This is a genomic window from Pantoea sp. Z09, assembly GCF_022394795.1.
Lineage (GTDB): Bacteria > Pseudomonadota > Gammaproteobacteria > Enterobacterales > Enterobacteriaceae > Pantoea > Pantoea latae.
This window is the reverse complement of sequence record NZ_CP092373.1, coordinates 1,184,983-1,415,668: the sequence shown is the minus strand read 5'-3', so window position 1 is coordinate 1,415,668 and position 230,686 is coordinate 1,184,983. Positions and strand designations below refer to the sequence as shown.

Genomic DNA, 230,686 nt, shown 5'->3' with positions numbered 1-230,686 from the left:
CACACCCAAACGAAAAAATGACCCTGAAGGGCTGAAAAAACGTATTCTCGCCGGCGCGCTGACCACCTTCGCCGAGTACGGCATGCAGGGCGCACGGCTGGAGCAGATCGCCGAAAACGCGCAGACCACCAAACGCATGGTGATCTACCATTTCGGCAGCAAAGAGAAGCTCTATATCGAGGTGCTGGAGCAGGTCTATCAGGCGATCCGTCAGCATGAGACTGGCCTGAACCTGGCGGCGATGGAGCCGGAGCTGGCGATGAGCAAGCTGGTAGAGGCGAGCTTCGACTATCACGTCTCCCATCCCGATTTTATGCGGCTGGTCTGCACCGAAAACCTGCTGCGCGGCCGCTATATCAGCCAGTCGCCGCGTATCAAAGCGCTGAACCGCAGCGCACTCGACGTGCTGGAGGATATTCTGACGCGCGGCCAGCGCCTGGGGATCTTTATCCGCGAGGTGGAAACCATCGACGTGCACCGCCTGATCAGCAGCATCTGCGTGCATCACGTCTCCAACCGCTACACCTTCAACGCGCTTTTTAGTCCGGACAACAGCGAAGAGGAGAGTATCCGCCGCAATCGCCAGCTGGCGGTGACGGCAACGCTGCGCTACATCCGTAAATCGGTTTAAGGGAAGCGACAACGCTGTGATGGGCTACGCTTAACTGACGTAAATTTTCCGACCTCAACACAGGAACGCAGTCGTGAGCAGAGACGTCGAACGTTATCCCCTTCGCAACACTACCCTCAGCGCCGAGGACGCGTCGCTGTGGAACTGGGCGCAAAACGCCCGCGTTGGCAGCCGCCAGCAGCTCCATCAACCGCGCAGCGAAGCGGAGCTGCAGCAGCTGCTGCGCAGCACCCAGGGCCGCGTGCGCGTGATGGGCAGCCGTTTGTCGCCGGGCCGCATGCTGGCGGTCGAAGAGGATGAGGTGCTGGTGGATATCAGCGCCCTGACGGGCCTGCTGGCGCAGGACGCAGAGAGCGTCACCGTGGCGGCGGGCACCTCCCTTAACGACCTCTATATTCAGCTTACCGCGATGGATCGCATGCTGGCCGCGTCGCCAGGCGTGATTGCGGTGCAAAAGCTGGCGGGCGCGATGGCGACCGGCACCCACGGCCAGGGGCTGCATCAAAGCTCGCTGGCGGACGAGGCGCTGCGCATTCGCATGGTGCTGGCCGACGGTTCCGTGCGCGAATTCACCCGCGGCGAGCCGGACTTTCCCGCCGCGCAGGTGACGCTCGGCGCGCTCGGCATCGTCACCGCCGTCACGCTGCGCACCCAGCCCTTCCGCATCTATACCTGCCATAAAAACGCCGTGACGGCGGACACCCTTGAGCAGGATCTGCTGCGCTGGAATCAGGAATATGCGCTGAGCAAGGCCTGGTGGTTTGTCGACGACAACCTGATGCACGTCTGGAATGCCCGTGAAGCCAGCGCGCAGGAAAGCGCCGAGTGGCAGGCGAACGGCCGTGAGGTGGTGAAGCATGACGATCGGGGCGACGACAGCCTGAACAGCACCATTGACCAGACGCTGGAGCAGATGCACCGCGACACCCAGATCCACGGCAAAGGCGGCAAGCAGTTCCGCACCGTGACCCGCTTTCGCGACTTTACCGACATCACCGGCGATATCTATCAGCTGTTCTGTCGCGGCATCGCCGTGCCGCAGATCAACGTCGAGATCGGCGTGCCGCTTTCGCGCACCCCAGCCGTTATCAGCAAAATCAAACGCTGGTACGCCGCTAACCGGCCCCATATGCACTATCCGATTATTCTGCGCTGCACCGGCGCCTCTGAGGCCTGGCTCAGCCCGGCCTACGGCGAGCCGACCTGCTTTTTTGGCTTTGTGGTCTACTACGCCGACGACGGTTCGCTGTCGCAGGATGGCCTGCACTTTCTTACTGAAGTGGAGAAGCTGCTGGCGGAAGAAGGCGGCCGGCCGCACTGGGGCAAATATTACGACGCCAGCCGCTATAGCTGGCGCGACGTCTATCCGCACTGGGACAGTTTCCGCGCGCTAAGCCGCGAGCTGGATCCGCAGCGCCGCTTCAGCAACGATTATCTGACCGCGCTTTTTGACTGACTTTCACAGGGAGAGAACCATGTTTGCATGGGTTACGCTGCTGACGCAGCCCGATTATCTGGTGGGCGTGAAGGCGCTGCACCGTTCACTGAAGCAGAGCGGCACGCGCTGGCCGCTGATCGTGATGACCACTGAGGCGATCCCACTGGCGGATCGCGAAGCGCTGCAGGCGGAAGGCTGCGTGGTGCATCCGGTCGATCCAATCTATCCCAATAGCGCGCTGGAGCAGCACTACGCCTCGGCGCAGTTTGGCGAAGTCTGGACCAAGCTGCGCGCCTGGCAGCTCACCGACTGCGAGCGCGTGGTGTTTCTTGACGCCGATATGCTGGTGCTGCAGAACATGGATGAGCTGTTTACCCTCGATCTGGGCGACAACCTGCTGGCGGCCTGTCACGCCTGCCGCTGCAACCCGAATCAGATCGCCTCCTATCCCGCCAGCTGGCAGCCGGAAAACTGCCACTACACCTGGCAGGATCGCGGCGAGCCGGCGCCTGTTCTGCTGGATAACTACCTGAACGGCGGGTTTCTGGTGCTGACGCCGGACAATAAGGTCTTTGAGCAGCTGGCGGACCGCGTAGCCGCGATTGTGGATCTCAAGGCGTATCCCTTCTCGGAACAGGATCTGCTGAACGAGGCGTTTCACGGACGCTGGCTGCCGCTCTCCTATATCTACAACGCACTGAAAACCCTGCCGTTCCAGCACAGCCGCATGTGGAAAGAGAGTGAGGTGAAGAACCTGCACTTTATTCTGGCGAAGCCCTGGAAGCGCGATTTGCAGCAGCCGGAAGGCGAACGCGACCGCTACTATGCGCTGGATAAGCTCTGGTGGGAGAAAGCCGCAGGATAATTACCAGGGCGCGCGGCGTCGCGCGCCCTTTCCAGCTATACCGCCTGCCAGCGCCGCTCAGCGGCCGACAGCGCAATCGCTTCCAGCACCTTCTGCACCTGCAGCCCTTCGGCAAAATCGGGCCACAGGCGATCGCCCGCCGCGATGCCGTTAATCAGGTCGCGAATTTCTACCGTTTTCTGGTCATTAAAACCGATGCCGTGCCCGGCCGAGACGCAAAAGTTCGCGTAGTCAGGATGCGCCGGCCCGGTGAGGATCGTTTTAAAACCCTGGCGCCCCGCCGGGTCGTCGTGCAGATAGAGTTCCAGCTCCGCCATGCGCTCCTGAGTGTAGCGCAGCGTGCCTTTGGTGCCGGTGACCACATAGGTCAGCCCCATTTTGCTGCCGCAGGCGATGCGCGAGGTCTCAATCACGCCGTGCGCGCCGTTGCGAAAGCGCAGCAGCGCGCTGGCCTGGTCTTCGTTCTCCACCGGCAGCTGACGGCTTGCATCTTTTGCGTCGGGACGGGTTTTAATCACCGTCATCATGTCGCCGCTCACCTCTTCGATGTCGCCCACCAGATAGTGCGCCATATTGACGATATGCGCCGCCAGATCCCCCAGCGCGCCGAGGCCCGCCAGCGCCTTCTGACAGTGCCAGTCAAGCGGCGTCTCCGGCTTCGCCAGATAATCTTCGTTGTGGGTGCCGTAGAAGTGCACCACCTCGCCGATTTCGCCGCGCGCGATGATCTCTTTCGCCAGCTGGCTGGTGGGGTTCTTCATGTAGTTAAAGCCCACCAGGGTTTTGACGCCAGCGGCCTGCGCCGCCTGCACCATCTCTTCCGCGTCGGCCACCGACAGCGACAGCGGCTTTTCCGAATAGACATGTTTGCCGTGGCGAATCGCCTCCAGCGCCATCTCTTTATGCAAGAAGTTGGGTGCGCAGATATCCACCACGTCGATGGCGGGATCGCGCACCAGCTCGCGCCAGTCGCCGGTCGAACGCGCAAAGCCAAAGGCCGCGGCCTGTTTTTCCGCCAACGCAGGATTGACCTCCGCCAGCATCTCGCGCACGATTTCGCCCTTAAGGGCAAAGACCGTCGGCGCCTGCGCGTAGGCGATAGCGTGACAGCGTCCGATATAGCCGCTGCCGATCATGCCGATCCTGACTCTGTTCATCTACCGCCCTCTTATTTCATAATGAGATTTTTACGGAATATACATTTCAAAAAATCCACAAACAAACGGCAGAGATAAGAAGTGTGAGCGGCTTTGAAATCTTTATCTTGGGGCACAAAGCGCGCGCTTTAGCGGCCTGAAGCGGCGCGTGACGCCAGCTAAATTTTTTCATTACGCTGACCAGAGAAAAAAAAGGTTCATTATACGCCGGGCGCCTGCTCCGCCTGACGCGTCGCCTGTGGCGTTTATTTCAGCAGTTGGACAATTTTGTGAAAAAGGGCTTTGACATGGCCGATGCAGGTCGATAATATGCGCCCCGTTCAAGCGATTCCTCTGTAGTTCAGTCGGTAGAACGGCGGACTGTTAATCCGTATGTCACTGGTTCGAGTCCAGTCAGAGGAGCCATATTTAGAGAAGCCCGCTCAGGGAAACCTGAGCGGGCTTTTTGTTTACGTTTTGCCTGACTTATGAGCCATTTGTAACAGAGTGCTGTTGAGTCTGCTTTGTTTTGAATTTTGAACCTGCCAGGTGAAGACGTAAGATTTCTCGCACTTATAGCTTGATTGTAATGGTAGGTGGCTTAAAACCAGGATCTGGCATCACCTTTTTCCAGTGTGACGTAACTTTCTGCAAGGTGAGCGCAAACCTGCTCTTAACCGTTACTGCCACTCGCTACAGCAATTATATTCACTTAAAAAATGCTGCTGGCTTGAAATGGCGAAATGAGAAAGGCTTATTTGCCTTATATAGTTAGAAACCATAAGCAAATTTTTTTAGCGTGTCATTTTACAGATATCACCTGAAAAAAATGTAATAAAGCGCTTTCGGCCCTCTACGTCCTGCTTTTAATGATTCAGAAATATTGACTCTAGAAATGTATACAAAATTAAAAATTTATATTTCAATTTCTCCGAAAAATGTATGGCTCCAGGTTCCAGTCATTTATTATTCCGATATCATCAGGAAGTAAAAATGCTATATCTCTAATCAAATCAAAGCCATAATTCTCACCAAACCAGATTGAAAGAAAAAAACGAGCCATGATTTTTTCATTCTCAGCAAAAGTATTAATGCTTGCTATTAACGAATCAACTTCGCATGTCCCTTTCTTAAAATCCCAAAAAGAGCTAATTCTTTTGTACCCCGAAACAGAAAACAAGAAAAAAAGATATCTTTCACTTGCTAAATAATTGGAAATAATCATCTGCACCCCGCACCTTCACTATAACTATCAATAGCTAATTAATTATTTTACATCTATTTTAAATTAAATAGTACCGAATAGAAATCAAATATCCTCTTGACTTGAAAACACCTGAAGAGTAATTAACAAAGCATTGCCTGTAAAGTTTCTTGATATATCCATGCCAAACAGGTTAATCAAGGAGGGAACAATGAAACTCAGTCATATTGGGAACACAGATTTATTACAAATACACAACCTAAAAATCAACAACAATATAATTTTTGCTAAATGTGAGTTTCAAAATCCGTCTGGAAGTCACAAAGATAGAACATTCTTACACATCATTAACTCACTCGAAAAAAAAAGCGTGATACAGCCAGGAATGACACTGGTTGATTGTTCTACCGGAAACGGCGGTGCTGCACTTGCCTGGATAGGAAGAGAAAAAGGTTACAAAGTTAAGATCTTTATGCCTGAAGGTATGACGAAGGAAAGAATTGACCAAATCAAAAAATACGGAGCCGAATTGATTGAAACGCCTAAAGAGCAATTTTTAAATGGTTGTGTTGAAGCAGCCAGTAAATTTTGCATCAATAATATAAGCACCTATTACCTTGATCAGGCGGGATCTGAGCTTAACATGGAGGCATGGTACCAATGCGGAAATGAAATAGTTGATCAACTAAAAGAAAAAGGTGTCTCTCCAGATTACTTCGTTTGTTCAATTGGAACAGGCGGCACTTTTTCCGGGATAACAAAAGTTATGAAAAAAGCTTTTCCATCCCTCAAGGCAATTGGTATTGAAGTTGATAAATCAGCACCGGTGTATTCAAAAGTTAACGGTTTGTATTTTGAACACAAACCCCATAACTTAATGGGCCTGGGAGCCGGATTGCTCTCAAAAAATACAGATTTAAGTTTGATTGATGAAATAAAAGTCATTAAAGGTGATGCTGCATGGGAAAGAATGAGATCATTCATTGAAGAGGAAGGGATAGGCATAGGTCCAACTTGTGGTTCAAATCTTCTTATAACAGAAAGATTAATGGAGAAAGTAAATAATAAGGTCATAGTGACTCTATTTTTCGATAGTGCCTGGAAGTATCAAAGTCGCTGGAATGGCATTTACCCTGAATATTTATAATAAGGAATCGATTATGCTTTTAAAGGAAATTTACAGGAATGCAAAGGTGGTTAACTCTGGAAAAAGTTTAACAACTGTAAATGAATTTACAGATCAGCTACCGGCCTTGCGGCCCGAAGTACTCATTGAAGTTGCTTACCAGATGCTCAAAAAATTAGATGGTGATTTTGATAAAATAATTACCGAGGAAGATAAAGGCGCGCCTCTGGCAACTACTCTATCACTTCTGACGGTCAAGCCTCTGGCTATGGCAAGGTGGTACCCCTATAGCTTAGAAGAATATAACAGTAATGTTGTTCATATCAAGTCAGAGTATTTTGAAGGAAAAATGTATTTAAACGGAATTGAGCAAGGGGATAAAATAGTTATCATTGACGACACATTAAGTACAGGTGGTGCTATTACTTCATTAATAGAAGCAGTAGAAAAGGCAGGAGGAACTATAAATAAAATTATTTGTGCAGTTGAAAAAATACAGAACAGAGGTCGGGAAAGGGTTAAATTTTCAACAGGGCATGATGTAACTAGCTTAATCAAAATCGAAGTTTATGAAAATAAAGTCAAGGTGGTGGATTAATGAATCATAGCGCAGATGAAATTCTTAACAATTACCTTCAAGTAAAGAAGAGCATTTCAAGCATTTCGAATAAAGCAGAACTTTTAGCTGTAACAAAATTTCAAGATAAGGAAAAAATAAAACCGCTTCTTGATGCAGGCCACCGTATTTATGGTGAAAGCAGGATTGAAGAGGCAATTGAAAAATGGATAAATTTGAAAGAAGTATATAAAGACATTGAATTACATTTTATTGGAAGAATACAATCAAGGAAAATTTCTAAAGTCGTCGAATTTTTTGATGTCATTCATTCATTAGATAGCTTATCGGCAGCTGAAAAAATATCAAAATCCGCATGTGCAATCGGTAAAAAACAAAGAGTTTTTATACAAATAAATATAGGGAACGAACCCCAAAAAAGTGGCGTGCTGTTACAAGATGTTGATGGATTATATAAAGCAATAAAAGATTTGAGTCATCTGCAAATCGAAGGGTTTATGTGCATCCCCCCTAATGAGAAAGATGTTAGCCATTATTTTAAAAAAATGCGCGATGTTACTTATGGCTATGGCTTAGTTCAGCTTAGCATGGGAATGAGCAATGATTATAAACTGGCCTTAAAATATGACGCCACAATCGTCAGGGTGGGAAGCATTATATTTGGAGAAAGGGTTATTCAATGAAAGTGAATCATGTAACGATAGCTGTTCTCTCGGGCGTTATCTTTTGTGTTATTAGTGCGGCTTTTGATGTATTTGTTGCAAATTTAACACAAAAAATAAACCCTGTAATCTTCATAATTTACTGTTTTTTTACTTCGACAATAATATTTTCTTTGACAGGATGTATCAAGCAGAGATCCGCATACTTTACTAAAGCAAAAAAAAATTTTTCATTATTATCTTTCATCAATGCTGCGGTTTTACTTAACTGGGGAGGCCTAATAATTTCGCTAAAATATTTAGAGCCAGCTATAGTAGGTATCGCATCCGTAGCATGCGGCCCTGCTTTAACGATTGTAATATCCAGGAACTTTATGAAGAATACCTCTGCTTCCAGCAAGACAGAATCGGTTATCGCCTGGACGATCCTAACAGGCGTAATCGTTATGCTGATAAATTCATACATAGGCAGAAGTGGTTTTACTACTACATCTTTTACTGAAAGAGCAGTAGGCATCTTGTGTGTGATTTGTAGTGCAACAGGAACTGTTCTTTATACTTTCTTTTCAAAAAACTTAAATAATAAAGGCTGGAGCTCTTCTGAAATATTAGGCTTCAGGAACATTCTGATGTTAGCTTTAGCCCTGGCATACAGCGTTCATAATCATATACCGCTTATCCCAGGCAAAGAACTGTTACTTACTCTTTTTCTCGTTTCAATAATTGGGCATGTTATACCTATCTTTCTCGTTCAAAAAACAATAAGCGCCCTTGATCCTATACATGTTTCATTACTTCTGCTGTTGCTCCCTGTTTTTACGCTCGCCTTTCAACTCTTTGATGAAAGAATAATTATTTCTATAGAAAGTATATATGCGGTATTCGGTATAACTTTATTATTAACTTTTCTTTGCTTTACAAAACTCACTACCAGGCAGGGAGAGAATTAAATGAAAAGAGTGGCCATTATTGACGGATTTTCCTCAGGAAAATTTGTTGCTAAAAGTTTGTACAACAGGAATTGTGAACTTATTCATATTTCTTCTAGCGCGCAGCTCGATAGCTACTATTATAAAGGGTTTGAGGAAGGAATTTATAGACTGTCCATTATTCACGACTGTCTGGAAAAATCTTTGGAAATCCTAAAGAAATTCAATGCAGAATTTATTATAGCAGGATCAGAAAGTGGAGTAGCCTTAGCAGACCTGCTCAACAAAGAACTATTGCTTTCCTATAGAAACGATTTTGAAAGCGCATCCTGCCGTCGCAATAAATTTGATATGATTGAAGCTATTCGTGCCGCTGGCCTGAATGCGGTAGCGCAAGTTTGTATTTCTGAATGGCGCGAAGCCTCAAACTGGTTACATAATAGAAACTATCCAGTTGTCTTAAAACCCCTTACAAGCGCCGGCTCAGATAACGTTTTTATATGCCAGAACGAAGATGAAGTGCATCTGGCTTTTAATAAAACTAAAAATCAAATAAATAAATTAAATTTAATTAATGAGTATGTTTTAATTCAGGATTTCATGCAAGGAGTCGAGTATGTTGTCAATTTCGTCTCACTTGATGGGAACTTTTTAGTCACGGAAGTTGTGCGATATTATAAAAGGAAACTCAAATCTGGCAATGTAATTTATGATATTGATGAGCTTATTGACTCTTCGGCTGAGGAATTTGAGACTTTGGTCGATTATACAAAAAGAGTATGTATTGCCTTGGGTATTAAAAATGGCCCTAGTCATGCAGAAGTCATGCTTACCAAAGATGGGCCATGTCTGGTAGAAATAGCGGCACGTAGCGATGGAATATTACGCCCTGATATTTGCTTTTCAACTACTGGGTTGGGACAGTTAGAAGCGACTGTGTTATCTGTTGTTGATCCGCAAAAATTCTTATCACTCACCAGAGAGCCATTCTACAGATTAAAAAACTTTTCCTTTAATGTTGGCCTTATTAGTCCAGGGCAAGGTATTTTTAGTGATGTGGCATTAATAGAACATTCTAAGAAACTGCCCTCTTATAAAAGCATCGAACTTTATCTCTCTTCGGGTGAGCACGTCACTAAAACTAAAGATGTTTTTAGCCAACCAGGGACCATTTATTTGGTTAGTCCTGATAAAGCTCAATTGTGGGAGGATTACAAAAAAATTCGTGATTTTGAAAAATCAGGAATTTATTTTATTTAATTTTAATAAGTTAGAAATATACCTTATGTCGAAGGTCAATACCGCAATATCTCAATAAAGCCTCATAAAATTGTCATCTTATAAGCCAGTGCGTGCTCATCCGCTCAGGGAAACCTGAGCGATATTTTACATTAATCGTTTTGGTAACCGGCATCGTTACTCAGTCTGCCGCAGCTTTCTGATCCCCGGCACCAGACAGGCCGCCAGCGTTGCCGCCAGCACCGCCGCCGCGCAGCTCAGCAGCACCGTCTGGTTGCCGAAGCGCATCGCCAGCGGCCCCGCCGCCAGCTCGCCCAGCGGGATCGTGATAAAGGATCCCATCGCGTCGTAAGCGTAAACCCGCGCCAGCCGGTCGCGCGGAATATGGGTTTGCAGCGCCTGCGCCCAGATCACGCCGAACTGGCCGAACCCCATGCCGGCGATGCAGAACGCCCCCATCAGCCAGGCCGCCGATGCGCCGCCCGCCAGCAGCAGCATGGGAAAGGCGCAGAGCGCCACCAGCATCACGCCGGTGAACATCGCGCGGCGCGGCCGCCAGCGCAGCGCAATGCCGGAGCCGATAATCAGCCCGACGCTTTGCGCCGCGATCATCATGCCCCAGCGGGCACGACCAAAGGCGCTGTCGGCAATTACCGGACCCAGCACCAGCACCATGCCGGTAAAGGCGGCGTTGACCACCGCGAACTGCGCCACCACCGCCCAGACCCAGCTGCGCGAGGTAAACTCTCTCCAGCCGTCGCGCAGATCCTGCCACAGCGTAGTGTGTGAATCCGCAGGCTGCGCGCCGGTGCGCACCGCGTAGTAGAGCGGCGCCGCCAGCGCAAAGCCGAGCGCGTCCACCGCCAGCCCCCAGCCCGCGCCGATCGTACTGGTGAGAATGCCGCCCAGCGACGCGCCGATAATCGTCCCGGCGTAAACGCCCGACTGAATAAAGGCGTTGGCCTGACGCAGCTTTTGCAACGGCACGGTTTGCGGCACCAGCGCCGACGAGGCGGGCAGCGCGATGCCCGCCGCCGCGCCGTTAACCGCGCTCAGCATCGCCAGGCCAGCCAGCGTCGCGGCACCCTCTAGCACCAGCCAGGCGACGCAGCCCTGCGAAAGCGCGGCAACCACAGAAGAGAGCAGCAGCACCCGATTGCGCGAGTAGCGATCCGCCAGCACGCCGCCGAACAGCAAAAACAGCACGTTGAACAGCGAGCGCGCCGCCACCACCATGCCGAGATCGGCGGCGGAACCGCCCATATCCAGCACCGCGAAGGCGAGCGCCACCGGCGCAACGCTGTTGCCCAGCACCGTCAGCGTGCGGGCAAAAAAGAGATGGCGGAACGGCGCGGCGTGAAAGGCGTGACGCGGGGCGTTAAGCTTCATGGCCGCGCCCCCGGCTCTCTGTTGTCATCCTGATGCTGCTGATAGTGCCTCCCTGCCGCTGGCTGATAACTGTTTCCCAGGATCATAACCGGAGTCAGTCGCGCTGCCCAGACAGAACCCGCCTGTTCGGCGGACTTTGTGGCCGCCGACACCGATCGTCAACCAGGCCGTATGCGCCGCCGCCTGTCGCCCGGTGACCGAATAAAGGCGGTGCTGCCCCTCGCGTCGCGCCATTTTTCGATTATTCTCCTGTACATCCGTACCACAAACAGGAGTCGTGATGACGCCTCAACAGCAATCCCGTGGCAAGTGGGCCATCTTCGGCCTGATGTTTATTCCCGGCTTTACCTGGGCCTCCTGGGTCAGCCGCACGCCGTTTATGCGCGACACCCTGCACGCCTCCACCGAGCTGATGGGCATGATCCTGTTCGGCTTCTCCTGCGGGTCGATGCTCGGCGTGCTGCTGGCTGGCAAGCTCATTGCCCAGCTCGGCACGCGGCGCGTAATGCGCTACGGCATCGCGCTGCTGCTGAGCGGGCTGGTGCTGATGGCGCTCGGACTGGCGTTCGCCACCGCGTGGGGCGTTTTTGCCAGCCTGCTGCTGCTTGGCTGCGGCACGGCGCTGATCGACGTAGTGATCAACGTCGAGGGCGCCGCGTTCGAACGGGCGCTGGGCCGCTCCATCATGACCACCATTCACGGCTTTTTCAGCCTCGGGACGCTGGCGGGCGCGCTGGCCGGCCTGTTGATGACCGCGACGATGATAAGCACCAGCGTCCATTTTGCCGCGGTGCTGCTGGCCAACCTGCTGATTGTCGCCGTGGCGCTGCGCCATCTGCCTGCGACCAGCGACGGCGAGCGCAGCGAACAGGCGCACGGCGGCGGCTTTCTGTCGCAGGTGCGCCATGAGCTGCGCGATCGCCAGCTGCTGATCCTCGGCGTGGTGATTTTAGCGATGGCGCTGGCGGAAGGCTCCGCCAACGACTGGCTGCCGCTGCTGATGATCGACGGACATAACCTGAATCACACCCAGGGCACGCTGGTTTATGCCGGGTTCACCGCCGGCATGACGCTGGGCCGCTTTTTGGGCGGCTATGTGGTGGACCGCATCGGCCGCGTCTGGATGCTGCGCGTCAGCGCCTTCTCCGCCGCGTTCGGCCTGCTGCTGGTTATCTTCTCCGATAATCCGTGGCTGGCGGCGGCCGCCGTGCTGTTCTGGGGCGTCGGCGCGGCGCTCGGCTTTCCGCTCACGGTGTCGGCGGCGGGCGACGGCCACAACAGCGCGATCCGCGTCACCATCGCGGCAACGCTGGGCTATCTGGCGTTTCTGGTGGGGCCGCCGGGACTCGGCTTTATCGGCGAACACGCCGGGCTGCGCATGGCGATGCTGCCGGTGCTGGCGCTGGTGGTGGCGGCGCTGTTCTGCGCCGGCGCGGCAGAGGGTCGAAAAGCGCTGGCGCAGCAGACAGGCTAAAAAAAACGGCGGCCTAGGCCGCCGTTTTCACGCTTAGCGCCAGCCTAATTCCGGCGCGACATATTTCAGAATCGCTTCGATCACGTGCACGTTATAGGCGACGCCGAGCTGGTTCGGCACCGTCAGCAGCAGCGTGTCCGCCTCAGCGATTGCCTCATCCTGCGCCAGCTGCTTGATCAACGCCTCCGGCTCTGCCGCATAGCTGCGGCCGAAAATGGCGCGCGTTTTCTCGTCGAGGAAGCCAACGGAATCCTGCTCCTGGCCGCTGCGGCCGAAGTAGGCGCGGTCCATATCGTTCACCAGTGCAAAGATGCTGCGGCTCACCGAGACGCGCGGCTCGCGCTTGTGCCCCGCCGCTTTCCAGGCTTCGCGGTAGGCGCGGATCTGCTTCGCCTGCTGCACGTGGAACGGCTCGCCGGTTTCGTCATCTTTCAGCGTTGAGCTTTGCAGGTTCATGCCCATTTTTGCCGCCCACTCCGCCGTGGCGTTGGAGCCGGATCCCCACCAGATGCGCTCGCGCAGCCCCTCTGAGAACGGCTCAAGGCGCAGCAGGCCCGGCGGGTTCGGGAACATCGGCTGTGGATTCGGCTTAGCGAAGCCTTCGCCGCGCAGCACCTCTAAAAACGCTTCCGTGTGGCGACGGCCCATATCGGCGTCGGTTTCGCCCTCCTGCGGCGCATAGCCGAAGTAGCGATAGCCTTCCACCACCTGCTCCGGCGAGCCGCGGCTGATGCCGAGCTGCAGGCGGCCGTTGCTGATCAGGTCCGCCGCGCCGGCGTCTTCCGCCATGTAGAGCGGATTCTCATAGCGCATATCGATTACGCCGGTGCCGATCTCAATTTTGCTGGTGCGCGCGCCGACCGCCGCCAGCAGCGGGAACGGCGAGCTGAGCTGACGCGCAAAGTGGTGCACGCGGAAGTAGGCGCCGTCCGCGCCCAGCTCTTCAGCCGCGACCGCCAGGTCGATAGACTGCAGCAGCACATCCTGCGCAGAGCGGGTGGCGGACTGTGAAGAAGGGGTCCAGTGACCGAAAGATAAGAAGCCAATATTTTTCATGATTCAGTTCCTTGCGCGGGCAGCCTGTGCCCCGGCGTGAGAGAGAAGAGTCGATAGGCAAAGGTTACGTCAGCCGTCGCTCGACTGATAGCCAATAGTTTTCAACCGTATCATCAAGATTTTCGACATAAGTAAGAGAGAGAAGATCTTTCTCTTTTTCATCGCCTTCACGCATGTTGTGCTGAATTTCATCACACTCGGCAGGTTGCCATGACAAGAGGATCGTCTGCGTATCTCGACGCGCAGCAGCGCGCGCACATTCATCGCTGGCGTAAGAGCTGGCTGTGGCGCAGCGAGCTGCCCACCTGGCTGCTGATGGCCACCATCTACGGCGGCTGGTTCGCCACGCTGGCGCACTGGCGAACGCTGGGGCTGTGGCCCGCTACCCTGCTGCTGATCCTTTTTACCTGCTGGTATCTGTCGCTGCAGCATGAGCTGATCCACGGCCATCCGACGCGCTTCCCGCGGCTCAACCAGCTGTTCGGCACGCTGCCGCTGGCGGTGTGGTATCCCTACGGGCTTTACCGCGATTCACATCTGGCGCACCACCGCAACCACAGCCTGACCGATCCCGACGAGGATCCAGAAACCTACTACCTGTCGCCGGCGCGCTGGGCGCGGCTGCGTCCGTGGCAGCGCCGGGCGATCCACCTGCGCAACACCTTTCCCGGTCGGCTGCTGCTGGGGCCGCTGCTGGATATCGCCGCCACGCTGCGGTCGCTGCTGCTGGCGTTCTGTCGGGGCGAAGGGCGCGCTATCGCCATGTGGGTGATCCATCTGCTGCTGCTGGCGGGGCTGTTTTTCCTGATGGCGCGCCAGGGCTTTTCGCCGCTGTGGTTTGTGCTGGCGGTGAGCTATCCCGCGCTGATGCTGACCAAGGTGCGCTCTTTTTACGAACACCGCGCCGCTGCCGATCCGCTGGCGCGCTCGGTGAATAACGAGGCGGGCTGGGCGTGGCGCCTGCTGTTTCTTAATCTTAACTATCACGCGGTGCATCACGACCTACCCGGCCTGCCGTGGTATGGTCTGCGCAGGGTCTATCTGCTGTGGCGCGACGACTATCACCAGCGCAACCGCGGCTTTCGCGCGGCGGGCTACGGCGAATGGTGGCGGCGCTTCTCGACCCGCCCCGTGAACGTTAACGCCCATCCGGGCTGGCAACAGGATGCAGAGCATGAAGCGCCTTGCGTTACCGATGTACGACATTCACCACCCCAACACCCAGGCGCTGAGCGCAAAGCTGGCGCAGCGATTACAGGCGGATGTTGAGTGGCCAGAGGATCTGCTTAAACACTGGCACGCCAGCGATCTGCTGCTGAGCCAGACCTGCGGCTACCCGCTGATGACGCAGCTGCCAGAGGTGCAGCTGGTCGGCGCCTTTACCCTTAGCGCGCCGGGCTGTGACGGTGCACGCTACCGCAGCTGGCTGGTGGCGCGGGCGGAGGATGAGGATCGCGCGCTGGCGGATTTTCGCGGCCGCCGCGCGGTGGCCAACAGCCTCGATTCCCACTCTGGCTACAACGCGCTGCGCTACCTGATCGCGCCGCTGGCGCAGGATGGCCGCTTTTTTAGCGCCACGACGCTGAGCGGCAGCCATCGCCAGTCGCTGGCGGATCTGCGCGCCGGGAAGGCCGATATTGCGGCGATTGACTGTGTGACCTGGGCGCTGCTGCGGCGTCACGCCGCGCAGGAGCTGGCGGGCCTGGCGATTATCGGCGAAACCCCGCTCTGCCCCGCGCCGCCGCTGATTACCGCGGCGCAGACGGACGCGCAGACGCTGGCGACGCTGCGTGATGAATTAGCCCGGCTGGCAAAAGAGAAAGCGGCGCGCGCCAGTTTTATTACCGGCTTTACCGTGCCGACGCGCGAGGCGTATCAGGAGATTGTTCGCTGGGAGCAGCAGGCCGCCGCGCTCGGCGTGACGGCCCTGTAGCTCAGGCCACCTGCTGGCGACGCCTGGCGAACTGGTTCTCCGGCTCGACGAGGCCAAGATTTTCACGCAGCGTCTCGCCTTCATACGCCTGACGATAGATGCCGCGCGCCTGCAGCAGCGGGATCACCTGATCGACAAAGTCGTCGAAGGCGGTCGGCGTGCCGCCGCGCACCACGAAACCGTCCGCCGCGCCGCTGAGAAACCACTCCGCTAAGCCGTCCGCCACCTGCTGCGCCGTGCCGAGGAAGGTCGGACGCGGCGTCGCCTCTTCCAGCGCCGCCTGGCGCAGCGTCAGGCCGCGCTCGCGCGCGTTGCGCTTGATGGCGTCGGTGGTGCTGCGGAAGCTGTTTTCGCCGAGGTCGCCGATCGCCGGGAACGGCGCGTCGGCATCGTACTGGCTGAAGTCGTGATGCTCAAAGTAGCGGCCCAGATACTCCAGCGCCTTGTCGAGCGTCACCAGCTCGGCGGTCTGCTGATAGCGGCGCTCGGCGTCAGCCTCGCTGCTGCCGATAATCACGCTGATGCCCTGAAAGACGCGAATATCATCGGCGTGGCGGCCGCGCGCCACCAGCCGACGGCGCACATCCTCGCGGAATTCGCGCGCCAGCGCTGGCGTCTCCTGCCGGGTATATATCGCGTCGGCGGCTTCGGCGGCGAAGGCTTTGCCCGCCTCCGACGCGCCCGCCTGAAACACCACCGGACGGCCCTGCGGCGAACGGCCAACGTTAAGCGGCCCCTGCACCGAGAAGTATTTGCCTTTATGGTTGAGCGTGTGCAGCTTGTCGGCGTCGAAGAACTGGCCGCTCGCCTTGTCGCGCACAAAGGCGTCCGCCTCCCACGAGTCCCACAGCCCTTTCACCACCTCAAGATATTCACTGGCGACGCGATAGCGCTCGTCATGCTCCGGATGGCTGGCGCGGGAAAAGTTTTTCGCCGATCCCTCCAGCGGCGAGGTCACCACGTTCCAGCCAACGCGACCGCCGCTCAGGTGATCGAGGCTGGCGAACTGGCGCGCCACGGTAAAAGGCTCGCTGTAGGAGGTGGAAAGCGTCGCCACCAGCCCGATGTTTTTCGTCACCAGCGACAGCGCCGAGAGCAGCGTCACCGGCTCAAAGCGATTGAGAAAATGGGGGATCGACTGCGGCGTAATATAGAGGCCGTCGGCGACAAACAGAAAGTCGATCTTCGCCTGCTCCGCCTTGCGCGCCAGATCCAGCACGTAATCGACGTTGATGCTGGCGTCGGCCACCGCATCGGGATGACGCCAGGCGGACATATTGCCGGAGGCGCCCTGAATTATGGCTCCCAGCCGCAGCTGGCGTTGTGTCTGACTCATGCTGTTCTCCTTTATGCGACGGCAGGCCGCCAGGCGGGAAGCGCCGGCAGGGCCTGTAACAGTTTTTGCGTCCAGGGATGCTGCGGCGCGTCGAACACCTGACGCAGATCGCCGCTCTCCACCACCTGGCCGTTTTGCATCACCAGCACGCGGTCGGCGAGGTGCTGGATGACGCCGAGATCGTGGGAAATAAACAGCAGCGCGGTGCCGTGCTCTGCCTGCATGTCGGCCAGCAGATCCAGCACCTGCGCCTGCACTGAGACGTCGAGCGCGCTCACCGGTTCGTCCGCTACCAGCAGCGCCGGATTGGGCGCAAAGGCGCGCGCGATGGCGACGCGCTGGCGCTGGCCGCCGGAAAGCTGCTGCGGATAGCGATGGAGAAAGCGATCGCCGAGCTGCACTTCGTCCAGCAGCTGGCGCACGCGCTGGCGGCGCGCATCGCCAAAAATGCCCGCGCTGTCGAGGCTCTCGCCAATAATCTTTTCCACCGTGTAGCGCGGATCGAAAGAGCTAAAGGGATCCTGGGCGATCAGCTGCAGGAGCGCTCGACGCGCGCGGCGCGCCTTCTCGTGAAGGCGATCCCAGCGGCTGCCCTCCAGCAGCAGCGTGCCGCTGTCCGGCTCGGTCAGCCCCATCACCACTTTCACCAGCGAGGTTTTGCCGGAGCCGGATTCGCCCACCACGCCGAGGGTTTCGCCCGGATGCAGGCGGAAATGAATATTGTTCAGCACCTGGCGATCGCCGTAGGCCTTATTCAGCCCGATCGCCTCCAGCAGCGGCGCGTTGCCGGGCTGCGGGCGCGGCGGCAGCGGCGTCGGCTCGGCGGCGCTCAGGCGCAGGCCGCGCGTGGCGGGGGTCGGCACCGCGCGCAGCAGGCGCTGCGTCCAGGGATGCTGCGGCCGCGCCAGCAGCGGAGCGCTATTACCCTGCTCCACCACCTCGCCGTCGCGCATCACCAGCACGCGATCCGCCAGTTCCGAAACCACCGCCAGGTCGTGGCTGATCAGCAGCAGCGCGTGGCCGTCGCGGCGGCGCTGCGCCAGCAGCTGTAAAATTTGCTGCTGCACCGTCATATCGAGCGCCGTGGTCGGCTCATCGGCGATCAGCAGCGCCGGGCTGGCCGCCAGCGCGGCGGCGATCAGGGCGCGCTGGCGCTGGCCGCCGGAAAGCTGATGCGGATAGCGCGCCAGGCGGTTTTCCGCGTCGGGGATCCCCGCCGCCTGCAGCAGCGCAATGCTTTTCGCCTGCAGACTGCCGCGCGCGCCAGCGGCGCTCAGCGCGTCCGCCAGCTGCTGACCGATGCGCCGCAGCGGATCGAGCGACACCAGCGCGTCCTGCAACACATAGCCGATGCGCCGGCCGCGCAGTGCGCGCCACGCTTCGCGCCCGGCGTGGCGCATATCGTGGCCGTCAATGACGAAGCGATCGGCGCTCAGGGTGGCGCCGTCGGGCAGCAGCCCGAGCAGGCTGCGCGCCGTCAGGGTTTTGCCGGAGCCGGACTCGCCCACCAGCGCCACCGACTCGCCCGGCTGCACCTGCAAATCGAGATTTTTCACCACATAGTGCGGCCCAAAGCGGATAGAGAGATTGAGAATATCGATCACCGGCTTCATGCTTCGCCTCCTTCAAAACGCGCCTGCCAGTAGCGGCCCAGCGTGTTGACCGCAATCACCGTCAGGGTGATAAACACCCCAGGCCAGACCGCGATCCACCAGGCGTTGCGCAGATAGTTGCGCCCTTCCGCCAGCATCAGCCCCCACTCTGCGGTTGGCGGCTGTGGCCCCATGCCGAGAAAGCTCAGCCCGGCGGTGCCGATAATGGCGGTGCCCAGCCCGAGCGTCGCCAGCGCCGGCACCTGCGCAAGGGCGTGCGGCAGAATATGACGCAGGATCAGCGTGGCGCGCGACAGGCCAAAGGTGCGCGCCTGCTCGACATAGCCAGAGGTCATGACGCGGTAAGTCTGCGCACGCACTACGCGGGCGAAGCGCGGCACCGACGCCACGCCCAGCGCGATAATCAGATTCGTGGTGCCGGGCCCGGTAAAGGCGATCAGCATCAGCGCCAGCAGCAGGTCGGGAAAGGCGGAGATGACGTCGACCGCGCGGCTCAGCAGCTCGTCAATCATGCCGCGCGCCAGCGCCGCGACCAGCCCGAGCAGCGTGCCGAACAGCACCGCCAGCGTCATGGCCGCCACGCTGATTAGCAGCGAGTAGCGGCTGCCGTAAATCACGCGGGTCAGCAGATCGCGTCCCAGCTGATCGGTGCCGAGCCAGTGCTGCGCCGAGGGCGCCAGCTGGGCGTTGAGCGGATCGGCCAGCAGCGGATCGCCGGGCGCCAGCCACTGCGGCGCAACCACCGCCAGCAGCACCAGAAACAGAAAGAGGATCGCGGCCCACACCGCGGCAGGCAGCGAGAAGGAAACGCGTTGCAGAATCGCTTGCATTATTGCGGCTCCCCACGCAGGCGCGGATCGATCCACAGCGCCAGAATATCCACCAGCGTGCTCATCACCACGTAGATCAGCGCCGATAAGATCGCCACCGCCAGCACCACCGGCAGATCCTTCGCCAGCACCGCGTCCACCGTCAGCTTGCCGAGGCCGGGACGGCCAAAGACCTGCTCGGTGATCACCGCGCCGCTCAGCAGACCGCCCACCAGCCAGCCGGTGAGCGTTACCGCAGGCAACGCGGCATGGCGCAGCGCGTGGCGCAGGCGGATGGTGGTTTCACCGACGCCCCAGGCGCGCAGCGTCAGGGTAAAGGGCGCCTCCAGCGCGCGCTCCAGCTCGCGCCGCAGCAGCTGCGCAATCACCGCGCCCTGCGCCAGACCCAGCGCCAGCGCGGGCAGCACCAGCGCGGAGAGCGTGCGGTCGCCCGCCACCGGGAACCAGCGCAGCGTGAAGCTAAAGAGAAACAGCAGCACGATGCCCATCCAGAACGACGGCGTCGAGGCGAGCAGCAGCTCCAGCGCGTTGGCCACGCGTCGGCCCCAGCGGCGATGCGCGGTGGCAACGGCCACCGCGACGGCGAACAGCACGCTCACCAGCAGCGCCGCCAGCGTCAGCTTGATGGTGGGCCACAGCTGCCTCGCCAGCAGATGGCTCACCTCGGTATTCAGGATGTAGGAGCGGCCGAAATCGCCGTGCAGCACGCGCCAGAGATAGTGCAGATACTGCAGCCACAGCGGCTCGTTCAGCCCCCATTCGGCGCGGATCGCTGCCTCGATGGCGGGCGTGCGCACCTGTTCGCCGATCAGCAGGCTGACGATATCCCCCGGCGCCAGATGCACGCCGAGAAACGCCAGCGTCACGGCGGCCCACAGCACCAGCACGCCGCCGCCCAGCCGGCCGGCAATACGCCGCGCCAGCGCGTGGCGCCACAGCGATGGCGCGGGCTTACGCGGCGCGCGGGTTGCGATGCTCTCCAGACTCATCCTCGCCTCCTGTTAATGTTCATCGAGCCAGACGTCGTAAGCGCTCTCCGGCATCTGTTTGTAGCTGCGGAAGCCGTAGCCGTGCACATAGCGCGCAGTGGCGAGCTGGTCTTCCGGCTCGTAGAGCGGCAGCGCCAGCGCCAGGTCGGTCAGCGCGCGCTTTTGCAGATCGCTGTAGGCCTGGCGACGCTGGGCGATATCCAGCGTGCCGGCGGCCTTGTCCAGCAGCGCATTGATCTGGTCGTCATTGACGCGGCTGTAGTTGATGGCGCCGCCCTGCTTAATGGGTCGGTAGTGGTTTTCGATATCCACGCCGTCGGTGGGCGTGTTGGAGTTGGCGATGGTGCCGAACTTGCCGCTGGCACGCACCTCGGTGTAGGTGCCAGAGTCGACGTAGTTCAGCTTAAGATCGACGCCGAGCCGCTGGCGCGCCTGCGCCTGAATCGCCTGCAGCAGCACGTCACGCTGGTCGCGCACCGTGGCCTGCGCCTGGATCAGCTCAATGCGCAGCCGCTGGCCATTTTTGGTGCGGAAGCCGTCGCCGTCGCGCGCGCTCCAGCCCGCCTCGTCCAGCAGTTTGTTGGCGGCCTCTGGCTGGTTGCCATACTCGCCTTCCAGCGCCTTGTTATAGAGCGGATCGACCGGCGAGGTAATGCCCCACGCGCGGGTGCGCTCGCCGCGATAGACCGATTTCAGCAGCGGATCGATCGCCAGACCCTGCAGCAGCGCCTGGCGCACGCGCACATCCTGGGTCGGGCCATAGTCGACGTTGAGGAACAGCGAGTAGGGCGTGCCGGTGTTCAGCGCGTGCTGGTAGGTGAAGTCGTCGTTGTCTTTAAACTCGCCTGCGTCGTTACCGGAGATGCCCTCAATGGCGTCCACCTGGCCGGAGAGCAGCGCGCCGGTGCGCACCGAGGACTCCGGCAAAAAACGGTAGGTGACGCGATCGAGATACGCCGGGCCCTGATGTTTCGCCGTGGCGGGCGCCCAGCGGTAGTTCGGGTTGCGGACAAAGGTCACCTGCTGCCCTTTCTCATAGCTGTCGAGAATAAAGGGCCCGGTGCCGGCAATCTCCTTGCCGCCCGACTTGAGCTGCGCCGACTGCCAGCTGGCGGGCGCGAGAATTTGCAAACCGGCGGCGAACGACAGGAACGGCGCATAGGTGGCGTTAAGGTTGATCACCACCGTGGCGTCGTCTGGCGTCTCGATGCTGGCGATATGGGTGCCCATCAGGCAGAGGCTGGTGCCCGCACAATACTTCGCGTCCTGGGTATGGCGAAAGTTTTCCGCCACCGCGTTGGCGTTTAGCTTTTCGCCGTTGGAGAAGGTGACGTCGCGGCGCAGGGAGAAGCGCAGGGTTTTGCCGTCCGGGCTGATGTGATAGCTTTCCGCCAGCCAGGGAACAAAGCTGCCGTCGGGACGGCGCGCCAGCAGCGACTCCCAGAAATTGCGCAGGGTGATTTCCGCTTTATCCTGACCATTCAGCTGCGGGTTAAAGGTGGTGGGTTCGGTCTCGACGCCGACCGTCAGCGTGCCGCCGCTGCGCGGTGCGTCAGCGGCCAGCAAAGGTGATGCGCTTGCCAACAGAGAGGTGAAACCCAGCGCAAGGGTAAACGACTTTTTCATATTATCCTTATAAGAAGCAGGTGTGTTTTATTTTGTGAATCAGGCCGAGCGTGCTAATGGCGAGGCGGCAGCAGGGGTAAATTCCTTTTTCATAAAAACCAGCGCTTCGCCTAATGGGTTGGTGCGATGATAAAAAGGCTGATAGCCGCGGCGCTGATATAATTCGCTGAGCCACGGATGTTTTATCGCCGTCGCCAGATACACGCCCGGCGCTTTTAGCGTCTCCTTTAATAAATGATCTTCCGCCCAGCTGATAATTTCACGGCCATACCCCTGGCCTTTAAAATCGGGATCGACGGCGAACCAGTGAATAAAGGGCAGCTGCGACGGCGCGTTCGGCTCCGGCGTCCAGCTGAAGCGCACCGTGACCGTCGCCACCGCCCGCTTCCATTTACGCAGCACCAGCACCGTTTCTCGCTCTATGGTCTGACGCACCTGCGCTATATTGCCCTGCGTAATGGTGAAATGGATATCCTGCGCCAGCAGCGAGGCGTAGGCGCGCTGCAGCAGGGCGAAAATCTCTTCCGCATCTTCGGGTTTTGCCACCTCAACAGACTGACTCATATTTTTATTCCTGGGTTAATCACCGGGAAATTATTAAAATTCGGCGTGCTAAATGTAAAACAACAATAATGACAATCGTTTTTTCGAATACGGGAATCCATAACAGCCTGACGCAGCAATAACCGCGTCAGGCGCATATCGACAGAACAAATAGTGAAATTAACGATCGCTCAGCCAGACGTCGTAGGCATTTTCCGGCATCTGCTTAAAGCTGCGAAAACCGTAGCCGTGTACGTAGCGCGCGGCGGCGATTTGATCCTCCGGCTGATAGAGCGGCACCGCCAGCGCCAGCTGGATCAGGGCGCGGTTTTGCAGTTCGCTGTAGTCCTGACGCCGCTGCGCGACATCCAGCGTGCTGGCGGCTTTATCCAGCAGCGCGTTAATCTGCTCATCGTTGACGCGGCTGTAGTTAATCGCCCCGCCCTGGCTGATGGGCCGATAGTGATTTTCAATATCGATGCCGTCGGTTTCGGTGTTGGAGTTGGCGATGGCGCCAAACTGGCCGCTGTTGCGCACCGCGCTGTAGGTGCCCGAATCGACGTAGCGCAGCCTGAAATCGATGCCGAGCCGCTGGCGCGCCTGCGCCTGAATCGCCTGCAGCAGCACGTCGCGCTGGTCGCGCACCGTCGCCTGCGCCTGGATCACCTCAATGGTTAGCCGCTGGCCGTTTTTGCTGCGGAAGCCGTCAGCGTCGCGCGCGGTCCAGCCCGCCTCATCCAGCAGCCGGTTGGCCGCCTCCGGCTGGTTGCCATATTTGCCCTCCAGCGCCTTGTCATACAGCGGTTCCACCGGCGAGGTGATACCCCAGCCGCGGGTGCGTTCGCCGCGATAGACCGACTGCAGGATCGGGTCGATGTGCAGCCCCTGCACGATCGCCTGGCGCACGCGCCGATCCTGGGTCGGGCCGTAGTCGACGTTGAGATAGAGCGAGTACGGCGTGCCGGTGTTCAGCGCGTGCTGGTAGGTGAAGTCGCCGTTCTCTTTAAACTCGCCCGCATCGTTGCCGGAGATGCCTTCAATGGCGTCCAGCTGGCCGGAGAGCAGCGCGCCGGTGCGCACCGAGGATTCCGGCAGAAAGCGGTAGGTAACGCGCTCAAGATACGCCGGTCCCTGATGTTTCGCCGTGGCGGGCGCCCAGCGGTAGTTCGGGTTCCTGATAAAAGTGACCTGCTGCCCTTTTTCATAGCTGTCGAGAATAAAGGGGCCGGTGCCGGCGATCTCTTTGCCGCCCGACTTGAGCTGCGCCGAGTGCCAGCTGGCGGGCGCGAGGATCTCCAGCGCGGCGGCAAACGACAGAAACGGCGTATAGCCCTGTTTCAGGGTAATGATGACGGTGGCGTCATCGGGCGTTTCGATGCGGCTGATGCGCGCGCCCATCATGCACAGGCTGGATCCGGCGCAGTATCCGGCATCCTGGGTATGGCGAAAGTTTTCCGCAACGGCGTTCGCGTCCAGCTTCTCGCCGTTGGAGAAGAAAACGTCGCGGCGCAGCGTAAAACGGTAGCGGGAGCCGTCCGGGCTCGCCTCGTAGCGCTCCGCCAGCCAGGGAACAAAGCTGCCGTCGGGCTGACGCGCCAGCAGCGACTCCCAGACGTTGCGCAGCGTCACGTCAGCTTTTGCCTGCCCGTTAAGCTGGGGATTGAAGGTGTTGGGTTCGGTTTCGACGCCGACGGTGAAGCTGCCGCCCGATCGCGGCGTTTCGGCGGCGGAGACGGCGGCGACGTGGCCCAGCAGGCAGATCGCGCCCAGCGCGCGGTGCAGAGAATGTGCGTTCATAGTGTCCTTGTCCGCAGAGAGGAAAGGCGCGCGCCCACGGCGCGCGCAAAAGAGTCGAGCCGCGAAATGATTAAACGGGGGAAAAGAGGAAGTAAAACGAGAATAGTGACAATGGTTTGACGTCAGGCGGGAATAGAGAAGGATGGCGTCCCTGCCATCCGCGGCGGAAAACTCAGTGACGCGCCGCCACCACCGCGTCGGCCACCTGACGCGGCGCCTGCGCGTAGTGGGCGAACTCCATGCTGTAGGTGGCGCGCCCCTGCGTCAGGGAGCGCAGCGCGGTGGAGTAGCCGAACATCTCCGCCAGCGGCACTTCGGCGCGGATGATGCGGCCGCCGAAGTGCTCATCCATGCCCTGCACCTGTCCGCGACGCGACGAGAGATCGCCCATAATGCCGCCCGCGTACTCTTCCGGCGACTCCACTTCCACCTTCATCACCGGCTCCAGCAGCACCGGCTCGGCCAGCTTCGCCGCCGCGCGGAAGCCGAGAATGGCCGCCATGCGGAACGCCATCTCCGAGGAGTCGACGTCGTGATAGGAGCCGAAGGTCAGCGTCGCCTTCACATCGACAATGGGATAGCCGGCAATGACGCCGGTATTGAGCGCCTCGCGGATGCCCTTCTCCACCGACGGAATATATTCGCGCGGCACCACGCCGCCTTTGGTGGCGTCTTCGAACACAAAGCCGCCGCCCGGCGCCAGCGGCTCCAGCGTCAGCACCACGTGGCCATACTGTCCTTTGCCGCCGGACTGGCGCACAAATTTGCCTTCGACGTCGCGCGCCGCTTTGCGCAGCGTCTCGCGGTAGGTCACCTGCGGTCGACCGATATTTGCCTCGACGCCGAATTCGCGCTTCAGGCGGTCAACGATGATCTCCAGATGCAGCTCGCCCATGCCGGAGATAATCGCCTGGCCCGACTCCTCGTCGGTGTGCAGCCGGAACGAGGGATCTTCTGCCGCCAGCCGCTGCAGCGCGAGGCTCATCTTCTCCTGATCGCCTTTGGTTTTCGGCTCGATAGAGAGCGAGATCACCGGCTCCGGGAACTCCATGCGCTCCAGGGTGATAATGGCGCTGGGATCGCACAGGGTTTCCCCGGTCGTCACCTCTTTCAGCCCGACGCAGGCGGCGATATCTCCGGCGCGGATCTCTTCGATCTCATGGCGCGCGTTGGCGTGCATCTGCACGATGCGGCCAATGCGCTCTTTCTTGCCCTTCACCGCGTTCCAGACGCTGTCGCCTTTGCGCAGCACGCCGGAATAGACGCGCACAAAGGTGAGCTGGCCGACAAAGGGATCGCTCATTAGCTTGAACGCCAGCGCCGAGAAAGGCTCGTCATCGCCCGGATGCCGCTCCGCCTCGTTGCCGTTTTCATCCACGCCTTTGATGGCGGGAATATCCGCCGGTGACGGCATCAGCTCCACCACCGCGTCAAGCATGCGCTGCACGCCCTTGTTCTTAAAGGCGCTGCCGCACAGCATCGGCTGGATCTCGTTGCGCAGCGTGCGCTGGCGCAGGCCGGCGATAATCTGGTCGTGCGCCAGATCGCCGCTCTCCAGCCAGGCTTCCATCAGTTCATCACTCGCTTCCGCCGCCGCCGCGACCATTTTTTCCCGCCAGGCGTTCGCCTCGTCCAGCAGCGCGTCGGGGATCGGCGCGTAGCTGAAGGTCATGCCCTGCGACGCCTCGTCCCAGTAAATCGCCTGCATCTTCAGCAGATCGACCACGCCGCTGAAGTGCTCTTCCGCGCCGATGGGCAGGACGATCGGCACCGGGTTGGCGCCTAGACGATCTTTCATCATCTGCACCACGCGAAAGAAGTCCGCGCCCTGCCGGTCCATTTTGTTGACGAAGGCCAGGCGCGGCACATGGTATTTATTGGCCTGACGCCACACCGTCTCCGACTGCGGCTGAACGCCGCCGACGGCGTCATAGACCATCACCGCGCCGTCCAGCACGCGCATTGAGCGCTCGACCTCAATGGTGAAGTCAACGTGGCCGGGCGTGTCGATAATATTGATGCGGTGCGGCGCGAAGCTGCCGTCCATGCCGGGCCAGAAGCAGCTGACCGCCGCCGAGGTAATGGTGATGCCGCGCTCCTGCTCCTGCGCCATCCAGTCGGTCGTTGCGGCGCCATCGTGCACTTCACCCAGCTTATGGCTCATCCCGGTGTAAAACAGGATGCGCTCAGTGGTGGTGGTTTTACCGGCATCGATATGCGCGGAGATGCCGATATTGCGGTAACGCTCAACGGGAAGGGTTCGGGGCATGATGCGTCCTTAGTCGGTTGACTTGTGGCGCGGCGCACAGGATTGCGCGCCGTCGGTGAGCAGCTTACGCCCACTGTACGATTAAATACGAACAGATTGAGCTATAATTGCGCAATGCATAGATCGTAGAGCAGGAAAACCATGCTGGAAAATCATCCGCAGCCGCACGAAATCAAACTGGAAAACGTGCTGTTCGCGCTGGGCAATCCGCTTCGCCTCGCCATTCTCCAGTCGCTGGCAGAGCGCGGCGAGCAGAGCTGCAACGCGCTGCGCGGCGAGATCGCCAAATCGACCATGACGCATCACTGGCGCGTGCTGCGCGACAGCGGCGTGATCTGGCAGCGGCCCGTGGGGCGGGAGAATCTGATTTCGCTGCGGCGCGACTGCCTGGATCAGCGCTTTCCCGGCCTGCTGGACGCGCTGCTGACGGCGGCGACGCAGCGCTGAGCGACGCGACGCTGGCAACCGCCGCCGCCAGGTTTTAAGGTATCAGCCTCAACTGTTAAGGGAAAAATCGATCATGCGCATTCTTATCGCAGGCGCCGGGGCCACCGGCGGATATTTTGGCGCGCGTCTGGCGCAGGCGGGACGCGACGTTACCTTTCTGGTGCGCGAGCGTCGTTTTCAGCAGTTACAGCAGCACGGGCTGGTGCTGCGCACGCCGCAGGGAGTGGAGAAGCTGCAGCCGCAGCTGGCGCAGGCGGGATCGCTGCGCGGCGCGTACGACCTGATCATTCTGACGGTGAAAAGCTTTGGTCTGGCGCAGGCGATAGAGGACATTGCGCCCGCCGTCGGCGAGCAGACGCTGATCCTGCCGATCCTCAACGGCATGCGCCATATCGATACGCTGCGCGAGCGCTTCGGCGATAAGGTGATCGGCGGGCTGGTGAAGATCAACGCCACGCTGGGCGAACAGGGCGAGGTGGTGCAGATGACGCCGCTGCACCAGATCTACTACGGCGCGCTGGATGGCCGCAACGACGCGCGGCTGCAGCGTGTCGATGAAGCGCTGCGCGCCGCCCGCGTCGAGACCTTTTTTAGCGACAATATCATCAGCGAACTCTGGGAGAAGTGGCTGCTGCTGAGCACGCTCGGCGCCTTCTGCTGCCTGACGCGCGGCGATACGCAGCAGGCGCTGACCGCCGAGGGCGGCGAGGCGCTGCTGCACGCCCTCTTCAGCGAGGTGCTGGCGACGATTACTGCCGACGGCTACCAGCCGCGCCCGGCGGTGACGGCGAAAATTTTCGCGCTGCTGAGCAACCCCGCCACGCCGATGACCTCGTCGATGTACCGCGATTTAACCCAGGGCTTTGATATCGAAGCGGAACAGGTGATCGGCGATCTGGTGCAGCGCGCGCGGCGCAACGGCGTCAGCGTGCCGCTGCTTAACGCGGTGAATGTCAATCTGCAGGTCTATCTCAAGGGACGTTAACGCCGCGCCGCCAGCCGCGCCTGCACGGCGGGCAGCTGCATCAGACGATGCCAGGCGGCGTCTACCGCGTCGGGCATCTCTACCTCGCCGAAAAATCCGGCGCCGCGCGGCCCGTAGCCTTTTTCATCGTTGCGCAGGCGCTCAACTTCGCCCATCAACAGCTGCACGAAGCGCTCCAGCGACCAGAGCCCCTGCGGCGGCGCGCCGGTCACGCGCGCCATGCCGCCGTCAAGTATCACCACCGGCGTAAACACCGGCCAGTTGATAAACAGCGGCGCGTCGTCGCGGTGGCGCCACTGCCAGCGAAAGGTGGCGTCGGCGCGGCGCTGCAGCAGCGGGTCCTGGATCAGCACCACGCGCTGCGGCCGCAGGTGCTGCGCATCGAGCAGGCGCTGGCTAAAGGCGGCATTCTCGCCAGAGTGGCGCGACTCCCCTTCCAGCAGCAGCTGATCCTCGTCGATGCCGCCGAAAACCCTGGCGATAGCCGCCAGCATCTGCGCCTCGCTGTTGCCGCGCGTGTCGATATCGCGATAGAGCGGATGCAGCGCCATCGCCTGCGCCAGCGCGCCGGTGGCGTGGCCGATGCCGCCGCTGAGCAGCAAGGGCAGCCCGAAGCGTTTTGCCAGCGCCACCGCACCCTCGATGTTCGGCAGCACCGCATGGCCGGCGAGGATCGCCATATCCGCATCAATGTCGCCCTCAACGGGCATCTCGTCCAGCGCCAGCCAGGCGGCGATAAGATTAAGATCCTGAATAGCCTGCGGGGTAAGCTGCATGTTTCCTCCGTGTCGGATGACGCGCGGGCGCGACGGAACGCCCTGCGACGATGAAATTTTGCTACACTGCCCGCCTCTGTTCTGTGGAGAATTCCATGACTTCCCGCGCTATTACCCTCGACGACGTCGCCCGCCTGGCGGGCGTCTCCTATCAGACCGTTTCTCGCGTGCTTAACCACTCGCCGCAGGTGTCGCCGCGCACGCGCGCGAAGGTGGAAGCGGCGATGCAGCAGCTCAACTATGTGCCAAACCGCGTGGCGCAGCAACTGGCGGGCAAAGCGACGCGCACCCTCGGCCTCGCCACCAGCGATCTGGCGCTGATGGCGCCGGCGCAGATTGCCTCGGCGATCCAGCAGCGCGCCAGCCGTGCCGGCTACCATCTGGTGATCGCCATGCGCGGCCAGCACAGCGCCGCCGACACCGTCAACGAACTGCTGGCGCAGCGCGTGGATGCGCTGATGATCAACCTGCCGCTGGCCGTCGAAGAGGCGGAGCAGATCCAGACGCTGTGCGGCGACAAGCCGGTGATTTTTATGGATGTCGACCCTGAGGCAAAGGTGGCGCAGTGTCAGTACTCCAACGCGCGCGGCGCGCGGGCGGCGGTTGAGCACCTCGTGGCGCTGGGACATCGCCAGATCGGCCTGCTGAACGGCCCGGCGCAGGCGATCTCAGCACGGCTGCGGGAAGCGGCCTGGCGCGCGGCGCTGGCGGCGCATCAGCTGACGCCCTGCTGCGTGCTGCAGGGCGACTGGAGCGCACAGTCCGGCTATCAGGCGATGCTGCAGCAGCTGCCGGATCGCCTGCCGCAGGCGCTGCTGGTGGCGAACGATCAGATGGCGCTGGGCGCGATGCGCGCGCTGCACCAGCACGGCGTGGCGATCCCGGCGCAGATATCGATCGTCGGCTATGACGATACCGCTGAAAGCGCCTGGTATCAGCCGCCGCTCACCACGGTGCGTCAGGATCTGCAGGCGCTGGGCGAGACGTGCGTCGAGACGCTGCTGGCGCGGCTGCAGGATGAGGCACCGCCGCAGCGGGCGCTGGAGCCGGCGCTGGTGCAGCGCGCAACCACCGCCGCGCCGGGCGGCGAAGCGCCCGACCTGGCGGCGCTGGCGCAGCAGCTACAGCAGATTGCGCGTCAGTTGCAGCATCGCTGAGGGTGGAGTAAAAGCGTATATTCTGTTCACACTGTTTGTCAGGGAGATAAACATGCCGACCGTTCTCAGAATTGGTGCGTACCGCTTCTATTTCTACAGTCATGAACCTAACGAACCCGCGCACATCCACGTTGATAAGGAGAATGCAACGGCTAAAATATGGTTGCATGACTTGAGCGTGGCGCGCAGTGTGGGTTTTGCTTCGCATGAGCTGCGTGAACTTCAGCGCCTGGTGAAAGAGAACCAGAATCATCTTCAGGAGGCCTGGAATGCTTATTTTACAAAGTGAAAACGATATCCGCGTCATGGAAGTTCATATAGATGATGACCGTCTGACTGTCGATCTGATGGATGGGCGCACTATCTCCGTGCCGGTTGCATGGTACCCGCGTCTGGCTGCCGGCACGCCTGAACAGCGTCAGAAATGGGAACTGTGTGGCGCAGGCTACGGCATTCACTGGCCCGATCTTGATGAAGACCTGAGTACAGAGGGCCTACTGCGTGGCGCAAAGGGAATATTAACAGGACAATGACGCTGATTTTCTCCGTAGTCGTACCCTTCCTCGGGACGAAGTGCAGATAAAAAAACCGCAGACTTAAAAAGCTGCGGTTTTTTACGCTATGAAAATGAATTTGTCTTCTGTACGGCCAGTTACTGCGCTTTCGGCTCGCCCATTGATTTCAGTTTTTTCGACAGGTCGCGACGCTCTTTCGACAGATCGGCGTTTTTAATGATGTATTCATCCACACGATCTTCGTAGTCGGAACGCATTGAGGCGATGATTTCCTGAATCGCTTCGATGCTCATGCCGGGTTTGATGTACTCGCTCAGGTTGTCCAGCAGCAGAACACGCTTCTGGTTATCACGAATTTTCTTTTCGTTATCCGTGATTTCACGCTGCAGTTTGTTTTTGCGACGGAACATACGCACAAACTCCAGTACGTCCTGAAATGATTGCTTGGCATTTTCCATGGTGGCACCTTTTTTTGGGCCTGCTTGCGCAGGGAGTAGAGTCATAACCTTCAGCTTAGCGGTTCGCCAGCCGTGGCGACAATTGTCGCCGCTAAAATCGGACTGGCGCTTATCTTAGCGCAAAGAATGCGCCTTTCGCATTAAGTCATTGTCCCTGGTGATTATTTGCGCAGCGCCAGGCGGATGAGATCGGTCATACGCTCCAGCTGCTTCGCCAGCTCGAGGCTCAGCCAGACATAGCCATAGATCGGCGCCTCCTCCAGCCGCTCGCTGCCCGCATCGGCGATCAGCTGCTTTAGCTCGCGGGTAATCTCCGTCAGCTCATGGCTGTTGGCCACCACCTCGTCGGTTTCGCCGCGCAGCGCCAGCACCGAGAGCGCCCGCAGCGTCTTTTCGGTCATCTGCTGGGTGCGGCGCAGCGTCGGCGCGTTCAGCAGGATCAAATGGGTTTCGCGCGAGGCCCACCAGGCTTCGATCTGCATCTCCACCGTGTTCACCATATTGCGGTTGATGGTCTGAATCGCTTCAAACACCGATTTCGGGATGCGCGTCTCTTTACTGGCCGGCACCAGCAGCGCGCGCATTTTCACCACGCTGGTGAGCAGCTTGCCAATCGGCTTCTTCAGGCGCGGCTTCTCAATCAGGTTAGGCGAGAAGCCGGCGTGATAAATCTTGGCGATTTCCGCCAGCGAATCCGACAGCTGGATGCGCCAGTGGGTGTAGGCGCGCTGCGCCCAGATTGCGCTGAACAGCAGCGCCAGCAGCGAGCCGAGAATAACGTCGCCGCCGCGCCACAGCGCCACGGTGAAGTCACCCGCCGGCGCGCCCACCACCACGCTGAGCGTAATGCCGATCAGCAGCGCCATATAGGGATGTTTCCCCAGCGTCAGGTAGCCGCACACCATCATCACCACGCCGCACCACGCCAGCATCACCGGCAGCGACATCAGCTCCAGCTTGAGGGCGATCAGCCCGGAGATGGAGCCGGCAAAGGTGCCGCAAATGCGCTGGATGGCGCGCGGAAACACGTTGCCCCAGGTGGAGATCGGCCCCATCACCACCACCAGCGTAATCAGCGGCCAGGTGCCCTCTGGAATGCCGGTCAGCCGTACCAGCAGAAAGGTGAGTAAAAAGGCGATGGCGATGCGCACGCCATGCACGCTGCGGTAGTGGCGATAGAACCAAAACTCAATATTCGATATGGGCTTATCAGGACGCAAGGTGGCTTTCCGGCTGAGGATCATAAAGTGCGTTATTTTATCCCATGACGTTGCTAAGGCTTACTGCCGCTTCTACATTTCAATACAGTTTTGACACCTTCTTACAATTATCAACACTCGCTTTACAAGCAATCAAAATAACCAAAACAACAAACTAACCACATCTTCTCTTTTCGTTTATTTGATAACACGATCAAAGGAAGCAACATGAAAAAAAGAGCCAAAACCCTGCCGGGCGTGACGCGACGGCAGGTGCTGACCTGGTCTACGTTAGGCGTAGCCGCCACGGTTACTCGCGCGGCCGACGCCGTCTCTCTGCAAGGTTCGCCCGGCTGGACGCCCTTCTCCGATAACCCCCCTGAAACCTTTGGTCAGCCCGGCTGGCTCTTTTTCACGCCGCAGGAAGCGGAAACCATGGAAGCGATTGTCGATCGCCTGATCCCCGCCGACGAGCTGAGTGTGGGCGGCAAAGAGGCGGGCTGCGCGCAGTTTATCGATCGCCAGCTGCACGGCTTTTACGGCACCTTCGAGCGCATTTATATGGAAGGCCCGTTCCAGAAAGGCACCGTCGAACAGGGCGATCAGTCTCCGCTGGTGCCGCAGCAGCGCTACCGTCAGGGCCTGGCCGCGCTCGACCGCTACGTCCAGCAGACCTCGCAAAAACGCTTCAAAGAGCTGACCCCACAGCAGCAGGACGCGCTGCTGGCCGCGATGGAAGCGGGCAAGGTGCATTTCGAGGGCTTTGACGCCCAGTCGCTGTTTATCGAGGTGCTCAACAACACCATGGAGGGCTTTTTTGCCGATCCCATTTACGGCGGCAATCGCGAGATGGCGTCGTGGAAGATGCTGGGCTTCCCCGGCGCACGCTACGACTATCGCCCCTACATCGAGCGCCATAACGAAGATCTGCATCTCGAACCCATCAGCATCGCCCAGTGGAAAGCCAAGGATAAGCCATGAAAAAGTTACCCAAAACGGATGTCGTGGTGATCGGCCTCGGCTGGGCGGGATCGATTATCGCCAATGAGCTGGCCGACGAGGGGCTGGAGGTGATCGGCATCGAGCGCGGCCCGTGGCGCGACACCGCGCGCGATTTCAATATCGGCACCGTCACCGACGAGCTGCGCTATGTGATGCGCGAAGAGCTGATGCTGCGCACGCGCCAGAACACCTGCACCATGCGCAATAACCCATCGCAGACCGCGCTGCCAATGCGCACCTGGGGATCCTTTCACCCCGGCAACGGCACCGGTGGCGCGGGCAACCACTGGGCGGGCATTACCTTCCGCTTTCAGCCGCACGAGTTCCAGCTGAAGAGCTATCTCACCGAGCGCTACGGCGCCGACGCGATGCCCGGCGAGCTGACGTTGCAGGACTGGGGCACCACGTGGGAAGAGATGGAGCCGCACTATATGCAGTTCGAGCGCGTGGCGGGCACTTCCGGCTACGCGGGCAATCTTAACGGCGAAAAGCGCGCCGGCGGCAACCCGTTCGAAGGGCCGCGCAGCGGCGACTATCCGACGCCACCGCTGCGTCAGCCCTACGGCCCGACGCTGTTTGCCCAGGCGGCGAAAGAGATGGGCTATCAGCCCTTCCCGGTGCCCTCTTCGCTGGTCTCTGAGGCCTACACCAACCCCTACGGCGTCACCATGGGGCCCTGCACTTTTTGCGGCTTCTGCACCAACTACGGCTGCGCCAACTACTCCAAAGCGAGCGCCATTACCACCGTGCTGCCCGCGCTGATGCGCAAAGAGAACTTTACCGCCTACACCAACTGCGAAGTGCTGGAGGTGCTCACCGACGCTAGCGGTAAAAAAGCGACCGGCGTCACCTATGTGGATTCGTCGGGCGATAGCTGGGAACAGCCGGCCGATCTGGTGATCGTCGCCGCTTTTACCTTTGAGAACGTGCGGCTGATGCTGCTGTCGCAAATCGGCGAGGCCTACGATCCGGTGACTAACAAGGGCACCACCGGCCGCAACTACGCCTACCAGACCGCCAACAACGTGACGCTGTTTTTCGACGACAAGAACTTTAATCCCTTTATCGGCGCCGGCGCGGTTGGCATGGGCATTGATGAGTTCAACAACGATAACTTCGACCACAGCGGCCTCGGCTTTTTCGGCGGCGGCAGTATTCGCGTCACGCCGATCGGTTCCGCCCCTATCGGCTATCGCCCGCTGCCGCCCGGCACGCCGAAGTGGGGATCGAAATGGAAGCGCGCGCTGAAGGATAACTATCTCAGCACCATGTCAATCGGCTGCGAGGCGAGCAGCTACACCACGCGCACCAACTACCTGTCGCTCGATCCCAACTACAAGGATCCGCACGGCCGCCCGCTGCTGCGCATTACCTTCGACTTCTCGCAGAATGACCTGAAGATGGCGCAGTACTGCACCGGCAAGGTGGCGGAGATCGCCAAATCGATGAACCCGCGCGAGATGATCGTCAAACCGATGACTGGCCACTGGAGCAGCGTGCCCTATCAGTCCTCGCACGTTGTCGGCGGCTTTGTGATGGGCGCCGATCCCAGCACCAGCTCGGTGAATAAACATTTGCAGGTGTGGGACGTGCCGAACCTGTTTGTGGTGGGCGCCTCCGCCTTTCCGCAGAACCCCGGCTATAACCCGACCGGCACCGTGGGCGCGCTGGCGTTCAAGGCGGCGCACGCGATCCGCACATGGTATCTGAAACGTCCAGGGGAGATGATCACCGCATGAAAACGCTGAATCTCCTCTCCGCCGCGCTGCTGCTTGCCGCGAGCGCGGCTGCCCAGGCGCAGCCGGAATATGACCAGTACGCGCGCGGCAGCTATCTCGCCACGCTCGGCGACTGCACCGCCTGCCACACCACCGATGCGAAGCAGCCCTACGCGGGCGGCGTGAAAATTAATACGCCGTTCGGCGTGCTGGCCGGCGCCAATATTACGCCGGATCGCGAAACCGGCATCGGCGACTGGAGCTATGACGACTTCCGCCGCGCCATGACCGAAGGCATCGGTCACAACGGCAAACGGCTCTATGGCGCGATGCCCTTCACCGCCTATACCAAAATGTCGGAGCGGGACCTGCAGGATCTCTGGGCGTGGATACAGACGCTGCAGCCGATCCACCATGAAGTGGAGACCAACCAGCTGCCCTTTCCGTTTAATATCCGCACCAGCCTGATCGCCTGGAACTGGCTTAACTTCGACAAGGGCACCTTTACGCCCGACCCGAAAAAGTCAGCGGAGTGGAACCGCGGCGCTTACCTGGTGCAGGGTCTTGGCCACTGCGGCACCTGTCACACCTCGAAAAACTTTCTCGGCGGCGATAAAGGCGATCGCTTCCTCAGCGGTAGCGAAGTCGAGGGCTGGTATGCGCCCAATCTCGGCGCGGACAACCACACCGGACTGGGCAAATGGACGCAAGAGGATATCGTTAGCTATCTGCGCACCGGCGTGAACCGCTACGCTATCGCCTCCGGACCGATGGCCGACGCGGTGCGCCATTCCACGCAGCACTGGCGCGACGAGGATCTGCGCGCGGTGGCGACCTTCCTGAAAGAGGGGAAAACCCACGACGAGAGCGTGCCGCAGCCGCTGGCGGCCAGCGACGATCGCATGAAGCTCGGCGCGCAGATTTACGAAGCGAAGTGTTCCGCCTGCCACAGCCCTGGCGGACGCGGCGAGAAGAATATCTTCCCGCAGCTGGCGTCCAACCCGCTGATCAATCAGCCAAACGCCACCTCGCTGATCCGCGTGGTCAGCGCCGGCAGCCGCGGCGTCGATACTGACGCGCGACCGACCGCGCCCGCCATGCCCGCCTTTGCCGGCGTGCTGGATGACGAGCAGATTGCCGCCGTGCTGACCTACGTGCGCAACAGCTGGGGCAACGCCGCCGCGCCGGTCTCGGCCAGCGACGTTAAGGATGTGAAGGAGGAGCTGAAGTAAGGCGAACGGCGGCACGGAGGCCGCCTGCCTGCTGCTAGAATTTTTGCTTCAGGTAGTCCTGGATCCGCGTCAGGACGCCCGCTTTCTCCACCGCTGAGAGGGTCACTAGCGGGTAGCTCGCCAGCTGCTTCTCTTTGTCGATCACCTGAATCTCGCCGATGGTTTCGCCCGCTTTCAGCGGCGCTTCCAGCTCTTTGCGGTCAATCACATATTTCGCCTGCACGTTCTGGATCTCGCTGCGCGGCAGCGACAGGTAGACGTCGTTCGCGGTGCCGACGGCAACGCTGTGCGGATTGCCGTACCAGACGTTTTCCGTGCCGATTTTCTTGCCCGCGTGGAACAGCTGCACGGTGTCGAAGGTGTTCTGGCCCCAGACCAGCAGCTTGCGCGCCTGCTCTTCACGCCCTTTCGGGCTTTTGCCACCCATCACTACCGCGATCAAACGATGCTGGCCGACCACGTTCGAGGCGATGATATTAAAGCCCGCGGTTTCGGTATGGCCGGTTTTCAGGCCGTCAACGTGCAGGCTGTTGTCCCACAGCAGCCCGTTGCGGTTGTTCTGCGTGATGCCGTTCCAGCTAAGGGTTTTTTCGCTGTACATGGCGTAGAAATCGGGCTCGCCGCTGATAATCGCGCGCGACAGCTTCGCCATATCGAGCGCCGAGGAGAACTGACCCGGCGCGTCGAGGCCGTGCACGGTTTCAAAGTGAGTATTGGTCAGGCCCAGCTTCTGCACGTACTGGTTCATCATATTGACGAAATTCTGCTGGCTGCCCGCCACATAGTCAGCCAGCGCCACGCAGGCGTCGTTGCCGGAGTCGATGATGACGCCACGGCTGAGGTCGCGCACCGTGATCTTGTCGCCTGGCTTGATGAACATCAGCGACGAGCCTTTGAACACCGGGTTGCCGGCTGCCCAAGCGTCTTTGCCCACGGTCACGACGTCGTCGCGGGTGATTTTTTTCGCGTCGATGGCGCGGTCGACCACATAGCCGGTCATCAGTTTGGTCAGGCTGGCGGGGTTGCGGCGCTCGTCAGGATTGCCCGCGGTCAGCACCTGTCCGGTGGTGGCGTCCATCAGCACCCAGGAGGCGGCGTCAATCGACGGTGGCGTCAGGGGAAACGGCATATCGTCGGCGTGCGCCAGCGAAGCCAACAAGAGAGATCCAGATACAGTAATCAACAGACGCCTTTTCAACACTTCATCCTCAGGGTTACAGGGAAAACAGCGGCTCGTTTTACGGCAAAAGGCATAAACAGGTTTGATTAAATTGAAAAAAAGTGTGATCGGCTGCGGGCGTGCTCCGCAAAACCGCCAGCCTGTGCTTCTCCTGACAGCGCGCTGTACCCATGCTTAATGATGATGTGCATGGGTTTACTCACTGCGTGACACCGCGCGCGCTTCTGCTCTTTGGCAGCAGGTTGCGCAGATGCACGCAACCTTCGCGGGCGTGGTTGTGACAGGCGACGCAAGCGACTATGCTGTGCGTTGTTTTCTCAGTACAGGATATGCTCGTGCCCGCCTCTGAACGCACTTTTCTGTTTCACGACTACGAAACCTTCGGTAAAAGCCCGTCGCTGGACCGTCCGGCGCAGTTTGCCGCGCTGCGCACCGACAGCGATTTTAACCCGGTCGGCGAGCCGCAGATCGTCTACTGCCGCCCAGCGGATGACTATTTGCCGCAGCCGGAAGCGGTGATGATTACCGGCATTACGCCGCAGGTGGCGCGTGCGCGCGGCGTATCGGAGGCGGAGTTCGCCGCCCGCATCTATGCGCTGTTTACCGAAGAGCAGACCTGCGTGGTGGGCTACAACAATGTGCGCTTCGACGACGAAGTGACACGCAACATCTTCTACCGCAACTTTTACGATCCCTACGGCTGGAGCTGGCAGAACGGCAATTCGCGCTGGGATCTGCTGGATGTGATGCGCGCCTGCTATGCGCTGCGTCCCGACGGCATTGTCTGGCCGGAAAATGAGGATGGCTTTCCCAGCTTTAAGCTCGAACACCTGACCAAAGCCAACGGCGTGGCGCATGAGAACGCCCATGACGCCATGTCCGACGTGCACGCCACGCTGGCTATGGCGAAGCTGGTGAAAGAGAAGCAGCCGAAGCTGTTTGAGTTTCTGTTTACCCATCGCAACAAAAACAAGCTGATGACGCTGATCGACATTCCGCAGATGAAGCCGCTGGTGCACGTCTCCGGCATGTTCGGCGCGGCGCGCGGCAACACCAGTTGGGTCGTGCCGCTGGCGTGGCATCCCGATAACCGCAACGCGCTGATCGTCGCCGACCTGGCGGGCGATATGACGCCGCTGCTGGAGATGGATGCGGATGCGCTGCGCGAGCGTCTCTATACGCGCAAAAGCGATCTGGGCGACGACGAAGCGTCGGTGCCGATCAAGCTGGTGCATATCAACAAGTGCCCGGTGCTGGCGCCCGCCAACACGCTGCGCCCCGAAGACGCGGCACGCCTGGGCATCGATCGAGAAGCCTGCCTGGCGAATCTGGCGCTGCTGCGTCAGCACGCCGAGGTGCGCGAAAAAGTGGTGGCGCTGTTTGCCGACGCGGAGCCTTTCACCGCGTCGGACGATGTCGACGCGCAGCTCTATGACGGTTTCTTCAGCGACGCCGACCGCGCGGGCATGAACATCCTGCGTCAGACCGCGCCCGCGAACCTGCCGGCGATGGATCTCTCTTTCCAGGACGCGCGCGTGGCGAAGCTGCTGTTCCGCTACCGCGCGCGCAACTTCCCCGGCACGCTGGATGACGCCGAGCAGCAGCGCTGGCTGCAGCACCGCCGCGAAGCCCTGAACGCCGAGCGCGTGCAGGCCTTTTTGCTGGAGCTGGAGTCGCTGGCGAGCCTGCATGAAGAGGATGCGGAGAAGATGGCGCAGCTGAAAGCGCTCTATCTCTACGCGCAGGAACTGGTCTCATAATGGAATAACGGCGCCTAAGCGCTTTCCTCGTGGAATGGGAAGGCGCTAACATCCAGACGGGATGTCTGGAAAAGGCCGAAATAAGGAGGTTGCCATGCTGTCAGTTAATATTGAAAAACATATCAAATCGATTTTCGTTATTATTGGGTTTCAGGTCTCCTTATTTTTACTGAAACACTCATCGCTTAAAATCTGCGATGGCGAATCCTCATTGGTTAATAACACTATCTGGTTGCTGACCATTATTGGAGGTTGTTCCGTTTTCTCCGGTATTTATAAGCTGTTGCGCTGGTATTTTGGTGACAACCTCAACGGCACAAAGCCACACAGCGATTAACCACTTTGAATATTTACTCCCCCGACAGGCAGGGGAGTAAAATCATCCGGTTATACCAGCGCCCACACCAGCCAGGTGAGCGCAAAGCCGCTCAGCCCCATAATGGTTGTCAGCACCGTCCAGGTTTTTAGCCCGTCGCCCACCGACAGCCCCAGATAGCGCGTCACCACCCAGAAGCCCGCATCGTTGACGTGCGACAGGCCCAGACCGCCGAAGCAGGCCGCCAGCGTTACCAGCACGCGCTCCATATCGCTGGCACCGCTCACCGCGGAGGTGAGCAGCCCGCTGGTGGTGAGGATCGCCACCGTCGCGGATCCCTGCGAGGCGCGCAGCGCCAGCGACAGAATAAAGGCGGCAGGCACCAGCGGCAGATGCAGCGTCTCCAGGGTGGTCGCCAGCGCTTTGCCGACGCCCGACTCCACCAGCACTTTGCCGAAGGCGCCGCCTGCGCCCGCCACCAGGATCACGCTTGCCGATCCTGGAATGGCGCGGCCGGTCAAATCTTCCAGCTTGTCCTTGCTCCAGCCGCGACGCACGCCCAGTAGCCAGGCGGCCAGCGCCAGCGCAATCAGCAGCGCAATGGGCGGCGTGCCGATTACCGTCATCACTTTACCCGGCAGGCTGTCGGCCGCCAGCAGCGAGTGGGAAATCGTGCCAAGCACAATCAGCAGGATCGGCACCACAATCAGCCCGGCGATAGTCAGCGCCCCCGGCGGCGCCGGCTCATTCTTCTTCTCTACGCCTTCCGGCTTCGCCATCTGCAGCTGTTCCAGCACCTCGACCGACAGATGGTAGTGACGGCGATTCATCGCCTTCGCCATGTAGTAGCCAATAATGCCGACCGGCACCGACACCGCCAGACCGATCATCATCAGCCAGCCCATATCGGTGTGCAGAATGCCCGCCGCCGCTGCCGGACCAGGATGGGTCGGCAGCGCCACGTGCACGGTCAGCATCACGCCCGCCATCGGCAGGCCGAACTTCAGCGGCGAAACGCGCGCCACCTTGGTAAAGCCGTAGATCAGCGGAATAACGATAATAAAACCGACCTCGAAAAACACCGGAATGCCGAGGATAAAGGCGGCCATGGTCAGCGCCGCCACGGTGCGCTTAATGCCGAGGCTCTTGCTGAAGCGCTGCGCCAGCGACTCAGCGCCGCCCGACGCTTCGATAACCGCGCCGAGCATCGCCCCCAGCACGATGATAATGGCGATATGGCCGAGCAGGCTGCCCATCCCGCTCATAATGGTTTCCATGATTTTTTCAGCCGGAATGCCCGTCGCGATAGCGACCAGCAGGCTGACAATCAGCAGTGCGACAAAGGGATGAACTTTGGCTTTGATGACCAGCAGCAGCAGTATGACGATGCTGGCGGTCGCAATGGCTAACAGCAGTGCGGTGGACATGTTTACCTCAGGTATCGTTATCTTTTTAGTCGTAAGGGGTACAGCGCTGCCTGGTGCAGGCTCATCAAGCAAAATGCCGGCGCCCTTGCGCCGGGGTGAGCAAGGTTATGTCACGCTTTTTTCGCCCAGGGCGCGAACCAGCCGAGGCCGTCCAGCGTGTTGCCGCGCGGCATATATTCGCAGCCGATCCAGCCGTCGTAGCCCACCTCGTCCAGCAGGTTAAACAGCCACGGATAGTTGATTTCCCCCTCGTCAGGCTCATGGCGATCCGGCGCGGAGGCGATCTGGATATGACGATAGCGGCCGAGGTTCTCGCGGATCAAAGCGCTGAGATTGCCGTCCACCAGCTGGGCGTGGAACAGATCGAGCTGGGTAAAGACGTTGGGGCGATCGATACGCGCTGCCATCTCCAGCGTCTGATACTGGCTGGCATAGAGATAGCGCGGTTTAGTCACCGGATTGAGCGCCTCCAGCAGCAGGTTGATGCCGTGCGGCGCAAAGCGCTCCGCGGCGTAGTGCATGTTGCGCACAAAGGTCTCGGCGTAGGCTTCGCGGTCTGCGCCGGCGGGCACCGTGGCGGCCATGATATGCACCTGCGGCACCTCAAGCGCCAGCGCATATTCCAGCGCGCGGTCGATGTCGGCGCGCGCCTCTGCTTCGCGTCCGGGGATCGCCGAGACGCCCCACTCGCCCGCCGCCACGTTGCCCGGCGCGGTGTTGAACAGCACCAGCTTCAGGTTGTTCTCATCCAGCAGCTGCTTCAGCTGCGCCGCCGGATAGTCATAGGGAAAAAGAAACTCCACCGCCTCGAAACCGGCCTGCGCCGCCGCCGCGAAGCGCTCGGTAAAAGGCACTTCGTTGAACTGGGTCGAGAGATTTGCAGCAAACTTCGGCATTATCGGCTCCTTAATTCTGCAACTTCGCCTGCGCTGAGATAGCGAATGGCGCGATCGCCCAGGGTAAACATCAGGCGCGCGGTCTCTTCCAGCTCTTCGGTGTTGTCGGCGGCTTCGCGCAGGGATTTGCCGATCACCACCGGACCGTGGTTCGCCAGCAGAAACGCGCGATACTGGCCCGCCAGCTGCGACAGATCGTCCGCCAGCCGCGTGTCGCCGGGCTTGTAGTAGGGCACCACCGGCACGTCGCCGACGCGCATGACCACGTAGGGGGTAAACGGGCGAATACAGTTTTGCGTGTCCAGCCCCTCCAGGCAGGAGAGCGCGGTCAGGTAGTGGCTGTGCAGGTGCACCACCGCTTTGCACTCGCTGTCGCCCACATAGAGCGCGCGATGGAAGGCGATCTCTTTTGAGGGCTTATCGCCAGAGAGCCACTCCCCTTCCAGCGTCACTTTCGACAGGCGATCGGCCTGCAGCTCGCCGAGGCAGGAGCCGGTCGGCGTCGCCAGCAGCGTGCCGTCTTCCAGCAGCAGAGAGAGATTGCCGGCGGAGCCGGTGGCGTAGCCGCGGGCGAAAAAAGAGGCGCCCAGTTTAACCATCTCTTCGCGGGCCTGTTGTTCAGTCATAAGCAAACTCCGTTTGTGCGCGGCGGAAAAAGTGTTCATCGCCGAAATTGCCGGACTTCAGCGCCAGCGACAGCGGCTGATGGATATCGCGTACCCAGGGCACGCCTGGCGAAATGGTCGGCCCAATGTGAAACGCCGTTACGCCGAGGCTCTGCGCCACCACGCCGGAGGTTTCGCCGCCCGCCACGATAAAGCGCTGCCAGCCGCGCGCCTTGAGTTCGCGCGTGACGGCGGCAAACAGCTGCTCTACCGCCTCGCTGCTGCGCTGCGCGCCATAGTCGCGCTGAATCGCCTGCAGCTGCTGCGCGTCGGCAGTGGCGTAGAGCAGCGGCGCCAGCGGCTGGTCGCTGTGGTCGGCCACCCAGTCGCAGAGTTCGCGGGCGTAGGCGTCAGGATTGTCCAGGCAGCGCGTCACCTCGACCTCATGCGACGGCGCCTGCTGGCGATAGGTGCTGACCTGAAGGTTGGTCATCTGCGAGCAGGAGCCGGAGATCACCACGGCGCGCGCCCCCTGCGGACGGCCTGCATTTTCCGCGTCGGCGCGGTCGCTGCCGGCGGCGGCCCACTGGCGCGCCAGTCCGATAGCCAGGCCCGAGCCGCCGGTCACCAGGCGCATCTCGCGCAGCGCTTCCCCCTGCGTCAGCAGGTGCTGCTCATGCAGCGTATCCAGCACCACGTAGTTGACGCCCTGCTCTTTAAGCTGGCTCAGCCTGTCGCGCACCGCCTGCGCGCCCTGGTCGAGCAGCGGCGCGGCGATCAGCCCCGCTTTGCCGCCTGCCTGACGTTCCATCAGGCGCAGCAGGTTGCTGTCGGTCATCGGCGTCACCGGATGGTGGCGCATGCCGGAATCGCTCAGCAGCTGCTCGCCGACAAACAGATGGCCCAGATAGACGGTGCGGCCGTTCACCGGCAGCGCCGGCGAGATCACCGTCTGGGTTTCTCCCAGCGCCGCCAGCAGCGCGTCGGTCACCGGGCCAATATTGCCCTGTTCGGTGCTGTCGAAGGTCGAGCAGTATTTAAAGTAGAAGCGATCGCAGCCCTGTTCCTGCAGCCAGCGCAGCGCGTCCAGCGACTGGGCGACCGCCTGTTGCGCCGGGCAGGAGCGCGACTTCAGGCTGATGACGATCGCCTGGGCGGTCAGCGCGTCATGCTGCGACGGCACGCCGTTGAACTGAATGGTGGAGAGGCCGTTTTGCACCAGAAAGCTGGCGATATCGGTGGCGCCGGTAAAGTCGTCGGCGATGATGCCTAAGCGCGTCATGCTCACTCCTTTGCCTGCGGCAGCTGGATGCCGCTGAAAATTTTGATCACCGCGCTGTCATCTTCGCGGCCGTAACCGGCGTTGCTCGCTTCGGTAAACATATTGAGTGCGGTAGAGGCGAGCGGCAGCGGGAAGTGCAGCGATTTCGCGGTGTCCGCCACCAGGTTGAGGTCTTTAACGAAGATATCCACCGCGGATTTCGGGCTGTAGTCGCCGTCTACCACGTGACGCATGCGGTTCTCGAACATCCAGGAGTTGCCCGCCGCGTTGGTCACCACGTCATACATGGTTTCCAGCGGAATGCCGGCGCGCGCCGCCAGCGCCATCGCTTCCGCGCCGACGGCAATATGCACGCCCGCCAGCAGCTGGTGAACGATTTTTACCGTGGAGCCGAGGCCGATCTCGCTGCCGACGCGGTAGACTTTCGCCGCTACCGCATCCAGCACCGGCTGCAGGCGGTCGAACACCGCGTCGCTGCCGGAGGCCATCACCGTCATCTCGCCGGTGGCCGCCTTCGCCGCACCGCCGGAGACCGGGGCGTCGAGCATCAGCAGCTGATGCTGCGCCAGCTGCTGTTCAATCTGCTGCGCGTCCTGCGCGGAGATAGTCGACGACACCATCACGATGGTGCCGGGCTTCAGCTTCGCCGCCAGCCCCTTGTCGCCAAACAGAATGGCGTTGACCTGCGCGGCGTTCACCACCAGCAGCAGCACGGCGTCCAGCTCGGCGGCAAAGCTGTCGGCCGACGTTTGCGCGTCACGCGCGCCGGCCTGACGCAGCGTCTCCAGCGCGGCAGGATTAAGATCCACGCCCCAGGTGTTCAGCCCGGCGCGAATACAGGAGGTCGCCGCGCCCATCCCCATTGACCCTAACCCGATAACACAGACATTTGAGAGTGGCACTGTGAGCCTCCGCTGTTAATTTAAGTGATTATTTGTTGGATGTTGTTAATTCTGGCAGGAACGCTGGCGGATAAATGTGCTGCTCATCACACATTTTCACTAAGCAGACTAATATGGAACATTTCTTCACAATCAGTCTATCTGCATGATATTGTGCAACTTTAGACGATAACCTCGCGATTATTCCGGCAAAATTATTCATTCGCCTGCACAGGTAAATGCTTTACACTGTGAAAAATTGATAAGCATGGAGAGCAAAGATGATCCCTGTTGAACGCCACCAGCAGATCCTGGCGCTGGTCGCCGAACGCGGCGTGGTCAGCATTGCCGAACTGACCGAGCGGCTTGACGTGTCGCATATGACTATTCGCCGCGACGTGCAGAAGCTGGAAGAGCAAGGCGCGGTGCTGTCGGTTTCCGGCGGCGTGCGCTCGGCCGATCGCCTGGCGGCGGAGCCTTCCCATCAGACCAAGACCACGCTCTATAACGCCGAGAAGAACGCCATCGGCCGCTGTGCCGCCCAGCATATTCCGCGTAACAGCTGCATCTATCTGGATGCGGGCACCACCACGCTGGCGCTGGCGCGCGAGCTGCTGGATCGCGACGACCTGCTGGTGGTGACCAACGACTTTATGGTCACCAATCTGCTGATGGAGGCGAGCAACTGCCGGGTGATCCATACCGGCGGCACGGTGTGCCGCGACAACCGCTCCTGCGTGGGGGAGAGCGCGGCGCGCAGCCTGCGCCAGCTGGCAATCGACATCGCCTTTATTTCTGCCTCCTGCTGGGGGCCGCGCGGGCTCTATACGCCCGACGAAGATAAGGTAACGGTGAAGCAGACGGTGCGCGACGTCAGCAGCAAGCGCGTGCTGCTGAGCGACAGCTCAAAGTACAACAAAATCGCCACCTTTCTGGCGCTGCCGCTCAGCGACTTTGACACCCTTATCACCGACAGCCAGCTCAGCGCGGCGGCGCGCAGCGTGCTGCGCGAGGGCAGCTGGGAGCTGCTGCTGGCGGAGTAGCGGCGCGTGAAAGACTTCGCGCCGTAATAAAACTGTCATCCTGCGGAGTTACCGTCAAAGCCGGCAAGGTAATTCTCTGAATAACAGGATAAAAACATGACATTACGTTTTACGCTTATTGCCGCCTCGCTGCTGCTGGCGCAGCAGGCGCAGGCAACCACGCTGCCAGAGGCGGCGGCGCTGGCGCGCATGACCACGCCGGAATCAGGCGGCCAGACTTTCGATGCGCTGGAGCAGCAGATCCTGCAGGCGGAACGTCAGGCGCTGCAGAACGGCGCGCCGACGCTGACGCGCAGCGCGCTGGAAAAGGCCAAGCAGTCGCCGCTGCAGGCGGACAGCGCCTGGCTCAGGGCGAGCGGCTATGACTTTCAGGTGAAAGCCAACCAGCAGGCGGGCATTGGCCTGCTCTCCAGCTTTAGCGCGCTGCCGGAGGCGACGCTGAACGCCAACCGCGCCACCGTGGCGCAGATTAACCTCAACGCCTCTCAGGGCGCGCGCCAGCAGGCGCTGGCCGACGCGGAGGGCATCAGCTATCTCTACTTCACCGCCGACGCGCTCGGCCCGCGTCTCGGCAAGGCGTTTCTGGCCGCCTACGATAAAGGCGAGCTAAGTAAGGCGGCCGCGCTGATCAAAGCGACGGAAATCAGCACCAGCGCGGCGAAAAAAGCGTTTAACTATCCGCGTCCCTTCCTGGCGACGGGCAACAGCATTCATCTGGTGCCGGACAACGTGGTGATCAACGATGGCAAGCCCTACACCGCCGACGGCGGCTCCTTCCCCAGCGGCCATACCAATACCGGCGTCACTGATTCGCTGCTGCTGGCGGAGATGATCCCGGAACGGTTTCAGGCGCTGGTGGCGCGCGGCGCGCGCTATGGCTACTCGCGCATCGTGCTCGGCGTGCACTATCCGCTCGACGTGATGGGGTCGCGTATGGTGGCCGAGCGCAACGTGGCGCACTACCTTAACGATCCCGCTTACCGCAGGCTGTTCAGCGAGGCGCGCGACCAGCTGCGCAGCGCGCTGGAGAAAGAGTGCGGCGTCGCGCTGGCGACCTGTGCGCAGACGGTTAAGGGCGAGGATAATTATCAGGATGCGGCGATGCAGCGCTTCTATCGCTTCACCATGACCTACAACCTGCCGCGGCTGAGCACGCAGCCGCGCGCTGTCAGCGTGCCGCCGGGCGCGGAGGTGCTGCTGGAAACGGCGCTGCCGCAGCTCTCCTCAGCGCAGCGTCGCGCGCTGATGGCGAAAACCGCGCTGCCGGCGGGCTATCCGCTGTCGGGCACCACGCCGGAGCAGCAGTTCTGGCAGCGTCTCGATCTCAGCGCCGCCTTTGCGCAGGCGAAGCATCAGGGATAAAAAAAGGGTGAGGCTTGCGCCTCACCCTTTTTGCTTTGTCAGCAAATTACACTTCTTCGCTGTACTGCGGCACCGGATTACGGAAGCTGCGGGTGACAAACGCGAGGTAAACAATCCCCACGGCGGCCCAAATCAGGCCCAGCACCATCGAACTCTCTTCCAGGTTAATCCACAGCGCGCCCACCGTCAGGGCGCCGAGCACCGGCAGCACCAGATAGTTGATATGGTCACGCAGCGTGCGGTTACGCTTCTCGCGGATCCAGAACTGCGCGATCACCGACAGGTTAACGAAGGTAAACGCCACCAGCGCGCCAAAGTTAACCAGCGCCGTCGCGGTCACCAGGTCGAAGCGGATCGCCATCAGCGCCACGGCGCCAACCAGCAGCACGTTCAGCGACGGGGTGCGCCACTTCGGATGGATATAGCCGAAGAAACGCTCCGGGAAGACGCCGTCGCGGCCCATCACGTACATCAGACGCGACACGCCCGCGTGCGCCGCCATACCTGACGCCAGCACGGTCACCACCGAGAAGATCAGGATGCCGAACTGCAGCACATGGCCCGCCACGTACAGCATAATCTCCGGCTGCGACGAATCCGGATCCTTAAAGCGCGAGATATCCGGGAAGTAGAGCTGCAGGAAGTAAGAGGCGACGATAAAGATCAGACCGCCGATCAGCGCGGTAAGGAAAATCGCGCGCGGAATGGTGCGTTCTGCGTCTTTAGTCTCTTCCGACAGCGAACTAATGCCGTCAAAGCCGAGGAACGAGAAACAGAGGATCGTCGCGCCGGTGATCATCGGCACCACATGGGCGTCAGCGGACCAGAACGGCTGCGAGCTGGTGAGCGTGCCCGCGCCTTCGCCGTGCGCCACGCCGTAAATCACCATGCCGGTGATACCGATCATCACCACAACCTGCAGCACCACGATAACGCTGTTGAAGTTCGCCACGGTTTTAATGCCGCGCAGGTTGGACATCGTCATAAACGCCACCAGCAGCACCACGAAAATCCACGACGGAATACCAGGCACCAGCGCTTCAAAATAGTTTTTCGCCAGCAGAATGTTGATCATCGGCATGAACAGGTAGTCCAGCAGTGATGACCAGCCGACCATAAAGCCGACGTGCGGACTGATCGCCTTTTGCGCGTAGGTATAAGCGGAGCCCGCAGATGGGAAGCGGCGTACCAGCTTACCGTAGCTTATGGCGGTAAACAGAATCGCAATCAGCGCGAAGGCGTAGGCGGTGGCGACGTGACCGCTGGTCAGGCCCGACACGATACCAAAGGTATCAAACAGGGTCATCGGCTGCATGTAGGCGAGGCCAATCATGACGACCGGAAGCAGGGTCAGAGATTTTTTCAGGTGCGCACGCTGCGGTGCTGAGGTATCAAGCGACATGGTTCAGACCTCCCTGCGCTGCAACCTGACTGAATTGCATCACGGGAGTGAGAGAGGTGGCGTTAAACGCAAGCGCGGCGCCGTAGTCGTCACGGAAACGAGAGCCAGCGCGGGCCGGCTGAATGAATAACATCCCCATCTTTGTATCCTCAGTTCTTACGCTTACGCGTTTTTTAACGTGTATCTATCCGGGCGCGCCCGGCCTCATGCGAATCGGTTAAGTACATGCAAAAAAAATAACCGAGGCTCTGATAAGCATCGGTTATATTCATATTTTTGCAGGCCGCGTATTCTGCCCCAAAATGCGGCAAAAATACAAGACCCGCTGCTCAGTATAGCGACTTTTTTCTCAGGCGTTTTTCAGCATCCAGTCGATCTCCGTGGCGGTGACCAGCCGTTCAAACTGCATCATCTCGTGGCGCTTACAGCTGTGCCACACCGCGCCGAAACGCTCGCCCAGCAGTTTTTGCAGCGGGTAGCTGCTTTCGAACTCCAGCAGCGCCTCGCTCTGACGCACCGGCAGCGGAATGCCCTCCGCCTCGTGGCCGTTGCCCTGCACCGGCTGCGGCAGCGGCAGCGCGTTATCCAGCCCGTGCAGAATGCCCGCCAGAATCGCCGACATCACCAGATAGGGGTTGGCGTCCGCGCCCGCGACGCGATACTCGACGCGGTGGTTATCGCTGTCGCCGCAGGGAATGCGCAGCGCCACGGTGCGGTTGTTGTGCCCCCAGGAGGCCTGCAGCGGCACATAGGCCTCCGGCACAAAACGGCGATAGGCGTTGACGTTGGGCGCCAGCAGCGCCATCGACGCCGGCATCAGGTCGAGCATGCCCGCCAGCGCGCGCTTCAGCAGCGGCGAGTCGCTGCCGTCGTCTGCGGCGAAGGCGTTATGATCGGCGGCATCCAGCATGCTGATATGCACGTGCATGCCGCTGCCCGCGTACTCCTCATAGGGTTTAGCCATAAAGGTGGCGGTCATGCCGTGATTCTCCGCCACCTGACGGATCAGCCTTTTCAGCTGCACGGCGTGGTCGCAGGCGCTCAGCACGTCGCGGGTGTGGTGCAGGTTAATCTCGAACTGGCCGGGCGAGGCTTCCGCCAGCGCGCCGTCGGCGGGAATATTCTGCTGACGCGCCAGCGCGTCGATATCGCGCAGCACCGCGCCGAAATGATCGAGGTTGTCCACCGAGTAGACCTGACTCTGCATATTGCGCTCGCTGCTGCCCGGCGCGCACGGCGGCTGAATAAAGCCTTCGGCGTCGCGGGCCTTGTCCACCAGATAGAACTCCAGCTCTACCGCTACCACCGGAAACAGCCCTCGATTACGCAGCTGCTGCCACAGCCGGTTCAGGACATTTCGGGGTTCAACGTCAAAGGGAGTGCCATCTTGGTTGCACATGGTCAGCAGCAGTTGCGCGATGCGCGCGGGATCGGAAGCAGAGGGAACTAAGGAGCCGGGAACGGGCATACAGAGGTTGTCAGGTTCGCCGAGAGATTGTCCGAGTCCGGCCTCTTCGACGGTGTTGCCGAGAATATCCATAGCGAAAACCGAGGCGGGGAAATAACACCCTTTTTCCAGCTTCGCCAGCGCGGCGACCGGGATACGCTTACCGCGAAAAACACCATTTAAATCATTAAGTAAAATATCGACATACTGCGTTTCAGGATGGCGTTCCAGCCAGTTTTTCACTTCAAGCTGGAACGCGCTGGTTCGTCTCTCTTCACTGTGACGCGTGAAGTCTTCTACTTCCACGAGGTTCGTCATATCCCACCCGCCTTCTACCGTTAGTTGGTTTGCGCAATGCTCAAAATAACAGCCACTCCTCTAACATAGCGCCAACAGAAAAAGTGTGCAAATGTAACAAATCTGTTTGAGAAACAAACAGCGCATTGCTAGATTGAAAAAATATTGCACAGTTTTCCCCGTTACGGGCCCGATCGGTGAATTTTTTGAACAGCGAGTCGAGGAGTGAGATGGGCATTATTTTTAACAAGCCGTTGATCGGCGTCACGATGTGCCAGATCGACCATCATGGCCATCTCACCCAGTCGGTGCATAACAAATATCTGACGGCCATCGCCCAGGCGGGCGGCGTGCCTCTTGCCCTGCCGCAGCAGCTCTGCGCCGCGCCGCAGCTGCTGGAGCAGGCGCTGGCGGCGCTCGACGGCGTATTGCTGACCGGCAGCCCGAGCAATATCGAACCCTGGCATTACGGCGAAGCGGGCAGCGAGGCGCACGCCGATCCCGGTCGCGACCGGCTCGCCTTCGCCATCATTACCTGGGCCACCAGCCGCAACATGCCGCTGTTTGGCATCTGTCGCGGCATGCAGGAGCTGGTGGTGGCGAACGGCGGCGCGCTGTGGCGCGATCTTGACCAGCTTAAGCGCGGCCTGCCGCATCATCCAGAGGCGACGCAGCCGTTGAACCAGCAGTACGCGCCGGCGCATGACGTCTTTCCTGAGGCGGACGGCCTGCTGGCCTCGCTGCTGGGCGGCGACGCTACCCTGGCAGTTAATTCGCTGCACCATCAGGGCATCCGCGAGCCGGGGCCACAGCTGCGCATCGAGGCGCGCGCGCCGGACGGCCTGATCGAAGCGGTCAGCCTGCGCCACCATCCGTTCGCCCTCGCGGTGCAGTGGCACCCTGAATGGCAGACTGAACATAACGACGCCTCGCGCGCGCTTTTCGCGGGGTTTATCCACGCCGCCCAGCACTATCACAAGGAAAAAACACCATGAACGATGCCGCTCTGGCGCCCGGACGACGCTTATCGCAGATCCGGCAAGAGTTGGGATTGTCTCAGCGCCGCGCCGCTGAACTGTCAGGTTTGACCCACAGCGCCATCAGCACTATCGAACAGGACAAGGTGAGTCCGGCGGTGAGCACGCTGCAGAAGCTGTTAAAGGTGTACGGGCTGTCGCTGTCGGAGTTTTTCTCCGAGCCGAAACACCACGACGCGCCGAAGGTGATCGTCAAACAGCAGGATCTGGTGGAGATCGGCAGCCAGGGCGTGTCGCTGAAGCTGGTGGACAACGGGCAGGCGCAGCGCTCGCTCGGCATGCTGCTGGAGACCTATCAGCCCGGCGCCAGCACCGGCGAAAAGCTGCGTCATCCGGGCGAAGAGACCGGCACGCTGCTGGAAGGCGAGATCACCCTGGTGGTCAACGGCCAGAGCTATCACCTTTACGCGGGCGAAAGTTATGTGATCGATACCGGGCTGCCGCACAGCTTTAGCAATCTTTCCGCGCAGCCGTGCCGCATCGTCAGCGCCCATACGCCCGCCAATTTCTGACGCATCTGTATGCAGGAGGTTGTGATGAAACACGTTGAAAGCTACTACGCGGCGACCGCCAACGACCATGCGCCCTGGCCGACGCTGCAGGAGAGCATCCAGTGCGACGTCTGCATTATCGGCGCCGGTTTTACCGGCCTCTCCGCCGCGCTCTACCTCACCGAAGCGGGCTATGACGTGGTGGTGCTGGAGGCGGCGCGCGTCGGCTTCGGCGCCAGCGGCCGCAACGGCGGTCAGGTGGTCAACTCCTACAGCCGCGACGTGGACGTGATTGAACAGCGCTACGGCAAAGAGAGCGCGCGCATGCTCGGCAGCATGATGTTCGAGGGCGCCGATATTATTCGCGACCGCATCGACCGCTACGCCATCGCCTGCGACTATCGGCCCGGCAATATTTTCGCCGCGCTCAACCCGCGCCAGATGAATCACCTGCGCCGCCAGCAGCGGCTGTGGGAAAAGTATGGTAATCAGGAACTGGAGCTGCTGGACGAGCGCGGCATCCGGCGCGAGATCGCCACGGATCGCTACGTCGGCGGCCTGCTGGACCGGCGCGGCGGCCATCTGCATCCGCTTAATCTGGCGCTGGGAGAAGCCGAGGCGATTCGCCGCCACGGCGGGCGCATCTATGAACGCTCCGCCGCGACGGCGCTGACCTACGGCGCGCCGAATCGGGTGAAAACCGCCCACGGCGAGGTGAGCGCCACCTTTGTGATTTTCGCCGGCAACGCCTACCTGCCCTCGCAGCTGGAGCCGCGCCTGGCGCGCAACAGCATGGCGTGCGGGTCGCAGATCCTCACCAGCGAGCCGCTGAGTTGCGATCAGGCGCTGGCGCTGCTGCCGAACAATCACGCCGTCGAGGACTGCAACTATCTGCTGGACTACTTCCGGCTCACGGCGGACAACCGGCTGCTCTACGGCGGCGGCGTGGTCTACGGCGCGCGCGATCCCGGCGACATCGAGGCATTGATCCGCCCTAAACTGCTGCGCACCTTCCCGCAGCTGCGCGATCTCGCCTTTAGCTACCGCTGGAGCGGCAACTTCCTGCTGACGCTGTCACGGCTGCCGCAGTTCGGCCGGCTGGAGCATAACGTCTACTTTATGCAGGGCGACAGCGGCCACGGCGTCACCTGCACCCATCTGGCCGGCAAGCTGATCTGCGAAGCGCTGCGCGGCGATGCAGAACGCTTCGATGCCTTTGCGAAGCTGCCGCATCTGCCCTTCCCCGGCGGACGGCGCTTCAAGGTGCCGCTCACCGCGATGGGTGCCGCCTGGTATGCGCTGCGCGACCGGCTCGGCGTGTAGCCCTTACTCCAGCGGCATCTTCGCCGGATCGTCGTAGCGGTATTCGAATCCCAGCTCGCTGCAGATGCGCGAGCCGTCTATCAGCTTGCCGCGCTTGCCCGCTTCATCGGGTAGAAACGTCGGCGGCGTCAGGCCGAGCTGGCGCGAAACGGCGGGATAGAAGGCGTCACGCGACGGATGCTGCTGCGCGCACAGGTTGTAGATGCGGCCGCCTTTTGGCGTTTGCAGCAGCAGCGTGATGGCGCTGACCACATCATCCAGATGCACCAGATTGACGCCGTGCGCGCCGTGACTCAGGCCGGTTTTTCCCGCCAGGAAGCGGCCGGGATGACGGCTCGGCCCCACCAGCCCCGCCAGGCGCAAAATATCCACCTGGGTGCCCGGCAGATCGTGCAGCCAGCTCTCAAGTTCCGCCAGCGTCTTGCCCGCCACGGTTTCCGGCTGCAGCGCGCTGTTCTCTTTCATCACGCCGTTGCCGCTGCCGTAGACCGAGGTGGAGCTGGTGAAAATAATGCGCGGCACCTGCTGCGCCAGCGCGCTGTCCACCACGTTCTGCACCGCCTGCATATAGCTTGCGCCGCCCTCCGCCGTGCGGCTGGCGGGCAGAGTCACCACCAGCGCGTCGACATTCAGCAGCAGCTCGAGATCCCCGGCGTCGCACTCAATTTCCGGCGTCAGCCGCAGCTGGACGGCGTCGATGCCGCAGCGGCGCGCCGCCTCGACGCCGTCCAGCGTGGTTTTGCTGCCGGTGACCTGCCAGCCGCGCGCGGTTAACGCCAGCGCCAGCGGCATGCCGAGCCATCCCAGACCGATAATGGCAACCTTTTTCATCTTCTCTCCTGCGCTTGCTTCACTGCCGTTCATCTTAGTGCGCCGCGCGGCCGAACCGCAAAGGTTAAAAAAGGGTTGCGCATCGGCGTTATCTTCGCTAGGTTAATCAGCACGCAAATGAATACCCATTCAGCAACGGAATTTACTATGACACGCGTTCAGTTCAACCATCATCATCACCATCACCCTGACTAGTCTTTCAGGCGATGTGTGCTGGGAGACATTCAGATCTTCCAGTGGTGCGAACGCAAAGAGAACCCCCGGAAGATCGTCTTCCGGGGGTTTTTTTATGGGCTGGCGCACCACTTTTTTTCAGACAGGAATGAAAACAGAGGACGGGAATGATGTTAGATAACAAACGAATTCGCATAGCTATGCAGAAATCTGGCCGTTTAAGCGATGACTCACGCGAGCTGCTGGCGCGCTGCGGCATTAAAATCAACCTGCAGCAGCAGCGCCTGATCGCCTTCGCAGAAAACATGCCGATCGATATTCTGCGCGTGCGCGATGACGATATTCCCGGCCTGGTGATGGATGGCGTGGTCGATCTCGGCATTATTGGCGAGAACGTGCTGGAAGAGGAGCTGCTGACGCGTCGCGCCCAGGGCGAAGATCCGCGCTACTTCACCCTGCGTCGCCTGGACTTCGGCGGCTGCCGCCTGTCACTGGCGATGCCGGTGGATGAAGCGTACAGCGGCCCGCAGTGCCTGAATAACGCCCGCATCGCCACCTCCTATCCTCACCTGCTGAAACAGTACCTCGACAAAAAAGGCCTTAACTTCAAACCCTGCATGCTGAACGGCTCGGTGGAAGTGGCGCCGCGCGCCGGCCTGGCGGACGCGATTTGCGACCTGGTCTCCACCGGCGCCACGCTGGAAGCCAATGGCCTGCGCGAAGTGGAAGTGATCTACCGTTCTAAAGCGGTGCTGATCCAGCGCGATGGCGAGATGGCAGCGGAGAAGCAGGAGCTGATCGACAAGCTGATGACCCGCATTCAGGGCGTTATCAAAGCGCGCGAATCGAAATACATCATGATGCACGCGCCGAGCGAGCGTCTGGAAGAGGTGATCCAGCTGCTGCCGGGCGCCGAGCGTCCGACCGTGCTACCGCTGGCGGGCGATCAGAGCCGCGTGGCGATGCACATGGTGAGCAGCGAAACCCTGTTCTGGGAAACCATGGAAAAACTGAAAGCGCTGGGCGCCAGCTCGATTCTGGTGCTGCCGATTGAAAAGATGATGGAGTAAATCATGGCCTTTATGACCCCCGTCGAGTGGCAGCAGTGCAGCGAGGAGCAGCAGCAGGCGCTGCTGCAGCGTCCGGCTATCGCCGCCTCCGAGGCGATTAGCGCCACGGTGCGCGAGGTGCTGGATCAGGTGAAAAGTAACGGCGACGCGGCGCTGCGTGCGTTCAGCGCGCGCTTCGACAAGGCGCAGGTAGAGGCGCTGCGCGTGACGCCCGAGCAGATCGCCGCCGCCGGCGCGCGGCTGAGCGACGAGCTGAAACAGGCGATGGCCGTCGCCGTCGCCAATATCGAAACCTTCCACAACGCGCAGCAGCTGGCGACCGTGGACGTTGAAACCCAGCCTGGCGTGCGCTGCCAGCAGATCACCCGGCCGGTGCGGTCGGTCGGCCTCTATATTCCTGGCGGCTCCGCCCCGCTCTTCTCCACCGTGCTGATGCTGGCCACCCCGGCGCGCATCGCCGGCTGCGGCCGCGTGGCGCTCTGCTCGCCGCCGCCCATCGCCGACGAGATACTCTATGCGGCGCAGCTGTGCGGCGTCGAAGAGGTGTTTCAGGTCGGCGGCGCGCAGGCGATCGCCGCCCTCGCCTTCGGCACAGAGAGCGTGCCGAAGGTCGACAAGATCTTTGGACCAGGCAACGCGTATGTCACCGAGGCGAAGCGCCAGGTGAGCCAGCGCCTCGACGGCGCGGCGATCGATATGCCCGCCGGTCCGTCGGAAGTGCTGGTGATCGCCGACGAGGGCGCGACGCCCGCTTTTGTCGCCTCCGATCTGCTGTCGCAGGCGGAGCACGGCCCCGACTCCCAGGTGATCCTGCTGACGCCGTCGCTGACGCTGGCGCAGCAGGTCGCGGAGGCGGTAGAGACGCAGCTGCAGGCGCTGCCGCGCGCCGCCACCGCCCGTCAGGCGCTGGCGAGCAGCCGCCTGATTGTGGCGCGCGACCTGGAGGCGTGCGTGGCGATCTCCAACCAGTATGGCCCGGAGCACCTGATTATTCAGACGCGCCAGCCGCGCGATCTGGTCGAGGCGATCACCAGCGCCGGTTCGGTGTTCCTTGGCGACTGGTCGCCGGAGTCGGCGGGCGATTACGCCTCCGGCACCAACCATGTGCTGCCGACCTACGGCTACACCGCCACCAGCTCCAGCCTCGGCCTCGCCGATTTTCAGAAGCGCATGACGGTGCAGGAGCTGACGCCGCAGGGCTTCCTCAACCTCGCCGCCACCATTGAGACGCTGGCCGCCGCCGAGCAGCTGGAGGCCCACAAAAACGCCGTTACCCTGCGCGTCGCCGCGCTGAAAGAGGAGCAGGCATGAGCCGGAATATTGAAGAGCTGGCGCGCGACAACGTGCGCGCCCTGACGCCCTACCTGTCTGCGCGCCGCCTCGGCGGCAACGGCGACGTCTGGCTTAACGCCAACGAATTTCCGCTGCCGGTGCCTTTCGAGCTGTCGCAGCAGACGCTGAACCGCTACCCGGAGTGCCAGCCGAAGATCGTGATTGAGCGCTACGCCGCTTACGCCGGGCTGCAGCCGGAGCAGGTGCTGGTGAGCCGCGGCGCCGACGAGGGCATTGAGCTGGTGATGCGCGCCTTCTGCGAGCCGGGCAAAGACGCCATTCTGTTCTGCCCGCCAACCTACGGCATGTACAGCGTCAGCGCCGAAACCATCGGCATTGAATACCGCACCGTGCCCGCGCTGGAGAACTGGCAGCTGAATCTGCCGGCTATCGCCGAACAGCTCGACGGCGTGAAAGTGGTCTATATGTGCAGCCCCAACAACCCGACCGGCAACCTGATCGACCCGGACGATATCCGCGCGCTGCTTGAAATGACTGCCGGAAAAGCGCTGGTGGTGGCGGATGAGGCCTATATTGAATTCTGTCCGCAGGCGACGTTGAGCGGCTGGCTAAAAGATTATCCGCATCTGGTGATCCTGCGCACGCTGTCAAAGGCGTTTGCGCTGGCCGGCCTGCGCTGCGGCTTTACGCTGGCGAATAAGCCAGTCATCGATCTGCTGATGAAGGTGATCGCGCCCTATCCGCTGGCGACGCCGGTCGCCGACGTTGCCGGTCAGGCGCTGAGCGATCAGGGCATCGCGCTGATGCAGCAGCACGTCGCCGAGCTGAACGCCAGCCGCGCCTGGCTGCTGGAGCAGCTGCCCCAGCTCAGCCTGGTGCAGCAGGTCTTCCCAAGTGAAACCAACTATATTCTGGCGCGCTTTACTGATTCGCCTGCGGTGTTTAAATCCCTGTGGGAACAGGGCATTATTCTGCGCGACCAGAACAAAAATCCGGGCCTTGCGGGATGCCTGCGCATCTCAATCGGCACGCGTGAAGAGTGCGAGCGCCTGATCGCCGCGTTACAGGCTTTATCTGTGGAGAGAGCATGAGTCAGAAGACCCTTTTTATCGATCGCGACGGCACCCTTATCGCCGAGCCGCCTGAAGATTTTCAGGTGGATCGCCTGGAGAAGCTGGCGTTTGAAGCCAACGTTATTCCGGCGCTGCTGGCGCTGCAAAACGCCGGCTACCGGCTGGTGATGATCACCAACCAGGATGGGCTGGGCACCAGCAGCTTCCCGCAGGCGGATTTCGACGGCCCGCAAAACCTGATGATGCAGGTGTTCACCTCGCAGGGGATCCATTTTGACGACGTGCTGATCTGCCCGCACAAGCCGGAAGATAACTGCGACTGCCGCAAGCCGAAGACCAAAATGGTCGAGGCGTGGCTGGCGCAGGGCGCCATCGACGTGGCGAACAGCTATGTGATCGGCGACCGGCTGACCGATATCCAGCTGGCGCAGAATATGGGGATCCAGGGCATCCGCTTCGGCCGCGAAGGCGAGGACTGGAACGCGATTCAGGCGCGCCTGACCAAACGCGATCGCCATGCGCTGGTCAACCGCAACACCAAAGAGACGCAGATTCAGGTCGAGGTGTGGCTGGACCGCGAAGGCAACAGCAAAATCAACACCGGCGTCGGCTTCTTTGACCATATGCTGGACCAGATCGCGGTGCACGGCGGCTTCCGCATGAACATCGAGGTGAAAGGCGATCTCTATATCGACGATCACCACACCATCGAAGACACCGGGCTGGCGCTCGGCGAGGCGCTGCTGAAGGCGCTGGGCGACAAGCGCGGCATCGGCCGCTTCGGCTTCGTGCTGCCGATGGATGAGTGCCTGGCGCGCTGCGCGCTCGATATCTCCGGCCGTCCGCACCTCGAGTTCAAGGCGGAGTTCAACTATCAGCGCGTCGGCGACATGAGCACCGAGATGGTAGAGCACTTCTTCAGCTCGCTCTCCTACGCCATGATGAGCACCCTGCACCTGAAAACCAAAGGTAAAAACGATCATCACCGCGTGGAGAGCCTGTTTAAGGCCTTTGGCCGCACGCTGCGCCAGGCGATCCGCGTTGAGGGCAACACCCTGCCCAGCTCGAAAGGAGTGCTGTAAATGAACGTGGTGATCCTCGATACCGGCTGCGCCAACCTCTCGTCGGTGAAATGGGCGGTTGAGCGCCTCGGCTACACGCCCGACGTCAGCCGCGATCCTGACGTGGTGCTGCGCGCCGACAAGCTGTTCTTGCCAGGCGTCGGCACCGCGCGCGCGGCGATGAACCAGCTGGAAGAGCGCGATCTGGTCGACCTGATCAAAGCCTGCACCCAGCCGGTGCTCGGCATCTGCCTCGGCATGCAGCTGCTCGGCAGCAGCAGTGAAGAGAACGGCGGTATCCCCACCCTCGGCATCATCGACGCCGAATGCGGGCTAATGGACACGCGCGGCCTGCCGCTGCCGCATATGGGCTGGAACCAGATTACCGCCCAGGCGGGCAACCATCTGTTTCGCGGCATCGACGAAGAGAGCTACTTCTACTTCGTGCACAGCTACGCCATGCCGGTCAACGCCAGCACCATCGCCCAGTGCGATTACGGCCAGCCCTTCACCGCGGCGGTGCAGAAAGATAACTTCTTCGGCGTGCAGTTCCACCCTGAGCGCTCCGGCAAAGCGGGCGCGCAGCTGCTGAAAAACTTCCTGGAGATGTGATGATTATCCCCGCGTTAGATTTGATTGACGGCAAAGTGGTGCGCCTGCATCAGGGCGACTACGGCCAGCAGCGCGACTACGGCAGCGATCCGCTGCCGCGCCTGCAGGATTACGCCAGCCAGGGCGCGACGGTGCTGCACCTGGTGGACCTGACCGGCGCGAAGGATCCGGCAAAGCGCCAGATCCCGCTGCTGAAAACGCTGCTTAACGGCGTTGAAGCGATCGTGCAGGTCGGCGGTGGCATCCGCACGCGCGACGACGTAAAAGCGCTGCTCGACGCCGGCGCCAGCCGCGTGGTGGTCGGCTCGACGGCGGTAAAAGCGCCGGAAGAAGTGAAAAAATGGTTCAGCGAGTTCGGCGCCGAGGCGATCGTGCTGGCGCTGGATGTGCGCATCGATGCGGCGAACCGCAAAGAGATTGCCATCAGCGGCTGGCAGGAAGCGGCCGGCGTCACGCTGGAAGAGGTGATCGCGCAGTTTGCGCCGGTGGGCCTGAAGCATGTGCTCTGCACCGACATTTCGCGCGACGGCACCCTGAGCGGCTCCAACGTCGCGCTCTATAAGGAAGTGACCGCGCGCTATCCCGAGATTGCGTTTCAGTCCTCCGGCGGCATTGGCAACATTGAGGATATCGCGGCGCTGCGCGACAGCGGCGTACAAGGCGTGATCGTCGGACGCGCGCTGCTCGAAGGTAAATTCACGGTTTCGGAGGCTATCGCATGCTGGCAAAACGCATAATCCCCTGTCTTGACGTGCGCGACGGACAGGTCGTCAAGGGCGTGCAGTTCCGCAATCACGAGATCATCGGCGACATCGTGCCGCTGGCGCAGCGCTATGCGCAGGAAGGCGCGGACGAGCTGGTGTTCTACGATATCACCGCCTCCAGCGACGGCCGCGTGGTCGACAAAAGCTGGGTGTCGCGCGTGGCGGAGGTGATCGACATTCCCTTCTGCGTGGCGGGCGGCATTAAAAGCGAAGAGGACGCGGCGCGCATTCTGGAGTTCGGCGCCGATAAAATCTCCGTCAACTCGCCAGCGCTGGCCGATCCCGAGCTGATCACTCGCCTGGCGGATCGCTTTGGCGTGCAGTGCATCGTGGTGGGCATCGACACCTGGTTTGACGAGGCGAGCGGCAAATATCACGTTAACCAGTACACCGGCGACGAAGCGCGCACCCGCGTCACCCAGTGGGAAACCCTGGAGTGGGTGCAGGAGGTGCAGAAGCGCGGCGCAGGAGAGATCGTGCTGAACATGATGAACCAGGACGGCGTGCGCAACGGCTACGACCTGGTGCAGCTGCAAAAAGTGCGCGAGGTGTGCAAGGTGCCGCTGATCGCCTCCGGCGGCGCGGGCACGATGCAGCACTTCCTCGACGCCTTTGAGCAGGCGAACGTCGACGGCGCGCTGGCCGCCTCGGTGTTCCACAAGCAAATTATCAATATCGGCGAGCTGAAAAGCTTTCTGAAAGAGAACGGAGTGGAGATTCGCGCGTGTTAACTGAAGAGCAACTGGCCCAGCTTGACTGGGTCAAAACCGAGGGCATGATGCCCGCTATCGTGCAGCACAGCGTCTCCGGCGAAGTGCTGATGCACGGCTATATGGATCAGGCGGCGCTGGCGAAAACCTGCAGCGAAGGCAACGTCACCTTTTTCTCGCGCACCAAGCAGCGTCTCTGGACCAAAGGCGAGACCTCCGGCCACTTTCTGCGCGTCGTCAGCATTACGCCGGACTGCGACAACGACACGCTGCTGGTGCTGGCCGATCCCATCGGACCGACCTGCCATCGCGGCACCTCAAGCTGCTTTTCGCCCGCCGCGCCCGACTGGGTGTTTCTGCATCAGCTAGAGCAGCTGCTGGCGTCGCGCAAAAGCGCCGATCCCGCCAGCTCCTACACCGCGCAGCTCTATGCCAGCGGCACCAAGCGCATCGCGCAGAAGGTGGGCGAAGAAGGCGTTGAGACCGCGCTGGCGGCAACGGTCAACGATCGTCATGAGTTGACCAACGAGGCCTCTGATTTGCTCTATCACCTGCTGGTGCTACTGCAGGATCAGGATCTCGACCTCAGCGCCATTATCAATAACCTGCGCGCGCGCCATAAGTAGCGGTGCAATATGTTGCTCAATATCGGCTGGTAACGCGAATATTGAGCAACATACTTCTCATTTTCAGGACCCGGCGATGACCACCCATGACAAACTGATCGCCCTGCTGGAGCAGCATCAGGCGCGCTATCGGCTGATGGCGCATGAAGCGACCGGCAAATGCGAAGCGGTAGCGGCGATCCGCGGCACTGAACTCGGCCAGGGCGCGAAGGCGCTGGTGTGTCACGTTAAAGGCAACGGCGTGAAACAGCATGTGCTGGCGGTGCTGCCCGCTGACCAACAGGCGGATCTAGCGCGCGTGGCGCAAGCGGTCGGCGGTCGCCGCGCCTCGCTCGCCAGCCCGGCGGAAGTAGATATGCTGACCGGCTGCGTGTTTGGCGCCATACCGCCCTTCTCGTTTCATCCCGATCTCCAGCTGGTGGTCGATCCGCTGCTGTTTGCGCGCTTTGATGAAATCGCCTTCAACGCCGGACGGCTGGATTTGTCGATGGTTTTGCACACGGAAGATTATCGCCGCCTCTGCAATGCTAACGTAGTGAAAATAATCCAGTAATTGTCATCGTGGTGGCAGGCAGGTACTCTGCTTGATTCAACATCACGATAAAAGAAGAGATTATGGCTACTCCTGGTTTCTCCCGTCTGCGCGCGGCGCTGATGACCGCCGTGCTGGCAGGCTGCGCCTTTGGCGCGCAGGCAAAAATTGAACAAGTCCGCTTCGCGGTCGATCCTACCTATCCGCCGTTTGAGTCCAAAACCCCGCAGGGCAAGCTGGTCGGTTTCGATATCGATCTGGGCAACGCGCTCTGCCAGCAGATGCAGGCGAAGTGCGTCTGGGTGGAAAGCCAGTTCGACGGCATGATCCCGGCGCTGAAGGCGCGCAAGTTCGACGCGATCCTGTCAGATATGGGCATCACCGAAGAGCGCCTGAAGCAGATCGACTTCACCGTGCCGCTCTATGACACCCATACCCAGCTGATTGCGCGTAAAGGCTCTGGCCTGCTGCCGACCGCCGAGTCGCTGAAAGGCAAAACTGTCGGCGTGGAGCAAGGCACGGTGCAGGAGCGCTACGCGCGCGCCAAATGGCAGCCGTTCGGCGTGAACGTGGTGCCCTATGGCGATCAGGCGCAGGTAGAGAGCGACCTGGTGTCCGGCCGTCTCGATGCGGTGTTCACCGATGCGGCGCAGGCGGCAATCGGCTTCCTGAAGCATCCGCAGGGCAAAGATTTTGAGCTGGCTGGCCCAATTGTGCAGGATCCGATTATTGGCCCCGGCACCGCCATCGGCCTGCGTAAAGGCGACGCCGAGCTGAAGACCGCGCTGGATAACGCCTTCGCCGAAATCAAAAAGAACGGCACCTTCGACAAGATCCAGAAGCAGTATTTCGCGACTGACATCTCCATCAAGCAGTAACCCCGAGGCGGCCCGAGTGGTCGCCCGCTTTGATTCGGCACTATACTTTTCTTCATTTCCGGGGTGCGACCCGCGCCCCCTCTTAAATGACAGGACAATCAGCGCCCCATGCATCAACAACATCATCCTCTTATCAGCGCCTCGCTGGGCACTCAGCGCGAAATCGTCAGCTTCCACTTCGGCGAAGAGAAATATAAACAGGTTTATATTCAGGCCTCTCTGCACGGCGACGAGATCCCCGGCATGGCGGTTGCCTGGTTTCTGAAGCAGAAACTGATGGCGCTGGAGTCCGCTGGCAGGCTGCGCGCCGGCTTTACCCTGGTGCCGGTGGCCAACCCGCTGGCGCTGAGCCAGCACTGGCACGGCACGCATCTCGGACGCTTCCACAGCGAGTCGGGCCAGGACTTTAACCGTCGCTTTCCTGCGCTGGGCGAGAAGCTGGCGGCGGAGCTGGCCAGTTCGCTGACGCCGAACGAAGGCGACAACAAGCGGCTGATCCGCGACGCTATCGATCGTCACTATCGCGATGTGATCGCCAAAACCGAGCTGGAGGCGCAGCGCTTTACCCTGATGCGCATGGCGAGTCAGGCGGATCTGATGATTGATTTGCACTGCGACTGGGAAGCATTGCCTCATCTCTACACCACGCCGCACGCCTGGCCCGATATCGAGCCGCTGGCGCGCTGGCTGGGTAGCGAAGTGCAGCTGCTGGCGCAGATTTCCGGCGGCGAGCCGTTCGACGAAGCATGCTGCGAACCCTGGCTGACGCTGGCTGAGCGCTTTGGCGACAAATACCCGATGCCACGCGGCCTGCTGCCGGTGACGCTGGAGCTGCGCGGACTGCGCGACGTCGATCCCGATCAGGCGGAACAGGATGCGGATGCGATTATCAGCGCACTGCGCGAAAGCGGCTATATCGCCGCGGAGAATCCGTCGGTGTCGGTGGAAGTGGCCGCGCCGGTGATTGGCGGCGACGAGCTGGCGCTGGTCACGGCTAACGCCGAGGATATCGCAGGCATGGCGGAGAGCAGCGCCGCGGCGAGCGCGCTGGAGGCGGTGGATATGCCGGAAGAGATGAGCGTGATTAAGCAGCGTCATACCGAAGGCGCTGGCGCGGTCTCCCCTGCCCTTAAGCATCCTGCGACGCCGCTGGCGGGCTGTGAGTATATTCACTCGCCGGTTTCCGGGCTGATTTTGCATCGCAAGAAGCTGGGTGCGCATATCCGTCCGGGCGAAGTAGTGGCTGAGGTGGTGGATCCGGTGACGGACTTTGTAACGCCGCTGGTGGCGGAGTATGGCGGCGTGCTCTATGCGCGACACTGGGCGAAGTTTGCCACGGCGGGCATGCTGGTGATCAGGCTGGCGGGAGAAGATGAGGTCAGGAGCGGGGATTTGCTGGTGGGGTGAAGCTTACCCCACTCAACAACAAAGCATTAAGGCAATTGTTTCTTTTTAAATACAAACAAACTTGAAGTGGTAAAATTAACGGCCAAGCCGCATATACTTCCTATAGCAACTGCAAAAACAGGATAAGTAGCCATCAGCGAAGAGTAAAAAACTGAGATACTATAGCTTGAATAGTTGACCACACCACCAATTAGCATAAAGGCAAGATAATTCAAAAATTCCTTGCCTTTATTATTGGCTGCAGCTTCTTCTTTAAATGTAAGACGTCTATTCAAAAACCATGTAGCAAAGACGGCAACTGAAAAGGAAATAGCTCTCGCTAAATACAATCCTAACAATTCTTTAAATAAATATAAAAACAAAGTATCAATTAAAAAACCAGCTGTGCCTACCAAAGCAAAATAAAAGAACTTTAACATTTTAAGACCTTATCTTAAAAAAAAGCTGGCCCGTTAAATCAGGCCAGCAATAGCCTACTTAAAATTCACGAACAGGGGGTGCATACCAACCTGATCGAACCAATTTATACCTTCTTCTACCGGAAGAATTGCTATAGAGCTATTTTTATCAAAGTCTTCTGGAAGAGTAAACTTAACTTGGTTCTCGCCGCCATTCGCGTGGAGATAAGGCATATCAACTCTTAAATAATCAACATTTTTAAGGTGATTTTCACTATCATAAAGCCTAATCCCAATATTTATAACATTAAAGGTTCCATAACCAATATTTAAATCAGATTCATTTTTAAGTGAAACAGTGACAGACCACTTTTTTGTATTTTCATCGAAAGATGGTGAAGATACCAAACTTAATTTTATACGGTCCTTTATCTTTTGTGAAATACCAACTTCTGAAACATTTCCAATGGTCGCCCACAGTTTAGTTTGTAGATTAAGCTCGCACATACCCGACTCAATCTCATGCTTTGTTAAATAATGAGCTATCCTTGCTCTATAACTTTGCAAGGGATCTCTTGCAAAGTCCCAGTCTTTTGGGTTAAAAGTAGAAAAACCATTTATAGTGCGCAGCGCAAAAATCTCTGAAATAAGCATTGCATCTACATTATGAGGATACAAACTGAGATCTATATTTTTATTATTTATATCGAATTCGTTTTCTCTTTGCCCGATAACATAAAAAGCCTTACAATTTTTAGGTGGCGCTGGGATAGATTTGAAAAAACTCAACTGACTGTTTCTATCCAAGTTAGCACTTGATGCCAAATTCACTTGCTCCAGTAATAAGATCCCCCCTATTAGGAACATTAAGAATTTTGGCAAGCGCACTATATACCCAGAAAGAAAAGATGCAGCTAAAATACTTAAAGGGAAGATAAGAAAAAGTGCATATCTTGAAGTAACCCTCATACCTTTGGCGCCCGGAATATACCGCCAAATATACTCCCATAAGAAAAAATCATTATATTTTATCATCACTATTAATGATAAAAAAAGAGAAGAAACAAGACATTTTAAAAGAGAAAATTTTAAATCTTTATTTTTATTAAAAATTAAGGCAAAAAAGGAAATGATGAGAAGTAAAGCAATAAGCCATGGAAAACCAATATTCAGTTCACCAACCCTTTGAACATCAGGAAAATAACTGGAAAAAATATAATCTGATAAATCCCCATACAGCAGATTATGTTTTCCTGGGTCAAGCAAGTTGCCGATTTGTGGTGCATAATATGTAACTGAAAAAAGATCCTGGCCTCCAGTTTCTTTAGCCTTAGGTAAATAAACTTTTAAAAAAGGAATAATACTTACGCACAGAACTACCAATGGTACTAAAATAGCAAGTACGCTTGGCTTTTTAACCCTCTCTTTTAAAACTCTAAAATTTATAAAAACTAGAGGTAGAGAACAGAAAACAAACATAATAAAAAAAAGTATATAGAACCATGCCATATAATAAGTCGTTATTAACCAGGCAGAAAGCAATACTGCTGCCAAAGATCCTTTTAATATTGATTTTTTTAGGCTACTTTCACAAAGTGCATCTACATAATCATAAATTAAAATTGTCATTAGTGGTGCGAAAGCAATGCTTAGCAATTGGGCATGATGCATTTGCATTGTAAGTGCATTACTTAAAGTAAAAATAGCTGCACCACAAACTGATGCTTTAAATCCAAGCTTTAACTTATTATGACTTAGATAATAAAATGATATAAAACCTATAATTTTTAAAGTTAGGTTTACAAATTCTGAGGAAAGAAAAACATCAGCACCCAGGAGTCTATAGATACTGAATATAACTCCATAAATAAAATAGCCATCATTATAACCCAATGTATCACTATAGGGATAGAAATAGCCCACTTGATCCCATTTTGAATGCCCAGCAAAAACATTATACCAATGCTGCAAAATGCTAGTTTCAATTAACCCATCAAAGCGACTTCCTATTAAAAACCCGAAGGCTGTATGAAGCTGCTTATCAAATATAACGCATAAGGAAATAAATAATGCTGTAAGCAAAACAACAGCTCGGATATCTTTTTTTTGCATAACACTCATTTTAAATCCATTAAAAATGTTTTACTGGAATAGATAAATAGGCAAGCCGCTTCATTTCACGGCGTCCTATCGTAACACTCTCAAGAATCAAGCCTGTTACGAAAGAAATTGCTGATAAGATTATTAAACCTGTAGATAAAATAGCTGTAGGTAAGCGCGGAACTAGACCCGTCTCAAAATAGTAACTAGCCAAGGGGATTGCTATTAATATACCTGAAATGCTGAATAGAATAGCAAGCAGTCCATAAAATATTAAAGGTCTTTCGCTTGAATAGAGCTTGATAATCATTTTTGCAATGCGAATACCGTCTCTGTAAGTATTTAGCTTGCTAGCCGATCCTTCCATCCTTGCACCGTAGGGCGTATCGAATTCATCATAGGGCATGCGTAGTTCAAGAGCATGAACAGTCAGCTCGGTTTCTGTCTCAAATCCTTTGGCCATTGCAGGAAAAGATTTAACATACCTTTTGGAAAAAACACGATATCCAGAAAGCATATCAGTAAATTTTCCGCCAAATATACTTTTCACGCAACCCGTAAGCATTTTATTACCCAATGTATGGCCGGGACGATATGCTTCTTTATCTTCATGTTTTCTGACTCCAACAACCATATCGAGTTGTTCAGAAATCAATTTTTCTATCATTCGGGGAGCACAGGAAGCATCATATGTAGCGTCGCCATCGACCATAACATATATGTCTGCGGTAATATCAGCGAACATGCGCCTTACAACATTGCCCTTACCCTGATTTTTTACGGAATAAACTACTGCTCCCGCATCAGAAGCATTTTTAACAGTATCATCAGAGGAATTATTGTCGAAAACATAAATATTTGCAGAAGGTAAATGAAAAGTGAAATCCTATACAACCTTGCTAATTGACACGCCTTCGTTATAACAAGGAATTACTACAGCGATATTACAATCATCGAATTGCATCTTGTTTCCCTACTTAAACTAGTATTTAATCAATAACATTGACATTAATATTTACAATACCAATACCTAATAGCCTCAAATCTTGTCCCATGCCTAAGCTTTTGGGGCTTGTTGGGTTAGGCAAAAATATATCAATTTGTTGTCCTTTTTGCTCAGTATAAAATTCTAGAGACTGGACTGTATCATCTTGCTTTAAAATTAAAACTTTAGCGACACCACCATATTCAACCTTTATATCTTTATCAATATTAGGGCCAAATGCATGCGCCTGGAGTGTCAATATAAAATGACGCGGCAATTCAGACAAAAATTTTATAGAAACATGATCTGATTGTTGAGCGTCCGACCATCTCCCCCAAGCTTCATAATGCGACATTCCTGAAATTTCATCGACAAAGTCAGGCAAAGCTTCTTTTCGGAAATCAATAGTAAAACTTTTGCTTGTTAAATTGAGATCATTCAACTGACCGTTTTCAACCTTGCCAATAAAACGAGAAAAGGATGGAAAAAGGATTTTATTACCATACCCGCTTAAATGATCTCCATCAAAGAAAAGCGGCTTACCATTTTTGTATGCATTACATTCTTTATCATTACATAATAAAGGTAAAGGATCCCAAACTGATACAGGCATTACCTTACCTAATTCTGCATAACTTTCTAACACAGGGGCTCGATATCTTTCAATCAAGTCTCTTGATATAGTATCTCCACCTTTACAGATTGGATTATCCTTATCATACCAGTCCGCACAGCGGTAAACAGGTATCTTGTACAAAGGCTTTGGAGCCTCGAAAACAATATGAACACCTTTATCAGCTAAAGGTTTCAACACTTTTTCTGCATACTGGATAGTGCGTTTACGACCTTCATCTGCCTGGCTGCTAAAAAGTATCTCATTATGTCCCTCATCTCCAAAATAAGCCCACTGGTCAACGAATCTTGGCAGCCTCAACGAGGCTAAAAAAAGCACATCACCAGGACGAATTTTGTTATTGATATCCGATAAAGACGCATCAGTATATTGGCGGCAAGCAGGAACATCTAAATCTCTGTTTGGAGTAAAGCTTAAGAAAGGACAACCACCATTATTGTATGCATACACTTCACTGCCTGTTTTTATTGCATAATTTTTGAAAACAGATGAGTAAGCAAGCGCGTGTGAATCGCCAATAACGAAAATACGGTGAGAACTAGTTTTTGCTGGGTTTACGCAACCTTTAACTTTATAAACTAGTAAAAGACCACCTTCTACATCATTGTGTTCAGGTTCTGCATTGCAGCCAGGGTAACCCTCGACTACCCCGCTCCCTTCTGGATACCAATCTTGAGGATTTTTTAAAAGGACACTTTGCGAGATGTTAACAGCGTTAGCATTGATATTGTCAGTAGCGTAATATGCGACCCCGATAAATAATAGCCCAGAAAATAATACACTCCAGTTATTTTGCCTTGCTATAAAACGTGAAGCACGAATCGGCCTTTCAACTAAATAAAAAGAAACCAATGAAAAGATAAGTGTTGCACCAAGTGCAGCTAGCTGATGATTAATGGCTTCGAGACCACAAGTCCACCTAAAAATCACAAAGACTGGCCAATGCCAAAGATATAGTGAAAATGATAACTTACCAATATAACATAACATCGAGTTGCCCCAAATTTTGCTGGCAACTGCTGATTCTGCTCTATTATAAAATCCAAATAAAACCCCCAGCGTACTTAGTGTCGCCAGCAATGCTCCTGGCATGGGGAAATTATTTGTTTTAGTTAGATAGAATGACGATAAAAGTAATAATGTAGAGCAAATTCCTATGCACTCGCGGAAATTTGCTATCCACTTTTTCTTTTCCAGTTTTTTTTGATAAATTGAAATAAGTTGAAAAAGAAGCACGCCTGCCGACAATTCCCAAAACCTACTCAACGTCGAATAGTATGCCTGGGTAGGAGAGCTCTGGGATAAATTAAAAGAATAAATTACAGATGCCACCCCTAGAATTAAATAAATAGCTGCTGAAGCAAATTTATTTTTATTTGAGAGCCAGAATATATAAAGGAAAGGGAAGATTAAATAAAACTGCTCTTCAACCCCCAAAGGGCTTTGTTGAATAAATCAGATTTCGGGTAAGTCTCCCCCGTAGCGGGTTGTGTTTTCAGGCAATACGCACGCTTTCAGGCATACCTGCTTTCGTCATTTTGTTCAGCGCTCGTACCAGGGCCATAGCCTCTGCAACCTGACCATCGTAGTCACGCAGTGTCAGTGAACCCCCGAACAGCTGTTTTACCCGGTACATCGCCGTTTCCGCTATCGAGCGACGGTTGTAATCTGTTGTCCATTTCCACCGCGCATTACTCCCGGTCATTCGCTGATTAGCCACTGCACGGTTACGGTCTGCATATTCACCGGGCCAGTAACCCGCACCTTTTCGGGGAGGGATAAGCGCGCTGATTTTCTTACGCCGCAGTTCATCGTGACATAGCCGGGTATCGTAAGCGCCATCGGCGGCGGCTGACCTGATTTTCCGGTGGGTTTGCCGGATTAACCCGGGGAAGGCCTCTGAGTCCGTAACGTTGTTCAGCGACAGGTCAGCGCAGATGATTTCATGTGTTTTACTGTCAACGGCGAGATGCAGCTTACGCCAGATACGGCGGCGTTCCTGGCCATGCTTTTTGACTTTCCACTCGCCTTCACCGAAGACCTTCAGCCCGGTGGAATCAATTACCAGGTGTGCGATTTCACCCCGGGTGGGCGTTTTGAAACTGACATTAACCGACTTTGCCCGCCTGCTGACACAGCTGTAATCCGGGCAGCGTAGCGGAACGTTCATCAGAGAAAAAATGGAATCAATAAAGCCCTGCGCAGCGCGCAGGGTCAGCCTGAATACGCGTTTAATGACCAGCACAGTCGTGATGGCAAGGTCAGAATAGCGCTGAGGTCTGCCTCGTGAAGAAGGTGTTGCTGACTCATACCAGGCCTGAATAGCTTCATCATCCAGCCAGAAAGTTATGGAGCCACGGTTGATGAGGGCTTTATTGTAGGTGGGCCAGTTGGTGATTTTGAACTTTTGCTTTGCCACGGAACGGTCTGCGTTGTCGGGAAGATACGTGATCTGATCCTTCAACTCAGCAAAAGTTCGATTTATTCAACAAAGCCCCCCCAAAGACCAAGTATGGGTAAATGGATTGAAGTCAGTTGTTGGAGCAAAGTAGTCTCTTCCAGACGATGCTAATATTATATTGCTAAAACCGAAGTAAGCATATAAACCAGTTGTTTGATTTACATAACTTAGCCATGAGCCTGGTATGAAGATTGTGGAAAAAAAAGAAACCACTACAAGCATAAACACTAATGCTGGAAATATTCTTTTTATGCGGCGGCTATAAAAAGCGCTAAAGAATTGAAGAATCGAAACTCCTTTTAAAGCCGATACTGATGCGCTAACTATAAAACCAGAAATAATAAAAAACACATCAACACCTACAAAACCACCAGGCATTAATGCTGAGTCAAGATGAAAGAATATAACAGAAAGTACCGCCAGGGCTCTAATCCCATCGATAAAGGGGTAGTATGGTATATGTTTATTTAATTTTTCATTTATCATTTTTAGCCACCAAAAAAATCCTTTTTGAAAAAATAACACAAACAAAACCCGGCGTATGCCGGGCTGTATTTTTTAAATTAATACAAATTTATTCAAGCCACTCTGTGTGGAACACACCGTCTTTATCGATGCGCTTGTAAGTATGCGCGCCGAAGTAGTCGCGCTGTGCCTGAATCAGGTTGGCAGGCAGCACTTCTGAACGGTAGCTGTCGTAGTAAGCGATAGCGGCAGAGAAGGTCGGCGTCGGGATACCGTTCTGCACAGCGTAGGCAACCACATCGCGCAGCGCCTGCTGATATTCGTCAGCGATATTCTTGAAGTACGGTGCCAGCAGCAGGTTCGCGATGTTAGCGTTTTCGGCGTAGGCATCGGTAATTTTCTGCAGGAACTGGGCGCGGATGATGCAGCCAGCACGGAAAATTTTAGCGATTTCACCGTAGTGCAGATCCCAGTTGTATTGCTCGGAAGCCGCACGCAGCTGTGAGAAGCCCTGCGCGTAGGAAACGATTTTTCCCAGGTAGAGCGCACGACGCACTTTCTCTACGAATTCTGCTTTGTCGCCGGTGAACGCCTGCGCCTGTGGTCCGCTCAGCACTTTAGAGGCTGCAACGCGCTGCGTCTTCAGAGAAGAGAGGTAACGAGCGAATACGGATTCAGTGATCAGTGACAGCGGCTCGCCGAGATCCAGTGAACTCTGGCTGGTCCATTTACCAGTGCCTTTGTTAGCCGCTTCATCCAGAATGACGTCAACCAGGTAGTTACCCTCTTCATCTTTCTTGGTGAAGATATCCTTGGTGATGTCGATCAGGTAGCTGCTCAGCTCGCCGTTATTCCACTCGGTGAAGGTTTTGGCCAGCTCTTCATTGCTTAGACCCAGCGCGCCTTTAAGCAGTGCATATGCTTCGGCAATTAGCTGCATATCGCCATATTCGATGCCGTTGTGCACCATTTTCACATAGTGACCTGCGCCGTCCGGACCAATGTAAGTCACGCAGGCTTCGCCGTCTTCCGCGCGCGCAGCGATTTTGTCCAGAATCGGGGCAACCAGCTCATAGGCTTCTTTCTGACCGCCAGGCATAATAGACGGGCCTTTCAGCGCACCCTCTTCACCGCCGGAAACGCCGGTACCGATGAAATTGAAGCCCTGCTCAGACAGCTCTTTGTTACGACGGATGGTGTCTTTATAGAAGGTGTTGCCGCCGTCGATCAGGATGTCGCCTTTGTCGAGATGCGGAGTCAGGGAAGCGATAGTTTTATCAGTCGCTTCGCCCGCCTGTACCATCAGAAGGATACGGCGCGGCTTTTCCAGCGAGTCGACAAACTCTTCGATGGTGTAGTAAGGCGCGAGTTTCTTGCCCTGATTTTCAGCGATGACTTCATCAGTCTTTTCGCGTGAACGGTTAAAGATAGAGACGGTATAACCACGGCTTTCAATGTTGAGAGCCAGGTTACGGCCCATAACGGCCATACCTACAACGCCGATCTGTTGCTTGGACATTACATACTCCTGTCTATGGTCTCGCAGAATGTTACCAGTAACACTCTTCACTAAGTGATCGATATGTTAACTCAGGATTGCCGATAAGAGGTAATGATTGGTGCGATAGCTGACTGAAAAAATATGAAAAAAAATCACAAACTTAACAGGGATTTATAGATATTATTATAACTAGTGACCATCTTTTGGGCAGTAAAAAGCGACTCAAATCGATCATGAGCCGCTTCGCCATAGCGTTTAGCCTGCTCGGGATTGAACCAGATTTCATCCATTGCCCTACGTAAGGCAACGGGATCCGAAGGCGGCACGACAAGCCCTGTTTGTTGATGAATATTGATATAGGTTGTTCCGGTGCCTATCTCGCTTGAGATGAGCGGCTTAGAATAAAGCGCGCCTTCCAGCAGCGAAATGCCAAATGCTTCTGAGCGCAAGTGCGAAGGAAAAACCAGACAGGTGCTTAGCTGTAGCAAGGCTGCTTTATCGCTGTCTCCAAGTGCGCCAAGGAAATGAATATTATCTACTGAAAGCTTTTGAGCCTGTGCTTTCAGTTCCGCTTCAATGGGGCCTGCACCTACTACAACAATGGGGTAGCGACTGTTTTGAGCCGCTTCGATTAAAATATGTAATCCTTTGTAATAGCGGAAGGTGCCAATAAAAAGGAAAAATCCCTGAGGGAATCGTGATTTCCATCTTTCAAGCACCGCTACGTCATTATTTTGATAAAAGTTCTTATCCAGCCCGTAAGGAATGACATCCACTTTGTCTTTAAATTGTTGTAACGTGGGGCTGCTTTCAACGTAATTTGGCGAAGCCGCAACAATTCGGTCCACTGATTTAAGGAAACGATTCATCAATGGCGAGTAGAGTTTAAGCAACAGTTTTTGCTTCACAATATCAGAATGATAACTCACCACTGAAGGTTTTTTAATACCGGCTGCAAAATGCATAAAATCCATAAAAGGATAGGGAAAGTGATAATGGATAATATCTGCCGACTTTGCCAGTTCTTTGAATGTTTTTACTGCATTGAAAGAAAAGGGGGTCGATGCAAACTCGCAAATTGTTTTTACCCGATGGATAGTATGATGATCAAGTATTGAAACTTCTTCGTCATAAGCCGGGCTGTGGGTCAAAACAGTAGAGCGTATATTTTCTCTGATTCCACCCTCGGCAAGCTGATAGATGACCTGCTCTATGCCGCCAAAGGTGTCAGGATAATAGGTTTTATAACAATGTAGGACATTGATCATATAAATTTAGCAACCTGTTCATAGGCTTCTATTGTTTTATCTGCACAGAGTGACCATGAGAACTGCTGAGCCTGAGCAAGCCCTGATGATATCATTGCCTGCTTTCTTACAGCATCGTCTGTCATACTCTGAAGATAAGCTGTCAACGTTTCAACATCCTGGGGCGCATGCATTAATGCCGCATCGCCGACTACTTCAGGAAGAGAAGTAGCGTTGGAACAAATAACTGGCGTACCTGACGCCATAGCTTCCAGCACGGGCAACCCAAAACCTTCATAGATTGAAGGGAAGACAAAGCTGGTCGCCGCGCTGTAGAGAATGGGGAGGTCCTTACCGGCGACAAATCCCAGATATTTCAACCACCCCTCTCTTTCGCCTTTATCAAAAAGCCGAAAAAGCTCTGTGTTATCCCATCCTTTATAGCCGCTTATTACCAGAGGGTAATTTTTCTTTATGGCGGCGGGTAGACGATCATATGCTTGCAATAAGGTAAGAATATTTTTTCTTGGCTCGATGGTGCCAGTATAGAGGAAAAAATGGCGCCATTTGAGTTGATAAACATCTAATACAGCTTGTGCTTCAGCTTCGATACGAGGATGAAATAATGCATTGCATGCTAAAGGAGCAACGGCAATTCTTTCTTCAGGCAAATCGAAAAACTCGATTAACTCACGCTTAGTATAGTGTGAATCTGTAATTAGCATGGCGGCGCGAGAAACTGTCTTGCGCAACTCTTTTTGCATTAAATGCACACGACCTGCTGGGTGAAATTGAGGCCAGTGAAAAACCGACAAATCATGAAACGTCGCCACGCAGTGTTTGACGCCTGGCGGCAAATAGTAGTTAGGGCTGTGGAAAATATGATCGCTATAAGCACGAAGCGACCATGTTTTCAGTAGTGGAAAGGTAAGCCGATAAATCTCACTAACTGTTCTACTATTTTGCAGCTTTCTTTTCAAAGACTGGACCGACTGGGCAGATTCACTGGCTACCGCCAGTGAATCACGCACTTTAGTCCCATGTAGCCAGGTCAGCGCTATCTTATCTTCACGCTGCTGCAATTCGCGTGCAAGTTCAAACGCATAACGGCCAATGCCCGTTAAAGGGTATTTAATACAGTCCGTGGAAAATACGACGTTCAGCTTTACGCTTCTAGCATCCATTTCAGAGTTTCCCTCAGCGGAATGGGATGAAGCTGGTGTTGCGTCAACTGATTAAGCAGACTGATATCACCGCAAAGCTCTTTAATTTCATTTGCTCTGACAAATTGCGGATTGACTTCGATTCGAATCGAGTGGCCGGTAAGCTCTTCACACAGAGAAATGACTTCACGAAGAGAATGCATTTCACCCGAAGCAACATTAACGGTCATACCGAATGCCGTAGAGCTGAGTAAGGCTGCATAGCTTTTGACAAGATAGCGTACATCTGAGAAGTCGCGCCACACATCAATATTGCCTAACTCAATCACTTCTTTTCGTGCTCTGAAGTGGCTAACGATTTTCGGGATCAAAAAGTTTTCCGCTTGTCCAACACCGGTGTAATTGAAGGGCCGAGCAAGGATCAAAGGCAACTTGTCCTGAAACAGTCGGGACACATACTCCATTGCTAGTTTGCTGACCGCGTAGTCGTTGGCGGGGTTAGCAGGCGTCTCTTCGCCAAGTTTACCTGGCGTATTGTTGCCATAAACATTTGCACTACTTGCAACCAATACGGCTTCTGGCTTTCTATCGCCATCCGCTAGCGCTTGTAGCAGGTTACGCGTACCCGACAGATTAACGTCATAAAAGGCATTGGGGTTCGCATGACCGACAAAGGCTATCGCCGCAAGATGGACAACAACATCCGGCGCTATACAGTCTACAGCATGTTTGACTTGTGCAGCATCAGTCAGGTCGACCTGAAAATAGTGACCATCTTGTTGAGAGGACGAAGAGCCAAGGCCAAATATTTCATATCCGGCAGCGGATAATTCCGCTGCCATATAATGGCCAGTAAAGCCCTTGATACCAGTGATCAATGCTTTTTTGCCATTAGTCATATTAGAAAGAGAACCCTTGTTTGTTACGACGCAGATCCTCTTCAACCATCATGGCGCACAGCTCTTCAAGCGTAGTTTTAGGTTCCCAGCCGAGGATATCTTTCGCGCGCTGTGGGTTGCCGATTAACAGTTCAACTTCCGCTGGGCGATAGAATTTTGGATTAACTTTTACCACCACTTTACCAGTTGCAACGTCAATCGCGACCTCTTGCTCTTCTTTACCTTCAAAGCGCAGCTCGATACCCGCTGCTTTGAACGCAATTGAGACGAAATCACGCACTGTTTCGGTACGATTGGTTGCCAGCACAAAGGTATCAGGCTCATCAGCCTGCAGCATCAGCCACATACCTTCTACATACTCTTTAGCAAAGCCCCAGTCACGCTTCGCATCCATATTGCCTAATTCAAGCACATCAAGTTTACCCAGCTTAATTTTGGCAACAGAGTCGGTAATTTTACGCGTGACGAACTCCTGACCGCGCAGAGGAGACTCATGGTTAAACAGGATACCGCTTGATGCAAAGATATCGTAACTTTCGCGGTAATTGATTGTCATCCAGTGAGCGTAAAGCTTGGCAACGCCATACGGGCTACGCGGATAGAACGGGGTATCTTCTTTCTGCGGAATTGCCTGCACCTTACCAAACATCTCAGAAGTCGATGCCTGGTAGAAACGAATCTTAGGATTAACGATACGAATCGCTTCCAGCAGGTTTACAGGGCCAATACCTGTGATTTCCGCGGTGGTCAGCGGCTGATCAAATGAAACGCCAACAAAGCTTTGGGCAGCCAGGTTATAAACTTCTGTGGCGCCGCTTTGCTGAAGCAGACGAATGCTGGAAGAAAGATCGGTCAGATCGTACTCAACTAAATGCAGATTAGGATTATTTTTAATACCTAACTCTTCAATACGCCAAAAATTGACGGAACTGGTGCGACGATAGGTACCATAGACTTCATAACCTTTATTTAGTAACAACTCAGCTAAATATGCGCCGTCCTGTCCAGTGATACCCGTAATTACAGCTGATTTCATGATATGTATAACCTTTATGAAAGAAGTTTGGAAACTAAATTTTTTGCACTTTCTGCCCACGTGATCCATGGAATACATGTGGAATCAGGGTGTGCATTTTTTTCAAATAACTCTCGCCATTTTAATATTTCTTCAGCAAGAACATTCGCATCTGTAGTACTAAAATAATAAGCTCCTTCTTGCGCTACCTCTCTTAAAACTGGTACATCCCTGGAAATCAGAGGTTTTTTATGCTGAGATGCCTCGATAAGCGGGAGTCCAAAACCTTCATCTTCAGAAGGATAGAGTAAACAATCTGACATTTCATAAAGTTTTGTAAGCAGCTCATCGCTGGCGTTATTCAGCCAGAAAAGATGGCGATCTTTATATTCATTTTTTTCTAGTTTCTGAATAATAGTCGGGATAGTTCGTCTAAGGTCATCAGGTAAACCCTTCCAGCCCTCTTTACCAACAATAACCAAATTCATATCTATGCCATCTTGCCAAAGCTTTTCAAAAGCAGAAATCGCTAATAGATGGCCTTTACGTGGTTCGATAGTTCCCACCATCAAAAAGGTCATTTTTTTATTGATTAGCTCCAGCATTTTCTCTTCTTCAGCGCTTATGCCACCATTTGGTTTAGAAGCTGTTATATCAGCCCCGTGGTGGGAGAAATCCATTACCAACTTATTGTTAACAATATTCCTCGTGCTCATCCATTTTGAAACTTCCTGAGCTACTGCGTCAGTCACACAAATGATTTTATCAGATTGAGATGTGATAATTTCTAACCATTTTCCAAAACTTTCATTGCTACCAGGGGGGAAAAACTCTGGTTTAGTCAATGGCAAAATATCATGTATCATAAATGCTATATGAACATTGGAACGCAACAGGTTATCGAAAAAATTGCAATTATAAGCATCGATGATTAAATCACATGCTAATTCTGAAGAAAAATACACATCACCTGCATAAAAATCAACCTGGCGATCGTCAACCATATAAGGAGAAATTTGAGGATAAAGCTTTTTCATAAACTGATTAGCCTCCCTCATAATATAACTATTATCTTTCTTTTCAAGATAAACAGGTACTAAATCCATATTCCCATCGCTGATTTTCATCAGTTCAACCAGCAAAGCACGAGTAACACGTTCAATACCTGTCCAAAGATCGGTCTTTCTTAGCAGGCTTACGTCAAAAAATATTTTTTTCCCCGACTTGATTTTAGGAAAATTTAAAGACAAGAGTTGCGCATATGAGCCAAACTGTTCGTCTTTTATATCAAGATTACTAATAACGTCATTTACTAACACTTTATTTTTACGATAAGTATTTTCAATGAAATCATAGTAGGATTGTGCGCATTTTTCAGGACTATGATATTGCTCAATATACGTCGCAGCGGAATTTCCCAGTGATAAACGATAGGATTCATCTGTACAGAGTTTATTGATGGCGTCTATTAATTCTGATATTACAAAGTCTTCGTCTAACTTTATAACTCTGTCTTCAGGCAACTCAGCCATGGAGCCATTTGCATTTATAATTGTAGGTAAGCCATAATTCATACAGTCGAGTACCGCTGCGGATGTTTCTCCTCGAGAGAGTGAACGTAACTGTACTGCTACGTCTGCAGCAATTAAGTATTGTCGATATAATTCATCAGAAGCCCAGCCTGTAATAGAAATATTATCTCCAAGACGGTAACGTTCAATCAAGTCTTCTATTTCGTCTTTATAAGAACCACCAAGTTCTCCTACGAATACGAGCTTGATATTTTTAGTTCTTTGTGCAGATGACATCCCTAATGCTTCAATGACTTTATGGTTAAGTTTTGTAAAATCCATAATACCAAAAGAGCATATAAGAATAGTCTGATCATCAATACCTAGCTGCTCACGGATATAACTGCGATCGATTTTGATGGGCGCAGCTCTTAGCAAATTAACTTTTTCCCAATCTAAAGAAACTGTACTGTGATACCATTTTCGCGCAAGTTTCCGCGCATGATCGGAATGTACAATGACCGCTAAGGCATTGCTCAATACATTAAAATTAGATGGGTAACGATACATTATATCTAAATCATTATTAATATCGCCGCGTTCTATCAATGCCTTATAGCCATGTGATGTCAGTAGTTGTTCACTCCACAGCTGTTGTGCCCCCGTCAACGACTCTTTATAACGATAATAGTTGCTTAAATAAAAATCATGTAAGCAAACGACGCCTGGGTAAACTTCCAGAACTTCATGCATGTATTCATGGAAAACTGAATTTCCTATTTGATAAATAATTCTGTCGTAACGCTTAGCATTTATTAAAAAATTTGGAACATCGATAATTTCATATTCAGGTTGATGATTAACTTCTGATTGGGAAGTATCAATCACTACATCAATATCATAATGATGGGCAAGAGCTGGCAACAACTCTTCGCTATATAATGATATTCCAGATTTTGCAGGAGACAATGGCGTAAAATAGGCGAGTTTCTTTTTTGTTGTCGTGTTAGTAGGTTTATTATTTTCTTGCTCAACAGAAAAAATATCTTCTATCGCTTTTAATGCAATTGAAGCAGTACGCTGCCAGGAAAATGCACTAGCACGGCTTGCGCCCTTTAACTTTATTTCTTCATAAAGTTCTTTATTTTCCAAGACATCCTCTATTTTTTTACGCATATCATCAATGCTCAGAGGATCAAATAGTGCTTCAGGAAAACCGATAACTTCTGGCAAACTGGTGTTACCTGCACCAACTACAACTGCTCCGCATGCCATTGCTTCAAGCGCAGGTAGCCCAAAACCTTCATGCCAGCTTGGAAAGACAAACAGGTGACATAAATTATATAAATCTACTAATTCACTGTCTGTCACATAGCCAGTAAATCTAACAGGCATAACATTCAAATGTGCTTTTTTGATTGCAGTTTTGAGATTGTTAATATCCCATTCAGACAGTTTTCCAGCTATAACAAACTCAAATTTCTCCTGAATAGTTTCTGATAATTCCCCAAGAGCCATAATAAGCGCTGGTAAATTTTTCCGCTCGTCTGCACCTCCTGAATAAAGCAGGAATGGCTTATTTATCGAATATTTTTCGAATAGCGCTTGCTTATCCTTTTGTGAAATATCTCGAATTTGAAAAATATCATCACAAGCAGTAGACACATTAACTATATCATTCGTTTTTTCAGAGAAATATTCCCAGCCTTCATTTTTTGAAAACTCTGAAATCGCTAATAATTTTCTGCATTTTTTTAGATATTCTATCTTTTCAAGATAAAACTTTTTATAGTTTTGGTTACCATCTAAATATTGTGCAGGGTTATGAAGGGGGATCAAATCATAAAGGGTGGCTACGACAGGTGTTTCTTTATCAAATTCTCCAACGCTCAGAACGCTATTGTCCTGATAACCTTCAAACATAGCCGGTACATAAATAACATCAGCATTTAAGCTCTTAAAAAAAGCTTCTCTAATAATTCGTGCATTATAGTTATTGTTATGATTAGCAACATTTTCATAAATGCACTCTCCCACTGGAGTCCAAAAACGGATATTGTCTCTTCCAACCAACGGAGCAAATTCGTTAATCAACTCATTAACAGGAAATATACCATTCCCACAAAGTATTATTTTGTGTTTTTTTTCTTTAGCCAGTTCAATCAGAGCTTTAGTGATCGCTCTAACATAGCGCCCAATTCCTCTGTAACGACTTTCTGACTGTAATCCCTGTAAATCTATAGCAATAAGCATTAAGAATTCCCTCTTTTAGCTTTGAGCATTTTTATTTTTTTTAGATTGGTAAGCGTATCTCTTGAGATAGTATCAGGCTCGGACACTTGTACAATTGGCTGCACTGCTGAAGGCTGTGTCTTGAGATAAAGAGATCTCATTTTTTCATAGTAGCCTGTTTTATGTGCAGCTTTAACCGCCAATTTTCTTATTGCTGGAACTGCAATAGCTTTTCTAGCTATCTTTATCAGAAAAATTTTGCCTCTGCCCTTTACATTCTCATTATTATAAATTTTGTTAAAAGCTAAATTAAGCTTACGTAATGGCGAAGTAATTTTCCATGACTTACTGTTGAATGTTTCTGCTAACAGATGTTGATGACGCCATAACTCGTGATGATAAGCTTCATTCTGACTTATACTAGCAGACAGCTCATTTTTTATTTTTGCGTTCTCAGTACTAAGCTTTTTGATTCGCGTACCAGTTGATGCTTTAAGCTGTTCAATTTCAAACTCAAGCTGCTTATTTTTTTCCAGCCAATAGTTTTCACTCTCAACAAACTGCAAATTGAGATTGCGTTGATATATATTTTCCAGCTCAATATTAAGTTGTGTAAAATCGAAATTTTCTTTAGTCCAATTATGCTTTTGTTTTACATAGTATTTAAGATGCATTTCTGCAATTTCTTTTTCGCTGGGTTTTGTTAAGCGCCAGAGGTAATAGTCTTTATTAAACATCCATTCAAACGGAACAAGATAATTCAATAAACAAAATCTAAGTTGCTTAACAAAGTCTGGACTGTGAATATCAATAAACTTGAAAGGTGAGTCACCTAAAACTTGAGAGGGTTTTCCCATTAATAGGGCTTCAAACCCCATGCTGGAGTTTATGGTAACGATTTTTCTGCAAAGTGCTATAAATTCTTGGGGTGTCAGTGAGTTTGTTTCTTTAAGAGCATCTTTATAATCGAGATGTCCATAAGGATGTTTTCTTAACAACCAGTTCTCATAATTACTTTTGACAAATGCTATTAATTCATGATTATTAAAACCATTGCTGAAGGCGATAATGTTTGAATCATCTTCTACCTGTAATGGGACTCCAGCGTCATATTCATCATGTCTACGTAAAGGCCTGACTACCTTTGTGAATAAGCTTTGTAATGCAGACCTACCCAGTAAAGGGTAGGCATCTTGTTCGTCCGAAAGACTTCTGTATCTATTCTCTGATTCCGTATTGCCATTAACACCACTAAAATCAAAATAGCATGTCGGTAAGTATACCGGATCGCGTAAGGGGCCCATCTCATTATGAATGACGGGTATATTAAACTTTTCTGCAGCCTTAACAATAGAGGGACAGTTAGACCATAGGATAATTGATTCTACATGATATTTAGTGAGTTGCTCTTCAAGACAGAGTTCAAATTTTTCCTGAAGTGGCGTAAATACTTTTGTGAGTAATTCACGCCAGACCAGATTTTTCGAACTTAACGAGTCTTCCAGCGGCTGAAAGATATTCTCTTCCCATATAATTTTTTCGAGAGCATCTAATTCTTGTTTCTTAGGCAAACTAACTTGATAAGCACTTAGCCAGTTTTCGGGAAGATGCTGTGGTACATCAGCAAAAATAGTTTTATGACCTATATGAATACTATCTTCAACCGGAAATTTTTTTATAGCTAGATAAAAGGCAGTCAAAAAAGTTTCATATGTATATTTAACATCATAAGGAAGCCAAAAAAAGATAAATTTAGATTTTTTCTTCATAAAATTATAATGCCTTTTTGATTTTGGTTATCCTAGCCAATTACTTTTTAGTGATGGTAATTTCAGCTGGCACATGCAACATACCACCAAAATTCTCTTTTAATAACTCTACTGGTGTGTTAACAGTAAAAACCTTCACACAAAAAACGCGATCATAAAATTCTTGCGCATATGGTTCCGGTTTTATTCCAATATCAATACGAAACTCGCCCATATAGAATGGGATAATGAAATCCCAGCTTAATATAATATGCTCTCCCGCTTTTAATTCGGGTAAACGTGCATCATAGTAGTTTGCATTCATGCTTAAAATCGGGAACCCATTTTTGTCCCCAATCAGCATGCCAACACATGCTCCAGCGACTACATCACGATTACATCTTATTACAGCATCAATTTTTATTCGATCTTTAGCATATGCGGTAGAGATAGTATCGCCTTGCTCATTTTTGAATTTAAAATCGAGGAACTCAAGATCAAGGCTACCCGTATTTTCCTGGAGCGAGTTTGCACGAAGGTCGGGATTAACTGTTATTTCAGGATCGTTTATTGCATTAACAATCAGGCCCGTTCTCTTCTGTTCAGAGAGGGATATTTTATTTTCTACAAGGGAATTTTGATATAAATCGCATACGTCTGCTGCTGGACCAAAAGCCTTTACTTCTCCATCAGCTATATAAACAGCTCGATTACAGAATTGTCGGACTTGAAAAAGCGCATGGCTAACAAACAGTATTGTTACATTATCTTGCAACATGCGATTCATACGCTGCATACATTTTGCCTGAAACGCTAAATCACCCACGCTTAGCGCTTCGTCGACAATCAGAATATCCGCTTTAACTGCTGTCGCAACTGAGAAGGCTACCCTTGCCTGCATTCCGCTTGAATATGTTCTGACTGGTGCATCGAAATATTCACCCACTCCCGCAAAATTTTCAACATCCTCAATAACGCTTTCCATTTCATCTTCGCCAATGCCTAATAATTGGCCAGCAATGATAGCATTTTGTCTGCCGGTGAAGTCTGGGTGAAATCCCATTCCCAACTCTAATAATGCAGCAATGCGTCCATTGGTTTTTATTTGTCCAGAAGAGGCTGCTGTTGTACCAGTAATTATTTTTAAAAGTGTACTTTTGCCTGCACCATTAATACCAATAATACCAACCGCCTCACCCTGTTTTATTTCGAACGAGATATTATTTAATACTTTTTTCTCGCGATGCCTTTTTATCTTTCCTGGGAAAAGCCATTCCAGCAGACGATCTGTCTTTTTGGGGTATTGCTTGTAAACTTTAGATATATTTTCTACTTTGATACTGTACATTATAATTCATCCACCATATCTGCCGCGTGCTTTCTAAATAGATAAAGACCTAAAGCGCAAAAAACTAATGCTATCAGTAGGGTCCAGCGCATTGCGAAGAAATCAGGCATCGTATTATGTACAAATATATTATGATATCCATTAACTAGCGATGTCATTGGATTATATTCTATATACCCTTGAGCCCACTTAGGTAATGTAGTGAGTACATAAACCACCGGTGTAAACCAAAACCAAAATTGTAAAAGAATAGAGACAAATTGACCAACATCTCTAAAAAAAACGTTTAATACGCCTAAAGTAATACCCAACCCAGTAGCAAACAAAATTTGTATAACCAGAACGGGGATAACATAAACTATATCTACCCCGGGAAAATTACCGGTTACTGCGAGGAAAACAAGAAACAAACAGAATATTATCAAGAAATTCAATATACATGATAATACGATAATAACTGGCAGACATATCCGTGGGAATGTCACTTTCTTTAACAGGTTTGCATTCTCGATAAACACTACCTGCATACGAGATAGTATTTCAGCAAACAGTCCCCAGGTAAGAATACCTGAACAAAGATAGATGCTGTAAGCGAAAGCCCCTGTATCTTGAGGTAACCTCGCCTGCATTATCTGCGAAAAAATGACGGTATAGACCACTATCATCGCTAATGGCTGTAATACCAGCCACGTTGCGCCTAGCATACTCGTTTGATAGCGAGATTGAAAATCTCGCTTAACACTACTCCACACGAAACCTCGATAACGTAATACAGCATTAAACAGTGAAATCACTGATCCTCTCCTTTTATCATTGTCAGTATTTCAGTTGTTTTTTCTGCCATTAATGTAGTGTTATTTTTTGATTCAACGTTAAGTCGGATAAGTGGTTCAGTATTTGAACAGCGAAGGTTAAATCGCCAGTTATCAAATTCAATACTAATGCCATCGGTAATATTTTTGTTACCCGCTAGCTTGTCAAAATGATGTTCAATTACAGCGATTTTACCTTTGGGATTATTGATTTTAGCATTGATTTCCCCGCTACAAGGAAACGCCTTCATTCTCTCTTCTACTTGCTGAGACAGCGTCTGCCCTTTCACCGCCAGCAACTCCGCCACCAGCAGCCAGGGGATCATACCGCTGTCGCAATAGGCGAAATCGCGGAAATAGTGATGCGCGCTCATCTCGCCGCCGTAAACGGCATCCTCTTCACGCATACGCTCTTTGATAAACGCATGACCGGTCTTTGACATAACCGGGATCCCGCCTGCTTTAGTCACGACATCAATCGTGTTCCAGGTTAACCGCGGGTCATGAATAATTTTGGCGCCAGGCTCTTTTTTCAGGAACGCTTCAGCCAGTAGGCCGACAATATAGTAGCCTTCAATAAACTCAGCGTTTTCATCAAACAGGAAGCAGCGGTCGAAATCGCCATCAAAGGCGATACCCATATCAGCGCTATGTTCGCGCACCGCGTCAGAGGTATCTTTGCGACACTCCGGCAGCAGTGGATTGGGGATGCCGTTCGGGAAGTTGCCATCCGCCTGATGGTGTACCTTGATAAAGCTGACCGGCGCATTGACCTGCTTAAAGCGTTTTTCAATCTCGTCGATTACGTGGCCTGCCGCGCCGTTACCCGAGTTGATCACCAGTTTCATCGGCTGAGTGAAATTCGCTAAATCGATATAGCCCATCAGATGATCTACGTAGGCGTCCAGTACGGAGATCTGCTTATAACTGCCGCGTTTGTCCGCCTCGACCTTAGCAAATTCATTCGCTTCCGCCAGACGTTGCACGTCGCGCAGACCGGTATCGCCACTGATAGGACGTGCGCCTTCACGTACCAGTTTCATGCCGTTATAATTCATAGGGTTATGGCTGGCAGTTACTTCAATGCCGCCATCAATGCCCAAATGGAAAGTCGCGAAATAGATCTCTTCCGTGCCGCTCAGACCAATATCCAGCACGTCGGTGCCGGCATCCATGAGGCCTTGCGCCAGCGCCATCTTTAGCGCCTCGCTGGTCAAACGGACATCGCCGCCCACCACAATGCTTTTTGGCTTAAGGAATTCACCATAGGCGCGACCAATACGGTATGCGATATCTTCGTTCAGCTCTTTGCCCAGCTCGCCGCGGATGTCATAGGCTTTAAAACAGGTCAGTGCTTCCATTATGTTCTGTATCCTTATTTACGGGCAAATTGCTCTTTAATCAAAATCAGGTCGTCGTCACCCAGGTAAGAACCTGACTGGATTTCCAGCAGCTCAAGCGGGATCTTGCCCGGGTTTTCCAGCGTATGCTGATGACCAATCGGAATAAACGTCGACTGGTTCTCAGTTAACAGCAGCGTCTTATCCTGGATAGTAACTTTGGCAGTGCCAGAAAGGATGACCCAGTGCTCGGTGCGGTGGTAGTGCATCTGCAGCTCAAAGGCTTCACCAGGCTTAACCGTAATACGGTTGACGTTAAAACGCCCTGTGTTCACGACTAAATCACAGCGGCCCCACGGCCAGTAGGTTTCACGATGGCGGCGATACTCGCTGCGACACTCGCTTTTCAGAAACTCGACCACGCGCTTAACGTCCTGCACCTGATCTTTGCGCGCGACCAGCACGGCGTCTTTGGTGTTAACGATAACCAGGTTTTCTACGCCTATCGCCGCGACCAGCTGGTCTTCGCTGTTGATATAGCAGTTTTTGGTGTTATGCAGAAAGGTATCGCCTTTCAGCGAGTTGCCTGCGTCATCTTTTTCATTCACTTCCCACAGCGCTGACCATGAGCCTACGTCGCTCCAGCCGGCATCCAGCGGCACCACTACGGCGGCATCGGTCTGCTCCATTACTGCGTAATCCACAGACTCATCCGGACAGGCGATAAAGTCGTCTTTATCAATGCTGATAAAGTCATTGCCTTCCTTCACGTTCGCCATCGCGCGACGACAGGCGTCGAGAATGTCAGGACGGAATTTTTCCAGCTCCTGCAGGTAGCGCTTGGCGCGGAACATAAACATGCCGCTGTTCCAGTAGTATTCGCCAGAGGCCAGATAGTCCTGCGCGGTGCTGAGGTTCGGCTTCTCAACGAAGCGCTGCACGCCGAACGGCGCGTCTTCTGCGCCCGGTAGCTGCTCGCCGCGGTGAATATAGCCGTAGCCGGTTTCCGGGCCGGTTGGCACGATGCCGAAGGTGACCAGATGTCCTTGCTTGGCATATTTGGTTGCGGTCTTGATTGCATCATGAAAAGCGGCACGATTATCAATAACGTGATCGGCCGCCAGCACCAGCAGAACCGGATCGTCGCCCTGCTCTACGGCGCTGATCGCCGCCAGCGCAATAGCGGGCGCGGTGTTGCGGCCCACTGGCTCCAGGATAATATTGTGCGACAGCTTGTTGATTTGACGTAGCTGTTCAGCGACAAGAAAACGGTGCTCTTCATTACAGATGACCAGCGGTGCGCGGGCTTCAACGCCAGAAAGGCGGTTGACGGTTTCCTGCAGCATGGAGTGTTCTCCATGCAGGCTAATGAACTGCTTGGGATAGAGTTCACGAGAGAGAGGCCATAAACGACTGCCGGTTCCTCCGGCCATGATTACTGGAAGTAACATTCCACATCCTCTAACAATTTCTGTTCGTGTTAATGCATTTCTGAGCGGGTTATTTTTTATTCAAAATTGAAAATAGCCACGCTACCGCCCTTGGCTTGCAGCAACCAATCTGCTGTGTGATGAAATAGTCATCGCTTAAGCTGTTTTTTGTACTGCCGTAATTAACGCAACTGCAACAGTTAAAGACCAACGCAAATACTACAATTTGTGCGGCCGAATTAACATGCTTATTGCTTTATTGTTTACGCCCTAAGCTTTATGGTTGCTTAACTGAGCTTCACAGCTACGGAAGCCAGGTTAACCCGGCAAAACAGCATAGTAGCGCATTCACTCTTCTGCTTTGATGTGGCACACAAAGGTTTGCAACGGCGGGTTAGTAAACAACCGTGGAGAGTATAGACGCCAGGAAAATTCTGTAAGTGACAGCGGCTTTACAATGGGTTTAATTGAACAGCCAGTAACCAAAAGCCTCCTGTTCAATAAGCTGAGCGAAATTAAGACAATAAAAAACCCGGCCTGGGCCGGGTTAGCGATTTGCTGCAAACTTAGCGAAACCCGTTCGGGTTCTTGCTCTGCCAGTTCCAGGTATCGCGCATCATCTCTTCGATCCCGCGCGACACGCGCCAGTCCAGCTCTTTGTCCGCCAGGCTGGCGTCAGCCCAGAAGGCCGCCAGGTCGCCGTCACGGCGCGGTTTGATCTCGTAAGGGATTTCTTTGCCGGAGGCGGCTTCAAATGCCTTAATCATCTCCAGCACCGAATAACCCTTGCCCGCGCCGAGGTTGTAGGCCTTATAACCTTCAACCTTCGATAAATGATCGAGCGCCTTCAAATGCCCTTCCGCCAAATCGACGACGTGGATGTAGTCGCGCTGACAGGTGCCGTCTGGCGTCGGATAGTCGCCGCCGAACACGCCGAGCTGCGGCAGACGACCAATCGCTACCTGCGCGATATAGGGCAGCAGGTTGTTGGGAATGCCGCTCGGGTCTTCGCCGATTTCGCCTGACTCGTGCGCGCCCACCGGGTTGAAGTAGCGCAGCGCGATAGCTTTGAATTTCGGTTCGGCGAAAGCGAAGTCGCGCATCACCAGCTCGATCATCAGTTTGGAGGTGCCGTAAGGACTGGTGGTACCGCCGATCGGCGTGGTTTCCACATAGGGAACCGGAGCGTCGGCGCCGTAAACGGTGGCGGAGGAGCTGAAGATAAAATCGAACACGCCCGCGGCGCGCATCTCTTCCAGCAGCACCACGGTGCCGGCGACGTTGTTCTCGTAATACTCCAGCGGCATGCGGGTCGATTCCCCCACCGCCTTCAGCGCAGCGAAGTGGATCACCGCGGAGATAGCGTGGCTGGCGAACAGATCGCGCAGGCAGGCGCGGTCGCGGATATCGCCTTCAACGAAGGTCGCTTTTTTACCGGCCAGCTTCTCGACGCGGTTAATCGCCTCGCGCGAGGCGTTGCACAGGTTATCCAGTACTACAACGTCGTCGCCGCGCTGCAATAACGCCAGCACCGTATGCGAGCCGATGTATCCCGCCCCGCCCGTTACCAAAATAGCCATGTGTGCTCCTGTCTAAGCTGCCGCGTCGGTGCGCGGCAAAACGTGAGAAAAGGTTATTTTGCCAGAATTTTCTCAATGGCGGCGCGGAATTCCTGCCCCATGGCGTTGCTACGCAGGCCGTAAGAGACGAATGCCTGCATGTAGCCGAGCTTGCGACCACAGTCAAAGCTGCGACCGGTCAGCAGCGCGGCGTCTACCGGCTTCTTCTGGCTCAGGCTGGCGATAGCATCAGTCAGCTGAATACGGCCCCACGCGCCTGGCTCGGTGCGCTCCAGCTCGCCCCAGATGTCGGCGGAAAGCACATAGCGGCCCACGGCAGCCAGATCGGAGTTCAGCGGCGCTGGCTCTTCCGGTTTCTCGACGAAGTCGGTGATCGTGCTGACGTCGCCTGGGTTGTCCAGCGGCTGCTCGGTGGTGATCACAGAGTATTCAGAGAGATCGGCGGTCGGCATATGCTGCGCCAGCACCTGGCTGTGGCCGGTCTCTTCAAAACGCGCCACCATAGCGGCAAGGTTGTAGCGCAGGTGGTCGGCGGTGGAATCATCCAGCAGAACGTCCGGCAGCACCACCACAAACGGGTTGTCGCCAATCATCGGGCGCGCGCAGAGAATAGAGTGGCCGAGGCCCAGCGGCTGCGCCTGGCGCACGTTCATGATGGTCACGCCCGGCGGGCAAATTGACTGCACTTCGCTCAGCAGCTGACGCTTGACGCGCGCTTCCAGCAGTGCTTCCAGCTCGTAGGTGGTGTCGAAGTGGTTTTCCACCGCATTTTTGGAAGCATGGGTGACCAGCACGATCTCTTTGATGCCCGCTGCAACGCACTCATCAATGATGTATTGAATCATCGGCTTATCAACGACAGGCAGCATCTCTTTTGGAATTGCTTTCGTCGCCGGGAGCATATGCATACCGAGACCCGCAACCGGGATTACTGCTTTAAGCTTGGTCATATTTTTTCCATTTCATGAAGTGAATACGTGCGGTCGATTATGCAGGATCGGCCAGAACTGCAAGTATAATCTTTATCCGAAAATCCGACACTAAATGCCTGTCATCCCTTAGAAATTCATCTTTTTCCCACTGTTCAGCCGCGCCATAAAGCGAGTAAAGACAAGCGCTAACCCGCCCGGAAAAACCGCCTGCCACAGCCGTTGCCGACAGGGGTTAATGCCAGGCTAAAAAAGACTCGGGCGGCACAGTGGCCGCCCGAGAAGAGGTGTGGATCAGAGCCAGCCGGCAAACCACTCCGGCATCACAAACAGGTTGAAATGGTTCACCAGCGCAATCACCACGATGAACAGCGCCGAGACCGAGACCCACTGCCGCGCATAGGGCATAAAGCGGATGCCGATAACCGGTTTGATAAAGAACGGATGGGCGAAGGCGGAGATCAGCACCTGCGAGATAGAGAGCGTCAGCGCCACGTAGAGCACGTTGGGCCAGATAAAGGTGGTTGCCAGCACCGCCAGCACCACCAGGCTCGCCACGATATTCCAGTAAAACTCGACGTTGGTACGTCCGTTCGCCTGGGAAATGGCGCCGGTCAGCCCGCCCATCGGACGCAGCATGCCGAACAGCAGCATCAGCGGGATCAGATGGTAAACCTGCTCATGGGAGGCGCCGTAAAGCACGCGTACGATCACCGGCGACAGAATGCCGATGGCGAGGTACATTGCGCTGCTGAACAGCATAATGACGAAGGTGCCCTTGAGGAACAGCCGTTTCAGCTGCTCGGGATCCTGCTGCTTCTCGGCGAAGCGCGGCAGCGCCAGGCGGTTAATCACCGGCGACACCAGCTTGAGCGGCTGAAGGATCAGCTCTTTCGCCAGCGAGTAGATGCCGAGCATCTCCGCGCCCATCACCTTGCCGACAATCAGTGCATCCGCCTGGGTGCGCAGCTGATTGATGGTCTGCGAGCCAAGCTGATAGGCGCCGTAGCGCACCGCGCCGACAAAGGTGGCTTTATCAAACGCCCAGGTGGGCCGCCATGCCTTCTCGCCGAAGGCGATCATGCAGAGAATGCGGGTAAAGGCGTTGATAAACAGGCCGAGGATCGCCGCCGCCACGGTCAGCGAGGTGAAGTAGAGCATCAGTAGCGTGCAGGCAAACGCAAACAGCTTGGTCGCCATCTCGATCTTTGCGAGCAGCACCATGCGTTTGGTTTTGATAAAGTGCGCCTGATACTGCGACAGATGGCCCAGCACAAGGAAATTGAGGCTGGTGAGCATAATCAGCCCCACCAGCTCCGGCAGATGGTAGAACCAGGCGATCGGATAAGCGACGCCCAGCAGGATCAGGCCGGTCATCAGGCTGAGCGACACGTTAACCCAGTAGATGGTGCTCTGCTCGCGCCGGGTGATCTGCTGGCGATGCACGATATAGCTGCTCATCCCCATATCCTGCAGCACGGTGGCGACCGCCAGAATGGCGTTGATGATCGCCAGCAGCCCCAGCTCGTGCGCTTCCAGCCTGCGCGCCAGCACGCTGAGCTGCAATACCTGCAGCAGCGCGGCAAAACAGGTGCTGCCGAACAGCCAGACCGCCTGTTTTTTCAAACCACTCACGCCAGCCGCTCCAGTAACTGCGCCAGCTCCCCGTAGGCGATATGCTGGTTAAACTCCGTTTCCACCTTATGGCGCGCCGCCGCCACCACCGGCGCGACGTCGACATCGCCCTGCGACAGCTTCAGCAACGTGTCGGCCAGCGCCTCGGCGTCATCCTCCGGCACCAGCCAGCCTGAGACGTTGTTCTCAATCAGCTCGGGAATGCCGCTGTGGAAGGTAGAGACCACCGGCAGGCCCACCGCCATCGCCTCCATCAGCGCCACCGGGATCCCTTCCATATCGCCGTCGGCGGCGGTTTTGGAGGGCAGCAGGAAGATATCCGCCTCGCTGAGCGCCGCGCGGATCTCCTCCTGTGGCTTAAAGCCCGGCATGCTGACGCACTCTTCCAGCCCGGCGTTGGCGATATGCTGACGCATCATCTCATCCTGATCGCCGTTGCCGATAATGGTGAACTCAAACTGGCCGCCGCGCTGCTTGAGGATCTCGCTGGCCTTCACCGCCACGTCGAGTCCCTTCTTCTCGGTGAGGCGCGCCACGGAGACGATGCGCAGCGGCGAATGAAACGCCTGACGCGGCTGGAAGTTAAACTTCTCCGGCTCGATGCCCATGCGCGTCACGTGGATCTTCTCCGGCGGACAGCCCATCTCGATTAGCTTGCGCTCCCAGAGATGGCTGATCGGCAGCAGCAGCTCGCTCTGCTCGAACAGATTGACGTAGTCCTGCTTGTGCTCTTCCAGAATATGACGGCGCGAAATATCGGCGCCGTGAAACACCGTCGCCTGTTTGCCCACCAGCACGCCCAGTTCGCGCAGCTTGTTGGCCAGCGCGCCCGCATAGCCGAAGTGCACAAGGAACACGTCGGCGGTATAGGGCTGGCTGGTGTTCGCCACGATCGAGGGCAGCAGCAGTTTGCTGGACTGCGCGCCGTAGCGGCGCACGTTCAGCGAGCGGATCAGCGCCGGTTTCGCCACCTTCGGCAGCACCAGCTTCAGCCGCTGGTTGAGCTTGTCGATATTCGACACCTTCTCTTCCGGCAGCAGATAGTGGGTGCGCGCCGCCAGATGATACTCGTCGAACGCCGCGTGGCGGTTCACCAGATCACCGGGAAAAACAGAGATGATTTCAACGTCGTAGCCGGCGTCGATAAAATGGGTCACCTGGTTCAGCACGAAGGTCTCAGAGGCGACCGGGAAACGCATGGTGAAAAAAGTCAGTTTCATAGCATTACCCCAATACGTTGAGGATCTCTTCAGTGATCCGGTTTCCGACTTCACGCTCATGCGCAACCGCCGTGTCGACCTGCTGTTTGATGGCGTCATAGTCCGCCAGCACCTTTTTTACTTTGCCGATCAGCGAGCCGTCCATCAGGCTCTTCACATCGGTCGCCATCTGCGGCAGCCCGAGCTGATTCATCACGCCCAGCGATTTATGTTCGTAGTTAATCGCCACGGCCGGCGTGCCGAAGTTCATGGAGATAATGGCGGAGTGCAGTCGCGTGCCGATGGTGAGATGGCAGTGGCTCAGCAAAATACCCAGTTCCAGATCGTTAAACTCATCCATGATGACCTGATAATGCTCAGGGTGATCGACGCTGTCGCGCAGCGTCAGCGCCACCATGCGGTCATCTTTGGCGTAGCTGTCGATGCCGGTGCAGGTTGAAAACGCCACCACCTGATAGCCTTCGGCAATCATCGCGTTGATCACGCGGCCAAAGGCGGCTTCATACTCTTTCTGCGTGACGCCGAGCCGTTTGTCGAACGGCGCCAGCTCGCGCACGGTAATGGCGATGGTTTTGCGGCGGCTGATGATCGCCTGCCAGTGCAGCAGATTGTGGCTCGGCTGCTCGACGCTGCGCGCGCGCACCAGAAAGGCGGTGTCCACCCCTGGCGCCACCTTGCGCGTCGTTACGCCATCTTTTTTCATTAACTCCAGGCTGACCGACTCGCGCAGCACCAGGCGGTCGACGCGGTCAAAGACGAAATTCGCCAGCGCGTTGACGCGCGGGTTCTGAAACGGACCCACCGAGTGGCCAATCAGCCAGATGGGCTTCTTCGCCATCAGGGCGCACAGCGCATGGTCGAACTGCGTGACGCCGTAGAGATCGACAAAGAACGAGCCGCCAACCTGAATAATGGCGTCGTACTGTTTCAGGCTGTCGGCGAAAGCGGCAAGATGCGCCGGCACGGCAAACGATTTAAACGGGCCGCCTTTGCCGAGATGCGCCATCATAATGTTCGGCATCAGGCGGTTGGCCACCTTGCGCTTGATGGTGCCGGCCAGGCCCTTTGCCGATTTGCTGTTATGCAGAAACAGCGAATCCTGTTTGATCTCCTGCTGGAGCAGATACCCAGAGCTTGTGGGATAACGGCTGATCACCTCAATCTCTACATCATCGCGGGCAGCGTGGATTGAGTCGATCAACCCACGGAGAATCGCGCCATCCCCGCGATTCCCACACGTATGGTTACCCACCAGTAAAATTTTCATCAAAAAAACTCCGAAAAATTTCTTCTAATTTTCTACCCGACCGGGTGCAGATGCGATGCGCCGGGTAAACAAGCCGCCATATCCTGAACGGGCAAAGTGAACTCTGTCGTTAAAAAATGCCAAAAAAGACCATCAAAAAAGTGCTCCCGAGGATACTGCTCGCGCCCTTCCCTGGGCGCGATAACTAAAACTACCCTTTAAGGGCGAAATAGGGCACGGCGCACTGCTCGCCGTTGATCACCATTGAGATAAAGCCTTTCGGTTTGCTGGTGTCCACCTGTTCGGCGCTGAGTGCGCGCGATGCCAGCAGCAGATCGCCCTGCTCGTTGCCGCCGATGCCCGCTTTGCCGTTGTGCAGGCTAAAGCGCTGCGGCGCGGCCACGTTGCCGGACGGCGGCGCGCTTTTCTCCATGCGCGCGTCGACGCGCGCGCAGCGGCCGGTGGCGAAGCGATCTTTGCTGGTGGTTTTCATCAGCACCACCGCCGACGGTGTCCAGCCCGCCAGCTTGACGAAGATGCGCACTTCGCTGTCGTTAGCGGCGACGTAGCGCACCTCGACCACCGGGCTGCTGCCTTCTGCCGACCAGCTCGCTTCTGCTTTGCTCTTCTTGCGCTGCAGCTGGATCACCGCGCGGCCGCCGGTGGCGCGATTGGCGATCGGGTTCATCAGCGGCTGGCTGGTGCTGCCGTTGCTAAACTCCGACTGACCGAAGATTTCAATCTCCCAGGCGTCGCCGACGGTTGGGGAATAGAGGGTACCCAGCTCGAACCACGTCTGCTGGTCGCTGTTATTCTCCAGCCGCCAGCGCGAGGTGATGTAGTTATATTTCAGGCTGCCGTCGATGGCGACACCGTACGACTCTACGCGCGTCGATCCCATCTCCCAGACGTTGAGCCAGCGCTCGCCCTGTTCAGAGTTATCGATCCAGCTGCCGGACTGCAGGTTGGTCTGGCGCATATTGAGGCGCGAGTTGTGGGCAATCAGCGGGTTTTTGCAATCTTCCAGGCTCAGCGCGTCGACGATCCACTGGCCGTTGGAGATATCGCCAGGATGGTCGCAGTGCTCGATCCAGCCGTTGTGGATCAGCGACTGGCTGCAGCGCGGCAGGTTCAGCACCATGCCGCCGCGACAGTTCTGGGCGTTGAAGTTAGAGAGTTCAATCGCGGTGCTGTGATCCCAGGCGCCCGCTTTACGGCCCGACCAGCCCGCTTTGATCACGTCGCCAGTACAGCGTGAGGCGTACCACTGGTCGATTTTGCAATCCAGGGTATCGAGCAGGCTGAGCGCGGTGCCGCCAACAGCGTTAAAACGCAGGCAGGCGCCGCGGAAGAACTGGCCGCCCTGGCAGGTGTTGCGGAACAGGCCCTGCTGGTTGGGGTGTTTGTCGCTGTTGCCGTTGAAGATCAGGTTGGAGATCTCCACCCAGCGCGCGTTGACGTCGAAAATAAAGTCCGACTGACCGTCAGAGACCAGCGTGGTGGCCGGGAAGTAACCAAAGTTGACCATGGCGCCGGAGATGCGGAAAAAGCGCCGCCCTTTATCGCCGAAGTCGCAGGCGGAGACAAAAAAAGTGCCGGCGGGAAACTGCACGCAGATGGGCTGCTCCGCCTGTTCCGACCACTGATACATCGCCTTGATAGCGGGCGCGGCGTCGGTTTTACCGTCGGCGATGGCGCCGAAGTCAAACAGCGACAGGCGGTTGAAATCGTCCACCACGCGACGCCAGTGGAAACCTTCGCCGGCGAAGTTAACGCCGCCGTCATCGGCTGCCTGCTGGAAGCTGCCGATAAACTCGCCGCCGCCCACTTCCAGCCCTTCATGCCAGCTTTTCAGCTTGATCTTCGCCCCTTCAAACAACGGGCGGGTTTTACGCAGCTCTTCTACCGAGGCGATTTCGCCAATCAGCTGATAGCCGCCCGGCTGCGCCAGACGCTGGCTGAACGCCGCCTGGCCCGGTCGGCTGACGTCGGGAATAGAGAACAGCGTGGTGCCGTCACGCTCTTTCACCGTCATGGAGTGCGCCGGATCGGCGATCAGCGCCGCGTTGTCATGCATAAAGCGCGCGAAACTGCCTTTATTGAGCGCAACAGGCTGGGTGATCTGCGACAGTTTGCCGCCTGCGTCGCGCAGAAACAGCGGGATCTGATTTCCCGGCTGGCTGGCGTCGCTGCCCGCTTTACCGATCCACAGCTCCCCTTCAAAGTTCTGCCAGAACTGCGGCGGCATGGCGTAGAGGTTTTCCGGCGTCAGAATCGGCACGTCGCCTTTCGGCAGCGCCGATGGCTCGATGGCTTTCAGGGCAACGCCGCTGCTTTTGGCGGCGTGGCTGGAGAACGCACTGACGGAGAGTGCGGCAACAATGGAGGAGGCTGCGGTCTGCAAGACTTCTCTTCTTTTCATGCATCTAATCCCGTAGTCGATGGGGCCGCGCAATGGGCCATAACGTGTTCCCTGAGGCTCGTTGCAATGTGGCCCTTCCCTGCCGCCGTTAAACCAGCGCCAGCCAGCTCTGCTTAATCTGCTTGCCGTCGAATTTCAGCGCGGTGGTTTTGGTGTTTTGACTCATGGCGTAGAACAGCGCGTCGTCGCTGGCGAGCTGATCCATGCGCGCCAGGAAGGTCGTCTTGTCGTTCATCGGCACCAGGAAGCCATCTTCGCCCTGGTTGATAATCTCCTGCGGACCAGTCGGGCAGTCATAGGCTACTACCGGCAGCGACCAGGATTTGGCCTCCAGCAGCACCAGCGGCAGTCCTTCATAGCGCGAGGTCATCAGCGCCATATCGCTGTCGCGATAGTAGTCGTTGATATTGCTGACGCGGCCGACAAAGTTGACGCTGCCGGTAATGCCGAGCGCCGCCGCCTGATCCTCCAGCTGCTGGCGCAGCTCGCCGTCGCCGGCGATCGCCAGCGTCCACTCAGGATGGGTCTGCACGAAGTCGCGCCAGATATCCAGCAGCAGATCGAACCCTTTCTGGTGATCAAGACGGCCGACCGCCAGCGCCTGACGGCTGCGCGTCTTACGCTCGAAGGCTTTGTAGACCACCGGGTTGGGGATTTGCTTACTGGGGATGCGCCAGCGGGAGAAGACCTGATGGTCTTTGTCGGTCAGGACGATGACCTGATCGTAGTAGCGCAGCAGCAGGTACTTGAGGAGTTTGATCGGCTTGCTGAAGGAGTTGATGGCGATATGTTCGCAGGCGTAGGCCTTGAAGCGTTTCTTCTTGCCGGAGAGCAGGCTCCAGAAGGCGAACATCACGCTCAGGCGCCCCATGCTGATCAGGAACACGCTGTCGAAGGCTTCATCGTGAATGCGCTTCACGATGCTTTTAATCGGGTTGCTGTGTCCCTCGAAGCTGACGATCTCTTTCACCTGCTCAAAGGGGTAGAAGGTTTTACCGCTGCCTTCCAGCGAATAGATGGTGACGTCGTGCGTTTCGCCCAGACACTCGGACATAAAGTTGCAGATGTTCTCAGTGCCGGCGTACGAATAGGCATCTTTGATCACCAGGACGATTTTTTTCATTTAACGCTACCCACCTCAAAAGAGTAAAAAGACAATCCGGTTATCGATGCTTAAGGGTAAACAGCACGCCGTTCACCATATACCAGCCGTAATAGTAATAGATTTTTAAAGGATTGTTTTTATAGATAATTCTTAATAATTCCAGGTGCCACTTCGCCGCTTTGTTCTTGTTGCGCGAAAGGGAATCGCCTAATTCGTAATAGTTGACGAGAATGCTCTGAATCACGCGCGCCTGTTTGTAGCGGGTGAAGAGTTCATAGAGGAACAGGAAGTCTTCGTGCCCTTTACGCTGGAAGAAAATGCCCTGCGGCGGACGACGGAAGCAGACTGAGGAGAAGCAGACGCGATACTGCTTCTTCACGAAGTTTTCCTGCTGAAGGTAAGGCTTGCTGTAGGTGATATCGTGATCGGCGTTTTTGGTTTTGTAGTGATATTCGGTGATCACAAAGTCATCGCCCGCGGCGATAGCGGCGGCCTGCTGCGCCAGTTTGTCGACGTGCCATTCGTCATCGCTGTCGAGAAAGGCGATGATCTCCTCTTTCGCCGCGCGCAGCCCGACGTTACGGGTTTCTGCCGCGCCGAGGTTCACTTCGTTGTCGAGGATGGTGATGCGCGGATCCTGGCAGTGCTCGCGCACCAGGGCCAGCGAATCGTCGGTGGATTTGTCGTTGATCAGGTAAAGGTGCCAGTCCGGCCAGGTCTGATTCATCACCGATTGCACGGCGCGCAAAACCGTCTGACGTGCGTTATACATCGGCATCACAATGCCAACGGTGCCAACTTGGTTCGTCATATTCATACCTGAATAAAAGAGTTATTCCGGGAAAGCGCTCCCCGCGCCGGGGAGCAGAGAAGAAGATCAGGAAACCGCTTTTTCACCGCCCAGCCGCGCCCGAAGCTTGTCTTTGACGCGGTTGAGAAAGTAGGACTGATTGTCTTTATTGGTGAGAAAGAAGTAGCGGGCGAAGCTCAGGCTCGCCATCAGCGACTTGCCGTCCATTTTGTAACGCAGCGGCAGTTTAAAAGCCTTGTAGGTGTGGACGTCGCGCGCGGTCAGATGCGGCTTCATGGCATCCAGCCAGAAAAGCGAATATTTCACCGATTCGCCTTTATGCTTGGATCCAAATTTCGTCACCAGATGGTAGGTCGCCAGCGGACGCGGGATCATCACGAATTCATAGCCGAGACGATCGGCACGAATGCAGAAGTCGTAATCCTGGTGGCGGATATAGCGCGTGTCGAACTGGATGCGCGCGGCATCTTCGCGCTTCAGCACCAGCGTGCTGGTCTGCATAAAGCCGTAACAGCCGAACAGGTACTCCGCCACGGTCTCGTTTTTGCCTGGCGTCTGCATCGGCATCACCTTCAGAAAGCTGCCGTCCTGATAGATGTTGACCTGGCTGTAGATAATGAATTTGCTTTTGCCCTGCGCTTCCAGCTCCTGAATTTTGCGGCTGGTCTCCAGCAGCTTGTCAGCGTGCCACTCGTCGTCAGCGTCGAGAAAGCTGATATAGTCGCCGGTCGCCAGCTCAATCCCCTTGTTGCGCGCGCCTGCGCCGTTCAGTTTCACCTCGGAGAGCACCAGGTTAATGCCCAGATCCTGATAGCGTTCGCCGTTAACCACCTCCGCCAGCGCCGCCGCATCGGCGGATTTGTCGTCAACGATAATCACTTCGAAATTGCGATAGCTCTGCGCCTTCACGCAATCCAGCGTTGCCACGATCGACTGCGAGGCGTTGTACGCGGGTATTACAATGGAGAAACGAATGTCCTTCATGCCAGTACCTCTTAAAAACAGGGCTGAAATCGAGAAAAAAGGGGTGCGCCCCGCGCGGCGGCGTCGGGCGCACTCCCGTCAATCAGTAAGGGTTACCTGAGCGGTCCTGACTGGCTGGCGACACCTCTGCCGCCACCTTTTTCTTGTTGCTGCTGCCGATAAAAGGCTTTTCAACATAGAGATAGGTCATCTTCGCCACATAGAACGAAAGAATAAAAAACAGCGTGGAGATCAGGGTGTAGACCACCATATTGTGCGGCACCGCGCTCAGTGGGATCTGCTTGATAAAGTAGAGCACCACGCCGTGGATCAGATAGAGGCTGTAGCTCACCTCGCCGATCGACATCAGGGTTTTGTTCTCCAGCATGCCCAGCAGGTTGTTGCCGCTGCTCACCACGAAGAAGATCGCCGTCAGGCAGCAGAGGAACACCAGGTACCAGAAGGCGTTGCTGGTAAAGCCAAGCGCGAAAATCGCCAGCAGGATGCAGAGCACGCCCGCCATACGCGACTGTTTGAAGCAGGCCAGCCGATCGCGCCAGGTATAGGCAAAGTAGCCCATCGCGAAGCCGAGCACCGGACGCGGGTCGGTATAGGTTTTGCCCCACAGGCGCAGCGCGACGGCGACGCAGAAGATGGCGCCGATTGAGCCGAGGATCAGCAGGGTTTTGTATTTGCCCTGGGTCGCGCGGTTCACCACGAAAATCAACGGGATCGAGAGATAGAGCAGCCATTCCAGACGCAGCGTCCACTCCACGCCGGCGTTGACGTCGGCGGTGAGAAAGTCGCCTATATGGTAGCTGCCGACGAACAGCAGCCAGAGCGCCGCATCAGTCAGGCTGTGGGCGTTGATATGCAGGCCGCCCTGCACCAGGCCGACCAGAATGATCACCAGCCCGGAGAACCAGAACATTGGCACGATGCGGCGCACGCGCGATTTCAGCAGCTTCCAGGTGAGCTGGCTCGCCGGCATGCCGTCGTTGTCCAGCCAGCGATAGAACAGGAACGCCGAGATCATAAAGAACAGCAGCACGCCGAACTTGCCGGCGTTGACGAAAAAGTTGCCTTCGGAGAACCAGACGAAATAGTCCTTATCGAAGATCCAGTTGCCGTCGAGCGAATAGAGATAGTGCACCAGATGGGAAAACGCGACGATGCTTGCCAGCAGCGCGCGCAGCCCCGAGATGCTTTTAATACCGCTGCCGTTATAAATACCTTTATGGAACGACGTGGCGCGCAGAAAGAGCAGCGCCAGACAGAACGACACCACCATGATTAATACGTACATGACAACTCCTGAAGCCACAGAGACGGATAAGATTTAGCTGCCGGCGTGCGACAGCTCTTTACCGAAGTTGGCACTGATGACATCAAAGGTCTGCTGCGCTTTCTGCTGATAAAGCGATTCGGACGGGTGAATACAGTCCGCCGACATGGCGCTCTGCCAGTCGCGCTTCGCCTTAATCGCCGTCCACTGCTTCACCACCGGCACGTTCTGCGCCTTCGCCACCTCATTCAGCTGGTAGACGTAGGGCCAGACGTTCCAGCGCTCGACCTTGCCGCAGATGGGATTCGGCTCCTGCAGCACCACCAGCTTGTGGTGCGCCTTCGCCTCTTTCACCAGCGCGGTGATAATGCGGCCATACTCTTCCGGGCTCTCCAGATGGGTGTTTTTGTCCTTGAAATAGAAGTGACGCGCGTCGTTGATGGCGTAGTTCAGCAGGATCATCTGCGCACTGGAGTTCGCCATGCGCTCGCTCCAGCCGCTGGCATCCTCTGTTCCCTTCTTATAAAGCAGCTCCGCCGCCTGCGCGCCCGGCACGCCATGATTTTTCACCTCGATGGCGTTGCCATATTTGCTCTGCAGCATTTTCTGCAGGTAAGCCATCTCGTTGCCTGGCGTAATGATATTTTTCCCGCCTGACGACATCACGCCAGCGGTGGTGGAGTCGCCATAGGCGTCGATAATAAATGCGCCTCGACCGTCGGCCGCCTGCGCGAAGCAGGAGGCTGACAGGATCACGGCGGCGATAAGCGATTTAGTCATGTTACCTCTCCGTTTAATGGAATAACCTGAATTGCTGAGCCACTTCATAGCCGACAACGGCCTGCTTCAGGGAAATCGTGTTGTAATAGAGGTAATAGACAAGAAAGAAAGCGAACATCGCGAACATGGCCGGCTTGAGTATCGGTTTCACCTGATAGACCAGCGAGGCCAGAATAATCGGCTCGACCTGCAACAAATAGTTGGAGAGGCGCGCGCCTGACGAATAGTTATAGAAGAAGATACGGATGCCGCCGCCGATGGCGAAGGTCAGCACCAGCAGATAGTTCAGGCGATACTGCTGATAATTATACTTTTTAATCGAGTCGCTCAGCAGGAAGTAGACGAAGATACACACCAGCATGATGTTCTTCAGGTTCGACACTGAGAAGATGCTGCCCTCGCCGGTGTTGGAGGTTTCGTTGCTGTAGCCTTCAGCCCTCTCCCCTAGCGATCCCAGATGCGCCGAGATCAGCGAGATAAAGCTGGTACCGCCGACTTTCGAGGCGGGAATGCTCAGCAGGATAATCGCCACCGGCCACCAGCGTGAGTCGCGGATAAACAGGAACGGCACGATAGTGACCACCATCACCGCGGTGTTGTGGCTGAAAAAGGAGAGCAGCGTAAAGGCCAGCGCCATCCAGTAGCGCTTCAGGTAGATATACCAGATGACGCCGAGAAACAGTGCCGAGCTGAGGCCGAAGCGGATCTGGTTCATATCTTTGTTGATAAAGATATGTGCCGAGTAGAGCGCCAGCGCGAGGATCGGATAGGGCGACATCTTTTTAAAGAAGACCGCGTTCACCGAGACCGCCAGCAGGCAGAAGATAAACAGGAAGATATCGGCGTTGTGCGAAAACAGGCTGGTCAGATAGGCCAGGCCGAAAATCAGCGGTTCATAGCGGAAAAAGGCCACCGTTTCGGCGAAGCCGTTCACCTGAATACGGTTAATAAAGTCGGCGAAGAAGCTGCGGTACTGATAGTCATCCATGCCGGTGCCGAGACCGCGGATACCGCCGAACACCACCAGCGTTGCGGCGGCGATGCAGAGCAAATAGGTCAGGATATGGGTGGTGCGTTCGTCTTTTTTCAGCAAGATTTCCACGATCGAAATCAGCAGCAGAAACCCTGATATATACCAATATGGAGCCATGGTGTGATCCCTTAATTCCACACGTTGTCAGCTCAAGAGCCCGTGCGCCTGATGCCGGCGCAACGCTGCGCAGAGGCGCGTGCCTTGTCGCTGAACCATTCTGTTATGGGCGCCCGCCCGATTATGCGTGTTATGCGTGGCGTCTGGCGCGAAACACAGAATCACCTGTGTACATCGTTGCGTGTCGTCTTTAAGCGGCGATAAAAAGGGGCGGTTTCACCGCCCCGTTAATCGTCAAAGGTTAGCTTTTGGTCGGCTTACCATATTCGTAGTCGTAATAGTCGTAGCCATATCCGTAGGCGTTAGCGGCCTTACGCACCACGGCGTTGAGGATCACGCCTTTGATCTCGATGCCGTTCTGCGCGAAGCGCTTGAAGCTGACGTCGATCTCTTTCGCGGTGTTGGTTTCGAAACGCGCCACCATCAGCGAGGTGCCGGCCAGCTTGCCGATAATCGAGGCGTCGGTGACGGCCAGAATCGGCGGCGTATCGATCAGCACCAGGTCGTAGTTCTTGCTCGCCCACTCCAGCAGCTCGCCCATGCGGCGGTGCATCAGCAGCTCAGACGGGTTCGGCGGCACCTGGCCACGCGGCAGGAAGTCGAAGCCGTACGGACCGTGCTGGATAAGTGCCGGGCTGAACTCGGTTTTGCCTGACAGCACGTTAGAGAGGCCTGACTTGTTCTCGGCGCCGATCAGGTCGTGGGTATAGCCACGACGCATATCGCCGTCGATGAACAGCACGCGCTGACCCGCTTTCGCCACCAGCGTCGCCAGGTTGGCGCAGATAAAGGTTTTACCAATGCCTGGGCTGGCGCCGGTGATCATCAGGATATTGTTTTTCGCTTCCATCATCGCGAAGTGCAGGCTGGTGCGCAGGCTACGGATCGCCTCGATAGAGAGGTCGGTCGGGTTGCCCAGCGCCAGCAGCGTTTCGTGCGGATCGGTCTTCACTTTATGACCGCGACGCGCCAGCGCTTCGGTGTCTTTCTTACGCTGCCATTCAGAGAGCGGCACGCTGGCATAGACGTTCATGCCCAGCTCTTCCAGCTGTTCCGGGTTCTCGATGCCGTGATGCAGCAGCGCTTTCAGCAGCACCAGACCGACCGAGACCACCAGGCCCAGCAGCAGGCTGGCGGCGATGATCAGCGTTTTCTTCGGCGCGACCGGCGCGTTGGCCGTTTCCGCGTTGTCGATAATGCGCACGTCGCCTACGGTGCTGGCTTTGCTGATGCCCAGCTCCTGCTGACGGTTCAGCAGCTGCATGTAGATCTCCTGACCCGCCTGCACGTCACGCGTCAGGCGCAGGATCTCTTGCTGCGTCTGCGGCATCTGGGAGATTTTCTTGTTCAGCTGCGCCTGCTCGCCTTCCAGCGTTTTGCGTTTTTCCAGCAGCGCGCGGTAGGTCGGGTGATCTTTGGTGAACAGCTGCGACACTTCGGCTTCGCGGAAGGTCAGCTCGTTCAGCTGGCTCTGCACGCTGACAGAAGAGTCGAGGGCCGACTTCGCTTCCAGCGACATATCCACCGATTCGTTCTGACGGCGGAAGGTGTTCAGCTTGTTCTCAGCGTCATCCAGCTTGGCGCGCACCTGCGGCAGCTGATTGCGCAGAAACTCCAGGCTCTTCTCCGCCTGCTCTGATTTGCGCTCGACGTTCTGCAGCAGATAGTTGTTGACGATCTGGTTCAGCACCTTGCTGATGTGCTCCGGATCTTCGCCCACATACTGCAGGCCCAGCACGCCGGTGTCTTTGCCTTTGTCGGCAACGGTCAGGTTCGCCAGCACCGAGTTGATCGCCTGCAGCTCGTTCAGCTTGGTGACGGTGAAGCTGGTGCCCTCTTCCGCCTGAATGTCGCTCACCAGCATGGTGATCTCGCCGTGCTGCTCCAGACGGCCGACCTGGCCCTTAAACAGTTCATCGCCATCTTTGCTGACGGTGTAGGTGGTCGGGCTGTTGACTTCCAGCTCGACGTTACGCTTGTCGATGGTGCGCGGGATTTCCAGACGCGAAATAGCGATCTGCGCCGGTTTGTTGCCCATCAGGCGCGACAGACCTTTGCCGATGATCGGGAAGTATTTCTGCTCGATAACGGTGTCGAGACCGAGATCGCTCACGGTCTTGCCGATCACCATGCGCGATTCAAGGATCTGAATCTCGGTATCGGACTCCGGCGTGGCCGGAATGATGCTTTGCAGATCGGAGAGCACGGTGCTGCTGTTTTTCTGCTCCACCTGCACCATGGCGTCGGCGCTGTAAATCGGCGTAGCAAACAGTGTGTAGAGCGTTCCCACCAGCATAAAGAAGGCGGTAACGGCGACAATGATCCAGCGGTGATCGATCAGCTGTCCCAAAAGGTGGCCGAGATCGAATCCGGTGGACTCCTCTCGCGGCGCGGTCATGACCTTATTTTTAATATTCATGGATAATCCCAACTATCGGCTTAATACGTTGACCCATTTCTGGGTAGCGCTTTCCAGTAACCCGTAAACCTCTTCAAAGGCCTCACGACTCTTTCGATACGGATCCGCGATTTCGTGTTGGTTGAGCCAGTGCCCAAGCAGCATGGTTTTTCCGCGTGCGGCTGGATCGATGCGATTGACCTGTTCGATGTGGCGCTTCTCCATCACCAGAATCAGGTCGAAATCGCGGCACATGCTGGCGGTTAACTGCTGCGCCTGATGCCCCTCCAGCGAGAGGCCATGTTGCGCGGCCACCTCGCTGGCGGTGCGATCCGCCGGATAGCCCTTCAGGGCGCTGAGCCCCGCCGAGGCGATGCGTTTTTCCGGCAGCGCGCGCTTCAGTAAGCGCTCTCCGGTAGGAGAGCGGCAGATGTTGCCGACGCAAACCACTAACACGGACGTAATCATGGCTAAACCTAGTTCGACCAGTTGCGGAAACGCAGCGCCGCCTCGCTTGCATCGTTGATGCCGGCAATGGTCGGCAGCAGCTGCGAAATCACGCGGTTCCAGCGCGTGAGCGGCGTAGAGGTGACATAGACGATGTCGTATGGCTCAAGTTGGAATTCGGTGCCCATCACCATCGCCGCCGCATCTTTGGTGTTCAGCTGATAGATGTTGGCGATCTTGGTGCGGTTGGTGCCGCGAATCGGACGAATAACGAAGACGCCGGTGGCGTCCGCCGCCGTCTGATCCATGCCCTGCGCGTTGCCCAGCGCTTCAGCCAGCGTCATGCCGCTGCGGTCCATTTTCAGCGTTGACTGCTGACGCACTTCGCCCATCACGAAGACCTTCAGATCGTCGTTGCGCGGCACGTAAAGGATATCGCCCGGATAGAGCAGATGGTTCTGGCTCAGGTCGCCGTTCTGCATCAGCGCCTGCAGCGAGACGCGCTGCTCGGTGCCGTTGTGGGTCAGCACCACGTTGCGCCAGTCGGCGTCCGCCGCCAGGCCGCCCGCGGCGTTGATGGCGTCCAGCACCGTCAGCGGCACGTTGGTGATCGCCTGCTGGCCAGAGGTGGTCACGGCGCCGGTCACGTAGGTTTTCTGCGACTTAAAGGAGGCGATGCTGACGTCAACCTGTGGGCTCTCGATATACTGCGCGAGGCGACGCGCAATTTCGGTGCGCACTTCGGTGACCGTACGGCCGACGACGCGCACTTTGCCGATATAGGGGTAGAAGATGGTGCCGTCGGAGTGCACCCAGTTGCCGGTGTCGCTGGCGCTGCGGTACTGGCCGGCTGGCGTGGTCAGCTCCGGGTGATCCCAGACGGTAACGTTAATGACGTCGCCGATGCCGATGCGGTATTCATAGTTTTGAATTTCGTTCTGCAGCCCTGGGTTAGCTTGCGCCACCAGCGGCTTGGGACGCATCTGCTCGACCAGGCGCGGCGTTAACGGGAAGACATTGACATATTTGTCGATGTCATAGTTGCTGTCCTGCTGCTCGACGACATCTTTTCCGCTAGTGGAAAGGTGCTGGCCAGGAACAACCGTACACCCTGAGAGAAATGTGGCGGATACCAGCATGGGTATCAATTTCGTTTTGATTGTAATCATTTAGATCTTCGCTATCAGTTATTGATTGATAGAGGCGAAAACGCCGCTGTGTAAGCGCTGAAAAAAAATAAACTCGCCAGCCTAAGCACTGAAAATGTCTGTCATTATCCTTTACTCCCTTACTCTCTTTGTTGCTGCCGTTTAGCAGGACGAAATAAGCAAACGCGCTCTTTTGCCCCTTTTATCCCTTAACGGCTTCCTTCAGCCACGATAATGGCAGCTATCGCCAATGACGTTGCCAGCGGCGGCGCGCACATCCGGGAGCCTGTGCATCAGGCTCCCTGCACTCGCCTGCTATCAATACGCCCCATCGCGCTTCAGTACGACACCGACCGTTTTGAACAGAATGGCGATATCGTTCCACAGCGACCAGTTTTTTACGTACCACGAGTCGAAATAGACGCGCGTTTCGTAATCAACGTCGTTACGACCGCTGACCTGCCACAATCCCGTCATGCCTGGCTTCGCCATCAGGTAGTAGTCGACATCCCCGGCATAACGACAAAGTTCATCTTCAATCACCGGGCGCGGACCGACGAGGCTCATGTCGCCGCGCACCACGTTCCACAGCTGCGGCAGCTCATCCAGACTGGTTTTACGGATAAAGTGGCCGACTTTGGTGATGCGTGGATCGTTTTTCAGTTTGAAATCTTTGTCCCACTCGGCGCGCGCCACCGGATCGGTGCGCAGCACCTCTTCCAGCACCTCTTTCGAGTTGATCACCATCGAGCGGAACTTCAAACATTTGAACTTGCGGCCGTTCAGGCCGACGCGTTCGTGTCCGTAAATCGGCGGGCCGCCGTCGCGTCCCACCATAAAGCCGAGCACCAGCAGCGCAGGCAGCAGCATCAGGATAATCGACAGCGCGCCGACGATGTCGAATGCGCGTTTCAGGAAGCGCGAGGTGCGCTTCGCCAGGTTATTGTTGACGCGCAGGATCATCACTTCATGGCTAAAGATGTAGGCCATGTCGGTGCCGTAGAGCGGCACGCCGCGCAGCGTCGGGATCACGGAGACGGAGCGGCAGTTGTGCATCGCCAGATTCTTCAACCACATATCGCGATACTGACTCTGCTCGAACTCAACCGCAACGATAAATTGTGTTTCGCTGTGGGTCAGGTTCCAGAGTTCCGCCTCTTCGCGCAGCACCGGCACGCCGGAGATGCTCGCCTGCGGGCAGCTGCCGTCGACGTCGTAGAAGGCGATAACGTCGAAACCCATCACCTCTTCGCTCTGCAGCGCCTGCCAGGCTTCCTGGGCATTTTTGCTGCTGCCGATAATAATGGTCTGTTTTTTCCACAGGCCGTAATGATTAAGCAGATGCTTCACCACGGCGCGCGACAGCGGAATCAACACCAGCGCCAGCAGCCAGGTCAGTACCCAGACAAAACGCGACATTTGCCACTGCGACAGCGCGGTAATCGACAGGTCGATAATGGAAAAAATAAGAATGGTACGAAAAACTTCTTTCAGCTCGAACCAGAAAGGTTTGCGGTAAGTAAAGTGACGCAGCCTTACCCAGAACCAGCCGACGCAAATTACTGACAGGAAAATGTGCGTAGCAATTTTCAAATGCAGATCTTTTTCGGAAATATCTGCCAGCGGTGAATCCGTCATCATATTAATTAACGCCAGAGCGATGAATAACGCGGCGTTAAAACAAATTAAATCTGACCCGGCCAACAACAATTTAGTAAAAAGACTTTTAAAGGTAATTTCAGTATCGCGCATATTTAACTCTTTATTTTATTTCCTTAAACCCGTGACGCCCTAAGCTGTGTAATAATTGAGCGAATCAGTTTCTCGTCGACATAGGCGTAACTGAGGGGAGTTCCTGGGTGCGTTCACGCCATTTACCCGATCAAGAGAACAGGAAAATTGTGAAGAATACCAACAGATTACTCTGACTTAACCTGCGGCGACGCACTGATTGTTTTCTCAACGTAAAAGGCGTTTCAGGCACGCTACCGCCCTTGGCTGTCGCTGCCAATACCGCTTTTGATATCCTGTTTTCCGGTCTGCTATTCCCAAACCGGCTGCCTGATGCAGTCCAACGGGATCAGATCACAATTCACAACATTGGGTGCCAAATCTGTGGGCGAATATCAACATAAGCGCAGACTTTTACCAGCACGTTGCTATACTAGTTATTACTGGCTTCTTTACAAGTAGGCCCCGCCCTCCCCTGACTATTTTAGGAAAAAGACTACCAGTAATTAGTATTGAGGCCCGCCAGGCGGTAAAATTGAAAGTGCAATACCCTGAGTGAAAATCAGAATAATTCCATACTCGCTGCGCAAATAAAGTACGCCGTGGTGACGCTATTTCCTCTCTCGATTCATCAGTTATTCAGCCCGCTCTCGTCCCCGCTTTACATAAATCAGACAGAATGCGGAAACAAACAGCACACAATCTACTCTTTATTGACCTTAATCGGGCTGCATCGCAGGCGCGGCGGCGAGTTGTGCCCTGCCCTGCACTCCACTATCCTCAGATTTTACTGACTTCGATATATTCAGGCGGCTAAGGCATGTTGGAGGTATTTGCGGATCCCTCGCTCTGGGCAGGGTTAGTGACGCTAATCGTTCTGGAGCTGGTGTTGGGGATCGATAATCTGGTGTTTATCGCTATTCTGGTAGAGAAACTGCCCGGCAAGGATCGCGATCGGGCGCGCGTCATCGGTTTACTGCTGGCGTTGCTGTGCCGTTTACTGCTGCTGGCGTCCCTTTCCTGGCTGGTCACCCTGACGCAGCCGCTCTTCACGCTGCGCGGTCACCCCTTCAGCGCGCGCGATCTGCTGCTGCTGCTGGGCGGTCTGTTTCTGCTGTTCAAGGCCACCACCGAGCTAAACAGCCGGCTCGAAGGTCAGGATCACGGCCAGAATCAACAAAATCGCGGCGCTAAATTCTGGCCGGTGGTGGCGCAAATCGTGGTGCTGGATGCGATATTTTCGCTGGACGCGGTGATCACCGCCGTCGGCATGGTCAATCAGCTGCCGGTAATGATGACGGCGGTCACCATTGCCATCCTGCTGATGCTGCTGGCCAGCAAGCCGCTGACGCGCTTTGTTAACCGCCATCCCACTATTGTTATTCTCTGCCTGAGCTTTCTGCTGATGATCGGCTTTAGCCTGGTGGCGGAAGGGCTCGGTTTCGTTATCCCCAAAGGCTATCTCTATGCGGCGATCGGCTTCTCGATAGTGATTGAAGCGTTTAACCAGCTGGCGCAGCGCAACCGCCGCCGTGCGCTGTCGGCCGGCCGTCCGCTGCGCCAGCGCACGGCGGAAACGGTGTTGCGGCTGCTGCGCGGCGAGGCGGACCATGCCGAACTCGATCCGCAGAGTGCCTCGCTGATTGCCGACAGCGATCGCCACGCGCTGTTTAACCGTCAGGAGCGGGTGATGATCGCCCGCGTGCTTGGCTTTGCCCAGCGCCACGTCAACAGCATCATGACCTCGCGTCACGACATCGAGCACATTAATCTCGACGACGATCCGACAGAAATCATGGCGCGTCTTGACCGCAATCAGCATACGCGCCTGCTGATCACCGATCAGAGCAACGAGCTGCTCGGCGTGGTGCACGCTATCGATCTGCTGCATCAGGCGCTGCACCAGCAGTCGCTGGATTTACGCGCGCTGATCCGACAGCCGCTGGTGTTTCACGAGCGCCTGACGCTGCTGCAGGCGCTGGAGCAGTTTCGCCAGGCGCGCACCCATTTCGCCTTTGTGGTGGATGAGTTCGGCTCGGTGGAGGGCGTGGTGACGCTCAGCGATCTGATGGAAACCATCGCCGGCAACCTGCCGCTGGAGAACGAAGAGATTGACGCGCGCTACGACGTGCAGGCGCAGGGCGAAAATCGCTGGATCGTCAACGGCAATATTCCGCTGGAGGATTTAGCGCTCTACGTCAGGCTGCCGCTGGATGAACGCCGCAGCTACCATACGCTGGCGGGTCTGCTGATGGACAGCCTGCAGCATATTCCCGCCGAGGGCGAAACGCTGCAGGTCGGCAGCTATCTGCTGCGCACCCTGCAGGTTGAAAATCATCGGGTTCAGAAGGTGGAGATCCTGCAACAGCCGCAGGATCCCGATTACGAGGTGTAGCTACGGACGCAGCAGCTTGCGCAGGTTCTCTTTATCACTGTTTTTCGGCTGGCGATCGAGCCACTCGTTGAGGCGCGACTTCGCCTCGCTCTGCAGCTGCTGACGCAGCACCTGATCGACCGGCAGCGAGTACTGCACATTGTTCCAGCTGCCGTACATGCGCAGCGGAATTGGCTGCTGCGACAGCAGCGCCGTCAGCCGCTCGTCGCCTTTCCAGCCGCTGAGCGTCAGGCCGAAGGTGACATCCAGCTGCTGCTGCGCCATATTCACTGCGCCTGCGGCCTGCAGGCGCAGGCGATCGCCCTCGCCCTGTAACCTGTCGAAGCGCAGCACGCCGTTGTCCAGCGTGACGTCGCCCTCAAGCTGGCGAATGCCCTGATCGGCGCCTTCGTCGCTGCTGACCTTGTCGCTGGCGCGCTCGACCGCGCGGCGCACCATCTGCTGCAGATTGATCTGCGCCAGCTTCACGTCGCTGGCGCGCAGCTGCGCCTCGCCGCGCCACTGCTGTTTCGCCGCCTCCAGCGTCAGCCCCTCGCCGCCGAGATCGCCATTAAGCGAGACGTTGCCCTGCAGCGTTTGCGGCAGCGCAAAGGCGGCGAGCAGCGGCTGTATGGCGACGTTGTGCAGCACCGGCTGCAGCGCCACGCGCGTTTCCGGCTGGCGGATATCTACCGTGCCCGGCACGGAGAAATCGCCGTCGCCCAGCTTGCCGCTCAGCACGCGCAGCGTCATCAGCCCCTGCTGGTTGGTGGCGTCGAGCGCGAAGGATTGCAGCGTCAGACCGCGCCACACCGCGCTGTCCGCCTTGAGATCCAGCGCCAGGTTCACGTCGTTAAGCGGCGAGTCGCTGTTGTTCTGCACGCGCGGCGCGGCAATCACCGGCGCGCGCGCTACCGTGGCGTGCTGCGCGCCGCGTTCGCTGCTCTGCGGCGCGCCGGACATCAGGTTGTCGAGATTAAGCTGGGTGGCGTGCAGCTGCAGCGCAAGCTGCTGCGGCGCCGTCAGGGTGCCGCTTGCCGAACCGGACAGCGCGCTGTCGTTGGCGCTGAGCTGCATCTGCGTCAGCGCAAACTGCTGCGTCTCGGCGCGCCAGCTGCCCTGCGCGCTCAGCGTGCCCTTCACGCCCTGCGGCGGGATATTGGCGCCGCTCAGCGCGTAGTTAAGTTCGTCGATTTTGCCGCTCAGGCGGTGCGGGTACTGCGCGGCGTCAAGCTGCCCCTTGAGCGACAGCGTAGCGTTGCGCTGGTTGCGCGTCAGGCTGGTGCTAAGGGCAATCGTCGCCTGATGGCGGGCGTCCTGATTCAGATTGAGGTTAAAATCGCGGAAGTTGTATTCGTCGCCGCCGGGCTGGCGCCAGATCAGCAAACTGTCGGCGACGCGCAGCTGGCTGATGTCGAACGACCAGCCGCCGGCCGGCGCGCTCGCCTCGCTGCGACCGGGCGCGACCGGCGCATTGTGCGGCTGCTGCGCCGCGCTTTCCGGCGTGGCGCGCACCACGGCGTTGCTGAGCATCACCTGGCTGACACTGAGCTGATGCGACAGCAGCGGCCAGAGATTGACGTCGAGACGCATGTTTTCCGCCGTCACCAGCGGCTGCGACGCGCCGGGCGCGGTGAGGCTCATGCGCCCGGCAAGGATGCTGAGCTTAGGCCAGACGTGCCAGCGCAGATCGCCGCCCACCTCCAGCCGATAACCACTGCGCTGTTCGACCTGTTTCACCATATAGGATCGAAAATCGTTTGGATTGACCAGCAGCACCAGCGCGGTCATGCCGGCAACGATGACCACCAGTAAAATGGCCAGCGTGGTTATCACTCTCTTCATTACATCCCCATGTTCGCGGTTTAATCTTTGTCGATACGACTGGCGACAGCGCCCTGCTGTCCGCGATATTTGGCGTCTTCGCGACGGTTATAGGGCCGCGCCGCCGGACCGGAGAGCGGCTCAAAGCTCAGCGCGCCGATCAGCATGCCGGGACGCAGCGCCAGCGGCAGCTTGCCGGAATTATAGAACTCCAGCACGATGCGCCCCTGCCAGCCGGGATCGATGCGGTGCGCGGTAACGTGCACCATCAGGCCGAGACGCGCCAGCGAAGAGCGGCCGTCGAGCCAGCCCACCAGATCGTCCGGTATGGTGACCGATTCAAAAGTGACCGCCAGCGCCAGTTCGCCGGGATGGAGGAAAAAGGCCTCACCTTCCGGCAGCACGATTTCATCGCTCATCACGCGATCCAGCGCGGCGCTCACCTCATCTTTCGGACCGCTTAAATCGATAAACGCCGCGGTGTGGCCGCGGAAAGTACGAAACTGGTTGCCCAGACGCACATCCACAGTGGCGCCGTTAATGCGCTCCACCGGCGGGCGCGGATCGATGGCTAACCGGCCGTCGTCCAGCCAGGCTTCAATGTCGCGGTCACATAATCTCATTCGGCTGTCTCCATGATATAAGTGTAGCGAACCGCCTGAAACGCGCGTAACAGGCGGTTCGCCGCGCGTCTGACCCGACGCGCCTATTCGAAAAACTGATTGATTTTGGCCTTAAGGATATCAATGGCGATGCGGTTTTTCCCGCCGCGCGGCACGATAATATCGGCGTACTGCTTCGACGGCTCGATAAACTGCAGGAACATCGGGCGCACGGTTTTCTGATACTGGCTCATCACCGAGTCCATAGAGCGGCCGCGCTCGTTGACGTCGCGCTTCATGCGGCGCATCAGGCAGATATCCAGCGGGGTATCGACGAAAATCGAGAAATTCAGCTCCTGACGCAGCCGCGCGTCGGTGAGCAGCAGGATCCCTTCGAGGATGATCACCTTTTTCGGCTTCAGATGGATGCTGTCGCGCGTACGGGTGTGCTCGACGTAGCTGTAAACCGGCAGATCGATATCCTGGCCCGCCTTTAGCGCCTGCAAATGCTGCAGCAGCAGGTCGTGATCCATCGCGCTCGGATGGTCGTAGTTGGTTTTCACCCTCTCATCCATGGTGAGGTGACTCTGGTCCTTATAATAGGCATCTTCCGGGATGACCCCGATATGCTCGTCACCGACCTGGTCACGGATTTCGCGGTAGAGCGTGCTGGCGATTAAACTTTTTCCGGATGCGGAGGCACCGGCAATGCCCACAATCACGCACTGATGAGACTTGTCAGTCATACTTTTTAAAGACCTGATACTGGAGCCTGCGCTGTACGCGGATTAGGCGTTTTGACGCAGGACGGAATGGAGAGGGTTTAGTAGGCGCTAAGTATAGGGATTTCATTCTTTTGACGCCAGAGAAAAGCCGCTGACGCCATTTCAGAATTTCCCCTTTTCAAACCGCAGCCGTTACCCGATAAACTGGGTCCAGACTGATAACAACCGATGCGGCTGGCACATCAGGCAGCGGAAGCCTGCGTTATTCCCCGCAACCGTGCGGGCGCGCGATGCCAGCCCACCATAAAGGAAGCTTATGCACTGGAGAACTCTGACCTACTTTGGCGACAGCATGCTGCTGATCCCGACCGCGGTCATTATCGCGTTGATCCTGCCGTGGAAGAGCGATAACCGCCGCACGGTCTGGTACTGGCTGCTCGCCTTTGGTCTGGCGGGCCTGCTGGTGAGCCTGTCAAAAATTCTGTTTCTCGGCTTCGGCATCGGCAGCGCCCGGTTCAATTTTACCGGCTTCAGCGGCCACAGCGCGATGTCAGCGACCCTGTGGCCGGTGATGCTGTGGCTGGTCTCCGGCCGCTGGCCGCCGCTGCTGCGCCTGAGCGCTATCGCCGTCGGCTACCTGATCCCGCTGATGGTCGGCTTCTCGCGTCTGGTGATCCACGCACACTCCGCCAGCGAAGTCGCCACCGGGCTGCTGCTCGGCTTTACCCTCAGCTCCGCCTTTCTGCTTAGCCAGCGTCGCACCGCGTTAAAGGGCTTTAGCTGGCCGCAGATCGGCGTTGCCTTTTTAGTGCCGCTGCTGCTGCTGGGCCACGGGCGCAAAGCCACAACGCAACAGTTTCTTGAACGTTTCTCTGCCGATATCGCCGGGCTGGAAAAACCGTTCACCCGCGCCGATCTGTTCCGCCCCTGAGCGTGCTGCGCCCTTTTTTTGCGAAAAAGGGCCAGTCAATTCGTTGAATATCGCACAAATTTGATTTAACGGCCGCATCCCTGCAGCGATGTGCTAGCATGCCCAAAAGAGAATGACTGGCGCATTTTTCGTCATATTGACGCTGTGCGCGATGCCGGGTTAGTGAATGAGTGTTGAACTGTTGTCCTCGCCGGACAGACCGCAAAACCACCTGCTGAGCGCCCTGATCCTCGGGGCGATCGCCTTTGCGCTGACGCTATTTTGTCTGGAGCTGATCGTCTTCAGCGGCCGCATTTCGCCGCTCTGGTTCGCGACGTCGCTGATGACCATCGTGGTGTTTCGCACGCCTTCCCGTCACGTGCCGCTGCTGCTGCTGGCCTGCGCCGCAGGCACCGCGCTGGCCAATGGTCTGATACTCGGCCCCAATCCGGCCAATCTGCTGTTTACGCTGATCAACCTGCTGCAGGGGATCGTCGGCGGCGTGATGCTGCGCGCGCTGCTAAAGCGTCACGCGCCGCTCAACTCGCTGCTCGACTGGCTGCGCTTTATGCTGTCGGTCGGCCTGCTGACGCCGCTGCTGGGCGGCCTGCTGGCGCTGTGGGTGCTGAATATCAGCGGCAGCGGGCGCTTTTCCTTTCTCTCTACCTGGGTGATTTCTGAAGTGATCGGCATGCTGGCGCTGGGCCCGGTGCTGCTGCTGATGCCCTGGCCGCTGCGCACCGGCGCGCTCAGCCTGCGTCGGCTGGCGGAGTTTCTCTTTACCCTGCTGCTGACCCTCGGCGCCACCTGGCTGGCGCTGCGCTTTATGCCCTGGCCTTTTACCTGCATCGTGGTGATCCTGTTCTGGTGCGCGGTGCGCCTGCCGAAGCGGGATGCGTTTCTGCTGTTTCTGCTTAACGCCTGCGCGGTGTCGCTGATGCTGGCGCTGGGGCTGGTGACGGTGGAAACGCGCAGCAACGCGCCTGGGCAGATCGCCAACTGGGTGCCCTTCCTGCTGGGGCTGATCCCCAGCCACGTGATGGCGCTGGTGATGGATGCGTTTCGGCGCGAGAAGCACCACATCAGCGAAAGCGAAACCCGTTTTCGCCACGCGATGGAGTATTCCGCCATCGGCATGGCGCTGGTCTCGCCGGAGGGCGTCTGGCTGCAGGTCAATAATTCTCTCTGCCAGACGCTGGGCTTTCCCGCCGCCGAGCTGAGAAAGCTGACCTTTCAGCAGATCACCCATCCTGACGATCTGGAGAACGATCTGCAGCATGCAGACCAGCTGCTGCGCGGCGACGTTGACGCCTACACCATCGAGAAGCGCTACTTTCGCAAAAGCGGCGACATCGTCTGGGCGCGCCTGACGGTGTCGCTGGTGCGCGACGCCGCGCGCCATCCGCTCTACTTTATCGCGCAGATTATCGATATCTCTGCGCTAAAACAGAGCGAGCAGACTAACCGACGCCTGATGGAGCGCATTACGCTGGCGAACGACGCGCTGTTTCAGGAAAAAGAGCGTATGGCGATCACGCTCGACTCTATCGGCGAGGCGGTGATCAGCACCGACAGTGAGATGCGCGTCACCTTTATGAATCCGGTAGCGGAGAAGATGAGCGGGCGCCGCGAGCAGGAGGCGGCGGGCCAGCCGCTGAGCGCGCTGCTGCAGATCAGCCACGGCCGCCACGGGACGCCGGTGGAAAATCTGCTGCTGCGCCGTCTGCCAGTGGAGAAGACCACGCCGGATCTCGATGACGAGCTGGTGCTGCACGCCGCCGACGGCACCATGGTGGAGATCCACTACAGCATTACGCCGCTGCGCACGCTGGAAGGCGAGGAGATCGGCGCGGTGATGGTAATTCAGGACGTCAGCGAGTCGCGCAAGATGATGAAGCGCCTCAGCTACAGCGCGCTGCACGACACCCTGACCCGGCTGCCCAACCGCGCCAGCTTTGAACGCCAGCTGCAGCGGCTGCTGAGCGACGCCGTCGAGCGCCAGCATCAGCATGTGCTGGCTTTTATCGACCTCGATAAATTCAAAGCGGTTAACGACACCGCCGGACACGCGGCGGGCGACGCGCTGCTGCGTGAACTCGCCGAGCTGATGCAGCACGCGCTGCGCGGCAGCGATTTTCTGGCGCGCCTCGGCGGTGACGAGTTCGCCCTGCTGATGCCGGAGTGCCCGCTGGCGCAGGGGCGCGAGGTGGTGCAGCGCATCGTTGCGGCGGTCAACGGCTACGCCTTCAGCTGGCAGGGCGCCGTTTTTCAGGTCGGCGCCAGCGCCGGGCTGACGCAGATCTCCGCCGACAACAATATCGGCGCGGAGGTGCTGTCGCAGGCGGATATCGCCTGTTACAACGCCAAAAAAGCGGGACGCGGCCGGCTGGCGGTCTACGCTCCACCGGCGCGCTGAGCCTCTTGCCAGCCCTTGTAAGCTGCGCTAAAGTCGCCCCCTTTTTTCCGGGAGGGGCATCAGATGTTCATTGGTTTCGATTACGGTACGGCGAACTGTTCCATTGCGGTGTGCGAAAACGGCACGCCGCGCCTGCTGACGCTGGAGAATGGCCAGCGCCTGCTGCCGTCGATGATAGCCGCACCCACGCGCGAAGCGGTAAGCGAATGGCTCTACCGTCACCATCAGGTGGCGACGCCGGACGAAGAAACCACGGCGCTGCTGCAGCGCGCGCTGCGCTATAACCGCGAAGAGGACATCGAGGTCACGGCCAACAGCGTGCAGTTCGGCCTCACCGCGCTGCAGCACTATATGGTCGACCCGGAAGAGACCTGGTTCGTTAAATCCCCGAAATCCTTTCTGGGCGCCAGCGGGCTGAAGCCGCAGCAGATCGCGCTGTTTGAAGATCTGGTGTGCGCCATGATGCGCCATATTCGCGCGCAGGGCGAAGCGCAGCTCGACGGCGCCATCGATCAGGCGGTTATCGGCCGTCCTATTAACTTTCAGGGACTCGGCGGCGATGAGGCCAACGCGCAGGCGCAGAACATTCTGCTGCGCGCGGCGAAGCGCGCCGGTTTCCGCGACGTAGAATTTCAGTTCGAGCCGGTGGCAGCCGGTCTCGATTTCGAGGCGACGCTGACGCGCGAGACGCGGGTGCTGGTGGTGGATATCGGCGGCGGTACCACCGACTGCTCGATGCTGCTGATGGGGCCAGAGTGGCGCACGCTGTCGGATCGTCGCGCCAGCCTGCTCGGCCATAGCGGCTGCCGCGTCGGCGGCAACGATCTCGACATTATGCTGGCGTTCAAAACTCTGATGCCGCTGCTCGGACTGGGCGGCAAGACGCAGAAAGGCACCGCCCTGCCCGCGCTGCCGTGGTGGAATGCGGTGGCGATCAACGACGTGCCGGCGCAGAGCGAGTTTTACTCCGCCGCCTGCGGCAAGCTGCTGCGCGATCTGGTGCGCGACGCCGAGCAGGGCGAACAGGTGGCGCGTCTGCTGAAGGTGTGGCAGCAGAAGCTCGGCTATCGTCTGGTGCGCGCGGCGGAGGAGAGCAAAATCGCCCTGTCCGACCGCGCCGCCTTCGACGCCAGCCTGGAGTTTATCGCGCCACAGCTGCACGCCGCCATCAGCGACACCCTGCTGCAGGAGGCGATCAACCAGCCGCTGGAGCGTATTCTGGAGCAGGTGCATCTGGCGCTCGCCAGCTGCGATGCCAAACCTGAAGTGATCTATCTGACGGGCGGCAGCGCGCGTTCGCCGGTGCTGCGCGCCGCGCTGCAGCAGGCGCTGCCGGAGACGCCGATCGCCAGCGGCGATGATTTCGGCTCGGTCACGGCCGGCCTGGCGCGCTGGGCAGAGGTGATGTTTCGCTAAGAGAAAGGGAAGCAGGCAGGGAGAGTATTGCGCTAACGCGGATGGCATGGCCCGAAGAGCCATGCCATCCGCTCAGATACGTGTGTGCGGCCTGAGAGTGCAAACTTCAGGCCGCTGCGCTATCAGAAGTTGATATTGGCGCTGATGCCGCCGACAAAGGCATCTTTCACTTCACTCACCGCGCCCGGTGCGACGATATATTGCAGGTTCGGACGCACCTGCAGCCATTTCGCCAGCTTCACGTTGTAGTAAACCTCGTAGTTATATTCCGAACCATCCTGAATCGGCAGATAGGTCGGGCTGTCGAAATCCGTTTCGCCGTTGGCGGCGTTCTGCTGACGCTGCGCGCGCGTGTAGTCGCTGTTAACGTGAATACGCGCCGCCGCTACGCCGATCTCATCCTCAGGACGCGCGTCGAACGGACCCGCCCAGGTAAAGGCGATCGACTGATAGTTATCGGTTTTCGAGGTTTTGTGATCGTTCATCACCGCCTGAACCGACACGCCGAGGCCGCGGCTGGCGTCGCCGCCCTGCGCGGTCAGCTGCTGCTGCAGCAGCACGTAGCCGCCGTAGGCGTGCGCCTTGTCCTGATAGCCGCCGTCGCGCCAGCTACCGTAGACGTCGCCGTTGACCGAAGAGTAGTAGTAGCCGATGCGGTAGTTACCCGGCAGCTTGTCCGGCCCCAGCGTCGGTTTCCAGCCCAGCTCTACCGGCACCATATTGCCCTCGGAGTTGCTGGTGTCGAGGCGGAAGCCGTCGCCGCGATCGTAGTTGGCGCTGTTCTGGTTATAGAAGCCGACCTGGAAGAACACCTCTGGCGTGATGTTGAGCTTCACGCGGCCGCCCCACTGCGACACCGGCCAGTTAAACCAGCGGTCGCCGCGCCAGTTGCCCGCCTGGCCGCTACCGAACGCCAGGTTCTGGAACTTGCTGTCGAAGTTGTCGAAATCTTCGCCGACGGTGACGCGGCCCGCTTTCAGGTTGACCACGTCGTCAAACAGCCCTTTACTCAGCCAGAACTGCGTCAGACGCCAGGTCTGTCCGCGTCCATAGACTTCCTGCACCGAGGAGAGCATGCCGGTGCGGCGATCCGCGACCTGATCGGAAATATTCTGTCCGTCACGGTTGGTGATGGTGGCCTGGAACTGCGCATCCTGCCAGCCGAGCAGCTTCTCGAGATCGAGATTAGCGCCGAACGCCCACTGATCGCTGTAGCGCATTGAGGTGTTGGTGTCGGCGCCGCCGCCGAGGTTCGATGCGCTTTCCATGGTGTAATTGACGTCAAATTTAACGCCGTCATTTTCCAGCTGCGTTCGCGAGCCGTTCCAGTCGCCGAACATATAGGGCGAGTCGGCGCTAAAGGCATCTGCGGCCACAGCAGAGGCGCTCAGCATGGCAAACATCAGGGAGCCAGCCGCCAGGCGGCGCAGCGGGAAGTGTTGCACTGCTTTTTTTCTGTTCATGATCGTTCTTCTTATCTGAATGAAGGTTGTTTCCACGCAGAGGATAGTGCTGCAAAAAGTTCAACTTTTGTAAAAATGTGCGCACGAATAAACAAAGAGACAGTTTCTTCAAGCAATTGTGAAGGGGATCGCTGAACGGAAACGCGGCTGCGCTAAACGCACAGAATGGCACGCAAATTACAGACGAGGCGTCAGAGCGCCTCGTCGGCGGGAATTAGCTGCTGGCCTGCGCCAGTTTCTCTCTCTCATCCGCCGTCAGCCGCAGCTGCGTGGCGCCGATCAGATCCTCCAGCTGCGCCAGCGAGGTGGCGCTGACGATGGGCGCGGTAATGCTCGGCCGGGCGATCTGCCACGCCAGCGCCACCTGGGTTGGCGTCACGCCGTGGGCGTTGGCGATCTCGTCGAGCGCGGCGAGAATCGCCAGCCCGCGCGGATTAAGGTATTTCTCCACCACCCCCTGCCCGCGCGCGCTTTTGCTCGCGTCCTCCGCGCGGCGGTATTTGCCGCTGAGAAAGCCGCTCGCCAGCGAATAGTAGTTAATCACCCCCAGCCCGTGCTGCGTCGCCACCGCCTCCAGCGCCGACTCATAGCCTGCGCGATCGTAGAGATTGTACTCTGGCTGCAGGGTGGCGTAATGGGCCAGCCCGTGCTCTTCGCTCACCTTCAGCGCCTCCTGCAGACGCGGCGCGCTGTAGTTCGAGGCGCCGATGGCGCGCACCTTGCCCTCTTTGATCAGCGAATCAAACGCGGCCAGCGTCTCCGCCAGCGGCGTGTCGCTGTCGTCGCGGTGCGCCTGATAGAGATCGATATAGTCGGTTTGCAGACGGCGCAGCGAATCCTCTACCGCCTGACGAATATACTGCGGCTTCAGGCCGGTTTTCTCCGGCGAGAGTTCCATGCCTACCTTGGTCGCCAGCACGATGCGATCGCGCTTGCCACTTTTTTTCAGCCAGTTGCCGATAATGGTTTCCGATTCGCCGCCCTGGTTGCCCGGCGCCCAGCGCGAATAGACATCGGCGGTATCGATAAACCACAGCCCTTTCTCCACCAGCGCATCCAGCAGGGAAAAAGAGTGCGCCTGATCCAGCGTCCAGCCGAACACGTTGCCGCCAAAGGTCAGCCGCGGCACCTGGATGCCGGTATCGCCGAGCTGACGGGTTTCAACCTGACTCATTATTTCCTCCTTAAACCTCTCATGGCCTGTTAGTGAGCATAGCAAAAGCCAAATCGCCGCTTTATGCGTAATTCCTCGATAAGTTTGTTCGGAGAGGGATACTTACGCCGGCCTGACAGATATCCTTAATTCCTTCAACTTCTGCCCGCTTTACGGGTCTACACTCCTCTATTTGCAGGTTGCCGTCTTTTAGCCTGCGTTTTGGGAATTTCGACACAGCTGGAGAGCAAACGATAAGATGAACCGACCTTCCTTGTTGAAAAAGAGCCTGATTGCGCTGGCGGTGATTGCCGTCGCCGCAGGCGGATATTTCTGGTGGCACCATCCCGCGCAGCCCGACACTGACACCCAAACCGACGCCCGCCCGCACCGTGGCAAAGGCGGCGGCGCGGCGCGACCGCTGGCGCCGGTTCAGGCCGCCACCGCCGAGAGCCAGAGCGTGCCGCACTTTCTTAGCGGGTTGGGGACCGTTACCGCCGCCAGTACCGTAACGGTGCGCAGCCGCGTCGACGGCGAACTGATGGCGCTGCACTTTCAGGAAGGGCAGCAGGTGCAGGCGGGTCAGCTGCTGGCGGAGATCGATCCGCGTCCCTATCAGGTGGCGCTGACCCAGGCGCAGGGCCAGCTGGCGAAGGATCAGGCGACGCTGGCGAACGCGCGGCGCGATCTGGCGCGCTTTGAGAAGCTGGCGAAAACCTCGCTGGTATCGCAGCAGGAGCTGGATACGCAGCGCTCGCTGGTGAGCGAAACCCAGGGCACAATTAAGGCGGACGAAGGCAGCGTCGCCAGCGCCCAGCTTAACCTGACCTATAGCCGCATTACCGCGCCCATCGCCGGCCGCGTCGGCCTGAAACAGGTCGACGTGGGCAACTACATTACCAGCGGCGACACCAGTGGCCTGGTGGTGATCACCCAGACCCATCCCATCGACGTGGTGTTCAGCCTGGCGGAAAACGCGCTGCCCGACATCATGCAGGCGCAAAAAAGCGGCCAGCCGCTGCTGGTCGAGGCCTGGGATCGCAGCAACCAGACGCTGCTGACCCAGGGCGCGCTGCTCAGCATCGACAACCAGATCGACGTCACCACCGGCACCATCAAAATGAAGGCGCGCTTCGACAATCAGGATGACAAACTTTTCCCCAACCAGTTCGTCAACGCGCGACTGAAGGTCAACACCCTGCAGGATGCGATCGTCATCCCCACCGCCGCGCTGCAGATGGGCAACGAGGGCCATTTCGTCTGGGTGGTGAACAGCGACAATAAAGTGAGCAAGAAGAGCGTCACCGCCGGGCTGCAGAATAGCCAGCAGGTGGTGATCAGCGCCGGGCTGAGCGCGGGCGAACGCGTGGTGACCGACGGGCTGGATCGCCTGACAGAAGGCGCCCAGGTCGAGGTGGTTGCGCCGCAGAGCACCGCGCTGAAAAGCAGCCGCGCGGCGCAGCCGGCGAAAGGAGCGCGCGAGTAATGCAGGTGATGCCTCCTGACGCCAGCGGCGGGCCGTCGCGTCAGTTTATTTTACGTCCGGTCGCCACCACGCTGTTAATGATCGCCATTCTGCTGGCGGGCATTCTCGGCTACCGTTTTCTGCCGGTGTCGGCGCTGCCGGAAGTGGACTATCCCACCATTCAGGTGGTGACGCTCTATCCCGGCGCCAGCCCGGACGTCACCACCTCCGCTATTACCGCGCCGCTTGAGCGCCAGTTCGGCCAGATGTCGGGGCTGAAGCAGATGGCGTCGCAAAGCTCCGGCGGCGCCTCGGTGATCACCCTGCAGTTCCAGCTCTCGCTGCCGCTCGACGTCGCCGAGCAGGAAGTGCAGGCCGCCATCAACGCCGCCACCAGCCTGCTGCCCAACGATCTGCCTAACCCGCCGGTCTCCAGCAAGGTGAATCCCGCCGATCCGCCGATCATGACGCTGGCGGTCACCACCAGCAGCATGCCGCTGACCCAGGTGCAGGATATGGTAGAGACGCGCGTGGCGCAGAAAATCTCCCAGGTTTCCGGCGTCGGGCTGGTGACGCTCTCCGGCGGCCAGCGTCCGGCGGTACGGGTAAAAATGAACGCGCAGGCGCTGGCGGCGCTCGGCCTGACCAGCGAGCAGGTGCGCACCGCCATCAGCAGCGCCAACGTCAACTCGGCGAAAGGCAGCCTCGACGGCCCGGAGCGCTCGATTACCCTCTCCGCCAACGATCAGATGAAGTCGGCAGAAGATTACCGCCAGCTGATTGTCAGCTATAACAACGGCGCGCCGGTGCGACTTGGCGACGTGGCTACCATTGAACAGGGCGCGGAAAATAGCTGGCTCGGCGCCTGGGCCAACCGCGAGGCCGCCATCGTGCTTAACGTGCAGCGTCAGCCGGGTGCCAATATTATCGCCACCGCCGACAATATCCGCACGCTGCTGCCCTCGCTCACCGCCTCGCTGCCGAAGTCGGTCAAGGTTCAGCTGCTGACCGACCGCACCACCAATATTCGCGCCTCGGTCACCGATACCCAGCACGAGCTGATGCTGGCCATCGGCCTGGTGGTGATGATTATTTACCTGTTTCTGCGCAACGTGCCGGCGACGATTATTCCCGCCGTCGCCGTGCCGCTGTCGCTGGTCGGCACCTTTGCCGCAATGTACTTCCTCGGCTTCTCCATCAATAACCTGACGCTGATGGCGCTGACCATCGCCACCGGCTTCGTGGTAGACGACGCCATCGTGGTGATCGAGAACATCACGCGCTATCTGGAGAAAGGCGAAAAACCGCTGGACGCGGCGCTTAAAGGCGCGGGCGAAATCGGCTTTACCATTATCTCCCTCACCTTTTCGCTGATCGCGGTGCTGATCCCGCTGCTGTTTATGGGCGATGTCATCGGCCGCCTGTTCCGCGAGTTCGCCGTCACGCTGGCGGTGGCGATCCTCATCTCCGCCGTGGTGTCGCTGACGCTGACGCCGATGATGTGCGCGCGCATGCTGAGCGCCGAGTCGCTGCGCAAGCAGAATCGCTTTTCACGTGCCAGTGAAGCCTTTTTCGAGCGGGTGATCGCCGGTTACGGCGGCTGGCTGCGCAAGGTGCTGGCGCATCCCTGGCTGACGCTGTCGGTGGCGCTCGGCACGCTGCTGCTGACGGTGCTGCTGTGGGTGCTGATCCCGAAGGGCTTTTTCCCGCAGCAGGATAACTCCATTATTCAGGGCACGCTGCAGGCGCCGCAAAGCGCCTCCTACGCCAGCATGGCGGCGCGCACGCGCGACGTCGCCTCGCTGATCATGAAAGATCCGGCGGTGCAGAGCATGACCTCTTTTGTCGGCGTCGACGGCACCAACGCCGCGCTCAACAGCGCGCGCCTGCAGATCAACCTCAAGCCGCTGAGCGAGCGCGACGACCGCATCCCACAGGTGCAGCAGCGACTACAGCAGCAGGTCAGCCAGCTTCCCGGCGTCACGCTCTGGCTGCAGCCGGTACAGGATCTCACCATCGAAACTCAGGCGAGCCGCACGCCCTATCAATTCACGCTGCAGTCCGGCTCGCTGGCGTCGCTCAGCAGCTGGGTGCCGCAGCTGCTGGATGCGCTGCGTCAGTCGCCCGCGCTGCGCGATATCAGCAGCGACTGGCAGGATCAGGGGCTGGAAGCCTACGTCAACGTCGATCGCGACAGCGCCAGCCGCCTCGGTATCAGCATGGCGGACGTCGACAACGCGCTCTATAACGCCTTCGGCCAGCGCCTGATCTCCACTATCTACACCCAGGCGAACCAGTACCGCGTGGTGCTGGAGCAGGATAACCGCGCCACGCCGGGGCTGGCGGGGCTGGAGGGCATTCGCCTCACCAGCAGCGACGGCGGCAGCGTGCCGCTGAGCGCCATCGCCAGCGTTGAGCAGCGTCACACCGCGCTGAGCGTCAACCACCTCGACCAGTTCCCGTCGGCGACCTTCTCTTTCAACGTCGCCGACGGCTATTCGCTGGGCGACGCGGTAAAGGCGGTCAGCGCGGCAGAAGCGCAGCTCGGCATGCCCGCGGAGCTGATGACCCAGTTCCAGGGCAGCACGCTGGCGTTTGAGGCAGCGCTCACCAGCACCGTCTGGCTGATCGTCGCGGCCATCGTCGCCATGTATATCGTGCTCGGCGTGCTCTATGAGAGCTTTATTCACCCCATCACCATTCTCTCGACGCTGCCCACCGCCGGCGTCGGCGCGCTGCTGGCGCTGATGCTGAGCGGCGGCGAGCTGGATATCGTTGCCATCATCGGCATTATTTTGCTGATCGGCATCGTGAAGAAGAATGCCATCATGATGATCGACTTCGCGCTGGCCGCCGAACGCGAACAGGGCATGGCGCCCTACGACGCCATCTATCAGGCGTGCCTGCTGCGCTTTCGTCCGATCCTGATGACTACGCTGGCGGCGCTGCTGGGCGCGCTGCCGCTGATGCTCAGCAGCGGCGTCGGCGCGGAGCTGCGCCATCCGCTCGGCATCGCAATGGTGGGCGGGCTGATCCTCAGCCAGGTGCTGACGCTGTTCACCACGCCGGTGATCTATCTGCTGTTCGACCGCCTGGGACGCGCCGCGCGGCGCCGCTTTAGCGGCCGGGAGGCGGAGCAGTGAGATTTTTTGCGCTGTTTATTCACCGCCCGGTGGCCACCACCCTGCTCACCCTCGCCATCGCGCTGGCGGGCGTGCTCGGCTTTCGCCTGCTGCCGGTGGCGCCGCTGCCGCAGGTGGACTTTCCGGTGATTGTAATTTCCGCCTCACTGCCGGGCGCATCGCCGGAGATTATGGCGTCGTCGGTGGCGACGCCGCTGGAGCGTTCGCTGGGGCGCATCGCCGGCGTCAGCGAGATGACCTCCACCAGCTCGCTCGGCAGCACGCGCATTATCCTGGTGCTCGACTTCGACCGCGACATCAACGGCGCGGCGCGCGACGTGCAGGCGGCGATCAACGCGGCGCAGAGCCTGCTGCCGACCGGGATGCCGAGCCGCCCGACATACCGCAAGGTCAACCCGTCGGACGCGCCGATTATGATCATGACGCTGACCTCGGATATCTATAATCCGGGCCAGCTCTATGACTACGCCTCGACCCAGCTGGCGCAGAAGCTGTCGCAGATCGAAGGCGTCGGCGACGTCACGGTCGGCGGCAGCTCGCTGCCCGCGGTGCGCGTCGCGCTGAATCCGCAGGCGCTGTTCAATCAGGGCGTCTCGCTGGACGCGGTGCGCGAGGCGATCGCCAACGCCAACCAGCGTCGGCCGCAGGGCGCGCTGGAAGATCCTCAGCAGCGCTGGCAGCTGCGCACCAACGACGAGCTGAAAACCGCCAGCGACTACGCGCCGCTGGTGGTGCACTACAGCAACGGCGCGGCGGTAAAGCTGGCCGACGTTGCCAGCGTGCAGGATTCGGTGCAGGACGTGCGCAACGCCGGGATGGCGGACGGCAAGCCCGCAGTGCTGCTGCTGGTGCGTAAAACCCCGGAGGCGAACGTGATCGACACCGTGGATCGCATTCGCGCCGAGCTGCCAACGCTGCACCAGACCATTCCCGCCGCCATCGATCTGCAGATCGCGCAGGACCGCTCGCCGACCATTCGCGCCTCGCTGCATGAAGTGGAGCAGTCGCTGACCATCGCCGTGGCGCTGGTGATTATGGTGGTGTTCGTTTTCCTGCGCTCCGCCCGCGCTACGCTGATCCCCGCCGCCGCCGTGCCGGTGTCGCTGATCGGCACCTTCGCCGCCATGTATCTGTGCGGCTTTAGCCTGAATAACCTGTCGCTGATGGCGCTGACCATCGCCACCGGTTTCGTGGTGGATGACGCCATCGTGGTGCTGGAGAATATCGCGCGCCACGTCGAGGCGGGCATGAAACCGTTACAGGCGGCGCTGACCGGCGTGCGCGAAGTGGGCTTTACCGTGCTGTCGATGAGCCTGTCGCTGATCGCCGTATTTTTGCCACTGCTGATGACCGGCGGGCTGATTGGACGCTTCTTCTCAGAGTTCGCCATTACGCTGTCGGTGGCGATCGCCATCTCGATGGTGGTTTCCCTTACCCTGACGCCGATGATGTGCGCCTATTTGCTGAAGCCGCACGCGCCGCACAGCCAGCCGCGTCGGCGCGGCGCCGGCCGGATGCTGCTGGCGATCCAGCAGGGATACGGCCGCTCGCTGGGCTGGGTGCTGAACCATGCGCGCTGGGTGCTGCTGCTGCTGTTCGCCACCGTTGCGCTGACCGTCTGGCTGTTTATCCAGGTGCCGAAAACCTTTATGCCGGAACAGGATACCGGCCGCCTCTCCGGCTCGATCTCCGCCGATCAGAGCATCTCTTTTCAGGCGATGCGGCAGAAGCTGCAAGATTTTATGGTGATCGTGAAAGCCGATCCGGCGGTCGAAAGCGTTGTCGGCTTTACCGGCGGGATGCGCACCAACAGCGGCTCGATGTTTATTTCGCTGAAGCCGCTTTCGGAACGCAGCGAGAACGCGCAGGCGGTGATCGCCCGGCTGCGCGCGAAGCTGGCGAAAGAGCCAGGCGCAAATCTCTATCTCAACGCGGTGCAGGATCTGCGCGCCGGCGGCCGCGAGTCGAACGCCAGCTATCAGTATTCGCTGCTCTCCGACGATCTCGCCGCGCTGCGCGAATGGGAGCCGAAAATCCGCCAGGCCTTCTCGGCGCTGCCGCAGCTGGCGGACGTCAACTCCGATCAGCAGGATAAAGGCAGCGAGATGGCGTTGATCTACGACCGCGAGAGCATGTCGCGCCTCGGCATCGACGTCTCCGAGGCGAACGCCCTGCTGAACAACGCCTTCGGCCAGCGGCAGATCTCCACCATCTATCAGCCGCTGAATCAGTACAAAGTGGTGATGGAGGTCGACCCGCGCTACACCCAGGATATTAGCGCGCTGGATCAGATGTTCGTGATTAACGGCGACGGCAAGCCGATCCCGCTGGCGTGGTTCGCCCGCTGGCAGCCCGCCAACGCGCCGCTGTCGGTTAACCATGAGGGACTTTCCGCCGCCTCGACCATCTCCTTCAACCTGCCGGAAGGGGTGTCGCTGTCGGAAGCCTCAGCGGCCATCGACCGCACCATGACCGCCATCGGCGTGCCCTCCAGCGTGCGCGGCAGCTTCGCCGGCACCGCGCAGGTGTTTGAGCAGTCGCAGAGCAGCCAGCTGTGGCTGATGCTGGCCGCCATCGCCGCCGTCTATATCGTGCTGGGGATCCTCTACGAGAGCTATGTTCATCCGCTGACCATTCTCTCGACGCTGCCCTCGGCCGGGGTCGGCGCGCTGCTGGCGCTGACGCTGTTCAATACGCCTTTCAGCCTGATCGCCCTGATCGGCATTCTGCTGCTGATCGGCATCGTGAAGAAGAACGCCATCATGATGGTGGATTTTGCCCTCGACGCGCAGCGCAGCGGCAACCTGAGCGCGCGCGACGCTATTTTCCAGGCCTGCCTGCTGCGCTTTCGCCCGATACTGATGACCACGCTCGCCGCGCTGTTCGGCGCGCTGCCGCTGGTGATCACCAGCGGCGACGGCGCGGAGCTGCGTCAGCCGCTCGGCATTACCATCGCTGGCGGACTGATTATGAGCCAGCTGCTGACGCTCTACACTACGCCGGTGGTTTATCTCTATATGGATAAGCTGCGGAGCAGGCAAAACCGTCGTGAACTGGCGCGCGAGTAGTTGCTCTATACTTTTGCTATAGAGCATAATGCGCAATGATTAACCCGCGTTTAAAGAGGACGTTTTATGTCGCAAGGCACTATTTTTACCAGCAATCGCACGCAAAACGTACGTATTCCCGCCGATGTGCGTTTTCCGGAAAACGTGAAAAACGTGACCGTCCGGGCGGTGGGCAATGAACGCATTATCGCGCCGGTCGAGCATGCCTGGGACAGTTTTTTCCTGAGCGAACAGTGCGTCAGCGACGACTTTCTGTCAGAGCGAACCACGCCGCCAGCTGATGAACGGGAAGCGTTGTGATGCATCGTTATATGCTGGACACCAACATTGTTATCTATGTGATAAAGCGGCGGCCCATAGAGATGCTGAGCAAGTTCAACGCGCAACTGGGGCGCATGGTGATCTCCTCCATTACGCTGGCGGAACTCTATTACGGCGCCGAGAAAAGCCAGTTCCCCGATCGCAATCTGCGCGTCGTTGAGGATTTCGTGTCTCGTCTCGACGTGCTGAGCTATGACGCCAGAGCTGCCTTTCACTACGGCGCCATTCGCGCCGATCTTGAGCGTAAAGGGACACCAGTCGGGGCGAACGATCTGCATATCGCCGCGCATGCGCGCAGCATGGGCCTGACGCTGGTGTCAAATAACCTACGCGAATTCAATCGGGTGGAAGGTTTGCTCAGCGAAAACTGGCTTTAAGCAGGAGAGTGTTGATGAACGCCCAAAACGCCACGGTTCGCTGGCAGCTGTGGATTGTCGCCTTCGGCTTCTTTATGCAGACGCTGGACACCACCATCGTCAACACCGCCATCCCCGCGATGGCGCATGACCTGGGCGTCAGCCCGCTGCATATGCATTCGGTGATCGTCTCCTACGTGCTGACGGTGGCGGTGACCCTGCCGGTCAGCGGCTGGCTGGCGGACCGCTTCGGCGTGCGCAATATCTTTTTTAGCGCCATCGTGCTGTTCAGCGTCGGTTCGCTGCTGTGCGCCCTCTCTTCGACGCTGGATCAGCTGGTGATGGCGCGCGTGGTGCAGGGCATCGGCGGCGCGATGATGGTGCCGGTCGGGCGCCTGACGGTGATGAAAATCGTGCCGCGCGAGCAGTATATGTCGGCGATGACCTTCGTCACCCTGCCCGGGCAGATTGGCCCGCTGGTCGGCCCGGCGCTGGGCGGCGTGCTGGTGGAGTACGCCAGCTGGCACTGGATCTTCCTGATCAATATTCCCGTCGGCATCGTCGGCGCCATCGCCACCCTCACGCTGATGCCCAACTACTCGATGCAGACGCGGCGCTTCGATTTTATCGGCTTCTTGCTGCTGGCCGCCGGCATGGCGACGCTGACCCTGGCGCTCGACGGTCAGCGCAGCAGCGGCGGCTCGTCGCTGCTGCTGGGCGCAATGATCCTGATCGGCGTCTTTTCGCTGCTGTTCTACCTGCTACACGCGCGCCGCAACGACAACGCGCTGTTCAGCCTGAAGCTGTTCGACAACCGCCTCTACTCTATCGGCCTGCTCGGCAGCTTTTTGGGCCGTATCGGCAGCGGCATGCTGCCCTTTATGACGCCGATTTTTCTGCAGGTCGGCATGGGCTTTACGCCGTTTCACGCCGGGCTGATGATGATCCCGATGGTGCTCGGCAATATGGGCATCAAGCGCGTGGTGGTGCGCATCGTCAACCTGTTCGGCTACCGTAATGCGCTGGTCGGCACCACGCTGGCGCTCGCCGTGGTGGTGCTGCTCTTTCCGCTGGTGGCGCTGCTTGGCTGGCTGTGGCTGCTGCCGCTGGTGCTGCTGATGCAGGGCATGGTGAACGCGCTGCGCTTCTCGTCGATGAACACCCTGACGCTGAAAGATCTGCCCGACGCGCTCGCCTCCAGCGGCAACAGCCTGCTGTCGATGATTATGCAGCTGTCGATGAGCATCGGCGTCACTATCGCCGGCCTGCTGCTCGGCGCGTTCGGCCAGGACGCACTGGGCAGCAGCGACAACACCCACAGTATGTTCGTTATCGCCTACGCCTGCATGGCGCTGATTATCGCGCTGCCCGCGCTGGTGTTCTGGCGCGTGCCGAAGGAAACCAGTCAAAACGTCGATCTGCGACGCCGGAGAAAATCATGAAGTCCCCGTTGCGCCTGGGCATCAGCGCCAAACTCTTTTTAGCCATTTTTTCCACCTGCATGCTGGTACTGATCACCATGCACTGGGGCGTGCGTCTCAGCTTCGAGCACGGTTTCGTTGACTATATCAAGCGCGGCAACGAGCAGCGGCTCGCCATGCTTGGCGACGCGCTGGCCGATCAGTATGAACAGCACGGCAACTGGGATTTCCTGCGCCATAACGATCGGCTGGTGTTCACCATGCTGCGCTCGCTGGAGCAGAATCCCGACAGCAATAATCAGCTGCCGCCGCACGGCTGGCGCACCCAGTTCTGGATTATTGACCAGCAGTATAAGGTGCTGGTGGGGCCGCGTGCGCCGGTGCCGCCGGAGGGCTCGCGGCGCAATATCACCACCAGCAACGGCAAAATCGTCGGCTGGGTGGTGGGGTCGCCGCCGGAGCGGCTGACGCGCAGCACCGATATCAATTTCGATCACCAGCAGAAGCGCACCAGCTGGCTGATTGTCGGCCTGTCGACGCTGCTGGCGGCGCTGGTCACCTGGCTGATGTCGCGCGGCCTGCTGGCGCCGGTCAAGCGGCTGGTGGCGGGCACGCACCATCTGGCGGCGGGGAATTTCGCCACCCGCGTCGAGGTCGGCAGCTATGACGAGCTGGGCCAGCTGGCGCAGGACTTTAACCGCCTCGCCAGCTCGCTGGAGAAGAACGAAAGCATGCGCCGCGCCTTTATGGCCGACATCTCTCACGAGCTGCGCACCCCGCTGGCGATCATGCGCGGCGAGCTGGAGGCGATGCAGGATGGCGTGCGCAAGCTGACGCCGGAGGCGATCGGCTCGCTGCAGAGCGAAGTGGGCGTGCTGAGCAAGCTGGTGGACGATCTGCATCAGCTCTCGCTCTCCGACGAAGGCGCCCTCGCCTACCGCAAACAGGCCACCGATCTGGTGCAGCTGCTGGAAGTCACCGCCGGCAGCTTTAACGAACGCTATCGCAGCCACGGGCTGACGCTCGCGCTGCAGCTGCCGGACGAAGCGCCCTTCTTCGGCGATCCCGGCCGTCTGATGCAGCTGTTCACTAACCTGCTGGAAAACAGCCTGCGCTACACCGACGCGCCGGGTCAGGTCGAGGTGCGGCTCTGGTATGAGGCGCCTTACTGGCAGCTGAGCGTGTCCGACAGCGCGCCGGGCGTGGACGCGCAGCAGCAGGCGCAGATTTTCGAGCGCTTTTTCCGCACCGAAGGGTCGCGCAATCGCGCCAGCGGCGGTTCGGGGCTGGGGCTGGCGATCTGCAAAAACATCGTTGACGCGCACGGCGGCCATATCGCTGCGGAGCACTCTGATTTAGGTGGACTGAAAATCGCGCTACAATTGCGCTATGTTCCCCAGCCGTGACTGACGATGATCCCCGAAAAAACCGACCCGCTGATTCTGGTAGTGGAAGATGAGCCGAAGCTGGCGCAGCTGATGATCGACTATCTGGAAGCCTCTAACTACCGAACCCACCATATCGCCCACGGCAGCGAGGTGCTGCCTTTCGTCCAGCAGACGCCGCCCGATCTGATGCTGCTGGATCTGATGCTGCCCGGCAGCGACGGCCTGACGCTGTGCCGCGAAATTCGCCGCTTCTCCGACCTGCCGATCATTATGGTGACGGCGCGCACCGAGGAGATCGATCGCCTGCTTGGGCTGGAGATCGGCGCGGATGACTATATCTGTAAGCCCTTTAGCCCGCGCGAAGTGGTGGCGCGGGTAAAAACCATTCTGCGCCGCGTGAAGCGCGCGCCGGAAGAGCCCGGCAAGGCGTCGCTGCTCAAGGTTGACGAAGGCCGCTTCCAGGCGAGCTGGCGCGACCAGCCGCTGGAGCTGACGCCCGCCGAGTTCCGGCTGCTGAAAACCCTGGCGCTGGAGCCGGGAAAAGTCTTTTCGCGCGAGCAGCTGCTCAACCATCTGTACGACGACTACCGCGTCGTCACCGACCGCACCATCGACAGCCATATTAAAAATCTGCGCCGCAAGCTGGAAAATCTCGACGCCGACCAGCCGTTTATCCGTGCCGTCTACGGCATGGGCTACCGCTGGGAAGCGGATCTGTGCCAGTTGATCTAGATCAATTGACTTAGCCTCGCCGCCGCCTACAATTCCGCACCTTTTGCCGGGCCGTCTCATTGACGGCTGCTGCACGTGCCGCGCCAGGCGGCATGCTGACCTGACATCAGTGAGACGATCATGAAACCCGAACTGCTTTCTCCCGCGGGAACGCTGAAGAATATGCGCTACGCCTTCGCCTACGGCGCGGACGCGGTCTATGCCGGCCAGCCGCGCTACAGCCTGCGCGTACGCAACAACGAATTTACCCACGACAACCTTGCCAAAGGCATCAATGAAGCGCACGCGCTGGGCAAGAAGTTCTACGTGGTGGTCAATATCGCGCCGCATAACGCCAAGCTGAAAACCTTTATTCGCGACCTGACGCCGGTGGTGGAGATGCAGCCGGACGCGCTGATCATGTCCGATCCCGGCTTGATCATGCTGGTGCGCGACGCCTTTCCGCAGATGCCGATCCACCTGTCCGTACAGGCCAATGCGGTCAACTGGGCGACGGTGAAGTTCTGGCAGCAGATGGGGCTGACGCGCGTGATCCTGTCGCGCGAGCTGTCGCTGGAGGAGATCGCCGAGATCCGCCAGCAGGTGCCGGAGATGGAAATTGAAATCTTCGTGCACGGCGCGCTCTGCATGGCCTACTCCGGCCGCTGCCTGCTTTCCGGCTATATGAACAAGCGCGACCCCAATCAGGGCACCTGCACCAACGCCTGCCGCTGGGAATATAAGGTCGAGGAAGGCAAGCAGGACGAGGTAGGCAATATCGTCGAGGTGCAGCAGGTAACGCCGACGCTGGGACTGGGCCAGCCCACCGACAAGGTTTTTCTGCTGGAAGAGAAGATGAAGCCGGGCGAGGTGATGAGCGCATTTGAAGATGAGCACGGCACCTACATCATGAACTCGAAGGATCTGCGCGCGGTGGCGCACGTTGAGCGCCTGAGCGAGATGGGCGTCCATTCGCTGAAGATCGAAGGCCGCACCAAATCCTTCTACTACTGCGCGCGCACGGCGCAGGTCTACCGCCGCGCCATTGACGACGCCGCCGCCGGAAAACCCTTCGATCCTGAACTGCTCGTCACGCTGGAAGGGCTGGCGCATCGCGGCTATACCGAAGGCTTTTTACGCCGCCACACCCACGACAGCTATCAGAACTACGCGCAGGGCTATTCGATTTCAGAACGTCAGCAGTTTGTCGGCGAATTCACCGGCGAGCGGCGCGGCGACTGGGCGGAGGTGGCGGTGAAGAATAAGTTTCTGCGCGGCGACAGCCTGGAGATCATGACGCCGAACGGCAACCTTAACTGCACGCTGGAGGCGCTGCAGGACGCGCGCGGCGCGGCGATTGAGGTAGCGCCTGGCGACGGTCATCGCGTCTGGATGCCGGTGCCTGCGGACGTCGAGCTGGGGTTCGCCCTGCTGCTGCGCAACTTCACCGACGGCAGCAGCACGCGCGATCCCCATAACAAATTACTCACGTCCTGAAATTAAACCGGCGAAGTTAGAACAGGATCACAGACCGCTACGGCGCGCTCCTTTATAGTCGCGCCTGCTGCGAACGAGTAACAATAAATAGCTGTTGTATCAGGAACCACCTCATTCACCCGCCCGGCTCCCCCGTGCGGGTTTTCTTTTTTCCGCTTTTCTCCCGTAAATTTTCCCGCCTGACTATGCTATAAGCAGAAATCTTTGTGGGTTTTCAAGGAACGGACAATGGTAAAACAACCGCTTACTCTACTCATTCTGAATGGCAAAGGGGCAGGCAACGAGGATTTGCGCGCGGCGATCGCCACGCTGCGCGACGAAGGGTTCGATATCGCCGTGCGCGTCACCTGGGAGAAAGGCGACGGCGAGCGCTACCTTGAAGAGGCGATCCGGCTGGGCGCCGAGACCGTGGTCGCCGGCGGCGGCGACGGCACCATTAACGAGATCGCCACCGCGCTGGCCGCGATTGCGGCGGATCAGCGGCCGGTGCTGGGCATTCTGCCGCTCGGTACCGCCAACGATTTCGCCACCAGCGTTGGCATTCCCGCCGAGATGGAGCCCGCGCTGCGCCTCGCGGTGCAGGGCAAGGCGCATGTTATCGATCTGGCGCGGGTTAATCAGGATCGCTATTTCATCAATATGGCGACCGGCGGCTTCGGCACGCGTATCACCACCGAAACGCCGGAGAAGCTGAAGTCCGCGCTGGGCGGCGTCTCCTATTTTATTCACGGCCTGATGCGCATGGACACGCTAAAGCCCGACAGCTGCGAGATTTCCGGCCCCGGCTTTCAGTGGCAGGGCGACGCGCTGGCGATCGGCGTCGGCAACGGCCGTCAGGCAGGCGGCGGCCAGCGCCTGTGTCCGTCGGCGCTGATCAATGACGGCCAGCTCGATCTGAGCATCGTCACCGCGCAGGAGCTGCTGCCGACCCTGCTGCACTCCCTGACCAGCAACGATGAGAACCCCAATATTGTTACCGCTAAGCTGACCTCGCTGCGCATCGTTTCGCCGAATGAGATGACCTTTAATCTGGACGGCGAGCCGCTCTCCGGCCGCGAATTTGACATCGAGGTGATGCCCGGCGCGCTGAGCTGCCGCCTGCCGCCGCAGTGCGCGTTGTTAGCCTGAGGGTGCGTTTCGGCTTGTAAGATAAACGTTAAAACGCGGGCGGTCTGGCTTGCGTTTTAACGTTTATGCAGCCTGTAACAGCAAATTGGCATTGATTTTTTACGCCAGCCAGACCAGACAATTCTCTCTGTGATTGCCTTCACAACTCTGCAACCTCAGCTTGTATGGTAGTATAAATGCGCGTACTTTTTCAGCATTGATTGCTGAATGAAGGCCACGAGAGATGAAAATTGTTAACGCTGAAGTCTTTGTCACCTGCGCAGGCAGAAACTTCGTTACGCTGAAGATCACCACCGATGACGGCATCACCGGCATCGGCGACGCCACGCTCAACGGCCGCGAGCTGCCGGTCGCCTCCTACCTGAAAGATCACGTTTGTCCGCAGCTGATCGGCCGCGACGCGCATCAGATCGAAGATATCTGGCAGTACTTCTATAAAGGCGCCTACTGGCGTCGCGGGCCGGTCACCATGTCGGCGATCTCTGCGGTCGATATGGCGCTGTGGGATATCAAAGGCAAAGCGGCCAATATGCCGCTCTATCAGCTGCTGGGCGGCGCTTCGCGCACTGGCGTGATGGTTTACTGTCACACCACCGGCCACACCATCGATGAGGTGATGGACGACTACGCGAAGCACAAAGAGATGGGCTTCAAGGCGATCCGCGCCCAGTGCGGCGTGCCGGGCATGAAAACCACCTACGGCATGGCGAAAGGCAAAGGCCTGGCCTATGAGCCTGCTACCAAAGGCGACTGGCCGGAAGAGCAGCTCTGGTCCACCGAGAAGTACCTCGACTTTACGCCAAAGCTGTTTGCCGCCATCCGCGACAAATTCGGCTTCGACGAACATCTGCTGCACGATATGCATCACCGCCTGACGCCGATCGAAGCTGCGCGCTTCGGCAAGAGCGTCGAAGATTACCGCCTGTTCTGGATGGAGGATCCCACGCCTGCCGAGAACCAGGAATGCTTCCGCCTGATCCGCCAGCATACCGTGACGCCGATTGCCGTCGGCGAGGTGTTCAACAGCATCTGGGACTGCAAGCAGCTGATTGAAGAGCAGCTGATCGACTATATTCGCACCACTATCACCCACGCTGGCGGTATTACCGGCATGCGCCGCATCGCCGATTTCGCCTCGCTCTATCAGGTGCGCACCGGCTCGCACGGCCCGTCCGATCTTTCGCCGGTCTGCATGGCAGCGGCGCTGCACTTCGACCTCTGGGTACCGAACTTTGGCGTGCAGGAGTATATGGGCTTCTCCGAGCAGATGATGGAGCTGTTCAACGCCAGCTGGACCTTTGAAGATGGCTATATGCATCCGGGCGACAAGCCGGGCCTGGGTATCGAGTTCAACGAGAAGCTGGCGGCGAAATATCCCTACGAACCCGCCTATTTGCCGGTGGCCCGTCTGGAAGACGGCACGCTGTGGAACTGGTAAGGAGCGCATGATGAAAAGTGTTGTGATTGAACAACCCGGCGAACTGGTGCTGGCGGAACGTCCTCTGCCGACGCCCGCAGCGGGCGAGGTGCGCGTCAAGGTGAAATACGCCAGCATCTGCGGATCCGACGTGCATATCTGGCACGGCCACAACCCCTTCGCGAAATATCCGCGCGTGATCGGCCATGAATTTTTCGGCGTGATTGACGCGGTGGGCGATGGCGTCGACGCCGGCCGCATCGGCGAACGGGTGGCGGTCGATCCCGTGGTCAGCTGCGGCCACTGCTATCCCTGCTCGGTGGGCCGTCCCAACGTCTGCACCCAGCTGAGCGTTATCGGCGTGCACCGCGACGGCGGCTTTAGCGAGTACGCGGTCGCGCCGGCCGGCAACGCCTACCGGCTGCCCGAGACCATTCCCGACAAGCTCGCCAGCATGGTGGAGCCGTTCACCATCGCCGCTAACATCACCGCCTTCCTCCAGCCGCAGCCGCAGGATGTGGCGCTGATCTACGGCGCCGGTCCGATGGGCCTGACGGCGATCCAGGTGTTAAAAGGCGTCTATAAGGTGGCGCAGGTGCTGGTGGTAGATCGTCTGCCGGAGCGCCTTGAACTGGCGCTGGCCAACGGCGCGGACCGCGTCTTTAACAACGCCGAGGTGCCGCTGGCGGCGCAGCTGGAAGGATTGCAGCCGACGCTGATTATCGACGCCGCCTGCCATCCTTCAATTCTGGCGGAGGCGGCGGCGCTCGCCTCGCCCGCCGCGCGCATCGGCCTGCTTGGCTTTTCCGGCGAGCCGTGCAGCATCACGCAACAAAGCCTGACCAGCAAAGAGCTGTCGCTGTTCACCTCTCGTCTTAACAGCCATCGCTTCCCGCAGGTGATTGCATGGATGGAAGCGGGACTGATCCAGCCGGAAAAACTGGTTACGCACTACTTTTCGCTTGGCGAAATCGAACGCGCCATGACGCTGTTCGAAAAAGACCCCCGAACCTGCTGTAAGGTCGTGTTAGCGATGCAGTAACCTTGCCTCACCGGGGATTCAGCCGGCAGCGCGCTGCCGGCGACACCACTATAAAAAAGCGTTGGAGCCACTATGTTTAAAAATCTGCGCTGGACAATCGTACTGCTGTTGTTTCTTGTTTACATGATCAATTACCTCGATCGTGTTGCCCTCTCCCTGACCTTACCGCTGGTAGAAAAAGATCTGGCGATCAACGCCGAACAGTTCGGCATGATCTTCGGCAGCTTCTTCTTCGGCTACGCGCTGTTCAACTTCGTCGGCGGCGTCGCCACGGATCGCTTCGGGCCGAAAATCGTGCTCGGCATCGCGGTCGGCATGTGGTCGCTGTTCTGCGGCATGACCGCGCTGGCGACCGGCTTCTGGTCGATGCTGATCCTGCGCGTGCTGTTCGGCATGGCGGAAGGCCCAATCTGCGCCTCCGCCAATAAAGCGATTAACGGCTGGTTCCCGAAAAAACAGGCCGCCACCGCCATGGGCCTGCTGAGCGCCGGTTCGCCGCTGGGCGGCGCGGTGGCCGGTCCGATTATCGGCTATCTCGCCCTCGCCTTCGGCTGGCGTCCGGCCTTTGTCATCATCTGCCTGATCGGGCTGGTGTGGATGGCGATCTGGCTGTTCGTCTCGGCGGACAACCCGGCGAAAAGCCGTCACGTCTCTGCAGAAGAGCGCGCGCTGGTGGATCAGCTGAAAGCCGAGCAGCCGGGCGAAGAGGCGGATCTGGCGCAGGCGTCGCACGGCTTCGGCTACTATCTGCGTCAGCCGATTATCCTGGTCACCGCCTTCGCCTTCTTCTGCTACAACTACATTCTGTTTTTCTTCCTGAGCTGGTTCCCGGCCTATCTGGTGCAGGCGCACGGCCTCGATATTAAATCGATGTCGATCACCACCATGATCCCGTGGATTGTCGGCTTCGTCGGCCTGGCGCTGGGCGGCTGGATCTCTGACAAGATCTTCAATATTACCGGCAAGTTACTGCTGTCGCGTAAAATTGTGCTGGTGGTCTCACTGTTCGCCGCCGCCGTTTGTGTGGCGCTGGCGGGTACGGTAAAAGAGGTCAACTCTGCGGTGATGATGATGTCGATCTCGATTTTCTTCCTCTACATCACCGGCGCGATCTACTGGGCGATTATTCAGGACGTGGTGCACAAGAGCCGCGTCGGCAGCATCAGCGGCTTTATCCATCTGGTGGGCAGCCTGTCGGGCATCATCGGCCCGATCGTCACCGGCTTTATCGTGCAGCACACAGGCAAATTCGACAGCGCCTTTGTGCTGGCCGGCGTTGTCGCCGCCGTCGGCGCCTTCCTGGTGCTGTTCGTTATCCGCAGCCCGAAAGCGAGCAGCAAGCCCGTTTCGGTATAAACAGACGCATATGACTGAATCACGGGGCGCAGGACGCCCCGTTTGCCATAAGGACGGACTATGTTAGAGATTGATCGCCTTCCCGCCGACGTGCAGCGCCCGCGCTACGATCGCCGCCAACTGAAAACCCGCATGGTGCATATCGGCTTCGGCGCGTTCCATCGCGCGCACCAGGCGCTCTGCAGCGACAAACTGGCGGAACAGGGCAGCGACTGGGGCTATTGTGAAGTTAACCTCAACAGCGGCGATCTGATCCAGGCGCTGCGTCAGCAGGATCATCTGTATACCCTCACCGAGATGGCCGACGACTCGCTGCAGACGCGCGTGATCGGCGTGATCACCTCGGCGCTGCACGGCAAAGGCGACGGCATCGAGGCGGTGATCGCCGCCATGAGCCAGCCAGAGGTGGCGATCGTTTCCATGACGGTGACGGAAAAAGGCTACTGCCATCATCCCGCCAGCGGCGATCTCAACCCGGACCATCCCGATATTGTGCATGACCTGGCCCATCCCGATGCGCCGCGCTCGCTGCCGGGCCTGATTCTGGCAGCGATCCGCCGCCGCCGCGACGCGGGCCTGCCGCCGTTCAGCGTGATGTCCTGCGACAATATGCCGGAAAACGGCCACGTCACGCGCAATGTGATCGTGCAGCTGGCGCAGCGTCAGGATAGCGCGCTAGCGGACTATATCCAGCAGCATGTCACCTTCCCTTCCACCATGGTCGATCGCATCGTGCCAGCAATGACCGACAGCGCCTTTGCCCAGCTGGCTGAGCGCCTGGGCAGTCGCGATCCGGTGGCGGTGGAAGCGGAACCCTTTTTCCAGTGGGTGATCGAGGATAACTTCGTCAGCGGTCGGCCAGCCTGGGAGCAGGCGGGCGCGGAGCTGGTGAGCGACGTGCTGCCGTTCGAAGAGATGAAGCTGCGCATGCTTAACGGCAGCCACTCGTTTCTGGCCTATCTCGGCTTCCTCTCTGGCTATGAGCACATCAGCGACTGCATGGCCGACGCAAACCTGCGCACCGCCGCGCGCAGGCTGATGCTGGAGCAGCAGGCGCCGACGCTGCGCACTCAGGGCGTGGATCTCACCGCCTATGCCGACTCGCTGATCGCCCGCTATGAAAACCGCGCGATTAAGCATCGTACTTACCAGATCGCCACCGACGGCACGCAGAAGCTGCCGCAGCGCCTGCTCGACAGCGTGCGCTGGCGCCTGAAAAATGGCAGCAACTGCGATCTGCTGCTGCTGGGCGTGGCGGGCTGGATGCGCTATGTCGGCGGCGTGGATGAGCAAGGCGCGCCGATCGAGATCCGCGATCCGCTGAAGGCGGAACTGGCGGAGCGCGTGGCCAACAGCGCCGAGGGCGAAGCGCGCGTCAGGGCGCTGCTGGGCATCAAAGCGGTATTCGGCGAGGATCTGGCGCAGAATGCGGCGGTGGTGGCAACGCTGACGCGCTTCTGGCTGCAGCTGCGCGAGCACGGCGCGCGCGCCACGGTGGCGCAGGCGGTCAACTCGCTGTAATTGTTCAGTATCAAAAGCACTGGCGCAGTCGCAGCGCGCTGATTAGACTGACACTTTCCCAACGGGCTGGCTGCGGCCAGCCGTAATACGGATATGCCGCATGTCAATCGCCTATACCATCACCACCAGCGAGCCGGTTAACCAGCAGATTTATCGTTATCTGCGCAAGGATATCGTGACCTGCGTCATCCAGCCGGGTTCGCTGCTGTCAGAAAAAGAAGTGTCGGCCCGCTTTAACGTGTCGCGTCAGCCGGTGCGCGAAGCCTTTATCAAGCTGGCGGAGGCGGGACTGGTGCAGGTGCTGCCGCAGCGCGGCACCTTCGTGCGCAAGATCTCCGCGCGTCGCGTCGCGGATGGCCGCTTTATTCGCGAAGCGGTAGAGGTGTCGGTGGTGCGCCGTGCGGCGCTGGAGATTGAGCCCGTGGCGCTGATGGCGCTGGAGCACAATCTTCAGCTGCAAAAGATGGCGGCGGAACGCCACGACAGCCAGGCGTTTCTCAGCCTTGACGATGAATTTCACCGTCTGATCGCCGAGAGCATCCACTGCGCGCTGGCGTGGGAGACGGTAGAAAATATCAAAGCGGCGATGGACCGGGTGCGCTTTCTGACGCTGAGTGAGGTCTCGCCGCCGGAAAGCCTGATTGAGCAGCATGAAGAGATTCTGTCAGCGCTGAAGGCGCATGATGCCGATGCCGCCGAAGCGGCGATGCGTCGTCATTTGCAGGAGATGATTTTCTCTATTACCCCTATCGCCGAGCGCAACAGCGAGTGGTTCGAGTCGCTGTAATCCGTCCTGAACATCCCTGAAAAGGCCAGCGCTGCTGGCCTTTTCTCTCTCTGACGTTTACCACCAGCGATGAAAGTGATGCACCGGCCCGATGCCGTTGCCCACCTCCAGCGTATCGGCCTCGACCAGCGCCTGCTGCAGCCAGCTTTTCGCCTCGCGCAGGGTGTCGGCCCAGCCGTCATAACGCGGGCGCAGCGCCGCCAGTGCGGCGGAGAGCGAGCAGCCGGTGCCGTGGGTATGGCGCGTATTGACGCGCGGCGCGGTAAAACGCTGCGCGCCGTCGCGGGCGATGAGCCAGTCCGGGCTTTCGCTGTCGCCGAGATGACCGCCTTTCATCAGCACCGCCTGACAGCCGAGCGCCAGCAGCGCTTCGCCCTGAGCAAGCATCTCCTCTTCACTGCGCGCTGGCGCACAGTCGAGCAGCGCCGCCGCCTCCGGCAGATTGGGGGTGATCAGCGACACCTGCGGCAGCAGCAGCTCGCGCACGCTGGCGATAGCGTCAGGCGATAGCAAGGGATCGCCGCTTTTCGCCACCATCACCGTGTCCAGCACCACGAACGGGATATCGGCGCGCTTTAGCTGTTCCGCCACAATACGCACGATGGCGGTTTCCGACAGCATGCCGATTTTCGCCGTGTCGATGCGCACGTCGCTCAGCACCGAATCAAGCTGCGCGCCGACAAAAGCGGGATCGATGCGATAAACCGACTGTACGCCACGTGTGTTCTGCGCCACCAGCGCGGTGATGACGCTGGTGCCGTAGGCGCCGAGCGCCGAAAAGGCTTTAAGGTCGGCCTGGATGCCGGCGCCGCCGCTGGGATCGGTGCCGGCAATCGTCAGCGCGTTGATACGTTTCATGCGCGCGCCTCCTGTGCCAGCTGCCACAGGGCATCGATAAACAGCGTGGCGAAGCTGCCGGGCGCGGCGGTCTGGGCGGCAGCGCGTTCGCCCGCCAGCGTCATGACGCGGCAGGCGCTGGCGACGTTATCCCGCCTGTCACCCGGCAGGCTGCAAAAGGCGGCGACCACGGCGGAAAGCGCGCAGCCGGTGCCGACCACGCGCGTCATCAGCGCGCTGCCGCCAGCGATACTCAGCGTTTTATGGCCGTCGGTGACGTAATCGACCTCGCCGCTGATGACGACCAGCGTCTGATGCTTTTGCGCCAGCTCGTGCGCCGCCTCCAGCGCCGCCTCCGCCTGATGCTGCGAATCTACGCCGCGCCCGCCCGCGCCCTGCTGCGCCAGCGCAAGAATTTCAGACGCGTTGCCGCGCACCGCGGCAGGCCGCAGCGCAAGAAGCTGCTGGCAGAATTCGCTGCGCAGGCGCAGCGCCCCGACCGCCACCGGATCGAGCACCCAGGGCTGTTGCGCCGCGTTGGCGGCCTGCACCGCCGCCAGCATGGCGTCGCGGCGCTCGCGGGTCAGGGTGCCGACGTTGATCAGCAACGCGTCGGCCATCGCGGCAAACTGCGTGGCCTCGTCAGGATCGATCACCATAGCGGGCGAAGCGTGAAGCGCCAGCAGGACGTTGGCGGTGATGTTCTGCACCACGTCGTTGGTCATGCAGTGCACCAGCGGCTGGCGCTGAACGAAGCGGGCGAGAACGGGCGCGAAGTGCGCGTCAGAAAAGCGTTGAGGTTGATGGATCATCATAACTCCCAACCGGCGAACAAGAAGGCGAATGCGGTCAGGCATCTGACTTCCCTACGCTGGCATTATCCAGATCAGGTAATACGGGTATTTCTCAGCCCTGTATACAGGGGCACCCCGAGTCATTAAAGTAAATCTCTCATTACTTTTCACCAGCATACGGGAAGTGTCGCTTGCAAAGCAAGCTGGCCTATCTACATTCGCCTTCTTGATCGCCGGGAACGGATAAAGCTTAAATACCTCACCTTTGACCTCACAATTTACCCCACCTTTGACCTCACCTAGGCATTATCCAAAAGATTTAATAAATGACCCAACGTGCCGATTAACAAAGATGCCTGGTTGACAGGCTGCCTGATGCAAGCCCCCGCCAAACTTGAGTTTGGAAAAAGAAATAAAAAGGAAGTTAAAGTTTTTCTTGGGGGTGACGATAGTAGGTATGACGGCGCTGAAGCCGAAGGGGTTTAAGCCCAAACCTTAACCAAATGATTTGATTAATAGGAACTTTTACCATGGCTCAAGTAATTAACACCAACAGCCTCTCGCTGATCACTCAGAACAACATCAACAAGAACCAGTCTGCTCTGTCTACCTCTATCGAGCGTCTGTCTTCTGGTCTTCGTATCAACAGCGCGAAAGATGACGCTGCTGGTCAGGCAATTGCCAACCGCTTTACATCTAACATTAACGGCCTGACTCAGGCTGCCCGTAATGCTAACGACGGTATTTCACTGGCGCAGACCACTGAAGGATCGCTGTCAGAAATTAACAACAACTTACAGCGTATCCGTGAACTGACTGTTCAAGCGCAAAACGGCACCAACTCTGATTCTGACCTGTCATCAATCCAGGACGAAATCACTTCACGCCTGGCTGAAATTGATCGTGTTTCTGATCAGACCCAGTTTAACGGTGTGAAAGTTCTCTCGACTAATCAGTCTATGAAAATTCAGGTTGGCGCTAATGATGGACAAACTATCAGCATCGACCTGAGCAAAATTAACAGTGATACATTAGGTCTGAAAGATTTCAATGTAGCCAGCGGCTACTCGAATGCTGAAGCAGGCACCTTAAAAGATTCTAACGATGTTGCTGTATCAAGCAGCAATATTAAGGATTCAGACGGAAACAGCGTGACCCTGCTGAAGTATAAATCAGGTGGTGCTGACGCTTATGCCGTTAAAGATTCAGATACCGGCAAATACATGAAGGTAGACCTTTCCAATGATGTTACGGTCACCGACGCCGATGGAAGCACCCCTGCATCAGCAGTCATTACTCTCGGCACTGATGAGGTTGATGATAATGATGTGGTCCAAACCACTGACCCGTTAGCCGCACTGGATGAGGCAATCTCTCAGGTTGATGATTTCCGTTCCAGCCTGGGTGCGGTGCAGAACCGTCTGGATTCAGCGGTCACTAACCTGAACAACACTACTACTAACCTGTCTGAAGCACAGTCCCGTATTCAGGATGCTGACTACGCTACTGAAGTTTCAAACATGTCTAAAGCACAGATCATCCAGCAGGCGGGTAACTCAGTGTTGGCTAAAGCTAACCAAGTTCCGCAGCAGGTATTGTCTCTGCTTCAGGGCTAATAGCTCAAGGCTCCCCCGCATTTGCGGGGGGCTTTATTTTCAACCGTAAAAGCATTGCCATTACAGTGTGTTTACTGATGAAATACCCCCAATTTTAAGTCTACTTTTAGGTTGCATAGTTGTCGAAATGATCAGGCGTCAAGCATACAAGTTTCAATTGAAACCAACTCCAGAACAGATTGCTTCTATGAAGTCATTCGCTGGTGCTTGTCGTTTTGTCTACAATCGTGCTCTAACTATGCAAAGCGACATCTGGCGAAATGGTGATCGCTACATCCCTTATAATAAAATGGCACCGTGGCTAGTTGAATGGAAAAGCCAAGAAGAAATGTCATGGTTGAGCAATGCCCCTTCCCAAATCCTTCAACAATCATTGAAGGATCTTGATAAAGCATTCAACAATCTCTTTGCACGTAGAGCAACCTTTCCTTCTCCAAAAAAGAAGGGCAAAAATGATGCATTCCGTTATCCCACTCAGCGTGTGAAGCTTGATGAAGGCAATGAAAGAATCCAATTGCCTAAGTTAGGTTGGGTGCGTTACAGAAAAAGTCGCTCCATTACAGGCGTGGTTAAAAACGTCACGGTTTCAATGAAACTGGATAAATGGTATGTGAGTTTGCAGACCGAAGCTGAGGTTGATGAGCCTTCATCGCAGCAATCATCAATGATAGGTCTTGATACCAGCAACATTGAATGCATCACCACTTCTGACAGCACTGATTTTTTGTCTCAGGCATCTTTACCCAAAATGGAAAAGTCTCTTGAGAAAAACATTAAGCGTCTGCGCAAGAAGAAGAGATTTAGCTCTAATTGGGTCAAACAAAGGCACAAAGTAAACCGCTTGTTAAATCGCATTTCGAATATGCGTAAAGACCATTTCCATAAGATTTCAACAACACTAAGCAAAAACCACGCGATTGTTGTGATCGAAAATCTTGAGGCTGCAACCTCTTTATCCAAGCGTCCTAAGAGCACTAAACGTTTCCTGTCCAACGAGACTTATGAATTGACAAGGCAGCTTGATTACAAGCTGATTTGGAATGGCGGCGAACTTGTGACCGTGCGCGAACGCGATAACAATTTCAAGCCAGTTTCAGATGACGCCTCAAGCAACCATTATGGCAAGCTAAGGGCTGAAAGGATTTTAGCGGCAGGGCATGCCGTTATTGCCTGTGGAGGAGCGGAGTTATTAGGCCATCCGATGAAACAGGAACCCTCAGAAGATGGCAAAAGCACCGCCAACTTGCTGTAAGTTCGGATTATCCGCGCCGGATGTCAACGTCTGCCCTTAACTTTGAGTTGTGTGGCAAAACAAAAAAGTTTCTAGCCATTTATGAGCATACAATCAGAAAAAAAGCAATAGACTTATGTTGACATTTAATTTCATTTGTGGTATTTTAACGCCGAAGTTGCGAGCGATAGCGAGTAGTGGTATTGTTTAATTATTCTCTGTAGCTATGTTTCATGTAGTAGATGACTATCGTAGATAGGAGTCTACGGAATGGAACATAGCTACAGAATGTATCCCTTCCTGTAAGGGAAAAGGGATAAGATCATTGAATGGTTAGATGCATCACTTTACTCTAGTGATAACTAACGTTAGTTCCAATCTCCCTGATCTAACAGATGAAACACTACACAGTTAACAAAGTTCAGATTGAACTTAACCTTAGAGGTTATCCTGCTGAGATAACTCACAACATCTCACACTTCCTGTAATCCCCTCTTACGCACTCTATTCTCCAACCTTAACCCAACAACCAATTGTATTGAGCGTGCTTCTTAGAACGTCACAGGAGCTACTTTACCCATCTATAAATAGTTGCCCTGCTCACTTTGTGCCGTTCCACTAATTCACTAATGTCCACGCCCTTCCTGTAGTCCTGAATCACCCCGTCCTTAATAGAGAAATTGTGCGTTGAAGGCTTACCGGGCTTACGTCCTGCAACCGTGCATAACTCCTTCCCTGAATCGGCACAGGCTACAGTTATGCGCTTATCTCCTGCACAGTGTTCTTTTCTGAACACAACAACACAAATTGGTAATGGTGATCTCACGCTCTCAAGCCGGGCAGGATGGATGAACTTAACGCCACGGTGTAGAAACCTGATTTCGTGGCAGTGAGGGTTAGCGAACACGCCAGAGAGAAAATATGTCGCCTGTGGTCTGGCTGCAATCACGAATATGGATAAGTCAGCCTCACCTGCTTTCGTAAGGAAATCAGCCGTCATTGAGAAAGGAGGATTGCAAAACACCCTCTCACCTTCCCAGCTTTGAATCAGTGCATCAGCCTCAGCATCCCAATACCGATCACACACTGCATTGTCAGCATCTGCTGCCGCATCAACCGTGAAATCAAATTCATTGTCTAATTCCCTTAACAATTGAAACGGCGTGCGCCAGTCATCCTTACCGCCATTGTTAACACCGTGCCGGATGTATCGAAAGCATTCGTCCCTGATAGTAATGGCCTGCTCCTGAATCCCATAACTCGCTCTAATAGCGAGATATTATGTTTACAAAACAGCCGTCATTCAAGCTAACTTTCTTCCCATTAGATACCACCCAACAACTGTCACGACATACCACAGACAACAGAAACAAGTCAATAAATAAAAATTGACATTTTGTGCTAAATCTGTTATTATAAGAGTGTAGGGTAAGCAAAGCGCGAGATTCCATCTCACAGAGTTTACTTCTCCCTATCGAGCTTTGAGCATCACTGGCCCAGCCGGGATCGCGTCACACAGCACCATTTCATAGCAAACCTTCACACACGAGTGAACCCAAATCTCCCGCGCGATTGCCGCGCTCATTATCTATCCCTGTCATCCAAGCAGGTCTCCAGTAATAAGCCGGAACATTCCTTTCGCCGTGGGATTTTTTTTCAACTTAACAAAAGGAAAACTCATACAGATGAGTGACAAAGATAGCAGCAATTCGCTGCACCTCATTGAGGCGTGGATGCCTCGATTCGAATATCACGTTTACCGCGACCGTTTACGCAGTCACAACCTTCCGACAACCCCAACCCGCGTGGCCTTCCTGTATTGGGCTGAACAGATGATGAAGCACTGCTTCACCTTTGAAGATTTCCTTCAGGAATGGGACAACGGCAACCCGCATCGCGTAATCAATCAGTGGCTGGAATCGGGACTTATTCAGAAGGACTTCTACAACGGCGAGTGGTATTTCGTCACTGAATACGCGGCAGATAACAAGTCACCGTTTACGTGTAAAAGGGCTTTGTTGAATAAATCGAACTTTTGCTGAGTTGAAGGATCAGATCACGTATCTTCCCGACAACGCAGACCGTTCCGTGGCAAAGCAAAAGTTCAAAATCACCAACTGGCCCACCTACAATAAAGCCCTCATCAACCGTGGCTCCATAACTTTCTGGCTGGATGATGAAGCTATTCAGGCCTGGTATGAGTCAGCAACACCTTCTTCACGAGGCAGACCTCAGCGCTATTCTGACCTTGCCATCACGACTGTGCTGGTCATTAAACGCGTATTCAGGCTGACCCTGCGCGCTGCGCAGGGCTTTATTGATTCCATTTTTTCTCTGATGAACGTTCCGCTACGCTGCCCGGATTACAGCTGTGTCAGCAGGCGGGCAAAGTCGGTTAATGTCAGTTTCAAAACGCCCACCCGGGGTGAAATCGCACACCTGGTAATTGATTCCACCGGGCTGAAGGTCTTCGGTGAAGGCGAGTGGAAAGTCAAAAAGCATGGCCAGGAACGCCGCCGTATCTGGCGTAAGCTGCATCTCGCCGTTGACAGTAAAACACATGAAATCATCTGCGCTGACCTGTCGCTGAACAACGTTACGGACTCAGAGGCCTTCCCCGGGTTAATCCGGCAAACCCACCGGAAAATCAGGTCAGCCGCCGCCGATGGCGCTTACGATACCCGGCTATGTCACGATGAACTGCGGCGTAAGAAAATCAGCGCGCTTATCCCTCCCCGAAAAGGTGCGGGTTACTGGCCCGGTGAATATGCAGACCGTAACCGTGCAGTGGCTAATCAGCGAATGACCGGGAGTAATGCGCGGTGGAAATGGACAACAGATTACAACCGTCGCTCGATAGCGGAAACGGCGATGTACCGGGTAAAACAGCTGTTCGGGGGTTCACTGACACTGCGTGACTACGATGGTCAGGTTGCAGAGGCTATGGCCCTGGTACGAGCGCTGAACAAAATGACGAAAGCAGGTATGCCTGAAAGCGTGCGTATTGCCTGAAAACACAACCCGCTACGGGGGAGACTTACCCGAAATCTGATTTATTCAACAAAGCCAGGCTGAGGCGGAGAGACCGTCTGTAGGACTCTTTTCAAGTATCCCCTTGGCATCAGTTAGGAAGGTTTTGAACAGGCTTTTGTAGATCTTCAGATGCTTATGCATCGCTTCATCACCTACAAGATCAGCCTCTGGAACGTCTTCAAGTGCAATCAATTGTTCCAGCGTCATAGAGCGGTATGGCTGCACTACGCGCTTGGGCAGATTTTCAACCACTTCCATCACTTGCTTAATGTCCTGTTTGTTGACTGTGATTACATCCTTCTCCTTGCCCAGCACAACAAACAAAACCTCCATAAAGCGCTCATTGGCCTGTGCAATTCCACGACTCCACTTTGTGCCTTTAGCCGCCTTATACATTTCCCAGGCCTTAAGGAGTGAAATTCCAGACTTTACCTCTATAGGCTTCACAGCTTTTTCAGACTTTGATTTACCACCTGCAAACGAAAGGACACTTTTCAAATCACCTGCTATTGAGGATTTGATTGCATCAATGCGTTTTGTGAAATCTGTCAGTGCAAGAGTTTGATCTTGGACAAAAGGAACCAGAGGAATCAGCGAAGCCATCATCGCGCTGGCAACACGATAGCTATCAGTGTCGAGGCTACGTTTGAAAGATTTACCGTCAGAGAAACGGAATTGGATGTAATACGTATTCGAACGCTGAAACGTATAACGAAGAGATTTATACCTCATAATGTCACCCTCAATTGACCTCGGTAAAATTTCGAGAGCAACGAGAGATAAGTAACCCGTTGTTTTTACTAAAAACGGGTTACATTTACTTCTTTGACGGCGGCCCTACGCTGGCATTATCCAGATCAGGTATTACGGGTATTTCTCAGCCTTCACAAAGAAGGGCACCCCGAGTCGAATGTTACGTCAGCAGCATAAGAGAGGCGCCTGGCGAAAGCAATACGCCTACCTCTTAAGAGGTATTACCAGTTAGCACGGTTCCGCATGATCTCGATCAAGCCGTCACCGCCGAAAAAAGGACTTAATGCTGCGGGTTTACTTTTCATCAGCTGCGCAAACCCCACCTGCCTGACCCATTAAAAATAATCACAGCATTTCATCGCGTTACGTACCCTTATCCACTTGCTATCGCCATCAGGGACGCACCATGAAGTTTTTTCCGTTTATTCCGCACCGCCACCGCTGGCAGGACATTCATATCTCGCGCGCCAACGCCGTGGCGCCCAACGGCAGATGCTATTTTTCCACCTTTATCTCTGCCCGCTGCCGCACCTGCGACGAAACTCTCCATCGCGTCTACTACAGCGATATCAGCGACGCGCAGGCGCGACGCTGGCTGGGATAAACGCTGCGCTGCTGGGTGACGCTTTTGGCAACAACATGTTAGGCTGATGTAACCTGATGCAGATAACAGACGCGCCATGCCCAGCTTGCTTGATACGCTTACCCATCAGATTTACCTTTCCGCTCCGCTGTTTATTTTAATTCTTCTTGGTTACGCCCTGACGCGTATCGGCAAATGGCCGATTTCTATTAGCGAAGGTATGAACCGCTTTGTGTTCAACGTCGCCCTGCCCTGCATGCTGTTCCGCGTAATGAGCGACTTCTATAAAAGCCCGCCGGTGGATGTGCGGCTGCTGCTGGCCTTTTTCGGCAGTTGCCTGCTGATTTTCATCCTTGGCCGCATCCTGGGCGCGCGGCTGTTTAAGCTCGACGGCGTCGCGGGCACGGTTTTCGCCCTTGGCGGCATCTTTTCCAATAACGTGATGCTGGGCATTCCAGTAGCGACGGTGCTGCTTGGTCCGCAGGCGCTGCCGTCGGTGGCGCTGGTGCTGGTATTCAATAGCCTGATCCTCTGGACGCTACTGACTCTTTCGGTGGAGTGGGCGAAACAGGGCAGCTTTTCGCTGCAGGGCATCGGGCGCACCCTGCTCAGCGTGGCGAAAAATCCGCTGATTATCGGCATCCTTAGCGGCACCGCGTGGAGCTTTTTGAAACAGCCGCTGCCGGCCATCGCCGCTGAACCGCTGCGCATGCTTGGCTCTATCGCCGCGCCGCTGTCGCTGGTGACGCTCGGCATGAGCCTCGCGCATTACCGCGTGCGCGACGGGCTACGCGCAAGCTATACCATCTGTTTGCTGAAGCTGATTTTGCAGCCGATGACCATCTGGGCTATCGCCTGGCTGGTGCGTCTGCCGCCGCTGGAGAGTCGGGTAGTGGTGCTGCTGGGTTCGATGGCGGTCGGCGTTAACGTCTACCTGATGTCGCAGAAGTTCAACGTGCTGACCGGGCCGGCGGCGGCGAGCATGCTTCTTTCCACGCTCTTCGCGGCGGTGACGACGCCGATATGGATGATGCTGATGTCGCTGGCGGGCTACTAAAAAAAAAGCCCCGAGACAGCGGTCCCGGGGCAGTTGCGTGGCTATCGCAAAAACTTATTCAGCCGGTTTAGTGCGGATCAGATAGTCAAAGGCGCTCAGCGAGGCTTTGGCGCCTTCGCCGCTGGCGATGATGATCTGCTTGTACGGCACCGTAGTGCAGTCGCCCGCCGCGAACACGCCTTTCAGGCTGGTTTCGCATTTGGCGTCAATCAGGATCTCGCCCACTTTATTGCGCTCGACTGCGCCTTCCAGCCAGGTGGTGTTCGGCAGCAGGCCAATCTGCACGAAGATACCGCTCAGCGCGATATCGTGCGCCGTCTGGTTGTTGCGATCGATATAGGCCAGGCCGGTGACTTTGCTGCCGTCGCCTTTCACTTCGGTGGTCTGCGCGTTCAGGATCACGTCAACGTTTTTCAGGCTGCGCAGTTTGTTCTGCAGCACCTGATCGGCGCGCATTTCGCCCGCGAACTCCAGCAGGGTGACGTGCTCGACGATACCCGCCAGGTCGATAGCCGCTTCCACGCCGGAGTTGCCGCCGCCAATGACCGCGACGCGCTTGCCTTTAAACAGCGGGCCGTCGCAGTGCGGGCAGTAGGTCACGCCCTTGGTGCGATACTGCTCTTCGCCCGGTACGCCCATGTTGCGCCAGCGCGCGCCGGTGGCGATGATAATGCTGCGTGATTTCAGCACCGCGCCTGAGGCGGTTTCAATGGCGTGCAGGCCACCCGCTTTCGCCGCCGGGATCAGCTTGATGGCGCTCTGGGTGTCAATCACGTCAACGTCGTAGTCGTCAACGTGGGCGCGCAGCGAGCCAGCCAGCTTCGCGCCTTCGGTTTTCTGCACGGAGATGTAGTTTTCGATATCCACGGTGTCGAGCACCTGGCCGCCGAAACGCTCGCCCATCAGGCCGGTACGGATGCCCTTACGCGCCGAGTAGATGGCCGCCGCCGCGCCCGCCGGGCCGCTGCCGACAATCAGCACTTCATAGGCGTCGCGCTTGTTCAGCTCTTCCGCCGCGCGTTTCTCTGCATTGGTGTCGACCTTGCCGACGATCTCAGCGAGGCTCATGCGGCCCTGACCGAACTCTTTGCCGTTCAGGTAAACCGCCGGCACGCCCATCACATTGCGCTCGGTGATCTCGTTCTGGAACATGCCGCCGTCAATCGCCGTGTGCGAGACGCGCGGGTTGATGATCGCCATCAGGTTCAACGCCTGCACTACGTCAGGACAGTTGTGGCATGACAGCGAGTAATAGGTTTCGAAATGCAGGTCGCTATCCAGCGCCGCAACCTGGTCCAGCAGGCTCTGCGTCTCTTTCGACGGATGACCGCCGGTCTGCAGCAGCGCCAGCACCAGTGAGGTGAACTCATGACCCATCGGCGAACCGGCAAAGCGCGGGCCGCTGTGTGAGCCAGGGTTGGTGATCAGGAATGAGGGTTTACGCACCGGACGATCGTTCTCTTCGCGGAAGCTGACTTTTTCAGACAGGCTGGCGATATCTGCCAGCAAATCGCGAATTTCCGCTGATTTGGCGCCATCGTCCAGGGTGGCGATTAACTCAACAGGCCTGGTTAATTTCTCAAGGTAGGCCTTGAGCTGGGTTTTTAAATTGGTGTCGAGCATAGTGAGTTCCTGTCAGAAGAAATCGGGTGCCGCAGCACCCGATAGAGAAAGATCGAAAAACCGGGTCGAAATTAGATTTTGCCAACCAGGTCCAGAGACGGAGCCAGAGTAGCGTCGCCTTCTTTCCATTTAGCCGGGCACACTTCGCCTGGGTGAGAAGCAACGTACTGTGCCGCTTTCACTTTACGCAGCAGGTCAGACGCGTCGCGGCCGATACCTTCAGCGGTGATTTCGATTGCCTGGATGATGCCTTCCGGGTCAACGATGAAGGTGCCGCGGTCAGCCAGACCTTCTGCTTCGCGCATGATTTCGAAGTTGCGGGTCAGCGCGCCAGTCGGGTCGCCGATCATCGCATACTGGATTTTCGCGATGGTTTCAGAAGAACCGTGCCAGGCTTTGTGGGTAAAGTGGGTGTCGGTAGAAACAGAGTAGATATCTACGCCCAGTTTCTGGAATTCTTCGTAGTGGTCAGCCACGTCGCCCAGCTCGGTCGGGCAAACAAAGGTGAAGTCAGCTGGATAAAAGAAGAAAACACTCCATTTACCTTCAACGTCTTTCTCAGTTACGTCGATGAACTCGCCGTTTTTAAATGCAGCGTTTTTGAACGGTTTGATTTTGGTGTTAATGATAGACATTTGAAGTCCTCCGCTAAAAGATGTGATCTACGTTACAAAATTTTCGGGCCAACTTCTAATACGCAGTCGTTATCAATCAGATAAACGAAAGCTATCAAACGCGGCAAACCGCACCGCTATTGACGCCGCCTGGGCATTCTACACGCAAAGCTTCCTGATTAAACACGCAAAGCACTTTGATTTAACGCCGTTTATCTTTTCATGGAAGAACTGCTAATTTTGTAGAAAAGGTGTTGAGGGAGTTTATCCGTGCAGATTCGTTCGTATACCGAAGCCGATCGTCCATTTCTGAGAACCCTGTTTCTGGCCGCGCGTCGTCATAACTGGCGCTGGCTCGACAGCAGTCACTGGCAGCTGGAGGATTTCGACGCGGTGATTCTGGGAGAAACCGTCTGGGTGGCGGAGCTGGAGGGCCATCGCGTCGGGTTCGCCGGAGTGCTGGAAAACGACAACTTTCTGCACAGCCTCTATGTCGATCCCGCCTGGCAGGGACGCGGCGTCGGCAGCGCGCTGCTGGAAAAGGTTCAGGCACGTTTTTCCAGCACCGGCGCGCTGAAGTGTTTATTGCAGAACAAGGCGGCGCAGGCGTTCTATTTGAAGCACGGCTGGAAAATTATCGCCCAGGGCGAGAGCGAGCAGGGAAAATATGTGCTGATGCACTTTCCGCTGACGTCCTGAGAGGACGCCAGCGGTGCGCAGGCTTACAGCGCGCGGAAGGCGATGTCGCCGGGGATCACCTCGCCCTGCCAGTAGAGACGCGCCGCAACGCGGCCCGCCAGCTGGCGATAGAGCGCGGTAAACTCGCTTTCCGGACGGCGGATTACCGTGGGTTCGCCGTCATCCAGATCTTCGCGCAGGTTAATATGCAGCGGCAGCTGCGCCAGCAGCTGCGTCTGATAATCCGCCACCAGCTTTTCTGCGCCGCCGGTGCCGAAGATCGGCTCATGGAAGCCGCAGTGGCTGCAGATATGCAGGCTCATGTTCTCCACCACGCCCAGCACCGGCACGTTGACCTTCTCGAACATCACCATGCCCTTGCGCGCGTCGATTAGCGCGATATCCTGCGGCGTGGTGACCACGATAGCGCCGGTGACCGGCACGCTTTGCGCCAGCGTCAGCTGAATGTCGCCGGTGCCGGGCGGCATGTCGAGCACCAGGTAGTCGAGATCGGGCCACAGCGTCTCGTTGAGCAGCTGCATCAGCGCTTTGCTCGCCATCGGGCCGCGCCACACCATGGCGTTATCGTCGGTCACCAGATAGCCGATGGAGTTGGTGGCGAGGCCGTGCGCCATAATCGGCGCCATATGGGTGCCGTCGGGCGAGGTGGGACGCTCATGCTCGGTGCCGAGCATATTCGGCACCGACGGGCCGTAGATATCCGCGTCGAGAATGCCGACGCGCGCCCCTTCCGCCGCCAGCGCCAGCGCCATATTTACTGCGGTGCTCGACTTGCCGACGCCGCCTTTGCCGGAGCTGACGGCGATGATGTTTTTCACGCCGTTCACGCCAGGCTGGCCCTTGACGCGCTTCAGCGTGGCGATATCGTGTCGCAGCCGCCAGTCGATCGCCTCGGCGCCGGTCAGGCGCAGCAGTTCGGCGCTGGCCTGCGCCTTCAACTCTTCAAAGGCGCTCGCCCAGGCGAACGGCATCGTGAGGTCGATATGCAGTTTGCCGTCCAGCAGCGCCACGTGATGCAGCGCTTTCAGCGCGGTAAGATTACGCTCGAGGGTCGGATGCCGGAAGCCGCTGAGCACGCCCATAACCACGGCGCGCAAGGCTTCAGGTGAATGTGATGTCCGGGATTGTGCTGTCATCCCCACTCCTTGTTATTTTCTCTGTCGCTGGGTTCAGCGGTAACACAACAATCATATCAGATGTCGCCGCGGTCGACGCCAGACCGCCCTTGTGTTTACGCCCGCCAGGGCATGAGTTACCATCTAAGCCCGTTTTTTCAATCAACAGAAAGCTACGCAAACTATGACTCAAGTCGCGAAAAAAATAATGGTAACGTGCGCCCTGCCGTACGCAAACGGATCGATCCATCTCGGCCACATGCTCGAGCATATCCAGGCAGACATTTGGGTGCGTTACCAGCGAATGCGTGGCAATCAGGTCTATTTCATCTGCGCCGACGACGCGCACGGCACGCCGATCATGCTGAAAGCGCAGCAGCTGGGCATTTCGCCGGAGCAGATGATCGCCGACATGAGTCAGGAACATCAGGTCGATTTCGCCGGGTTCAATATCAGCTACGACAACTACCACTCGACGCACAGCGACGAGAACCGCGTGCTGTCGGAGCTGATTTACACGCGCCTGAAAGAGAACGGTTTTATTAAAAACCGCACGATTTCTCAGCTTTACGACCCGGAAAAAGGCATGTTCCTGCCGGACCGTTTCGTGAAAGGCACCTGCCCGAAATGCAAATCGCCGGATCAGTACGGCGACAACTGTGAAGTGTGCGGCGCGACCTACAGCCCGACCGAGCTGATTGAGCCGAAGTCGGTGGTCTCCGGTGCGACGCCGGTGATGCGCGACTCTGAGCACTTCTTCTTTGATCTGCCATCGTTCAGCGCCATGCTTCAAGCCTGGACGCGCTCCGGCGCGCTGCAGGAGCAGGTGGCGAACAAAATGCAGGAGTGGTTCGAGTCTGGCCTGCAGCAGTGGGATATCTCGCGCGACGCCCCCTACTTCGGCTTCGAGATCCCTGATGCGCCGGGCAAATATTTTTACGTCTGGCTCGACGCGCCAATCGGCTATATGGGCGCGTTCAAGAACCTGTGCGACAAGCGCGGCGATCTCGATTTCGACGAGTTCTGGAAGAAGGATTCCACCACCGAGCTGTACCACTTTATCGGCAAGGATATCGTCTACTTCCACAGCCTGTTCTGGCCGGCGATGCTGGAAGGCAGCGACTTCCGCAAGCCCAACAATCTGTTCGTGCACGGCTATGTGACGGTGAACGGCGCCAAGATGTCTAAATCGCGCGGCACCTTTATTAAGGCGAGCACCTGGCTGCAGCATCTGGACGCCGACAGCCTGCGCTACTACTACGCCGCCAAGCTCTCTTCGCGCATCGACGATATCGACCTTAACCTGGAAGATTTCGTGCAGCGCGTGAACGCCGACATCGTCAATAAGGTGGTGAACCTGGCGTCGCGCAACGCTGGCTTCCTGACCAAGCGCTTTAACGGCCAGCTGTCGGCTGAACTGGCGGATCCGGCGCTCTATCAGACCTTTGTCGACGCCTCCGAGAAGATTGGCGACGCCTGGGCGAGCCGCGAGTATAACCGCGCCATTCGCGAAATCATGGCGCTGGCCGATCTGGCCAACCGCTATGTAGACGAGCAGGCGCCGTGGGTGGTGGCGAAGGAAGAGGGTCGCGACGCCGATCTGCAGGCGATCTGCTCAATGGGCATCAACCTGTTCCGCGTGCTGATGACCTGGCTGAAGCCGGTGCTGCCGACGCTGAGCGAGCGCGCCGAGGCGTTCCTCAACAGCGAACTGCGCTGGGACGCCATTGCGCAGCCGCTGCTTAATCATCAGGTCGCGCCGTTTAAAGCGCTTTATGGACGTATCGAAATGACCAAAATCAACGCGCTGATTGAAGCGTCGAAAGAAGATGCCGCCGCGGCCAGCCAGCCGGCAACCGGTCCGCTGGCGGACGCGCCGATTGGCGACACCATTACCATTGACGACTTCGCCAAAGTCGATATGCGCGTGGCGCTGATCGAGCACGCCGAGCTGGTGGAAGGCTCCGATAAGCTGCTGCGTCTGCAGCTCGATCTGGGCGGCGAGAAGCGCCAGATTTTTTCCGGTATCCGCGCCGCCTATCCGGATCCCTCGGTGCTGATCGGCAAGATGACGATTATCGTTGCCAACCTCGCGCCGCGTAAGATGCGTTTCGGCGTGTCGGAAGGCATGGTGCTGTCAGCGGGTCCGGGCGGGAAAGATCTGTTTGTGCTCTCCGTCGACAGCGGCGCGCAGCCGGGCATGCCGGTTAAGTAAGGGGACTGGCTTTAGGGCAACAAATTTGTCGCCCTAAAGGCCAGGGCAATGTGCCCGTCGCGGGTGGCATGGACCGATCGCAAAGACGCAAAAGACGGCATCCCTGCCAGCTCGGCCTGCGCCATCCCTGGCGCAGGACGCTTTGCTCTTCGGTCCATGCCACCCGCTCGCAAGCTTCTCTGCGGTCATCAAGGGCGACAGCAATGTCGCCCTTTTTTATCCCGTGTCGCGTATGATGTTGTGCAGTGAAACCAGGAGCCTGCTATGCCCACCGTGCTGTCTCTGTGCTGGCGCTATGTGCGCGCCTTCGTCATCATCTACCTCTGCCTCTATGCCGGCAACGCCCTTGCCGTCGTGCTGCCCATTGCGATCCCCGGCAGCATCCTTGGCATGCTGACGCTGTTTGCCCTGCTGGCGACGCAAATCCTTCCCGTCGACTGGGTCAAGCCAGGCTGCCATCTGCTGATCCGCTACATGGCGCTGCTGTTTGTGCCGATCAGCGTCGGCATCATGAGCTACACCGACGTGCTGAGCGCGCAGTTCGGCCCCATTGTGGTCTCGGTGGTGGTGAGTACCTTTCTGGTACTGACGATTGTCGGCTGGAGTGCCCATAAAATTCATACGCGCAGCGTGCGGGAGAAGCCGAGTGAGTGATATCTGGTGGTCGCTGCCGCTGAGCGTCGGTGCCTTTATGCTGGCGCGTCGCATGGCGGCGAAGCTGAAAATTTCGATCCTCAATCCGCTGCTGGTGGCGATGGCAATCATTATTCCGCTGCTGCTGGTGCTGCACATCCCCTACGCGCGCTACTTCGCCGGCAGCCAGATCCTCAACCAGCTGCTGCAGCCGGCGGTGGTCGCGCTGGCGCTGCCGCTCTACGAGCAGATGCATCAAATCCGCGCGCGCTGGAAATCGCTGATCGGCGTCTGCTTTATTGGCAGCCTGACCGCGATGGTCTCCGGCACCGCTATCGCGCTGTGGATGGGCGCGACGCCGGAAATCGCCGCCACCATTTTGCCGAAATCGGTCACCACGCCGATCGCCATGGCGGTCTCCGCCTCGCTGCACGGCATTCCCGCCATTAGCGCCATCTGCGTGCTGATCGCCGGCGTGCTCGGCGCGGTGTTCGGCCATATGCTGCTCAACCTGCTGGGGATCAAAACCCGCGCGGCGCGCGGCCTGGCGATCGGCAACGCGTCGCATGCGCTCGGCACGGCGCGCGCGGCGGAAGTGGACTACCAGGAAGGCGCGTTTAGCTCGCTGGCGCTGGTGCTGTGCGGCATTATCACCTCGCTGCTGGCGCCCTTTATTTTTCCGCTGCTGCTGCACGCGATCGGCTAAAACTTTGCGAGAGATCTCGCAAAGTTGAAACGATGCAAATCTGTTGCATTGTCAGAGCGATACAGATCACATATAACCCCTCTGGCGGCAATCGGCCGCCTGATATTAACGAGGCTATCATGCATCCACGTTTCACCTCCGCCTTCGAGGCGCTGCCTGATGCTCTGCAAAGCGCGCTGCGTCCGGTGCTTGACGACGCGCAGTTTCAGGCGGCGCTGACGCCGGAGCAGGTCGCATCGCTGATGCAGCAAACTCAGCTGGACGCCGATGCCCTCGCGCTGGCGCTACTGCCGCTGGCAGCGGCCTGCGCGGTCGCGCCGGTGTCGCGCTTCAACGTCGGTGCCGTGGCGCGCGGCGTGAGCGGCCACTGGTATTTCGGCGCCAATATGGAGTTCGCGGGCGTGGCAATGCAGCAAACGGTGCACGCCGAACAGAGCGCTATCGCGCACGCCTGGCTGCGCGGCGAACGCCGTCTGGAGATCGTTACCGTCAACTACACGCCGTGCGGCCACTGTCGCCAGTTTATGAACGAGCTGAACAGCGGCACCGATCTGCGCATCAGCCTGCCCGGCCGCAGCGTCAGCACGCTGGGCGACTATCTGCCGGACGCCTTCGGCCCGCGCGATCTCAACATCACCACCCTGCTGATGGATAAGGTGGATCACGGCTATCAGGCGCAGGGCGACGCGCTGGCGCAGGCGGCAACAGAGGCGGCCAATCAGAGCCACGCGCCCTACAGCGGCTCGCACAGCGGCATTGCGCTGCGCACCACGACGGGCGCGCTGGTCACCGGACGCTACGCCGAGAACGCTGCTTTCAACCCCAGCCTGCCGCCGCTGCAGGCCGCGCTGATCCTGCTCAATATGCAGGGCGAAGCCTGCGAAAACATCGCAGCCGCCGCGCTGGCCGAAGTGGAGAACGCCACGCTGGATCAGTTTGCCGCCACCCAGGCGACTCTGGCCGCTCTGGGATGCGATCGGCTCACACGCGTCACGCTGCGCAAAGCCTGAGGCACGGCACACGCTTTTAAACACTTACAATATCTTTTATTTACAAAAGCTGTACATCGGCGAGAAATTTCATAGGATCGTGCGCCAGCAACACAAAAAAAGAACGACTGGCGTCTGAGCTTTGCCAGACAACACCGCAACCGGAGCATCAATTCATGGAACATGAGTACGAAAGTAAGCGTCCGCTGTACATCCCCTACGCTGGCCCGATCCTGCTGGAATTTCCCCTACTGAATAAAGGCAGCGCCTTCTCGCTGGAAGAGCGCAACGAATTTAACCTCAACGGCCTGCTGCCTGAAGCGGTCGAGAGCATTGAAGAGCAGGCAGAACGCGCCTGGCGTCAGTTCCAGGACTTTAAAAACAATAACGATAAGCACGTCTACCTGCGCAACATTCAGGACACCAACGAAACCCTTTTCTACCGCCTGCTCGACAACCATCTCGAAGAGATGATGCCGATTATCTACACCCCGACCGTCGGCGCAGCCTGTGAACACTTCTCTGAGATCTACCGTCGCGCGCGCGGCGTGTTTATCTCCTATCCCAACCGCGATCGCATTGAAGATATGCTGCAAAACGCCACCAAGCAGAACGTGAAGGTGATCGTGGTGACCGACGGCGAGCGTATCCTCGGCCTCGGCGATTTGGGCATCGGCGGCATGGGCATTCCCATCGGCAAACTCTCCCTCTATACCGCCTGCGGCGGCATTTCGCCGGCCTATACGCTGCCGGTGGTGCTGGACGCCGGCACCAACAACCAGCAGCTGCTCAACGACCCGCTCTATATGGGCTGGCGTCATCCGCGCATCACCGGCGAAGAGTATGATGCCTTCGTCAACGACTTTATCCAGGCGGTAAAACGCCGCTGGCCGAACGTGCTGCTGCAGTTTGAAGACTTCGCGCAGAAAAACGCCATGCCGCTGCTGCAGCGCTACCGTGACGAAATCTGCTGCTTTAACGACGACATTCAGGGCACCGCCGCCGTCACCGTCGGCACGCTGATCGCCGCCAGCCGCGCCGCAGGCAGCCGCCTGTGCGAGCAAAAAGTGGTGTTCCTCGGCGCAGGCTCCGCCGGATGCGGCATCGCCGAGCAGATTATCGCGCAGATGAAGTCGGAAGGATTAAGCGACGAAGAGGCGCGCGCCCGCGTGCTGATGGTGGACCGCTTCGGCCTGCTGACCGACAAGCTGCCGAACCTGCTCGACTTCCAGAGCAAGCTGGTGCAGAAGAGCGAAAATCTGAAAACCTGGGACACCGCCAGCGATTCAATTTCGCTGCTCGACGTGGTGCGCAACGCGCGTCCCGATATTCTCATCGGCGTCTCCGGCCAGCCGGGCCTCTTTACCGAAGAGATTATCCGCGAGATGCACAAGCACTGCCCGCGTCCTATCGTGATGCCGCTCTCTAACCCGACCTCGCGCGTGGAAGCGACGCCTGCGGATATCATCGCCTGGACAGACGGCGCAGCGCTGGTTGCCACCGGCAGCCCCTTCTCGCCGGTGAGCTGGAAAGGCAAAATCTACCCAATTGCTCAGTGCAACAACTCCTATATCTTCCCGGGCATCGGCCTCGGTGTGATCGCCGCGGGCGCAACGCGCGTCACCGACTCCATGCTGATGACGGCAAGCCGCGCGCTGGCCGACTGTTCGCCGCTGGTGAACGAAGGCGAAGGTCCGGTGCTGCCGGAGATCAAAGATATCCAGGGCGTGTCGAAGATCATCGCCATGGAAGTCGGCAAAGCCGCGCAGCTGGCGGGCGTGGCGGTGGTCACCTCGGAAGACGTGCTGTCGCAGGCGGTCGCCAGCAATTTCTGGCTGCCGCAGTATCGCCACTATCGTCGCACCTCTATCTAATCACAGCGCGCCGGGCCGTCTCTGGCCCGGCCGCTGCGCAAAAAGCCATCAGCCAACCGGCGTTAACTTGCTTCGACGCAGGTCCTCAAGTAGCCTTGATGCACCGATTTTCCCTGACCCCGAGCGCCCACGCGTATGTTGAAACGCGTCTTTATTGGTCTTTTATTCATCATCTTACTGGTGGTGGCGACCGCGCTCGGCCTGGATCGCTGGATCAGCTGGAAAACCGCGCCCTATATTTATGAAGATGTCGCCTCGCTGCCGCATCGTCAGGTTGGCGTGGTGCTGGGCACGGCGAAATATTACCGCACCGGCGTCTATAACCAGTACTACCTCTATCGCATTCAGGGCGCGCTCAACGCCTATAACAGCGGCAAGGTGAACTATCTGCTGCTGAGCGGCGACAACGCCATGAGTAGCTATAACGAACCCATGACCATGCGCCGCGATCTGATTAAAGCCGGCGTCGATCCGCAGGATATCGTGCTGGACTACGCCGGTTTCCGCACCCTTGACTCTATCGTGCGCACGCGCAAGGTGTTCGACACCAACGACTTCATCATCATCACGCAGCGTTTTCACTGCGAGCGCGCGTTGTTTATTGCTCTGCATATGGGGATTCAGGCACAGTGCTACGCGGTGCCGTCGCCGAAGAATATGCTGAGCGTGCGCTTCCGCGAGGTGGGCGCCCGGCTCGGCGCGCTGGCCGATCTGTTTGTAATGAAGCGCGAGCCGCGTTTTCTCGGCCCGCTGGTGCCGATCCCGGCGGTGCATCAGGTGCCGGAAGATGCGCAGAGTTATCCGGCGGTGACACCGGAGCAGCTGCTGGAAAGCGAGCAGAAAGCGCGGAAATAGAAAGAGCAGCCCGCCGTTTCATTCAGGCAGCGCAAAAGTTTGCTAAGTGGGCGACAGGGGCTGTGGAGCAAAGCGTCCCGCGACAGGGATGTCGCGGGCCGAGCGAGCAAGGATGCCTTGAGCGACTTTGCGTAACAGCCCCTGTCGCCCGCGCCGCTTCTGCACACACCACGAGCGCTCTCAAATAAAAAGAGCGACCCGAAGGTCGCTCTTTTTTACGTCTCTTTGACTTACTTCTTACGCGAATACTTCAGCGAATCCAGCGCCACGGCGAAGATAATAATGCCGCCCTTGATAATGTACTGCCAGTAAGGGTTCACGCCGATATAGGTCAGACCGTAGTTGATCACCGTAAAGATAAGCACGCCGGTCACTACGCCTGCCACCGTTCCTACGCCGCCGGCAAAGGAGACGCCGCCCACCACGCACGCCGCAATGGCGTCCAGCTCATACATAAAGCCGAGGTTGTTGGTGGCGCTGCCGATACGGCCCGCTTCCAGCATGCCGCCGAAGGCGTAAAACACGCCAGAGAGCGCATAGATCAGAATCAGGTTGAAGTTGACGTTAACGCCAGACACTTTCGCCGCTTCCGGGTTGCCGCCGATAGCAAAAATATTCTTACCAAAGCGGGTCTTGTTCCACAGGATCCAGACGAAAATAATGGCGGCAATCGCGTAGAAGGTAATAAACGACAGCTTGAAGTCGCCAAAGCGCAGGAAGCCCTGGGCGAACTTCGAGAAGCCGCTGTCAAACCCGGCAATCGGCGAGGCACCGACAAAATCGTAATAGAGCGAGTTAATGCCGTAAACGATAATCATGGTGCCGAGCGTGGTAATAAACGGCGTCACCTTGAGGTAGGCGATAATCAGGCCGTTCAGCAGACCGATCAGGCCGCCGATCACGCACACCACCAGAATCACCACCGGAATCGGCACGGTATCCAGCGTCGGAAACACCTTATTGGCGTTCTCCATCGACTGCAGCAGCGTCGCCGCTACCACCGCCGCCAGACCCACCTGACGACCGGCCGACAGGTCGGTGCCCTGCGTCACAATCAGCCCCGCCACGCCCAGCGCGATAATTATACGCACCGAAGACTGGGTAAGAATATTACTCAGGTTCATCAGGCTTAAAAACGTCGGATCCTGGAAAATAATAATTGCCAGCAAAACCAGCAGAACGACATAAATGCCGCCCTCTTTCAGCCAGGTTAGCGCATTCTTTTTAGTAGTCGCTTTCATGTTAACAGCCCTTGCTTCATTAAAGGTGTAATGACGCTAAACGCAATATTTCGTTCTGCGTGGTTGTCTTGGTATCTACAATGCCCGCTACCTGGCCGTTGCTCATTACCAGAATACGATCGGTAATGCCCAACAGCTCCGGCATCTCGGAGGAGATAATAATGATGCCCTTCTCTTTCTTCGCCAGCTCGGAAATCAGCTGGTAAATTTCGAATTTCGCTCCGACGTCAATGCCGCGCGTCGGTTCGTCCAGCATCAGTATTTCAGGCTGAGTCAGTAACCAGCGGCCGATAATCACCTTTTGCTGGTTGCCGCCCGAAAGCGATCCAATTTGCGTATGGTGGCCCGGCGTTTTCACGCGCATGGCGTCGATCACCCACTGGGTGTCGCTTTTCATCCGCTTATTATCGAGCAGGCCGATATTGTTTTTGTACTTCTTGATATTGGAGATTAACGAGTTAAATCCGATATCCAGGAACGCGTAAATCCCGGTGGAGCGGCGCTCTTCGGTTACCAGCGCGAAACCGTGGTTAATCGCTTCGTTGGCGCTGTGGTTATTGATCGCCTTACCGTGCAGCTTAATGGTGCCGCTCACCTTCTCGCGGATCCCGAACAGGGTTTCAACGATATCGGTACGCTTGGCGCCCACCAGCCCGGCAATGCCCAGAATCTCCCCTTTACGCAGATCGAACGAGACGTCACGAATCGACGGCTGACGCAGCGAGGTTAAGTTGCGCACCTCAAGAATGGTTTCGCCCGGCACGTTGGTTTTGTCGGGAAAGCGCTGGTTCAGGGAGCGGCCGACCATCATGGCGATGATCTTATCCATATCCAGCCCTTCCAGCGGCTGGGTGGCGATCCACTGTCCGTCGCGCAGAATGGTAATCTCATCGCACAGCTGGAAAATCTCTTCCATCTTGTGCGAGATATAAACAATGCCGCAGCCGCGATCTTTCAGCTTGCGAATAATGGTGAACAGATGGTTCACCTCTTTTTCGGTCAGCGACGAGGTCGGCTCGTCCATAATCACGATTTTGGCGTCGTAGGAGAAAGCCTTGGCGATCTCGATCATCTGCATCTGCGAAACCGAAAGCGTCGCCACTTTGTCGCGCGGATCGATATCGATATCCAGCTCGTCAAATATCGCTTTGGTGTCGCGATACATTTTATCCTGATCGACAAACGGGCCTTTGCGCGGGTAGCGCCCCAGCCACATATTGTCCATCACGGTGCGCTGCAACACCAGGTTCAGCTCCTGATGCACCATTGAAACGCCGTTTTCCAGCGCCTCTTTCGAACTTTTAAAATCGATTTCCTCACCCTGAAACAGGATGCTCCCCGTATCTTTTTTATAAATACCAAACAGGCATTTCAATAATGTCGATTTACCGGCGCCGTTTTCACCCATCAATGCATGAACGGAGTGAGGCCGCACTTTTAAATTCACATTATCTAAGGCTTTAACCCCTGGAAATGATTTCGACACATTCGTCATTTCCAGCAGATATTCACGCTGCGCGGTCGGATTATCACTGGCCATAATTTACCTGGCTAAAAAAAGCGTTGGTCACGTCAAAACGGGGCGCGGCTTAGCCGCGCCCGGACAGGATTACTTCTGGAACTGAGAGAGGTTCTCTTTATCAACCGGCACGTAAGGCACGCGGACGATTTTATCGGTGATCTTATAGCTGGTGCCTTCGGTCGCGGCTTTGCCGTCCGCCAGGTTTTTCGCCATATCCAGCGTCGCCTTCGCCTGGTTCTCCGCATCGTTCAGCACGGTGCCCGCCAGCGCGCCCGACTTCACCAGCGCCAGCGCTTCCGGCAGCGCATCGACGCCGAACACTGGAATCGAGGTTTTGTTGTGCGCCTTCAGCGCTTCAACCGCGCCCATCGCCATGGCGTCGTTGTTGGCGATCACCACTTCGATTTTGTTGGCGTTCGGGCCGGAGAGCCACGCGTCCATCTTGTCTTTGGCCTGCGCGGTGTCCCACATCGCGGTATCCATCGCCAGCTGCTGCGTTTTAAGGCCGTCCTGGTTCAGGGTGTCGATGACGTATTTGGTGCGCGCTTCGGCATCCGGGTGGCCCGGCTCGCCTTTCAGCAGCACGAACTGGATCTGACCATCTTTGTTCAGGTCCCAGTTCGGCGAGGCTTTCCAGTGCTTCTCTATCAGTTTGCCCTGAATAATGCCGGACTCTTTGGAGTCGGTGCCGACATAGTAGGCTTTGTCGTAGCTGGCCAGCACTTTCGCGTTTGGCTCTTTGTTGAAGAACACCACCGGCACGTCATTGCCGCGCGCTTTGTCGATCACCACGGCCGCGGCCGCCGGATCCACCAGGTTGATCGCCAGCGCCTTCACGCCTTTGGCCATCAGCACGTCGATCTGGTCGTTCTGTTTGGACTGGTCGTTCTGCGAGTCATTCATCAGCAGCTGTACGCCGCCGAGGTTTTTCGCTTCTTTCTCAATGTCTTTGCGCACCATCGACATAAAGTTGTCGTCATACTTATAGATGGTCACGCCGATACGCGTGTCCGCTGCGTGTGCCGTTGCGCCGAACATCATGCTGGCAACCAAAGCTGTGAGCGTGAAAACCTTCTTATTCATGGTATCTCCGGTTTTTTGCAGGGTAGTACTGACTCAGACGCGTCAGGCGCGCAGGAGCTTTCGGTAAAATATGATTCGGCGAGTCAACACAGGGCGAGTGCTATCACGCTACGCCGCTGAACCGCCGTCCAGAAACCTGACTTCCATGTGCGACAACGCATCCTGAAGATGTGATAAAGCTTTTCAACGGCTTGCTGAAACAGCGCCTGCTGCGGTGATAGCGGCGTTACATAATGTTTCAGTCCGGTAAGACGCTGCCATCATAGAGAGCGGCATGTTAATTAACTGTGAATACAATCACAGATTGAAAACGGTTACATGGCGCCATCGCCTGAATTAGTGACCGACTCCACATTTTGTCGCTGCGCCACGGAATGACGCCGCACCAGGGTCGGCATAAAGACGTGCTGGGCGCTGGCGTCCAGCTGGCCCGCCGCGCCGCTCAGCGCCAGCTCTGTCGCCAGTTTCGCCATAGAAACAATGGGATAGCGCACCGTTGTTAATTGAGGATCGGTGTAGCGCGACATGGGAATATCGTCGAAGCCGATAATGGAGAAATGCTGTGGCACCTGAATGCCATTATCTTTCAGCGCGGTAAGCGCACCGGCCGCCATGCCGTCGTTATAGGCGAAAATAGCGCTGAGGTGCACGTTACGTCCCAGCAGCTCAACCATCGCCGCTTCGCCGCCCTGCATATCGGGCTCGGCGCTGGCGATCCAGCTCTCCTGCGGCCGAATCCCCTGCTCCGCCAGCGCCTGCTGCCAGCCGTCGCGCCGCTGCTGCACATCTTCGATGTCGTGACTGGAGCAGAGATAGCCGATGCGGCTGTGGCCCTGCTGCAGCAGCATGCGCGTCGCCATCAGCGCGCCCGCCACGTTATCGAGGCTCACGCAGCGATGGGCGAAGCCCGGCACGATGCGGTTGACCACCACCATGCCCGGCACCTGCTGCATAAAGTCCGCCAGCTCACGGTCTGAAAGCGTTTTCGCGTGCACCACCAGCGCATTGCAGCGCTGACGGATCAGCACCTCAATCGCATGGCGCTCTTTATCTTCCTGATGCCAGGAGTTGCTGATCAATACATGTTTGTGCAGGCGCTGCGCCACGGTATCCACCGCTTTTACCAGCGCGCCAAAGAAGGGATCGGAGACGTCCATCACCACCACGCCGATGGTATCGCTCACCTGTGTCGCCAGCGCCTGCGCGTTGGCGTTAGGCCGGTAGCCGAGCGACTCCACGGCCTGCAGCACCGCATCGCGCGTGTCGGCGGTAACGGCGCTGCTGTTATTCAGCACGCGTGAGACGGTCGCCACCGACACGCCGGCCAGACGGGCAACATCACGAATCGTTATCATGCAGCTGTTCCACAGAGGAAAAAAAGGCATCACGCCAGGAAGTAAACCCGGCGCTATTCTGTCAGGCGCGGCAGGACAGCAGCGTGAAATGCGTCACACTGATGAAAACGGTTACATACAATTATGCAACCTTTGTGATGAGCGTCATTATCTGGAGAGAGGCGACTGCGGCGGACGGCCCGCCGCCAGGTGCGTCAGGCGGCGCCACAGCCACTCCAGCGGACCCTGCGGAAAAAAGCGCAGCCAGATGACGGAGAAGAGAATATTGACCAGCCAGACAGCGGGCACGAATGCCAGCAGCTGCAGGCGATCGAAGCGCATAAAGAGGTCGAAGCGGTAGAACAGCGTGGTGCAGATCAGCGTCTGTAGCAGGTAGTTGCTCAGCGCCATGCGCCCGACGCACTGAATCGCCCGGCTGGCGCGCCAGCGGGCGAGCTGCGGCCAGTAGGCCAGAATCAGCGCGGCATAGCCGAGGCTGATAAGCGGGCTGGCGAGATCGCGCGGCACCTGCAGGTAGAAAGCGCTCCAGCGAAACGACCAGTGCAGCATCCACTGCGTCGCCACGCCGAACAGCGCAATGGCGTAGCCCACCGTCAGCAGCAGCGCGGCGCAGCGGCGATAGTGCTGTTGGCTGAAGCCGCCGGTTAGCCAGCCGCAGCGCAGCAGCGCCGCGCCCATCATCATCAGTCCGGCCAGCTGCCAGCCGTACTGCGACGCCAGCGCCATCAGGCTGGACGCGAGGTGGTCGAGCCGGTTCTGTACCGCCTCCCAGCCACCGGCCAGCTTCCAGAAGCGCTCATATTCGAGATCGGCCGCGCCCGGCAGCCACGAGCGGGTCGGCTCGGGATCGGAGATCGAACCGAAAATCAGCAGCACGCCGCTGCCCATCAGATAGAGCAGCGCGCCGGTCTTGAACAGGCCGCGCGTCGAGGGGGCGTCGCGCAGCATGCGCCAGACAATCAGGCCGACGATGGCGTAATCCAGCAGGATATCCCCTTCCCACATCGCCACGGCGTGAAACAGGCCGATCAGCGCCAGCAGCGTCAGTCGCGACGAAAGCCAGCGACTGCCGCGCGGCAGCTGCAGCTGCAGCCCGGCGCCGAACAGCAAGGCAAACAGCGTCAGAAACTTCAGCTGCGCCAGCACATCGAGCACCGCCCAGCTCCAGACGTCCCGGGCTGCGGGTTCGCCATGCCAGGCGGGATTAAGATAGGCGGCGGAAGGTAAGGCGAAACCGACGATATTGAGCAACAAAATGCCGAGGATGGCGCAGCCGCGAATAAAATCCAGCGCATGATAACGTTGCATATCGGTCCCTGTTAGCGTGGATCACCGCCGCCTGACAGCAGACGCAGGCGGCTCACCCTCATCGGCACATAATAGTAATATCAGATATGGCGCACCGCGCGCAGGAACTCCTGACGGGTGTTCTGGCTCGACTTAAACAGGCCACCCAGCGAGGTCGTGGTGGTGGCGCTGGTAGCGTCTTTCACGCCGCGCGCCTTCACGCAGTAGTGCACCGCGTCGATAGAGACCGCGACGTTGTTGGTGCCGAGCAGGGTCTGCAGCGCCACCAGCACCTGCTGGGTCAGCCGCTCCTGCACCTGCGGACGCTGGGCGAAGAACTGCACGATACGGTTGATCTTCGACAGGCCGATCACCTTCTCTTTCGGAATATAGGCCACGGTGGCTTTGCCGTCGATAATCACAAAGTGGTGCTCGCAGGTGCTGGTCAGCGTGATATCGCGCACCGTCACCATCTCGTCCACTTTCATCTTGTTTTCGATGACGGTGATTTTCGGGAAATTGGCGTAGTCCAGACCGGAGAAGACCTCGTCCACATACATTTTGGCGATGCGATGCGGCGTCTCCATCAGGCTGTCATCCTCAAGATCCAGATTCAACAGCTGCATGACTTCGGTCATGTGGCCGGCGATCAGGCGCTTACGGGTTTCATCATCCATTTCACGCGTTGGCGCGCGTAACGGCGTCTCCAGGCCTCGCGCCAGCAGCGCTTCGTGGACCAGGATCGCTTCCTGACTCAGGGTGCTCATCGTACTCATCTCCGCAGGTGTAACGCCCGCCGGAGAGACCGACGGGTTCAATTCTGAGCGCGTATTGTGAAGCTTTCCGTTGGGGTAATCCAGTAATCAATCCAATCGGCGATGAAAGCTTTTCATCACGCGCGTCGCCAGACCAGCACTCCGCCGGCTGCCAGCCCCAGACCGGCGATCCCCAGCGCTGGCTCCAGCCGATGCAGCAGCCCGGTGGAGAGCGACGACAGCACCGGCCCCACCAGCTGCCCGACGGCGTAGCCGGTGGTCAGCAGTCCCGCCATATGGCGCGTATGCTGCGGCGCCAGTTCGCGCGCGTAGGCCAGCGCCAGCTGCACCACGAGCAGAAAGCCCCCGCCCACCAGCAGCGCGCCGATCAGCAGGCCGCTAAAGCCCGGCAGCCACGCCGCCGCCGCCACGCCCAGCGCCTGCGCCCAGAGCACCAGCGCCAGCCGCTGGTTGTTGCTGGCGAGGCCGCGGGTCGCGATCCCCAGCGCGATGCCGACCATCGCCGCGCCGCCGAAAATCGGCCAGACGAACTGGGCGAACGCGCCATCGGGAAAGCGCGCTGCCGCCATCTGCGACAGAAAGGTGGCGGGCAGAATATAGCCGAAGCCCGCCAGGCTGTAGCTCAGCACCAGCCGCCGCAGGTTGGCGGTCAGCACCAGCGGCTGCGGCGTCTGATCGGGACGATGCAGATCGCCGACGCGGCGCGGCAGGTAGCGCGCAATAGCGGCGATGATCAGCAGCGCCAGCAGGCCGTAGGCGCCCCACGCCAGCGCGGCGGAGGTCTGCGACGCGTGCAGCTGCACCGCCAGCAGGCCGCTGATGAAAATGCCCGCGCCCGGCCCGGCGAACACCGCCGCCGACAGGCCGGGACGCCCGTAATGATGCAGCTGCTCACTGCTCCAGGCGGCGATCAGCACCAGCGCCACGCCGCTCGCCCAGCCGATAAGAAAGCGCACCGCGCCGTGCAGCCAGGGGCCGCTGACGCAGGCGGAAAGCAGCGTCAGGATCACCGCGCCCCAGACGCCCAGCTGTAAACGCAGCTCGACGCGACGCCGCGCGCGCATTGCGTCAAAAGAGCCGCACAGGTAGCCAAGATAGTTGAGCGCCGCCACCAGGCTGGCGCTGGTCAGCGTCAGCTGGCCGTCATGTATCATCAGCGGCACCTGCGGCGTAAAGGCGAAACGCCCAATCCCCATCACCACCACCAGCGCCAGAAAGGCGCTAAGCGCCACGCGAAAAGCCATGTCCCTACCCCTGCGGTTTTATTATCACTTGCTTATAACATGCCAGCTTATTAAACTCACGAAAACTGAATAATTCATATCAAGTTGTTTACGAGAAGAGAATATATGGATCTTGTCCAGCTACGCATGTTCTGTTCCGTGGCCGAAACCGGTTCGCTGGCGCGCGCCGCGGAACAACTCCATCGCGTCCCCTCCAATCTCACCACGCGGCTGCGCCAGCTGGAAGAGGAGATCGGCGTCGACCTGTTTATCCGCGAGAAACAGCGCATCCGCCTGTCGCCGATGGGCCACAACTTTCTTAACTACGCCCAGCGCATTCTGACGCTGAGCGACGAGGCGCTAAGCATGGCGCGCGCGGGCGAACCCGCCGGCAATTTCGCGCTCGGCTCGATGGAGAGCACCGCCGCGACGCGCCTGCCGGGTCTGCTGGCCGCCTATCACCAGCGCTTCCCGAAGGTGGCGCTGTCGCTGATCACCAGCACCTCCGGCGAGATTATCGACAAGGTGCGCGAGGGCACGCTGGCCGCCGCGCTGGTTGACGGCCCGGCGCCCTATGACGATCTCAACGGCTGCATCGCCTTCCGCGAAACCCTGACGCTGATCACCAGCCTCGATCATGCGCCGGTGGAGAGCGCGCGCGACGCGCAAAACGACACCCTGTTTGCCTTTCGCAACAGCTGCTCCTACCGCGTGAAGCTGGAAGCCTGGTATCGCGACAGCGGCGTCGCACCCGGCAGCGTGATGGAGATCCAGTCCTACCACGCGATGATGGCCTGCGTGGCGGGCGGCGCCGGCGTGGCGATGATCCCGGAGTCGGTGCTGAAGCAGATGCCGGAGCGCGCCCGCGTGCAGGCGCATCAGCTGCCAGCGGCTTATCGCGACACCGCCACCTGGCTGATGTGGCGACGCGACGCCTTTACCCCCAACGTCGAGGCGCTGAAATATTTGATTATCGACATGTTTGACGACCGTCCGCAGGATGACCAGCTGCTGCATCCGCTGCAGGTCGCCGACTGACTGCGCCATTTCGCGCTATTTTTATTGATATCACGACCCACGGACGCGACCGCACCGGCGCGTCCCCACCTGACTGCAAGAGGGATTGCATGAACATGATTAAAACCCGCGCCGCCGTTGCCTGGGCCGCTGGCGAACCGCTGAAAATCGAAGAAGTGGATTTGATGCCGCCGCAGAAAGGCGAAGTGCTGGTGCGTATCGTCGCCACCGGCGTGTGCCATACCGATGCCTATACCCTGTCGGGCAAAGATCCAGAAGGTGTGTTCCCAGCGATCTTCGGCCATGAAGGCGGCGGCGTGGTGGAAGCGGTCGGCGAAGGCGTTACCAGCGTCGAAGTGGGCGATCACGTCATCCCGCTTTACACGCCGGAGTGCGGCAAGTGCAAATTCTGCCTGTCAGGCAAGACCAACCTCTGCCAGGCGATCCGCGCGACCCAGGGCAAAGGCCTGATGCCGGACGGCACCACCCGCTTCTTTAAAGACGGCAAGCCGATTTTCCACTACATGGGCACCTCAACCTTCTCCGAGTACACCGTGGTGCCGGAAATTTCGCTGGCGAAAATCAGCAAAGAGGCACCGCTGGAAGAAGTCTGCCTGCTGGGCTGCGGCGTCACCACCGGCATGGGCGCGGTAATGAACACCGCCAAAGTGAAAGAAGGCGACACCGTGGCGATTTTCGGCCTCGGCGGCATCGGCCTGTCGGCGATTATCGGCGCGAAGATGGCGAAAGCGGGACGCATCATCGGCATCGACATCAACACCAGCAAGTTCGACCTGGCGCGCAAGCTGGGCGCCACCGATCTGGTGAACCCGAAAGATTATGAGAAGCCGATTCAGGAGGTTATCGTCGAGATGACCGACGGCGGCGTCGATTACTCCTTTGAATGTATCGGCAACGTCAACGTGATGCGCTCCGCGCTGGAGTGCTGCCACAAGGGCTGGGGCGAATCGGTGATTATCGGCGTGGCCGGCGCGGGCGAAGAGATCGCCACCCGTCCATTCCAGCTGGTGACCGGTCGCGTCTGGCGCGGCTCCGCCTTCGGCGGCGTGAAGGGCCGCTCGCAGCTGCCGGGCATCGTGCAGGATTATCTGGACGGCAAGTTCGCCCTGAACGACTTTATTACCCACACCATGCCGCTGGAAGAGATCAACGAGGCCTTCGATCTGATGCATGAAGGGAAATCGATCCGTTCGGTGGTGCACTTTAACAAGTAATCGGGAGGCGTTATGGCATCCACGCTGGAACTGCTGGAAGAACACCGGATGTTTGGCGGCTGGCAGCAACGCTGGCGGCATCAGTCGGACGTGCTTAACTGCCCGATGACCTTCAGCATCTTTTTGCCTCGTCCGCAAGGCGACACGCCGCCGCCCGCGGTGTGGTTTCTCGCCGGGCTGACCTGCACCGATGAGAACTTTAGCACCAAAGCGGGCGCGCAGCGCGTCGCGGCAGAGCTGGGGCTGGTGCTGATCATGCCGGACACCAGCCCGCGCGGCGAGGCGGTCGCCAACGACGAGGCATACGATCTGGGCCAGGGCGCAGGGTTTTATCTCAACGCCACCCAGGCGCCCTGGTCAGCGCACTATCGCATGTTCGACTACCTGAGCCAGGAGCTGCCCGCGCTGATCGCCGGCAACTTCAATATCAGCGATCGGCAGTCGATTATGGGGCATTCCATGGGCGGTCACGGCGCGCTGATGCTGGCGCTGCGTCTCGGCAACCGCTTTGCCTCGGCGTCGGCCTTTGCGCCGATTGTCAATCCAGGCGAGGTGCCCTGGGGGCAGAAAGCGTTTAGCGCCTATCTGGGCGAGGATCGCGCGGCCTGGCGCGACTACGACAGCTGCGCGCTGATGCGCGAGGTGCAGTCGCGTCTGCCGATGCTGATCGATCAGGGCGACAGCGATCAGTTCCTGGCGGATCAGCTACAGCCGGAGCGGCTGGATGTGGTGGCGAAAGAGGTGGGGTTCCCGCTGACGCTGCGCGTGCAGCCGGGCTATGACCACAGCTACTACTTTATTGCGACCTTCGTTGAGGATCATCTGCGCTTCCATGCGCAGCACCTGCTGGTGTAGGCGTTCAGGGCCGCGATGCGGCCCACAAACGGCGCCATGGTTAAGGAGCGGGTGGCAGGGACAGAAGAGCAAAGCGTCCCGCGCCAGGGACAAAAACGCCGGGAGCGTTTTTGAACAACGCAGCGCGTTGGCCCGGTAACGGGCGCACCTCAGGGATGAGGTGCGTATCTGCGCGGGCCGAGCTGGCAGGGATGCCGCTTTTTGCGTCTTTGCGATCTGTCCCTGCCACCCGCGACGGCACATTGCCGACAATCTCAGGGCCGCGCTGCGGCCCTTTTTCTTAAACCAGTTCCGCGCCGACCAGCCCGTCAATCATCACCTGCGGCATGCCCTGCGAGCAGTGTTCGATGCGTCCTTTTACGCCGTAAACCTGCGCCAGCGTCTCTGGCGTAATCACCCGATCCGGTACACCATCGGCTATCAGCGCGCCCTCTTTCAGCATCAGCGCATGGTGCGCATGGCGTAAGGCGATATTGATATCGTGCACCACCACCACGGTCACGATATTGCGCTGGGCGGTTTCGCGCCGCACCAGATCCATCACGTGGAACTGGTAGTTGAGATCCAGCGCGCTGAGCGGCTCATCCAGCAGCAGCAGCTCGGGACGACGGATCAGCGACTGCGCCAGGCCGACCAGCTGCTTCTGACCGCCCGAAAGCTGATCGAGATAGCGCATCGCCAGATGCGAAATGCCGAGCTGCTCCAGCAGATACATCACTTCCGCTTCGCTGGCGGCGCTATGCAAACCACCGGAGGCGCGCTGCGCCACAATAATCGACTCCAGCACGTGCAGATGCACCCCCGCCGGCAGCGACTGCGGCAGATAAACCACGCGCTGGGCGCGACGGGCAAACGGCTGCTGCATCAGTTCTTCGCCGTTGAGCCACAGCTCGCCCTGCCCTTTATTCAGCCCGGCCAGCGCGCGCAGCAGTGTCGATTTACCGCAGCCGTTCGGCCCCAGCAGCACGGTGATCTTGCCGCGCGGCAGCAGCGCCACGCTGAGATCCTCGATCACCTTGCGTTTGGGGTAGCCCGCCGTAAAGTGTTTGAGCGTCAGACCCTGATTCATACATTCCCCCGATGACGCAAAATAATGCTCAGGAAGAACGGCACGCCGACCAGCGACGTCACAATGCCGACCGGAATAATCACGCCGGGGATCAGGTTCTTTGAGGCGACCGATGCCATAGAGAGCACCAGCGCGCCGGTCAGGGCGCTGGCGGGCAGATAGTAGCGATGATCTTCGCCGAAAATCATGCGGGCGATATGCGGCGCCACCAGCCCGATAAAGCCGATCGGCCCGACAAAGGCGACCGCCAGCGCGGAGAGAATGCTGATTCGCAGCAACGTCGCCAGGCGCAGGCGGCGCACGTCGATGCCGAAGCTCACCGCGCGATCTTCGCCGAGGCGCAGCGCGGTCAGCTTCCAGCTGCTGAGCAGCGAGAACGGCAGCAGCAGCGCAAAGGCCGCGCTCAGCACGCCGAGCTTCTCCCAGGAGGCGCGCGCCAGGCTGCCCATGGTCCAGAACACCAGCCCCTGCAGCGTATCTTCGCTGGCGATAAACTGCATCATCGACACCAGCGCGTTAAAGGTGAACACCAGCGCGATGCCGAACAGCACCACGCCTGACGTGGAGACCCGCGTCCAGCGCGTCACGCCGTCGAGCATCAGCGCGGCGAACAGCGCAAACACAAAGGCGTTGGCGGAGATCAGCCACTGATCCGGCACGCCGGGAATGCCGATGCCGAGAATAATCGCCAGCGCCGCGCCAAAGGCCGCCGCCGAGGAGACGCCGAGGGTAAAGGGGCTGGCCAAAGGGTTATTCAGGATGGTTTGCATCTCGGCGCCCGCCAGTCCGAGGCAGAAGCCGACCACCACCGCCATTAGCGCATAGGGCAAACGAATGTCCCAGACGATAACGCGCGTGCCGGCGTCAACCGTGGCGGGATGCAGCAGCGACTGCCACAGCGTCGGCAGCGAGAGCCCGGCCGGGCCAAGGGTAAAGTCAAGCACCAGCGAGGCGACAATCGCCAGCACCAGCACGGCGATCATCAGCATGCGGCGGCGCAATACCTGATGATAGCGGCCCATAGCGCCCTGCGCGGGCAGAGTTGAGTCCGTCATAAAATGCCTGTCTTAGGGGTTCGGTCGAAAACGCTGCCACAATAGAGCAGATGATAATAATTATCAATTCTTCAACCTAAACAAAACGGCACCCTAAATAAAAAAGCGCGGCCGGGGCCGCGCTTAAGGTGCTAACGCAGGTTAGCTTCACTCTTTATGCGTCGGGAATTCCATTTCGCTGTACTTCACGAAGCGAGTGCCGCGCGTCAGCTTGTAGCCCATCCAGATCAGCAGAAACAGCGGAATGCCGATATAGGTGGCGGCGACGCCGTACCAGTCGATGCTGTCGTTGAGGAAGGCCTGATAGTTCTGGCCCAGCGTAATGATCAAACAGAGCACGAAGGCGAAGATCGGGCCAACGGGGAAAAAGCCTGAGCGGTACGGCAGATCCTCAAGGCTACGGCCCTGCTTGATATAGCCGCGACGAAAGCGATAGTGGCTGATGGCGATGCCCAGCCAGGCGATAAAACCGGTCATGCCCGAGGTGTTCAGCAGCCACAGATAGACCTCCTGATTGCCGAACTTCGAGGTCAGAAAGCAGAGGCCCGCCACCACGGTGGTCGCCAGCAGCGCGTTGCGCGGCACGCCGCCCTTCGACAGCCGGGCAAAGATGCGTGGCGCTTTGCCTTCGCTCGCCAGGTTATAGAGCATGCGCGTCGAGGCGTACATGCCGGAGTTACCCGCTGACAGCACGGACGTAAGGATAACCGCGTTCATCACCGCCGCCGCCGAGAGCAGGCCCGCATTCTGGAACACCAGGGTAAAGGGGCTGACGCTGATGTCGGTAACGTCGTTGTGCAACAGCTGCGGATCGGTGTAGGGCAGGATCAGGCTGATGATCAGGATAGCGAAGATATAGAACAGCAGAATACGCCAGAAGACCTGACGCACCGCGCGCGGAATGTTTTTCGCCGGATCTTCCGACTCACCCGCCGCGATGCCGATCAGCTCGGTGCCCTGGAACGAGAAGCCAACGATCATCGCCACGCCTATCATGGCGGCAAATCCGCCCGCAAACGGCGCGTCGCCCACCTGCCAGTTATGCCAGCCGGCGTGCTCGCCGCCGCGCAGAATGCCGATAATCATCAGCACGCCGACCACGATAAAGATAATTACCGTCGCCACTTTAATCAGCGAGAACCAGTACTCCGCTTCGCCGAAGCCCTTTACCGAGATGACGTTGAGCAGGAACATCAGGCAGAGGAACAGCGCGCTCCAGATCCAGCCCGGCGTATCCGGGAACCAGTAGTTCATCACCAGCTGCGAGGCGACGAGATCCACGGCGATAGTCACCGCCCAGTTGTACCAGTAGTTCCAGCCCAGCGCGAAGCCAAAGCCCTCTTCGACATATTTTGCGCCGTAGGTGGCGAAAGAGCCGGAAACCGGCATAAAGGCTGCCAGCTCGCCGAGGCTGGTCATCAGGAAGTAGACCATCAGGCCGATCAGCGCGTAGGAGAGCAGCGCGCCGCCCGGTCCCGCCTGAGAGATGGTGGCGCCAGAGGCGACAAACAGACCGGTGCCGATCGATCCGCCAATGGCGATCATCGTCAGGTGACGCGCCTTTAACTCGCGTCGTAACGCAGGTTGTTGTGTTGTATTTGTGTCGTTATGCATGTGTAAACACTAGGCTCGCTAAAAATGAGGCGCGATTGTAGCAATTCACCCTGCTCTGTATAGCATCGACGCCGTGTTATTAGTTACCTTCATGATCGCCGCTGAATTATAAGCAAAAAAAGGTTGGTGTTATTCGCGACAGTAGGAGAGAAAGCGCTCCAGCGCCCGGGAAAGGTGCTTCTGGCGATGATGAATGCGGTAGAGCGTGCGCGTCAGGCGCGGCAGCGGAATAGCCAGCTCTACTAAGGTTCCCGCCTCCAGCAGATCGGCAATCACCCGTCGCGACAGGCAGCTGATGCCCATATTGTGCCGCACCGCATGCTTGATCGCCTCGGAGTTGCCCAGCTCCATGCCCAGCTGAAAGGTGGGCAGATGCGAGAGCAGCAGATAGTCGACGATCTCGCGCGTGCCGGAACCGCGCTCGCGCAGGATCCAGCACGCGTTGCCGAGGCTCTCCAGCGTCACCGGCTGACGCAGGAGAGCCGCGTCGGGCGCGGCGAACACCACCAGCTCATCCTCCAGCCAGGGATCGCTCACCAGCTCGGTCATATGGCACGGCCCTTCAATCAGCCCGACGTCGACGCGAAAATCCGCCACCGCGTTGATTACGTCCTGGCTGTTGCCGACGCTCAGCTCCAGCGGCAGGCCGGGAAAGTCGCGGCGGTAGGCGGCGATCATGCCCGGCAGCAGATAGTTGCCGATGGTGCTGCTGGCGTAGATGCGGATCGCCCCGTTGTCCTCTTTAAACAGCTGTTCGATTTCACCCGCCTGCTCCAGCAGGCCGATGGCGCGCGGATAGAGCAGGCGGCCATGTTCGTTCAGCACCAGCCGCTTGCCGACGCGGTCAAACAGCTGCACGCCAAGCTGGCCCTCCAGATCCGCCAGCGCCGCGCTGACCGCCGACTGCGAGAGCGACAGCAGCTGCGAGGCCTGGGTCGTCGAGCCGCTTTTCAGCACCTCGGTAAACACTTCTATCTGACGCAGCGTGATATGCATCGGCTCTCCTTACAGGGCGTAGCGCTGAACAAGGTAATAGAGCACCACTAACCAGATCAGCACCATCAGAAACAGGCCGAAGCCGCTGACCACTTTTTTGCCGCGCGCGCGCTGCACCTCGGCGCGCTCTGTGCTGCTGATGCGCACGTCGCGCGGCAGCAGTCGCAGCAGGATCAGCACGCCTAGCGGAATGATGATCGCATCGTCCAGCAGGCCGATGACGGGGATAAAATCGGGGATCAGGTCGATGGGGCTTAGCGCATAGGCCACCAGCCCAAAGGCCAGCAGCTTAAACCACCATGGCGTGCGCGGATCGCGACAGGCGAACCACAGCGTCAGCACATCTTTTTTGATCAGGGTGGCCCAGCGGCGCAAACGGGCAAATAACATCTTTCCGCCTTATCGGTTTATCTGGTTAATTATAAATATATTATCAATTTCACTTTTAAGCCAGCACGGCGCATGCTTTGCGTAACACGAGGAGCAGGTTATGGCAGAGCTGAGTTTTCCCAGATTTCCCCTTTTTGTTCAACATCGTTTTCCCGGTCTGCTGCTGACTGCGGCGATTGCCGGCGGCGCGGCCTGGCTGGCGCAGCGCCCGCAGTTCGCCGGGCTGGGGCTGGGCGCGCTGACGCTGGCGATTATGCTCGGTATTATCGTCGGCAACACCCTTTATCCGGCGCTGGCCGTTCAGTGCGACGCCGGCGTGCTGCTGGCGAAGCAGAAACTGCTACGGCTGGGGATTATTCTCTTCGGCTTTCGCATTACGCTGCAGCAGATTGCCGACGTCGGCCTGAGCGGCGTGCTGATCGACGCCCTGACGCTGAGCGCCACCTTCTTTGTCACCTGTTTGCTGGGCATCAGGCTGCTGAAGCTCGATCGCGAGACGGTGTGGCTGATCGGCGCGGGCAGCAGCATCTGCGGCGCGGCGGCGGTGCTCGCCACCGAGCCGGTGGTGAAGGCCGCGCCGTCGAAGGTGGCGGTGGCGGTCGCGACCGTGGTGCTCTACGGCACGCTGGCGATCCTGCTCTATCCCCCACTCTGGCTGCTGGCGCAGGCGCATTTTCCGCAGCTCAGCGCCGCGCAGTTCGGCATTTTTACCGGTTCGACCGTTCATGAAGTGGCGCAGGTGGTGGCCGCCGGTCATGCCATCGGCCCGGACGCGGAGAACAGCGCGGTGATCGCCAAAATGCTGCGCGTGATGATGCTGGCGCCGTTTCTGCTCTGCCTGAGCGGCTGGCTGCGCCGCACGCCGCACGGGACGCCGCGTCAGGGCATCGCCTTTCCCTGGTTCGCGCTCGGCTTTATCGGCGTGGCGCTGTTCAACTCCCTGCATCTGCTGCCCGCCGCCTGGGTGGCCGATATTAACCAGCTCGCTAATTTACTGCTGGCGATGGCGATGGCGGCGCTCGGCCTGACCACGCGCTTTAGCGCGCTGCGTCAGGCTGGCGCGAAACCGCTGCTGCTGGGCCTGATGGTGTTTGTCTGGCTGATCGTCGGCGGCGGCGCCATCAATCTGCTGGCGCAGCATTTCTTGCATTAGGCGCATCGGGTATGATGCGGGCTTCTTTTAGTCAGCCTTTTCTGGAGAAGCGGCATGAAATATATCGGCGCACACGTCAGCGCGTCTGGCGGCGTAGAGCAGGCAGTGATTCGTGCCCATGAACTGGAAGCCACCGCGTTTGCCCTGTTTACCAAGAATCAGCGGCAGTGGAAGGCGGCCCCGCTTTCGGCGGAGACCATTGATGCCTTTAAGGCCGCCTGCGAAAAATATCATTTTGGCCCGCAGCAGATCCTGCCGCACGACAGCTTTCTGATTAACCTGGGCCACCCGGAAGCGGAGCCGCTGGAGAAGTCGCGCGCCGCTTTTATTGACGAAATGCAGCGCGCCGAGCAGCTGGGTCTGACGCTGCTTAACTTCCATCCGGGCAGCCATCTGAACAAGATAGACGAAGAGGCGTGCCTGAAGCGCATCGCCGAGTCGGTGAATTTCGCGCTGGATAAGACCTCGCAGGTGGTGGCGGTCATCGAGAATACCGCCGGCCAGGGCAGCAACCTCGGCTTCCGCTTTGAGCATCTGGCGACGATTATCGAGCACGTCGAGGATAAATCGCGCGTTGGCGTCTGTATTGATACCTGTCATGCCTTTGCGGGCGGCTACGATCTGCGTACCGAAGCGGCGTGCGAAGAGACCTTTGCCGAGTTCGAGCGCATCGTCGGCTTCCAGTATCTGCGCGGCATGCACCTTAACGACGCCAAGAGCGCCTTCGGCAGCCGCGTCGACCGTCATCACAGCCTGGGCGAAGGCAATATCGGCAAAACACCGTTTAGCTGGCTGATGAAGGATGCGCGCTTCGATGGTATCCCGCTGATTCTGGAAACCATTAATCCGGATATCTGGAAGGATGAGATCGCCTGGCTAAAGGCAGAGCAGAAAAACTAAAAAAGGGAGCCGCATGGCTTAATGCTTGTCAGTTAAGCATGGGGTGATAACGCAGTCTGGGGCCGCTCAGGAGCGGGCGGTCCTCGCGCCGCTGACGCGGTACCTTCACGCCATTCGCCTGCCTGACGGACCGGTGGGGATGGAACATCCCTGTTCCAGCCCCACCTTTCGCCCGCATCCCTGCGGGCTCTCCTGGCAGCCTCATTCTGTTCAGCGCTGCGAAATGCCTGCTCCTGAGCGGCCCCAGCCTGCTGGCAAGCTTCCGTGTGCAATACTGGAAAAGGACGGCAGCGTTTTTACTGCTGCAAGGGGCACCCTGTCTGAAGCCACTGCGCCTCCTCTGCTGTAGAGGGCTATTCGCAGCGCTGAGGCGGAAACGTTGTGCCCGGAGCCGGTCGCAGGGATGCGACCGGCAGTTCGGGTAGGCCTGGATGGCCGTACCCGAACGGTCCGCCCGGCACGACGTTGCAGCCGAAGGCACCGCGCAGCGGCGCGAGGACGGCCCGGCAGCAGAGGAGGTGCGGTGGCCCGCACCAGCATGCTCATACGCGTATACGAAAAGGCCGCCATTTTAATAAAATAGCGGCCTTATCTGAACACCAGCTTAACTGACAAATATTTAGCCAGCTGGCTCCCTTTTTCTTATAGCAAGGATCAGGCTTTCGCCAGCTCCTCTTCCGGGCGTTTCAGGATCGCGTAACCCAGTCCCGCCACCGCCGTGCCAACAATAATCGACACCAGGTAGCCCAGCACCGGCGTAATCGCGCCAGGGATCAGCAGCACGAACAAACCGCCATGCGGCGCCATCAGCTTCGCGCCGATATACATCGAGATCGCGCCGGTCAAGGCGCCACCAACGATACAGCACGGCAGGACACGCATCGGGTCGCGCGCCGCGAACGGGATCGCGCCCTCGGAGATAAAGCAGAGACCGAGCACCAGCGCCGCTTTACCGCCTTCTTGCTGACTTTTGTTAAACTTACGACGCGCCACCAGCGTCGCCACACCCATCGCCAGCGGCGGCACCATGCCCGCGGCCATAATCGCCGCCATCGGCGCGTAGGTTTGCGAACTCAGCAGGCCGACGCCGAAGGCGTACGCCACTTTATTCACCGGGCCGCCCATATCGGTACACATCATGCCGCCCAGAATTGCGCCCAGCAGCACCGCATTGGCCGTGCCCATATTCGCCAGCCACGCGGTCAGGCCGGTCATGATCGCCGCAACCGGTTTGCCCACCACGAAGATCATCAGCAGGCCGGTGATCAGGCTGGCGATCAGCGGGATAATCAGGATCGGCTTCAGCGCTTCCATACTCTGCGGCAGCTTCAGCTTGCCGCTGATCAGCTTCGCCGCATAACCGGCGATAAAACCAGCGATGATGCCGCCAAGGAAGCCGGCGTTGATGCTGGTGGCGATCATGCCGCCGATCAGGCCTGGGGTCAGACCGGGACGATCCGCGATAGAGAATGCGATAAAGCCCGCCAGCACCGGCACCATCAGCGCAAAGGCGCTGCCGCCGCCGATCTGCATCAGCGCCGCCGCCAGGGTGCCCGGCTCTTTAAAGGCGGTGATGCCGAAGGCGAAGGAGAGCGCGATGCTCAGGCCGCCCGCCACCACCATCGGCAGCATATAGGAGACGCCGGTCAGCAGGTGACGATAGGCGCCCGCTTTCTCTTTCTTGTCGCCCTGCGCATCGCTGCTCTGCGCGCCGGTCGCTTTGTAAGGCTTCGCTTCGGCCACCGCTTTATCCAGCTCCTGCGCGGTTTTCTTCAGCGCCAGACCGGTCGAGGTGCGGTACATCGGCTTGCCAGCGAACTTCGCCAGATCGACTTCGATATCCGCCGCCACGATCACCAGATCGGCCGCCGCCACCTCTTCCGGCGTAATGGCGTTGCCCGCGCCGACGGAGCCGCGGGTTTCCACTTTCACCCACCAGCCGCGTTTGGTCGCTTCCGCCTGAATAGCTTCGGCGGCCATAAAGGTGTGCGCCACGCCGGTCGGACAGGCGGTCACCGCAACAATGCGTTTTTGCGCGTTCGGCTGCACAGCCGTCGGCGCCGCAGCCGTTGCGACGGCCGCAGGCTGCCAGGGTTTCGCTTCCGCCTTCGCCTGCGCAAGGAACTGCTCAGGCGCGCGCACCGCCTGCTGCACGTCGCCGCGCCACAGCGCTTTGCCGTTCAGCGCGGCGTCGTTCGGCACGTCGCGGCCGAGCACGATGGCCAGCTCCGCGTCCGCCGGGTTTTCCGTCAGGGTAACGCCAGCCTGCGCGGCGGCGGCGGCCAGGCGCTGTTGCGCCATATACGCCGAGGCCTGCCCAATAGAAGGATCTTTAATCAGCAGCGTTTTCATTATCGCTCTCCTGCTGTCAGTTAACGGGTTGTAAGTCGACGCGCGCCATCATCGCGGCCAACTGGGTACGATCGGTCACGCCGACGTTGCTCTGGCTGACGGCCAGCGCCGCCACTGCCGTCGCAAGACGCAGCGTATGCTCGCTGGATTCGCGCATCAGCAGGCCGTAAATCAGGCCGCCAACCATGGAGTCGCCCGCGCCCACGGTGCTGACCACTTCGCACACCGGCGGTTTGGCGATCCATTCGCCTGAGGCGTTGACCCAGAGCGCGCCCTCGGCGCCCAGCGAAATCACCACATGGGCGATGCCCTGCTCGCGCAGTTCATGCGCCGCGCCAATCACATCCTGCAGCGTCGGCAGTTTGCGACCGGCCCAGATTTCCAGCTCGCGGCGGTTGGGTTTTACCAGCCAGGGCGCGGCTTTCAGGCCAGCCACCAGCGCCTCGCGGCTGCTGTCGAAAATAATGCACGGGCAGTGAGTGCGCAGTTCGCTCATCCAGCGGGTAAAGGCTTCCGGCTGCACGCCCGACGGCAGGCTGCCGCTGACGCACACCATGTCGAACTGGCCCAGCCAGGTGAGGGAATCGCTGGTAAAACGATCCCAGTCCTGCTGATTCACCTCAAAGCCTGAGAAGTTAAGGTCGGTGACGTCGTTGTTCTGCTCGGTGAGCTTGACGTTGATACGGGTGCGGCCCGGCACCACCTGAAAACGGTTGGCGATACCCAGCTCGCTGAACAGCTGCTGAAAGCCGTCCTGATTCTCTTTGCCGAGAAAACCGCCGACCGTTACGTCAATGCCGAGATCTTTCAGCACCTTCGCCACGTTAATGCCTTTACCGGCCGCGTGCAGGCCGGTGGTTTTCACCAGGTTCACTTCGCCGCGCTCGATCTCCGGGGTAAAACCCACCAGATCGTAAGCGGGGTTCAGGGTAATGGTTGCGACACGTCTGCTCATGCTACGCCCTCGCCCAGACCGGAATTGATCGCCTCTTCGATGGCGTTAAGCGCCTGCTGCGCATCTTCGCCGCTGGCGGTAAAGCGCAGTCGATGGCCCTTCTTGACGCCCAGCGCCACCACTTTCATCAGGCTGCGGCCGTTGGCCGGCTTGCCGCTGCCGTCGAGGTTGGTGACGGTAATATCGCTGTTGAACTGTTTGATAATGCTCACCAGCGCCGTGCCGGGACGCGCGTGCAGCCCGTGCTCGTTGCGGATGGTGAACTCGGCGCTCAGCACCTCGGCCTGCTCGTCGACTTCGCTGGTCAGCAGCGCGTAGACGCCCGCCGCGTCCGCCTTCAGCAGGCGATCCGCCTTGCCGTTCAGCAGCAGCGCGCTGAGATAGCTCAGCACTTCGAGCGGACGATCGTCGGTGGCGGAAACCGTCACCAGCAGCGCCACTTTCTCTCCGTCCTGTTCGCCGGGAGTAGCCGCACGGCTGACCGCCACCGCGCTGCGCAGGTTGCCGCGGCTGCTGTCGCTCAGCCAGATGCCCTGGCCGAGGCTCAGCGGCGTTGCGGCCACCACGTCGGCGACAAAGCTGGCGTCGACCGCGCCGGCGGCCTGCAGACGCCCGGCGTTCAGCGCCTGCAGCGTAATCAGGTCGTTTGCGGCGACGTCTAAGGTGATCAGCGAGGTGTCAAAGCTGAATTCGGCCGCCTGCTTTTCGCCCATCAGCAGCGCGCGCAGATCCTCCGCTGAGGCGGTTTTCAGCTGCTCGGCGACGCTGTCGTCGCTCAGCACGTGCGTCAGCTGGCGCAGCAGCGCCAGGTGCTCGTCAGATTTCGCGGCGATGCCGATCGCCACATAGGCGATCTGATCGTCGCCCCAGGTGGCGCCCTGCGGAAACTGAAACACCTGCACGCCGGTTTTCAGCACCAGGTCGCGCGTGTCGGTGGTGCCGTGCGGGATGGCGATGCCGTTGCCCAAAAAGGTTGAAGTCTGCTGCTCGCGCGCCAGCATGCCGTTGACATAGCCCTCCGCCACATTGCCGGCCGCCGTCAGTGCGGCGGCGACCTGACGGATCGCCTCTTCTTTGTTTTGTGCATGGGCTCCGGTGTGGATGGCCTGCAATTCGAGCTGGAACATAGATCTCCTCGCTTACTGAAATTGAATCGTTTCAGCCTGATGGTTGTTTAAAGCGCTGCCAGCACGCGCAAAGCGCGACGCTACACCGCTGAAACGTTTCAAGGAGTCTGGTACAGCGCGCCAGGCCATGCAAGAAATTGCGTAAAATGCGTAGCAGATTTTTGACGTTACGCACATTTCAAATGGGGGAAGAGAAGGCGAGAGCGGCAGAAGCTGAAAGGCGTGCTGTAACGGTAAGGGCGCCCGCAGGAAAAGCGTCAGCAATTTCAGCTTTATCAGGGCGCGGTGTCTGCTTCCAGCTGCAGCAAATAGATCATGGCGTCGCGACGGCTGTCGCCGCACATCTCGCGCGACGGCTGCAAACCGGCGCAGACCGCGGGCCGCAGCGGCGAGCCGAATAGCTTGCAGCGCAGATCCGCATCCAGCTGGATACAGGGCGTGTTGGCGGGTTTGCCGTGGGGCATGCCGGGAATAGGCGAAGAGATAGAGGGCGCGGTACAGCAGGCGCCGCACTGACTACGGCATTGCATGATGCGCTCCAGCAGGGAATAAGCCGCGACAATAGCAGCCCCCATCGGGGAAAGCCATGACTGCGTAACCGGCCGCATTTTTTCCGGCGCCATATTGCCTGTTTTCGCTGGCGCGAGTAACGTGGCGCGCATCGGAATCCTCCTTTAAGCGAGAGTTGCAATGCCAAGAGCGAATGAGATCAAAAAAGGAATGGCGGTGAGCTTCAACGGCAAGCTGCTGCTGGTAAAAGATATCGATATTCAGAGCCCGAGCGCGCGCGGCGCCGTGACGCTGTATAAAATGCGCTTTACCGATATCCGCACCGGTCTGAAGGTGGAAGAGCGTTTCAAAGGCGACGATATCCTCGACGTTATTCAGCTCAGCCGCCGCAGCGTCACCTTCTCCTATATTGACGGCGACGAGTATGTCTTTATGGATGACGAGGACTACACGCCCTACTCCTTCAAGAAAGATCAGATTGAAGAAGAGCTGCTGTTTATCCCGGAAGGCGGCATTCCCGGCATTCAGGTGCTGACGATGGAGGGCCAGGTGCTGGCGCTTGAGCTGCCGCAGACCGTGGATATGGAGATCGTCGATACCGCGCCGGGCATTAAAGGTGCCTCCGCCAGCGCGCGCACCAAGCCCGCCGGCATGAGCACCGGCCTGAGCATTCAGGTGCCGGAATACCTCAGCAACGGCGATCGTATCCGCATTCATATCGCCGAGCGCCGCTATATGAGCCGCGCCGACTAACAGACGCAAAATATGTTATAAAGTAACATTAGTGGCCGCCTTCGCGGCCATTCTCGTTTAACGGAGGCTCCTGCCATGACGCGCGTCAACCTTATCACCGGCTTTCTCGGCAGTGGGAAAACCACCACGCTGCGCCATCTGCTGGCCAGCAAGCCGCAGCATGAGAAGTGGGCGATTCTGGTCAACGAGTTCGGCGAAATCGGCATCGACGGCGCGCTGCTGCGCGACAGCGGCGCGGCGCTGAAAGAGATCCCCGGCGGCTGCATGTGCTGCGTCAACGGCCTGCCGATGCAGGTGGGGCTGAACAGGCTGCTGACGCAGAATCGTCCCGATCGGCTGCTGATCGAGCCTACCGGCCTGGGGCATCCGCGTCAGCTGCTGGCGATGCTCAGCGCGCCGGCTTACCAGCCGCATCTTCAGCTTGATGCCACGCTGACGCTGCTGGACGCCCGCCAGCTGGCCGATGCGCGCGTCACCGCCAACGAAAATTTTCGCGATCAGCTGGCGGCGGCCGATGTGATTATCGGCAATAAAAGCGACCTCTGGGACGCGGACGATCGGCAGCATTTGCAGCAGTGGCAGCAGGCGTTTCTTAACCACCGGGCGTTTATTACCGCCCGCTTTGGCGCCATCGATCCCCAGCTGCTCGCTCAGCCGCGCACGAATACGCAAGCGCTGCCGCAGCCTGCGCATCATCATGCTTCTCCGGCGCGCGCCAGCGGCGTCGCGGCGCTGCGTCTCGACGGCCAGGCGCGCTGGCGTCGCGCGTTAAACGAAGGCCAGGGCTATGTTGCCTGCGGCTGGCTGTTTGACGGCGATACGCTGTTCGACGGCGATGCGCTGCTCGCCTGGGCGCGTCAGGCGCCGGTCGAGCGCCTGAAAGGCGTGCTGCGCACCGCGCACGGAGCGCTCCGCCTTAACGGTCAGGGCGGCGACGTGCAGGCAGAGCGCCTGGCGGAGACGCCGCCCGACAGCCGTATCGAGCTGATCCATTCGCAACCGGTGGACTGGAATCGTTTGCAGTCTCAGTTGTTGAAGCTTCGTTTAAACTAGCCAGGTTAGCTTCTGCCGTTATTTTTTATTTGAGTGAATACGATGCGCGCAACTCGTCTTGTCACAATTCTGCTGCTCAACGCCCTCGGCGTTGTGTTGTTTCTCTCCTGGTATCTGCCGCCCGATCACGGTTTCTGGGCCGGCGTCGATAAGGGGATCTTTTTCAGCTTTAATAACCAGATGGTCGATCATCCGGGCTTTGCCCTGCTGGTGGCGATCACCAACTTCCGCGGTTTCGATCTGGTGTCGCTGCTGGCGATGGGCGCGCTTTACCTGGTCTACTGGCGCCGCGAAACGCCGCCGGGCCGCCGTCGCCTGCTGGCCATCGGCATCACCATGCTGCTCAGCGCGGTGATCCTGAATCAGCTTGGCCATCTGCTGCCGGTGCAGCATAAAAGTCCGACGCTGTTCTTTGAAAACGCGCATCGCGTCAGCGAGCTGACCGGTATTCCGGCCAAAGACGCCTCCGCCAACAGCTTCCCTGGCGACCACGGCATGATGCTGATGATTTTCGCCTGCTTTATGTGGCGCTATTTCGGCTGCCGCGCGTTTCTGGTGGGCGCCGCGATTGTGGTGATCTTCGCGCTGCCGCGCGTGATGGCGGGCGCGCACTGGTTTACCGATATCGCCGTAGGGTCGCTTTCGGTGCTGCTGGTGGGACTCAGCTGGGTGCTGCTGACGCCGCTGAGCGACGCTATCGTTAACTTCTTCTACCGTAAGCTGCCGGGCAAATATAAGCCGTAAATAGCGGCGGTGGGACAGAAGCAAATCTTATTGATAAGCGCGGATAAAAGAATAGCGATATTCTTAGGGCTCCGCGCTTAATAAAATCCCGCCACAATTATTAGCACGCTAACCAAATAGCGTGATACAGAAAATATTATGATGATTTCGGCGCATTCGCGCCGCCTCTCCCCGGCTGTCCAGCGTGAAAGCTCTTAAAAAATCCCCTACAGAAAGAAATGGCGGCTTTTTCACCCCTTATTTTGGGGATAATTTCCTAAATTTGAGGATAAAGTAACCAGTCTGTTACAGACTGATTTCACATCAAAAAAAGCTATTAGAAATTACATAAAAGCACTCGCCACGGCGTCTGGAATCAGTTAACCTCCATGACGTTGAGGCTGTAGCAGCAGAAAATTCGGCTCCTTTTTAGGCAAAAACGTGTTCGTTAACACATTTTAGTAATTAAGGAATTGTCTTAGGTTGCAACGCTTATTAATCTCAATCCGTTTTGTCATCTGGCTGGCGACATTCTGTCGTAAGGACATCGAAGGAATATACGAACAATGGTCAAGTCTCAACCAATACTGAGATATATCTGGCGGATTGTGCCTGCAGTGGCGCTGGCAACACTCCTCTCGGCATGCAGCAGTACCGGTCAACACGCAAAAAACGAGAATCATGAAGTTAACAACCAGAATGGTTTTTTACTTCAGGCGTCTCAGGATGAATTCGAAGAGATGGTGCGGAACGTGGACGTTAAGTCCCGCATCATGGAGCAATATGCCGACTGGAAAGGCGTGCGTTATCGCCTCGGCGGCGACAACAAACGTGGCATCGACTGTTCCGCTTTTGTTCAGCGCACCTTTCGCGATCAGTTCGGCTTAGAGCTGCCGCGTTCAACCTCTGAACAGCAGGACACCGGCAACGAGATTTCACGCAGCAAGCTGCGTCCTGGCGATCTGGTGCTGTTCCGCGCTGGCTCAACCGGCCGCCACGTGGGCATCTATCTCGGCAACGATAATTTCGTCCATGCTTCTACCAGCAGCGGCGTGATGATCTCCAGTCTCAACGACAGTTACTGGAAAAAACGCTACCGCGAAGGGCGTCGGGTATTAAGCCGTAATCCCAGCTAGTTCCTGACCTTCGATCGTTTCTCAGCCAGAGAAAAACAAGACGCTGCTTCGGCAGCGTTTTTTTTCGCCCTTATGCCGGATAACCGCGTACTAATAATGTAAAAGTGATTGTTTATCAGAAGAATAACGAGACATTTCCTGCTGTCTCGTTATATTCTCATGACCTTCGCCAGAGAGCAGTCGTGCACAGTCAATAATAAAAGATAAGACAAGGGGAAAGCACTTCATGCCACTGTCCAGGGCGCTGATGCGCCAGGCCACTTATCCTCGCCGCATCGCCTGGAGCAGCGCGATTTTCGGCAGCCTTTTCTTTATTGTTTTTACGCTGGTCCTGCTGACCTTTACCTGGCACAAGCGGCAGCATCAACATCAGCAGCTGCTGAACGACAGCCGCAACGCCCTGCAGCAATCGCTGGACGCGCTTATCGCCCACACGCTGGACCCCCTGCTCTCTTTTACTCAGTTCGACTGTCACGCCATCAGCCAGGAGCTGACCTCCCGCGCCGCTTTCGCCAACGATCTGCGTGCCATTTTACTGGTGCGTGAGGGCTACGCCTTTTGCTCCTCGGCGACCGGCGCGTTTTATCTGCCGCTTAACACCATCTCCGATCAAACCGATCTCAGCCGCAATCGCGACCTGCGCCTGCTGAGCGGCACGCCGCTGCAGCCCGGCAAACCCGTGTTCGCGCTGTGGCTGCGTAATCCGCAAAGCGTCCAGTCCGGCGTGCTGGCCACGGTCAATATCAACCTGGCGCCCTATCAGCTGCTGGCCTCCTATCATCCGGAAATCTCCGGCATGGCGCTGGTGGCGCAAAACACGGCGCTGACCAGCTGGCGGCAGAGCGTGATGGCCAACGACGAGCTGCCGCGGCAGCCGCTGATGCAGCTGCCACTTAGCGGCTATCCGCTGCAGTTCGTGCTCTATGGCGATACGCTGTCGATGCGCGATGTTCACCTGATAGTGCTGAGCGGCATTCTGCTGTCGCTGCTGGTGGGCGGCGGCTGCTGGCTGCTGCTCTCGCTTAACCAGCGTCCGGGCAAAGAGATCCTGCTCGGCATCAAGCGCGGCGAGTTTCACGTTGAGTATCAGCCGCTGATCAGCACGCTCAGCGGGCGCGCCTACGGGCTGGAAGCGCTGCTGCGCTGGACCCATCCCAGCGAGGGCATGATCCCGCCAGATATGTTTATCAGCTATGCGGAGTCGCTTAACCTGATTATTCCGCTGACGCGCCATCTGTTCGAACTGGTGGCGCGCGACGCGCACCGGCTCAACCCCTACGTGCCCGCCGGCACCCATATGAGCCTTAACCTGTCGCCGCTGCACCTGGCATCGGAAAGTTTTCAGCAGGATGTCAAACAGTGGATCGCCGCCATGCCCGGCAACCATTTCAACTATGTTTTTGAAGTGACTGAGCGCACCATGGTGCGGGATAAAAACGCCGGCGAGATCTTCGCCTGGCTGCATCAAAACGATATTCAGATTGCCATCGACGACTTCGGCACCGGCCACAGCGCGCTGATTTACCTGGAGAAGTATCCTTTCGACTATCTGAAGATCGACCGCGGCTTCGTGCAAAGCATCGGCACGCAGACCCTGAACTCGCCGGTGCTGGACGCGGTGCTGCACCTGGCGAAGAAGCTGAATCTGAAAACCGTGGCCGAAGGCGTGGAAACGGGCGAACAGGCGGCCTGGCTGGTCAAGCACGGCGTCAGCCATATGCAGGGCTATCTGTTCAGCCGCCCACTGAAGCCAGACCGGCTGATTGACTACTACCGCAGCCGCAGCCTGGCGACGCTGGCTGGATAAGGCCGCCACCGATCACAGGAGATCGCTCACCCTATGCTGTTTCGCCCGATCACGCTGCTGCTGCTGCTCAGCGCGCTTTGCGCGCCGCTGCAGGCGCAAGAGGTGCAGGAAAGCCGCGCCTTCGCCACGCTGGGCGAGCCTAAATACGCGCCCGGCTTTAGCCACTTCGACTATGCGGATCCCAGCGCGCCAAAAGGCGGCCATCTGACGCTGGCGGTGGTCGGCACTTACGACAACTTTAACCGCTACGCCTCGCGCGGCAATCCTGGCGCAGGCACCGAGACGCTCTACGATCGCTTATTCACCAGCTCCGACGACGAGCCGGGCAGCTACTACCCGCTTATCGCCGAGTCGGCGCGCTACAGCAGCGATTTCCGCTGGATGGAGATCCGCCTCAACCCGCGCGCGCAGTTTCATGACGCGACGCCGATCACCGCGCAGGATGTCGCCTTTACCTTCGATAAATTTATGCGCGAAGGCGTGCCGCAGTTTCGCGTCGTTTATCGCGGCGTGACGGTCAAAGCGCTGGACAGCCAGCGCGTGCGCATCGACCTGCTGAAGCCGGACAAAGATTTAATGCTGGGGCTGCTGACGCTGCCGGTGCTGTCGCAGCGCGACTGGCAGAACAGAAAGTTCAACGAGCCGCTAAGCGCGCCGCCGCTCTCCAGCGGCCCTTATCGCATCAGCCGTTACAAGCTGGGCCAGTACATCGAGTACAGCCGGGTAAAAAACTACTGGGCGGCGGATCTGCCGGTCAATCGCGGCCGCTTTAATGTCGACACGCTGCGCTACGACTACTACCTTGACGATAACGTGGCGTTTGAAGCCTTTAAGGCAGGCGCCTTCGACCTGCGCGAAGAGGGCTCCGCGAAAAAATGGGCGACGCAGTATCGCGGCCGCAACTTCGACAGCCGGCTGATTGTGAAGCAGACCACGCCCAACCGCGTCTCGACCAACACCACCTGGCTGGCGTTGAACAACGAAAAGGTGCCGTTTAACGACCGTCGGGTGCGACAGGCGCTGACGCTCGCCTTCGACTTTGAGTGGATGAACAAGGCGCTGTTTTATGGCGCCTATCAGCGGGTCAGCAGCTATTTTCAGAACACCGAATACGCCGCCAGCGGCCTGCCGGACGCCGCGCAGCAGGCGCTGCTCGCGCCGTTTAAGGCGCAGCTGCCGCCCGAGGTGTTCAGCGCGCCCTACGCCCCGCCGCACACCGACGGCAGCGGCTACGATCGCGCCAACCTGCTGAAAGCCCTGAATCTGCTGCGCCAGGCGGGCTGGCAGGTGAAACATCAGCAGCTGGTGAACGATAAAACCGGCCAGCCGATGCGCCTTGAGCTGCTGCTGCGCAGCGGCGCCAGCAACGACTGGGCGTTGCCCTGGCAGCACAGCCTGTCGCGCCTCGGCATCAGCCTGACGCTGCGCGTGGTGGATGCCTCTCAGTATCTGCGGCGGCTGCGCGAAGGGGACTACGATATGATCGCCCGCGTCTATCTGGCGATGCCGATCCCCAGCTCCGATCTGCAGACCAGCTGGCAGTCTGACTATATCGACTCGTCATGGAACAGCGCACGGCTGAAGGATCCGCTGGTCGATCATTTTGTTAAGGCCATCGTGGCGCATCAGGGTGATAAGGCGGCGCTGCTGCCGCTGGGCCAGGCGCTGGATCGCATCCTGCTGTGGAATGCGTATATGATCCCGATGTGGTACAACGCGGAAGATCGTACTGCCTTCTGGGATAAATTCTCCCATCCCGCCGTTAAGCCCGCCTACGCCAGCGGGCTGGAGAACTGGTGGTATGACGTGAACAAAGCCGCGCGTTTGCCGGCGGAACGACGCTGAGGAGCCTGAGTTGGCCGCCTATTTTTTACGCCGATTGTTGTTAATTATTCCCACCCTGTGGGCGATCATCACGCTGAACTTCTTTATCGTGCAGATCGCGCCCGGCGGGCCGGTGGATCAGGCGCTGGCTAACATTCAGTTCGGCCAGACCACCGGCCTGCCCGGCGGCGGCGAGAGCGGCGCGCGCGCCTCGCTTAACCGCGCCAGCCCAGGGGACAGCCAGTATCGCGGCGCGCGCGGCCTCGATCCCGAGGTGATCGCCGAGATCAAAAAGCGCTACGGCTTCGATAAGCCGATGTGGCAGCGCTACGTAGAGATGCTGTGGAACTATCTGCGTTTCGATTTCGGTGACAGCCTGTTCCGCAGCGCGTCGGTGCTGCAGCTGATCAAAGAGAGCCTGCCGGTCTCTGTCAGCCTCGGCCTGTGGAGCACGCTGATTATCTATCTGGTGTCGATTCCGCTCGGCATTAAAAAAGCGGTGCGCAACGGTAGCGCCTTCGACGTATGGAGCAGCACCTTCGTGATTATCGGCTATTCGATACCCGCTTTTCTGTTCGGCATCATGCTGATCGTACTGTTCGCCGGCGGCAGCTATCTCGACTGGTTTCCCCTGCGCGGCCTCACCTCGCCGCAGTTTGATTCTCTCTCATGGTTCGGCAAAATCGGCGATTACCTGTGGCATATCAGCCTGCCGGTGCTGGCAACGGTGATTGGCGGCTTCGCCACCCTGACCATGCTGACCAAAAACAGCTTTCTCGACGAGATCCGCAAGCAGTATGTGGTGACGGCGCGCGCCAAAGGGGTCAGTGAGCGGCGCATCCTCTATCACCACGTGTTTCGCAACGCCATGCTGCTGGTGATCGCCAGCTTCCCCGCCACCTTTATCAGCATGTTTTTCACCAGTTCGGTGCTGATCGAGGTGATGTTCTCGCTCAACGGCCTGGGGCTGCTGGGCTATGACGCCACCATTCAGCGCGACTATCCGGTGATGTTCGGCACGCTCTATATCTTCACCCTGATCGGCCTGCTGATGAATATTCTCAGCGACCTGACCTATACGCTGGTCGATCCCCGCATCGATTTTGAGGGCCGCTGATGCGCCTGTCTCCCGTTAATCAGCAGCGCTGGCTGCGCTTTCGCCACAACCGCCGCGGCTACTGGTCGCTGTGGATATTTCTGGTTATCTTCGCGCTTTCGCTCGCCGCCGATCTGCTGGCGAATGAGAAGCCGCTGCTGGTGCGCTATCAGCAGCACTGGTATGTGCCGCTGCTGGTCAGCTACAGCGAGAGCGACTTCGGCGGCGCGCTGCCCACCGCCGCCGACTATCAGGATCCCTGGCTGCAGCGACAGCTAAAGGCGAACGGCTGGGCGCTGTGGGCGCCGATCCGCTTTAGCGACAGCACCATTAATTTCGCCACCGCCGTGCCCTTCCCGTCGCCGCCGTCGGCGCAGAACTGGCTCGGCACCGACGCCAGCGGCGGCGACGTGCTGGCGCGCCTGCTCTACGGCACGCGCATTTCGCTGCTGTTCGGCATCATGCTGACCCTGCTTTCCAGCGTCATCGGCATTGTCGTCGGCGCGGTTCAGGGCTATTTCGGCGACCGCGTCGATCTTATTGGTCAGCGCGTCATCGAGGTCTGGTCCGGCATGCCGGCGCTGTTTTTACTGATCCTGCTCTCCAGCGTGATCCAGCCCAACTTCTGGTGGCTGCTGCTGGTCACGGTGATTTTCGGCTGGATGGGGCTGGTGAGCGTGGTGCGCGCCGAGTTTCTGCGCACGCGCAATTTCGACTATATCCGCGCCGCCCAGGCGCTGGGGGTCAGCGACGGGCGCATTATGCTGCGGCATATGCTGCCCAATGCGATGGTCGCCACCCTGACCTTTCTGCCGTTTATCCTGTGCGGCTCTATCGCTACCCTGACCTCGCTCGATTTTCTCGGCTTTGGTCTGCCGGTCGGCTCGCCGTCGCTCGGTGAGCTGCTGCTGCAGGGTAAAAACAATTTGCAGGCGCCGTGGCTGGGTCTGGCGGGATTCTTTACGCTGGCGATCCTGCTGTCGCTGCTGATCTTTATCGGCGAGGCGGTGCGCGACGCCTTCGATCCGGCCAGAGGAGTGTGACCATGTCGCTGCTTGCTATTGAAGACCTTTCCGTCGCCTTTGCGCGCGGCGGCGCAACGCGCAACGTGGTCGACGGCGTCTCTCTGCACATCGACGCCGGTGAAACCCTGGCGCTGGTGGGCGAGTCGGGATCCGGTAAAAGCGTCACCGCGCTGGCGGTGATGCAGCTGCTGCCCACGCCGCCGGCGCGCTATACGGGCGGCCAGATCCTGTTTAACGGCGAAGATCTGCTGCGCGCGGGCGAACGCAGGCTGCGCGGCCTGCGCGGCAACCAGATAGCGATGATCTTTCAGGAGCCGATGGTCTCCCTTAATCCGCTGCACACCATTGAGAAGCAGCTTTACGAGGTGCTCTCTCTGCATCGCGGCATGCGGCGCGAAGCGGCACGCGGCGAGATCCTCAGCGCGCTCGATCGGGTCGGCATCCGCCGCGCCGCCGCGCGACTGAACGATTTCCCCCATCAGCTCTCCGGCGGCGAGCGCCAGCGCGTGATGATCGCCATGGCGCTGCTGACCGAGCCTGCGCTGCTGATCGCCGATGAGCCGACCACCGCCCTTGACGTCACCGTGCAGGCGCAGATCCTGCGGCTGCTGCGCGACCTGCAGCGCGAACACAATATGGGCATGCTGTTTATCACCCACGATTTAGGCATCGTGCGGCAGCTGGCGGACAGCGTCAGCGTGATGCGTCAGGGCAAAATCGTTGAGCGCAACGCCTGCCGCGCGCTGTTCAGCCAGCCGCAGCATCCCTATACGCAGCAGCTGCTGGCGGCGGAGCCGGAGGGCCGTGCGGTGCCGCTGCGCGCCGATGCGCCCACGCTGTTAGAGGTGCGCGACCTGCGCGTCGGCTTCCCGGTGCGGCGCGGCTTTCTCAAACGACAGGTGGCGGAAAAAGTTGCCGTTCACAACCTCAGCTTCTCGCTGCGGCGCGGTGAAAGCCTCGGGCTGGTGGGCGAATCGGGCTCCGGCAAAAGCACCACCGGCCTGGCGCTGCTGCGGCTGCTTGCCGCGCAGGGAGAGATCTGGTTCGATGGCCAGCCGCTGCACCAGCTGACGCGCAAAGCGCTGCTGCCGCTGCGCCGCCGCATTCAGGTGGTGTTTCAGGATCCCAACTCTTCGCTGAATCCGCGTATGACGGTGCTGCAGATTATCGCCGAGGGGCTGGCGGTGCATCGGCCCGATCTCGACGCGCAGCAGCAGGAGGCGCGCGTGATCGCCACCATGGAGGAAGTGGGGTTAGAGGCAGAGAGCCGCCATCGCTATGCGGCGGAATTTTCCGGCGGGCAGCGGCAGCGTATCGCCATTGCCCGCGCGCTGGTGCTGGAGCCGCAGCTGATGGTGCTGGATGAGCCGACCTCGTCGCTGGACCGCTCGGTGCAGCAGCAAATCCTGCTGCTGCTGAAGGGGCTTCAGCAGCAGCATCAGCTCTCCTATCTGTTTATCAGTCACGATTTACAGGTGGTGCGCGCCTTGTGCCATCAGCTAGTGGTGCTGCGCGAGGGCGAAGTGGTGGAGCAAGGCGACTGCGAGACGGTGTTCAGCGCGCCTGCCGCTGCCTATACGCGTGAGCTGCTGGCGTCGGCGCAGCTCAGTGGCCGGTAAAGGTTTCTGCGATCGCCACGCCCTGATTTTTCAGGCAGCAGCTGGTGGCGCTCTCGTCGCTGCGCAGAATAAAGAGACAGGGCGAGCCTTCGCACTCCGCCACTTTACACTCGACCTGAATTGACGCCAGCGCATCCTGCAGCTGATGCATAATTTCCCAGCCGGGATGTCCGTCATGGCTGATCAGGCGCAGCGCGATAAGATCCTGTTCATCAGCGACGCCCTCTTCCGCCAGGATGGCGCTGTGTAGCTCGCTGGCCCAGCGATAGCGCTGCGGCAGGCGATGCACAATGGATAGTTGCAGCATAATTAATGTTATCCCCAGAGCGATTAACGTCAGTCACGACAGACGACCCTTACTGTTGCTGCTCAACGGCAGAAACGGACGTCAAGGCCTGCTCTCCTGTTTCCCCACATACAACCCGTGGAAAGATTGTTATTTGCGATTCAGCTCGCATTTTGGCCTATTAGTACCGCGTTCATCGCCAGTTAACAATCAGTTTAGACGCAATCTCGTTACTTTCTTAATCATTAATATTCACAACTAAGAAACATATGAGGCTGGGTACAGTGGAACGAAGCGGAAAAGGGATTTTTGCAGCGGCGCCGACGCAGGGTGACATAGTCCGATCGCAAAGTCGCTCAAGGCATCCATGCGCGCTCGGCCCGCGCAAATACGCACCTCATCCCTGAGGTGCGCCCGTTACCGGGCCAACGCTGCGCGTTGTTCAAAAGCACTCCCGGCGCTTTTGTCCATGGCGCGGGACGCTTTGCTCTTCGGACCATGCCACCCTGCTTTTCTGGCTTTGTCAGCTGCCTTAAAGAACGGCCGGGTTAGCGTTTGATTGCGCGGGGACGCGAGGCGTAGATAAAGAAAAGGATGGAACAGGTGGCGCAGGCCGCAATGGTGCCGACCATCGGCCAGGCGCTGTTGAAGCTGGCAGTCGACAGCAGCGCGCCCACCAGCGCGCCCACGCCAAAACGCAGGGTGCCCGCCAGCGACGAGGCGGTGCCTGCCATATGGGGAAACTCATCGAGGATCACCGCCATGGCGTTGGAGGAGACCATCGAGACGCAGCCGATAAACATCGCGATGCCGAGCACCAGCGGAATAAATCCCATATGCAGCGCGCTCACCGCCAGCAGCCAGACGCCCATCGCGAACTGGATCACCAGCCCCGCACGGAACATCGCCAGCGGACCAAAGCGGCGCACCGCGCGGCTGTTAATCAGCGTCATCACAAACAGAAACACCACGTTCAGCGCAAAGTAGTAGCCGAAGTTCTGCGGCGAAACGTGATTGACCTCGATATAGACGAACGGGCCGGCGTTGAGAAAGGTAAACAGCCCGGCAAAAGAGAAGCCGCTCGCCAGCATATAGCTGAAGGCGCGCTTGTGGCGAAACAGCGTGACGAAGTTGCCCAGCATGGTGCGCAGGTGAAAACGCTGGCGCTGCTCTGGCCTGAGCGTCTCGCGGATCTGGGTCATCACCATCACCGTGGTGATCAGGGCGGCGATCGACAGCGTCCAGAAAATCGCGTGCCAGTCCCACGCCAGCAGCAGCCAGCCGCCGATAATCGGCGCCAGCAGCGGCGCGATGGTGGTGATCAGCATGACGAACGACATCATGCGCGAGAAATCCTCTTTCGAGTAGCTGTCGCGCATCAGCGCGTTAATCACCACGCTGGCCGCCGCGGCGGAGAGGCCGTGCAGAAAACGCATCAGGATCAGTTGATCGATAGACTGCGACAGCGCGCAGGCCGCCGCGGCGCAGGCAAAAATCAGCGTGCCGAGCACAATTACCGGCTTACGGCCGTAGCTGTCCGCCAGCGGGCCATACACCAGCTGGCCGATGGCGAATCCCAGGATATAGAGGTTGAGCGTCATCTGCACGCTGCCCGCCGCCACGCCGAATTCGCGGGCGATCTGCGGCATCGCGGGCAGATACATATCAATGGAGAGCGGCATCAACATCGCCAGCAACCCCAGAATCACCACCAGTCCTGCAGCTGAATTTTTGTCCTTGCGCACGGCCGCTCCGCTATTTCTGCTTTAACTCGTCGGGCAGGCCGACGCTGTTAATTTCATCTTCCGTCAGCGGACGATATTCGCCCGGTTCCAGATCCTCATCCAGCACGATGCCGCCGATGCGCTCGCGGTGCAAAGCGATCACGCGGTTGCCGACGGCGGCGAACATGCGCTTCACCTGGTGATAGCGCCCTTCGCTGAGGGTCAGCAGCACCTCGGTCGGGGTAATCTCCTCCATTTGCGCCGGCTGCGTCAGCGATTTTTCGCCGTGCAGCTGAATGCCGTCGGCGAACTGCTGCGCCACATCGGCGGCCACGGGATGCTCCAGCGTGACGCGATAGGTTTTCTCGCAGTGATGACGCGGCGAGGTAATCCGGTGCGACCACTGGCCGTCGTCGGTCAGCAGCACCAGACCGGTGGTGTCGATATCGAGACGGCCTGCGGCGTGCAGCTTCCACGCGGTCGGCTCTTCGATAAAGTAGAGGATGGTCGGGTGATCGGGATCGTCGGTGGAGCAGACATAGCCCTGCGGCTTGTTCAGCATAAAGTAGCGCGGCCCTACCTGCAGCTGCAGCGGGTTGCCGTCATACTCTACCTCATGCTCGGGCAGAATTTTGAAGGCGGTGTCGCGCACCACTTCGCCATTAACGGTGACTTTTTGCCCCCGGATTTCACGGCCGGCGATAGCCCGGCTGACTTCCAGTTGCTGAGAGATGAATTTGTCGAGTCGCATGAATTCGCTTTGCCTGTTACTGCGGAGGGAAACTGAAACGGGGTTTTACCCGTTGAAAAAGTGCGGGAAGTATAGCCCGAACCGAGGCTGCCGCACAGAGCCGTTCCTGCGTTTCATCCATTTTCATGGCATAATCTCGCCCGGTTTCGCAAAAGTGATCGAGCATGGCTTTTACTCTACGTCCCTATCAGCAAGACGCGGTCAACGCGACCCTCAACCATTTTCGTCGTCACGCCGAACCGGCGGTGATCGTGCTGCCGACCGGCGCCGGTAAAAGTCTGGTGATCGCCGAGCTGGCGCGACTGGCGCGCGGACGCGTGCTGGTGCTGGCGCACGTCAAAGAGCTGGTGGAGCAGAACCACAGCAAATATCAGGCCTACGGTCTGGAGGCAGATATCTTCGCCGCCGGCCTGCAGCGCAAAGAGAGCCAGCGCAAGGTGGTGTTCGGCAGCGTGCAGTCGGTGGCGCGCAATCTGGCGCAGTTCGACAACGCCTTTTCGCTGGTGATCGTCGATGAGTGCCATCGCATCAGCGATGACGACAACAGCCAGTATCAGCAGATTTTCAGCCATCTGCGCCAGCACAATCCGCAGCTGCGTCTGCTGGGACTGACGGCGACGCCGTTCCGCCTCGGCAAAGGGTGGATCTATCACTTTCACTACCACGGCATGGTGCGCGGCGATGAAAAGGCGCTGTTCCGCGACTGCATCTACGAGCTGCCGCTGCGCTATATGATCAAGCACGGCTTTCTGGTCGAGCCGGAGCGGCTCGATATGCCGGTGGTGCAGTATGACTTCAGCCGGTTGACGGCGCAGGCTAATGGCCTGTTCAGCGAGGCGGATCTTAATCGCGAGCTGAAGCAGCAGCAGCGCGTCACGCCGCATATCATCAGCCAGATCGTCGAGTTCGCCGAAGATCGGCGCGGCGTAATGGTATTTGCCTCGACGGTGGAGCACGCACGCGAAATCCTGTCGCTGCTGCCCGCCAACAGCGCGCTGATTTCGGCAGAGACGCCGGCAAAAGAGCGCGACGCCACCATCGCCGCGTTCAAGGCGCAGCAGCTGAAGTTTCTGGTCAACGTCGCGGTGCTGACCACCGGCTTCGATGCGCCGCACGTCGATCTGATCGCCATTTTGCGCCCCACCGAGTCGGTGAGCCTTTATCAGCAGATCGTCGGGCGCGGCCTGCGCCTGTCGCCGGGCAAAAGCAGCTGCCTGATCCTCGACTATGCCGGCAACCCGCACGATCTCTTTACGCCAGAAGTGGGCGCGCCGAAAGGCGCCAGCGACAATGAGCCGGTGCAGGTTTTCTGTCCCGCCTGCGGCTTCGCCAACACCTTCTGGGGCAAAACCACCGCGGACGGCATGATTATCGAGCACTTCGGCCGCCGCTGTCAGGGGGTGCTGGAAGATGACGAAGGCCACCGCGAGCAGTGCGATTTTCGCTTCCGCTTTAAGAGCTGCCCCGACTGCGGCGCGGAAAACGATATCGCGGCGCGGCGCTGCCATCAGTGCGACAAGATACTGGTCGATCCCGACGATATGCTGAAGGCGGCGCTGAAGCTGAAGGACGCGCTGGTGCTGCGCTGCGGCGGCATGACGCTGACCCACGGCCGCGACGACAAAGGCGAATGGCTGAAGGCGAGCTATTTCGACGAGGACGGCACCAGCGTCGACGAGCGCTTCCGCCTGCGCACGCCGGCGCAGCGCAAGGCGTTCGAGCAGCTGTTTATGCGGCCGCATCAGCGCGCGCCTGGCGTGCCGCTCGGCTGGCAAACCGCCGCCGACGTGGTGGCGTTGCAGCCGCTGCTGCGCCATCCCGATTTCGTGGTGGCGCGCGCCAAAGGGCAGTTCTGGCAGGTGCGCGAGAAGCTGTTTGACTATCAGGGCCGCTTCCGCCGCGCCAACGAGCTGCGCTAAACGGCGGAATCATTTGCCCGTCTCGCCCATTACCGCTATACTGCCGCCCGCTTTTGCATTCGCATTAGCCTTTGAACAACCCTCCTGCTGCTGGGTCGCCTGTAGCAGGAATTATTAAAGAGACATTACGATGTTCACTATCAACGCAGAAGTACGTAAAGAGCAGGGTAAGGGTGCGAGCCGCCGCCTGCGCACAGCGAACAAATTCCCGGCCATCATCTATGGTGGTAATGAAGCCGCTGTTTCTATCGAACTGGATCACGACAACGTGATGAACCTGCAGGCGAAGCCTGGTTTCTACACCGACGTTCTGACCATTGTTGCTGATGGAAAAGAAACCAAAGTTAAAGTGCAGGCTGTTCAGCGTCACCCGTTCAAGCCAAAACTGCACCACATCGACTTCGTGCGCGCGTAATCGCCTGCGAATCGAGATAAAAAACGCCGCGTATGCGGCGTTTTTTTTGCCCGGCGGAAGGCTACTTGCCGCTGGTGCGGCGCTGCAGCTGATCGCGCAGGTTCGGCGGCGTGCCTTTGATGGTCAGGGTGTCGGTGGCCGGATCCCAGAAGATGCGCTCGCCCAGCAGCGCGGCGTCAAAGCTCAGCGTCAGACCGCCGCCGCTGCCGGCGAATTTGGTCAGCTGGCGCAGCGTGCTGCGATCCGCCGGAAAGTGCTCTTCCAGCTCATAGCCCTGCTCCTGGGTAAAGGCCTGAAACGATTTCTCGCCCAGCGGCGGCAGCTCCTTCGACAGATCCTCCAGCGCAATCTCCTCGCCCGCCTGCAGCTGCTCGTTGCAGTAGCTGTAGACCTGCTGGCGATAGTTCTGCCGCTCGCTCTTGTCGAGTTCTGACTCCGCGCAGTAGTCGTCCACCGCCTGCAGCAGGCCGCGGTTCTGCGCTTTGGCGTCGAGGCCGACGCTGGCGCCGAGGAAATCCATAAAGAAATCGGCGACCTTGCGCCCTACTCGCCCGCGCAGAAAGGTCAGATAGCGGGTGGAGTCAGGCGTCAGCTCCCATTCGGTCAGATCGATGCGCGCCACGATATCCGCATGGTTGATGTCGAGATAGTGGGTGCTGCTGATATCCAGCTGCTCGTTGACGCGCATGCTGCTCTGGCTGTTGAGCACCGCCACCAGCAGATACTCCACCGCCAGATAGCGGTAGTGAACAAACAGTACCACGCCGCCTTCGGCGAAGGGATATTTCGCCAGCTCGTCGCGCAGCCGGCCGGTGGCCGCGCGGCTGAACGCCAGGAAGTCATCGTTGCCCTTCCGGCAGTTGCGCAGCGCCTCCGCCAGTTCGCTCTCTTCGTTGAACAGACCGTAGGCTTTATTTTTGGCGCTGTAGACGCGGTGCAGCTCTTCTACCATCGCTTCCACGGTGGCGTTGGCGGGCAGCAGCGTATCGCGCAGCACCAGCTCAAGCTGGTTCTCGTCGCGTTTGATTAGCTGGTGCAGGGCAATCTGGTCGATATCCAGACTCATGATAGACTCTCCTTTTGGTTCAGGCGCGTATTCAAACACCGCCCGCATCGGCTTTCAACTCCATGCGATAGCCGATCGATGCGCTTTCGATAAAATTGCGGTAAAAACCCTGTTGTTACGGTACTATATCGCCTTTTGAAACGAGATTAGTCGACGATATGCCACAATCATCCCGCTACAGCGACGAACGCGTGGAAAAACTCCTCGCGCAACTGGCCCAGGTGCTGCAGAAAGACAACGCACCGACCGACCTTTCCCTGATGGTGCTGGGAAATATGGTGACCAACGTCATCAACAGCGACGTCGCGCCGGCGCAGCGCCGCTCGCTGGCCCGCTCCTTCGCGGAAGCCCTGCAGGCCTCCGTGCGCGACGACAACGCCCATTAATTAGCTGATTTGACCGCATAATATGGTAACCAACCGGCAGCGCTACCGCGAAAAAGTCTCCCAGATGATCAGCTGGGGGCACTGGTTTGCTCTGTTTAATATTCTCTTCGCGTTGATTTTAGGCAGCCGCTATCTGTTGGTCGCCGACTGGCCTGCGTCGCTCGCCGGGCGCGTTTACGCCTTCAGCAGCTGGATTGGCCACTTCAGCTTTATTGTTTTCGCCGTCTATCTGCTGGCAATTTTCCCGCTCACCTTTGTGGTGATGTCGCAGCGGCTGCTGCGCGTGCTGTCGGCGATTATCGCCACCGTCGGCCTGACGCTGATTATGGTGGACAGCGCGGTGTTCAACCGCTTCCATCTCCACCTCAATCCGGTGGTGTGGGAGCTGGTGGTCAACCCCGACCAGAGCGAGATGGCGCGCGACTGGCAGCTGATGTTTATCAGCGTGCCGCTGATTTTCCTGGTGGAGATGCTGTTCGCCACCTGGAGCTGGCAGAAGCTGCGCAGCCTGAACCGGCGTTCGTTCGGCAAGCCGCTGGCGGCGCTGTTTATCTGCGCCTTCTTCGCCAGCCATCTGCTCTATATCTGGGCCGACGCCAACTTCTATCGCCCGATCACCATGCAGCGCGCTAACCTGCCGCTCTCTTATCCGATGACCGCGCGCCGCTTCCTGGAGCGTCACGGTCTGCTGGACGCGCAGGCCTATCAGCAGCGCCTGATCCAGCAGGGCGATCCTGAGGCGGTGTCGGTGCAGTATCCGCTTAGCGACATTAGCTTCCGCGACGGCGGCACGCGCAATAACCTGCTGGTGATCACCGTAAAAGGGCTGAACGGCGGCGATATGGCAAAAAGCCTGCCGCAGCTTAATCAGTTCGCCCGCGATAACCTGCGCTTTACCCAGCACTACAGCGCGGGCGACATCCCGGAAAAAGGGCTGTTCGGCCTGTTCTACGGCATTTCCGCCAGCTATATGGACGGCGTGCTGGCGGCGCGCATGCCGTCGGCGCTGCTGGGCGCCTTAAGCGCGCAGGGCTATCAGTTCGGGCTGTTCTCGTCGGAGGGCTTTAACCAGCCGCTCTATCGCCAGGCGTTGCTGACCGATTACACCCTGCCCGCTACCGACAGCCAGCCTAACGCCAGCACGGTCGCCCAGTGGCAGAGCTGGCTGAACGGCCAGAAAGGCGACGGCAATCCGTGGTTCTCCTGGCTGGCGCTGGACGGCGCGGATCTCAGCGGCACGACGGCGAAAACGCGTCAGCGCAGCTATCTGCGCCAGGCGGCGGCGATCGACGATCAGATCCACAACGCGCTCGCCACGCTGGAACAGCGCGATCTGCTGAAAAACACCGTGGTGGTGATCACCGCGCAGCAGGGCCTTGCGCTGGACGGCAACCTCGGCAGCGTGGGCAACCGCGCCAACCTGCAGGTGCCGCTGGTGATCCACTGGCCGGATACGCCGGCGCAGACCATTGACCGCCTGACCGACCATCAGGATGTGATGGCGACGCTGATGCAGCGTCTGCTACACGTGCGCACCAGCCCGGTGAACTATTCGCAGGGGGAAGATCTGTTCGCCGCGCAGCGTCGGCATGACTGGGTCGCCAGCAGCGAGGATAACCGTCTGGTGGTGACCACGCCGCAGGTAACGCTGGTGCTCAACAATAACGGCAGCTATCGCGCCTATGACGCGCAGGGCAACGCCCTGAAGGATCATAAGCCGCAGCTGGCGCTGTTGCTGCAGGTGCTGACGGAAGAGAAGCGTTTTATCGCTAACTGATTATTTATGAGGCAGTTAGACGGCTGCTGCTTGCATTCCGCCAGAGAAACAGTAGACTAAGCCCCACTGTTCGGCACGTAGCGCAGCCTGGTAGCGCACTGTCATGGGGTGTCAGGGGTCGGAGGTTCAAATCCTCTCGTGCCGACCAAAATTCCCAACTAAAGCAGCCTGTTAAGGCTGCTTTTTTTATGTCTGTCGTAAGCCTTTTCTCCCTTTGTCCCCAGACGCACCCGTTCTGCATCCTGCCTTCCATCCCCAGTACGCTGAAACATGGTCTATACTCATCACTGTGTGGGGAACGAAGAGGAGAGTTTATGCATTACATTGAAAAAGACGATCCAAACAACGCGCCCGAGTCAGGCGATAAACGTCCTGAACCGGATCAGAAGCAGTAACCCACAAAGGTCGCCTCGCGCGGCCTTTCTAATGCCTGCCGTGCGGGAAGTAAATTAGGATTATCGCCATTTTCCTTCACTATTGTTAATGCCTTCAAACGCTTACTCTGTGCAACTCCCCCCGATCGACCTCACAAAAACCGCAAGCCGCCGCATTCCTTAACCGTACTGAAACAAAAATGTCATAAAAAATCCTTATTCTGTAGCCTCTGAATTGCCAACGGATATCATTATGGTTATCAAAGCGAAAAGCCTGCAGGATGCAGAAGAACTGCTGCACTCAGGCGTCAGCAAAGTGGAACTGGCTTATAACATCGGCAGCGACGATTTTTTCCGCCTCGCCTCGCGCTGGTGCGATCGCGGCGCACGCATTACCAAAGGTCATCACCATTTCGTCGTTTCCGTAAAGGGTTTCGCCATTCCGCCTAACGACTAGGTGATTGCCCTGACCATGGCGGGCTGCTTTAATGCCCTTTTGCGCGCTGCCGTGGGACCCCATGAATCTTCAGAACCGCTCTCTGCCGCCTCCGCCAGGCGGCTTTATTGTTTCCGCGCAGCTGCGCGGCGGCGACTGCGCGCTGGCGCAGGCACGCTTCGACCTTAGCCGCTATGAAGAACATTTTGCCGCCGACTGGAACCTGCCCGTTCCGCCCGCGCTGCGACAGGCGGTAAAAAAGCGCCGCGCCGAGTACCTTGCCAGCCGCTGGCTCGCGCGCGAGGTGATGGGCCGGTTCGGCATCCCCGACTTCTTATTGCAGAACCACAGCGACCGCTCGCCCATCTGGCCCACGGGCATGCGCGCCTCGCTGTCGCACACCGACGGCGCGGTGGCGCTGGCCGTAACGCAGCAGCCGCGCTGCATCGGCGTCGACATCGAAAGCGTGATGAGTCTGCGCACCGCCGAAGAGACCGCCTCGGTGCTGATGAGCGCTGAAGAGGAGGCGCGGCTGTGCGCGCTGCCGCTGCCTTTTTCATCGGCTGCTACCCTGCTCTTTTCTCTTAAAGAGAGCCTGTATAAAGCACTGTGGCCGCAGCTGCATCAGCCGATGGACTTCCTTCAGGCCAGCCTGCTGGAGGCAGATCTCGCCGCGGGTAAAGCCGTGCTCGCGCTAAACCACAGCTTTAGCGCAGAGTTTACCGCTGGTACGCGGCTGGAGGCGGAATTTCAGCTGGAGGCGGATCGGGTGCTGACGCTGCTGACCCATCCTGTGGCGGGCAATAAAAAACCGGCTTAGCAAAGGGGCTAAGCCGGTACAAACACAAGACGACAGAAAATATTCCAGGGAGGCAAAAACCGCTGTTTTTGCTGAGGTCAGCTTAACGCCTGCAGCGGACGCTGCGCCACTAACCCTTTCCGCTAAGCTTTTTCATCCTGTTGATAAGCCACGTCGGTGCGCTGCACCGCGTCGAGGGTCGCCATGTCGCGCTCGCGGCCGGTCAGCTCGCTGAGTTTGCCTTCGCGCATCTCCAGCAGACGGTCGGCGTGGATAAAGTAGTGATCGTCGTGGCTGATGGCGAAGACGGTTTTACCGGAGGCCTGCAGCCAGGGCAGCAGTTCACGGTAGAAGATGCGGCGGAAATGCGGATCCTGATCCGCCGCCCACTCGTCCAGCAGCAGCACGTCGCGCTCCTCCGCCGCCGCCAGCAGCAGCGCAACCCGCTTGCTCTGCCCTTTCGACAGCTGCAGATTGAGGATTTTATTGCCCTCGATTTTCAGCTTGTCCTGCATTTTCAGCCGCTCAAGCCAGGCCTGCACCAGCTTAGGATTGGCCGGCACGCCTTCCCGTCCAATCAGCCGATCGAACAGATGCACGTCGGTAAACACCGCCGAGAAGTGTTTGCGCCAGCGGTCAAGCTCGTCCACGCCGATCGGCTTGCCGTCCAGCAGCAGCGTGCCGCCGTGCGGCTGATAGAGCCCCGTCAGCAGCATCGCCAGCGTTGACTTGCCGCTGCCGTTGCCGCCGATAAGAAACACCAGCTCGCCGCGCCGCAGCGTCAGGTTGATCGGGCCAACCTCAAAGCCGTTTTGCCCATAGTGGAACCGGACGTCGCGCAGCTCCAGCGTGCGCCACTCCGCCAGCGGCGGCAGCGTATGGAAGCCCTCCTGATAAGGCGCGAGGTCAAAGGCGTTAAGCTTGCGGAACGCCACCTGGGCGCTGATCAGCGTCGGCAGCGCGCCCACCGCCGACAGCAGCGGCGTGCGCAGGAACAGCAGCGTCAGCGAGAAGGTGGCCGCCACCGCGGTGTTGGCCCAGCCCAGGCTGTTGGCCATAAAAAACACCATGCCGATGGCGCCGAGCGTCATGATATTCGACCAGTTCACCGCGCTGAGGTGATAGGTGTCAGCGCGCACGATATGGTGGCGATAGGCGTTCGCATCCTCCTGATAAACGGTTTCGTAGATCAGCTGGGCGCGCTCGCGGTTCAGGTGCAGTTCTTTGCGCCCTTCCGTCACCGTCTGGAAATCACGGTAGAGATCGTCTTCCACCTCGCGCAGTTTCGCCATATGGCGGTAGACGCGCGACACCAGCAGCCAGCCGCCCACCAGCGTCACCGCCATCCACAGGCTGGAGACCAGCAGCATTTTAGGCGAGAGCCAGGCGAGATAGAGCGCGGAGCCCAGCGTAATGATGACGCCCTGAATCAGCTCCGGCAGGCGCACAAAGGCGATGGTGATGGCGCGGATGTCGCTGGTCAGTCCTGCCAGCAGCTGCGCGTTACCGATCTGCTCCAGCCGTTCGACGCGCGTATCCAGTATGCGTTTGATAAATTCGCCGCGCAGCCGCCAGACAAAGCGGTGTCCCAGCAGCGTCAGCGCCAGCTGGGCGGCGAGCGTGACTGCCATCAGCAGCACCAGCTGTAGCAAAAAGCCGAGCAGCACGGAGAAAGAGCTATTGATGGCCGAGATCATTTCGCTGTTGATATAGGCGATCATGGCGATGCCGAGCACGGCGCTAAGCAGCGTCAGCAGAATGACGCCAATAAAAGGCCAGCGAAACTGGTGAAAAACAACGTTGAGCAACGCCATACAGAGGTCCAGCAGTCAGGAAAGCAGCCAGCAGTTTAAAGCGATGCGGAATGATAGCAATAGTTATTCGCAACCGCGCCTAGAAGGCGCGGCGGAAGGTCAGATTGTAGCGAAAGGCGCCGGTCAGCGGATGATCGCCAGGCTTGAGCGGCAAAATGCCGTGATAGCGCAGGCGCGACGGCCCGCCCCAGACCACCACGTCGCCGTGCTCCAGCAGCACGCGCTGCGTGGCGTCGCCGCGCGCGAAGCCGCCGAACTGAAACACCGCAGGCAGGCCCAGCGACACCGACACGATCGGCTGACGCAGATCTTTCTCATCTTTGTCCTGATGCAGCGACAGCTTCGCCCCTGGTTCATAGCGGTTAATCAAACAGGCGTCGGGATTGAACTGCGGAAAACCCGCCTCGCGCGCGCAGTCAAGCGCCAGCTGACGCAACAGCGGCGGCATCGGCGGCCATTTACGGCCATTCTCCGCATCCTGTTCGCTGTACTGATAGCCGCGCGCATCGCTCGACCAGCCGAAGTCGCCGCAGTTGGTCATCGCCACCGACATACGATGGCCGCCCGGCGTGATGCGGTGATAAAACGGGTTCTGCTGCGCCACCGCCAGAATCGCCGCCATCAGCGCCGGGGCGTCATCGCGCGCGCGGCGGCGCAGGATCGCCGCACCGTCGGCCAGCGGCTCCTGCCAGGGTGCTTCATCGCTAAACAGGTCCAGCATGGTTGCTCCTTACTTCGCGTTGTCGTCAATCAGAAAAGCGGAAAACTGCGGCGACATCCAGCTGACGAATTTATCGCCCTCTTTGCTGATCAGGTAAACCGCCAGATGCTGCTGCAGCGCCAGCGCTTTCGCCTTTTCGCTGCCCAGCACCATCAGGCCGGTGTCCCAGCCGTCCGCCTCCAGCGCCGTGGTGGCAATCACCGTGGCGGAGACCAGCTTATGCTCGATGGGACGCCCGGTCGCTGGATCGATCACGTGCGAAATGCGTTTGCCATCCAGTTCATAATAGTTGCGATAGCTGCCCGAGGTGCTGATGCCGTGCCCCTGCAGATCGACGCGCGCCTGTACGGCGTTCTCGCTATCGGTGGGCTTCTGGATCGCCACGCGCCACGGCTGGCCCTGCGCGTTGCGGCCGCGGCTCAGCACCGCGCCGCCCACCGACACCAGATAGTTATTGATCCCTTCGCGCTCCATCAGACGCGCCAGATGATCGGTGGCGTAGCCTTCACCCATGGTAGAGAGATCCACATAGAGACCGGGCAGATCTTTCTGCAACCACTGCCCTTCTACCGTTTCGATCACCCGCAGGTGCGCCAGGCCGGTTTGCGCCTTTGCGGCGGCGATCTCCGCATCTGTCGGGGTATGCGCGGGCGGTTTCGCCGGACCGAAGCCCCACAGATTGACCAGCGGCCCCACGGTGATATCCATCGCGCCGTGGGTTGCTGCGCCGATGCGCAGCGCCTCGGTGACGATATCCGCCATGTCGGCGCTCACCGGCTGCGGCGCGCTGCCCTGATAGCGGTTAAAGCGCGACAGCACGGAGTCAGGTTTCCAGGTAGAGAGCGTCTGGTCATCCTGATCGAGCTGCTGCTGGATCGCCTGCTGCAGCGACGGCTGGCGCGCGGCGTCGACGCCCGCCAGCGTGACGCGCCACACCGTGCCCATGGTTTTTCCTTCCAGCACCGTCGCCTGTGGCGGCTTATCGCAGGCGCTGAGCGCGCCAACCGCCAGTGTCATTAGCAGAATATTCCAGTATCGCATTCTTCTCTCATCTGTAACGCTGTGTTCCAGCGCGAAACAAAGCATAAATCGTTGGTAAAATAATCAAAAGCGGGTTGTCAACCCGCGCGGCCTGGCGCAGCATCTGGCCTGTTCCGGCCGATAACAGGAGGCATCTATGATCTATCTGACTCTCGTCCTTGCAGGCGGCGTTTTTATTTTCAGCGTGGTTAAAGCGCTGCAGCAGCGGCGGCAAAAGCGGCTTAACTACGGCGCTGCGCGCCAGCGCTGAGCAGCGCCTGCACCAAAATGCTGCGGCAGTGTAGCAAAATCAGCGACGCATCCGTGGCTGTGAGAGCCATTAAGCTGGCATGAAAGCTGCACGGTTTAACCCGGGTTTATTTCCGGGAGGTGCAGCATGCGTAAATCATCGTCAGAATTGAATCAGTGGCAGCAGTGGCTGAGTTTTTCCGCCTTTACCCTGGCGGGCACGGGATTTGAGGGCAGCGCGCCGCCGCAGCCCAAAACGCCACGGACGACCAGGCGGAAGCGCGCGCTTTCTGCCTGATTAGAGGCCCAGTTGGCTCAGGCCGGGATGGTCGTCCGGCCGTCTGCCGAGCGGCCAGTGGAACAAACGTTCGCTGGCCTCAATCGGCAAATCGTTGATGCAGGCGAAACGCTCCACCATCAGGCCATCCGCGCCGAAGCGCCAGTTTTCGTTGCCATAGCTGCGGAACACATTGCCGCTGTCGTCATGCCACTCATAGGCAAAGCGCACCGCCAGCCGATCCTCATGCCATGCCCACAGCTCTTTGATCAGTCTATAATCCAGCTCTTTCGCCCATTTACGGCTGAGGAACGCTACCACCGCATCACGCCCCTGTACCTCTTCGCTGCGGTTGCGCCAGCGCGTATCCAGACTGTAAACCTGCGCAACCCGCAGCGGATCGCGGCTGTTCCAGGCGTCTTCCGCCATACGCACTTTCTCTGTGGCACTCTGTTGGTTAAACGGAGGAAGCAGCATTGTTATCTCCTGTAAAGGTTGTTGGCATGTAGACAGGTTTGTCTACTTGCATTACTCTGCTGCATGTAGACAATTCTGTCTACTCAAATTTACCAGGATTGATTATGCTCGCTCCGCTCCCGTTCGATCCCGATGCCGCCGCCCGCGACCGCCTCCTCGTCACAGCGCAGCGGCTGTTCTATCAGCAGGGCATTCGCGCCACCGGCATCGATCGGGTGATCGCCGAGGCGGGCGTCACCAAGGTCACCTTTTACCGCCATTTTCCCAGCAAAAATCAGCTTATTTTAGCGGTGCTGGCGCAGCGGCATCAGCGCTGGATGGCCGGCTTTCAGCAGGCGCTGAATAGCACGCCTGCGCTGCGCGACGCGCTGCCCGCTGCGCTGAAAAGCTGGTTCGACGAAGCGGACTTTCGCGGCTGCGCCTTTATCAACGCCAGCGCCGAGCTGGGCGAGAGCCTGCCCGAAGTGACCGAGCTGATCCAGCAGCATAAGCGGGAGATGGCAGAGACGATCGCGCTGAAGCTGGCAGAAAGCGAACGGTGGAAAAGCGGACAGATTATGCTGCTGGCAGAAGGTGCCATCGTGCGGGCGCAGCTGGGGGAAAAATCAGAGAGGATCGCGGCGGATATGACGGCCGCGCTGGCGGCGATCCTGCCAGCGGGAGCGTAGCCCGCAGGCTACGCTCCTGGGCGGTTTAGAACTGATAAACCAGACCCAGCGCCACGGTGTCATCGGTATTGATGCCAGCCGCGTCGGTGAAGTCGTTGTCGTCCATCAGGTTGATCTGGTAATCAACGTAGGTCGACATGTTTTTGTTGAAGTAGTAGGTCGCGCCGACATCAACATATTTTTTCAGGTTCTGTTTGCCCCAGTTCTGAATGTCGGTGCCGCGTGAGGTCACGAACGCCAGAGACGGACGCAGGCCGAAGTCGAACTGATACTGCGCCACCAGCTCCCAGTTGTCCGCTTTATCTGCGAAGCCGTAAACGTCATCGCTGGAGGAGCCGAAGCGCGTCGCATTAAAGGAACGGCTGTACATCGCCGCCAGGTAGATGTTGTTGGCGTCATACTTCAGGCCGCCGGTGTAGACTTCTGCCTTGTCGCCGCGACCCAGAATAGCCGGATCGCCGCCGTTCTGGTTGTTGGTGCGATCCGATGAGAACATCGCCGCGCCGATACCGAAACCAGAGCCGAGATCGTAGGTGGTGCTCAGACCCCAGCCGTCGCCATTCTCGCCCAGCACGTCACGGCCAGAGGTTTCGCGGCTCGGATTGTCGTTTTTACCCTGATACTGCACGGCGAAGTTCCAGCCATCCACCAGACCGAAGAAGTTGGAGTTGCGATAGGTCGCCAGGCCGTTGCTGCGCTGGAACATAAAGTTGTCCGCGCCGTAGGTGTCGCCGCCGAACTCTGGCAGGACGTCGGTCCATGCGCCGATGTCGTACGCCACGCCGTAGTTACGGCCGTAGTCGAACGAGCCGGCGTCGCCGAATTTGATACCGGCGAAGCCAACGCGGGTGTAGCTGTTAGCGGTGCCTTCGCTTTCCGCGGTGTTCAGCGCTGCCTGGTACTCCCACTGGCCGTAACCGGTCAGCTGTTCGGAAATCTGGGTTTCGCCTTTAAAACCGAAGCGCAGGTAAGACTGATCGCCGTCATTACCGTCGTTATCTGAGAAATAGTGCAGACCATCTACTTTACCAAACAGGTCTAATTTGTTGCCGTCTTTGTTGTAAATTTCCGCTGCGCTTGCAGAACCCGCTGCAACCAGCAGCGCAGGGATCATCAGGGAGAGAACGCGACGTTTCATTTTATTGCCCTCTGTTATGTGCCTTATTTTTTTGCCACTGCATGCTGAATGTTTAAAATTCAGCCGGCACGCCATTGTGTTTTTATAAAGGGCAATAAGCTATCACGAAAATGCTACGAAATTTCCAAAACTGTTGCATAATGCGAAACAGTTATTTCCGAATGTAAATATTGCGGAATGAATAACCAGCACGTATCGGTAAAAATTATCGCACAAAATATCAAACGATATTTTAAACTATTACTTTCAGTGCGTTACATGAGGTTCCATCTGAGCACTGAATGATAAAACATATTCACCATCTGGTAATACAATAGATCCCGCTATCATCATTTATTTCATTATTACCTTCATTCACCCCGAATGAGATGTTTACCCTAATTATTCCTGCCGGACCTGTATGTCCGGCTTTTTTTTGTCCGTAATTTACCCTCTCCTGCCCGCTGCCGATAATGTTAATTATCCGGGTTAAAATAACGCCGCTTCTTTTTGCCGTTAATCGCTAATAATCGCACGTCAGGTTAATTTAGCGGATGAATATTTCCCCACTTAATTTATCACCGTAATAAAGCGCCTCTTCGGCGGCTTATTTCTGTTCGCTGCCACACGGTACGTCGCTAAAGCGCCCGCCTGCTTTTTTGACGCTGCCTGTTTGCCAGGAAAGTTCTGGAAAAGCACAGCGGTCCGGCAAAAGTCGTTAAAATGCGCATTTTATTGTCAACTTACGCCGGGCTGACGCCGATCGAGCGCGCATGCGGCTGCGGCTTTGATGCTACACTTCGTCGCTTTGATACTCATGAATAACACTATGACCGCACTGGACGCCGCATCACCCGGAAAACTTCACAGTCGTGTTGCGCTGGGAACACGCACGGTTTTTCTTATCGCCGGCCTTGGCATGTCTTCCTGGGCGCCGCTGGTGCCGTTCGCCAGCCAGCGTCTGCAGCTCAGCGGCGCGTCGCTCGGCGCTCTGCTGCTCTGTCTGGGCATGGGATCGCTGGCGGCGATGCCGCTGACCGGATCGCTGGTGGGACGCTTCGGCTGCCGCCGCGTGATGCTCCTCTCCACGCTGATCGTGCTGGCGACCCTGCCGCTGCTGGCGACGCTGGAGGTGATGTGGATGATGGCGGCGACGCTGATTGTGTTCGGCGCCGGGCTGGGCATGCTGGACGTGGCGATGAACGTGCAGGCGGTCGAGGTGGAGAAAGCGGCGCGCAGGCCGATGATGTCCGGCTTTCACGGCTTCTTTAGCCTCGGCGGCATTCTCGGCGCGGGCGCGATCAGCCTGTTGCTGAGCGTCGGCCTATCGCCGCTGCTCTCGGTGGCGCTGGTGCTGCTGCTGATGCTGCTGCTGCTGTTCGCCAGCCTGCCAACGCTGATGAGCACGCGTCTGCATCAGCCCGATCAGCCGTGGCTGGTGGTGCCGCGCGGCTTCGTCGCCTTTCTCGGCCTGCTCTGCTTTATTCTGTTTCTTGCCGAAGGCGCGGTGCTCGACTGGGGCGCGCTGCTGCTGCTGCAGCGTCCCGGCATGTCGACCGCCCACGCCGGGCTGGGCTACGCCGTCTTCTCCGTGGCGATGACACTCGGCCGCCTGACCGGCGACAGCATCATCCAGCGCTTCGGCCGTTTTCCCGTAATGCTGGCGGGCGCGCTGACGGCGTCGGCCGGGCTGGCGATGGCGGTTTTTCTTCCCTCGCCGCAGGCGGCGCTGCTCGCCTTTCTGCTGGTGGGCTTTGGCCTGGCCAATACCGTGCCGATGCTGTTCAATGCCGTCGGGAATCAACAGGATATGCCGGCAAATCTGGGGATTTCCGCCATGACAACGCTGGGATATGCGGGTATTCTCTCAGGTCCGGCTTTAATCGGATTTATTTCTCAATGGCTGAGCCTCAGCGGTGCCTTTCTGCTCATCGCGCTGCTGCTGTTGGCTGTGGCCGCCAGTGCCCGACTGGTTGCGCGATGATTTCAGGTGCCTGAAACACTATGTTGTATAAGTTCCCGCTGACATCCGGCAATGTCACCCGCTTTTTTGTGGTTTTCAATCTGGTGCTGCTGCTGGCGCTGGGCTTTATGGTGCATAACTCGGTCAATGCCTGGCTGACCGAGAAACGCTACGCCATGACCGATCTGGCGCGCGCGACGCAAAAGCGCATCGACGCCTACCGCTTCGCCACCTGGCAAATCTATGAGAATCTCGCCACCAGCGCGGCGGGCAGCTCGCCCAACAGCAGCCTGCAGGAGACGCGGCTGCGCCCGGACGTCTACTATCTGGAGAAAACCCGCCGTAAGACCGAGGCGTTGATCTTCGGCTCGCACGACGGCAGCACGCTCGATATGACCATGCGCATGTCGAGCTATCTCGATACGCTGTGGGGCGCCGAAAACCCGACCTGGTCGATGTACTTTCTCAACGGGCAGGACAACAGCCTGATTATGATTTCAACGCTGCCGCTGAAGGATATGGCGACGCGTTATAAAGAGAGCGCCATCAGTTCGCTGGTGGATGGCCGCCGCGCCGAGATGCTGCAGCAGGCGAACGCACTGGACGAGCGCGAAAGCTTCTCGCCGCTGCGCCATTTCGCCTTTCAGAACGATCACTACTTTACGCTGCGCACCACCTTTAACCAGCCGGGCCATCTGGCGACGGTGGTGGCTTTCGACCTGCCGCTTAACGATCTGATCCCGCAAAATATGCCGCTAGAGAACTTCCAGCTGCGCCAGGACGCCACGCCGGCCGCCGCCAGCGATCAGGAAGAGAACGAAAGCACGCAGATCGCCCTGGTGAACCCTAACCTGGAGATCGCCGCCACGCTGCCGAGCACGCCGCTGCAGCTGGTCTATCGCGTGCCGCTGACCAGCCTGATCGTCGACACGCTGCATAATTTGCTGTGGCCGCTACTGGTGAACCTGCTGCTGTTTCTGCTCTCTTTCGCCGGCATGACCCTGCTGCGCCAGCAGTCGCTGCGCCCGAGCGAAAACCAGAGCGCAGAGCTGGACTCGCTGCGCGTGCTGAATGAAGAGATCGTCGCCAGCCTGCCGGTCGGCCTGCTGGTCTATGACTTCGCCAGCAACCGCACCATCCTCAGCAATAAGATCGCGGAACATCTTTTGCCGCATCTGAATCTGCAAAAGATCATTAATATGTCCGACCAGCATCAGGGCGTGCTGCAGGCGACCATCAATAACGAAGTGTATGAGATCCGCCATGCGCGCAGCGTGCTGTCGCCGCATACCCAGCTGTTTTTAATGCGCGATCAGGATCGCGAGCTGCTGGTGAATAAAAAGCTGCAGAAGGCGCAGCAGGTGCTGGATCGCAACCATCAGATGCGGCAGCAGCTGCTGCAAAACCTCGGCCATGCCCTGAACCGGCCGCTGGAAAAGGTGGTGGCGCAGCTGGTGCAGCTCAGCCAGCGCGACGAAGATGAAACGGTGCTGGATCTGCTGGACGAAAGCCAGGGCCTGGCGCGGCTGGTTGACGATATCGTGCTGCTTAACCGGCTGGAGGCGCACGACTGGTCGCCCGACGCCAGCCGCTTCAACCTGCAGGAGCTGCTGGACGAGATCGCGCTGGAGAGCCTGCCGCTGATGCGCCGCAAAGGGCTGTCGCTGGTGGTGAACAATCAGCAGCCCAACGATGAGCAGCGCTTCGGCGACCGCCGCGCGCTGCGTAAAGTGCTCGCCACGCTGATGCACTATGCGCTGACCACCACGCGCTGGGGCAAGATTTCCCTGACGGTCAGCGCCGACGAGGCGCATCCGGACCGCCTGCTGATCCAGCTGGTGGACACCGGCGCGGGACTGAGCGTCGACGAGCTGGCCAACGCTGACTTCCCGTTCCTCGGCGAAACCAGCCAGGATCGCTACGGTCAGGCGTCGGGCATGGCCTTTTTCCTCTGCAAACAGCTCTGCAAGCAGATGGGCGGCAGCCTGGAGATTATCGCCAAACCGGATATCGGCACGCGCTATAACATTCAGCTTCCGCTGGCGCTGGAGCCGCGGCCGGAAGAGGAAGAGGAGAAACTGCTGGACGGCGTGACCGCGCTAATCGATATCGCGGTTGAGGACGTGCACAAAATCGTCTGTCGCCATCTGGAGAACTGGGGCGCGCGCTGCCTGACGCCCGAAGAGCGGCTGTCAGGCCAGGAACATGACGTACTGGTGACCGACGATCCGGCCAGGCTGAGCGGCTGGGCGCTGCTGCTGGCGGAAGATGAGCTGGGTCACCATGCGCTAAACGATCGGCAATATCGGGTCAACTTCAATCTCAGCAACGCGCTGCAGGATGCGCTGCTGGCCCTGATTGAGAATCAGCTGGCCCATGATTCAATGGAGGAGAGTACAGAGGACGAGGAGTTAACCCCGCTGCTCAGCGGCGGCTATTTCCAGCTGTTTACCGAGACAGTACCGCCTGATGTAAAGAGACTGTATACTGAGTCGGCGGAAAAGGACTACGCCATGCTTGCTCAGACAGCGCATCGCCTGAAAGGCGTGTTTGCCATGCTTAACCTGACGCCGGGCAAACAGCTTTGTGAAGAGTTAGAACAGCACATCAAAGCATGTGACGATTCAAACATTACAAATACCACCAGTGACATCGACACTTACGTCAATGAACTGCTGCAGCAAGGTAACCAATAAGATGAATAACTTAAATGTAATTATTGCCGATGACCATCCAATTGTTCTTTTCGGTATCCGAAAATCTCTGGAACAAATTGAATGGGTCAACGTTGTAGGTGAGTTCGAAGACTCAACAGCACTGATTAACAGCTTGTCAAAACTCGACGCCAACGTTCTGATCACCGATCTCTCCATGCCTGGCGAGAAATATGGCGACGGCATTACCCTGATCAAATACATCAAACGTCACTACCCGGATCTGTCGATTATTGTTCTAACCATGAACAACAACCCGGCAATCCTCAGCGCCGTGCTGGATCTGGATATCGAAGGCATCGTGCTGAAACAGGGCGCGCCGACCGATCTGCCGAAAGCGCTGGCTGCCCTGCAAAAAGGCAAGAAGTACACGCCGGAAAGCGTGGCGAAACTGCTGGAGAAGATCAGCGCTGGCGGCTATGGCGACAAGCGTCTGTCGCCGAAAGAGAGCGAAGTGCTGCGTCTGTTCGCTGAAGGCTTCCTGGTGACGGAGATCGCCAAGAAACTGAACCGCAGCATTAAAACCATCAGCAGCCAGAAGAAGTCGGCGATGATGAAGCTGGGCGTCGATAACGATATCGCCCTGCTGAACTACCTCTCCTCTGTCAGCGCCACTCAGGTAGAAAGAGACTAAAGCCTCTGTCAGGCGGCGCGTTCGCGCCGCCTCTCTTTTATCACGCTCTGACCGCCCCTACCCTTCCCGCGTCTTCCTCACGCGCTCCGCATAGACCGCCAGCGTGGTTTTCAACACGTCCAGCGTCACCGGCTTCGACAAGCAGTTATCCATGCCCGCTTCCATACAGCGCTGCTTCTCTTCCGCCAGCGCATTCGCAGTCACGCCGATCACCGGGAAAACGTGACCCAGCTGACGCAGGCGCTGCGTCAGGCGATAGCCATCCATATTCGGCATATTGACGTCGCTCAGCACGATATCGATCTCGCTGCGGCTGATGACGTTGAGCGCATCGACGCCGTCCTGCGCGGTTTTCACCCGATAGCCCAGCGTGCCGAGCTGTTCCGACAGCAGCATACGGTTGATGGGGTGATCGTCGACGATCAGGATCAGGATGTCGTCGTTGCTGATCACCTCTTCCGTCGGCGCGGTGAGCGGCAGGCTCGCCGCCGTGTCACTCTGAATGGCGATGCGGTAGATGCGCGCCAGCAGGCTCGGCAGCTCATGCGGCGTTGCGGTGCTGTGCACCCAGCGGCCCGGCGCAATTTCACGCGGCATGTCGATATGCGCGCCGCTGAAGACGACCACCGCGTGCAGCGGCTGTTCGCCCTCCGGCTCGTAGTCAGTGATCAGCACGTCGTCGCTGCCCGGCTTGCCGTTATAGGGCAGGATCTGGATGCCCTGCTGCTGCAGATCGCGCTCGATAAAGCTGGCGAGATAGTCGTTGCGCATGTCGATCCACAGGGTTTTCTCGTGCAGCCCGTCGAGCAGCGGCGGCGCCGGCTGCTGGCCGTTATAGATGGGAATACGCACGATAAACTGGCTGCCCATGCCCGGCTCCGAGTCCACCTCGATATCGCCGTCCATCATATTGGTCAGCTTTTCGCAGATGGCGAGGCCAAGGCCGGTGCCCTGGAAGTTGCGCTGAACGCCGTTGCCCACCTGGAAAAAGGGATCGAACAGGCGCGTGATCTCTTTGGCCGGAATGCCGACGCCGGTGTCGCGGATGCGGAACGCCAGATAACCCTCTTTCACAAAGGCATGCAGGATAATGCAGCCGGTGTGGGTGAACTTGATAGCGTTGTTAAGCAGGTTGGAGATCACCTGCTGCAGCCGCAGCGGATCGCCATCCAGCGCCAGCGGCACGTCATGCTCGATAAAGCAGTAGAGCGTCAGCCGCTTTTTCATCACCAGCGACAGGTAGTTGCCGGCGATATGGGTGATCACCTCGCGCGGCGAGAACGGCCGCGGCTCGATCTTCAGCTGCTCTGATTCAATCTTAGAGAAGTCGAGGATATCGCTGATGATCTTCAGCAGCAGGCTCGACGAGTTGTTCATCGCGGTGACCAGCGAATCGACCTCTTTCGGCAGCTGTTTGGTCTGCAGCAGATCCAGGTTGCCGATGATGCCGTAAAGCGGCGTGCGCAGCTCGTGGCTGACGGTGGCGAGGAACATCGATTTCGACTGGCTCGCCTGCTCCGCCGCCTGCGCCATCTCCTGCAGCGACTGCTCCATGCGCACGCGCGCGGAGACGTCCACCAGCACGCAGATCGCCACGTTTTCATTGCGGTAGCGCGAATGCACGAAGCTGATCTGCAGGTTGGTGTTGCTGCCGGTCAGCACGTCGACGAAGTTAACCTGCTGGCCGCCGATGATTTCGTTGAGCCGCTGACGATCTTCCTGCGTCAGCAGCGTCAGATAGTTGTGCGCCAGCTCGTTGCTGAGAATATTGGTGCCGTCGCGGGTGCGCAGAATGCAGATCCCCACCGGCGCCGAGGCGACGATTTTACGGTTGAACTGCTCATGCTCTTCCAGCCGGTGCGCGTTCTCTTCCGCCGGCAGGAACATGCGGCGCTCAAACAGCCAGGCGAGGGTAAACAGCACGATGGCGCTGAGGATATTCAGCAGCAGCGCGTTGATGATCATCAGCTTGAGCTGATCCACCAGCACGCGCGTCGACACCGACCACACCACGCTCATATCGGAAGGCGGCAGCGGCTTTTTCAGCACCAGCTGGCGGTAGCTGTCGAGATAGCCGAACCAGGTTTGATCGTCGGGCAGGTCGTTGAGCGAATAGCCCGCGCCGCCGCGCCGCGAGGTGAGCAGCGGACGGTCATTCTCATCGATGATGGTGGCCACCACCGGCAGGCTGCCGGGCTGAATAAACTCATCCAGCCGGATATTCTGCTCGACGCCCAGCAGCGCCTGCAGCTTATTGGCGACGTAGACCGGCACCATCATATAAAAGGTGCCGACGCCGGGCTGCGCGCTGGCGCTGACCCAGTAGAGCGGATTGCGGCGCTCTTCGTCGTTGCCGTTGCGGTAGCGCAGCACGCGTTCGCGCAGCGCCTTCAGGCTGCGTTCGCGATCGACGTTGCTGCTGCCGATGGTAAAGTCTGCCAGACACTGGCTTTCGCCGCCGATAAAAAAGACGCGGTTCAGTTCATAGGTCGAGGCGAAATTGCTCTTCCAGTAGTTGATGTAGTAGCTGAGCGAATCGAGCGAGTTGCGCCAGGTCGTGCTCATCGACGAGCAGTCGCCGTCGGAAAAAAGCGGGGTAAACTGCGGCTGGGTCGATTTGCCCGGCAGCACGCCGTTGATCATGTCGAGGCCGCTGCTGGCGCTGGTCAGCCGGTTTTCCGTAATGTACTTCAGCTCGCGCATCACGTCGGCGGAGTGCCGCACGTACCATTCCGCCTGGCCGTAGTTGCTGGCGAACTCCTGCCGCACGCTGCTCTCTTTGTCATGCAGCACGCTGATGATAAAGAAGGTGGTCAGTACCGCGCCCAGCGTCCACAGCAGCAGCGCCAGCGCGCGAAACAGATAGCGTGAGATACGCAGCGTGGTTCGGAAAGAGACCAGATATTTCAAGGGAAACTCACTACGGCAAGGTTAAGGACGGGCTGGTTTCAGAATGCTCATTACACTAGCCGTATCAGGGAGAAAAAGCCAGTCGGCATCCGCGCTTAGCGAGCCGCGCCGCAAAAAGCAACGGCAGGTCGGGTTGCCCTTTCCTGCCGTTAAAGTCGTGCCGCCTTCCCTGGCGGCGTGAGCCTGAAGCGCCGAAAAATTACTCCTCTTCGTCAGCTTCCGGCGCGTCGTCGTCGGTGTCGACTTCCGGCGCGATATCCTCTTCGCCTTCCGCCACGCTGCCGTCGATAGCGTCCAGCTCTTCCTCTTCGACCGGTTCAGCCACGCGCTGCAGGCCGACAACGTTCTCATCTTCCGCGGTACGGATCAGGATCACGCCCTGGGTGTTACGGCCCACTACGCTGACCTCGGAGACGCGGGTGCGCACCAGAGTGCCAGCGTCGGTGATCATCATAATCTGATCGCCGTCCACCACCTGCACCGCGCCAATCACCGGACCGTTACGCTCGGTGACCTTAATGGAGATCACGCCCTGGGTCGCACGCGACTTGGTGGGATACTCGCTGTTGGCGGTGCGCTTGCCGTAGCCGTTTTGCGTCACGGTGAGGATAGCGCCCTCTTCGCGCGGCACGATCAGCGACACCACGCGATCCCCTTCCGCCAGCTTGATGCCGCGCACGCCGGAGGCGGTACGGCCCATGGCGCGAACCGCGTTTTCCGCGAAGCGCACCACTTTACCGGCGGCGGAGAAGAGCATCGCCTCGTCGTTGCCGTTGGTCAGCGCCACGCCGATCAGCTCATCATCCTCGCGCAGATTCACCGCGATGATGCCTGCGCTGCGCGGACGACTAAACTCCTGCAGGGCCGTTTTCTTCACGGTGCCGCTGGCGGTCGCCATAAAGATGTTGAAGCCTTCGGTGTACTCGCGCACCGGCAGAATCGCGGTAATGCGCTCGTCAGGCTGCAGCGGCAGCAGGTTGACGATCGGACGGCCACGCGCGCCACGGCTCGCTTCCGGCAGCTGGTAAACTTTCATCCAGTAGAGACGGCCGCGGCTGGAGAAGCAGAGGATGGTGTCGTGGGTGTTGGCCACCAGCAGACGATCGATAAAATCCTCTTCTTTGATACGCGCCGCCGACTTGCCTTTGCCGCCGCGACGCTGCGCTTCGTAATCCGACAGCGGCTGGTACTTGACGTAGCCCTGATGAGAGAGCGTCACCACCACGTCTTCCTGATTGATCAGGTCTTCGATGTTGATATCAGCGCTGTTGGCGGTGATCTCGGTGCGACGCTCGTCGCCGAACTGGTCGCGCATGGCGATCAGCTCTTCACGGATCACTTCCATCAGACGCTCGGCGTTCGTCAGGATGTTAAGCAGCTCGGCAATCTGCTCCAGCAGCTCTTTGTACTCGTCGAGCAGTTTTTCATGCTCAAGGCCGGTGAGCTTCTGCAGACGCAGATCGAGGATCGCCTGCGCCTGCTGTTCGGTCAGATAGTAGCGCCCGTCGCGGATGCCGAACGCGTCGTCCAGCCACTCCGGACGCGCGGCGTCGTCGCCCGCGCGTTCCAGCATGGCGGAGACGTTGCCCAGATCCCACGGCTGCGCGATCAGGCCCGCTTTCGCCTCGGCCGGGTTCGGCGCGCGGCGGATCAGCTCGATAATCGGATCGATGTTGGCCAGCGCGATCGCCAGACCTTCAAGGATATGGGCGCGGTCGCGCGCTTTGCGCAGTTCGAAAATCGTGCGGCGCGTCACCACTTCGCGACGGTGACGCACGAAGGCTTCGAGGATCTCCTTCAGCGTCATGATCTTCGGCTGGCCCTGATGCAGCGCCACCATGTTGATGCCGAACGACACCTGCAGCTGGGTCAGCGAGTAGAGGTTGTTGAGCACCACTTCGCCTACCGCATCGCGCTTCACTTCGATCACGATGCGCATGCCGTCTTTGTCCGACTCGTCGCGCAGCGCGCTGATGCCTTCGACGCGCTTCTCTTTCACCAGCTCGGCGATTTTCTCAATCAGGCGCGCTTTGTTCACCTGATAGGGGATTTGATGCACCACGATGGTTTCGCGGCCGGTTTTGGCGTCGGTTTCCACTTCGCCGCGCGCGCGGATGTAGATCTTACCGCGCCCGGTGCGGTAAGCCTCTTCAATGCCGCGACGGCCGTTGATGATGGCGGCGGTCGGGAAATCAGGCCCCGGAATATGCTCCATCAGGCCTTCGACGCTGATATCTTCGTCATCGATATAGGCGAGGCAGCCGTTGATCACTTCCGTCAGGTTATGCGGCGGAATGTTGGTCGCCATGCCGACGGCGATGCCGGAGGAACCGTTCACCAGCAGGTTAGGGATTTTGGTCGGCAGAACTTCAGGGATCTGCTCGGTGCCGTCATAGTTCGGGACGAAGTCGACGGTCTCTTTTTCCAGGTCAGCCAGCAGATCGTGGGCGATACGCGACATACGCACTTCGGTATAACGCATCGCCGCGGCGGAGTCGCCGTCGACGGAGCCGAAGTTGCCCTGTCCGTCCACCAGCATGTAACGCAGGGAGAAAGGCTGAGCCATGCGGACGATGGTGTCGTAAACGGCGGAATCCCCGTGCGGGTGATATTTACCGATAACGTCACCGACCACACGGGCGGATTTCTTATAGGGTTTGTTCCAGTCGTTACCCAGTTCGCTCATCGCGTAGAGCACGCGGCGGTGGACAGGCTTCAGGCCGTCACGCACATCGGGTAAGGCTCGGCCAACGATGACCGACATGGCGTAATCGAGATAGGAGCTTTTTAACTCTTCTTCGATATTGACCGGTGTAATTTCTCTTGCAAGGTCGCTCATGGAGCCGCTTTCCCTCTACATATGCCCGGATTTTAAAGGTGCGAAAGTATATCACACCCCGGCCCGCTGGTGAACGTTAACCACCGTTTTCACGCGCTTTTCCTCGCGCCGGAAAGGTGCGCCCGAAGGCAATAAGCGTTTATACTCAGTCAACATTTTGTCTGGAGTAATGATTCAATGAATGCACAACCGCAGGAAACGCAGCCCAACGTCGATGCGCAGGAAATTGCTAAGTTTGAGGCCGTCGCGTCGCGCTGGTGGGATCTGGAGGGGGAATTCAAACCTCTGCACCGCATCAACCCGCTGCGTCTGGGCTTTATCGCGCAGCACAGCAACGGCTTGTTCGGCAAGAAAGTGCTGGACGTCGGCTGCGGCGGTGGCATCCTGGCGGAGAGCATGGCGCGCAAAGGGGCGCAGGTCACCGGACTCGATATGGGCGCTGAACCGCTGCAGGTGGCGCGCCTGCACGCCGAGGAGAACGGCGTGACGCTCGACTACGTGCAGCAGACGGTGGAAGATCACGCCGAGGCGTTCGCCGGTCAGTATGACGTGGTGACCTGTATGGAGATGCTGGAGCATGTGCCGGATCCGCGTTCCGTGGTGCACGCCTGCGCGCGCCTGGTGAAGCCGGGCGGCGAGGTGTTTTTCTCTACCATTAACCGCAACCCGAAGGCCTGGCTGATGGCGGTATTCGGCGCGGAGTACGTGCTGCGCATGGTGCCGCGCGGCACGCACGACGTGAAAAAGTTTATCCGCCCGTCCGAGCTGCTGGGCTGGGTTGATGAAACCGCGCTGCGCGAGCAGCACATTATTGGCCTGCACTACAACCCGCTGACCAACCAGTTCCGTCTGGGGCGCGGCGTCGATGTGAACTATATGGTGCATACCCGCCAGGTTAAAAAGTAACGTGCTGGCGCGCCGTCAACGTGCGCGCCTGCAATCTCTCCCGCACCATCTTTTTCTCTCTCTGCCGCTGCGCCGCTAGACGGTTGTCGGGAAAAAACACAGCGATGTGCGAAAAATCAGCGGTCGATCAAAATCTGGAATTTTTTACTGTGGCAGTTGACACGCCATTGAGCCTTATAAGTCGCGGGGTTAAGAAATTCGCCAAAAATTACAAGCCCCATAGCCATCATTTTTCCGTCTTGTTATCTGGCGGCAGGTCACTAGAATAACCTCCATATTGTTACTGAATCTCTCCCAACCCCCAACATATAGTGTTTATCCACAGAATTATTCACATTGAATAACCCTGTGAATAAACAGGGGACTCTTTTTCACTTACGGATGGTATAACGCGACATGAATCAAAGTCTGCTCGTCACTAAACGCGATGGCCGCCAGGAACGCATTGATCTCGATAAAATTCACCGGGTACTCGACTGGGCCGCTGAAGGGCTGAATAACGTCTCGGTTTCCCAGGTCGAACTGCGCTCCCATATCCAGTTTTATGATGGCATCAGAACCTCTGATATTCATGAAACCATCATCAAGGCCGCAGCAGACCTGATCTCGCGCGATGCGCCGGACTATCAATACCTCGCGGCCCGCCTGGCGATCTTCCACCTGCGTAAAAAAGCCTACGGCCAGTTCGAGCCGCCGAAGCTCTACGATCAGGTGGTGCGCATGGTAGAGATGGGCAAATATGACCATCACCTGCTGGAAGACTACAGCGTTGAAGAGTTCGAGCAGATGGACGGCTTTATCGACCACTGGCGCGATATGAACTTCTCCTACGCGGCGGTGAAGCAGCTGGAAGGCAAGTACCTGGCGCAGAACCGCGTTACCGGCGATATCTACGAGAGCGCGCAGTTCCTCTATATTCTGGTCGCCGCCTGCCTCTTCTCCGGCTATCCGCGCGATACGCGCATGGACTACATCAAGCGCTTCTACGACGCGATTTCTACCTTTAAGATTTCGCTGCCGACGCCGATCATGTCCGGCGTGCGCACCCCGACGCGCCAGTTCAGCTCCTGCGTGCTGATCGAGTGCGGCGACAGCCTCGACTCCATCAACGCCACCTCCAGCGCCATCGTGAAGTATGTGTCGCAGCGCGCCGGTATCGGCATCAACGCCGGCCGCATTCGCGCGCTGGGCAGCCCGATTCGCGGCGGCGAAGCGTTCCACACCGGCTGTATCCCGTTCTATAAGCATTTCCAGACCGCGGTGAAATCCTGCTCGCAGGGCGGCGTGCGCGGCGGTGCGGCGACGCTGTTCTATCCGATGTGGCATCTGGAAGTGGAAAGCCTGCTGGTGCTGAAGAACAACCGCGGCGTCGAAGGCAACCGCGTGCGTCACATGGACTACGGCGTGCAGATCAACAAGCTAATGTACACCCGTCTGCTGAAGGGCGAAGAGATCACTCTGTTCAGCCCGTCCGACGTGCCTGGCCTCTACGACGCCTTCTTTGCCGATCAGGAAGAGTTCGAGCGTCTGTACACCAAATATGAGCAGGACGACAGCATCCGCAAACAGCGCGTGAAAGCGGTCGATCTCTTCTCGCTGATGATGCAGGAGCGCGCCTCGACCGGCCGTATCTACATTCAGAACGTCGACCACTGCAACACCCACAGCCCGTTCGACGCCAGCATCGCGCCGGTGCGCCAGTCCAACCTCTGCCTGGAGATTGCGCTGCCGACCAAACCGCTGGAAGACGTCAACGACGAGAACGGCGAAATCGCCCTCTGTACGCTGTCGGCGTTCAACCTCGGCGCCATTGAGAGCCTGGACGATCTGGAAGAGCTGGCGACCCTGGCGGTGCGGGCGCTCGACGCCCTGCTCGACTATCAGGACTACCCGATTCCGGCGGCAAAACGCGGCGCGATGGGCCGTCGCACCCTGGGCATCGGCGTGATTAACTTCGCCTACTATCTGGCGAAGAACGGCGTGCGCTACTCCGACGGCAGCGCCAACAACCTGACGCACAGAACCTTCGAAGCGATCCAGTACTACCTGCTGAAAGCCTCCAATGAGCTGGCGAAAGAGCAAGGCGCCTGCCCGTGGTTCAACGAAACCACCTACTCGCAGGGCATTATGCCGATCGATACCTATAAAAAGGATCTCGACACCATCTGCAACGAGCCGCTGCACCTGGACTGGGACGGCCTGCGCGAGTCGATCAAGACGCACGGTCTGCGCAACTCTACGCTCTCTGCGCTGATGCCATCTGAGACCTCGTCGCAGATCTCTAACGCCACCAACGGCATCGAGCCGCCGCGCGGCCATATCAGCATCAAAGCCTCGAAAGACGGCATTCTGCGTCAGGTGGTGCCGGAGTATGAGCGTCTGAAGGATCAGTACGAGCTGCTGTGGGAAATGCCGTCCAACGACGGTTATCTGCAGCTGGTCGGCGTGATGCAGAAGTTTATCGATCAGGCGATCTCCTCTAACACCAACTACGATCCGTCGCGCTTCGCCAACGGCAAGGTGCCGATGAAGCAGCTGCTGAAAGATCTGCTGACCGCGTACAAGTTCGGCGTGAAGACGCTCTACTATCAAAACACCCGCGACGGTGCGGAAGATGCGCAGGACGATCTGGCGCCTTCTATTCAGGATGACGGTTGCGAAAGCGGCGCTTGTAAGATTTAAGGTTGGGCGGGAGCGCGTCTCCCGCCTGCGTCATTTCACGGGGCCGCGCTGCGCCCCGTCTACATTTGGACAGTTTCATGGCTTACACAACGTTCTCACAGAATAAAAACGATCAGCTGAAAGAGCCGATGTTCTTTGGTCAGTCCGTCAACGTGGCGCGCTTCGACCAGCAGAAGTATGACATTTTTGAAAAGCTGATCGAGAAGCAGCTCTCTTTCTTCTGGCGTCCGGAAGAGGTGGACGTATCGCGCGACCGCATCGACTATCAGGCGCTGCCAGAGCATGAGAAGCACATTTTTATCAGCAACCTGAAGTATCAGACGCTGCTCGACTCGATTCAGGGCCGCAGCCCGAACGTCGCGCTGCTGCCGCTGATCTCTATTCCCGAGCTGGAAACCTGGGTCGAGACCTGGGCCTTCTCCGAGACCATCCACTCGCGCTCTTACACCCATATCATTCGTAATATTGTTAACGATCCGTCGCTGGTGTTCGACGATATCGTGACCAACGAGCAGATCCTCGCGCGCGCGCAGGATATCTCGAAGTACTACGACGATCTGATCGAGATGACCAACTACTGGCATCTGCTGGGCGAAGGCACCCATCAGGTTAACGGCAAAAGCGTCACCGTTAGCGTGCGCGCGCTGAAAAAGCAGCTCTATATCTGCCTGATGAGCGTTAACGCGCTGGAGGCGATCCGCTTCTACGTCAGCTTTGCCTGCTCTTTCGCCTTCGCCGAGCGCGAGCTGATGGAGGGCAACGCCAAGATTATCCGCCTGATTGCGCGCGATGAAGCGCTGCACCTGACCGGCACCCAGCATATGCTGAACCTGATGCGCACCGGCGAAGACGATCCAGAGATGAAAGAGATCGCCGCCGAGTGTCGCGAAGAGTGTTTCGACCTGTTCAAGAAGGCGGCCGAGCAGGAGAAAGAGTGGGCGGAGTATCTGTTCAGCGGCGGTTCGATGATCGGCCTGAACAAAGATATTCTCTGCCAGTACATCGAGTACATCACCAATATCCGCATGCAGGCGGTGGGCCTCGATCTGCCGTTCCAGACGCGCTCTAACCCGATTCCGTGGATCAACTCCTGGCTGGTGTCGGACAACGTGCAGGTGGCGCCGCAGGAAGTAGAAGTCAGCTCTTATCTGGTGGGTCAGATCGACTCGGAAGTGGGCGAAGACGACTTCAACGACTTCCAGCTGTAAGTATGAGCCGTGCCGTTGTTATCCTGCGCAGCTCCGGCCAGCGGCTGGAGTGCGCAGAGCATCACCCTAACCTGCTGACGACGCTGGAAGCGCACAATTTGTGCGTGGAGTTTCAGTGCCGCGAAGGCTACTGCGGTTCATGCCGCACGCGGCTGCTGAAGGGCGAAGTGCACTATGCCGAAACGCCACTGGCGTTTGTGCAGCAGGGCGAGATTCTGCCCTGCTGCTGTCTGGCAAAGGGCGAGATTGAAATCGAGCTATAACAAGTTTTGTTGCCTGCGATAACCGTGCCAGCGCGGGTGTCATGGCCCGATCGCAAAGACGCAAAAAGCGGCATCCCTGCCAGCTCGGCCCGCCCAGATACGCACCTCATCCCTGAGGTGCGCCCGTCACCGGGCCAACGCGCTGCGTTGTTCAAAAACGCTCCCGGCGTTTTTGTCCCTGGGGCGGGACGCTTTGCTCCTCGGGCCATGACACCCGCGCCTGAGCTTTTTTGCGGTCTGTTAGCGGTGACAGTGCCCCTTTACAGCTTCACCGACTCCAGCACGTCAATCCAGCCGTGGCCGGTGCTGACCTCGCTGCCGTGCAGCCAGCGGCGCAGCATATTCATCGCCATCATCGCCACCACCTTCTGCCGCGTCTCCAGATTATGGCGACCGTGGGTAAACTTCACCCGCTGACCCCAGCTCGCTTCCGGCGTATGCAGCGCCAGCGAAACTTCGCCCTCTTCCAGCGATCCGGTCGACAGCGCCAGCACCGTGCCCTGCTGCGCCGCCAGCGCGCGCGTGCGCTGCACCTGTTCCTCCAGATCTTCGCTGTACGCCGGAAGGATCTCTGCCGCGCTCATCGGCACCTCCGCCGCCGCCAGCTGCCAGTGCAGCAAACCAGCGGTGTACTGCTCGCTCAGCGCCAGACGGAAGCCGCGCAGCTCCAGCTCGCGCGCCAGCAGCGCCGGCAGCCCTTCGGTGCCTTCGAAAATGGTGCACTCCGCCAGCAGCAGAC

Annotated in this window: 195 protein-coding genes, 2 tRNA genes, 2 riboswitches and 1 other annotated feature (2 of these 200 running past the window's edge); of the genes, 100 read left to right on the top strand and 97 right to left on the bottom strand. The window is 57.9% G+C overall.

The genetic code is table 11. From position 1 onward, the window contains the following. The 3 genes from MC269_RS06710 to MC269_RS06700 form a co-directional block, all read left to right on the top strand. Positions 1-631: the 3' portion of a TetR family transcriptional regulator gene (locus tag MC269_RS06710; protein ID WP_239954550.1), read on the top strand. Its footprint begins 11 nt before the window's first position; the window shows 631 of its 642 coding nt (coding positions 12-642); the start codon falls outside the window, past its left edge; it ends in the stop codon at positions 629-631. A 73-nt stretch (positions 632-704) separates the two neighbouring features. Continuing rightward, positions 705-2,087 (top strand): D-arabinono-1,4-lactone oxidase, encoded by a 1,383-nt coding sequence (locus MC269_RS06705; protein WP_239954549.1) that lies wholly within the window; start codon positions 705-707, stop codon positions 2,085-2,087. Between the two features lie 19 nt (positions 2,088-2,106). Next, entirely contained in the window at positions 2,107-2,934 is an 828-nt protein-coding gene (locus tag MC269_RS06700) for a glycosyltransferase family 8 protein (RefSeq protein WP_081139980.1), read from the top strand. A 35-nt stretch (positions 2,935-2,969) separates the two neighbouring features. On the opposite strand, the gene MC269_RS06695 is transcribed toward MC269_RS06700, so the two are convergent. Next, positions 2,970-4,091, bottom strand: coding sequence for a Gfo/Idh/MocA family protein (locus MC269_RS06695; protein WP_239954548.1), 1,122 nt, complete (start codon positions 4,089-4,091; stop codon positions 2,970-2,972). 329 nt (positions 4,092-4,420) lie between these two features. On the opposite strand from MC269_RS06695, the gene MC269_RS06690 reads away from it, so the two are divergent. Continuing rightward, positions 4,421-4,496, top strand: a tRNA-Asn gene (locus MC269_RS06690). Between the two features lie 496 nt (positions 4,497-4,992). Here MC269_RS06690 and MC269_RS06685 read toward each other — a convergent pair. Further along, a complete protein-coding gene (locus tag MC269_RS06685) occupies positions 4,993-5,295 on the bottom strand; it encodes a hypothetical protein (protein WP_239954547.1) in 303 nt (100 codons plus the stop codon). A gap of 190 nt (positions 5,296-5,485) precedes the next feature. Between MC269_RS06685 and MC269_RS06680 the strand changes: the two genes are divergently transcribed. The 5 genes from MC269_RS06680 to MC269_RS06660 are packed head-to-tail and all read left to right on the top strand — an operon-like array spanning position 5,486 to position 9,828. Continuing rightward, complete coding sequence (locus MC269_RS06680; protein WP_239954545.1) at positions 5,486-6,421, top strand: cysteine synthase family protein; 936 nt, start codon at positions 5,486-5,488, stop codon at positions 6,419-6,421. 10 nt (positions 6,422-6,431) lie between these two features. After that, a complete protein-coding gene (locus MC269_RS06675; protein ID WP_239955083.1) occupies positions 6,432-6,998 on the top strand; it encodes a phosphoribosyltransferase family protein in 567 nt (188 codons plus the stop codon). Beyond that, the gene (locus tag MC269_RS06670; RefSeq protein WP_239954544.1) at positions 6,998-7,660 is read left to right on the top strand and encodes a YggS family pyridoxal phosphate-dependent enzyme; all 663 of its coding nucleotides are present in this window, start codon (positions 6,998-7,000) and stop codon (positions 7,658-7,660) included. The genes MC269_RS06675 and MC269_RS06670 overlap by 1 nt, the downstream gene beginning before the upstream one ends. Then, positions 7,657-8,589, top strand: a complete 933-nt coding sequence (locus tag MC269_RS06665; protein WP_239954543.1) for an EamA family transporter — start codon at positions 7,657-7,659, stop codon at positions 8,587-8,589. The genes MC269_RS06670 and MC269_RS06665 overlap by 4 nt, the downstream gene beginning before the upstream one ends. Beyond that, positions 8,590-9,828: an ATP-grasp domain-containing protein gene (locus tag MC269_RS06660; RefSeq protein ID WP_239954542.1), complete on the top strand. Its 1,239-nt coding sequence runs from the start codon at positions 8,590-8,592 to the stop codon at positions 9,826-9,828. 156 nt (positions 9,829-9,984) lie between these two features. Here MC269_RS06660 and MC269_RS06655 read toward each other — a convergent pair whose 3' ends face one another. Continuing rightward, on the bottom strand, positions 9,985-11,196 hold the full coding sequence (locus tag MC269_RS06655) for an MFS transporter (protein WP_239954541.1): 1,212 nt from the start codon (positions 11,194-11,196) through the stop codon (positions 9,985-9,987). Positions 11,197-11,476: 280 nt separating this feature from the next. Here MC269_RS06655 and MC269_RS06650 point away from each other — a divergent pair, with 280 nt between their 5' ends. Further along, positions 11,477-12,670, top strand: a complete 1,194-nt coding sequence (locus tag MC269_RS06650; protein WP_239954540.1) for an MFS transporter — start codon at positions 11,477-11,479, stop codon at positions 12,668-12,670. A gap of 33 nt (positions 12,671-12,703) precedes the next feature. On the opposite strand, the gene MC269_RS06645 is transcribed toward MC269_RS06650, so the two are convergent. Next, positions 12,704-13,726, bottom strand: a complete 1,023-nt coding sequence (locus MC269_RS06645) for an LLM class flavin-dependent oxidoreductase (protein ID WP_239954539.1) — start codon at positions 13,724-13,726, stop codon at positions 12,704-12,706. A gap of 210 nt (positions 13,727-13,936) precedes the next feature. On the opposite strand from MC269_RS06645, the gene MC269_RS06640 reads away from it, so the two are divergent. Together MC269_RS06640 and MC269_RS06635 are read left to right on the top strand one after the other, a co-directional pair. After that, positions 13,937-14,995, top strand: a complete 1,059-nt coding sequence (locus tag MC269_RS06640; protein ID WP_239954537.1) for a fatty acid desaturase — start codon at positions 13,937-13,939, stop codon at positions 14,993-14,995. Next, positions 14,892-15,659, top strand: a complete 768-nt coding sequence (locus MC269_RS06635; RefSeq protein ID WP_239954536.1) for a phosphate/phosphite/phosphonate ABC transporter substrate-binding protein — start codon at positions 14,892-14,894, stop codon at positions 15,657-15,659. The genes MC269_RS06640 and MC269_RS06635 overlap by 104 nt, the downstream gene beginning before the upstream one ends. Before the next feature lies 1 nt (position 15,660). Here the strand turns inward: MC269_RS06635 and MC269_RS06630 are convergent, their stop codons facing one another. The 8 genes from MC269_RS06630 to fusA all read right to left on the bottom strand — a co-directional run bounded on the left by MC269_RS06630 (position 15,661) and on the right by fusA (position 26,662). Beyond that, positions 15,661-16,995: an LLM class flavin-dependent oxidoreductase gene (locus tag MC269_RS06630; protein ID WP_239954535.1), complete on the bottom strand. Its 1,335-nt coding sequence runs from the start codon at positions 16,993-16,995 to the stop codon at positions 15,661-15,663. A gap of 11 nt (positions 16,996-17,006) precedes the next feature. Next, entirely contained in the window at positions 17,007-18,608 is a 1,602-nt protein-coding gene (locus tag MC269_RS06625; RefSeq protein WP_239954534.1) for an ABC transporter ATP-binding protein, read from the bottom strand. Beyond that, the gene (locus tag MC269_RS06620) at positions 18,605-19,438 is read right to left on the bottom strand and encodes an ABC transporter permease (RefSeq protein ID WP_239954533.1); all 834 of its coding nucleotides are present in this window, start codon (positions 19,436-19,438) and stop codon (positions 18,605-18,607) included. The genes MC269_RS06625 and MC269_RS06620 overlap by 4 nt, the downstream gene beginning before the upstream one ends. Next, positions 19,438-20,427: an ABC transporter permease gene (locus MC269_RS06615; protein WP_239954532.1), complete on the bottom strand. Its 990-nt coding sequence runs from the start codon at positions 20,425-20,427 to the stop codon at positions 19,438-19,440. Before MC269_RS06615 ends, MC269_RS06620 begins: the two co-directional genes overlap by 1 nt. A gap of 12 nt (positions 20,428-20,439) precedes the next feature. Then, complete coding sequence (locus MC269_RS06610) at positions 20,440-22,053, bottom strand: ABC transporter substrate-binding protein (RefSeq protein ID WP_239954531.1); 1,614 nt, start codon at positions 22,051-22,053, stop codon at positions 20,440-20,442. 39 nt (positions 22,054-22,092) lie between these two features. Beyond that, positions 22,093-22,617, bottom strand: a complete 525-nt coding sequence (locus tag MC269_RS06605) for a GNAT family N-acetyltransferase (RefSeq protein ID WP_239954530.1) — start codon at positions 22,615-22,617, stop codon at positions 22,093-22,095. Between the two features lie 159 nt (positions 22,618-22,776). Further along, complete coding sequence (locus tag MC269_RS06600; protein ID WP_239954528.1) at positions 22,777-24,393, bottom strand: ABC transporter substrate-binding protein; 1,617 nt, start codon at positions 24,391-24,393, stop codon at positions 22,777-22,779. A 172-nt stretch (positions 24,394-24,565) separates the two neighbouring features. Beyond that, positions 24,566-26,662: an elongation factor G gene (gene fusA, locus MC269_RS06595; protein ID WP_239954526.1), complete on the bottom strand. Its 2,097-nt coding sequence runs from the start codon at positions 26,660-26,662 to the stop codon at positions 24,566-24,568. 141 nt (positions 26,663-26,803) lie between these two features. On the opposite strand from fusA, the gene MC269_RS06590 reads away from it, so the two are divergent. After that, positions 26,804-27,109 carry a helix-turn-helix transcriptional regulator gene (locus MC269_RS06590; RefSeq protein WP_239954525.1) on the top strand — a complete coding sequence of 102 codons (306 nt, stop codon included), beginning with the start codon at positions 26,804-26,806 and terminating at the stop codon, positions 27,107-27,109. A 73-nt stretch (positions 27,110-27,182) separates the two neighbouring features. Further along, positions 27,183-28,094 carry a ketopantoate reductase family protein gene (locus tag MC269_RS06585; protein WP_239954524.1) on the top strand — a complete coding sequence of 304 codons (912 nt, stop codon included), beginning with the start codon at positions 27,183-27,185 and terminating at the stop codon, positions 28,092-28,094. On the opposite strand, the gene MC269_RS06580 is transcribed toward MC269_RS06585, so the two are convergent. Continuing rightward, complete coding sequence (locus MC269_RS06580; RefSeq protein WP_239954523.1) at positions 28,091-28,870, bottom strand: YdcF family protein; 780 nt, start codon at positions 28,868-28,870, stop codon at positions 28,091-28,093. The genes MC269_RS06585 and MC269_RS06580 overlap by 4 nt on opposite strands. A gap of 95 nt (positions 28,871-28,965) precedes the next feature. Here MC269_RS06580 and MC269_RS06575 point away from each other — a divergent pair, with 95 nt between their 5' ends. Genes MC269_RS06575 through MC269_RS06565 form a run of 3 tightly spaced genes read left to right on the top strand, consistent with a single transcriptional unit; the run spans position 28,966 to position 30,560 of the window. After that, positions 28,966-30,027: a LacI family DNA-binding transcriptional regulator gene (locus tag MC269_RS06575; protein ID WP_239954522.1), complete on the top strand. Its 1,062-nt coding sequence runs from the start codon at positions 28,966-28,968 to the stop codon at positions 30,025-30,027. 52 nt (positions 30,028-30,079) lie between these two features. Further along, complete coding sequence (locus MC269_RS06570) at positions 30,080-30,316, top strand: DUF4160 domain-containing protein (protein WP_081139937.1); 237 nt, start codon at positions 30,080-30,082, stop codon at positions 30,314-30,316. Continuing rightward, positions 30,297-30,560: a DUF2442 domain-containing protein gene (locus MC269_RS06565; RefSeq protein ID WP_081139935.1), complete on the top strand. Its 264-nt coding sequence runs from the start codon at positions 30,297-30,299 to the stop codon at positions 30,558-30,560. The genes MC269_RS06570 and MC269_RS06565 overlap by 20 nt, the downstream gene beginning before the upstream one ends. A 119-nt stretch (positions 30,561-30,679) precedes the next feature. Here MC269_RS06565 and tmaR read toward each other — a convergent pair whose 3' ends face one another. Both tmaR and MC269_RS06555 read right to left on the bottom strand, forming a co-directional pair. After that, positions 30,680-31,000, bottom strand: a complete 321-nt coding sequence (tmaR, locus tag MC269_RS06560) for a PTS system regulator TmaR (RefSeq protein ID WP_033791495.1) — start codon at positions 30,998-31,000, stop codon at positions 30,680-30,682. 161 nt (positions 31,001-31,161) lie between these two features. Beyond that, positions 31,162-32,220, bottom strand: coding sequence for an FUSC family protein (locus MC269_RS06555; protein WP_174580905.1), 1,059 nt, complete (start codon positions 32,218-32,220; stop codon positions 31,162-31,164). Positions 32,221-32,427: 207 nt separating this feature from the next. Here MC269_RS06555 and MC269_RS06550 point away from each other — a divergent pair, with 207 nt between their 5' ends. From MC269_RS06550 to MC269_RS06540, 3 genes are read left to right on the top strand one after another with little or no spacing between them, the layout of a single operon-like run. Next, positions 32,428-33,180, top strand: coding sequence for a gluconate 2-dehydrogenase subunit 3 family protein (locus MC269_RS06550; RefSeq protein WP_239954521.1), 753 nt, complete (start codon positions 32,428-32,430; stop codon positions 33,178-33,180). Then, positions 33,177-34,940, top strand: coding sequence for a GMC family oxidoreductase (locus MC269_RS06545; RefSeq protein WP_239954520.1), 1,764 nt, complete (start codon positions 33,177-33,179; stop codon positions 34,938-34,940). Before MC269_RS06550 ends, MC269_RS06545 begins: the two co-directional genes overlap by 4 nt. Then, complete coding sequence (locus tag MC269_RS06540; RefSeq protein ID WP_239954518.1) at positions 34,937-36,151, top strand: cytochrome c; 1,215 nt, start codon at positions 34,937-34,939, stop codon at positions 36,149-36,151. The genes MC269_RS06545 and MC269_RS06540 overlap by 4 nt, the downstream gene beginning before the upstream one ends. A gap of 34 nt (positions 36,152-36,185) precedes the next feature. Here the strand turns inward: MC269_RS06540 and dacD are convergent, their stop codons facing one another. Next, positions 36,186-37,349, bottom strand: coding sequence for a serine-type D-Ala-D-Ala carboxypeptidase DacD (gene dacD, locus MC269_RS06535; protein ID WP_239954516.1), 1,164 nt, complete (start codon positions 37,347-37,349; stop codon positions 36,186-36,188). A 317-nt stretch (positions 37,350-37,666) separates the two neighbouring features. Here dacD and sbcB point away from each other — a divergent pair, with 317 nt between their 5' ends. Both sbcB and MC269_RS06525 read left to right on the top strand, forming a co-directional pair. Beyond that, positions 37,667-39,091, top strand: coding sequence for an exodeoxyribonuclease I (gene sbcB, locus MC269_RS06530; protein WP_371824360.1), 1,425 nt, complete (start codon positions 37,667-37,669; stop codon positions 39,089-39,091). A 94-nt stretch (positions 39,092-39,185) separates the two neighbouring features. Then, a complete protein-coding gene (locus MC269_RS06525; protein WP_239954514.1) occupies positions 39,186-39,428 on the top strand; it encodes a hypothetical protein in 243 nt (80 codons plus the stop codon). Positions 39,429-39,478: 50 nt separating this feature from the next. On the opposite strand, the gene MC269_RS06520 is transcribed toward MC269_RS06525, so the two are convergent. The 5 genes from MC269_RS06520 to ltnD form a co-directional block, all read right to left on the bottom strand. After that, entirely contained in the window at positions 39,479-40,834 is a 1,356-nt protein-coding gene (locus tag MC269_RS06520) for a GntP family transporter (protein WP_239954513.1), read from the bottom strand. 110 nt (positions 40,835-40,944) lie between these two features. Further along, on the bottom strand, positions 40,945-41,730 hold the full coding sequence (locus MC269_RS06515) for an HPr family phosphocarrier protein (protein WP_081139914.1): 786 nt from the start codon (positions 41,728-41,730) through the stop codon (positions 40,945-40,947). Continuing rightward, entirely contained in the window at positions 41,730-42,356 is a 627-nt protein-coding gene (locus tag MC269_RS06510) for an aldolase (RefSeq protein WP_239954512.1), read from the bottom strand. The genes MC269_RS06515 and MC269_RS06510 overlap by 1 nt, the downstream gene beginning before the upstream one ends. Further along, on the bottom strand, positions 42,349-43,617 hold the full coding sequence (gene otnK / locus MC269_RS06505) for a 3-oxo-tetronate kinase (RefSeq protein WP_239954511.1): 1,269 nt from the start codon (positions 43,615-43,617) through the stop codon (positions 42,349-42,351). The genes MC269_RS06510 and otnK overlap by 8 nt, the downstream gene beginning before the upstream one ends. A gap of 2 nt (positions 43,618-43,619) precedes the next feature. Beyond that, on the bottom strand, positions 43,620-44,519 hold the full coding sequence (ltnD, locus tag MC269_RS06500) for an L-threonate dehydrogenase (RefSeq protein ID WP_239954510.1): 900 nt from the start codon (positions 44,517-44,519) through the stop codon (positions 43,620-43,622). Between the two features lie 260 nt (positions 44,520-44,779). Here ltnD and ygbI point away from each other — a divergent pair, with 260 nt between their 5' ends. Further along, on the top strand, positions 44,780-45,541 hold the full coding sequence (gene ygbI / locus MC269_RS06495) for a DNA-binding transcriptional repressor YgbI (RefSeq protein ID WP_239954509.1): 762 nt from the start codon (positions 44,780-44,782) through the stop codon (positions 45,539-45,541). Positions 45,542-45,637: 96 nt separating this feature from the next. Continuing rightward, positions 45,638-46,903, top strand: a complete 1,266-nt coding sequence (locus MC269_RS06490; protein ID WP_239954508.1) for a phosphatase PAP2 family protein — start codon at positions 45,638-45,640, stop codon at positions 46,901-46,903. Between the two features lie 46 nt (positions 46,904-46,949). Here the strand turns inward: MC269_RS06490 and MC269_RS06485 are convergent, their stop codons facing one another. Together MC269_RS06485 and MC269_RS06480 are read right to left on the bottom strand one after the other, a co-directional pair. After that, entirely contained in the window at positions 46,950-48,305 is a 1,356-nt protein-coding gene (locus MC269_RS06485; protein ID WP_239954507.1) for an APC family permease, read from the bottom strand. A 349-nt stretch (positions 48,306-48,654) separates the two neighbouring features. Next, entirely contained in the window at positions 48,655-50,070 is a 1,416-nt protein-coding gene (locus MC269_RS06480) for a glutamine synthetase family protein (RefSeq protein ID WP_239954506.1), read from the bottom strand. 209 nt (positions 50,071-50,279) lie between these two features. On the opposite strand from MC269_RS06480, the gene puuD reads away from it, so the two are divergent. The 3 genes from puuD to MC269_RS06465 are packed head-to-tail and all read left to right on the top strand — an operon-like array spanning position 50,280 to position 52,900. After that, positions 50,280-51,044: a gamma-glutamyl-gamma-aminobutyrate hydrolase gene (puuD, locus tag MC269_RS06475; protein WP_239954505.1), complete on the top strand. Its 765-nt coding sequence runs from the start codon at positions 50,280-50,282 to the stop codon at positions 51,042-51,044. Next, positions 51,041-51,598, top strand: a complete 558-nt coding sequence (gene puuR / locus MC269_RS06470; protein WP_081139895.1) for an HTH-type transcriptional regulator PuuR — start codon at positions 51,041-51,043, stop codon at positions 51,596-51,598. The genes puuD and puuR overlap by 4 nt, the downstream gene beginning before the upstream one ends. 24 nt (positions 51,599-51,622) lie before the next feature. Then, complete coding sequence (locus MC269_RS06465; protein ID WP_305802681.1) at positions 51,623-52,900, top strand: FAD-binding oxidoreductase; 1,278 nt, start codon at positions 51,623-51,625, stop codon at positions 52,898-52,900. A 3-nt stretch (positions 52,901-52,903) separates the two neighbouring features. Here the strand turns inward: MC269_RS06465 and MC269_RS06460 are convergent, their stop codons facing one another. Then, on the bottom strand, positions 52,904-53,731 hold the full coding sequence (locus tag MC269_RS06460) for an SDR family oxidoreductase (RefSeq protein ID WP_239954503.1): 828 nt from the start codon (positions 53,729-53,731) through the stop codon (positions 52,904-52,906). A gap of 147 nt (positions 53,732-53,878) precedes the next feature. Between MC269_RS06460 and hisL the strand changes: the two genes are divergently transcribed. The 12 genes from hisL to MC269_RS06400 all read left to right on the top strand — a co-directional run bounded on the left by hisL (position 53,879) and on the right by MC269_RS06400 (position 63,931). Next, the gene (gene hisL / locus MC269_RS06455; RefSeq protein ID WP_100396937.1) at positions 53,879-53,926 is read left to right on the top strand and encodes a his operon leader peptide; all 48 of its coding nucleotides are present in this window, start codon (positions 53,879-53,881) and stop codon (positions 53,924-53,926) included. Beyond that, positions 53,902-54,022: a sequence feature (His leader region), on the top strand. (Overlaps the previous gene by 25 nt.) A 53-nt stretch (positions 54,023-54,075) precedes the next feature. Continuing rightward, entirely contained in the window at positions 54,076-54,975 is a 900-nt protein-coding gene (gene hisG, locus MC269_RS06450; protein WP_081140126.1) for an ATP phosphoribosyltransferase, read from the top strand. Positions 54,976-54,978: 3 nt separating this feature from the next. Next, on the top strand, positions 54,979-56,286 hold the full coding sequence (gene hisD / locus MC269_RS06445) for a histidinol dehydrogenase (RefSeq protein ID WP_239954502.1): 1,308 nt from the start codon (positions 54,979-54,981) through the stop codon (positions 56,284-56,286). Beyond that, the gene (gene hisC, locus MC269_RS06440) at positions 56,283-57,359 is read left to right on the top strand and encodes a histidinol-phosphate transaminase (RefSeq protein ID WP_239954501.1); all 1,077 of its coding nucleotides are present in this window, start codon (positions 56,283-56,285) and stop codon (positions 57,357-57,359) included. The genes hisD and hisC overlap by 4 nt, the downstream gene beginning before the upstream one ends. Beyond that, positions 57,356-58,423 (top strand): bifunctional histidinol-phosphatase/imidazoleglycerol-phosphate dehydratase HisB, encoded by a 1,068-nt coding sequence (hisB, locus tag MC269_RS06435; protein WP_081139884.1) that lies wholly within the window; start codon positions 57,356-57,358, stop codon positions 58,421-58,423. The genes hisC and hisB overlap by 4 nt, the downstream gene beginning before the upstream one ends. Next, positions 58,424-59,014, top strand: coding sequence for an imidazole glycerol phosphate synthase subunit HisH (gene hisH, locus MC269_RS06430; protein WP_239954500.1), 591 nt, complete (start codon positions 58,424-58,426; stop codon positions 59,012-59,014). Next, positions 59,014-59,751: a 1-(5-phosphoribosyl)-5-[(5-phosphoribosylamino)methylideneamino]imidazole-4-carboxamide isomerase gene (gene hisA / locus MC269_RS06425; RefSeq protein ID WP_239954499.1), complete on the top strand. Its 738-nt coding sequence runs from the start codon at positions 59,014-59,016 to the stop codon at positions 59,749-59,751. The genes hisH and hisA overlap by 1 nt, the downstream gene beginning before the upstream one ends. Continuing rightward, positions 59,733-60,509, top strand: a complete 777-nt coding sequence (hisF, locus tag MC269_RS06420) for an imidazole glycerol phosphate synthase subunit HisF (protein ID WP_081139877.1) — start codon at positions 59,733-59,735, stop codon at positions 60,507-60,509. The genes hisA and hisF overlap by 19 nt, the downstream gene beginning before the upstream one ends. Then, complete coding sequence (gene hisIE / locus MC269_RS06415; RefSeq protein ID WP_239954498.1) at positions 60,503-61,114, top strand: bifunctional phosphoribosyl-AMP cyclohydrolase/phosphoribosyl-ATP diphosphatase HisIE; 612 nt, start codon at positions 60,503-60,505, stop codon at positions 61,112-61,114. The genes hisF and hisIE overlap by 7 nt, the downstream gene beginning before the upstream one ends. A 76-nt stretch (positions 61,115-61,190) precedes the next feature. Continuing rightward, positions 61,191-61,667: a YbaK/prolyl-tRNA synthetase associated domain-containing protein gene (locus MC269_RS06410; protein WP_239954497.1), complete on the top strand. Its 477-nt coding sequence runs from the start codon at positions 61,191-61,193 to the stop codon at positions 61,665-61,667. Positions 61,668-61,729: 62 nt separating this feature from the next. Then, positions 61,730-62,524 (top strand): ABC transporter substrate-binding protein, encoded by a 795-nt coding sequence (locus MC269_RS06405; RefSeq protein ID WP_081139867.1) that lies wholly within the window; start codon positions 61,730-61,732, stop codon positions 62,522-62,524. A gap of 108 nt (positions 62,525-62,632) precedes the next feature. After that, entirely contained in the window at positions 62,633-63,931 is a 1,299-nt protein-coding gene (locus tag MC269_RS06400; protein WP_081139864.1) for a succinylglutamate desuccinylase/aspartoacylase family protein, read from the top strand. A 26-nt stretch (positions 63,932-63,957) separates the two neighbouring features. On the opposite strand, the gene MC269_RS06395 is transcribed toward MC269_RS06400, so the two are convergent. From MC269_RS06395 to wbaP, 33 genes are all read right to left on the bottom strand, one after another. Next, on the bottom strand, positions 63,958-64,350 hold the full coding sequence (locus tag MC269_RS06395; protein ID WP_239954495.1) for a GtrA family protein: 393 nt from the start codon (positions 64,348-64,350) through the stop codon (positions 63,958-63,960). A gap of 54 nt (positions 64,351-64,404) precedes the next feature. After that, positions 64,405-66,450: a YfhO family protein gene (locus tag MC269_RS06390; protein WP_239954494.1), complete on the bottom strand. Its 2,046-nt coding sequence runs from the start codon at positions 66,448-66,450 to the stop codon at positions 64,405-64,407. 10 nt (positions 66,451-66,460) lie between these two features. After that, positions 66,461-67,285: a glycosyltransferase family 2 protein gene (locus MC269_RS06385; RefSeq protein WP_371824376.1), complete on the bottom strand. Its 825-nt coding sequence runs from the start codon at positions 67,283-67,285 to the stop codon at positions 66,461-66,463. A 133-nt stretch (positions 67,286-67,418) separates the two neighbouring features. Continuing rightward, positions 67,419-69,485, bottom strand: coding sequence for an SGNH hydrolase domain-containing protein (locus MC269_RS06380; protein ID WP_239954493.1), 2,067 nt, complete (start codon positions 69,483-69,485; stop codon positions 67,419-67,421). A gap of 58 nt (positions 69,486-69,543) precedes the next feature. After that, positions 69,544-70,512 (bottom strand): IS5-like element IS903B family transposase, encoded by a 969-nt coding sequence (locus MC269_RS06375; RefSeq protein ID WP_000654812.1) that lies wholly within the window; start codon positions 70,510-70,512, stop codon positions 69,544-69,546. 21 nt (positions 70,513-70,533) lie between these two features. Continuing rightward, the gene (locus tag MC269_RS06370; protein WP_239954492.1) at positions 70,534-71,034 is read right to left on the bottom strand and encodes an acyltransferase; all 501 of its coding nucleotides are present in this window, start codon (positions 71,032-71,034) and stop codon (positions 70,534-70,536) included. 49 nt (positions 71,035-71,083) lie between these two features. Continuing rightward, the gene (gene gndA, locus MC269_RS06365; RefSeq protein WP_239954491.1) at positions 71,084-72,493 is read right to left on the bottom strand and encodes an NADP-dependent phosphogluconate dehydrogenase; all 1,410 of its coding nucleotides are present in this window, start codon (positions 72,491-72,493) and stop codon (positions 71,084-71,086) included. A gap of 134 nt (positions 72,494-72,627) precedes the next feature. Further along, positions 72,628-73,743, bottom strand: a complete 1,116-nt coding sequence (locus MC269_RS06360; protein ID WP_305802680.1) for a glycosyltransferase family 4 protein — start codon at positions 73,741-73,743, stop codon at positions 72,628-72,630. Beyond that, on the bottom strand, positions 73,740-74,906 hold the full coding sequence (locus MC269_RS06355; RefSeq protein ID WP_239954490.1) for a glycosyltransferase family 1 protein: 1,167 nt from the start codon (positions 74,904-74,906) through the stop codon (positions 73,740-73,742). The genes MC269_RS06360 and MC269_RS06355 overlap by 4 nt, the downstream gene beginning before the upstream one ends. Further along, positions 74,888-75,784 (bottom strand): GDP-mannose 4,6-dehydratase, encoded by an 897-nt coding sequence (locus MC269_RS06350; protein ID WP_239954489.1) that lies wholly within the window; start codon positions 75,782-75,784, stop codon positions 74,888-74,890. Before MC269_RS06350 ends, MC269_RS06355 begins: the two co-directional genes overlap by 19 nt. Position 75,785: 1 nt before the next feature. Further along, entirely contained in the window at positions 75,786-76,820 is a 1,035-nt protein-coding gene (gmd, locus tag MC269_RS06345; protein ID WP_239954488.1) for a GDP-mannose 4,6-dehydratase, read from the bottom strand. 14 nt (positions 76,821-76,834) lie between these two features. Then, positions 76,835-80,563 carry a glycosyltransferase gene (locus tag MC269_RS06340; protein ID WP_239954486.1) on the bottom strand — a complete coding sequence of 1,243 codons (3,729 nt, stop codon included), beginning with the start codon at positions 80,561-80,563 and terminating at the stop codon, positions 76,835-76,837. After that, positions 80,563-82,311 (bottom strand): hypothetical protein, encoded by a 1,749-nt coding sequence (locus MC269_RS06335; protein ID WP_239954485.1) that lies wholly within the window; start codon positions 82,309-82,311, stop codon positions 80,563-80,565. The genes MC269_RS06340 and MC269_RS06335 overlap by 1 nt, the downstream gene beginning before the upstream one ends. Positions 82,312-82,351: 40 nt before the next feature. Continuing rightward, entirely contained in the window at positions 82,352-83,638 is a 1,287-nt protein-coding gene (locus tag MC269_RS06330) for an ABC transporter ATP-binding protein (RefSeq protein ID WP_239954483.1), read from the bottom strand. Continuing rightward, positions 83,638-84,423 (bottom strand): ABC transporter permease, encoded by a 786-nt coding sequence (locus MC269_RS06325; protein WP_239955080.1) that lies wholly within the window; start codon positions 84,421-84,423, stop codon positions 83,638-83,640. The genes MC269_RS06330 and MC269_RS06325 overlap by 1 nt, the downstream gene beginning before the upstream one ends. Positions 84,424-84,428: 5 nt before the next feature. After that, positions 84,429-85,811, bottom strand: coding sequence for a phosphomannomutase CpsG (gene cpsG / locus MC269_RS06320; RefSeq protein ID WP_239954481.1), 1,383 nt, complete (start codon positions 85,809-85,811; stop codon positions 84,429-84,431). A 14-nt stretch (positions 85,812-85,825) separates the two neighbouring features. Beyond that, entirely contained in the window at positions 85,826-87,241 is a 1,416-nt protein-coding gene (locus MC269_RS06315; protein WP_239954479.1) for a mannose-1-phosphate guanylyltransferase/mannose-6-phosphate isomerase, read from the bottom strand. Between the two features lie 545 nt (positions 87,242-87,786). After that, positions 87,787-88,800 carry a UDP-glucose 4-epimerase GalE gene (gene galE / locus MC269_RS06310; RefSeq protein ID WP_239954478.1) on the bottom strand — a complete coding sequence of 338 codons (1,014 nt, stop codon included), beginning with the start codon at positions 88,798-88,800 and terminating at the stop codon, positions 87,787-87,789. 53 nt (positions 88,801-88,853) lie between these two features. Then, positions 88,854-89,750, bottom strand: a complete 897-nt coding sequence (galF, locus tag MC269_RS06305; protein WP_081140499.1) for a UTP--glucose-1-phosphate uridylyltransferase GalF — start codon at positions 89,748-89,750, stop codon at positions 88,854-88,856. A 273-nt stretch (positions 89,751-90,023) separates the two neighbouring features. Next, positions 90,024-91,364 carry an MOP flippase family protein gene (locus MC269_RS06300; protein ID WP_239954477.1) on the bottom strand — a complete coding sequence of 447 codons (1,341 nt, stop codon included), beginning with the start codon at positions 91,362-91,364 and terminating at the stop codon, positions 90,024-90,026. Then, a complete protein-coding gene (locus MC269_RS06295) occupies positions 91,361-92,584 on the bottom strand; it encodes a glycosyltransferase (protein WP_239954476.1) in 1,224 nt (407 codons plus the stop codon). The genes MC269_RS06300 and MC269_RS06295 overlap by 4 nt, the downstream gene beginning before the upstream one ends. A 4-nt stretch (positions 92,585-92,588) precedes the next feature. Further along, positions 92,589-93,851: a colanic acid biosynthesis pyruvyl transferase WcaK gene (wcaK, locus tag MC269_RS06290; RefSeq protein WP_239954475.1), complete on the bottom strand. Its 1,263-nt coding sequence runs from the start codon at positions 93,849-93,851 to the stop codon at positions 92,589-92,591. A gap of 190 nt (positions 93,852-94,041) precedes the next feature. Beyond that, entirely contained in the window at positions 94,042-96,252 is a 2,211-nt protein-coding gene (locus MC269_RS06285; protein ID WP_239954474.1) for a phage tailspike protein, read from the bottom strand. 88 nt (positions 96,253-96,340) lie between these two features. Continuing rightward, positions 96,341-97,375: a glycosyltransferase gene (locus MC269_RS06280; RefSeq protein ID WP_081140494.1), complete on the bottom strand. Its 1,035-nt coding sequence runs from the start codon at positions 97,373-97,375 to the stop codon at positions 96,341-96,343. A gap of 40 nt (positions 97,376-97,415) precedes the next feature. Beyond that, entirely contained in the window at positions 97,416-98,168 is a 753-nt protein-coding gene (locus MC269_RS06275; protein WP_081140513.1) for a glycosyltransferase family 2 protein, read from the bottom strand. A 66-nt stretch (positions 98,169-98,234) separates the two neighbouring features. Continuing rightward, positions 98,235-99,152: a glycosyltransferase family 2 protein gene (locus MC269_RS06270; protein ID WP_081140493.1), complete on the bottom strand. Its 918-nt coding sequence runs from the start codon at positions 99,150-99,152 to the stop codon at positions 98,235-98,237. A gap of 82 nt (positions 99,153-99,234) precedes the next feature. Further along, entirely contained in the window at positions 99,235-100,437 is a 1,203-nt protein-coding gene (locus tag MC269_RS06265; RefSeq protein WP_239954473.1) for an acyltransferase, read from the bottom strand. Positions 100,438-100,470: 33 nt separating this feature from the next. Then, positions 100,471-101,196, bottom strand: coding sequence for an SGNH/GDSL hydrolase family protein (locus MC269_RS06260; RefSeq protein ID WP_239954472.1), 726 nt, complete (start codon positions 101,194-101,196; stop codon positions 100,471-100,473). Between the two features lie 13 nt (positions 101,197-101,209). Next, positions 101,210-102,346, bottom strand: a complete 1,137-nt coding sequence (locus MC269_RS06255) for an EpsG family protein (RefSeq protein WP_239954471.1) — start codon at positions 102,344-102,346, stop codon at positions 101,210-101,212. Positions 102,347-102,587: 241 nt separating this feature from the next. After that, positions 102,588-104,765: a tyrosine-protein kinase Wzc gene (gene wzc / locus MC269_RS06250; RefSeq protein ID WP_239954470.1), complete on the bottom strand. Its 2,178-nt coding sequence runs from the start codon at positions 104,763-104,765 to the stop codon at positions 102,588-102,590. Between the two features lie 12 nt (positions 104,766-104,777). Then, positions 104,778-105,212, bottom strand: a complete 435-nt coding sequence (locus tag MC269_RS06245; RefSeq protein ID WP_081140488.1) for a protein tyrosine phosphatase — start codon at positions 105,210-105,212, stop codon at positions 104,778-104,780. Between the two features lie 8 nt (positions 105,213-105,220). After that, complete coding sequence (locus tag MC269_RS06240; RefSeq protein WP_239954469.1) at positions 105,221-106,360, bottom strand: polysaccharide export protein; 1,140 nt, start codon at positions 106,358-106,360, stop codon at positions 105,221-105,223. Positions 106,361-106,657: 297 nt separating this feature from the next. After that, positions 106,658-108,091: an undecaprenyl-phosphate galactose phosphotransferase WbaP gene (wbaP, locus tag MC269_RS06235; RefSeq protein WP_081140486.1), complete on the bottom strand. Its 1,434-nt coding sequence runs from the start codon at positions 108,089-108,091 to the stop codon at positions 106,658-106,660. Positions 108,092-108,890: 799 nt separating this feature from the next. On the opposite strand from wbaP, the gene MC269_RS06230 reads away from it, so the two are divergent. Beyond that, complete coding sequence (locus tag MC269_RS06230; protein ID WP_239954468.1) at positions 108,891-110,465, top strand: TerC family protein; 1,575 nt, start codon at positions 108,891-108,893, stop codon at positions 110,463-110,465. On the opposite strand, the gene asmA is transcribed toward MC269_RS06230, so the two are convergent. The 3 genes from asmA to udk all read right to left on the bottom strand — a co-directional run bounded on the left by asmA (position 110,466) and on the right by udk (position 113,616). Next, positions 110,466-112,289, bottom strand: coding sequence for an outer membrane assembly protein AsmA (gene asmA / locus MC269_RS06225; protein WP_239954467.1), 1,824 nt, complete (start codon positions 112,287-112,289; stop codon positions 110,466-110,468). A gap of 20 nt (positions 112,290-112,309) precedes the next feature. After that, positions 112,310-112,891: a dCTP deaminase gene (gene dcd, locus MC269_RS06220; RefSeq protein ID WP_033750209.1), complete on the bottom strand. Its 582-nt coding sequence runs from the start codon at positions 112,889-112,891 to the stop codon at positions 112,310-112,312. Between the two features lie 83 nt (positions 112,892-112,974). Next, positions 112,975-113,616: a uridine kinase gene (gene udk / locus MC269_RS06215; RefSeq protein WP_239954465.1), complete on the bottom strand. Its 642-nt coding sequence runs from the start codon at positions 113,614-113,616 to the stop codon at positions 112,975-112,977. 295 nt (positions 113,617-113,911) lie between these two features. On the opposite strand from udk, the gene MC269_RS06210 reads away from it, so the two are divergent. The 3 genes from MC269_RS06210 (at position 113,912) to yegD (ending at position 118,337) form a co-directional block, all read left to right on the top strand. Beyond that, complete coding sequence (locus MC269_RS06210) at positions 113,912-114,526, top strand: phosphatase PAP2 family protein (RefSeq protein WP_239954463.1); 615 nt, start codon at positions 113,912-113,914, stop codon at positions 114,524-114,526. 166 nt (positions 114,527-114,692) lie between these two features. Then, a complete protein-coding gene (locus MC269_RS06205) occupies positions 114,693-116,921 on the top strand; it encodes a diguanylate cyclase domain-containing protein (RefSeq protein WP_239954461.1) in 2,229 nt (742 codons plus the stop codon). Positions 116,922-116,984: 63 nt separating this feature from the next. After that, positions 116,985-118,337: a molecular chaperone gene (gene yegD, locus MC269_RS06200; protein WP_081140480.1), complete on the top strand. Its 1,353-nt coding sequence runs from the start codon at positions 116,985-116,987 to the stop codon at positions 118,335-118,337. A gap of 122 nt (positions 118,338-118,459) precedes the next feature. Here the strand turns inward: yegD and MC269_RS06195 are convergent, their stop codons facing one another. Together MC269_RS06195 and MC269_RS06190 are read right to left on the bottom strand one after the other, a co-directional pair. Then, a complete protein-coding gene (locus tag MC269_RS06195; RefSeq protein ID WP_239954460.1) occupies positions 118,460-119,800 on the bottom strand; it encodes a carbohydrate porin in 1,341 nt (446 codons plus the stop codon). A gap of 214 nt (positions 119,801-120,014) precedes the next feature. Further along, a complete protein-coding gene (locus tag MC269_RS06190) occupies positions 120,015-120,974 on the bottom strand; it encodes an aldo/keto reductase (RefSeq protein ID WP_239954458.1) in 960 nt (319 codons plus the stop codon). Positions 120,975-121,212: 238 nt separating this feature from the next. Here MC269_RS06190 and MC269_RS06185 point away from each other — a divergent pair, with 238 nt between their 5' ends. The 15 genes from MC269_RS06185 to MC269_RS06115 all read left to right on the top strand — a co-directional run bounded on the left by MC269_RS06185 (position 121,213) and on the right by MC269_RS06115 (position 141,574). Continuing rightward, entirely contained in the window at positions 121,213-122,439 is a 1,227-nt protein-coding gene (locus MC269_RS06185) for an MdtA/MuxA family multidrug efflux RND transporter periplasmic adaptor subunit (RefSeq protein WP_239954456.1), read from the top strand. Then, positions 122,439-125,561: an MdtB/MuxB family multidrug efflux RND transporter permease subunit gene (locus MC269_RS06180; RefSeq protein WP_239954454.1), complete on the top strand. Its 3,123-nt coding sequence runs from the start codon at positions 122,439-122,441 to the stop codon at positions 125,559-125,561. Before MC269_RS06185 ends, MC269_RS06180 begins: the two co-directional genes overlap by 1 nt. Then, positions 125,558-128,629, top strand: a complete 3,072-nt coding sequence (gene mdtC, locus MC269_RS06175; protein WP_239954452.1) for a multidrug efflux RND transporter permease subunit MdtC — start codon at positions 125,558-125,560, stop codon at positions 128,627-128,629. The genes MC269_RS06180 and mdtC overlap by 4 nt, the downstream gene beginning before the upstream one ends. A 66-nt stretch (positions 128,630-128,695) precedes the next feature. Next, on the top strand, positions 128,696-128,929 hold the full coding sequence (vapB, locus tag MC269_RS06170) for a type II toxin-antitoxin system VapB family antitoxin (protein WP_239954451.1): 234 nt from the start codon (positions 128,696-128,698) through the stop codon (positions 128,927-128,929). Next, positions 128,929-129,327, top strand: coding sequence for a type II toxin-antitoxin system VapC family toxin (locus tag MC269_RS06165; protein WP_239955079.1), 399 nt, complete (start codon positions 128,929-128,931; stop codon positions 129,325-129,327). Before vapB ends, MC269_RS06165 begins: the two co-directional genes overlap by 1 nt. A gap of 14 nt (positions 129,328-129,341) precedes the next feature. Beyond that, the gene (gene mdtD / locus MC269_RS06160) at positions 129,342-130,748 is read left to right on the top strand and encodes a multidrug transporter subunit MdtD (protein WP_239954450.1); all 1,407 of its coding nucleotides are present in this window, start codon (positions 129,342-129,344) and stop codon (positions 130,746-130,748) included. Further along, entirely contained in the window at positions 130,745-132,133 is a 1,389-nt protein-coding gene (baeS, locus tag MC269_RS06155; protein WP_239954449.1) for a two-component system sensor histidine kinase BaeS, read from the top strand. Before mdtD ends, baeS begins: the two co-directional genes overlap by 4 nt. Positions 132,134-132,139: 6 nt before the next feature. Next, positions 132,140-132,847, top strand: a complete 708-nt coding sequence (baeR, locus tag MC269_RS06150; RefSeq protein ID WP_239954448.1) for a two-component system response regulator BaeR — start codon at positions 132,140-132,142, stop codon at positions 132,845-132,847. A 117-nt stretch (positions 132,848-132,964) separates the two neighbouring features. After that, positions 132,965-134,323 carry a tRNA 5-hydroxyuridine modification protein YegQ gene (yegQ, locus tag MC269_RS06145; RefSeq protein WP_239955078.1) on the top strand — a complete coding sequence of 453 codons (1,359 nt, stop codon included), beginning with the start codon at positions 132,965-132,967 and terminating at the stop codon, positions 134,321-134,323. Between the two features lie 228 nt (positions 134,324-134,551). Continuing rightward, complete coding sequence (gene yegS / locus MC269_RS06140; protein WP_239954447.1) at positions 134,552-135,451, top strand: lipid kinase YegS; 900 nt, start codon at positions 134,552-134,554, stop codon at positions 135,449-135,451. A gap of 223 nt (positions 135,452-135,674) precedes the next feature. Then, the gene (manD, locus tag MC269_RS06135; RefSeq protein WP_239954446.1) at positions 135,675-136,889 is read left to right on the top strand and encodes a D-mannonate dehydratase ManD; all 1,215 of its coding nucleotides are present in this window, start codon (positions 135,675-135,677) and stop codon (positions 136,887-136,889) included. A 10-nt stretch (positions 136,890-136,899) separates the two neighbouring features. After that, positions 136,900-137,910, top strand: coding sequence for a Zn-dependent oxidoreductase (locus MC269_RS06130; protein ID WP_239955077.1), 1,011 nt, complete (start codon positions 136,900-136,902; stop codon positions 137,908-137,910). A 72-nt stretch (positions 137,911-137,982) separates the two neighbouring features. After that, entirely contained in the window at positions 137,983-139,266 is a 1,284-nt protein-coding gene (locus MC269_RS06125; protein ID WP_081140465.1) for an MFS transporter, read from the top strand. A gap of 60 nt (positions 139,267-139,326) precedes the next feature. Beyond that, positions 139,327-140,787 (top strand): mannitol dehydrogenase family protein, encoded by a 1,461-nt coding sequence (locus tag MC269_RS06120; protein WP_239954445.1) that lies wholly within the window; start codon positions 139,327-139,329, stop codon positions 140,785-140,787. Positions 140,788-140,887: 100 nt separating this feature from the next. Next, complete coding sequence (locus tag MC269_RS06115) at positions 140,888-141,574, top strand: GntR family transcriptional regulator (protein WP_081140463.1); 687 nt, start codon at positions 140,888-140,890, stop codon at positions 141,572-141,574. Between the two features lie 57 nt (positions 141,575-141,631). Here the strand turns inward: MC269_RS06115 and thiD are convergent, their stop codons facing one another. After that, the gene (gene thiD, locus MC269_RS06110) at positions 141,632-142,432 is read right to left on the bottom strand and encodes a bifunctional hydroxymethylpyrimidine kinase/phosphomethylpyrimidine kinase (protein ID WP_239954444.1); all 801 of its coding nucleotides are present in this window, start codon (positions 142,430-142,432) and stop codon (positions 141,632-141,634) included. Then, a complete protein-coding gene (gene thiM / locus MC269_RS06105) occupies positions 142,429-143,223 on the bottom strand; it encodes a hydroxyethylthiazole kinase (RefSeq protein WP_371824375.1) in 795 nt (264 codons plus the stop codon). Before thiM ends, thiD begins: the two co-directional genes overlap by 4 nt. A 34-nt stretch (positions 143,224-143,257) precedes the next feature. Next, positions 143,258-143,353: riboswitch (TPP riboswitch) on the bottom strand. Positions 143,354-143,735: 382 nt separating this feature from the next. Here thiM and MC269_RS06100 point away from each other — a divergent pair. Then, positions 143,736-144,821, top strand: a complete 1,086-nt coding sequence (locus tag MC269_RS06100) for a FliC/FljB family flagellin (protein WP_239954442.1) — start codon at positions 143,736-143,738, stop codon at positions 144,819-144,821. A 127-nt stretch (positions 144,822-144,948) separates the two neighbouring features. After that, positions 144,949-146,073, top strand: a complete 1,125-nt coding sequence (locus MC269_RS06095) for a transposase (RefSeq protein ID WP_239955076.1) — start codon at positions 144,949-144,951, stop codon at positions 146,071-146,073. Between the two features lie 547 nt (positions 146,074-146,620). Here the strand turns inward: MC269_RS06095 and MC269_RS06090 are convergent. Continuing rightward, positions 146,621-147,205 carry a DNA N-6-adenine-methyltransferase gene (locus tag MC269_RS06090; RefSeq protein ID WP_239954441.1) on the bottom strand — a complete coding sequence of 195 codons (585 nt, stop codon included), beginning with the start codon at positions 147,203-147,205 and terminating at the stop codon, positions 146,621-146,623. Positions 147,206-147,737: 532 nt separating this feature from the next. On the opposite strand from MC269_RS06090, the gene MC269_RS06085 reads away from it, so the two are divergent. Beyond that, positions 147,738-148,094 carry a hypothetical protein gene (locus MC269_RS06085; protein ID WP_239954440.1) on the top strand — a complete coding sequence of 119 codons (357 nt, stop codon included), beginning with the start codon at positions 147,738-147,740 and terminating at the stop codon, positions 148,092-148,094. 1 nt (position 148,095) lies between these two features. Continuing rightward, a complete protein-coding gene (locus MC269_RS06080) occupies positions 148,096-149,064 on the top strand; it encodes an IS5-like element IS903B family transposase (protein ID WP_000654812.1) in 969 nt (322 codons plus the stop codon). 45 nt (positions 149,065-149,109) lie between these two features. Here the strand turns inward: MC269_RS06080 and MC269_RS06075 are convergent, their stop codons facing one another. Next, positions 149,110-149,817 carry a hypothetical protein gene (locus MC269_RS06075; RefSeq protein WP_239954439.1) on the bottom strand — a complete coding sequence of 236 codons (708 nt, stop codon included), beginning with the start codon at positions 149,815-149,817 and terminating at the stop codon, positions 149,110-149,112. Positions 149,818-149,902: 85 nt separating this feature from the next. Continuing rightward, positions 149,903-149,999, bottom strand: a riboswitch (TPP riboswitch). 245 nt (positions 150,000-150,244) lie between these two features. Here MC269_RS06075 and MC269_RS06070 point away from each other — a divergent pair. Together MC269_RS06070 and MC269_RS06065 are read left to right on the top strand one after the other, a co-directional pair. Then, entirely contained in the window at positions 150,245-150,442 is a 198-nt protein-coding gene (locus tag MC269_RS06070) for a hypothetical protein (RefSeq protein WP_239954437.1), read from the top strand. 76 nt (positions 150,443-150,518) lie between these two features. Continuing rightward, complete coding sequence (locus tag MC269_RS06065; RefSeq protein ID WP_239954436.1) at positions 150,519-151,478, top strand: AEC family transporter; 960 nt, start codon at positions 150,519-150,521, stop codon at positions 151,476-151,478. 54 nt (positions 151,479-151,532) lie between these two features. On the opposite strand, the gene ahpF is transcribed toward MC269_RS06065, so the two are convergent. Together ahpF and ahpC are read right to left on the bottom strand one after the other, a co-directional pair. Further along, the gene (ahpF, locus tag MC269_RS06060) at positions 151,533-153,101 is read right to left on the bottom strand and encodes an alkyl hydroperoxide reductase subunit F (protein ID WP_239954435.1); all 1,569 of its coding nucleotides are present in this window, start codon (positions 153,099-153,101) and stop codon (positions 151,533-151,535) included. A 71-nt stretch (positions 153,102-153,172) separates the two neighbouring features. Continuing rightward, positions 153,173-153,736: an alkyl hydroperoxide reductase subunit C gene (gene ahpC, locus MC269_RS06055; protein WP_033750273.1), complete on the bottom strand. Its 564-nt coding sequence runs from the start codon at positions 153,734-153,736 to the stop codon at positions 153,173-153,175. A 249-nt stretch (positions 153,737-153,985) separates the two neighbouring features. Here ahpC and MC269_RS06050 point away from each other — a divergent pair, with 249 nt between their 5' ends. Then, positions 153,986-154,414 carry a GNAT family N-acetyltransferase gene (locus tag MC269_RS06050; RefSeq protein WP_239954434.1) on the top strand — a complete coding sequence of 143 codons (429 nt, stop codon included), beginning with the start codon at positions 153,986-153,988 and terminating at the stop codon, positions 154,412-154,414. A 23-nt stretch (positions 154,415-154,437) separates the two neighbouring features. Here the strand turns inward: MC269_RS06050 and apbC are convergent, their stop codons facing one another. Further along, positions 154,438-155,550 carry an iron-sulfur cluster carrier protein ApbC gene (gene apbC / locus MC269_RS06045; protein ID WP_081140457.1) on the bottom strand — a complete coding sequence of 371 codons (1,113 nt, stop codon included), beginning with the start codon at positions 155,548-155,550 and terminating at the stop codon, positions 154,438-154,440. 163 nt (positions 155,551-155,713) lie between these two features. Between apbC and metG the strand changes: the two genes are divergently transcribed. From metG to sanA, 6 genes are all read left to right on the top strand, one after another. Then, positions 155,714-157,744, top strand: a complete 2,031-nt coding sequence (gene metG, locus MC269_RS06040; RefSeq protein WP_239954433.1) for a methionine--tRNA ligase — start codon at positions 155,714-155,716, stop codon at positions 157,742-157,744. Positions 157,745-158,008: 264 nt separating this feature from the next. Then, complete coding sequence (locus tag MC269_RS06035) at positions 158,009-158,398, top strand: CidA/LrgA family protein (protein ID WP_239954432.1); 390 nt, start codon at positions 158,009-158,011, stop codon at positions 158,396-158,398. Next, positions 158,391-159,083 carry a CidB/LrgB family autolysis modulator gene (locus tag MC269_RS06030; RefSeq protein WP_239954431.1) on the top strand — a complete coding sequence of 231 codons (693 nt, stop codon included), beginning with the start codon at positions 158,391-158,393 and terminating at the stop codon, positions 159,081-159,083. Before MC269_RS06035 ends, MC269_RS06030 begins: the two co-directional genes overlap by 8 nt. Before the next feature lie 119 nt (positions 159,084-159,202). Next, positions 159,203-160,093: a cytidine deaminase gene (gene cdd / locus MC269_RS06025; protein ID WP_239954430.1), complete on the top strand. Its 891-nt coding sequence runs from the start codon at positions 159,203-159,205 to the stop codon at positions 160,091-160,093. Between the two features lie 155 nt (positions 160,094-160,248). Further along, positions 160,249-161,946, top strand: a complete 1,698-nt coding sequence (locus tag MC269_RS06020; protein WP_239954428.1) for an NAD-dependent malic enzyme — start codon at positions 160,249-160,251, stop codon at positions 161,944-161,946. A 135-nt stretch (positions 161,947-162,081) separates the two neighbouring features. Continuing rightward, on the top strand, positions 162,082-162,801 hold the full coding sequence (sanA, locus tag MC269_RS06015; protein ID WP_081140451.1) for an outer membrane permeability protein SanA: 720 nt from the start codon (positions 162,082-162,084) through the stop codon (positions 162,799-162,801). Between the two features lie 230 nt (positions 162,802-163,031). Here sanA and mglC read toward each other — a convergent pair whose 3' ends face one another. The 7 genes from mglC to MC269_RS05980 form a co-directional block, all read right to left on the bottom strand. Further along, positions 163,032-164,042, bottom strand: coding sequence for a galactose/methyl galactoside ABC transporter permease MglC (gene mglC / locus MC269_RS06010; RefSeq protein WP_239954426.1), 1,011 nt, complete (start codon positions 164,040-164,042; stop codon positions 163,032-163,034). Positions 164,043-164,061: 19 nt separating this feature from the next. After that, positions 164,062-165,582 carry a galactose/methyl galactoside ABC transporter ATP-binding protein MglA gene (mglA, locus tag MC269_RS06005; RefSeq protein WP_081140449.1) on the bottom strand — a complete coding sequence of 507 codons (1,521 nt, stop codon included), beginning with the start codon at positions 165,580-165,582 and terminating at the stop codon, positions 164,062-164,064. Between the two features lie 69 nt (positions 165,583-165,651). Further along, positions 165,652-166,647 (bottom strand): galactose/glucose ABC transporter substrate-binding protein MglB, encoded by a 996-nt coding sequence (gene mglB, locus MC269_RS06000; RefSeq protein WP_239954425.1) that lies wholly within the window; start codon positions 166,645-166,647, stop codon positions 165,652-165,654. A gap of 314 nt (positions 166,648-166,961) precedes the next feature. Then, on the bottom strand, positions 166,962-168,002 hold the full coding sequence (galS, locus tag MC269_RS05995; RefSeq protein WP_239954423.1) for an HTH-type transcriptional regulator GalS: 1,041 nt from the start codon (positions 168,000-168,002) through the stop codon (positions 166,962-166,964). 147 nt (positions 168,003-168,149) lie between these two features. Then, entirely contained in the window at positions 168,150-169,310 is a 1,161-nt protein-coding gene (gene yeiB / locus MC269_RS05990; protein WP_239954422.1) for a DUF418 domain-containing protein YeiB, read from the bottom strand. A gap of 80 nt (positions 169,311-169,390) precedes the next feature. After that, a complete protein-coding gene (folE, locus tag MC269_RS05985) occupies positions 169,391-170,056 on the bottom strand; it encodes a GTP cyclohydrolase I FolE (protein ID WP_033750312.1) in 666 nt (221 codons plus the stop codon). Between the two features lie 125 nt (positions 170,057-170,181). Then, positions 170,182-171,309: a YbfB/YjiJ family MFS transporter gene (locus MC269_RS05980; protein WP_239954421.1), complete on the bottom strand. Its 1,128-nt coding sequence runs from the start codon at positions 171,307-171,309 to the stop codon at positions 170,182-170,184. 105 nt (positions 171,310-171,414) lie between these two features. On the opposite strand from MC269_RS05980, the gene MC269_RS05975 reads away from it, so the two are divergent. The 3 genes from MC269_RS05975 (at position 171,415) to fghA (ending at position 174,395) form a co-directional block, all read left to right on the top strand. After that, positions 171,415-172,326, top strand: a complete 912-nt coding sequence (locus MC269_RS05975; protein ID WP_081140446.1) for a LysR family transcriptional regulator — start codon at positions 171,415-171,417, stop codon at positions 172,324-172,326. 89 nt (positions 172,327-172,415) lie between these two features. Continuing rightward, on the top strand, positions 172,416-173,540 hold the full coding sequence (locus MC269_RS05970; RefSeq protein WP_239954420.1) for an S-(hydroxymethyl)glutathione dehydrogenase/class III alcohol dehydrogenase: 1,125 nt from the start codon (positions 172,416-172,418) through the stop codon (positions 173,538-173,540). A 12-nt stretch (positions 173,541-173,552) separates the two neighbouring features. Further along, the gene (fghA, locus tag MC269_RS05965) at positions 173,553-174,395 is read left to right on the top strand and encodes an S-formylglutathione hydrolase (protein WP_239954419.1); all 843 of its coding nucleotides are present in this window, start codon (positions 173,553-173,555) and stop codon (positions 174,393-174,395) included. Between the two features lie 280 nt (positions 174,396-174,675). Here the strand turns inward: fghA and MC269_RS05960 are convergent, their stop codons facing one another. From MC269_RS05960 to MC269_RS05940, 5 genes are all read right to left on the bottom strand, one after another. After that, the gene (locus MC269_RS05960; RefSeq protein WP_239954418.1) at positions 174,676-175,464 is read right to left on the bottom strand and encodes an ABC transporter ATP-binding protein; all 789 of its coding nucleotides are present in this window, start codon (positions 175,462-175,464) and stop codon (positions 174,676-174,678) included. Then, positions 175,461-176,519 (bottom strand): iron ABC transporter permease, encoded by a 1,059-nt coding sequence (locus tag MC269_RS05955; protein WP_081140442.1) that lies wholly within the window; start codon positions 176,517-176,519, stop codon positions 175,461-175,463. The genes MC269_RS05960 and MC269_RS05955 overlap by 4 nt, the downstream gene beginning before the upstream one ends. Positions 176,520-176,666: 147 nt before the next feature. After that, positions 176,667-178,133, bottom strand: a complete 1,467-nt coding sequence (locus MC269_RS05950; protein ID WP_081140441.1) for an amino acid permease — start codon at positions 178,131-178,133, stop codon at positions 176,667-176,669. Between the two features lie 129 nt (positions 178,134-178,262). After that, positions 178,263-179,129: a DNA-binding transcriptional regulator YeiE gene (yieE, locus tag MC269_RS05945; RefSeq protein WP_239954416.1), complete on the bottom strand. Its 867-nt coding sequence runs from the start codon at positions 179,127-179,129 to the stop codon at positions 178,263-178,265. A 9-nt stretch (positions 179,130-179,138) separates the two neighbouring features. Further along, entirely contained in the window at positions 179,139-179,519 is a 381-nt protein-coding gene (locus MC269_RS05940) for a YkvA family protein (RefSeq protein ID WP_239954414.1), read from the bottom strand. 100 nt (positions 179,520-179,619) lie between these two features. Here MC269_RS05940 and MC269_RS05935 point away from each other — a divergent pair, with 100 nt between their 5' ends. Both MC269_RS05935 and nfo read left to right on the top strand, forming a co-directional pair. Further along, positions 179,620-180,672, top strand: a complete 1,053-nt coding sequence (locus tag MC269_RS05935) for a YeiH family putative sulfate export transporter (protein WP_239954412.1) — start codon at positions 179,620-179,622, stop codon at positions 180,670-180,672. 54 nt (positions 180,673-180,726) lie between these two features. Further along, complete coding sequence (nfo, locus tag MC269_RS05930) at positions 180,727-181,572, top strand: deoxyribonuclease IV (RefSeq protein WP_033750342.1); 846 nt, start codon at positions 180,727-180,729, stop codon at positions 181,570-181,572. A gap of 654 nt (positions 181,573-182,226) precedes the next feature. Here nfo and fruA read toward each other — a convergent pair. From fruA to MC269_RS05910, 4 genes are all read right to left on the bottom strand, one after another. Further along, complete coding sequence (fruA, locus tag MC269_RS05925; protein ID WP_239954411.1) at positions 182,227-183,924, bottom strand: PTS fructose transporter subunit IIBC; 1,698 nt, start codon at positions 183,922-183,924, stop codon at positions 182,227-182,229. Between the two features lie 16 nt (positions 183,925-183,940). Next, on the bottom strand, positions 183,941-184,879 hold the full coding sequence (gene fruK, locus MC269_RS05920; RefSeq protein WP_239954410.1) for a 1-phosphofructokinase: 939 nt from the start codon (positions 184,877-184,879) through the stop codon (positions 183,941-183,943). Then, positions 184,876-186,006, bottom strand: coding sequence for a fused PTS fructose transporter subunit IIA/HPr protein (fruB, locus tag MC269_RS05915; protein WP_239954409.1), 1,131 nt, complete (start codon positions 186,004-186,006; stop codon positions 184,876-184,878). Before fruB ends, fruK begins: the two co-directional genes overlap by 4 nt. Positions 186,007-186,281: 275 nt before the next feature. Then, positions 186,282-186,536 carry a YkgJ family cysteine cluster protein gene (locus tag MC269_RS05910; RefSeq protein WP_239954408.1) on the bottom strand — a complete coding sequence of 85 codons (255 nt, stop codon included), beginning with the start codon at positions 186,534-186,536 and terminating at the stop codon, positions 186,282-186,284. 160 nt (positions 186,537-186,696) lie between these two features. Between MC269_RS05910 and yeiP the strand changes: the two genes are divergently transcribed. The 9 genes from yeiP (at position 186,697) to yejF (ending at position 197,552) form a co-directional block, all read left to right on the top strand. Continuing rightward, complete coding sequence (yeiP, locus tag MC269_RS05905) at positions 186,697-187,269, top strand: elongation factor P-like protein YeiP (RefSeq protein ID WP_081140433.1); 573 nt, start codon at positions 186,697-186,699, stop codon at positions 187,267-187,269. A 75-nt stretch (positions 187,270-187,344) separates the two neighbouring features. Then, positions 187,345-188,322: a GTP-binding protein gene (locus tag MC269_RS05900; protein ID WP_239954407.1), complete on the top strand. Its 978-nt coding sequence runs from the start codon at positions 187,345-187,347 to the stop codon at positions 188,320-188,322. Between the two features lie 42 nt (positions 188,323-188,364). Further along, positions 188,365-189,066, top strand: a complete 702-nt coding sequence (locus tag MC269_RS05895) for a phosphatase PAP2 family protein (protein WP_239954406.1) — start codon at positions 188,365-188,367, stop codon at positions 189,064-189,066. Positions 189,067-189,611: 545 nt separating this feature from the next. Next, on the top strand, positions 189,612-190,181 hold the full coding sequence (gene mepS, locus MC269_RS05890; RefSeq protein WP_081140430.1) for a bifunctional murein DD-endopeptidase/murein LD-carboxypeptidase: 570 nt from the start codon (positions 189,612-189,614) through the stop codon (positions 190,179-190,181). Positions 190,182-190,407: 226 nt separating this feature from the next. Then, positions 190,408-191,988, top strand: coding sequence for a cyclic di-GMP phosphodiesterase (locus MC269_RS05885; RefSeq protein ID WP_239954405.1), 1,581 nt, complete (start codon positions 190,408-190,410; stop codon positions 191,986-191,988). A 33-nt stretch (positions 191,989-192,021) separates the two neighbouring features. Continuing rightward, positions 192,022-193,833, top strand: coding sequence for an extracellular solute-binding protein (locus MC269_RS05880; RefSeq protein WP_239954403.1), 1,812 nt, complete (start codon positions 192,022-192,024; stop codon positions 193,831-193,833). Positions 193,834-193,843: 10 nt separating this feature from the next. Further along, the gene (locus MC269_RS05875; protein ID WP_239954401.1) at positions 193,844-194,929 is read left to right on the top strand and encodes a microcin C ABC transporter permease YejB; all 1,086 of its coding nucleotides are present in this window, start codon (positions 193,844-193,846) and stop codon (positions 194,927-194,929) included. After that, positions 194,926-195,951: an ABC transporter permease gene (locus MC269_RS05870; RefSeq protein ID WP_239955075.1), complete on the top strand. Its 1,026-nt coding sequence runs from the start codon at positions 194,926-194,928 to the stop codon at positions 195,949-195,951. The genes MC269_RS05875 and MC269_RS05870 overlap by 4 nt, the downstream gene beginning before the upstream one ends. Continuing rightward, a complete protein-coding gene (gene yejF / locus MC269_RS05865; RefSeq protein WP_239954400.1) occupies positions 195,948-197,552 on the top strand; it encodes a microcin C ABC transporter ATP-binding protein YejF in 1,605 nt (534 codons plus the stop codon). The genes MC269_RS05870 and yejF overlap by 4 nt, the downstream gene beginning before the upstream one ends. Here yejF and MC269_RS05860 read toward each other — a convergent pair. The 3 genes from MC269_RS05860 to rsuA all read right to left on the bottom strand — a co-directional run bounded on the left by MC269_RS05860 (position 197,539) and on the right by rsuA (position 200,313). Further along, positions 197,539-197,859: a hypothetical protein gene (locus MC269_RS05860; protein WP_081140424.1), complete on the bottom strand. Its 321-nt coding sequence runs from the start codon at positions 197,857-197,859 to the stop codon at positions 197,539-197,541. The genes yejF and MC269_RS05860 overlap by 14 nt on opposite strands. 527 nt (positions 197,860-198,386) lie before the next feature. Continuing rightward, entirely contained in the window at positions 198,387-199,583 is a 1,197-nt protein-coding gene (locus MC269_RS05855; RefSeq protein ID WP_239954399.1) for a Bcr/CflA family multidrug efflux MFS transporter, read from the bottom strand. A gap of 10 nt (positions 199,584-199,593) precedes the next feature. After that, positions 199,594-200,313, bottom strand: a complete 720-nt coding sequence (gene rsuA / locus MC269_RS05850; RefSeq protein ID WP_081140422.1) for a 16S rRNA pseudouridine(516) synthase RsuA — start codon at positions 200,311-200,313, stop codon at positions 199,594-199,596. Between the two features lie 164 nt (positions 200,314-200,477). Here rsuA and MC269_RS05845 point away from each other — a divergent pair, with 164 nt between their 5' ends. Then, positions 200,478-202,232 (top strand): DEAD/DEAH box helicase, encoded by a 1,755-nt coding sequence (locus MC269_RS05845; RefSeq protein ID WP_081140421.1) that lies wholly within the window; start codon positions 200,478-200,480, stop codon positions 202,230-202,232. A 130-nt stretch (positions 202,233-202,362) separates the two neighbouring features. Then, positions 202,363-202,647, top strand: a complete 285-nt coding sequence (gene rplY / locus MC269_RS05840; protein WP_081140420.1) for a 50S ribosomal protein L25 — start codon at positions 202,363-202,365, stop codon at positions 202,645-202,647. Between the two features lie 61 nt (positions 202,648-202,708). Here the strand turns inward: rplY and yejK are convergent, their stop codons facing one another. Beyond that, a complete protein-coding gene (gene yejK, locus MC269_RS05835; RefSeq protein ID WP_239954398.1) occupies positions 202,709-203,713 on the bottom strand; it encodes a nucleoid-associated protein YejK in 1,005 nt (334 codons plus the stop codon). 158 nt (positions 203,714-203,871) lie between these two features. Between yejK and MC269_RS05830 the strand changes: the two genes are divergently transcribed. The 5 genes from MC269_RS05830 to MC269_RS05810 all read left to right on the top strand — a co-directional run bounded on the left by MC269_RS05830 (position 203,872) and on the right by MC269_RS05810 (position 207,506). Beyond that, positions 203,872-204,099: a YejL family protein gene (locus MC269_RS05830; protein WP_033750387.1), complete on the top strand. Its 228-nt coding sequence runs from the start codon at positions 203,872-203,874 to the stop codon at positions 204,097-204,099. A 22-nt stretch (positions 204,100-204,121) separates the two neighbouring features. Further along, on the top strand, positions 204,122-205,876 hold the full coding sequence (gene yejM, locus MC269_RS05825; RefSeq protein WP_239954397.1) for an LPS biosynthesis-modulating metalloenzyme YejM: 1,755 nt from the start codon (positions 204,122-204,124) through the stop codon (positions 205,874-205,876). A 71-nt stretch (positions 205,877-205,947) separates the two neighbouring features. Beyond that, positions 205,948-206,024 (top strand) — tRNA-Pro (locus MC269_RS05820). Positions 206,025-206,503: 479 nt separating this feature from the next. After that, positions 206,504-206,707, top strand: coding sequence for a hypothetical protein (locus tag MC269_RS05815; RefSeq protein ID WP_033750392.1), 204 nt, complete (start codon positions 206,504-206,506; stop codon positions 206,705-206,707). 61 nt (positions 206,708-206,768) lie between these two features. Beyond that, entirely contained in the window at positions 206,769-207,506 is a 738-nt protein-coding gene (locus tag MC269_RS05810) for a 4'-phosphopantetheinyl transferase (protein ID WP_239954396.1), read from the top strand. Positions 207,507-207,628: 122 nt separating this feature from the next. Here MC269_RS05810 and MC269_RS05805 read toward each other — a convergent pair whose 3' ends face one another. From MC269_RS05805 to MC269_RS05790, 4 genes are all read right to left on the bottom strand, one after another. Beyond that, the gene (locus tag MC269_RS05805) at positions 207,629-209,299 is read right to left on the bottom strand and encodes a multidrug ABC transporter permease/ATP-binding protein (RefSeq protein WP_239954395.1); all 1,671 of its coding nucleotides are present in this window, start codon (positions 209,297-209,299) and stop codon (positions 207,629-207,631) included. 79 nt (positions 209,300-209,378) lie between these two features. Continuing rightward, positions 209,379-210,020, bottom strand: a complete 642-nt coding sequence (gene alkB / locus MC269_RS05800; RefSeq protein ID WP_239954393.1) for a DNA oxidative demethylase AlkB — start codon at positions 210,018-210,020, stop codon at positions 209,379-209,381. 9 nt (positions 210,021-210,029) lie between these two features. After that, entirely contained in the window at positions 210,030-211,061 is a 1,032-nt protein-coding gene (gene apbE, locus MC269_RS05795) for an FAD:protein FMN transferase ApbE (protein ID WP_081140414.1), read from the bottom strand. A 526-nt stretch (positions 211,062-211,587) separates the two neighbouring features. Further along, positions 211,588-212,043, bottom strand: coding sequence for a nuclear transport factor 2 family protein (locus MC269_RS05790; RefSeq protein ID WP_201789480.1), 456 nt, complete (start codon positions 212,041-212,043; stop codon positions 211,588-211,590). A gap of 104 nt (positions 212,044-212,147) precedes the next feature. Here MC269_RS05790 and MC269_RS05785 point away from each other — a divergent pair, with 104 nt between their 5' ends. Next, complete coding sequence (locus MC269_RS05785) at positions 212,148-212,711, top strand: TetR/AcrR family transcriptional regulator (protein WP_239954392.1); 564 nt, start codon at positions 212,148-212,150, stop codon at positions 212,709-212,711. A 25-nt stretch (positions 212,712-212,736) separates the two neighbouring features. Here the strand turns inward: MC269_RS05785 and ompC are convergent, their stop codons facing one another. Beyond that, positions 212,737-213,849: a porin OmpC gene (gene ompC / locus MC269_RS05780; protein ID WP_239954391.1), complete on the bottom strand. Its 1,113-nt coding sequence runs from the start codon at positions 213,847-213,849 to the stop codon at positions 212,737-212,739. 808 nt (positions 213,850-214,657) lie between these two features. On the opposite strand from ompC, the gene MC269_RS05775 reads away from it, so the two are divergent. Genes MC269_RS05775 through rcsB form a run of 3 tightly spaced genes read left to right on the top strand, consistent with a single transcriptional unit; the run spans position 214,658 to position 219,139 of the window. Continuing rightward, positions 214,658-215,812 (top strand): MFS transporter, encoded by a 1,155-nt coding sequence (locus MC269_RS05775; RefSeq protein ID WP_239954390.1) that lies wholly within the window; start codon positions 214,658-214,660, stop codon positions 215,810-215,812. 20 nt (positions 215,813-215,832) lie between these two features. Continuing rightward, on the top strand, positions 215,833-218,487 hold the full coding sequence (gene rcsD, locus MC269_RS05770) for a phosphotransferase RcsD (protein ID WP_081140409.1): 2,655 nt from the start codon (positions 215,833-215,835) through the stop codon (positions 218,485-218,487). Position 218,488: 1 nt separating this feature from the next. Next, positions 218,489-219,139 carry a response regulator transcription factor RcsB gene (gene rcsB, locus MC269_RS05765; protein WP_239954389.1) on the top strand — a complete coding sequence of 217 codons (651 nt, stop codon included), beginning with the start codon at positions 218,489-218,491 and terminating at the stop codon, positions 219,137-219,139. Between the two features lie 57 nt (positions 219,140-219,196). Here the strand turns inward: rcsB and rcsC are convergent, their stop codons facing one another. Together rcsC and gyrA are read right to left on the bottom strand one after the other, a co-directional pair. Continuing rightward, positions 219,197-222,049 (bottom strand): two-component system sensor histidine kinase RcsC, encoded by a 2,853-nt coding sequence (gene rcsC, locus MC269_RS05760; RefSeq protein ID WP_239954388.1) that lies wholly within the window; start codon positions 222,047-222,049, stop codon positions 219,197-219,199. A gap of 199 nt (positions 222,050-222,248) precedes the next feature. After that, the gene (gene gyrA, locus MC269_RS05755) at positions 222,249-224,888 is read right to left on the bottom strand and encodes a DNA topoisomerase (ATP-hydrolyzing) subunit A (RefSeq protein ID WP_239954386.1); all 2,640 of its coding nucleotides are present in this window, start codon (positions 224,886-224,888) and stop codon (positions 222,249-222,251) included. Between the two features lie 177 nt (positions 224,889-225,065). Between gyrA and ubiG the strand changes: the two genes are divergently transcribed. The 4 genes from ubiG (at position 225,066) to yfaE (ending at position 229,947) form a co-directional block, all read left to right on the top strand. Next, on the top strand, positions 225,066-225,794 hold the full coding sequence (ubiG, locus tag MC269_RS05750) for a bifunctional 2-polyprenyl-6-hydroxyphenol methylase/3-demethylubiquinol 3-O-methyltransferase UbiG (RefSeq protein WP_239954384.1): 729 nt from the start codon (positions 225,066-225,068) through the stop codon (positions 225,792-225,794). 396 nt (positions 225,795-226,190) lie between these two features. Further along, positions 226,191-228,476: a class 1a ribonucleoside-diphosphate reductase subunit alpha gene (gene nrdA, locus MC269_RS05745; protein ID WP_239954382.1), complete on the top strand. Its 2,286-nt coding sequence runs from the start codon at positions 226,191-226,193 to the stop codon at positions 228,474-228,476. A gap of 77 nt (positions 228,477-228,553) precedes the next feature. Further along, positions 228,554-229,684, top strand: coding sequence for a class Ia ribonucleoside-diphosphate reductase subunit beta (gene nrdB / locus MC269_RS05740; RefSeq protein ID WP_081140403.1), 1,131 nt, complete (start codon positions 228,554-228,556; stop codon positions 229,682-229,684). A gap of 2 nt (positions 229,685-229,686) precedes the next feature. Then, positions 229,687-229,947: a class I ribonucleotide reductase maintenance protein YfaE gene (yfaE, locus tag MC269_RS05735; RefSeq protein ID WP_081140402.1), complete on the top strand. Its 261-nt coding sequence runs from the start codon at positions 229,687-229,689 to the stop codon at positions 229,945-229,947. A 260-nt stretch (positions 229,948-230,207) separates the two neighbouring features. Here yfaE and MC269_RS05730 read toward each other — a convergent pair whose 3' ends face one another. Continuing rightward, positions 230,208-230,686: the 3' end of a nicotinamide mononucleotide deamidase-related protein YfaY gene (locus MC269_RS05730; RefSeq protein ID WP_239954379.1), read on the bottom strand. The gene runs 718 nt beyond the window's last position; the window shows 479 of its 1,197 coding nt (coding positions 719-1,197); its start codon lies off the right edge, out of view — the gene reads right to left on this strand; its stop codon occupies positions 230,208-230,210.

Coding starts and splice junctions, on each gene's coding strand:
- MC269_RS06700 (WP_081139980.1), top strand. CDS start 2,107: ATGTTTGCATGGGTTACGCTGCTGACGCAGCCCGATTATCTGGTGGGC.
- MC269_RS06695 (WP_239954548.1), bottom strand. CDS start 4,091: ATGAACAGAGTCAGGATCGGCATGATCGGCAGCGGCTATATCGGACGC.
- MC269_RS06685 (WP_239954547.1), bottom strand. CDS start 5,295: ATGATTATTTCCAATTATTTAGCAAGTGAAAGATATCTTTTTTTCTTG.
- MC269_RS06680 (WP_239954545.1), top strand. CDS start 5,486: ATGAAACTCAGTCATATTGGGAACACAGATTTATTACAAATACACAAC.
- MC269_RS06670 (WP_239954544.1), top strand. CDS start 6,998: ATGAATCATAGCGCAGATGAAATTCTTAACAATTACCTTCAAGTAAAG.
- MC269_RS06665 (WP_239954543.1), top strand. CDS start 7,657: ATGAAAGTGAATCATGTAACGATAGCTGTTCTCTCGGGCGTTATCTTT.
- MC269_RS06660 (WP_239954542.1), top strand. CDS start 8,590: ATGAAAAGAGTGGCCATTATTGACGGATTTTCCTCAGGAAAATTTGTT.
- MC269_RS06655 (WP_239954541.1), bottom strand. CDS start 11,196: ATGAAGCTTAACGCCCCGCGTCACGCCTTTCACGCCGCGCCGTTCCGC.
- MC269_RS06650 (WP_239954540.1), top strand. CDS start 11,477: ATGACGCCTCAACAGCAATCCCGTGGCAAGTGGGCCATCTTCGGCCTG.
- MC269_RS06645 (WP_239954539.1), bottom strand. CDS start 13,726: ATGAAAAATATTGGCTTCTTATCTTTCGGTCACTGGACCCCTTCTTCA.
- MC269_RS06640 (WP_239954537.1), top strand. CDS start 13,937: ATGACAAGAGGATCGTCTGCGTATCTCGACGCGCAGCAGCGCGCGCAC.
- MC269_RS06635 (WP_239954536.1), top strand. CDS start 14,892: ATGCAGAGCATGAAGCGCCTTGCGTTACCGATGTACGACATTCACCAC.
- MC269_RS06630 (WP_239954535.1), bottom strand. CDS start 16,995: ATGAGTCAGACACAACGCCAGCTGCGGCTGGGAGCCATAATTCAGGGC.
- MC269_RS06625 (WP_239954534.1), bottom strand. CDS start 18,608: ATGAAGCCGGTGATCGATATTCTCAATCTCTCTATCCGCTTTGGGCCG.
- MC269_RS06620 (WP_239954533.1), bottom strand. CDS start 19,438: ATGCAAGCGATTCTGCAACGCGTTTCCTTCTCGCTGCCTGCCGCGGTG.
- MC269_RS06615 (WP_239954532.1), bottom strand. CDS start 20,427: ATGAGTCTGGAGAGCATCGCAACCCGCGCGCCGCGTAAGCCCGCGCCA.
- MC269_RS06610 (WP_239954531.1), bottom strand. CDS start 22,053: ATGAAAAAGTCGTTTACCCTTGCGCTGGGTTTCACCTCTCTGTTGGCA.
- MC269_RS06605 (WP_239954530.1), bottom strand. CDS start 22,617: ATGAGTCAGTCTGTTGAGGTGGCAAAACCCGAAGATGCGGAAGAGATT.
- MC269_RS06600 (WP_239954528.1), bottom strand. CDS start 24,393: ATGAACGCACATTCTCTGCACCGCGCGCTGGGCGCGATCTGCCTGCTG.
- fusA (WP_239954526.1), bottom strand. CDS start 26,662: ATGCCCCGAACCCTTCCCGTTGAGCGTTACCGCAATATCGGCATCTCC.
- MC269_RS06590 (WP_239954525.1), top strand. CDS start 26,804: ATGCTGGAAAATCATCCGCAGCCGCACGAAATCAAACTGGAAAACGTG.
- MC269_RS06585 (WP_239954524.1), top strand. CDS start 27,183: ATGCGCATTCTTATCGCAGGCGCCGGGGCCACCGGCGGATATTTTGGC.
- MC269_RS06580 (WP_239954523.1), bottom strand. CDS start 28,870: ATGCAGCTTACCCCGCAGGCTATTCAGGATCTTAATCTTATCGCCGCC.
- MC269_RS06575 (WP_239954522.1), top strand. CDS start 28,966: ATGACTTCCCGCGCTATTACCCTCGACGACGTCGCCCGCCTGGCGGGC.
- MC269_RS06570 (WP_081139937.1), top strand. CDS start 30,080: ATGCCGACCGTTCTCAGAATTGGTGCGTACCGCTTCTATTTCTACAGT.
- MC269_RS06565 (WP_081139935.1), top strand. CDS start 30,297: ATGCTTATTTTACAAAGTGAAAACGATATCCGCGTCATGGAAGTTCAT.
- tmaR (WP_033791495.1), bottom strand. CDS start 31,000: ATGGAAAATGCCAAGCAATCATTTCAGGACGTACTGGAGTTTGTGCGT.
- MC269_RS06550 (WP_239954521.1), top strand. CDS start 32,428: ATGAAAAAAAGAGCCAAAACCCTGCCGGGCGTGACGCGACGGCAGGTG.
- MC269_RS06545 (WP_239954520.1), top strand. CDS start 33,177: ATGAAAAAGTTACCCAAAACGGATGTCGTGGTGATCGGCCTCGGCTGG.
- MC269_RS06540 (WP_239954518.1), top strand. CDS start 34,937: ATGAAAACGCTGAATCTCCTCTCCGCCGCGCTGCTGCTTGCCGCGAGC.
- MC269_RS06525 (WP_239954514.1), top strand. CDS start 39,186: ATGCTGTCAGTTAATATTGAAAAACATATCAAATCGATTTTCGTTATT.
- MC269_RS06520 (WP_239954513.1), bottom strand. CDS start 40,834: ATGTCCACCGCACTGCTGTTAGCCATTGCGACCGCCAGCATCGTCATA.
- MC269_RS06515 (WP_081139914.1), bottom strand. CDS start 41,730: ATGCCGAAGTTTGCTGCAAATCTCTCGACCCAGTTCAACGAAGTGCCT.
- MC269_RS06510 (WP_239954512.1), bottom strand. CDS start 42,356: ATGACTGAACAACAGGCCCGCGAAGAGATGGTTAAACTGGGCGCCTCT.
- otnK (WP_239954511.1), bottom strand. CDS start 43,617: ATGACGCGCTTAGGCATCATCGCCGACGACTTTACCGGCGCCACCGAT.
- ygbI (WP_239954509.1), top strand. CDS start 44,780: ATGATCCCTGTTGAACGCCACCAGCAGATCCTGGCGCTGGTCGCCGAA.
- MC269_RS06490 (WP_239954508.1), top strand. CDS start 45,638: ATGACATTACGTTTTACGCTTATTGCCGCCTCGCTGCTGCTGGCGCAG.
- MC269_RS06485 (WP_239954507.1), bottom strand. CDS start 48,305: ATGTCGCTTGATACCTCAGCACCGCAGCGTGCGCACCTGAAAAAATCT.
- MC269_RS06480 (WP_239954506.1), bottom strand. CDS start 50,070: ATGACGAACCTCGTGGAAGTAGAAGACTTCACGCGTCACAGTGAAGAG.
- puuD (WP_239954505.1), top strand. CDS start 50,280: ATGGGCATTATTTTTAACAAGCCGTTGATCGGCGTCACGATGTGCCAG.
- puuR (WP_081139895.1), top strand. CDS start 51,041: ATGAACGATGCCGCTCTGGCGCCCGGACGACGCTTATCGCAGATCCGG.
- MC269_RS06465 (WP_305802681.1), top strand. CDS start 51,623: ATGAAACACGTTGAAAGCTACTACGCGGCGACCGCCAACGACCATGCG.
- MC269_RS06460 (WP_239954503.1), bottom strand. CDS start 53,731: ATGAAAAAGGTTGCCATTATCGGTCTGGGATGGCTCGGCATGCCGCTG.
- hisG (WP_081140126.1), top strand. CDS start 54,076: ATGTTAGATAACAAACGAATTCGCATAGCTATGCAGAAATCTGGCCGT.
- hisD (WP_239954502.1), top strand. CDS start 54,979: ATGGCCTTTATGACCCCCGTCGAGTGGCAGCAGTGCAGCGAGGAGCAG.
- hisC (WP_239954501.1), top strand. CDS start 56,283: ATGAGCCGGAATATTGAAGAGCTGGCGCGCGACAACGTGCGCGCCCTG.
- hisB (WP_081139884.1), top strand. CDS start 57,356: ATGAGTCAGAAGACCCTTTTTATCGATCGCGACGGCACCCTTATCGCC.
- hisH (WP_239954500.1), top strand. CDS start 58,424: ATGAACGTGGTGATCCTCGATACCGGCTGCGCCAACCTCTCGTCGGTG.
- hisA (WP_239954499.1), top strand. CDS start 59,014: ATGATTATCCCCGCGTTAGATTTGATTGACGGCAAAGTGGTGCGCCTG.
- hisF (WP_081139877.1), top strand. CDS start 59,733: ATGCTGGCAAAACGCATAATCCCCTGTCTTGACGTGCGCGACGGACAG.
- MC269_RS06410 (WP_239954497.1), top strand. CDS start 61,191: ATGACCACCCATGACAAACTGATCGCCCTGCTGGAGCAGCATCAGGCG.
- MC269_RS06405 (WP_081139867.1), top strand. CDS start 61,730: ATGGCTACTCCTGGTTTCTCCCGTCTGCGCGCGGCGCTGATGACCGCC.
- MC269_RS06400 (WP_081139864.1), top strand. CDS start 62,633: ATGCATCAACAACATCATCCTCTTATCAGCGCCTCGCTGGGCACTCAG.
- MC269_RS06395 (WP_239954495.1), bottom strand. CDS start 64,350: ATGTTAAAGTTCTTTTATTTTGCTTTGGTAGGCACAGCTGGTTTTTTA.
- MC269_RS06390 (WP_239954494.1), bottom strand. CDS start 66,450: ATGAGTGTTATGCAAAAAAAAGATATCCGAGCTGTTGTTTTGCTTACA.
- gndA (WP_239954491.1), bottom strand. CDS start 72,493: ATGTCCAAGCAACAGATCGGCGTTGTAGGTATGGCCGTTATGGGCCGT.
- MC269_RS06360 (WP_305802680.1), bottom strand. CDS start 73,743: ATGATCAATGTCCTACATTGTTATAAAACCTATTATCCTGACACCTTT.
- MC269_RS06355 (WP_239954490.1), bottom strand. CDS start 74,906: ATGGATGCTAGAAGCGTAAAGCTGAACGTCGTATTTTCCACGGACTGT.
- MC269_RS06350 (WP_239954489.1), bottom strand. CDS start 75,784: ATGACTAATGGCAAAAAAGCATTGATCACTGGTATCAAGGGCTTTACT.
- gmd (WP_239954488.1), bottom strand. CDS start 76,820: ATGAAATCAGCTGTAATTACGGGTATCACTGGACAGGACGGCGCATAT.
- MC269_RS06340 (WP_239954486.1), bottom strand. CDS start 80,563: ATGCTTATTGCTATAGATTTACAGGGATTACAGTCAGAAAGTCGTTAC.
- MC269_RS06335 (WP_239954485.1), bottom strand. CDS start 82,311: ATGAAGAAAAAATCTAAATTTATCTTTTTTTGGCTTCCTTATGATGTT.
- MC269_RS06330 (WP_239954483.1), bottom strand. CDS start 83,638: ATGTACAGTATCAAAGTAGAAAATATATCTAAAGTTTACAAGCAATAC.
- cpsG (WP_239954481.1), bottom strand. CDS start 85,811: ATGGAAGCACTGACCTGTTTTAAAGCCTATGACATCCGCGGCGAGCTG.
- MC269_RS06315 (WP_239954479.1), bottom strand. CDS start 87,241: ATGTTACTTCCAGTAATCATGGCCGGAGGAACCGGCAGTCGTTTATGG.
- galE (WP_239954478.1), bottom strand. CDS start 88,800: ATGGCTATTTTGGTAACGGGCGGGGCGGGATACATCGGCTCGCATACG.
- galF (WP_081140499.1), bottom strand. CDS start 89,750: ATGACCAAGCTTAAAGCAGTAATCCCGGTTGCGGGTCTCGGTATGCAT.
- MC269_RS06295 (WP_239954476.1), bottom strand. CDS start 92,584: ATGAAACTGACTTTTTTCACCATGCGTTTCCCGGTCGCCTCTGAGACC.
- wcaK (WP_239954475.1), bottom strand. CDS start 93,851: ATGAAAATTTTACTGGTGGGTAACCATACGTGTGGGAATCGCGGGGAT.
- MC269_RS06285 (WP_239954474.1), bottom strand. CDS start 96,252: ATGAAAAGAAGAGAAGTCTTGCAGACCGCAGCCTCCTCCATTGTTGCC.
- MC269_RS06280 (WP_081140494.1), bottom strand. CDS start 97,375: ATGAAAAAAATCGTCCTGGTGATCAAAGATGCCTATTCGTACGCCGGC.
- MC269_RS06275 (WP_081140513.1), bottom strand. CDS start 98,168: ATGACGAACCAAGTTGGCACCGTTGGCATTGTGATGCCGATGTATAAC.
- MC269_RS06270 (WP_081140493.1), bottom strand. CDS start 99,152: ATGAAGGACATTCGTTTCTCCATTGTAATACCCGCGTACAACGCCTCG.
- MC269_RS06265 (WP_239954473.1), bottom strand. CDS start 100,437: ATGTACGTATTAATCATGGTGGTGTCGTTCTGTCTGGCGCTGCTCTTT.
- MC269_RS06260 (WP_239954472.1), bottom strand. CDS start 101,196: ATGACTAAATCGCTTATCGCCGCCGTGATCCTGTCAGCCTCCTGCTTC.
- MC269_RS06255 (WP_239954471.1), bottom strand. CDS start 102,346: ATGGCTCCATATTGGTATATATCAGGGTTTCTGCTGCTGATTTCGATC.
- wzc (WP_239954470.1), bottom strand. CDS start 104,765: ATGAATATTAAAAATAAGGTCATGACCGCGCCGCGAGAGGAGTCCACC.
- MC269_RS06245 (WP_081140488.1), bottom strand. CDS start 105,212: ATGATTACGTCCGTGTTAGTGGTTTGCGTCGGCAACATCTGCCGCTCT.
- MC269_RS06240 (WP_239954469.1), bottom strand. CDS start 106,360: ATGATTACAATCAAAACGAAATTGATACCCATGCTGGTATCCGCCACA.
- wbaP (WP_081140486.1), bottom strand. CDS start 108,091: ATGCGCGATACTGAAATTACCTTTAAAAGTCTTTTTACTAAATTGTTG.
- MC269_RS06230 (WP_239954468.1), top strand. CDS start 108,891: ATGTTGGAGGTATTTGCGGATCCCTCGCTCTGGGCAGGGTTAGTGACG.
- asmA (WP_239954467.1), bottom strand. CDS start 112,289: ATGAAGAGAGTGATAACCACGCTGGCCATTTTACTGGTGGTCATCGTT.
- dcd (WP_033750209.1), bottom strand. CDS start 112,891: ATGAGATTATGTGACCGCGACATTGAAGCCTGGCTGGACGACGGCCGG.
- udk (WP_239954465.1), bottom strand. CDS start 113,616: ATGACTGACAAGTCTCATCAGTGCGTGATTGTGGGCATTGCCGGTGCC.
- MC269_RS06210 (WP_239954463.1), top strand. CDS start 113,912: ATGCACTGGAGAACTCTGACCTACTTTGGCGACAGCATGCTGCTGATC.
- MC269_RS06205 (WP_239954461.1), top strand. CDS start 114,693: ATGAGTGTTGAACTGTTGTCCTCGCCGGACAGACCGCAAAACCACCTG.
- yegD (WP_081140480.1), top strand. CDS start 116,985: ATGTTCATTGGTTTCGATTACGGTACGGCGAACTGTTCCATTGCGGTG.
- MC269_RS06195 (WP_239954460.1), bottom strand. CDS start 119,800: ATGAACAGAAAAAAAGCAGTGCAACACTTCCCGCTGCGCCGCCTGGCG.
- MC269_RS06190 (WP_239954458.1), bottom strand. CDS start 120,974: ATGAGTCAGGTTGAAACCCGTCAGCTCGGCGATACCGGCATCCAGGTG.
- MC269_RS06185 (WP_239954456.1), top strand. CDS start 121,213: ATGAACCGACCTTCCTTGTTGAAAAAGAGCCTGATTGCGCTGGCGGTG.
- MC269_RS06180 (WP_239954454.1), top strand. CDS start 122,439: ATGCAGGTGATGCCTCCTGACGCCAGCGGCGGGCCGTCGCGTCAGTTT.
- vapB (WP_239954451.1), top strand. CDS start 128,696: ATGTCGCAAGGCACTATTTTTACCAGCAATCGCACGCAAAACGTACGT.
- MC269_RS06165 (WP_239955079.1), top strand. CDS start 128,929: ATGCATCGTTATATGCTGGACACCAACATTGTTATCTATGTGATAAAG.
- mdtD (WP_239954450.1), top strand. CDS start 129,342: ATGAACGCCCAAAACGCCACGGTTCGCTGGCAGCTGTGGATTGTCGCC.
- baeS (WP_239954449.1), top strand. CDS start 130,745: ATGAAGTCCCCGTTGCGCCTGGGCATCAGCGCCAAACTCTTTTTAGCC.
- baeR (WP_239954448.1), top strand. CDS start 132,140: ATGATCCCCGAAAAAACCGACCCGCTGATTCTGGTAGTGGAAGATGAG.
- yegS (WP_239954447.1), top strand. CDS start 134,552: ATGGTAAAACAACCGCTTACTCTACTCATTCTGAATGGCAAAGGGGCA.
- manD (WP_239954446.1), top strand. CDS start 135,675: ATGAAAATTGTTAACGCTGAAGTCTTTGTCACCTGCGCAGGCAGAAAC.
- MC269_RS06130 (WP_239955077.1), top strand. CDS start 136,900: ATGAAAAGTGTTGTGATTGAACAACCCGGCGAACTGGTGCTGGCGGAA.
- MC269_RS06125 (WP_081140465.1), top strand. CDS start 137,983: ATGTTTAAAAATCTGCGCTGGACAATCGTACTGCTGTTGTTTCTTGTT.
- MC269_RS06120 (WP_239954445.1), top strand. CDS start 139,327: ATGTTAGAGATTGATCGCCTTCCCGCCGACGTGCAGCGCCCGCGCTAC.
- MC269_RS06115 (WP_081140463.1), top strand. CDS start 140,888: ATGTCAATCGCCTATACCATCACCACCAGCGAGCCGGTTAACCAGCAG.
- thiD (WP_239954444.1), bottom strand. CDS start 142,432: ATGAAACGTATCAACGCGCTGACGATTGCCGGCACCGATCCCAGCGGC.
- thiM (WP_371824375.1), bottom strand. CDS start 143,223: ATGATCCATCAACCTCAACGCTTTTCTGACGCGCACTTCGCGCCCGTT.
- MC269_RS06100 (WP_239954442.1), top strand. CDS start 143,736: ATGGCTCAAGTAATTAACACCAACAGCCTCTCGCTGATCACTCAGAAC.
- MC269_RS06095 (WP_239955076.1), top strand. CDS start 144,949: ATGATCAGGCGTCAAGCATACAAGTTTCAATTGAAACCAACTCCAGAA.
- MC269_RS06085 (WP_239954440.1), top strand. CDS start 147,738: ATGAGTGACAAAGATAGCAGCAATTCGCTGCACCTCATTGAGGCGTGG.
- MC269_RS06075 (WP_239954439.1), bottom strand. CDS start 149,817: ATGAGGTATAAATCTCTTCGTTATACGTTTCAGCGTTCGAATACGTAT.
- MC269_RS06070 (WP_239954437.1), top strand. CDS start 150,245: ATGAAGTTTTTTCCGTTTATTCCGCACCGCCACCGCTGGCAGGACATT.
- MC269_RS06065 (WP_239954436.1), top strand. CDS start 150,519: ATGCCCAGCTTGCTTGATACGCTTACCCATCAGATTTACCTTTCCGCT.
- ahpF (WP_239954435.1), bottom strand. CDS start 153,101: ATGCTCGACACCAATTTAAAAACCCAGCTCAAGGCCTACCTTGAGAAA.
- ahpC (WP_033750273.1), bottom strand. CDS start 153,736: ATGTCTATCATTAACACCAAAATCAAACCGTTCAAAAACGCTGCATTT.
- apbC (WP_081140457.1), bottom strand. CDS start 155,550: ATGACAGCACAATCCCGGACATCACATTCACCTGAAGCCTTGCGCGCC.
- metG (WP_239954433.1), top strand. CDS start 155,714: ATGACTCAAGTCGCGAAAAAAATAATGGTAACGTGCGCCCTGCCGTAC.
- MC269_RS06035 (WP_239954432.1), top strand. CDS start 158,009: ATGCCCACCGTGCTGTCTCTGTGCTGGCGCTATGTGCGCGCCTTCGTC.
- cdd (WP_239954430.1), top strand. CDS start 159,203: ATGCATCCACGTTTCACCTCCGCCTTCGAGGCGCTGCCTGATGCTCTG.
- MC269_RS06020 (WP_239954428.1), top strand. CDS start 160,249: ATGGAACATGAGTACGAAAGTAAGCGTCCGCTGTACATCCCCTACGCT.
- sanA (WP_081140451.1), top strand. CDS start 162,082: ATGTTGAAACGCGTCTTTATTGGTCTTTTATTCATCATCTTACTGGTG.
- mglC (WP_239954426.1), bottom strand. CDS start 164,042: ATGAAAGCGACTACTAAAAAGAATGCGCTAACCTGGCTGAAAGAGGGC.
- mglA (WP_081140449.1), bottom strand. CDS start 165,582: ATGGCCAGTGATAATCCGACCGCGCAGCGTGAATATCTGCTGGAAATG.
- mglB (WP_239954425.1), bottom strand. CDS start 166,647: ATGAATAAGAAGGTTTTCACGCTCACAGCTTTGGTTGCCAGCATGATG.
- galS (WP_239954423.1), bottom strand. CDS start 168,002: ATGATAACGATTCGTGATGTTGCCCGTCTGGCCGGCGTGTCGGTGGCG.
- yeiB (WP_239954422.1), bottom strand. CDS start 169,310: ATGCAACGTTATCATGCGCTGGATTTTATTCGCGGCTGCGCCATCCTC.
- folE (WP_033750312.1), bottom strand. CDS start 170,056: ATGAGCACCCTGAGTCAGGAAGCGATCCTGGTCCACGAAGCGCTGCTG.
- MC269_RS05980 (WP_239954421.1), bottom strand. CDS start 171,309: ATGGCTTTTCGCGTGGCGCTTAGCGCCTTTCTGGCGCTGGTGGTGGTG.
- MC269_RS05975 (WP_081140446.1), top strand. CDS start 171,415: ATGGATCTTGTCCAGCTACGCATGTTCTGTTCCGTGGCCGAAACCGGT.
- MC269_RS05970 (WP_239954420.1), top strand. CDS start 172,416: ATGAACATGATTAAAACCCGCGCCGCCGTTGCCTGGGCCGCTGGCGAA.
- fghA (WP_239954419.1), top strand. CDS start 173,553: ATGGCATCCACGCTGGAACTGCTGGAAGAACACCGGATGTTTGGCGGC.
- MC269_RS05960 (WP_239954418.1), bottom strand. CDS start 175,464: ATGAATCAGGGTCTGACGCTCAAACACTTTACGGCGGGCTACCCCAAA.
- MC269_RS05955 (WP_081140442.1), bottom strand. CDS start 176,519: ATGACGGACTCAACTCTGCCCGCGCAGGGCGCTATGGGCCGCTATCAT.
- MC269_RS05950 (WP_081140441.1), bottom strand. CDS start 178,133: ATGCATAACGACACAAATACAACACAACAACCTGCGTTACGACGCGAG.
- yieE (WP_239954416.1), bottom strand. CDS start 179,129: ATGCATATCACGCTGCGTCAGATAGAAGTGTTTACCGAGGTGCTGAAA.
- MC269_RS05940 (WP_239954414.1), bottom strand. CDS start 179,519: ATGTTATTTGCCCGTTTGCGCCGCTGGGCCACCCTGATCAAAAAAGAT.
- MC269_RS05935 (WP_239954412.1), top strand. CDS start 179,620: ATGGCAGAGCTGAGTTTTCCCAGATTTCCCCTTTTTGTTCAACATCGT.
- nfo (WP_033750342.1), top strand. CDS start 180,727: ATGAAATATATCGGCGCACACGTCAGCGCGTCTGGCGGCGTAGAGCAG.
- fruA (WP_239954411.1), bottom strand. CDS start 183,924: ATGAAAACGCTGCTGATTAAAGATCCTTCTATTGGGCAGGCCTCGGCG.
- fruK (WP_239954410.1), bottom strand. CDS start 184,879: ATGAGCAGACGTGTCGCAACCATTACCCTGAACCCCGCTTACGATCTG.
- fruB (WP_239954409.1), bottom strand. CDS start 186,006: ATGTTCCAGCTCGAATTGCAGGCCATCCACACCGGAGCCCATGCACAA.
- MC269_RS05910 (WP_239954408.1), bottom strand. CDS start 186,536: ATGCAATGCCGTAGTCAGTGCGGCGCCTGCTGTACCGCGCCCTCTATC.
- yeiP (WP_081140433.1), top strand. CDS start 186,697: ATGCCAAGAGCGAATGAGATCAAAAAAGGAATGGCGGTGAGCTTCAAC.
- MC269_RS05900 (WP_239954407.1), top strand. CDS start 187,345: ATGACGCGCGTCAACCTTATCACCGGCTTTCTCGGCAGTGGGAAAACC.
- MC269_RS05895 (WP_239954406.1), top strand. CDS start 188,365: ATGCGCGCAACTCGTCTTGTCACAATTCTGCTGCTCAACGCCCTCGGC.
- mepS (WP_081140430.1), top strand. CDS start 189,612: ATGGTCAAGTCTCAACCAATACTGAGATATATCTGGCGGATTGTGCCT.
- MC269_RS05885 (WP_239954405.1), top strand. CDS start 190,408: ATGCCACTGTCCAGGGCGCTGATGCGCCAGGCCACTTATCCTCGCCGC.
- MC269_RS05880 (WP_239954403.1), top strand. CDS start 192,022: ATGCTGTTTCGCCCGATCACGCTGCTGCTGCTGCTCAGCGCGCTTTGC.
- MC269_RS05860 (WP_081140424.1), bottom strand. CDS start 197,859: ATGCTGCAACTATCCATTGTGCATCGCCTGCCGCAGCGCTATCGCTGG.
- rsuA (WP_081140422.1), bottom strand. CDS start 200,313: ATGCGACTCGACAAATTCATCTCTCAGCAACTGGAAGTCAGCCGGGCT.
- MC269_RS05845 (WP_081140421.1), top strand. CDS start 200,478: ATGGCTTTTACTCTACGTCCCTATCAGCAAGACGCGGTCAACGCGACC.
- rplY (WP_081140420.1), top strand. CDS start 202,363: ATGTTCACTATCAACGCAGAAGTACGTAAAGAGCAGGGTAAGGGTGCG.
- yejK (WP_239954398.1), bottom strand. CDS start 203,713: ATGAGTCTGGATATCGACCAGATTGCCCTGCACCAGCTAATCAAACGC.
- MC269_RS05830 (WP_033750387.1), top strand. CDS start 203,872: ATGCCACAATCATCCCGCTACAGCGACGAACGCGTGGAAAAACTCCTC.
- yejM (WP_239954397.1), top strand. CDS start 204,122: ATGGTAACCAACCGGCAGCGCTACCGCGAAAAAGTCTCCCAGATGATC.
- MC269_RS05815 (WP_033750392.1), top strand. CDS start 206,504: ATGGTTATCAAAGCGAAAAGCCTGCAGGATGCAGAAGAACTGCTGCAC.
- MC269_RS05810 (WP_239954396.1), top strand. CDS start 206,769: ATGAATCTTCAGAACCGCTCTCTGCCGCCTCCGCCAGGCGGCTTTATT.
- MC269_RS05805 (WP_239954395.1), bottom strand. CDS start 209,299: ATGGCGTTGCTCAACGTTGTTTTTCACCAGTTTCGCTGGCCTTTTATT.
- alkB (WP_239954393.1), bottom strand. CDS start 210,020: ATGCTGGACCTGTTTAGCGATGAAGCACCCTGGCAGGAGCCGCTGGCC.
- apbE (WP_081140414.1), bottom strand. CDS start 211,061: ATGCGATACTGGAATATTCTGCTAATGACACTGGCGGTTGGCGCGCTC.
- MC269_RS05790 (WP_201789480.1), bottom strand. CDS start 212,043: ATGCTGCTTCCTCCGTTTAACCAACAGAGTGCCACAGAGAAAGTGCGT.
- MC269_RS05785 (WP_239954392.1), top strand. CDS start 212,148: ATGCTCGCTCCGCTCCCGTTCGATCCCGATGCCGCCGCCCGCGACCGC.
- ompC (WP_239954391.1), bottom strand. CDS start 213,849: ATGAAACGTCGCGTTCTCTCCCTGATGATCCCTGCGCTGCTGGTTGCA.
- MC269_RS05775 (WP_239954390.1), top strand. CDS start 214,658: ATGACCGCACTGGACGCCGCATCACCCGGAAAACTTCACAGTCGTGTT.
- rcsD (WP_081140409.1), top strand. CDS start 215,833: ATGTTGTATAAGTTCCCGCTGACATCCGGCAATGTCACCCGCTTTTTT.
- rcsB (WP_239954389.1), top strand. CDS start 218,489: ATGAATAACTTAAATGTAATTATTGCCGATGACCATCCAATTGTTCTT.
- gyrA (WP_239954386.1), bottom strand. CDS start 224,888: ATGAGCGACCTTGCAAGAGAAATTACACCGGTCAATATCGAAGAAGAG.
- ubiG (WP_239954384.1), top strand. CDS start 225,066: ATGAATGCACAACCGCAGGAAACGCAGCCCAACGTCGATGCGCAGGAA.
- nrdA (WP_239954382.1), top strand. CDS start 226,191: ATGAATCAAAGTCTGCTCGTCACTAAACGCGATGGCCGCCAGGAACGC.
- nrdB (WP_081140403.1), top strand. CDS start 228,554: ATGGCTTACACAACGTTCTCACAGAATAAAAACGATCAGCTGAAAGAG.
- yfaE (WP_081140402.1), top strand. CDS start 229,687: ATGAGCCGTGCCGTTGTTATCCTGCGCAGCTCCGGCCAGCGGCTGGAG.